The sequence below is a fragment of the Paenibacillus sp. MER 180 genome (genome assembly GCF_023713665.1).
GTDB lineage: Bacteria > Bacillota > Bacilli > Paenibacillales > Paenibacillaceae > Paenibacillus_B > Paenibacillus_B suaedae.
In genome coordinates this window covers 1-230686 of sequence record NZ_JAMAVT010000006.1, presented here as the reverse complement: position 1 = coordinate 230686, position 230686 = coordinate 1, and the positions used below count along the sequence as shown (strand labels likewise).

Below are 230686 nucleotides of genomic sequence, written 5' to 3'. Positions count from 1 at the left end.
TGGAAATCGTCGTCATGCTCATCCCATACGCAGGGCCGCACTCTCTGGCCAGTCCGCGCAGATTCACGGCTGTCATCGTTTCCAGCAGCTCCATTGCTTTGTCAAGCCCTGCTTCCTTTACCAGCACGTCAATCTGGTGTTTGAATGGATTGTCCAGCACTGCATGCTCTCCATCTACCGGATCTTGATTGTCTGTTTCTGGACTGACGTCTTTAGACGCAAGAACCTGAGCGGGATCGGCTGTTAGTACAGGGAAGTCTTCTTCACCACCGCTATTGATTGAGACATCGGGCGCCGCTTCCAGTGGAACTTTAGGAGCCGTGTCTAGTGGAATATTGGGCGCATCGCCTAGTGGAACATCAGACGCTTTGTAACGTTTCGAAGTCTGCTCTGGCGTTTGCTCGGGCAGCTGCTTTGGAAACTGTTCCGCCGACTGAGTATGCTGTACTGGCAGCGCCGGCTCGTCCTTCTCCTTGGTAAAATTCGAAACGCTGCGCCGGCCGATGATTCTCGCTATGTCGTTGTGGGGTCTCGGAATAACATGTCGGCTGATAAGCACATCACTGCCCAATTGTTGTACCGCAGAGGCAGCTGCCTCCACGGATGCTTGAACAGCGCCAACATCACCGGTTACCGCGATCGTCACTAGCCCGCCGCCCACATTGCACTTTTCTATCAGTTCTACCTGAGCTGATTTGAGCATGATGTCCAGACATTCAATCGCCGGAAGAAGTCCCCGCGTTTCAATTAATCCAAGCGCCTGCATGCTATCACCTCCAGTTACTATAGCTTCCGATCAGGACAGCCCGCCGGATAAGTCATATAAAACATCCTCGCGCAGTTCGACGATCCCTTGGTCGCCTTCACCCCTTTGGGGATGAAGAGTACATCTCCCTCATGCGCGGTGAAGGTTTTCTCGTTCAAAGTGACATCGAGCGTGCCTTCCATCACGATATAAGTTTCTTCGTGGGCCGTCTCCTGCTCGAAGCAACCGTGATCGACAGTCATAAACCCTGCGCTCATGGAACAATCCGGCTTCCCGATTACCTCTTGACGGTATACCTTGGCACCAGATGTTCCCGTTTCGTAAGCTTCCATTTTTACCGTTCGGCCCCGTACAAGTTTTAAGCCCGTCGGATCCGTTTCCGCCTGATAAGGTGGATCAAGAGTCATCCCCAACAGCTTTTCAACCATTCCTTTTTCCGATAACATCTTGAAAAATTTGAAAATGGCATTCATGTCGAGATCATCCTGAGTTTCGCTGCCCGCGGCCTCGGAACTCAAAGTGCCACATGGCTCATCGGTAAACTCCAGCCCCAGCTCCCTTGCCTTATCATGGGCTGCCGGTGTCACAATCGTGTTTCGGTCAATGCAGCACCGCTTCTGTCCGGAAGCCACCCATTCTTCCACATCCGCAGCGCAAATCAGTTTTTTCACAGTTCTCGCCCCCTTTCGAATTATAAGTAAGTGTTCAAAAAGTCAGACTTTCAGCACCGAAGCTTATGCTTCCGATGTGCGTTTTTTCAAAACGCTTCAGTTGGATGAGGCTAGGGCCTGAGGAGCGGAGCTACACGTTTTCGTAGAAAACGCCTTCGAAAGCATCTGCTGTTTTGGGTACGTGAGCACCTGAAATGTTTCCGCAGGAAACATGCTTCGGAAGCTTCTACTTAGGCCCGGCTGAATTCAAGATTCGATGTCGAATATGCATTCAGTGTTTCTTCGTGATCAAAGGGGGACTTTTTAACAACCTCTATAAAATTTCTGTTCGAATATTTATTCGAAAATGCAGTCCGCGTCGATGATGCCGACGACGACGGCATCCACAGGAACATCGTCTGTATGCAGCATTTTGCGAGCCGAAGAGCCGGTGCAAACAATCACTCGATCGCCTATGCCAGCGCCGATTGTATCGACTACAATCAAGCGGCGCCCGTCGTCGCTTCCACCAATCACCTCGGCCAGCATCAGTTTCATTCCCACAAGGGAATCTGCTTTACGGGTAGACCAGATATTGTGAATCAATTCAGCGGCAATCATAGCAGTCCGTCCTCCCCGCTTTTTCGCTTCTCTGCTTAATCTCGGCGATGGCGTCCTCCACAGAAGCCGTGTCACCAAAAATAGCGAGAAGAATCATGTTCTGCGGGCAGCTGCCGCGAATATCCTCCACTGTCACGCCCACCACTTTTTCAGCTACATCAGCGGCCCATACCATGTCAATCAGCCTTCCCTGCACCAGACCGACCGCGTCGCATTGGGGAACTTCCCGGCTACTGGGCGCTCCTCTGCGACGAAGCAAAATGTCCAGCGTCCCCTTGGATGGAGATTTGATTATCCGAAATTCCACTTACATCGCCTCCCGCGTGCAATTCAGAGCAATGCCCAGTGGCGTGACAAACAGTGGGTTGCTAGGCTTATAGGTAGCAATGCCAGTCCTCTGCTCAATGATCGTCTCCATACCGGTCAAGCAGCAAGTTCCGCCTACCAAGTACAATTCCTTGACTTCATGGCCCACCACATGGCGGTTGATGATAGAGGAAACCTTATCAATAACCGGCCGAAGCTGCGGCAGCAATTCTTGGTGATGGGCAGGGTCGCGCTTAAAGCAGTCCGCTTCAGAAAAACTCATCTGGTATGCCCCGGCAACCACCAAAGAAAAATGGGTGCCTCCCGTTGCTTCGTCTGCGACATAGACAACCTTGCCATCCTTCAGAATCGAAATGCCAGTCGTTCCGCCGCCAATGTCTACAATGGCTCCGTTGGATATTTGCAGCACGGCATTAGCCGCCGTAGGTTCATCCAGTAAAGCCGTAACTTCAAAACCCGCACCTTGGATCACATGCTTGATGGCGCCAGCATCCAGTAAATCGGTACCCGGTGGAATCGCCGAAGCTGCATATTCAAGTTCTGTACCCAATTGCTGCTCCAACTGCGCTTTAAGCTCCCTCACGATCTGAATCGCTCCAAGGTAGTCCACCACCATTCCGTCGCGGACGACATCGGCGTAACGGTAAGCTCCCGCCACCGGCTTCCGAGAATCATCCAACACCGTAAGCACCACACAGGCCGTTCCCAGATCCACACCGGTATAGTAGAACGAAGACCGTCCTGGAATCGGCTTCTGGATGACCGCTTCAAATTGCTTTACGAGTTGATCGCAGTATGCAAAGGGTTTTGTCTCTGGCATGTTCCACCTCCTGTAGTTCTGCAAATAAGCGAGCTCAATTCATTAATCATAAAGTTGATTCCAGCAACAATAGGTTCCTCCGGCTTTTCTTGAGGACTGCCTGCTGCGGCTTCCAACATCGCAAACCCAAGCTCCCGCAAAGCGCAGCGCAGACGGTGGAGCAACGCAATTTCTCTGCCTTTCTCCAATTGAATGTGAAACTCGGTTACCTCAAAGCAATCTCCTGCATCCTCAAAAAGAACATCGGCTGTAATACCGGTACAACCCTGGAAAGATAAGTCGACAGTGGATGTGCCGCCTCCTTCCCTTTTCTGAAGGGCCGAAAACTGCCTTGACAGCTCTAGCACCTTCTGGGCCAGAAGCACATCCCGCTCCAGCAGCTCCTGCCCGGTTAACAAGAACAGGGCTGAGACGGATTGCATCTGACAGCGCAGCTTTCCACGCCGCCAATCCGGCTTTTTCGCCTGTCGCTCTGGATTCGGGAGTGGCTCTTGATTTTGCTCTTGCGTACCATAGGAAAGTGTGATCTGGCGATCCGTCAAAAACTGACGCGCTTCCGGCGTCAATCGGCTTCCATGCTCCACCATGTATGATGTAAAAGGCTCTAGCCTGTACACATTGCGCAATTCCATTTCGGTAATAAATTTCATGGTATCAACTCCACTCTTATTACCCGAACAAATAACGTTTCAATTCCCCGATAACCAGCAATATACGTTTTTTCATGTCCGTGTAACTTCCGCCGTCGTAAAACCAAGACTATCGCCCAACGTCTCAATGATGGCCCGCAACGCCGTTTCCACACTGGCTATATCTCCGGTGAGAAGCACCGAACCAGCAAAGCGATCCAGAAAGCCGATTTTCACATCTGCCACCTTGGTCGCGATATCGGCGGCTATAATGGAGGTTTCGCTGGGCGACAGTGTTAATATGCCAATAGCCCCCGCTTCATCGATGCCCAGTCTTTCATACATGTCAGCCACGGGTGAAGCAATCATATGGGCCAGCGTCACTTGTTTGCCCGGCACCGACTCCTGAATGATCCGCCCGAGATCCGGCCCAGCAGGCTGCTGCATCATAGACCTCGCCTCCTCCTAAAAGTATTGCGAGCTTGTAAAACGGTAGCTTTATCGAATAAAACTAGGCTTCGAAAGCATGCTCTTAATGTTTGATAACCCGTATGGGGAAATTGTATTGGCTGATTTGTCGCTCAATACGCTCCAGATCGGCTTCATTAAGGCTTAAATCACGTTCAACGGCGTAAACCATATCCAATTGCCTGTATTTGTTAATGCCCAGCTTGTGATAAGGGAGCAAATCGATGCCTTGAAAATTCCGGTATTCCTTATAGGGAAGCAGAAACTCTACCGTTTTGCGGATGGTGTCCTCATCATCATTGAGCCCCTTCATTAGCGGCATCCGCACCTCAACGTTATGTTTGCGAGTAATCAGTTCCCGCAAATTTTCGAGAATGCGCTCGTTGCGTACACCCGTCAGTTGATAATGGCGATCCGAATCCATATGTTTCAGATCGTATAAGATCAGATCGGTAAATTCGGCCATGGCCAAAATCGCTTCCGGTTTGGTATGCCCAGAGGTTTCAATGGCCGTATGGATTCCGGAGCGCTTGCATTCTTTGAGCAAATTGACCGCAAACTCGGACTGCGCACATACTTCGCCGCCGCCCAACGTGACGCCGCCCCCGGATGTCGTGTAGAACAGCATATCCTGCTCTACAATGTCCACAATTTCCGATACCGTCATATTCATCCCGACGATTGAGAGCGCCCGTGCGGGACAAACCTTCTCACATTCCCGGCAGCCCATGCACTCGATCTTCCGGTCCACCACATGCTGCGGCTTGGACGGCTCCTGCGAGCCGGAAGTGTCCACACGGTGGATTCCCCGGGGACACGCCGCAACACATGCGCCGCAATCGTTGCACAAATCCCGCTGGTACATCACCTGATATTTCTTTTCCAGACCCTCTGGGTTCGCACACCACTGACAGCGCAGGGGACATCCCTTGAAGAAAACAAGCGTCCGGATACCGGGGCCGTCGTATATGGAATATTTTTGAATGTTGAAAATACGTGCCTGCCTTTCCGGCATACCTGACTCCATTGCTGTGGCTCCTCCCTTTCCGCAAATCTAAATGCCAGAATGTCTCTTCCCCGGCGTCAGCGCCAGAGAAGAGGCACGGGGCTATTTTAGAAATGCTCAATCATCGTTCTGCTGATGATCTCATCCTGCACTTCTTTACACAATTCCACGAAGTACGCGCTATAGCCAGCGACCCGAATAATCAAATCACGGTATTGATCAGGATTTTGCTGCGCTTTAATCAGCGTTTCATTATCCACATAACTGAACTGCATTTGGCCGTTTCCGAGAATGGAGGCTGTTCTGAGCAGATTAATCAGTCCGTTCTCCCCTTCAGGTGTTTCCAGCAACCCACGCAATAGCTTGAAGTTATGCACCATACCAATATTCATGGCCTCGACATCTATCTTGCTAATCGATTTGATGATAGCCGTCGGGCCCTTCTTGTCATGCCCCTGAGTCGGGCTGATACCGTCGGACAGCGGCAGCCAAGCCTTGCGCCCATTGGCGGTAGCACCTGTCATCTCGCCGAAAGGCGTATTGTTCGAAATCGAAAGCGTACCATGGCTGAAGGTAGAGTACAGCGTTTTAAAGTTGCGGTGATAGTTCTCCGTCCACCCCGTGATATCGGCGGCAATGCGATCGGCATAATCGTCGTCGTTGCCGAATTTTGGCGCATCCAGACAATCCCTGTGGATCTGCTCATAACCTTCGAAATCGGCCAGCAACGCGTCACGGATTTGCTCGAGCGAATATTTTTTGTCATCGTAAACCAGCTTCTTGATGGCAGCCATCGAATCGGCGTAAGTTGCCAGACCGGACCAGATCAAGCCAGGTCCCCAGTTATACATGGCGCCGCCAGCGGAAACGTCTCGGCCGCTCTCCATTGTGCCTTCATACATGATCGACATAAGCGGCTTCGGCGCATAATCGCGGTGTACGCGCTGGCTGATTACGGTACCGACTGCGGAAAGCTCGGTGATGTATTCTACCTGCTTCTTCACCGCTGCTTCAAATGCTTCATAGGTCTTGAAGTTGCTCAAATCGCCCATGTCCAATCCCGGATTGCTTCCGTGCCAGAGCATTTTGCCACGATTAAGGACGAACTCAATGGCAATCGGCCACTGGGTGTATCCAGTGGAGGTCCACTGATACAAGCGTCCGGATTTTTGCGGCTCCACACAGCCCATCAGACAGTAATCGCGGGCATCTTCGATACTGCAGCCCTTCATCAGCATCATCTTGATGTGGGAATCATCGAAATGGCAGGCCGGGAAGCCCAATCCCGCACGGACGACATCCACAATCTTCTTCAAATATTTCTGAGGAGAACTATTGTGGATACGGCAAGCGAGCGAAGGCTGATAAACGCCGACATGACGTACTGCATCCATGAGCAGATAAGTCAAGTCGTTGGTGGCGTCGCCGCCCTCTCGTTTTTGCCCGCCAACACACATATTGACGAACGGCTGGTAGCCGGCAAAAAACTTGGAGCCGCCCGCGCTGGAAACCCACATCATTTCCGAGCATTTGATTAAGAAACAGCCTGCAATCTCGAAAGCTTCAAACTCTGTCAGACGGCCAGCTTTTCTGTCCGCCTCATAGAAAGGATACATATATTGATCCACACGACCGACAGACATGCCTGTCTGATTTTCTTCCACCACGAGCAGAGATTCTACGGTCCAGACCGATTGCACTGCCTCATGGAATGTAGTCGGCGCATGAGCCGGCACGCGAGCGTTGATCTCGCCGATTTTTTGCAGCTCAGCCTTGCGCTTCGGATTTGTTTCTTTAGTAGCTAGCTGGTACGCATATTCAGACATCCGTTTGGCATACGCCATTACGCCTTCGGTCGTATCTAACACGGATTTATAGTAATAGATTTTGTCGATGTCTTCCGGGTTTTGCATGGACAGCTTCGCAAGATGCTCCTTGGCTTCCCGCTGGATATCCAGCATCCCTTTCTTCATTAGAATGACATCGTAGCCGGGGTTGGAGTCTCCGCCGCCGTTAATCTGATGATAGGAAAGATCGCTGACGAATGCTTCGCCGGAAAACTCCCAAAGACCAGCATCGCGGTATTGCTGCTCACATATTTCATCCACCGATTTGCCTTCCCAGAACGGGAAGAGCTCCTCGCGCATGATTCGCTTGTCTTCCTCAGAGATATAGAATGGATCCTGAGGACGGTTGTGAATGGTGTCGAGCTCATCCCGGGTCCAGCGCCAAGCAATGTCAGGCGAGAAGGCGCCCGCGCGCGGCGCGCCGCAAGGATGACCAACGATCAACTCGTTGTCCTGGATGAGCAGCGGAGCCTCTTCACATGCTTTGCGGAAAGCCTTGGCACGCAGCATGATCGATGGCAGACCTGGATTTTCCTTGTATACCTGAGTAAAGGCTCTGGCACGGAAGGTTGTAATGCTTGGCGTAGCGGTCAAATAATGTTCTTTCAAAGCCCGCAAACGCTCGGTCATTCCTTCCGGGTATGCGCATTCTTCCTTATGAAGCTTACCGAGGCTGTTTTCAACCTGTGACTGAGCTCCCTTATCTGATAGCCCCTTAGAAATTCCTTGGAACAGCTTCATGATCGCTGCTCGTTCTTGAGGAGCCATGGCTTTCGTAGCTTCGGCGAATTTGCTTGAAAACTCATGAATATCCAACATTTTTCCCTCGCAATCTTGTAAGTTTTATATTATTTAAAATGCATGTTCAAAAAGGGCGGACTTTTTGAACAATCTCTTAAAAGCTTTTACGGTAAATGTGCTCCAACTCTTCTAAAGTCGGCTGACGTGGATTGGTTGGCGTACAGCGGTCAGCCATAGCGGTCTGCGCCATGCGGGACAACGCCTCGTCAAAAGCATTCTGGTCAACGCCAAGCTCACGAATTCCGTATTCGATACCGATGGATCGTTTCAACTTTCCAATTGCCTGGATCAAACTTACGGTTCCTTCACGGGATGTTCGGGCTGGCAAGTGCAGCAGCGAAGCGAGCCTAGCATAGCGTTCGCAAACCCTGTCTATGGCTTTTCCGCCCAAGTTGGCGTTATACTCCATTACCGCCTCAAGAAGCAGGGAATTCACCCGTCCGTGAGCAATGTGAAACGTTCCGCCAAAGGCGTGAGACATACTATGAATGATGCCAAGACCGGCGTTAGTAAACGCCATTCCCGCCATACAGGATGCATTCTGCACCCGATCCCGCGCCTCTGCATCTGCCGGATCGTGGTAAAGCGTTTCCAGATGAGCAAATACCAATTGAACGGCTTTTTCGGCTAATGCATCGGTAAAGTCGGTCGCTTTGGTAGAGACATAAGCCTCCAGAGCATGGGTCAGAACATCCATTCCGGTATCCACCACGACTTTGTTTGGCAATTGCTTGGTAAGGGTGGAATCGAGAATCGCTAAGTCCGGTGCGATAAAATTGTCCACGATAACAATTTTGTCACCGTCCGCCGTAATCACCGAAAAGTCGGTCACTTCCGATCCGGTGCCGCTGGTAGAAGGAATAGCGACAAACGATGGTTTGACAAAAGGCGCGTCTTTTTCCTGTGCATATTGCCGGGCGAAGTACAGAACGCCCTTCGCCGTATCAATGACGGAGCCGCCTCCCAACGCCAGTAACACATCAGCGCCGCTTTCCCAGTACACTTGAAGCGCTTCGGCTACAATACTCACGTCCGGATCGGGCTTAACACCGGTATACACTGAAGTGGAGATTCCACCGCTTTGCAGTAGATCAACCACCTGCCCCAGATAACCCAACTTCTCCATCATCTGATCGGATACGATACAGGCTTTCGTGCCTTGGATTTCCGCAAGTTTCTTCAGTGACTGTTCCCCTGAAAATACTTTCGATTTCATAACAAAGATGTCGTTTATGACGGTCACCTCCCTTGAATTTCTGTCGATAACCTGCCCCTAAGCTGGAAGGGCATAGCGGGCAATGATCTTTTCAATGTCTGGGTGTGGATTAGGAATAACGTTTGAGCTGTACACCTCAGTCCCCATCGCCTGTACTGCGGCGACGCCGGCATCTACTGCAGCCCTTACAGCCCCTACATCTCCGCGAACAAGGACAGATATATAACCGGACGCCACGTTTTCATAACCGATCAAATCTACATTGGCCGCTTTGCACATGGCATCTGCCGCTTCCATGATGAATACAATTCCAAAGGTTTCAATGAAACCCAGTGCATCATGCTTGCTCATGAACCTCTTTCCCTCCCCGGCAATTATGCGTTTATAGAATGCGCTTTCACAATTCCTGCAATAGAACTGAGCGGACGCGGCATCACATTATGGGCAGTGACATTGCCAATCTTCGCTGCTGCTTCAGCGCCAGCCTCTACTGCCGAACGAACCGCTGCCACATCACCTTTTACCATTATCGTTACGAGTGTGGAACCAACATTCTCATAGGATACTAGTACAACATCTGCTGCTTTAAGCATAGCGTCCGCTGCTTGGATGGCAGGAACCATGCCCAATGTTTCCACAAGCCCGAGAGCTTCTTCTCCCCGGTACTCCATTCGAATCTCACCTCACATGGGTCATTTTTATTTGTGAAATCGCTGTAATCGTAGATATTTAACTCTTACTAGCAGGTTAACATGATTCTCCCCGTGATTATGGAGGATTCGGTAGCTGATTTTAGGATTCTAATGCCCCCTTTACCGACAATCTGGTACAAAAACGTCTTTCTTGCACGACAAGTACCAGAACGTTCTCAAGCGTGTCTATTTCATTGAATTACTTCTCCTATCTTGCTATAATTGTGGAAAAATCTGTGCGGCGAGTGTATACATTGTTAAAGCATGTATATGGAATGCCGAGAAAAGGCCATCATGAAACCTCTAAACGACTTTTTATCCAAACAAATGAATATGGAAAACCTGGTGCAGCAAAAACTCCGTCTTTTTTTTGAAGATGAGAGTATTGTTTTTGACAAATCTCGTTTTGCAGGCGGGTTGACCAATTATAACTACATTATGGATATCCACGGAACGGAGTATGTGATTCGCAAGCCCGGTAATCTGACTGATCAAATGATCGATCGCAAGATAGAGCGTGTGAACAACGGCATCGCTTCGGAGTTTGGCGTAAATTCAGAATGTATATATTTTGATGAGGAAAGCGGTATTAAGATCAGCAAGTATATTCCCGATAGTACAACGCTTGCCGCGGCAGGTCCCTTAGCCTTGCCAAGCTTGCAGGCCGTTTCCTCTTTATTGAAGAAAATTCACGGTAGTCCCAAGCACTTCCCGAACAAGTTTGATTGGCTTAGTGAACTTGCCAAATATGAAACCATTGTCACGCAGATCAACGGTGAATTGTTTTTTGATTACGCCTCCTTGAAAGAGCAATTGCTTCGTTTCATGCAGAACCATCTCAAAAATGTCCTTTCCGTCCCTTGCCATAATGATACGGTTCCGGAGAATTTTCTCGTAGATGGGGACGGCAGTGTCTATTTGATAGATTGGGAATATTCCGGAATGAATGATCCAGCCTTTGATATTGCTGCATATATCATCGAATCGCGTTTGACAGAAGAGGCGATTGAGCAACTGTTTGAAGCCTATTACGGCAATACGTTTACAGAGGATGATCTGATGAAGGTCAAATGCTATATGATGGCCCAAGATTTGTTATGGACGGTATGGGCCCTGCTGCGCCATTATACAGGGGATGATTACCTGGATTACTTCTCGCTGCGCTATAACCGCCTGCGTCGGAATATTCAAATATTAAGCACACAACCGGATTATCCTATTGCCGACATGGTGATGCGGTAGCACTAACGGTCGCTTGCGCTGTAATGAAAAACCTTTGGAGATTGATCCAGTCTCTTTAAAAACGTTTGACTGGTCAGATAATATACAAAAAAAACCTGTACTTTCTTATCTAAAGGGATAAAAAAGTACAGGTTTTTGTAATTTGAGCTATGATATTTTTGTTGCATCAGGAAGCATTCCTAAACGCAACTAAATCTGGGAGCTGCATGAAAATACAAGACAGTCTTCAGAGATTACGGACGCTCTGCTTCTGCACTTTGAGGAGCGCAAATCAGATTGGAATTGGAAGTTCAGGATAATGGGATCGGAATGGAGACCATCTGAAGGGTTTGGTCTGAGCGCAGCCTACATAGCATTCTGAAGGAACATAAGGATATGCAAGCCATTGGTTTGGCTGAGGACGGTCAGAAGGACATTACATTGTGTAAGAAGCTTAGCCTGCAAGTCGTGCTGTTGGAGCCGGATATGCGCGACAAAAAAGAAAAGCCCGATGAATGAACCATTCATCGGGCTACATCGTGTAAAACGAATTGCAAATACCTTGTAGACATATCACCGCGACGCTAGCGGCAAATATTCCTTTACATTATTCATATAGGTTTGAATCCCTTTTGTAATCCTTGGTATTTTGTGCTCCTCGCAAAATAGCTTAATCATGAGCTGATCCTCTACTACCGCTATTGTGATCTCCGTAGATAATTTCTTTGTCCTGCTGCTGTACATCTCCTTGATTGCAGTGAGCTCATTCTTCATCTCCGCATGTGAATCAAACAGTCCAAGGTAGTTAAAAATCGGGAGCGTAATCGTTTCAGAGCTGTAGATCTCTTTTAATGCACGTCGTACCTTCTTATACTTGTTCTTCGGCTCTTCTTGAGACAGTAACGCTGCAAAATGAATGTTTTTCTCATAGGCAAAGCGAATGAGTTCATTTATGTCTTCCATAGCCAGGTGCTGATCTCGTGGCAGACTCAGAGGCAGAATATCAATAAATGCCCCCATAGTATGATAATAGTTATGGGATGTATATTTTCTTCCTGTATGCATAAGTGCAAACGGTACCGAATCAAGATCGAAAGCGAGCTCAACAATTTTTAAAAAGATGTTCATGGATATATCCCAGGACATCTCTTGTACAGACTCGCGTATTTCTTCAGTCAACGGAATCGAAATGGTTGTATGAATCAATGATGCTTCCTTGTACTTTTTGAAATACTGGCTAAAGCTATCCTGAAAATCAGTCAGCTTGAACCTCTCGATCAGATCCTTTTCCGTTATCCCTTGAGGCCCTCTCGACTGTTCTTGAACATAATGTTCATATTGCAATATGCTTTGCCCTCTTGATTCCCCATTGTTTGCATAGGCTTGTTGGATACTTGATTGTATGATATCGAAGCTAATTGCATCAAAGATGAGATGACTGCAAGGCATATACACCTTATAATGACTGTCTGAGATTTTAATGATGATCATGTTGTACAGCAGATTATTCAATACATTTGTACGATCCGCATGATCTCCAAACCGCTCATGGATATAGGACTGTATATGTTCTTTCTGTTCTTCGCTCGCATGTTCCAAGTCTACATAAGGGATATCAATGCCTTGAACCACCCCGTACTCTTGGATCATGATTTGATGATCAGTTTGGATTAATGTACTTCGTAACAGCCCCTGTTCGTTAATGACAGACGCAATGCTCTTCTTCAGCAGCTGTACATTAACTTGGTGATTAAAATCGATGATCGCCCCACTATACGTTTGGTTGGTATCAAGAAGGATTTTCTGCATCGCGGATAGTGGGTACACGCTCGTTATCTTGTTGTTGGTTACAATCGCATTGCTAAAGTCATTGAGTTGGTCGGCTAAAGCTTGCTCCCAATTTGATTCGTTTAGTGAAATCCGCTCTAAGCTCTTAGATCCTTCTTCTTCTTGACTATCCATTCTTTTTTTCGCCCAGTTATTATAGATGTCACGGATATTTTCATAATAGAATATATCTTTAATAGAAATGTGAATATTCACCTTTTTTAATTCTTTGTATATTTTTGCAATTCGTATCGAGTCTCCGCCAACTTCAAATAAATTGTCCCTAACACTCAACTGCTGCAATCCCAGTACATCCTTGCAAATGTCGATCATTCGTTTTTCGATTTCATTCCCGGCTTCCTCGTAATGAGCGCCCGTCTTGATATTGCCTTCCATTTCAGGCAATCGCTTGCGATCCACTTTTCCATTTAGATTAAATGGCAGCGACTCCATTCTCAGGAAATACGCGGGTATCATATAGGCTGGCAATTTCTTGCTTAACGATTCCCGTAAAGAATGGATGGCGATTTCCTTCTCTGCTACATAATAGGCACAGAGAACTTTCGATCCATCGATTTCCTTATCGATAATTGCAACCTGGGACACTTCTGGCAGCTGTAACAGGGTCTGTTCAATCTCGCCGATTTCGATTCGATATCCTCTGATTTTAACCTGATGGTCGATCCTTCCTACATATTCGATATTGCCATCAGGCAGCCATCTTGCCACATCACCCGTTTTGTATAGAATCTCTTCTGGCCGATATGGATTATGAATAAATCTCTCTTTCGTTAATTGCTCGTTATTCAAGTAGCCCCTTGCTAGCCCCACACCTGCGATGCACAGTTCACCATTTACACCTACCGGAACCAGTTTATGATTGGCATCCAGTATCAATACGCGATGATTTGCTATAGGAGCTCCAATGGAGATTTTCGTTTGCTGAACCTGGGACAGTTTGCATGCTGTTGTACATACTGTATCCTCCGTCGGGCCATAGGCGTTAATGACCTCTACTTGTCCGAGCAAATGCGAGATCTGTTCGTACTTCAGTTCACTTCCTGCCGTAATGACCCGCTTCAGTCCGTTCCCTGCCTCCAAATTACCCGCGACAAATGGAGGTAAAGTAATGGTGGTGATGCCGTGAGTTCTCACAAATTCGTTCAATAAATCCGTATTGAGTAGCACCTCTTGATCCGGAATATAAAGGGTATTGCCAAGCAATAATGCCATGTACAGCTCCCATGAGAACGCATCAAACGCTATACTTGCAAATTGCAGTATATTCTCATCGTTACCGATTCCAAGCTCGCGCTCAAACCAGTGCTTCAAGTTAATGACGCCCTTATGCTCGACCATTACTCCTTTAGGCTTACCGGTCGTTCCTGAGGTATAGATCACATAGGCCAAATCGTGAGGATGGTTGATATTATCGATTTGTTCAATCGAGCGTGCGTATAACGCCTTATCTTCCAAATCAATCATTTCATTAACTTCTAGAGTTCTCTTCTGCGTAAGTGTATGGGTAGATAGCATAAGCTCTGCTTTACTGTCCTGCAACATATAATTGATTCGTTCTTCCGGATAGTTTGTATCAATAGGCAGATAGGCAGCGCCTGCCTGCAAGATGGCAAGTACGCCTACAACCATGTTGATGGATCGATCGATCATGATCGGCACGATTGACTCCGCACCTATGCCCTTCTCTCTGAGTTGAATGGCTAACGCATTCGCTCTCTGATGCAACTCAAGATAGCTGAGGGAATCTTCACCGCATCGTACCGCCGTTTTCTCTGGGTTCCTCATCACTTGATGTGCAAAGTGACTTTGAATTGTGTCCTCAGGTTGAAGCTCCATAACCGTGTTGTTGAAATCGACCAAGATTTCGTTTCTCTCATCCTCTCCCACAATTTCAAGTTCATCAATGCGGATATGCGGATTGGACATGATTTGGTTCAAAATGTGAAGGAAATGGCCTTTGATCGTATGGACGCTCTCTTCATCGTAGATCCCGTCATTATAGTTGAATTTGACAAGCAGCTCTTCCCCTGGAATGACCTTGATATTGAAGCTATAGTTCGTTTCCTCAAATATCCGGGCTGAATGAATACGAAGATTGACCTGATCTTGAATATCTTTATGAATCATATCTTGATCCATCGGATAATTTTCATAGACCATCAGCCCATTGATGAGGCTATTACCAACCTCAGTCAGCTTTTGGATTTCCGCTATTGAGCAATAATGATAGGGCTCACTCTCATGGAAATCCGATTTTATTTGCCGCAGCACTTCCGTATATCGTTTCTCCTGCGTCGTATTTACTCGTAATGGAATGGAATTGATGAATAACCCTACCATTTCATCTATTCCATGTATTTGAGTTGTTCTGCCCGATACAATAAATCCGAACACGACATCATCCACTTGATTATATCGTTGCAGCAGGATCGCCCATATACTCTGGAAAATTGTATTGACTGTAACGGTATGCTGCTGCGCTAGCAGCTCAATTTGTTTTGTAACGCTTTTATCTAGACGTAGAATGACCTCTTGCGGTTTTCCTTGGATTGTTGAAGCTTTCTTGAATGGAATATCGATTGTCGTGTCGTACCCCTTCAAATACGTTGACCAATAGTTCAGAGCTGCCGTCTTATCCTGCGAACCAATCCACTTGATATACGCTTCATAAGGTTGTATTTTCTTCGCTTCTAAAGGCGTATTACTCAACAGTAGATTATAGATGTCGAACAGTTCACTGCTAATGATCCCAAATGACCATCCGTCCAAAATAATATGGTGATTGCTTAACAGTAAACTGTATTCCCGCTCGCTCATCCTTACTATAAATAATCGAATAAGGATATCGTTGCTTAATTCAAAGCCTCTTCGTCTATCCTCTATGACCAGCTGTTCGATATACGCTTCCTTATCGGATGGTAAGTCTCTAATATCCAGATACGTGAACTCGGGTTCTCTTGATTTGTACACGATCTGCATATTTTCTTTGAAATGATTGCTGTCAACATTCGTTCGCAAGATGTCATGGCGAGCAACAAGCTCTACAAAGCTCTTCTTGAATAACTCCGCATTAAGTTCTCCGATTACCCTAAGCTCCATATTAACATGGTAGTACTCGCCCTTATCTGCCATCGAATGGAACAGCAGCCCTTCCTGCATTGGGGTGAGCGGGTACATTCGTTTTACATTGCTGATTTGCTCATGGTATGGAGCTAATTCTGCCCAAGATATGCTCTCATCAGTAATATCCGAAGCGGTAACTTCTACATGCTCCAGGGAGATGCAATGATCGATAATCTCTTTAAGATTGTCCATATAGCACTGCAGCAAATTGTCAATCGTTGCATCGTTAAATTCTTCCCTAACGTAACTCAAAGTCAAACTAAATTGTTTATGGAGAACCATTGCTGAAATGTTTAGAGGATACAATCTACCGCTTTCTTGGCTTACCGAATCCCCCGGTAAAATATCGGATAACGTAAAGTTGTCGCCAGAAATGTTCTCATCGAACTGTCCCAAATAGTTAAAGCTGATGTCTGGGGTGCGTATCGCCTTCAAATCAAAAGGAGATAAATATCTCAGCATTCCATAGCCTATCCCTTTGCGAGGGATCCGTCTGAGTGTATCCTTCGTAAATTTGATTACATCCGAAATATGATCTTGGGCGTGCAGAATCACCGGGTATTGACTGGTGAACCACCCGACTGTCCTTGTTATGTCCACATCATCTACGATTTGTTCTCTTCCGTGCGATTCCAAATTAATGAGTATGCGCTCCGCTTGGTTGTAATTAGCAATCGATACGGTTAAGGCTGAGAGAAGGATATCATTGATTTCCGTGGAATACGCCTTATTTACTTTCGTTAATAACTTCTCGGTATAGGCCTGATCCAGCATAATCGTCTTTTTTATGATCTTAGCGCCCTGTATACTTGAAGGCTCATAATTCTTGTTAATCTCTTTCACGTCCCATTGGCTAAGACGATTCCAGTATTTCAGCTCATTTTGCAATGTAAATCCGCCAGCATACTGCTTCTGCTTGGAAGCCCATTCTTGGAAGGAGCTGGTCTTCAACGGCAAACTCTTTTCTGGATCCTGATAGAGCGTATCAAAGTCCTCTATAATAATTCTCCATGACACGGCATCTACAACCATATGATGAATAGATACAAGCAAATGATCGCCCTTGTCTGTTTGGAACAGTCCTATTTTGACAAGCGGGCCTTTCGCTAATTTCATACTGGCCTGGAGTTCAGTACATAAGCCAGTAATATAATTATCCGTAATCGGTTTTCCTCTAAGGTCATAAATATGAAAATCATATAATCTATTCGTTACTTCTCGATTGATTAACGCCTGGTCAACATATATGGCTCGCAATAGATCATGATGTTGCACAATACGATCAAAAGCGCGTTCGATTCTATCTACGTTGAAGCCATCTTCACGGAAAAGCATCAGATCCTGATTGAAATGATCTTTGTCAAGATGTTCTTGCGCTAAGAACCATTGCTGAATTGGTGTCAGCTCGATCTCGCCGGATACTTCGCCCTGATCTATGGTTTTTGTTGTCGATTTGATATGCGGGATCAAGTCTTTAATTCTAGGATTGCCCATTAAGTCTTTAATCTCAAATGAATACCCTCTATTGCTCATTTGGGCAATCGCTTGGATCGCTTTAATGGAATCTCCGCCTAAGGCGAAAAAATCGTCATTGAGGCCAACATTCCTCACGCCTAATATCTTTTCCCATACCTGGGCAATTGCTCTCTCCATGTCATTTCGAGGCACTGCGTATTCGGCTCCAGTAACCACTTCGCCATCTGGTTCCGGCAATGCCTTACGGTCTACTTTTCCATTCGGGGTTAACGGCAGCCGATCCATCTGTACGAAATACGATGGAATCATGTAGCTCGGCAGCGATGCAGACACATGATTCCGCAGTTCTGATGCAGACAGTTCCATCTCGCTCACAATATACGCGCATAGGTACGCTTGTCCGTCCTCTCCTATTTGGGCCACTACGATTGCATCTTGGATCACCTCGTGCAGCAGCAATTGCTGGGCGATTTCGCTTGGTTCGATGCGGAAGCCTCGAATTTTGACCTGTTCATCAATCCGGCCCAAATATTCGATATTCCCATCAGGCAGCCAGCGAGCCAAGTCTCCGGTCTTATACATTCGTGCCCCCGCTTCGAACGGGTTCGGAACGAACTTCGCCGCCGTCAATTCTGGATTGTTGACATAACCGCGAGCAAGACCGTCTCCGGCAACGCATAGTTCACCCGCCACACCAATAGGCTGTAAATGGTGATGACGATCTACGATATAAGCTTTCGAATTGCTAATTGCTTTTCCAATTGGGATAGAGCTGCCGAACTCTTCCTCAATAGCATAGGAGGTTGAGAAGGTTGTATTTTCGGTTGGACCATACCCATTTATCAGCTTCAGGCCCTGATAAGCCTGTCTGACTTGATTGATGTGCTCCCAAGACAGCGCATCTCCACCCACGATTAAATGCTTCAGTCCCTTAAATATCGTCACGTCCTGTTGAACGAGCTGATTAAATAACGGAGAGGTCAACCACATCGTTGTAATTTGATTTCTACTAATTTCCTCCCCTAACCGTTCCGCATGTAAGAGGATGTGTTCGTCAACCAACACCAATTCGATTCCATTCAGCAAGGCTCCCCAGATCTCGAATGTGGAGGCATCAAAGACCATCGCCCCAGTTTGTAAGATCCGGTCTCCTTCCGCAAACTCTATGTAGTTCGTGTTTTGGACAAGCCGCACAACACTTTGATGCTCTACCATAACCCCTTTTGGTCTTCCCGTGGAGCCGGATGTATACATGACATAAGCCAAATCTGAAGGGCTGTTAATCAGCAACGGATTATCTGAGCTCTCTGATGACAATTCCACTACGATTCGATCCGTAAGCACGATGTCGATCTGGCTATCGATATGAAGTAATGCTTCCATATGAGAGGATTGGGCAAGGAGCATTCCAGTGTTGGAGTCTGCAAGCAGAGTCCTCATTCGGTCTACCGGGTATTTCGGATCAATTGGCAAATAAGCTCCGCCAGCCTTTAGAACTGCTACAATGCCGATCACCGTTCCCACGGAACGTTCACCCATAACACCAACGATGACATTGTTCCCTACGCCCATCCGTCTTACATAATGAGCCAGACGATTGGCTCTCTCATTAAGCTCTTGATAGGTTATCTGTTCGTCTTGGAAGCGTAATGCGATATTCTGCGGAACTTTCTCTACTTGCTCTTCAAGCAGTTGGATAATGGTTTTATCCTTCGGATAGTTGCTGCGCGTATCATTCAACACATGAAGAATGTGATGCTTCTCGCGCTCGTCAATGATGTCAACATCATCAACGCATACATTTGTGTTTTCAATAATCTGATTCACAATCGCATCAAACGCTCGGATGATCTTTGACATATCCGCTTCAGCCAATGCGTTCTCATTATAGATGAAATTGATCATCATCTTGTCATCTTGGTTGACAACTAGCGTTACGTTATAGTTTGATCCTTCAATGAGCTGATGCGGCAGTACAAACACGGAATTGAGTATTTTCAAATCATTGTTTTTCAATATTTCTTCGTTCAGTTGCTTCTCATCAATCGGATAATTCTCAAATACAAGGAGGCTGCGAATCAGATCGCTTTTCACCTCACTCAGATTTTGAATTTCCGCAAGACTTACAAAATCATGTTTGTTGTTCTCTAGTGTAGTGTTGGTGATCTGCTTCACGAGTTCAGGATATTGCAAGTTGTCTGTAAATTTCACACGAAGCGGGACTGTATTGATAAACAGTCCAGGAATCACTTCTACGCCTTCGATCTCCGCATTTCTCCCAGAGACAACATACCCGTATACAATATCATCGGTATTATTGTATTTACTAAGAAGAATCGCCCAAATGCTCTGGATCACGGTATTTACCGTAACTCTACTTTCCTGAGCAATGCGAATGATGGATGACAATCTTTCCTCGTCCAACTCCAATGCCATCTCTTTATTGATGACTTCATTCATTTTATGTTCTCTTTCAAAAGGGATCCTCGTGACTTCTTTGCAATCATGCAAGTAATCTTTCCAGTACGCTTTAGCTTCATTGATATCTTTGTTTTTGAGCCAATCGATATAAGTAGAATAAGGTACGACATCGTTCAGACTCGCTGGAATCCCATGCTTGATTTCATTATAAATTTTAAACAATTCAATCAGAATTAAGCTGTTGCACCATCCATCCATAAGAATATGGTGCAGATGAAAAATCATACTGTATCTGTTCTCTTGCATTCGAACAAGTACAATGCGAAGCAGTACATCCTTGCTTAAATCAAATCGTCTTGCCCGATATTGCCTGATTAAATGTTCCAGATATGCTTCATTTTCTTCGCCTTGATTCGTGAAGTCGATGTACTCAACGGCTGCACTTCGCTTTCTATAAACGACCTGCATATTTTGTTGAAACGATGAATAATCAAATACTGTCCGTAAAATATCATGTCGATCGATAACCATGTTAAAAGCTCGATCCAGCATCTCCAGATCAATGTGCCCTTCCACCTGGAAACAGGACAACTTGATGTACGTATCCTGCTCATCTGTCAATGCATGATAAAGCATACCCTCTTGCATAGGCCCAAGAGGGTAGATGTTCTTAACATTGTGAATCTCATCCTTGTATGCGGACAATTGCTCCATAGTTATATCTTCTAGCGTAATATCGGTAACGGTAATTTCCGCTTCCTGCTTGGTTGTACAATGTTGAATAAGGCGATCCAATTGATTTTGATATACGCTTAGCAGCTTCTCAATCGTTCCTGGAATAAAATCATCCTGCTCGTATATGAAAGTGAGCTTCAAATTGTCTGCGATGAGGATGGCTTCGATATCTAGAGCATGTGAGCTTGTTAGGTACTTGGACGAGTATTCACTGGAACCCAGATTCGTAATTTCAAATCCATCTCCGCTAGCACCCTGATCGATTCTGCCTACATAATGGAAGCCAATTTCGGGCTCTACATGGTTCAAGTCTTCATTGGATAAGTACTTGAGGATACCATAGAAGCGTCCCTGATTTGGAATTCGCCGCAGCATGTCTTTCGTATGTTTGATCGTATCGCCGAGATCATCGTAAGCTCTAAGGACAACCGGAAATTGTGTTCGGAAACACCCAACAGTTCTGCTCAAATCCATAGGCTGTGCCCATTCTTCCCTGCCGTGGTCAATCAAGCTGATCAATGTGTTCTCTTCTCTTGTCCAGTCTCGAATCGTCAGGGCCAAGGCAGCTAATAAAATATCAAGAAGATTCGTATGATATGCATTGTTGATATTATTCAGCAACTCTTCGGTAACTTGTACACCAAGCTTTTGAACTTGTTTGTTCAACTCCATGCAAGTTTACCTCTCTCCCTTGGCAATTTTTTGGTGGCCGTCGTGTCATGTAACCTTTTCCAATAGTCAGCCTGCCTTTTCACACGATAAGAGTCTGCATATTCGTTCAGTTTGTCTGACCATTCCTTGAATGAAGTCGTGTTCTCCGCCAAAACGATGCCCAATCCCTTCTCCGCTTGCGTGTACCCATTCATGAAGTCCTCTAGCAGAATGCTCCAAGATATCTCATCGATAAGAAGAGCATGGATGGCGATGAATAACTTGTCCCCCGAGCTCATTTGGAACAAGCCCAGTCTTACGAGCGGCCCTTTCTCAAGATCCATACCGTTCTGGATCTCATTGCATGTTTCGATAACTTCTTTATCCGTTACATTCTCATATACCTGAAGGTCATACTGTGCTTCGCCGGCTCCTCGATTGATTTGAACGACATTGCCGTTGTCCTGCTGATACACCATTCGCAATGCGTCATGCCGAATGATTAATTGATCAAACACTTCCTTTACCGTGTTAGCCTGAAAGCCCGCTGCCCTGTGCAGCATTCTACTCTCGCAGCAATGATGTTGATCAACAGATAATTGTTCAAAAAATTGCTTTTGCATCGGAGCTAACTTTACTTCCCCAGCTAAGGAATTCTGCATCTGCGTGTGATGCTTCGACTCTATTACTTTCACTAGCTGCTTGATCGTGGGGTTTTTGTATAAGTGATCAACCTCGAAGATGTAGCCCTTAGCTCTGGCTCGTGAGATGAGCTGAATGGCTTTAATCGAATCCCCGCCCATTTGGAAGAAATCATCGTTGATGCCGATCGGACTAGAGCTTAATGTTTTTTCCCATATGTGAGCGAATTCCTCTTCGATTTCAGTACGCGGAGCCTCAAAACCCGCACCTGCTACGGTACGTCCGCTAGGCACTGGCAGCGCATCACGAGCGGGTATTCCATTCTGCGTATGCTTGTTCGTGTTATCTTGTCCGATATTGCCAAAATCCTTGAGTGTAAGTCTAGAGTTATCGTTAGGATCGTTATGAGTAATAATAAACTCTAAGATTCTTTGATAGTCTTGTCCCCATTTCCCAATCGTCTCTTCTTTGAACAGGCTTGTTTTATAAGTCATCCCGATATGGAATGTGCCGTTTTCCTCAAGAATTTCAATGACAAAATCAAAATCGGATAATGCACTCTTATATTCATAGGTTGTAATTTCTAAATTATCGATCGTGAGTACTCTTTCATCCGTTTTTTCATAGACAAACCGTACATTAAGGAAGCCTTCCCTGCTGTTTTTCGCTTTCTTCATGAGGCTTGCCAGATAATTGAACGGGTAATACATATGAGAGTACGCTTCAATACAATTTTGTTTGACTTCCTTGACAAACGCTGCAAACGTCTTGTCATCTGAAAGATTGTTCTTCAGCACGATGGTGTTGGTAAACATACCAATACTCTCATCAAAAGAACCATCTGCCCGGTTTGTCACAGGAGTTCCTATGCAAATATCATCATTTCCAGAACATTTTTTAAGTAGAAGATTAAACCCTGCAGCCAACAACATAAATAAAGAGCATTGATGACGCGAAGCAACTGTTTTCAAATCACGAACCAATTCGGATCCGATCTGCATATGAACCGTATTGGCCTTGAAATCAGACTCTGCAGGTGTTGGAAAGTCGGCAGGGAGCTTCAGAACATTCATATCACCGGATAATTTGCTCAGCCAATACTGTTCGCTCTGCTTCTTTTCGTCCGATGCCAAGTAGCGGGTTTCCCATTCAACAAAATCTCGATACTGCTTATTCACAGGCATAAGTCGTTCATTCGCATACAAGCGCATAAACTCTTGCACGAAGATGCTCATTGAAATACCGTCTGCTATCGTATGATGGAAATTAAAAATCAGCGTACCCTCTCGGCTGCCCTCTTCGATTAGGATGACCTTCAACAAAGGAGCTTCCGCTAGATCAAAAGGGGTAACTAATGATTGAATGAGCTCATCCAAATCCTCATGCAAGCCCTTTTTGACGATATCGATTGTAAACTCCACCTGTTCAAGAATTTCTTGCTTAAACTCCCCATCTTCAACAAATAGGCGTGTGCGCAGGCTCTCGTGACGCATCACGATTTCATTGAGTACGGCCTCGAATTTATGACGATCCAGCGCTCCTCTAACCTTTAGTACGGTCACCATATTATACGGGTCATCTTTGCCAATGGAACTTAGGGTGTATAATCGTTGCTGAATGATAGACATCGGAATTACAGGTTGCTGCTCTTCCTGCCGGGTGGATTGAGTCACCTGAATAGCATGCTGGTTCAATAAGGAGTCGCCAAAATATCCAGCTTGGCGCATCTCTTCAATCGTCATTTTGATGGCAGTAAATATATATTCAATATCCGCATCCGTGTGTTCAGTGGAGAAGAAGCAATTCCGTCCTTCCCATACATATACACCCTTCTCCAGCAAGCCGAAGAAGAAGATTTCGAAATCCCCTCGAAACACAAATCTGAATAAGGAACCGAAATTCACGACTTTGATTGGGACATGCTGCTCTTCGAAAAACGCGTTTACTCGTTGTACAAAGTCATTGGTTTTTTGATTCAATCTGTCATAAAGCGTATCTTTGTTCTCCGTTATATAGGTTAATGAAGCGTGAGCTGCAGCCATGGCGAGCGGGTGATGAGAGAAGGTTCCGGCAACAAACGTTCTCTTCTGCTCACAAGGAGGAACCGACGTATCGCCAAAGCTCCACATGCCCCCATCAATACAGTCCATAAACTCGGATTTTCCAGATACAACCCCGATCGGCATCCCGCCGCCAAGAACCTTTCCATAGGTTACGATATCTGCTTTGATACCGAAATACGCTTGGGCTCCGCCTGGGTCAATTCTAAAGCCTGTAATGATCTCGTCGAATATAAGTGCAATTCCGTTCTCTTCCGTGATTTGCCTAAGACTCTTAAGGAACTCCTTGGGCTGAACATCAGGCCTCCGGCTTTGAACGGTCTCAACTAGGACACCGGCGATTTCATTCGCGTGATTTCTGATATAATCCAGCGAAGCCTCTTGATTGTAATTCAACATAACTAAATCACTGACAACACTCTCCATAATACCTGGAGCCAATGGGATCGTCGTCAGGCTTCCGTCCTCACCAATGGAGGACAATCCAAGCAAGCCGTCATAGGTGCCGTGATAGGATCCCGCAAAAGTAACGATCTTCTTCTTGCCTGTGCTTGCCCTGGCGATTCGTACAGCCACCATATTGGCTTCCGTTCCTGAATTATAGAAAGCTACCCGCTCGACGCCTGTTAATTGGCTTATCTGTTCGGCAACGGTTCCGGCCAGTCTGCCCATTGGGCCTAGAGGCATTCCTCTGCGGAGCTCTTCCGTTAATGCTTCATTGATAAAGCTCGGGTTATGTCCAAGCAAGTTAACGCCAAAGCCCATCGTCAAATCGATAATGCTATTCCCGTCAATATCGCGAAGCTTCGATCCTTGTCCGGTGTCCGCCACGATCTGATAGATCATTTCCTTCATGACCGGCCTGAATCCCGCTACATTTCGATTATTCGCATATACTTTTCTGTATTTTTGGATATTCTCTTTTGATTTTTGGGTGAAGCTTGTATATTTCTTCTCAATGTTTCGAATATAGGTAAGCTGCAATTCATTGAAATTTTCATTATCGATTAATTCCAGCTTTTTGTAGGGCACATAATGGCTTTTGGTGTCCACAGCCAAGGGTGAAGCCTTTGGGCTGCTCACAATGACCTCGCTCTGCTTCAAGTTTGGCGAATTCCTGCTATCTGCCAATGGCTTCTGACTGGGATTCGTAAGACCCTTCAGAATATCCAGCTGTTCGGACATGATTTTCATCTGCGTATTGAAAATATTCTGCAAAGCATCCATACCGTCCAGTGCACCTAACGAATGATTCTGCGCCTGACCAGCAGCCGCCAAGCTGTTCATTGGCTCTGCATCCGGGATCGTATTTATGGTCTCTGAGATCGGTTTCACCGGTTCATCATACTCAGTCTCATAACCAATTTCGTTGATCTCCTCTTCATCCACCCAATCCGTATGTTTGTTAATATGCTCGGTGATCTTCTCAATGGTATCCAAGTTAATAAAGAACTCATTTAATGTAATCGAGATGTTGAACTTATTCGTAATTTGTTTATTGAGTTGGATAAGTACTAAAGAATCAAAGCCGAGCGTCAGCAGATTGAGGTCGTCCTCGATTTCTTCGATCTTGAGCCCCGTCAAAATCTGTATCATTTCTTTTAATTCAGATTTGATCTTCTCTTTAGGGTTAGATCGCAAGCGATTCCCGCGAGCTTGCGGCTGTTGTGGATGCTGTGTATGCTGTGAGTGTTGTGAAATAGGCGGCAGTTCTTTGATATCCTTGGATGAGCTTGCTGCTTGCAATGGATCAACGGCTGCACGCTCCATTCTTCGCACCTCTCTCCACAGTTCTTTCTTCTGAAATGGGTAGTTTGGAAGCTTTACTCTACTCGTAGCATAGGATTGATAGAATGTGTTCCAATCCAGATCCATTCCCTTCATAAATAAAGCAGAGACGGAATTAAAAAATTGCGTGTAGTTCTCCGATTCTCGTCTCATAGAAGGTACAAACATGATCTCATCATCTTGTAGACATTGGTTGGCTAACCCGCTTAGGGTTGCATCGCCTCCGATTTCAATAAAAATATTGACGCCAAGTCGTTTGGCTTCTTGCATGGCACCTTGGAAGTTAACTGGCTTGGATAGATGCTCGACCCAATACTTGCTTCTACCCAACACTTCTTCTTGCTCCACTTGTCCCGTAATGCTGGATATCATTGCTGTCTGCAGGTTTGAGAATGTGATGTCTCCGATGCCTTGCTCATACATGCCTTCATACTCCTTCATTAACATGGAGTGATAAGGATGAGGAATATTGAGCTTATTAAAAAAGACTCTATGTTTGGTTTGCAAGGTTTCGATTACGATATCGACCTCATCGCTTCGGCCCGAAATCGTAACATTGTCAGGAGCGTTAATGGCAGCAATGGTAACATGTTTGCATCCGCTCTCTTCCAAAGCAGCTTTCACATATTCCACATTCGTCAGAATGACGACCATCTTGCCTTCGACATCAATGGATTCCATCATTCTGCCACGCTGTGCAATCATCAGGATCACATCGTCCAAGCTGATAAGCCCTGCATAGCAGGCTGCCGTATACTCGCCTATGCTGTGACCGATAATAACGTCAGGTTTTATCCCTAACGCACCCCACAGCTTGGTTAAGGCATACTCAATGGAGAATATGGCTGCCTGTGAATAGATCGGTCTAGTGAGCAGCGTAGTGTCTTCCCCGTAGATCCCGTCTAGTATCGACAGGCCGAGTATCGCTTTAAACTTCTCATTACACAGATCCATCGTTTCTCTAAATGTTCTTGATGTGGTGTAAAATTCTCTAGCAATTCCGTCATAGATGGAGCCTTGGCCCGTAAATAAAAAGGCGATTTTGTTGTCTTTGGCCGTACTCTTCTGGATGAGGAGCTCATGGTGGCTAGAGTTGTTCAGAACCAAATCCATTTTATCCAGTAAGTCTTCTTTGTTCTTCCCCACTGCTGCAAATCTGTAGTTCAAAAATGAGCGGCTAATATTGGACGTAAAAGCAATATCCTTGATGGAGCCAGTTTCCTTCACCAATTGCTCCTTCATCGCGCTTATATATCCTTTTAAAGCTTTTTCATTCTTGGCTGACAAGGTCAATAGATGAGCTGGCAGTTCATCCAATTGCTCATCCTTGTCATGAGGCTGAGGGGGCTCCTCAAGGATGACATGCGCCAGCGTTCCGCTGAAACCAAAAGAACTAATCCCTGCTCTTCTGACTCCTTCAGTCTTCTGCCAGTCCATGAACTCGTCAGCGATCTTAACCTTCCCCCACGAAATGTTCTTATTTGGGTTTTGAGTATAAATGTTAGGCAAGATCTTCTTATTCTCAAGAGACATAATGACTTTAATCAATGCGGCCATGCCTGAAGCTGCTTCTAAATGCCCAATATTCGGTTTGGCGGATCCGATAAAGAGAGGCTCCTTTTTATGCTTAAAGACCTCTGATAACGATTGGATTTCGATGAGGTCGCCTAATGGTGTGCCAGCACCATGTGTTTCGATATAATCGATATCATCAACAGTCAAATTAGCATGTTGTAGAGCCTGTCTGATTACGCCTTGTTGTGACAATCCGTTTGGAGCAGTAAATCCGTTTGATTTGCCATCCTGTCCGATCACTACATGCTTGATAAGGGCCGCAACTGCGTTTCCGGCTTGCTTGGCGTCTTTTAATCTTTTGAGAACGATGACACCGCAGCCCTCGCCTCTTCCAAAACCGTCTGCATCATTATCAAACGCCTTGCATTTTCCGTCCTTAGACAAACCGCTGAATTTGGAAAGCCCTATAAATGGCTCTGGTGTAAGCAATAGATTCGAGCCCCCGACAATGGCCATGTCGCACTGGTTATTCCGCAAGCTGTCGATGGCAATATTCAAGGCTGAAATGGATGACGAACATGCCGTATCGCAGATGATCGCAGGCCCTTTGAAATCATAGAAATAGGATAATCTACCGGCAGCCGAGCTAAGTGAGACACCTGCAGTAGAATAAGCCGTTATATCGGAAGCTTGACCCGAATACAATTCGGCATTGGCATATTCATAAGCGCTGATTCCAATAAATACACCTGTTCTGCTCCCCTTCAACTCCTCAATATTCAAGGCTGAATTCTCCATAGCCTCCCAGCTTACCTCCAACAAGAGCCTGTGCTGAGGGTCTATTGATGCAGCTTCTATGGCTGATAGGCCGAAATGAATATTATCAAAATCCCTGATGTTATCACGCAAGAAGGATGCGCTCTTCGTAACCATCTTGCCTTCTTCTTCAGGATCATCACTGTAATAGTTACGATAATCAAATCGATCCGGTTTAATCTCGGTGACAGAATCCATTCGGTTGGCCATTACATGCCAGAACCCTTCAGGATTCCCTGCATCTCCAGGGAAGCGACATGAATAGCCAATTACCGCTATTTCCTCATTGCTCTTCTGATCTTGAATGATCGTGGACAGCTCTTCTATTTTAGCAGCGGCCTTTTTGAGAGCCGATTTATATTTGTCAATCTCGTGCTCCACACACTCACTCCCTTTTCCTCTCGAAATTACGCTCCAATTTTTTGCTTTTCCGGATTGTATTGAATAAAAGCCTTAAAGGATTTTAAGAAAAATAAAGGGATAAACAATACGGTCATTGCCATAAATCCTGCAAATACAATGTATCTTATCGGGAAAAATTCGCCTAATATACCTCCAATAAACATCGCCAGCGGTGCGAGTCCCATCGTAAGAGTTCCCTTAAGCGAGGATACCTTGCCTCTCATTTCCTGAGTAACTGTTAATTGCACCGTTGATTCGATCAGTACATTTATAATTGCGTTGAATATGCCACCGATAAATAACAAAATAGCCATGATGATAAAGTTATTCATCATGACTGCGATGGAGAAAACAATCCCTGCCAGTAATCCTGATACGGTTAGAACCATACTTTTGTGGTCAGGCTTGATCCGAAATACAGAAGTAAATATCATTCCCGCAAGCATACCTAATGTAAAGATGGCCATGGCGAGCCCGTATTTAACTTCACCTAGGTTCTCTGCATTTTTAAACATTGGTGCAAGCAATACAATGCTTATCGTTGCAAAAAAATTCAAAAAACCAGCTAGAACAATTAAGTCTCTTAGCCCTTTCATTTTCCAGACATACCTAAATCCATCCTTCATATCCTGCCAGAAGTTGAATTGTTGATCCTGACTGGTTGACTTCGGAACCTTCATGAAAAATGCGAGAATAAATGAAATGATATAAGAAATACCATTACATAAAAATAAAATGGGTGCGCCTATGAGAGAATACAGCAGACCGCCAGATGAAGGCCCTATGATTTGAGAAATGGCACGCAACATACTTAAATTGGCGCTAGCTTGTACAATCTGAGAAGAGGGAACAATATCAGGGATCGTTGAGGTCACTGCAGGATTAAAAAATGCAGCGCACGTGCCGAGAATAATCCCCGCAACAAAAGCCATCCAAATTTCGAGATATCCCATTATGGCTGCAATGCCGACGAACAGAATACATACTCCTCGAATAAAGTCCATTAAAAGGATCATTTTTCTTCTGTCTGTTCGATCTACAATGACACCTGCAAAGGGTGATATGAGAACTTTGGGCAGCAACGATGTCGCCAGTAATGCCCCCATCAATCCTGGTGAACCGGTTTCGTACAGTACCCAGAAGGTTAAGGCAATTTCATAGATGGAATCGCCTAGCGTAGAAACCAGCTGTCCTTGCCAGAGTAGAAAGAAATTCATCGACCACAACCGCTTTTTAGGTTCGCTTGTATTCTCCATGTTTCCTCCTGTCGAGAGCTAAAACAAAAGAATCGCGCTCAGTTTGGGGTGATGATCCACTCGCCCTCCGAACACGATTCCCTTGTCCAACACTTGTTTGATTATGCTTTTACGAAACTGCCTTCGTACACCGGGTAAGAATAGAATCCTTGTCCACTCTTCCTTCCATGTGTTCCGGCTTCAACCATTTTACGAAGAAGCGGACAGCAACGGAATTTTGAATCCTGGTAGCTCTCGTATAAAATGTCCAGTGATTGCACGACGGTATCCAGACCGATTAAATCAGCAGTTTCAAGCGGGCCCATTTTGTGTCCAAAGCATTTTTTGAATACATCGTCTACATCCTTCGGATTTGCAACCTGATCCTGAACCACGAATGCAGCCTCATTCATAAACAAATGGGAAATACGGTTAGACACAAAGCCTGGTAAGTCATTAACGATGATTGCTTCTTTATTCAAGGTCGAGAGAAGTTGAACAGTAGCTTCAATGGTCTCTTCCGAAGTATGGTATCCTTTGATCACTTCTACCACTGGTTTCATGATGACTGGATTCATATAATGTGAACCAATGACCTGTGTTGGCCTGTTCGTAAGTGCAGCTACTTTGGTAATCGAAATGCAGGAAGTATTAACGGCAAAAATACAATGACCGGGGCAGATTCGATCAAGCTTTAGATATACGTCTCTCTTGATCTCCCACTTCTCCGGCACGTTCTCAATGATATAGTCTGCATCTTGTAAAAGGTCATAATCCATAGTAAAGGAGATTCGATTCAGAATGGTTTCCGGCTTCTCTGCCGCGAAATCTTTGTTGTATAAGCCTTGAAAACGAATGTTGTTGGCAATTTTCTCTTTAGCTCTCGTAAGAATGTCTTCGGAAATATCAACAAGTACTACGTCATACCCGGCTAATGCAAAATTATGCGCAACGCCAGTTCCCATAACGCCTGCACCAATGACTCCAATCACCTTCATGTTTACACCCATCCCCTTCGCATCGTTTAAGGCATAGAACGAGCTGGAATCGTTATACCTTAACGCGAATTATTAAATTCAAAGCTCACAAACATACATAGTTTCGAGTCCTGCACAGAAGCTATCAATACTATCCCGACTCGACAGCCAAGAAGTGCTCTTGAGCAGGACTCAATCCATCCAATAAACCAAGTGCCGTAGAGAAAAGTCAGAAAAGAGAGCGAGAACGGTTAACTGCTTCCAGCCTCATTTCCTATGTTCTTATAATCATTGACTTACTGCAGCACTTTTGCTCGCGACGAACGTAGAAATGGCTTCAATAGACCGGAAGTTGTTCAAATTCAAATCTGTGTTATCAATGCCGATGCCGAACTCCTTCTCAATGAACATCACCAGCTGCATAGCAAAGAGAGAGTTGACATCTCCAGTCGCGAAAATATCATCTTGATCCTGCAGTTCTTTCTTCTTAATAAACTGGCTCAAAAATGCTCTTGTTCTGTTTTTGATTTCTTCCATCGTGATACACCTCATTGAATAGTATTTTTACTTGCTTGGCATTTTCAATCGCATGAACTTTTTATACGTTAAAAATTCAGCATCCAAATTGATGAGTCTTGATATTTTTGTAAGGGAATCCTCCAAGCTAACTTCAACAAAACTTTCAATCCCCCACTGACCTAATGTGAGGATGGAGGCATTCCAGTTCATTGGGCTTGTCATATTTTTGATGAGTTCATTCTTTAAATCAGAAGCGCTTTGGATGGCAGTCTGCGAAAATACGGATAATATCGGGATATCGCCATCACAAATCGAAATCTCCTCGACAAGATGCACGAACCTGTCAATGCCTTCTGCTGCATACGGTGAATGAAACGCATAGGGAGCATTGATGGTTGAAGCCTTGATTGCTCCCTCTTGCTCAGCGAGTCTCAGTACCCGATCAACGCTGTCCTTAATTCCTGAAACAACCAGACACGTATCGTTGTTCTCGCTAGCCATATATACGTCATGTTCCGACGTTCCTCGGGCGATGAGATCGTGAACCTCATTGTACGTCTTCCCAACGATTACCCCCATACTGCATGGAATAGCAAAGCTTTTGGGGTATTCATAAATCGTTTGAAGCATTCGCAGTCCGTCGGCAAAAGAAATGGACTTGCCACAAGCCATAGCCGTAATTAAGCCCATACTATAACCAGCCATAATGGCAGGCTTTATGCCTGAATCGACATATTGATGATACACAAGATAATCACATGTATAAATCGTAATCCAATCGTAGAACATCCTGTCGCATTCGATATGCTGAGAGTGGAACAGATAGCCGAGCAAATCGATTCCAATCTCCTTATTTACCGTGTAGCAGTAATCCTTCAAGGCATGAAGCTGGCCTTCTTCCAACATGCCCAAGAGCTCCCGATAGTCCGCTCCAACACCCTGAAAAAGAAATGCCCGCTTGTTATCCGTTAACTTGTTCATGACCACCCTCATTTTTCAGGCAATAATTCGCCCTCCATAATATTCACGATTGTACTGGTATGATCGTTAATAAAAAAATGATCCCCCATAAAATGATAGAACTTGATCCTTTGTTCGCATAAGTCATCCCATTCAATCTCTTGCTTGCCATCAATCCTATCTTCAAGCCCAATAAATACGGAGATGTCACATTTAATTTTCTCTGTTCTTTGCTGAAACTCGTAGTTTTCCATGATTCTGATGTCATTTTTTAATATAGGAAGATAAAACCTCATTAATTCTTTGCTCTGCGAGAGCTCTTCATGGGTGCCTCCCAAGGCAATGATTTTTGCAATAAACTCATCGTCAGGCATCGTGGAACTGACATACATGTTATTTTTCACAATGGGTGATTGCCTGCCTGAGAAAAAAATATGCGCTGGCTTCCGTTGTCCTTCTGCAGTAACTTTATAGTACAGTTCGTAGGCCAGAAGCGTTCCCATGCTATGTCCATATAGCGCATACTCGTCTTTCTGAATTTTATCTTTTATTAAAGAGTAAATATCGTCGACTGCTTCTGTCATATCCTCATAGAAGTCTTGACCGAATCTCTCCCCCCTTCCCTTTATTTCGATGGCTTCAATATCTATAGCGCGATTTGCGAGTTTACTCCAGTTCGAGTACGCACGCTTGGAGCCGCCTGCGAATGGTAAACAGAACAATTTCATGGGTACGTTCTCCTCCGAAGTACGAAGTAACAGGTAAATTATCGTCGTTAATTAAGCAGGGAGTTGATCTCGGACAAAATATCCTCGACGGATTCTTCATTATTGGTTGCGTTGCTGCCATTCTGTTCTGTCTCTTCAAAGCTCATAGCTTCGGTTACTAAATAGCCATTCAATTTCCGTAAGGATGGATAATTGAAGAAGACAGAAATGTCGACTTGCAGATCCAACAGTGCCTTTATTTCATTTCTTAAGGAGAAGATCATTAAGGAATCTACTCCTTGTTCGGTAAAGGAACTATCAACCGATAACTGATTGATATCCTGAAATCCGATAATGTCAGCTGCAGCTTTATGCAGCAAGGATAATAGATACTCGGATCTCTCCGTTTCACTTAATTCATGGAGCTTGGCGATGACATCTTCTTTTGCCGCCGATTGTTCACCTTGTGTTCCTCGCGAATGATTGTTCGTGATGAAGTTGCTTAAAAACGCTGTCACTTCATCCACACCAGTCCGCTGACTAAATAGCTCCCAATTTGCATCGACAACGACAATGGAAGCAAGATCCTTATGAAATACCTTGTCAATCATTTTCTTGCCTAGCTCTTTGGACATTCCATAGAGCCCTTTATTCTCAATGTTCTTTAATATATTGCTGTTGCTTGTCGCCATCCCAGCTTCTTCCCAAGGTCCCCAGCAAATCGACATCGCCGGCATTCCCAGGCTTCTTCTGTATGCTGCAAATCTATTCATAAAGTAATTGGCCGCCGCATAATTGGCCTGCCCCATATTCCCTACTACCGATGAAATAGATGACATCATCACAAAGAAATCCAAGCTCTCATCCTGCAATGCATGATGCAGGTGGAAGGATCCCCATACCTTTGTCTTGAATGCGTTTTCGAAGCTGTTCCAGGTTTGATCTTTGATCATCTTATCATCAATGATACCGGCCGCATGAACGACACCTTTAATCGTCAGGTTGTTCTGTTTCAACTTCTGTACCATTGCGATTACGTCAGCCTCGTCACTCACATCAGCCTGTTCAAGGGTGATGTGCACTCCCTTTTCCTTCCACGAGTTCATCGTTTCAAGCAATTTGCCAGAGGCTTGGCTTCTGCTTACTAATATGATGTTTTTGGCGCCTCTGTTGATCAGATACTCTGTGTAAACTTGACCAATGGAACCAGTGCCGCCTGTGATCAAATATGCGGCGTCATCATCAATTCGAATCGCAAGCTCCTCTTTATTCGCACGGCTCTTGGAGTTTCTAATCAGCTGAGGAATATACCTCTTATGCTGTTCTCCGAGCACGACCTGCTTCTCTTCTCCATGTAGGATTTCGTTGATAATGTCGTCTATTTCGTTTTTTAGCATATGGGTATCTGTATCAATAATGCCATCCCATAACAGCGTATGCTCAAGACGAATAACTTCGGTAAATCCCCATAACGGAGCTTGATAGAGTGATGTAGCTGCACCTTTCACTGCGTCATCTATCTGATGCACATTATTCGTTATTACCTTGATTTTCATTTTGTTGGAGTAATTTAATTCAGTTATCGATTGAACGAGATGCAATAACCCGCTGCATTCCTTTTCAACGGTATCTTTCAATTGGTCAGCAGTCAGATTATTTAGCTTAGCCTCATCTGCTGTACTTATATAAATAAGCTTGCACGTATCCTTTCCATATCGACTCGCGATATTTTCCAGCAGCCTCTTTACGTCGTGCTTATTGGTGTACGAAACAAAGAAGATATCATCATCATGCTCTACATATTTATCACTTTGTATGACTCGAATCGAAGGTATTCCATAACCATTTAACCTTTCATGGAATCGATCGATGATATCCGGGTCATTACCGATGAGTACCATTTTTTCGTTACCGCCAGCTTTTGTATTCTTGCTGGCTCTAGCTTGTTCCATCCATTCCACTTGATAGAGCAGACGCTCGCCATTATTATTTATTTCTTTGAGTAAGGTATCCCGCTCCGTTACCTTCGCCATTAACCTCTCAATTTCAAAGACGATTTCTCCCTTTTCATTGTAGACATCGATATCGCCCACTACGCCGGATTGTTGAGAATCATCCACCTTAATATGGCACCAATAGCTTTCGGCATCTCTATAGTGATATTTCAATTTGCCTAACGAGATGGGAATAGCGGTCTTTAATGCATACGCCTCTCTTTGTGAGTCCATTCTCATGCTCAATTCGGATACAAAGAATATAGATTGGAAGATAGAGTCTATCGTACCTGCATACACGATGTAGTCTTTGCCATTTGGAATGTCCTTTTTGGGATCGATATAGCAGAGTCCTTCAGCTTCACCCTTCCATACTTTCGAGATTCGGGTAAAGCCGTCCCCTAATTGAAAACCAAACTTTTTCATTACATCATAGGCATTGTATCCGGATGTTACTTCAGGGTACTTGTTTGTGAGCTCATCAATCGACACACGCTTCTCTGATTCACGCTCTTGTTCTTGGGACATGAGAATATTTCCCTTGCAATGTGTCATCCAATTCTCATGCTGTGACTGCTTATCTGTACTTACAAGTTCAAATTTCATTTGCTCAAGATTAGTATCCTCGATAAGGAATTGCACAACCCGCATCTCGTCTTGTATTGCTGTTAATGGGGCATGAAATTCCACATTGGATATCGTACTGCTTGCAGGATTACGGAAATCCTTAGCAATCGAGATGAGCATAGACATATGAGCAGCAGCAGGAGCTATCGCGGTATCGAAGATAATATGTTCCTGCATGAAATACGGATTCTCTACTGTATACGTAGATTGGTACAAGGCACTATTCTTTAGATATGGAGTGCTGATTCTCTGTCCAATAAGCGGATGGTAGTCAGTACCTGCAAGCGCAGGCATGCTGTCCTCATGAGAGCACACTGGCTGCATCCAGTAAGAAGCTTCCCGATCAAACACATACGCAGGCAATGCTACTCGATTGTATGAACGATTGAAGCTTGTCTCGAGCCCTTCCCACAGGATCGATACGCCATGGCAATACAGTTCTCCTAAGCAATGCATGATTTGCTCCCATGCATTTTTCTTCATATCAAGAGAGTTCAACAACAGATGCTCTTTATTCAGGATGAGCTTGCCAAGCGAGCATAATGTGTTGTTTGCTCCAATTTCGAGGAATATGGTGTTTTGCGCATCCTGTAATTGGGATAATGCATGGTAGAAATCGACTTTATCCTTGATGTGATTCGTCCAGTAGTCGGCGTCTAATACTTCATCTTGTTCCACGGCTCTCCCGAGGGTGGCCGATATATAGGTCAGCCTACTGCTTCTAAATTCCACCTCGTTCTGCGCAACATCTCGAAATTGCTCCAATATCGGAATCATTAAGTGAGAATGGAATGCATGAGATACATGCAGTCGATTCACTTTCACTTTTCTGTTCTCTGCTTCCGTCGAGATTGCCTCAACAGCATCCCGCTCTCCGGATATTACGATACTCTCTTCTGCATTATGCAGGGCAATAGACACCTTACCCTCATAGCCTCTCAGCAGATCTTCGATCACAGTCTTACTTGTGTAAATAGCCGACATTGCTCCCTCTCCCGGAGCTGAATCCATCAGTTGACCGCGAAGCGCAACCAGCTTCACTGCGTCCTCAAGTGTCAGAATGCCAGCGGCAACTGCTGCAGTATATTCCCCTATGCTGTGGCCCAGCACGATTTCAGGAGTAACCCCTACACTCTCCCAGAACTTGAGTAATGCATATTCGATTGAAAAGATTAAAGGCTGTGCATAGAGGGTTCTCGCAATATCTTTCCCGGTATATTTATCGCTATAGATCATTTCTACTAACGACTTATTGATAAACGGCTCAAATAATCGATCACATTGGTCAAAAGTCAATTGGAACGAAGGGTTATGTTCGTACAACTCCTTCCCCATGCCGACGTACTGCGATCCTTGTCCCGTAAACAAGAACACCAGCTTGGTGTCCTGATGCATATCGATGTGTTCACGATGTCTCGTGGAGATCCCCGCTTTGTTGTTCGTATCTATGTAGGCTTGCAGCCTGTTCACTAACTCTTCTCGGTTCTGACCCGTAACCGTAAGCCTGTAAGCAAAATCAGCCTTGGCCTTATTATTGGTATACGCAAAATCGTTGAGCGCAATCTGAGGGTTTCTCTTCAAATATGCAAGATTGCTTTTCACATTTTCGACTAATGCCTTTTCACTTTTGGCAGCTATTTTTACGATAGTGATAGGATCAGTATCTTTTGTCTGTGGCGCTTCTCTCTTAGGCGGCTCTTCCAAGATGATGTGGGCATTGGAGCCTCCGAAGCCAAAACCGTTAACGCCCACCCTTCTTACTCGACCTTCGCTTTTCCAAGCTGTATTTTCAGCAATAACGGAAACCGGTGATTTCTCCCAAGGAATAAAAGGGTTAGGCTCATTAAAGTTCAAATTTGCAGGGATAACCTCATTTTTGAACGCTAATAGCACCTTGATAATACTAGCCACTCCTGCTGCCGCTTCCAAATGCCCAATATTCGATTTCACCGAACCAATCTGAAGCGGATTGTCCATAGCTCTATCTTTGCCATAGGTATTGACAACGGCCTTCACCTCAATCGGATCACCAAGCTTAGTACCGGTTCCGTGCATTTCCATATAATCAACATCGGAATAATTCAATCTTGCTTCTTTTAGTGCTTTCGTGATTACTTTTTCTTGAGCTAACCCATTCGGTGCCGTTAATCCATTGCTCTTGCCATCTTGATTGATCGCGGTTCCTCTTACGATACCAAGAATATTATCGTTATCCTTTTTTGCATCACGCAGGCGTTTTAAGATCAACACCCCGCCGCCTTCACCTCGACCATATCCATTTGCTGCAGCATCGAAACTTTTACTTTGTCCGTCGGTAGATATGGCTTCCAGCTTGGAGAAGCACACATGAACGGCAGGTGAAATCATCAAATTCACCGCACCCACGACTGCGGTATCTACCTCACCAGATTTAATCGCTTTGCTAGCTAAATGAAGTGCAGTCAGGGAGGAAGAACAGGCGGTGTCCACACAGAAGGAAGGCCCTTCAAACCCAAACGTGTAGGAGATTCTGCCGCAAGCGGTACTGAACGTTGTTCCAGTAAGCGAGTAGGCATCTATTTTAGTTAAATCTCCCGATTTATAGTGGCCGAACGAATACTCTTCTCCGGCGATTCCGATATATACCCCCGTGTTGCTTCCATAATGCTGAGCAATATTGATGCCCCCATTTTCAAATGCCTCCCATGTCAGTTCCAGCAGCAGTCGCTGCTGCGGATCGAGAGACTTGGCTTCTTTGGGTGACATATTAAAAAATTTCGGGTCAAATCGATCAATGGGTATGTTTAGAAATCCACCCTTCCTGGAATACATCTTTCCAGGCTCTTCTTTGTTATCGCTAAAATAGCGATCAACATCCCATCGATCTGCTGGCATATCACAAATGCCATTAATTCCGTTCATTAACACGTCCCAATATTCCTCAGGACTATTGGCTCCCCCTGGAAAACGGCAGCTGATTCCGACAATTGCAACATCATCATCGGAATTAGGTTCTTCCGAGTTCCTGCCCGGGTTCTCATTGCTCAATGCAGATGTTTCTGATTGGTTTAATGCGTTGTATAAGAAGTCCGTATACAGATTGATGTTCGAGTTCTCAAAAATCGATGTAACTTCGATATCCAGCCCAAATTGCAAGGACACTTTTTTTGTAAAAAGTGGGATGTCCACCGACACTAATCCCAAGTTGATAAATGGTTCGTTGTAATCCTCCACTTTTTCATCCAAAATGTCTTCCACTAATTCTGCCAAATACGCCGTAATCTCAGCTTTGGTAAAGGATTTTTCTGCACTCATCTTGTCTCATCTCCTCCTTAAAGGATTCCTTTCTTGGCTTCTTGGTTGGTTTCTTAACGATTGAGAATCTCTTGCTGCATATAAAAAAACAGCCTACAGTTCTCAAAGAACGTAAGGCTGTTTTTTCACTACTCCACACTCTTCAACGATTCAATCATATTGATTCGTGATACTTTTCTCCGTAGCAGTAAGCTTGAAAGAATAGTAAGCACGAATGCAAGAATAACCGCTATCAGCATGACGAATAAGTTTAATTGATTCGGAATTTGCTGATGGGCACTGGACAACGCCTTCACGACAAGGGTATACATGTAGCCACTAATCGGTAACGCGATAATAACCGCAAAGGTGGTAAGGATAATATTCTCGAAGAAGATAAGCCGGTTTATTTTGGGCTTCGGATAGCCTAATACCTTTAATGTGGCCAGCTCACGATTTCGCTCATAAATGTTTATGGAGGATATCGTATAGATTGCGCCAAAAGAAAGTATGATGGCACTGATAATAAACATGATGAAAATAAAGCTATTTTGCTTCAAAATATATTGCGCGGATTTCTTCAAGTCTGCCTTATCCGCAATCGTATCTACCTGTTTATCTTGTTCGAAGAAATGACGAACGCTAGGAAGGTCTGAAGCGCTGCTTGATTCTACTACTAGCGACGTTGGTTTGTATTCGATGCCAAAGCTTTGCAAATACGAAGGCGTAATATAAAACGAAGGGTTCGAAAACTGGGTGGATATTTGTACTACCTTCATTTCAACTGTTTTGTTGGCAAACTCTGGCGAAGTGAACTTGATTTGAATGCTATCCCCTTCTGCAATCTGATAGTTGTTGGCATACGATTGGGGTACCAGCACACCGTTATCGTTCAAAGCGATCGAATTGCCTTTTTCGTCGAAGAAGTGGATAAGACTGTTTTCTTTCTCTGTAACAATTAACGTAGCATTTTGTTTAGTGTCTCCTTTTATGAATTCCACGGAAAAGTTGGATAAATCATAACTGCTCTTAATGCCCGCGGGGAGTTGTATCGTCTTCGGGGCACTTTCTTTCGTGTAATCGACTCTTAAATCATAGGTGTTCACCTTTTCAATTTGGTCGGCAACCTTTTGCAAGGATGTCATTGTACCAAAAGCTGTAATTAACAATACCGTGCTCACCACCACGCCAACTGAGCTGGCGATTGCTTTTGGTTTATTTAAAAATATATTTCTCAAGATGAGCTTGTAGTTATAAGAAATATTACTCCAGATCCCTGGAATTCTTTCGACGAGCAGCTTCTTCATCTTCTTAGGTGGTTTGGGGCGCATTGCCTGAGCTGCACATTCTCGAAGGATGGCTCTGCCGCTTAAGTAACAGGACAGGATTCCGAACGCGCTAGAGACAAGAATGGGAGGAATCACGGAAGTTAAGGACATAGAGAAGGCAATGTCAGGCAGCGAGTAGGCCTTAGCATTGGATACCTTAACTAATGGAATAAATATACTTGAAGCAGCTATGCAGCCTAGTATGGAGCCTATAATCCCTACAAGTACCGGGTAGCCCATGTAATGGAGCATGATGTTTCGGTTTTTTATACCCAGCGCCTTCATGATACCTACTTGATTTCGCTGCGAATCAATAATTCGCGTCATGGTGAGGAATAGAATAATCGCTTCGATAATAAAGAGAACGAGCGGGATAACCTTACTCATCAAGTTATTGTTATGAATGGTTTGCTTCAGTTGGGAATAGCCGAATGTACGCTCTTTACTGACTTGGTTCACATAGGTGAGCTCTGTGGATTGCGCTTTAATGGTTTGGCCCAATTGGTCAATATCGTAACCTTCCTTCGCATCAACCAAGATTTCATTATAGGTTAGGCTGCCTGCGATTCGTGGAATTGCCGCTTCAGCTATATAGGCCACTCCAGAGGATTTATGATCTTGAATCTCGTTCTTTTTTACATACTCCACGTTTTCGCCCAAGCCGCTAATGGTGAATGTCATCGGATTGTCATTCACGCTGAGATGAATTTGAGAACCGACTTGGTACTTATGCTCTTTAGCATAATGGGAATCGAGCAAGACCTCATCCGCTCCTGACGGAATTCGGCCCTCAATGACTGTAGGTGTGTTAATTTCATTATTTGCGGGAATCGAGTGAATTTTGATTGTAGCCTTCAAATTTTCAAAAACTTGTGTTGCATCCAAGGTATACCGTGCTTCGATTTTGTTAATCCCTTGGTTTTCGCTTAAATTAGTGACGTCCTGCTTGGATATGTGATCGTAGTAAACATTCAAATCGCTTAAATTATGTGCCGTATAGTAAGCCTTTGTATAATCGCTAAGATTACCGCTTAACGTGAACAAACCTGCATAGAAAAAAGCGCCCACTGCGATAACCAACACAAACGCGAGAAATTGTCCGATCGATTGTTTGATATCTCTGAGTAATTTTAGAAATAACTTCATCATTACCACTCGATCCCTTCAACATTCTGTTTGTCCTGATTGATCGTCACGCTCTCGATCATCCCGCTCTTTACCTTTATTATTTTGTCCGCCATAGGAGCAATTGCGGAGTTATGTGTGACCAGGATCACGCATTTCTTCGTTTCCTTGTTCAAATCTTGAAGAAGCTTTAACACGGCTTTGCCTGTCACATAATCTAATGCCCCTGTCGGCTCATCACACAGTAAGAGCAACGGATTCTTCGCAACGGCTCGCGCGATCGCTACGCGTTGTTGTTCTCCTCCAGATAGTTGGGAAGGAAAGTTTTTGATGCGGTCTTTTAATCCAACCTTGGATAACACATCTTTTGCATCCAGATGGTTTTTACATACTTCCGTGGCAAATTCAACATTTTCAAGCGCATTCAAATTCGGAATTAAGTTATAAAACTGAAATACAAAGCCAACCTTCTCGGCACGATATTCGGTTAATTTTTTTTCGTTCAACTTCGTGATTTCTTGATTGCCAACAAGCACTTGTCCTGTTGAAGCCGTATCCATGCCGCCAAGGATATTCAGAATTGTACTTTTTCCGGCGCCGCTGGCACCTAGGACAACAACGAACTCCCCTTCTGCTATGGAAAAATCAACACCGGCCAAAGCCTTGATCGGTACTTCCCCTACTTTATATTCTTTTGTTACGTTTCTGAATTCGATCAGATTTTTCACTTCTTACATCTCCTCATAGCATATTTTTGAATTTGGGGTTTGACTCGCTTCCCAATTTCCTAGGGAGATGGAAAAAGTCAAACTACATTTCGTTCCTATTCCAGATGTCAGCGATATTCGGTAAGTTTATCAAGTGAGGTACACCCTTAGGTCTCTTTTGCTAATGAATGTAAATGAATGTCTTGGATGTTGGATTGGATGGGAAAGTATTCTAATTCAAGGGTGTCATTCCATAAATATTATTCGTTTAATGAGGAATTAGACGTTACGCTGTGAAAATGGAGTTCATCTAAATATGTTTCATATTGACTCTCTAGATTAGCCTTAAAGGTATTGATGAATCGGAGTCCGTCTGCACCATCAAAGAAACGATGATCGAACGTTAACGTAATCGGAAGCATTTTTCTAACCACAATCTCGTCATTCTCGGTGACAACTGCTTTTTTATCCGCACGATATAAGGCAACAATAGCAACTTGGGGATAAAAAATAATTGGCGTTGCGAAGCCTCCCCCTATTGCTCCCACATTACTAATTGTAATTGTTCCCTCTCGTGAATCTGTAAATAACAATTTTCTTGACCTTGCTCTCTCGATGAGATCATTAATCTCGTCAGCCAATGCATCAACTGGTTTTTCATTCACCTGTTTAATATTAGGAATAACGACTCCGTCGTTCGTGTCCACCGCAATCCCAATGTTATGAGCTGGAAAGAGCTTCAATGAACCGTTATGCTCATGAGCGTTAAACAACGGATATTGGCCTAGCGTTAGAGATAATGCTTTCAAAAAGATTGGTGTCAATGTGAAGCGTACGCCATGATTCATCTGTAATCTTTGCTTATGCATGAGCAGATTTGTAATATCCGCCTCTGCATAAACCGTTACATGAGGAATGGTTTGCACTGATTTGGTAACAATATTCGCTATTTCCTTGCGCATGGAGGTCATTGTTACAATCGAATCATCGTGCGAATTGTCCACGACTACGTTCGGATAGGCACCTAGGTTGATACCAAAATCATTCCATGCAGCCTTCTTTCCCTTCGTCGCGTCCATTGTTAACCACTCGAAATTTACTGCGTCTGACGCTGCCCCCTTCCCGTGATCAATGACAATGATTACATCGTTAACTGTGACGACATCTCCAGGATGATAAGGCAGTTTGTCAATTACCCCTGCAACCGGTGAAGGAAGCACCGTTGTCACCTTATCCGTCTGGACTTCTACAAGCGGCTGATCCTCAACGACGTGTTCTCCTTCTTTGACGAGATAGGCGACAATATATCCTTCAAAAAGTCCTTCACCAAGTTCCGGAAAATAAAATTCATACTTCATAACGGCTCACCTCTCCAGTGAAACTAGCATTTGTTCGATTTCATGAACAATTCTGTCGGTAGACGGCAGATAATAATCTTCGGTTGAAAATTGAGGGATGGGAACGTCGAATCCCGTGATTCGCTTTACTGGAGATTTCAAATTACTGAACATTCGCTCCTGGATCACAGCGACAAGTTCTGCTCCTACACCACCTGTCAATGGAGCCTCGTGTACGATCACGGCCCGCTGCGTTTTTCTTACGGATTCCTGAATCGTCTCGATATCAAACGGATACAAGGTACGAAGATCCACAATTTCCAGACGAATGCCGTGGGACTTCTCAAGCAGCTCCGCCGCTTGAACCACATTCCAAACCATGGAGCCCCAAGAGATAACTGTGATATCAGTTCCTTCTTTCATAACGTTCGCCTTACCAAGTGAAACCGAATATCGATGCTGTGGTACAGGATGACGCACGCTGCGATAAATTTTCATAGGCTCTAGAAAAATGACGGGATCATTGCCTTCTGCCGCAGCAATAAGAAGACCCTTGGCATCATAGGGGTTGCTAGGTATGACGACTTTTAACCCTGGTGATTGGAAAAAAAGAGACTCAATGCTCTCCGAATGCAGCTCAGGAGCACGTACCCCAGCCCCAAAGGGAGCTCTTATGATTAACGGAACTTCATATTTGCCTTGTGTCCGCATGCGCAGTCTTGAGAGATGTGACAAGATTTGTTCTAAGGCAGGATAGATAAATCCCAAAAATTCGATTTCGACAATGGGTTTAAGACCATTCAACGCCAAACCAATTCCACAACCTACTATACCGGCTTCAGACAAAGGAGTGTCTACTACGCGCTGATCACCATACTTATGAAACAAGTTTTCGGTCACACGGAAGACACCGCCATTTTTACCGATATCTTGTCCTAGGAGAAGTACCTTGTCATCTTCGGCCAATAACAAATCCAAGGTCTCATTTATTGCCTGAACGAGATTCAAGTCCCTCTGCATATCCAGTCCCTCCGTGAAATCTATTGATGATGCTCTTGCATAAAGCGATTGAAACTGCTCTCCTGCTCTTGAATATTCCACGGTTTATTGGAAAGCACATGATTAAACATGATCGCTGGATCCGATTTTGGAATTGTGAGTGCATATTGAATGCCATCATTCACTAATCGTTCCGCTTCTGTAGCAACTTTTTCTTGTACATCTTGATCCAGTACACCCTGTCTGCGCAAATATACTTCTAAACGCAGTATTGGATCTCGTGATTTCCATGACTCACTTTCCTCAGTGCTTCGATAGCGGCTTGGGTCATCAGCAGTCGTGTGAGGACCATATCGATACGTTACCGCTTCTATTAGAGTTGGCCCTTTACCGCTTCTTGCAGCTTCCAAGGCGTTTTTGGTCGCAACATACACAGCAAATACATCATTACCGTCAACCCGAACATTCTCCATTTGATAAGCGATTGCTTTTTGCGCTATGGTTTCACTGGCAGTTTGACGGGAGAACGGAACACTAATTGCATAGCCATTGTTTTGGCAGAAAAACACTACTGGCGCTTTGAAGACAGAGGCCATATTCAATCCTTCATGAAAATCCCCTTCTGAGGTTGCTCCATCGCCAAAGTAAACAAGAGAGCAAGCACGTTCATTCTTATATTTACTAGCCCAGGCAGCCCCCGCTGCCTGGGGAATCTGTGTCGCAATCGGGACATAAGGAGGAAGGATATTTCGGTTATCGGGTGGGACACACCCCTCAATTCTACCCATCCAATACCAAATGATTTTTACCATCTCATATCCGAAGGTCAGCATCGCTGCATGATCTCGATAGGTAGGAAACATCCAATCCTGCTCCATCAGAGCCATAGCGCTTCCAACTTGACTTGCCTCCTGCCCTTCGAACGCAGCATAAGTACCGATTTGGCCCTTTCGCTGCATGTTCACCAGCTTCCGATCAAATACCCGATTTAATACAAGAAGCTTGTACATCTCTATGGCCAATTTCTCGTTGATTACCATATTGTCAATTCGTAATGTGCCATCGAGTTCTAAGATTTGAAATAGACGCTGTTGCTCCATCCAATCCCCCATAATTATAAAATTTTAAAAACAGCTTTGATAGGTTGCTTCATCACAGGCAAGCAGTCGAAGGTTCATCGTGTCGTTCGATTTATTCAGCGAGAAGAGCTTCTGGACATGCATTCGATAAAATCTTTGCCCAATGTTTCTCGTCCAAACCGTGTTGGCAAATAAACGCATATGCTAATCTTTCTATACCGAAACCAACACATCCAGTTGAAACCCAATCTTCTTCACCACGTTTAATGTTAAATTGCTCACCAAAGAAGTGATCGTGAAAATTAAAAGAGGCTGCTGCAATGGTTCGATCGCATGCAACCTTTAATCGGAGCTCGTATTTGAGTTCTTGCATTCTTTGATTAAATATTTTCGCCGCCGTATCATGGCTGCAGAAGAATGGATCACTAGCGATCTCGCAGTGTCCTTCCAATCCTAATCTTTGAAACAGAGAAAACGATGCTTCCATAAATTTTTGTCGGCTATCCAACACGAAATCTCTGGATCCCATAAACACAATTTCACGTATCGAAAAGTCCCATAGTCTTTCTAATGTGCGATGATACTTGGATTCATAACGGAACGATTTTCCGATAGCTGTAACGACACGATTTTGGGTTTCAGCATGCTGCGTATTTTGGAATTGATGAAAGGTGTGGTAACACATGGTTGGAGGCAAGCAGTAGTCGACATTTTGACAGTAGGGTAGTAAATAGGAATCGAGTTTGTCGTGAGATTTGTACTCATCGAGGAAATCTTGATAATTATCAATATCATTATGAAGCCTCGTAACAAACATTAAGAAATGTGGGAACGAATTGAAATATCCGCATTTCTCTAAGGCTTTTGCCGAAATTAATGTTGGATAGCGGTATTCGGTTGCCCCAAATTGAGATATCGTCATTTCTTTAATCAATCGATCTAAGGAGTCCATTAAGAGGATCAGCTTATCTCCGAAGCATACCTGGCCTTCACCCATCTCATAAACCATTTGGTTTTCAAGCAATTTATCAAATACATCATCCTGAAAGTTCGTCCCGCTTTTATTGGATTCCCAAACAACTCGTGGTGGTATCACCATTTGAAGCAAAATTTCGTTTTCGATCACAGAGATGAGTTTATTTTTAATTTCAACTGGGTCGGTTCCTGGCAAGAGGCTGACCTCAATGCCATCAATCGTACTCTCACCTTTAATCAGTTGAAATTGCTGGATGTTGGCAGAGACGAAAAATATCCGTCTTTCTAACTCCTCGGCGTGGTTAATGGAGATTGGTTTATCAAGTAGAATGCAATGACTATTATTCATCGTAATACCCATTCCTTTCTTCTATTCTGATTGATTTTTCAAATCAGTTTTTTAATAGATGAAATGCATCCTGTGCAATTAAGACCTGCTGAATCTGAGTGCTTCCTTCTACAACCTCCATAATCTTGGCATCCCTCATATATCGCTCAACAGGGTAGTTGCGGCTGCAACCGTTTGCTCCGTGTATTTGAACCGCATCCTTCGCCGCCTTAAAGGCATGGACAGAAGAAAAATATTTGGCCAACGAAGTAGCAAAGGTAGCGGTTACCTCATTCTTGTCCCATAACTGGCCTGCTCTGAAGCAAAGATGCCTTGCAGCGATCGTATTGGTCACCATATCAGCAATCATTTGTTGAATCAATTGATGCTCTTTCAAATAGTGATCAAATTGTTTTCTGTCCGTTACATAGTCTAAGCTCGCATTCAAACAAGCTTGAGCTAAGCCAACGGCTCCCCAAGCTGTGCTATACCGTCCATGAGTTAAGCCGTTATTAGCAACAAGTGATAGCCCGAAGCCGACATTACCAACCAAGTTGTCGGTCGGCACTCTGCATTCTTCAAAACGTAATTCAGCTAACATGGATCCTTTGAATCCTAACATGCCAGTTATCGGACGGATGGTTAGGCCCGGTGTATTTCGTTCAACTAACAAGGCTACGGCTTGTCCCTCACATTGTGCAAATACCAAAAAGACATCCGCTCTTTGTGCGAAGGTAATCCAGTTTTTTTGTCCTGTTATAACGTACTCTTCTCCCACTCGTTGAGCTTTCGTTTGAAGGTTCTTGATATCACTTCCGATTTGGGATTCTGTAATCGCAAATGCAGCCATGAGTTCGCCTGAACTCATCCGTGGCAGCCAGTACTGCTTCTGCTCTTGGGAGCCCCACCGTAGAATAGAGGAAGTGACCATCCCTTGAACACCAATGATATTCCGTAAATTTGCACAACCCCGACCAATCTCTTCATTCCATAACCCGTAAGTAATGTAGTCCATGTTAGCCCCACCGTATGCAGCAGGGATCGGTGCTCCCCAGTACCCTTTCTCCATTATCTTCTGAAGCATGGAATCCGGCACACATTCCTCTTGATCAATATGCGCTGCTACGGGTACGACTTCAGAATCAACAAAAGCTTTAAATTCCTCTTGCTTCTCTTTTTGTTGCTTCGAAAGTTCAAGATTCTCGATAAACAAAATATTACCCCTCTTCTTTTTAGTGATGGAGTTGTCTATCCGGCATCAAGATTTCAATTCCTACATCAATCAAGCGCTCACCACCCGAAAAACTAATCGTAATTTGTGCTCTTCTTTTTCTCTTGTCAATTTTTTTGATCATCCCTTCTAAGCCATACAACGGTCCAGATTGAACACATACCTTGGAATCTTCCACAATAACGTTTGAGTACTCGATAATATTTTCATGATTGATGAGCTGCAGGATCTGTCTGATTTCGCCCTCATCTATTTCGTTGAAAAAATCGTCGCAATTATTGTCTGGATGTCCCACTTCTAAGAGTGGTCCCATTGACTTCTGTGCCCTTCGATTAACTTTGTCTAGCATAAACGTTGAATTGCGGAGCAATCGATAGTACTTCGGTATTTTTTTTAGCTCATAATACATGGTCGGAGTCATCTTCGTATGAATCAATAGATAGCCAGGAAATAATGTTTTGACGACACTGTGAAATTCCCCATCTCTTTTTTCAGGAACTAGCCGTTTCGGAACACATGAATACAAATCTGCTTGGCCGAATTGTGACTTCAAGCATTTCTGAACCATGTCTTCACTGCCCGTTTCCACAAAAAGCGCATACCATCCCATACTATTTCTCCTTTTGACGGCATAATTCAGATTCTGTCCGGATTTGAAATTCAATTATTAACCCGTGAACTATTTTCTATGTAAACCTGTTTATTGCGCTTATGTATCGTTATCGTAGAACAAAAAAAGGATCAGGAATTCATAGGTCGCTCCTCATCCATGTCTACAATATTTTATTAATCCATCATTTTTACTCTAAAGGCATAGCTTCGCCACTAATCTATCTTCTTTAAAAAAATAGACTATTGCCTACGAGAACTATGTCCACTAAGAAAAATTAACGTGCCTAAACAACGATTAATCTTTACAGAGTGATTGTAGTAAGTCTTGTGTACGCTTAATATGTGCCTTTTTCCCTTTTCATCGTCTCATTTTTGCTAAACCCTGTCGTTTCATCAAATGCTTCGACGACAAATTCGACACAAGGATCAGACTTTATTTGTTATGTATGGTTATATTTAGACATTATACCTCCTTGATGATTTAGTGTAAATATATAGAAAGCAACTAAAATGAGTATTTGAAACCGTTCACTGCAGGCTACTTAGGTTTTGGATTTTCACACTTATTTACCAAGAAAAGGGTACCTCGTTTTCATAGTAAAGGGGCTTAAGGAAATCGTCAAGTTCCTAATTTTATCTCCTAATCAGGAACGCTCACGGTATCAACCTTGTTAAGGCAGCTAAAATAATGACTTAAGATCTAGAGATGATGCTTCACAGCAAACCGATCATCACGCCTCACATGTGAAATGAGTAAGGGGAACCATGACTGATGAAGGACACTCGGTTCAAGAAATTAAGGAAAATGACCCAATCTAAGAGGGATACATTATTTTAATTACGTAAATCATTATGGTGTATTTACTAATTACTGGATGAGTGATATCATTTTCCATGGCAATAAATAACTGAATTTATAACAGAAGAAATAGATTGAGGAGGAGTCAATGTTGAATGTATCCGCTGCGCTTCGTTCACATACATCCTTGTCTAGAACATTATTTATTGTATATTCCATTTTGACGATTATTTTTTACTACAGTTATGGAATGCTTGACTATTTCCGACTTAATCATTCGCTAGAGCTCGATACTGCCATCCAGTATGAAAAATGGTCATCTACTTTTGGGGCACTATTTTATTATTTATTCTTTATTGCATTACTAACCATCCATTTTGTATATCGCAACAACATGAGGGACTTACATGTTTACTTGGTACTAATTGCTGGGTTATTTATAGGAATGGCCTGCATAAATGCAGTAATTTCTTTTGCCATCCCCTTACCTATGAGTAAGTTTGGACAACCGTTGATCATAGTCACCGTATTGCTTATTACAGATCTGCTCGCAATGTGGTTTCGAAACAAAGAAATGACGACGTAAACGATAAACAACCCCAAGACTCGTAGCCATGACGGCATGAATCTTAGGGTTACTCGTTATAGGTCTATTAACGAATTGTATATAAAGCTTTGGACCATGGGATCAATTGGTCTAACATTTGATTAACAGAATCGGCTTGGACTGCTTTTGGTTTGAAATCAGTACCATTTTCAAAATCTGTGAATAGCGACAATGCTGGATGTACACGCACATCTGCAATCAATAGCTCACCCATAATACCGCGCAGATGCTCGGCTGCTCGTGCACCACCTACAGAGCCATAAGATACAATACCCGCAGCTTTGTTATTCCATTCTACACGTAGATAATCCAGTGCATTTTTGAGAGCACCTGTAATGGAATGATTGTACTCTTGTACGATGAATACAAACCCGTCTTGTTTCGCAATCACTTCTGACCAACCTTGTGCACCAGAAGCATCTTGCCCTGGTTCACCTAGTAAAGGCAACTTGTAATCTGCAATATCAATAATTGTATAATTCGCATCTCCACGTTGATCTGCAATGTCTTTGACCCATTTTGCCACCTGCGGGCTTACACGACCTTCACGTGTTGATCCTATAATGATTCCGATATTTAATTCTGCCATTGCTTTTTCCTCCTTATTTTTTGAAGTAAAGAACTTGGTTAAAAACTTCATCCTTACTCTCACCTTTCAAAACCCATAAATGTTCGAACTCGTATATCTTGAATTCGAGATGTATAGTAACATGATGATTCTCTTTTCGTCAACTTTTCTGCGCTGGGAAATAATTCAGAACATTAATATGTAAGACCACTCGGATGAATGAAATCACTCATAATTTAAAAGGGAATGGAAACAATATGATGTAAAGGAGGTTGCGTATGGAAAGTAATTGCGATTTATTTTCTCCTCAGCAGACTGATGTATATAATCAATTTCAACAGCTGTCCACGAAGATTAATAGCATGTTGGCGTGCATGGATCAGGAAGATATCGATATTCTAAAAAATCTGAAGTTGCTCTCTAAAATATGTTCTGATACGGGAAAGCTGGTTTCCGCCTATCATTTGAGTCGACTTCTTCATCCCTATACAACGCAATGCAATGAAATTTTCAAAGCCATTAAGCTGCTGAGCGATCAACGGAAAGGTGCCCTTATTATCATTGAAAGAGAAGATAATATAAACGATTTGATCACCGTTGGCACTCCTCTATCCGCAGAGATCTCAAGTACGCTGTTAGTTTCCATTTTCCATACAGGGAGCCCGCTGCACGACGGTGCTGTCTTAATTCAGAAAGATACTATCGTCTCAGCGGCAAATGTACTACCGCTAACCCGGAAATTATACAAGACTAAGCTCGGTACTAGGCATCGCGCAGCGATTGGATTATCCGAAAATACAGATGCTCTAACCTTCATCGTATCTGAGGAAACAGGTGCGAAATCATTTGCCTTTAACGGCTCGTTATATGGATTTGAAATTCCTGACGAGTGAACATATTTACCATTAGGAGTGCATTGTTGATATGAAAAAACACAGTACCCATGATGATTTCTCGCAGCTTCGGAACGAAATGAACGAAAGGCTAACGGAAATCGAAAAAAAGGTGAATCAAAATATCGCCTCTCTCAGTCATAATGATATTGGCATCATTGACATTGTCCAAAAGTTGTCAAGAGAACTGCTTGAATTGGAAACGACTGCATCAACATACTTACTTAATCGTATGTTGTCCAAGTATACGAAATGCAGTACTGAATTATCACTAGCCATACATAAACTTAACCGAAAACGCCAAGAAGCTCTCATTGTAATAGAGGCTGACGACCCTGTAGCACCATTTATAAACGGGGGGATACCCATTAATGCGGTAATTACAAGTCAACTATTAGAATCTATATTTCAACCTGATAGCTTGCTTCAAGAAGGAGCTGTCCTCATTCAATCTGATTTGATTGTTTCTGCTTCCAACACCCTGCCATTAACTGAGCAAATTTTTTGGGATCGAGCAGCAGATATCCGGGAGTTATCAGCAATCGGCTTGTCAGAAAAGTGTGATGCATTGATTATATTAATCACGAACGGCGGTACAACCTATTTCTCATTGGAAGGCAATCTTTTTCCTTTCTCAGCTTCCTGAACAGCAACGGACAGAGTCATACTAATTACTGCCTGCTACGATCCATTTTGCGACGTCTACGGTACGTTTGGCTTGATGTTTTACTGCAGCCTGAACATCCTCTACCATTTTACCGTTTTGTACAGTTACGCTTGTCCCATAAGGATTTCCCCCGGCTGTAAAAAGGGATGGATCCGTATACCCTGGAGAAACTATAATGGCACCCCAGTGATACATAGCGGTATAGATTCCCAGAATGGTTTGCTCCTGCCCGCCATGGGGATTTTGAGCTGAAGCCATCGCGCTAACCACCTTATTAGCTAACTTGCCATGGAACCATAACTTCCCTGTGGTATCTAAAAACTGTTTCAATTGTCCGGGCATTGTGCCGTAACGTGTCGGCACGCTAAAAATAAGGGCATTCGCCCATTCAAGATCTTGAAGAGTTACAACGGGTACATCCTTCACATGATCGACATGTTCTTTCCACGCTGGATTTTCTAGTATTGTCTCTTTAGAAGCCAATTCTGGAACTTGTAATACTCTTACTTCCGCCCCCTGCTCCTTGCCGCCTTCCGCAGCCCATTGAGCCAAGCGATAATTCGTTCCTGTCATGCTGTAAAAAATAACTGCCAGTTTAACTGCACCCATCCTACTTGCTCCTATTCTTCACTAGGAATCATCATTTGCTTCAAAACAAACTTAGTCGGGTTCGCTGCAGCAAGAACGGGTATCACGCTATTATCTGCGACGTAAAGACCGGAAACTCCATGAATTTCTCCATAATGGTTAGTCGCTGAGGTAGCGGGGTCAGTTCCCATTCGGCAGGTACAACTGCAGACGCTGTTAACCCAAGCAGGTGCACATGTAACCGTACATTGGGAGCAGCATGGCCATCAATTAACGCATTCTGAGGTTCATGCAGCCTCATCTTGGTTACCAAGCCATATTAATCAGGGGTGAGCCCATGTTAACCATTTATCCGGAGGAGCAAACCGAGCGGGATAATTATAAACTGCTCATCGGCAGTATCCTCCCGAGACCAATTGCGTTCATCACAACATTGTCAGCTGAAGGCGTATTAAATGCCGCACCTTATAGCTATTTCAATATCATTTCTGCCGATCCGCCCATGATTTCTGTATCCGTTCAAAGGAAAAATGGTGTTCGCAAAGATACATCTAGAAATATGATGGAAACAGGCTCGTTTGTTGTTCATATATCGGATGAGGATTACATCGAGGCAATCAATCTAACCGCGGCCAATCTTCCGCCTGATGAGAGCGAAGTGGACTTCGCTCAACTTACCTCCATCCCAAGCACTAAGATTAAGGTTCCAGGGATTGCCGAAGCCAAAATCCGCATGGAATGTACGTTAGAGCAATCTCTTGCTCTCGGCGGAACTCCTTCGTCTCCAGCATGTGATCTCATTATCGGGTGAGTCGTGTGCTTTCACATTGCGGAAGAATTGGTTGAGGGCGGGCATATCGATGCACAACGATTAAAGCCTGTGAGCCGATTAGCCGGTAACAACTACTCGAAGCTAGGTGAAATCTTTAGCATTGATCGACCCAAATAATTGATAGTTTTGAGTTCGCAATCCTACAAATCAATGAATCACAATATCCTCATTCGATTAAAGGCTGCCAATCATTCTGGCAGCCTTCTCTTTACATACTGATAACATTTTATTTCCTACAATAAAAATCGGAATTAACTGTTTACAAGAATCCGATATTGAGTTATATTTAACATAACTTCCAGATATTACTTACAAAACTATCAGAGGAGTTGAATCCGTTTGAAGAAATTGCTTATGTCATTATCAGTACTGGTCGCCCTGGCTACAGCAGCACCTGCATATGCTTCCACTGCACCTATCGATGCTGTCAAGCCTGAGGTTCAACAAACACAGAAGTTCGTTAAGTACTTTGCACTTCGTCCCAATGAACTGAGCTCACTGGAAGGGATCTATTTGAAGAAAGGCCAACAGCTTACGGTCTATGCACAAGGGAGCTATTCGTACTTTTCGGTATATGACTCGAGCAATCATCTCGGGACATTTTTCAACAGCAATGTAGGAAGAATTTTCACTGCGACTGAAGACGGGTATCTGTATTTGCAGTTTGCGGCACCTTCCACCTATACAATCAACCACATCACGGCTACTTATTTCATTAATTGACCTTAGGTTGATATAATACCAACCACATTTCTTGCAAAAACAAGAAATGGATTTGCTAGAAATGAAGACAGCGACAGTTATGGACAACACATCGTCCGAACTGCCGCTGTTTTATATGTTTACGGACTTCTCTATTAAATACCATGCACATCAAATCGAACTATTCACTCGGAATAAAACCAGATCCAAAAGCTTTCCTCATCTTCTGTTGAACAAGAAGCGCATCTTCATAAGAATCAGCCGTGACAATAAAGTCCACATTCTCCTTCATCTCTTTGAAACACTCTATGTTTATATCCTGAAAATCATCATCAAACCAAATCATACCTGCCCAGATAGCTCCTTCCTCTTTATACTTTTTTAGGTCTGGGCTATGATAAAGCAAACTTCCTGAATTAATCCCTTTTATTTTTTCAAATATATACGTATCTAATGATATATATTTGTTCGAAATATCGATGCCGTCAATTCGAATGGAACCTACGAATTTATGTTGTCGTAGAAAAGGCCGAACTAATGTCCCGGATATGTAAATCGAGGTTTTCTTAAAAGATGAAGGGTCTTTCTCATTATAAGTTATAGCAGATCGAACCACATCGATCTTCTTAGGAAATTGGTAGACTTCTAAGAATATGAACGTTGGGATTCCAAATACAATTAGCACTGATAATAAGATGATTAAGGTAGTTTTGAATGTATCATTCAAATATGGTTCCACTCCTATATGAAGTAATATAGATGAACTAAAATACCTGTTTACCTATTCCACTTAGAACTTGGAATTCCTTCAACTCCACTGTTTGATTACGATCGAAATGTTATTCATTTGGTCATATGAAGAAAAAAACAAAAAAAGCCGATTTTCTATTTCAGAAAATCGGCTTCTGTCTCTATGCAGTAGCACTTCTAGTTGCTATGCGTTTACCTTGCTTACTCACTCGAAATTCGTCTGCTCACGATAACCATAATAGCCGCCAGCACGAAGAAGTACATAGGCATCGTCACTAATGAGTCATTATGCAAATAGCTCATTCCGCTCGTAATCAGACTCACGATGAGATAATACCCTAATCCAAAAATAGCACCTGCCGTACCCAATACATCACTGTAACGTACCAGCGCCAAGCTTAAGCAGTTCGGAATGGCCATGCCAATCCCGAGCAGCAGAATGAAGATGCAGCCGACAAATACACTCATGGACAACAGCGATGAGCTTAATCCACTAAGCGTAAAACCGACTAGCGCTCCAGCACCGAGCGCGGTAACAAGACAGCCGATCAGAATGATCTGCTCTGGCTTATAGGTGGACAATAGTCTCTTCGACAGCATGGCTCCTATTATCGAAGACAGCGCTACAAAAATACCAAAGAAGCCATAGATGCCGGGCGTCATCTCAAAGTATTCAATAAAAACGAAAGGCGCTTCTGCATAGTAACTGAACAGAATGCCATTTGTTGCTCCGATTAGAAAGCCAAATGCCCATACTCTGCCGTCTGCAATGAGGCGCTTAACGACAGATATTGTACTCACATTCGAGGTCGTCGTGGCAACTCTCGTCTCAGGTAAAGAAGCGAACGTGTACGCGAATATTGCCACACTCATCACGACAAGGGTTAGAAATACAGCCCTAAAGCCTAGCGACTGGTCGACCCATCCTCCAATCAGCGGCCCTAAAGCCGGTGTAAAGGCAAGTGCTGCTGAGATTTGAGCAAATACAGCATGACGCTTCGAACCGTCAATACTTTCACGCAAAATCGTTTGCGTCACAACCGAGCCTGTACTTGCACCGAATGCCTGAATGAACCGACTTACCAATAGCCATTCCACGGAACCTGACAGATAACAACCTAGGCTGCCTACTCCATATACGAAAATGCCCCACAGCATAGCAGGACGTCTGCCAATTGCATCCGATAACCTTCCCCAGCACAACACGCCAAATGCAAAACCAAGAAAATAAATGCTGAGCGTAAGCTGAATCATGTTGTTGCTTGCCTGCAATTGACTAGCAATGTCCGGCAAGGAAGGCGTGTATATCGTTTCACTGATTTGTGGAAATCCCACCAGAATAATAAACAAAAGCAATGATGGAGTTGAGATTTTTTGTGCCAAGTTGCATTCCCCCTATAATTTCGGAAATCTCAATTACATCATCGAAATGTCAGGGTATCGGGGGTTTGCATTTGATTAATCTTGCAAATGAGAGTGCCATAATAAGTGATCACCTTACAATGTTATAGGGGGGAATTCATAATATAACCCACATTATAGCAAAACTTCTTAGCAAGAACCACCTATATCTACCCGTTCTAACTCCTATATGCTAGGCATCATTTAACTTCGTTTCTATTTACCAATATTTACGCAGGACAAATATGATAAAAATCACCCCGTAATGTGAAATACATCACAATCTTTGTATTAATAATTGATTAAAATTAAAATGAACATTAAACAAACACCCTTTCAGTACGGAACAGCACCAGAGATAACCGTAAAACAACGGAGATATTGAGTACATAGCTCACCCAACATCTGGTTTGCTTCGTCTGATTGCTATTCTGGGTATTGCAACTATGTTCATTTATAAAGAGATAGAAAGTGGAGGGTTTCACATGAGAAAGAAAGCTACAGCAACAATGATTCTTCTTCTGTCGATCATGCTTATCATCGCAGGATGCGGTGGTAATGGGAACAAGACGCAGGATCAAGACAACGCAGCAAAAACGGAGAAACCAGAAACAGAAGCTGTGTCCGGCGCTTCTAAAGCGAGCTATACCCCTATCGATCAACTGAAAGACAAATATGATATCATCATCATCGGTGCTGGCGGAGCAGGAATGACGGCTGCTCTTGAGGCCAAAGCCAAAGGCATGAATCCGGTTATTTTCGAGAAAATGCCGGCAGCTGGCGGAAATACGATGAAATCCTCTTCGGGTATGAATGCATCTCAGACCAAGTTCCAAAAAGAGCAAGGCATTGAAGACAATAACGACCTCTTCTTCGAACAAACATTAAAAGGCGGTCACGGTACGAACGACAAAGAAATGCTTCGTTACTTCGTAGACAATTCCGCAAGCGCAATCGACTGGTTGGATTCCATTGGCATTCGCTTGAACAACCTTACGATTACTGGCGGTATGAAGGAAAAACGTACACACCGTCCTGAAGACGGATCTGCTGTTGGACAATATCTCGTCAGCGGCTTGGTCAAGAATGTACAGTCCAAAGGAATTCCGGTTTTCGTAAATGCGAAAGTTACTGATATTACAGAAAAAGACGGAAAAGTGAATGGCGTTAAAGTCCTCTTCGAAGAGAAGGATGAGAAGAACATTGCCGCAAACGCAGTTGTTGTCACAACAGGCGGTTATGGTGCTAACATGGACATGATCTCCTCTGTTCGCCCTGATTTGAAAGGTCTCGTAACAACGAACCAAATCGGCAGCACTGGTGACGGCATTACGATGATTGAGAAGCTCGGCGGCGTAACTGTAGATATGGATCAAATTCAGGTTCACCCTACTGTACAGCAAGAGAAGTCCTATCTTATCGGGGAAGCAGTTCGCGGTGAAGGTGCAATCTTGGTTGATAAAGACGGCAAACGATTCACGAACGAGCTGGATACTCGCGATAACGTAACGGCAGCAATTAATAAACTGTCTGACAAAGCAGCTTACCTTGTATTTGATTCTGGCGTGAAATCCCGTGCAAAAGCTATTCAACAATACGACAAAATGGGATTTGTCATCCAAGGCGAAACGGTTGAAGATTTGGCCAAAGTAATGGGCGTTCCGGGCGACCAGCTCAAAGCTACACTTGATACATGGAACGGCGCGGTGAAAGACAAAAAAGATGCTGAATTCGGCAGAACAACAGGCATGGACAACGAATTGTCCGCTGGACCATTCTATGCAATCAAAATTGCTCCTGGTATCCACTACACAATGGGCGGCGTAAAAGTCAACACAAACACCGAAGTTGTAACCAAGGATGGCAAGGCTATAACAGGTCTCTACGCAGCAGGTGAAGTCATCGGCGGCCTGCACGGTGAGAACCGTATCGGCGGCAACTCCGTTGCAGATATCATTATCTTCGGTCGCCAAGCAGGTATTAAATCTGCTGAATTCGTAAAAGCACAATAAAGCTAGTATATCTCCCCCCTCAAACGCTTGGGCTCTTCGCAGTCCAAGCGTTTTATTTATATGTACACACTTTCCTTCCAATGATCACTCCCTCTTGACGCTGGGAAAGTGACAGTTTGCTCGAATAATAAGCAATTAGAACTATTGATTGTAGACCTCTGTTCCTCTACTATCTAGCTATGATTTCCTTTCATTTGTGTGAATAAAAAGGAGTGGGATGAATTGAGAAAAGCACTAGTCGCTTCTCTAACTAGCGCTGCATTACTAGTCGGTCTAGGCACTGGCGTGTATGCAGGCACCAACCTGAAGAAGATTGAGGCTTACTTGGACAGCACTGCTAAGGTGAAGGTGAATGGAAAGGCAGTTCAGTTCAATGATGACAAGGGATTGGCACTGCAACCGATTAGGTATAACGGCAACGTATATGTACCGGTTAAAGGCATTGGCAGCGCATTGAATGTTGCAGTTGCCATCGACTCGAAAACAAATGAAATCATTGTGGGCGAAAAAGTAAACGGCACTCCTCTAAATGCAGAAATTTTTTCGAACTCTTACTACTCCAAAGACCCTGCACAAACGACCTACAGCGGCAAAAATTATAAGGAAGTCATCTATGATCATTCTGATAGTTCACAAGCGCCATCCATCATCGTCACTCCTAACAAAAAATATCAGAAGATCGTCATCAAGCTTGCTGCAATCGATCAAGAGTTAACGAATATCGAGATTTCCGATCTCGACAAGAACGCACTGCTAAAGAAAGTAGATTCGATTCTTCCTGAAGATGGACTCAAAGAAATTGAAGCCAATATTGGCGGTGTAAAAAATGTTGTTATCAGCTTCCAAGTCAAAGGCGGCGGTGGATACTTTATTCCACTCATCGACTCCTATTATAAATAATCGTATACATAAAGGATGTGCTGCGGCACATCCTTTTCTGTACATAATGTTTCTGCTTCGTTTACAAAATAAATAACCGGCCGCTATTTTCTAGCAACCGGTAATACAATGAAATCCCTATTCTACATGCGATTATAGCTTGAAACGATTCACCATCTCCTGCAGCTCTTCCGCCATTTGCTTCAATTGCCCGATCGAAGCAGAAATGGTCTCTACAGAGGCAAGCTGCTCCTCAGATGCAGCCGCCACCGATTGTACGGTGGAAGACGTATCTGCTGCAATCTTCGCCATTTCGTCAACTGAAGCAGTAATCTCCTCAGTACCTGCTGACATCTGTTCTGTCGCAGCTGATGTCTCCTGTACTTGCCCTGTCACTTGCTGCACCAGCGCCATGATATGCTCGAACATCTGCCCTGCCTGCGCAACAACCTTCATACCTGACGCAACATCCTGACGTACATAAGCCATTGCATTTACCGTTTCCTGCGTGCTGTTTTGCATTTCCACAATAAGCTCGGCTATTTGCTTGGCAGATTCACTAGACTGTTCAGCCAGCTTGCGTACCTCTCCGGCAACGACTGAGAACCCTCTGCCGCTCTCCCCGGCTCTTGCTGCTTCAATCGACGCATTGAGCGCAAGAAGATTCGTCTGCCCTGCAATATTCGTAATAACATCAATAATGTTCTCGATCTGCTGAGAATGATCATGCAGCTGTTCAACAGCAGATTCCGTTGTTTGTACGGATTGGTTAATTGACTTCATCTGCTCCATCGCATCGACGATCGTTGCATTGCCCTGCTCAGCTTGTATGGCCGAATGATTGGCCAATTCTGCAACGCTCGATGTATTTTCGACAATCGATTGAATACCGCGCGCAAATTCTTCAAGCGCAATCGCATTTTCCTCCGATGCTGTCTGCTGCAGCTGCGCACCCGATGCGACCTGTTCCATTGAAGCAGCAATATGCTCTGTCGCTTGCGCCGTTTCATTCGCATTGTCAGAGACTAAGCGTGAATTGTGAAGCAGTTGCACCGAACGCTCATGCACCGTGCTCATAATCGAGGACAAACCGTCTATCATCTTGTTGAAGTCCTTCATCAGCACCCCGATCTCATCCTTCGAATCATAGGAGCCGCGAACCGTGAGATCTCCTTGTTCTGCTTGTTTCATCAAGGTTTGCATTTGTCGAAGCGGCTTCACAATCAGATTGGCGATCACATATCCAACTAGCACGCATACAAGCAGTGAAATCATTCCTATGATTACATTCGTCGTGGTGGAAGCTTTCGTTAGCTCCGTTGATTTCTTCGCTTGCTGCTCCGCCAAATTTTCATTCCACTTTACAAGCTCGGTCAACACTTCTTGTACCTTGCTGCGAGACTCGCGTACATTGTGTACGTAATAGTCATATGCCTCTTCGTTCTTATTCGCGATTGCCAACTCTATAGCACGAATATTACTATCGCGATATGGCTTTAGCGCCTTCTCATACTCAGCTACGAATGTTTTTTCCTCATCCGTTTGCAAGACTTCCTTATATTTCTTCATGAGTGTATCACTTTCACCACGGAAACGAGCAATAGATGCTTTGAGCTCACTATTCCGCCGATCATCACTGCTTGCCATTAATTCGAATATGGCGGAGTCAATGGAACGGTTATTCACCATAATCTGCTTCACCCACATGATCGACATCAGATTATGCTTGAAAATGGTGTCGTTCTTATGATTGATCTCATTCATGGCGCGATACGAAGTCAGCGTACTTAATGCCAGCAGCAAAATGCCTACACCAACCAGTATAAAAATTTTAATTGAAGTACGCAGGTCTCTAAATCTAAACTTCATGCTTTCTCTCCCCTCTATTTAACTTTATCATTATCGACAAAATCAGACATAATTTTTATAGATGCTATGACTTTTTATCTGTTTTTCTGAAAATTTACTGCAAACACATCATATTCAAGGCACTCTGATCGTCAAATAAACACAACAAAAAACCCATCATTGAACGTACGCTGCCAGCCGCTGCAATCCAGCTCTTGCACGTATATTCATGATGGGTCTCGTCTACAAAAAGAGAAGTACATTTGAATTTGCGATAGTAGAGGAGTATGTTCCCTTGCTGCAACTTCATTCAGGTGAAGGACGGTCATTTCATTTGAAATGAAGTCGTCTTCTATCCATTCATCCCTGCCGCATACTTAAGCTTGATCGACATATTGTGCACACACCGCAAGTACCGTATGGTTCCTGTGTTCGCACGCATGATGACCGAGTGCGTCTCCACACGCTGACCAGGTAAGTTACGAACCCCATTCAGCAAGTCGCTATTCGTGATGCCCGTCGCTGCAAATATGATATCGCCCGTACCTACAAGCTGTTCCATCCGAAGCAATGCATCAGGGTGTTGAATCCCCATCCGCTTGCAACGCTCTAGCTGTTCCCGACTCTGCACCATGAGCCGACCCTGCATTTCTCCTCCAAGACAGCGGAGAGCTGCTGCAGCCAGCACGCCTTCCGGTGCTCCGCCAGAGCCGACGTACAGATCAACGCCACTCTCGATAATTGCCGGTACAATCGCACCGGATACATCCCCATGATCAAGCAGCTTAATCCGAACTCCACTGCAGCGTAGAGCCTCAATAAGTTCACGATGGCGATCTCGCTGGAGAATCATGACCGTGAGATCTTCTACAGACTTGCCCAGCCTTGCTGCGGACTTCTTCAGTGTTACCTCAATCGGATCATCTAAATTGACGTGGCCTGCGAGCAGCGGGCCTACCGCTAGCTTCTGCATATACATATCTGGAGCGTGCAGAAGATTGCCTCTCTCCGCAATAGCGATGACTGACATTCCGTTATTCAATCCATTCGCGACAACTTCTGTTCCTTCTAGCGGATCCACTGCGACATCAACATCCGGCCCGAAGCGACTCCCAACCTTCTCTCCAATATAGAGCATTGGTGCTTCATCCATTTCACCTTCACCGATTACAACCGTCCCGTTAATCGGAACGGAATCGAACATTTCCCGAATAGCAGAGGTAGCGGCATAATCCGCGCCATGCTTGTCACCCCGGCCGATCCAGGAGGCTGACGCCAGAGCGCCTGCCTCTGTAACACGTGCGATTTCCAGAGCTAGCTGACGATCCATCTCCACTTCTCTCCCTTTTATCTACGACAAGTTGATTTCACTCACGTAATCAAATCCATGACAATGCCTGCAGTTTCCTCAATTGCTTTATCCGTCACATCGATGACAGGGCAACCTAATCGGTCGAACAATGAACGGGCATATTCCAATTCCTCGACGATGCGATCGAGCGAAGCATATCTAGCTAAGACAGGAAGCCCCATCGTCTTCAGCCGCTCAGAACGGATCTTCAATAGATGCTCAGCGTTCATCGTCAAACCGATTATTTTACTTGGGGAGATGCTGTACAAGTGCTCCGGCGGCTGAATTTCAGGCACTACCGGATAATTGACAACCTTCTTCCCCTTATGAGCCAAGAAGACGCTTAATGGTGTTTTGGAGGTGCGAGAGACCCCTAACAGCACAATATCCGCCTTCAGGATCGCATGCAGATCCTTGCCATCATCACACTTGACAGCGAACTCCACGGCTTCAACGCGCTGAAAATAATCGGCATCCAAACGATGCAGCAATCCTGGCATTCGCTTCGGCTGATCCGCGAACGTATCGACGAAAGCTTGAATCATGGGCCCCATAACATCCACAGCTCGAACATTTAGACGGATTGCATGCTCTTTAATGGCTTCCCGCAATTCAGGCTGAACGAGCGTATACGCGACAAATCCTCCGGATTCGGCAGCCTCCTCCATCAACATGCGGAGCTCTTCCTCATTGCGCACATTCATATAGCGTTTAATCCTGATTTGCGGCGCTTCGAATTGGCGTATTGTCGCCTTCACTACAGCCTCTGCCGTCTCCCCGACGGAATCTGAACACACGGTTATCGTATATGACGCGTTCCCCATACGCTTCGTCCCCCTGCTAATCCTGGTCTACTTTGTCGAGCATCAGCTTGATGATCGTCGTCTTCGTTATTCGTCCTACGACATTCCCTTCCAGATCAGAACGATTCTCTGGGTAAGATACGACCGGAAGGCTGTCTACTTGGTGATGTATCATTTTACGCGCAGCTTCCAATACAGATTCCTCTGGCGTAATCGTTACAATATTCGGTTGTCTGGTCATCACCATACTGACAGGCATCGAGGACGCATTCGGATTGCCTAATGTAACCTTAAGCAAATCCTTGCGCGAAATGACACCTGCAAGCTTGCCGCCTTCATCGGTTACAATGAGACTGCCGATGTTCTCTAGGAATAAGGTGACAACCGCATCCTGTACTGTCGTCTTTACATCAACCACAACTGGCATGCCCTGAACCTGTCCGACCTTCATGTTGCGCAGGACGTAGGAATCCGACTCCTTCTTCTCCGCCTTCTCCCCGAGAAAATAGCCTACCTTGGGCTTTGCCGCAATATAATCGAGCATGACCAGCAAGGATAAATCCGCACGAATCGTAGGTCGACTGACCGTCAACATCTCCGCGATTTGTTCTCCCGTAATGGGGGCATGCTTCTTGACGATTTTAATAATTTCTAACTGTCTCGTTGTTAGTTCGATAGCGCATCCCTCCGTTTCATGCTATAAAGGTCGCCTTGAATCACGATCCCTGCCCATACGTGAAATACGTAGGATTCTGTTCATCTTCTGACAAGATTATAGCATTCTGGGCGGAAAGTGCGTAACTCCTGATTGCAGAAGTTCATGCACTCCGCCCCGTAAGTCATGCGCAGGGTTATAAGGTCAAGCTAATCATACCGCTGCTTCTTGTGATGATTGATCTACTGGCCGTTCTCCTGCATGTGATTCTGCTTGTCGCCTTAATGCGCCTCCCAGACGGATCTGCGCCTGTGCCGCTGCAATACGGGCGACTGGAAGCCGATACGGAGAGCAGCTAACATAATCCAAGCCGATCTGATGACAGAACATAATGGATTCATAGTCGCCACCATGCTCCCCACAAATGCTGGTCGTGAGCGTCGGGTTTACGGAGCGGCCTTGATTGACCGCCATCTCAATCAGCTTGCCAACACCTTCCGTATCCAGCACTTGAAATGGGTTATGAGGAAGCAGCTTATTTTCCACGTAATGCGTTAGGAACTTCCCCTCCGCGTCATCTCGACTATAGCCAAATGTCATTTGCGTCAGATCATTCGTACCGAAGGAGAAGAAATCCGCAGAACGAGCAATTTCGCCTGCTGTTAATGCCGCGCGAGGCACTTCGATCATCGTTCCTACCTTATACATGCAATTACGTCTCTCTTCACCCAATACCTGTTCCGCCACGAGATCGACAATGTTGCGCAGGAATTGCAGTTCATTAACGTGACCGACAAGTGGGATCATAATCTGGGGCTGAACTGCAACACCATCACGAAGACAACGCAGCACAGCTTGGAATATTGCTTCTACCTGCATCTCATAAATTTCGGGGAACATAATTCCAAGTCTACAGCCACGCTGTCCGAGCATTGGATTCGTTTCTTCCAGATCCCGAACTCGGCGGATCATCCGTTCAAGCTCCTTGCGCTCATATTCCTGCTCACGTTCTTCTTGTCCCGAGGAGCGAAGTGCATCCAATCGCTCTGTAAGCTCCTCAAGATTCGGGAGGAATTCATGCAGCGGGGGATCGAGCAGGCGAATGGTAACCGGCAATCCGTTCATCTCACGGAACATATCTTCGAAGTCTGCACGCTGCATTGGCAAAAGCCGATTCAATGCCAGCTGACGATCGATATCCTTATCTGCCATAATCATTTGCTGTACGATAGGCACTCTTGCCGGTGACAGGAACATGTGCTCTGTTCTGCACAGGCCGATACCTTCCGCACCGAATTCTCTTGCTTTGCGGGCATCAGCTGGTGAATCCGCATTCGCGAGTACCTTCATCGCACGAATCTCATCCGCCCATTGCAAGATGAGCAGCATCTCGGGTGATACATTGGCATCTTGAAGCTCAATTCTCCCCGGTATTACCTGTCCACTGCCCCCATCAATCGTAAGCCAATCTCCCTCTCGAAGGACATTCCCCTCGGCGATCAGCTGACGCTGCTCCTCATCAATCTGCAGCGCTTCACAGCCGCACACACACGGCTTACCCATCCCCCGAGCTACAACGGCAGCATGACTGGTCATACCGCCACGCAGTGTTACGATCCCTTCTGCGGCAACAATACCATGGATATCTTCCGGTGTTGTCTCCATCCGAAGGAGAATAACCGACTTCCCTAGTCGCTTCCACTCATCTGCTGTGTCGGCGTCGAACACCGCTTGCCCACATGCCGCGCCTGGTGAAGCAGGAAGTCCAGTCGCGATTGCACGATAGCCCGCAGCAGTATGAAGCGAACGATGAAGCATATGATTCAGGTGCTGCACATCAATTCTCATTACGGCCTCTTCCTTGCTAATCAGGCCTTCCTTCACTAGATCGGCTGCAACTTGCAGGGCAGCTCTAGCATTGCGTTTGGCATTGCGGGTCTGGAGCAAATACAACTTCCCGTTCTCGATCGTAAACTCAATATCCTGCATATCCCGATATTGAAGCTCTAACTGCTTAGCGCATAAAGCCAGCTCCTCATAGGCATGTGGCATCGTTACTTCGAGCTGCGAGATAGAAACTGGCGTTCTTGTACCACCAACTACATCCTCACCCTGCGCGTTCATGAGGTATTCACCAAATAAGTCGGGTTCTCCTGTTGATGGGTTGCGTGTAAACAACACGCCAGTTCCACTTGTCTCCCCCATATTTCCGAATACCATCGACTGTATATTGACAGCAGTACCCTGATCGTGTGGGATGTGATGCACCTTCCGATATACCTTCGCTCTTGGACTCGACCAAGACAGAAATACAGCCTCAACTGCTTCTTGAAGCTGCTGCTTCACATCCTGAGGGAATAGGCGTTCCGAGCGCACTTCAATGAGCTGCTTGAACTTCTGAACAAGAGAACACAGCGATTCTTCCGTAAGCTGTTGATCCTCGGTGCACCCAGCGAGCAGCTTTTCTTGCTGAAGTATGCGTTCGAAATGGACAGCCTCGATATTATAGACAACAGAGCCATACATTTGAATGAAGCGGCGATAACAGTCATAAGCGAATCTGCGATTTTGCGTGAGCTTAGCCAATCCTTCTACTGTCTGATCTGTAAGCCCAAGATTGAGTATCGTATCCATCATTCCAGGCATTGATGTCACAGCGCCTGATCGAACCGATACAAGCAGCGGGCATTCAGCACTGCCGAATCGGCGCTGCTGCACTCTTTCCAGTTCCACCATTGCACGCATTACTTCATCCATTAATCCCTCGGGAAGTCGGCATCCATTGCTGTAATACTGTCTGCACATTTCTGTCGTTATGGTGAAGCCTGGCGGGACTGGGAGTCCCGCCTTCGTCATTTCAGCCAAATTAGCACCTTTGCCGCCCAGCAGCTCAGCATCCTCTTTGCCACCATTTCGGAACGAATTCACGCGCACACTTATCAAGCCGTAGCACTCCCCTCTTGCTCGCGGCACGCTTCTTTGTCACACACCATATATTTCGTCTTCACGCCATTCGTAGGCAGTGTATCAATAATGTCATCACAATATCGGCAAATGATTGTGCCCAAGTCGTTCTCTTTTACATACTGATCAATGAGCTCATCGATTTGGTTCCGCATGATTGTTCTACCTCCTCGGATTGGACGAACATATACTTGACGAAATCCGTTACACGGCATGCGTATGCCCATTCATTGTCATACCATGCCAGCAGCTTCACCTGATACCCTGATGTTTGAATTGATAACCCATCAATAATTGCAGATTTGTTGTTGCCAATATAATCGGAGGAGACAAGCGGCTCCTCATTGTATTCTACATAATGCCCCATGCCTTCCTTAATCGCATTTGTAAATGCGCGGACGATGTCTTCCTTCGTAACTTCACAGTGCAAATGAGCAGTAAGGTCGACTAAGGATACATTTTGCACGGGAACTCGCAAGGACAGACCCTGAACCCGCTCCGCCAGATGGGGCAGAATATCCTTCAAGGCTTTGCCAACTCCTGTTGAAGTTGGAATAATGGAGCTGCCGCAAGCACGGCCTCTTCTCCAGTCCGAATGTGCATTATCCAGATGCTTCTGATCATTCGTATACGCATGGACCGTCGTCATCCAACCGTAGCCCAAGCCAAATTCCTGATCAAGAACATGAAGAAGCGGAGCTAGACAATTCGTTGTGCAGGAAGCAGTAGAAATAAGTGTATGCTCCTGCGGATCATATGCGTGCTCGTTCACGCCCATTACGATAGTACAATCCAGATCCTTACCTGGGGCTGTCACGACAACCCGCTTTGCTCCCGCTTCCAGATGCAGGGATGCTTCTGAACGACTCTTAAACTTCCCTGTTGCATCAACGACAACATCAATTCCGTGCTCTCTCCATGGCAGCAGTTCTGGGTTGCGTTCGCTTACTAACGGAATCCGATGTCCCCGAATGATAAGGCATTGATCTCCCGCCTTAATATCTTCCTCCCAGCGACCGTGAATCGAATCATACTTCAAGAGATGCGCCAATTGATCAGGTGCACAGGTAGAATTAATAAGGCCAAGTGATGCACCGTTTCCATTCATGAACAGACTGCGAATAACTAATCTGCCGATTCTTCCTGTACCACTCACACCGAGTCGTTTCAGCATATATCGTTTGAACCTCCTTTGCTCAACTCATATATTACGTCATAATAAATGGAATTTCAATATATAATACACACTATATTCGATTTTATTTCGGTAATCAACGGTTAAAATGTGTATTATAATGAAAATTGGGTGCATATAATACATACTATACATAACATTAAGCATGTCTTAATGACCACAAACAACTGCACATTCCTAGCCATAGCTAGATCCCACAAAAAAAAGATGACCTCTGATCCATTCGAGGCCACTGAAGAACTAGCCATTTTCTTCAGATGCTATTTAGACAACAGAAAAGAAGACATTCGTACCGCATTTCGAGACGAATGTCTTCTTTTTGTGGGTCTAGCTTAGCTGGTTTTCTAGTAATCCTCAGTCCACTAGCTTCAATATTCGTTTGAGATTTACAGCGAATATCGCCATCGCGCCTTGCAATTGCATGCCAAGCAGACCCGAGGATGTGGCTACATCATACCCGTGCCTATGTTTGAGTTCGCTATTTTTGGCTTCAATTTTGTAGCGTTCCTTAGATTTCGCCTTGAAATATTCTGTTTCCTGGAACGCTATCTGCTCCACGTGTTCATCAGACTTTATCGTCACTGAGTACGTTTTGCTCTTAGCTCCTTCTTTGTAACAACCTTCCTTCAATGGGCAGCGTTTACAAATTTCCACATCGAAAAAATAGGTCTTCAGCTGGTTTTTACTGACACCTTTCTTACCCTGTCGTGCTTTCCGAATCGCTATGTGTCCGGCTGGACAAACGTACATTCCAGCATCTTTGTTAAACAGAAATTCGTTCTCTTTCTTGCGAGCGCCTTGGGTAATTAGTGGATTCAGCTTCGCTACAAGTTCAATTTCGTTCTGTTTCGTGTAGATCAGGTTATCTTTCTCCGAATACGCCGTATCCCCAATCACCGTTTTGACCTGCATTCCAGCAGCTTGGCTTTTTTCGATCAGTGTTTGCAATTGCTTGCCATCATTTTTCTCGCCTGTCGTAATTACGGCTGCTGTTATGAGTCGTTCCTCGGTCATTGCTAGATGTGTCTTGTAGCCGAAAAAGGCGCTATCTGCACTCTTGTGTCCTACGCGTGCATCTGGATCTGTTGCAAGTTGCAGTTGCTCCACATCATCCTCAATTGTTTCTTTCAGAAGATGAAGCGGTTCCAGAACTTTTGGCACCTGTGCGATTCCAGATTCCTTTTCAATAAAGGCGACAAGCTTTTGGCAGTATGCGATTTCGTCTTCAAGCACGTTGTTCATGTTCTTCGCTGGCATCTTTGTTTTGACCGACTCGTCCATGCTGTAAACAACCTTACGCAGCTTTCGAGCACGGTCTTGTAGGATTTCTTGCGGTGACTTCTGGTTGTAACGTGCTTTCGTATGTGTAACATCTACGATGATAGAGGTACTCTTTAAGATATTCCGCTCGATTGCAAGGGCCACTGTCTGATCGATGAGCATGTCGAGCAGATTCATGTCTTTCAATCGCAATTTGCGGAATTTTGTCAGGGAACTCGGGTCGATTACCGAGTCTTCCGGCGCCATGCCGAGGAAATATTTAAATGACATGTCGTACTTCGAACGCTCGACAATATCTACGTCAGACAGTTCAAAGATAGCTTTCAACAGTAAGTATTTAAACATGCGGATGGGGTCGATGGCGTTGCGTCCATTATCCAAACAATATTTTTCTTCCAGTTCCTCATATATAAAGGTGAAGTCCACCAGTTCATTAATTTGACGGAGCATGTTGTCCTTCGGCACGACGATGTCGTACAATGCCACATAAGGACTCAGAACCAAGGTTTGTTGTTGACGAATCATCTCGCTCACCCGCTCTCCATGATGCTTTCATTATAAGCAAAAAAAAAGGTACAGCTTCCTCAATTTTCTTGGGGGGGCTGTACCTTTAACATGAGATGGACTTTTTCAGTGGCCTCGATCCATTCAGAAGTCATCTTTTGTGTATTCCATAGTAAGAAAGTATATTTTCCGTCTGCTTCTCTAGCCTTTACTAACAACCGCCGTTACCTTCTCTTGTTCAAAATACAAATGATCGTGGTTCTTGCATCCTGGGTTAAATGAGGTTCCACATATCGGGCACTTATAGTTACAACTAAGATACTCATGAATCGTGAGCTCCGTATGGCAATTGCCACATAAAATCGCCTTCGTACCCCATTCCGCTATTGGCCATACCATAGGCTCGTGATCCTCTGCCTCCTCATGACAATAATAGCAGCCATAATACGTGCCACAGCATTTGAACTTAATCGCAATTACGTCCACCTCTGATTGATAATGACGGCATCTCGTATTCGCGTCAATTGCGCCTTTCACCTGAATCATGCTCAACCCTCGCTTTAGGCTTTCTTCCAACAGCATGCACCTCATGCTAATTCGAACATCATGCACCATGCTAACGCCCTGTCTAGATTCTTCCTGTACAAGCATACCATATCTGTGATTGTTAATCCCTTAACCATAAGCAAATTGAAGAAAGACGGTTTTCTTTCTGAAAAATAGGTGAACACTGTTACCGACACGATATAACTCAAGGAGGTCAACATGAAGAAATTCGTATTCGCGTGCCTGCTGACAAGCTGTCTGCTGCTTAGCGCATGTGTAGCTAAGGAAACAATGGCCGGAGTGAAGTCTCCCAGTGTAAACGTAAATATAATTAACACGAAAGGAGATTCCATCGGTACGGCACAGCTAACTCAAGTCGGCAATAAGGTTCAAATGGCGATCGATGTCCAAAGTCTGTCACCAGGTAAGCATGGCATACACTTTCACGCGGTAGGCCGTTGCGATACCCCTGACTTCAAGACCGCTGAGGCCCATTTGAACCCGACTCATAAGGAGCATGGCTTTGAGAATCCGAAGGGTTACCATAGTGGCGATTTGCCAAATCTAGAGGTAGGAGAAGACGGCAAAGCGCAAGCCACCTTCACAACTGAGATGGTCACGCTGGAGAAGGATAAGCCGAATTCGCTGTTGAAGTCAGGCGGTACAGCGTTAATCATCCATGCACAGCCTGATGATTATAAGACTGATCCGTCAGGCAACTCAGGTGATCGAATTGCATGTGGGCTCATTCAATAGGAATGGTCATAAGAGTAAGGGGCTTCCACCCGTCTTCCTTGATGATGTAATGGCAGCCCCTTATTGTTTGCTAGACGCCGTCACCTATTTGCGCGTAAATAGATTTACCGCCTCATCCAACGATTTAAGCTGGCCAAGAGCCGAGTAATCTAACCATGGCTGCTGTTCAATCGCATGAACATTGCCGTTTTTAACCGCCTTTAGATGTTTCCAGATGGAGCTATCCTCCAACTCTTTGAACAGCTGCTGCGCAGCCGTGTCAGCAGATACCTCAAGCAGAATATGATCGGGATCGAAATCCGGCAGCAGCTCGCTGGAGATGGCTTGCGGCCCTTCCTTTCCTCGGCCTATACTTTCTAAGCCCTTGGCGGGTTTAATCCCTAAATCTTGATAAAGCAATGAGCCATAATTGCGATCTAATCCGTATACTCTGAGCTCTTTTTTCATGACGCGCAGCACTAACACCGTCTCGTCACCAAGCACTTGCTTGATAGATTCTTTTGCTCTAGCGGCTTTTTGCTTATAATCGGCAATGAACGCTTCGGCCTCCTTTTCTTTGCCTAACCCCTTACCGAGTTGCTGCAACTGTTCTTGCCAGGTCGATTGCTTGAAATTAAGCACAATTGTCGGCGCAATCTTCTCAAGTTCATCCTTGCCCTTTATCAGCTCTTCCTGCGCGATGATAAGGTCTGGTTCCACGTTCACGAGCGCTTCAAGGTTGGGATCTTGGGAATTCCCTAAATTTTGCGTATGTGGCAAGAGATCAGCTACATGTGGGAGAAACTCTTTACCTTTTTGCGTTACCGCTCCTATCGGGGTAATTCCTAAAGCAAGCAAGTCGCTCGTAAAAGGAATAGATAATACCGCAATCCGTTTGTCTGCTCCTGCAATATCAGCTGGCGGCTTCGTATCGGAAGTGGCCGTTTGAACCTGTAATGATTTCCCCGATTCACTCTGTTTATTTGAGGGCACTTGCCCGCTGCATGCTGCAGTAATCATTACGAGTAATGTGCAGATACAAGTAAGTATCTTCATGCGATGACGTGTAATCATGATGCCAAAACCCCTTTATATGTTGTTTAAATGAAAATGATAATCATTATTATGATCGAACTCTATCCATTAATCCATGCCATATCTTTAGATATCTATTTGTATAATTTTTATTTTGCAGCCATGAGCAGACTTACGGCCTCGCTGAGTTGACTTTCAATTGACCGTGGAGAATACATCATCCATTTGTCCCAATCCAACACATGCACATTACCATACTTCACGGCAGGGAGACTGCGCCAGCCTTCGCTCTGCTGTATCTCTTTTATGGAATCTCTCTCCCACTCTCCAGACTTCGTTACAAGGAACAAATAGTCCGTATCGCAATCAGATAAATTTGCTGTGGTCGCAGACATCCAATTAAAGACCGTTCCAGGCAAGTGCTTATCTATTTCTCTTCGAATTTGTTCAGGTGGTGATAAATTCAAAGATCGATAAAACACATGTCCAATGTTGCGCGCGCCATATAGTTTTACTTTATGATCGACAAATGTAAGCAGCCCAACCGTACCTTCCCCGATCATTGCTTTTACTTTTTTTTGGTCGCGCTCGACTCGTTCTTCGTGACGTGCTATCCATTCATAAGCTTCATTTTCTTTACCCACAAGACGGGCAATCTCGCGCATGTGTCCGAACACGTCTAAACGCTTCCAAGGAATCGTTACAATGGGAGCGATATCCCCAAAATACCTGTTCATTTGCTGGGAAATGTGATCCTTGCACAAAATCATATCGGGCTTGTTCATCAATAACGTTTCTCGATATCGTTCCCACATTCGATCATAGACTGGCATAGACATCATTGGCGCTTCTTTATCGATATGTATGGCTAATGGCTTCACGCCCAGTGTTAAAAGATGGTCTGTGTATGGCTGAGAGAGTGACACGATATGTATATGCTGCTGCTTCATATATGCGGTTGGTGCGATTCCGCTGTATGTCTTAAATCGCCTGCTGAAATAAAACTCATCCTTGTATCCGACATCTTGGGCAATATCGCGTATTTTACCGTTTGGCTGCAGCAATTGCTTCTTCGCCTGATTCATGCGCAGATCGGTCAAATACTCGATTGGACTCTTCTTCATTTTCCGTTTGAATAGTTGAGAGAAGTAAGAAGGATTCATACCAGTCAGATCCGCTAGCTTGGCCAAGGTAATATTCGTGGAAAATGCCTGCTGCATATACTCAATCGTGTAATCCAGCAAATTGTCGGTGCTCTCTAATATCGTGGACGTCCTGTTGTCAAATATGACGCTTAATAAATCATGTAGATAAGGCTGATTAGGGGAATGATCCATACGCGTTATAGAGGGGCTGTCCTTGAATATTAATCGAATCAAGCGTCTAATGCGAGGATGCTGCTCGACCCGTATTTCCCCGTTACCAGGCAAAGTCAACTCCTTCTCATATACTCTTCTCTTATCGCTCCATTCCATTGCGCGATAGATGTCGAACTCGATTTTATAGAGGTGCAGTCCATGTTCCGCGGCGCATTCAGCTGCAAGAACGGATCCTACCGGCAATAGAAAAACAGTACTCGGCAGCAGCTCGGCGGCATTACATCCGTCGTTCATGTACAATTTTCCCTTACCATTCACCACATACAGTAACATATGAGATATAAGCTCTTGTTTCGCCCATCGACTACCATCGTGAATTTCAACCTGCTCCATTTGTTTGATTTCCAACAAGGTCTTATGTAAAAAGGCGTTGTGTATATCCTCTTTCACCACTTTCCTCCTACTCCTATCATTCGTTAACCACGATTGTTTAATTAATAATGATTCTCAATATCAGGGACTTATTTTCTCATGTTCGTTTTCATTTGTCCATAGATGATGCATGATGACCGTTCAATAAACGTAAAAAGGCTGCCCCTTGTCACACTAGTGACTTGGGCAGCCCTTCGTTATTCAATTTAGAAGTCGAAATTGTCAGGATCTGGACCAACACGATGATGTTGATTCAATCCATCAATGCGCTCCATCTCTTCTGATGTCAATTCAAAATCGAAAATGGAGGCATTCTCAACGATCCGATGTTCCTTGATCGATTTCGGAATGGTAATGACGCCATGCTGCAGATCCCAGCGCAAGATTACTTGCGCAACCGATTTTCCGTGCTTGCTAGCAATTTCTTGCAATTCAGGTTGATCAAGCAGTTGTCCTTGCATAAGCGGAGACCATGCCTCAAACTGAATGCCTTGCTCCATGCAATATTCGCGCAGCTCTTGCTGTGTCAAGCGTGGATGGAATTCGACTTGGTTGATCATCGGCTTAATTTCTGCAACCTTCATCAAATCCTGCAAATGATGAATGTGGAAGTTGCTTACCCCGATTGCTTTCACGCGACCAGATTTATATAAGGTCTCCAACGCTCTCCATGCGTCTTTAATCTTACCTTCTACCGGCCAATGAATCAGATACAAATCCAAATATTCGAGACCGAGCTTCTTCAAGCTTGCATCATAGGCTGCAAGTGTAGATTCATAACCCAAGTCCGAATTCCACACCTTCGAAGTGATGAACAATTCTTCTCTCGCGATACCCGCTTCTTTCAATCCGATTTGGATTCCTTGTCCTACGCCTTCTTCATTTCCATATATAGCTGCAGTATCAATACTGCGGTATCCATTCTTGATTGCTGCCGCAACGGAATCGACAACTTCGGAACCGTCATTCACCTTGAACACGCCAAGTCCGAACCACGGCATTGTCACTCCATTATGCAATGTAACTCTATCTTGTAAATTCGATGCCATTTCACGTTCCTCCTAAGTCTTCTTCATAAGAATCCACCTATACACGTCATGTGATCGGCGAATTTCGCCATAACGCGATACATGCATTATGGCTTACATGGAATCGAAATGGAAGTACGCACTTTGAAGTGTTCTAGTAACCTAAAAGTAACCTTGTTACCTTCAAGTAACTGTAATTGGCTCTGCCTGTTTTCTTTTAATTTCTCGGGTATACCTAACTATAGCATCAACATACCTACATAATTGTACGATTAATGCCATAAATCAAGAATTCCAAATTACATTATTTTGGTATGGTAATAACTATAAACTTACACATTGTGCTAGTAGTGTTATGGAGAGGAGAATTCATATGGATGTCATGGATGTGGAGTCTTTTTTGCAGCGTGAGAACAAGAATCTTCAGGAGCTAAGCGTAAAGATTGGTCAAACAGGATGGATGGTAACTTCTACAGGTGAGGAATCATGGAATGATGCGTTGGAGGTTGCTCGAAATGAATGGAAGCGTTATTTATCAGATACAGAGCGGTTCGCCCTCATTACGAAGCACCTAGAGAATAAGCAGCTTACATCATTACAACAACGTCAGCTTACAGAGCTTCACCACTTTATGATCAATCAACAGTTAGATCCGCAGCTGGCTGAACGCTCTACTCGCATGACAAAGGAACTAGTGGACATTTTCAATTCCTACCGTCCTACCATACAGAACCAGCATGTATCAAATAATGATATTCGTACGATTCTGGAAACGAGTCTTGATCCGGAAGAACGCAAGCAGGCATGGCTCGCTAGCAAGCAAATCGGCAAGCAGGTCTGCGATCGCGCACTGCAGCTTATCCAGCAGCGCAATGAAGAGGCGCGCACACTTGGTTACGACAATTATTATCAGATGCAATATAGCGCGCAGGATCTCGATCTTGACGTCGTGTTTGCCATAATCGATGAGCTGCTTGTCCAGAGTGAAGAACCGTATCGGCTTGTGAAGCAGCAAATTGACGAGGAACTAGCTCAAAAGTTTCGTATTACGGTATCGCAGCTTAGGCCGTGGCATTATTCAGATCCGTTCTTTCAAAGTACGCCTGCCGTCAGTGAATGGAGTATGGCTGAGTATTTACAAAATGAAAGGATGGAAGCCATTACAGCAGAGACGTTTCAAAGCATGGGGCTCAATATCACAGATGTAATCGCACGCAGTGACCTATATCCGCGCGATAAGAAATACCCATATGGCTATTGCACGGATATGGGACGTACGGGCGAACCACGCGTCATGATGAGCATGAATCCGAGCGAATTTTGGATGAGTGTGATGCTGCACGAGTTCGGTCATGCGGCATATGAGAAAAATATTGACGCAGCGCTGCCTTTCCTTCTACGCAAGCCTGCCCATACGCTTACTACCGAAGCGATTGCGATGCTCTTTGGCCGAATGACAAAGGATCAGGATTGGATTACCCGCTTCATCAAGCCGGAACCCACCGCCTTTTCATCCCATGCCTCTGCCCTGCGCGATACTCTTCAACGCGAGATGCTGGTCAGTATGAGATGGTATATTACATTTGTGAAGTTCGAGCGCGAGTTGTATGAGCGTCCGCATACCAATGTGAATGAACGTTGGTGGCAGCTCGTAGAAGAGATCCAGCACTTGCAAGCGCCAGAGGATACCCGGCATCCGGACTGGGCTGCCAAGATGCATTTCACGCTCGCTCCCGTAAGCTATCAAAGCTATATATTAGGTGAGCTGACCGCTTCCCAACTGCATCATTATATCATGACGAACATTTCGCGAGACTTGTTCTCTCTAGAAGCTGGAACTTATGTAAAGGAGCAAGTTTTCTTCCCTGGCGCGACATGGACATGGAATGATCTATTGAAACGTGCAACGGGCGAGCCACTTCATCCTAAGTATTTTGTCCAACAGTTCGTAAGCTCGCACTGCAAACAATAATACAACAATCGTACTCGTACATATGGGGAATGCAAGAGAGAATAATATCTCGCTGCGCATTCCCCTTGCACGTTCTAATGAGAAGTGATGTTCACCGGGTTCACTGGACTTCCTATTTGAACCGGATCAACTCGGCGGAATAAAAACGACGAATCTTGCAAAAAGGCATGCAAATACGTTTGTGCAAATACCTGTTCGGATTTCAGATTTTCCGTCTCTTCCGGATTTGCAGCATGATGACAGTAGTTCTCGATCATAAACATGATAAAAAAACACTCCACCTGCTGAATATAGCCGCTGGACAGCTTTTTCATATTTTCATATCCTGCAATAAACTGCTTGCGCTGATTTACACCAAGTCCTAATAGTGCACCCGCCATATCATAAAGATAATAACCATAACCGCACCGACCAAAATCAATCGGACGGCTCTTCCCCGGTATATACAACATTCCCTGTATGCAAATCAGCATGAATCAGACCATATGTATCAGCATTTCGTTCCATCCCGGCAACTTGAGCAATAACCTTATCGGCCGCTGCTTGATAGAGATCCCAACCTTGCTTGGCTAAAAATCGAGGGTAATATCGTTCGAGCTTCTTGAACTCCTTTCTAAAACTGTCAATGCCCCAGGCGGGACGTGTGAAATCAGAGGAAGGAACATAATGTGCAGCTTCCTCATGGAGTCGTGCCATCATCGTACCCGTTCGATACGCTTGGCTATCCGTTAATGCCATAGCATTCTCCCCTTCTACCCATCTCATCAACGTGACATCTGGCCTGCAATAACCCGTTTCCGTTTCCACTTCAATTACATAGGATCCATCCTTGCTCGCCACCCCAGTCGGCACTGTCAGCTCCATCGAATGATGCAACATCTGAAGAAAGGCGAGTTCGGAAGCAATCTCATCTCGACTCCACCGATCCGAGTGAATGCGCAGTAGATAACATTCTTGAGAAGTCGCTTCAATCTTATACGTAATCGTATCCGACAACTGTATGAACTGGATTTTTTCCCATGCGATGTCATACTTCTGAATAGCATTTAGCGCCACATTTCTCGCCCGTGCCAGCAGCACATGTTTCTCTTCGTTCGTGTCGAATTGAAAGAATGAAATCATTTTTCTCCACTCCAATATTGAGCATATTCGAGCACTTTGCCACATGAAGTTCGGATCGAGGGTTGAAGGTTCTTATCGAACTATTTCTCGGTCGACACATTCATAAGCTGCTCTTACAGCCTTTATTGTAGTAGGTGGACTCCAAGCAACATAGGGAATAAATTATTTAAAACAAACATTACAAACACGCTGCAAGAAGCTGCAACATGTTACAAATAAAAAAGACCGCACCAAATCCCTCTGATGCAGCCTTTACATCCAAATCACTATGATTTTGTATATATAATCTTCTTAATACTGTCCGAGGACAAGCAATATTGCTCGGCAAGCTCATCCATAGTTGAGCCCGCTGCAAAAGAATGTCGAATAGCTATGTTCCGCCTGCTCAACATCTTCCTGCCTCCCGATTGTTCGCCCCATTTCTTATGCTGCGACTTCGGCGCAGGGACATACAGCAGTCCGCCTTGGATATATTTTTGAATCTCTTGAATCAATGTCTTGGGTAATACTCGATCTGCATTTACATATTTCATCTTCGCTCTACCCCTTACAGAAATGTACTGTGAAGAGAGCAAAGTCTAAGCTATCAACTTCATAACTTCATTTGAAGTCATGGCGGTATCTTTCATTCAGGCTTCAGCTCTATACAAACAACCGCCGTTGTTCATAGTTCAGACTTTGCATAGAGCGCATCTGTAACCTAGCGTTATCAGTCATGGCGATTCTCCTTATCAAAGAAAATAAAGTAATAAACTAGCGATAGACCTTAGCTGATTTTCCCCATATATTACTCCTCGCTTCGTAAAAGTCTCTCGTTTATATTATGTACCTCCATATTATTGCGCCCATGATCTGCAGACTACTCTTCAACCTGCTTCAGCACTTGAATGAGCAGAATCATCAGTAGTACCGCATATCCAATAGATAGCCCGATCGTACCAAGAGTTGATGCCATTGTATAACTGCTATAGTTCAACAGCATATTCATCGTATGATAGGCAGGCGGAAATACCCATGATAGAAGCGCACCTGCTATGCCTGCTTTTGCGATAAGTGCTCCTTGACAAAAGGACAGTGCAAGAATAAGCAGTATCCCGCCAATTGCATAGCTAGCACGCTCCACCCTCTTCGCGAAGTACAGCGATATCGCAATTCCGAGGAGTGCAGAGCCGAGGTGCGTGAACAGCCCGACAATGAGATGCTCGAACCGAATAGGCTCGTCAAATTTATCGAACACGATTGGGTAAACAATTGCAACCACAACAATGAAACAAATGATAAGCGCAGCCGAACAAATAAGCCCGATCAAATAGAGTGCTCGGCTCTTCACATGCAAGATTGTCAGTTCTTCCTGAACCGCATGCTCCGTCTTCAGGAAGCTGTAGCTGAACCATGCTGCCATGATATAAATCAGCATCGTCGTGAATGAGAAGCTGCCCATAATCGGATTCGGTGTATACGTATAGAACAAGCCCAAACTAATCAAGAACGTGAATAACGGCGGTATGTAGCGATACGATCGACTGTAGTTGCGCAGCAAGTACCATATGGTTGCTTTAAGCATATTCGCGTCCCTCCTGTCGAGAAGGCTGCTGCGCATAATTTGAACCAGTATATCCATGGGCGGCACTTGCTTGAACGGATACAATCGAACATTTCCGCATTAGCAGCTCTAACAGCACGTGATCTGAATCATGCTGCCTCGAACGTATGACATACCTGTCAGAGATTGTATCATGCTCTTTATAACCGAGAATCCCTTCTATTCGAGCGATCTCATCACTTATAGACAGAGATGTCGGTACCGTCACCTCAATCTGCACATCTTCCTCGAGCGGACGAACCTCTGTAATTGAAATTGAGCCACGGTGAATGCTTACGCATCGATCCGCAAGCTGATCGACCAAAGATGCCTCATGACATGACATCACCATTGCAATGCCCTGCTGCTTCATATGTCCGAGCAGACGAATAAGCTCTCGCTGTGATTCCGTATCCAATCCGGATAGAGGCTCGTCCAGCAGCAATAAATCAGGCTTATTCAGTACAGCTTGCATGAGGTTCACCTTTTGCAGCATCCCTTTGGAGAAAATATTCATTCTTCGTGCAGCTGCATCCTCCATTTTGAACAAGGCAAGCAATTCATCCAGCCGTGCAGATATGGCTTCCTTGCTCATCCCTTGCATACCACCCATGGAAAATAGGTACTCTTCCGGTGTAAGCCGCAGCTTCGGCAGTCGATCAGGAACGAAGCCAATACGCTGTTTGCTTCCTCCGTGACGATGAATCATTCCGCTCGTCGGCTTGGCTAATCCGGCAATCAAGCGGAGCAGCGTGCTTTTCCCCGATCCATTCGTTCCTGTAATCGATACTGCTTCATGCGCTCCGATAGACAATTCTACACGTTGCAGGATGACTCGACGATCATAGCTCTTCGTCACTTGCTCCAACTTTACTAACCCTTCCAATCAGATATCCTCCCGAATCTATCATTTCCACTAAAAACAAACATGCGCATCCTATATAATACCAGTATTTTAACAGGTTGTAACAGTATGCATGGAAGAACAAACATTGTCAATCCATACCGCAGTCATTCGATATCCAGATCATGACCGAACCGTTGAGGAACACTCTGTTCCGATCCCCATTTTACATGAGCATCATGAACATCTTCTTTCTTGCCCGCGTAAGATTACATCGCCAGATGGAATCGATATCCTTCCTGCGATTGATGTTGTTAGCTTAAAGGTTCGCTACAATTAGATGTTGTAGCTACAAATTGTGATGTACGTTGATCAATTAAATTCTTCACGTTCGCTCGAAGAGTGCCTGGGAGAAAAACAAAGCAAGCAGCTTCATTAGGGTTGTAAATGAACAATAGAGAGGACTACAACTTATGCTTACAATCATCATGACAAGTTTGGGAACGGTAATGCTCCTCGTCATTATTATTGCTTGTGCATCTATACGCTGGATACGTAGAAGCTTTCGGATTACACCTGCAAATCGCAATCGTTTCGAATTTCCTCAACCAGAACCAATGACAAAGCATCAAGCGAAGTACGTTTTACGAACGGTACAGTCAAATGCAATTGCAGATTGGGAACGACGATACGAAGCTCTTCTACAGCACATGATTTCGCATGGAGATTTGGTAGAGGCATGGGGATTCCGCACCTCTCTCGTTGTACAAGGACGAACGAACAAAACGCAATGGAGCAATCTTTTCATTTATAAGCTTCCTCCGGACATGAGTGCTGCGGATTTTACGGCTCTGGAACAGACGTATGTAAAGGATGCCGATCCTTGTATGACTGAACAGCTACGCTTACACAGCCGAACCTTATCAGCTCATCTTATCCCTAGCTGTGTAATCGGAGAAGAGACGAACTTGCCGCCAGAATGTGCATTCTATGTTGAATATATCTCGGTACAGCCTGACGCTATACAAAACTATACGCACAGCATGGATGCAATCACCGCACCTGCGATGTCTATGCTCAGCAAGCAGGGAGATATCCACTCCTTTACGGTTTTTGAAATGGATGCGGCCGATACGGATGGTACAACTACGACTACCCTTAAAAGGTGGAACCAAATTCATATCACCGCCGGTTCGCCGCTCTCGTTCATTCCATTCAGTTCCCGCTTCAACCGTGCAATTACAACAGTGCATCCGCAGGTCGGAGGATTAGAAGGCGCAATCAAACAATGGGAGAAATGGTGCTCGTATGAGCGGGTTGATGTGATGAAGCTATTGTGGCACTGTCGCGACTCCAAGCAAACCGAATAATACACGAGCAGAGCCCATGATGCATACATGGGCTCTGTTTTACCTATTTGCTATCCACAATTTTCGCGGAACGGCTTACCCGAACCATCGTTAGACTCGTCATAAGCGGCTGCAGCAAGGTGAATATTAACACGCACAGAACTGTGGTGAATACCGTAATCTGAAGCGGCATTCCCGTATACAACAGATGAAATAAACTTGTTGTCAGCGTCAATGGAGCAAGCGCGAATACAAGGCTCACCCATGGCCGCTGCAAGACCATAATCGGATTGCGCTTATGCAGTGTACACCCGATGACGATGCAGTGAATAGGAAGCGGGAGCAGGAATAGGTAGCTTGCTCCAGGGATAAGCCCTAACACAACGATTAAAAGCAGGAAGTAGAACAGCATTCCGGTTAGGATCATTTCCAAGACGTTAACCCTATCCCGAGTTAGACGTGTGAATGCGAGATGAACAAGTAATGCGATCAGTACAAAAACAAGATTGACCTGAGCCGGTATGGAAGCAGATTGCAATGGCATCCCCGCCACTGAACTTCCAATATACATAATCCCTACAAATACCAAGTAAGCGACCACAACAGATGTAATGATGCTTCCTAGTGTAAGCAGGAAACTGAGCGCCATTCCCTTCAATGCAATTGCCTTCTTCTTGAAGAGCACCGCGATACAGAGAAGCCACCCTATGCCAATCAAGATGGACATCGGGATCGTCCAGGAAGAAGGATAATGAAGCAGCAACGTAAACCAGTTAAAATAGACCCGATCGGAATCATTCACTTGCTCTAAATCCATATTTCCGAACCGCTTAGCAGCCCCAAGTGCATTCTCGCCATGGTGCTGTAGTGTTGCTAGTGTTACATTGTCGGGCGTATCTTGATCGGAATGGTATTTGTCCCAGCCATCGATATATGCGAAATTAAGACCTGGTATGCCAGCATTCAGTGAGACGGTCAAATCCGTATCATTCGGCATCGTCCGATACAAGTCGCCTAAAAGGGAACTGCTAACTGGAGACACCGCGAACGAGGCAAATTCAGAAATAAGCTGCCCATTATTTCGGCTCGTTTGGAACATGATTGACGGACCTCGCGAACCTCTCGCCTCGAAATTCACGACAAGGCCGATCTGTTCACGAACTTTATTGTCAAACCAGAAAGCCTCTGCACCAAGCATCCCTTTCTCTTCACCATCAGTCAGCACGAACCAAATGTCCCGATCCATAGGCGGACTAGCCTGTAGAATGCGTGCCGTCTCCAAGAGTGCCGCAACCCCAACCGCATCGTCATTAGCCCCTGGGCCAAATGGTGTAGAATCGTAATGAGCGGTCAGCATCAATGCTTTTCCCGGTTTGGTTCCTTTATGTACTCCAATGATATTATGCAGCTCAAACGACTCGGAGATGCCTCTATACTGCCCTGTCCATGGATACGTGTTCACATTTGGCTGTAGCCCTAATAACTCCATTTGCTCAACTAAATATGTTCGCACCCTCTCATTCTCTACCGAACCTGATGGATGCGGCAGCTGTGCGATGGCTCTCACATGCTCCATAGCTCTAACCGCTGAAAATTGTTCTATCGGTGCATTCTCTCCTTTTGGCGCCGGCGGCTGCTCTGACCATAGTGTTGCGAGAACAAGCATTATACAGATGACGGCAATACCAAGCGTACTCCATCTTGTCTTATACGTCTGTTTCACTCTGACCGTCTTCCCCACATTCGACTACCCCCTAATCATCCTTTTATTTTTACTTTTAGGAATAATTTACCTAGTAAGATAGAGCTATCATATATGACCTCCCCTACAAGTACAAGACTTAAATCTGAGCGCGTACTACTTCAAATTCATTAAGAAATTTCTGTTTTTCTGAACTTAGCAATACTTACAAAACAACAAACCTTCTTACCGCCTACCTCTTAGCAGCTTAAGTACCGATTCTTGTCTTACATTCATTTGTAAATCATTTGTTAACACACTACATATTATGTAAACTAACACTACCACAATGTGCAAGATCGCTATATAATACAATCTGTGCTATGCACATTCTATTTTACAGGCCTTACATAGGAGAGTGACTATCGTTGAATTGGTGGGACATGTTTGTTGGATTTATATTAGGCGTGGTAGAAGGCCTGACTGAGTTTGCTCCGGTCTCTTCGACCGGGCATATGATTCTAGTGGATGACTTTATGCTTCATTCAAAAGAGATATTTAGCCCTCAAATGGCGAATATGTTCAAAGTCGTGATCCAGCTTGGCTCCATCCTTGCAGTTGTCGTTGTTTTTTGGGATCGATTTTTCCAACTGCTTGGGTTGAAGCGTGCTCCAATTGATCCAGAGCTAGGTAGAGCGGGACATTCCAGATTGAAGCTCACACAAGTGCTCGTTGGATTAATTCCAGCAGCAGTGCTTGGATTACTGTTCGAAAAGTATATTGATCAATACTTATTTTCCATCCAGACTGTGCTGATCGGCCTTGTGCTCGGAGCAGTGCTCATGATCGCAGCAGACTGGTTCCGCCCTGCGAAGCCAACGGCAAAGACGGTGGATCAGGTAACATACAAGCAAGCATTTGGCATCGGCTTGTTCCAATGTCTTGGTCTATGGCCAGGATTCTCCCGTTCTGGCTCTACGATCTCAGGCGGGGTACTGCTGGGGATGAGTCACCGTGCGGCTGCTGATTTTACATTCATTATGGCCGTACCTGTCATGGCTGGAGCTAGCGGATTATCCCTGCTGAAGCACTGGAAGGATTTCTCCATGGATGCACTGCCGTTCTTCATCGTCGGCTTCATTAGCGCATTCCTATTCGCTCTCATCTCTATCCGCTTCTTCTTGAAGCTGATTAATCGAGTGAAACTCGTACCATTTGCTATCTATCGCATCGTATTGGCAGCCGTTATTTATTTTGTCTTCTTGTAAGATAACACATGGGACATATACAAAAACAAGCCTTTGACCATATTGTCAAAGGCTTGTTCACTGTTATAGGCTTCTATATTCATTTATGATGTCTTATTCCCTATCTGCCACACATTACCGTGTGATCTTCACCTTGAATCCATCCAACTCAGCTTCTGCATCTTGGAACAAATGCAGCACCTGCTCGCAATACTCTCCCAATTGCCTTTTGCTTGCCTCATAATGGCTCCAATGGATTGTTAACGGACGTGCAGATGATTCCGTCAAGCAATCCCACAGCGCATCCAGATTACGTCCATAATGTTCAGGGAGCTCTAATTCCTTGCTGAGGACATCATGCAGCTTCGTACGCGAGGTTAAGAGTCGCCCATCCAATTCAATAATTTGTCTTGTCATCGCTCTCCATCCTTCCCTTTCATCTGCTGGAATGTACCATAATGATCCTCTGTTTTATAGATCAGCCCGTCATTCGAGAAGAGAAGACGATCTTTGCCGCGGAATCCCTTGGAATAGTTCATATCTGCCTCATACCAAATGCGCCCCTTCTTCTTCGGCAGCTTGCCTTCCCGATTGCGGAAGATATCTCCGCCAATGCTCTTGCCTGGAGCTACTTCATTTAGATTGCCTTCCTTCGCATTCCAGCCCAGCTTCTCTGCATCCTTCTTCGTAATGAAATTATCAGGCAGAGAATGATGCTTCCGTATATAACTCGCCACTTCCTCGAAGTCTGTAAGGGGCTTCGATTGGGCTGGTTCGTTTGTTTCTACTGTTGTCGAAGGGCGATCTGTCGCAACCTTCTTCTCATTTCCAATCTGTGTCGTGCCGCAACCTGTCATTACCATCAAGGTAAGGAACAGGACGAACAGCGATTTCATCCATCTCAACGTATAATTCCCTCCATATGTCTTTCTACAGCTAATGTGATCAGACACTATTGTAACATGAATGAGCCATTAGAATAAAATTCTCGTACTCCTAGTTATGAAACGATATCGGGGCAAAGATTTGAATACAGGAAAACGCATAGATGATTATCATATAACGAACAAAATCATGTCTATTTGTTAACATCAAAAAAAGAAAGTCCAGCAAATTGCTGGACTTCCCGAGATCATCATCATGTTCGATTATTGAATTTGAATAGTAGGAAGAGAATAAGTGAAATCGTTGTAAGGCGACATATCGAAGCCTTGAACACGAGCGTTCGTTGCGAACATATCACGACGTTGGTACATGTACATCAAAGGAAGATCTTCGTTCAACTCTTTATAGATTGCATGGAAGATTTCTTTACGCTTCTCAACATCGAGAGTCGAACCTGCCTGCTTGAACAAATCATCGATCTTCGGATTGCTGTAGCCAATTTCGTTCTGGAAGCCCTTCGTTGTGAATACACCCTCCGAAGATTGCGGATCTGGTGTCAATCCATATGCCATGAATAGCATGTCGAAGTCGCCCTTCTTTTTCTTGTCGATAACGGCGTTGAACTCCATTTGGTCAGCGACGAACTCAATGCCGAGATCGCCGAAGTTCTTCTGAGCGACCGGAATGATTGCATCGTTAACTACGTTAGGCGTAGATGCTGTGAAGTGGATGACGAACTTCTCGCCATTCTTCTCTCGCTTGCCGTCAGCGCCGACTTTCCAGCCAGCTTCGTCAAGCAATTGCTTCGCCTTCTCCAGATCGAAGTTGTATTTCGTTACATCGTCCGTGTAAGACCAGGATTGCTTCGATTGTGGAACATCGATAACGTCTGCATAACCTTGGTATACCGCATCGACGATTTCTTGACGGTTCAAGCCGTATGTCAACGCTTGACGAACACGCTTGTCCTTGAACTTATCTAGCTTGTGGTTGAATGCGATGTAGCCGTAGCCATTTGTACGGTACAAGGTAGTATCCAAGAAGCCCATTTCCTTCAATTGCTCCACTTGATCTTTGGATACCGCTGGAGCATCCATATCCGTTTCACCTGTTTGCAGCAATTGAACGTTTGTTTCATCGGTTGTAAATTTATAGATCAGCTTCTCAACCTTAGGCTTGCCCAAGTAGTAGTACTCATTCGCAGTAAGCTGCGCTTCTTGTCCTGCTACGAACTTATCCAGCTTGTATGGACCAGCACCGACTGGTTTCGTGAACAAGTCAGGCATGTAGCCAAGGTTGCCTTGCTTATAGTCCTTGCCATAGTATGCTTTGGACATAATCTCTTGTGTACCGATAGCAGCTAGTGCTGTCGCGCTTACTTCTGTAGTTGTGAACTCGATCGTCAACGGATCGATTACCTTGATCCCTTCGATGGAAGATACTTTGCCATCGCGGTAGTCTTGTCCACCCTTAATATGTGCATCCTTCACGATATCAGCCGGACCGTCGTAGGATTTATCATGGAAAACAGTGAACGTGAATGCCACGTCTTCTGCCGTAAGAGGTGTTCCGTCGCTAAATTTCAAGTCTTTCTTCAGCTTGAATGTATATTTCAAATTGTCAGGAGACACTTGATACTCTTCCGCCAATGCTGGCTTCACTGTACCATCTTTATCATATTGTAACATCCCTTTGAACAAGGAACGCATAACGTATACATCATATGCAGATTCCGAGTAAATTGGATTGAAAATACCTTTCGGAGCTGTAATACCGATAATCACCATATCTTTACGGTTGTTCGCCAATTCTGGAGATTTGGAAGTATCCGTTGCCTTAATTACACCCTCAGAGACGATTTCGCCTTCTCCAGCCGCATCATCTTTCTTCTCTTCTTGGCTAGAACCTTGCTCATTCGATTGTGCATTCTTCTCTGGTTCCTTCGCTTTGTCGCTGCCGCACGCAGACAACGCGATCGATACAGCAAGAAGCGTACTCAAGAACAAACTCCACTTCTTTTTCATACAAAACTCCCCCTATTTCTGGAATAAATCCAATGATGTGATGTTTTTTTATGCACTATTTTAAACATGGAAGCAGCAGCAAAAAAACGAGATTTCCGATTGTTCTCCAAATGATTTTTTGCATATATATCCACTTACCATAAATAGGCATCTCAATATTTCTCACTATACTACTTTATCTATTTTATTTTGTAAAGTAGTTTTTTAGATTTTCTTGCAGGAGTAGTCGTGGAGAGGATTTTCATGCAGATCGATATTCCCACGGAAGACATATGAATAATTAACCATATGTCTGAAAACAAAATACATTATTACATAAAAAGGGATCTTGATATACAAGATCCATAATAGTAATTATTTGTTGTGATATTATCTTCTTACTCACCTTCCGAATCCATCTCAATGGATACGGCATGAGCAATACATGGTATGCTCTCTCCTTGTTGATAAGAGAGTGGCGACAACAGCGAACCAGTGGCCACAATTAACATTCGTTTCAATTGTCCTCGAATCATCCGCTTCATCAAGTGCCCATAGGTGACAACAGCAGAGCAGCCGCAGCCGCTCCCTCCCGCTTGTACGGCTTGCTTGTTGCGGTCAAATATCATTAAGCCGCAATCATCGAACACGGTATGCTCCATCGATACCCCGGACTGCCTCAATAAGTCTGAAGCGATAGGATGGCCCACGGCTGACAAATCCCCGGTTACGATAATGTCGTAATAGCTGGCCTCTCTCCCGGTGTCTGTGAAATGCGCCCGCAAGGTATCCACTGCGGCTGGCGCCATAGCCGCCCCCATGTTGAACGGATCAGTTATACCTAAGTCAATGACTTTCCCTATTGTAGCGGTGGTTACCCGCGGCCCACTCCCGCGATTGCACAATACCGCAGCGCCTGCTCCGGTTACGGTGAATTGTGCAGTAGGCGGCTTCTGCGAACCGTACTCCGTAGGGTACCGGAATTGCTTCTCCGCTGTGCAATTATGACTGCATGTTCCTGCAAGAGCATAATGCGCATTGCCGGAATCAATAATCATCGCTGCAAGCGCAAGTGATTCCATGGAAGTTGAGCACGCACCGAATACGCCAATGTATGGAACAGACAGAGTTCGAGCCGCGAAGCTGTTACTCGTAATTTGGTTCATCAAGTCCCCACCGATAAAATACTCGATATGGCTTGTGTTAACGTTCGCTTTCGTGATCGCAAGACTCGTTGCTTGTTCAAGAAGCTTGCGTTCTGCCTTCTCCCAGCTTGTCTCGTAAATATCAAGCTGTTCGTGGATCAAATCATAATCAGCTGCAAGCGGCCCCTTTCCTTCCTCAGGCCCAACAATGGCCGAAGTGCCTATAATATAAGGTGCTCGCTCAAATTTCCATGATTGCTTGCCAATAAGCATGTAACCACCTCGCTATGTCGCATACCTTCGATTATTGGATGAGTAATGGTCGTACCTTCTCAATAATGTGCTGCATCGTGCGAGAGCACTGTCCATACATTTGTTTTGCCTTCTCATCTTCCGTTGACAGACAGAACATTTCCAGATCAGCTTCGCACTTTTTCATCGTTGCTAAAGTATTAGCCCTCTTCTGCGGGACCGTAACTTTAATTTGATCGTTGAACAGATCGACATACAACTCTCCGAAACTGTCCACTTGTGCCAAATATACATCTTGAACAGTCTTCACGCCTAGCGCTGTCAACTGTTCGCTCAACCACTTATTATCACGGCCAATCGTAGCAAGCGGCTGCTCCATAACCTGCCCGTCCATAATAACGGCTTGCGGTTCATACTCAGGAGCGACCTTAATCCCTAGATGTTTTGGAGTAAATGGCATATTTTCGCTTTTGAGCAAAACACTTACATCACCGCTTGATTCCATCATCGCAAATTCAACATCAGCCACTTTGAATACATCCTTCTTTCGAAGCAGCAGCAGCAATTCATCGGAGGTCAGACGTTCCTTTTTCAAGTTGTCTTCAAGAATTTTGCCGTTCTTTATCAGAACTGTTGATTTTCCGTCTATCCAATCCCGCATCGTTTTACTCTTCAGTTGCAAGAATTCAATGCCGAACGAGACCGTAACCCATACACCCAGCGACACAAGCCCAAGATACCAGTTGTCCTCTAAATCCAGAGAAACATAAGCAGCTAGGCTTCCGATCGTGATGCCGGTTATGTATTCAAATACGGATAATTGGGTGACCTGGCGCTTCCCCAGCATTTTGGTCAGCAGGAATAAGGTTACGACTGCAACCAAAGTCCGAAGCATGATCTCCAGCCAAAGTGGCATCATACATCCTCCTTGATAAGAAAAAGTTCCAATCCACTACGTCATTATTTGTAGATGCTCATGATTTTATGAAGTGAGTTAATTTAATTATTAGAGGTATGGCCGCTCCTCTTTCGGGACACATTATCCTCTGTAGTTCGGAGTAGGAAGGGAGGTGTACAGCATGACAGTTGGATCTCAAGTGAAAACATGCTTAGCTTCGTTAAAAGGTGTACAAGCTGACTTGGAGTCTTTTGCATTGGCTACTCAGAACCAAGAAGCAAAGCAATTATATACGAATGCCGCAGAGCAAACGCAGCAGATCGTCGACCAAGTGGAAAACCGAGTGCAGCAATTAGAAACGGAGGAGCCTCAATATAAAGGCTTCTAATCCTAGCAGAACATACAAGCCATGCAGGAATTGCATGGCTTATTTACATAACAGACGTGATGTAACCCGTCAAACGTCCAATCACCTCCACAGCTTCCTTCATACACTTATACGGTAATACATCATATCCAAACGAAAGGGGATCTGAACATGTCTGATGTAAGAGGCTGTGGAAGCTGTGGAAGCTGCGGTTTCGGTGGATTTGGCTTTACAAGCACTGGCGTTATCTTGGTACTTTTCATTTTGCTCGTAATCATAAGCCGTTCTTTCTGGTTCTAAGAGCTGGACCCAGGCGACCACCCAGGCATTGCTTGGGTGGTTTTCCTTTTGCCATCGACGTCGTTATCCATTCTACAGAGCAGACCACTACGGATAAGATGAATCATAATATTCTTCCAGCGTGATCCCCCGTGCTGTCAATAGAGCGGACAATTTCTTCCCAACATAACGGATATGCCATGGCTCATATTGATATCCTGTAATATGCTCTTTTCCTTTTGGATACCGAACAATATACCCATATTCATGTGCATGATTCTGCAGCCATTTTGCCTCTTTCATGTCCGCGAAGCAAGCTTCCGCTGCACATTTTCCATCACTACGCGTGAGGTCTACGGCGAGCCCTGTCTTATGTTCGCTATGTCCCGGCTCCGCACAATACAACTCCGCATTTTTCTTGCCATAACGCCGTACATTGCTATGATATATGGCCGTCTGAGCAGCATGCGATCGGTAAGCAGATACACCTGCCAAATAAATACCGTCTTGTCTAGCACCAGCGATTAGCTGCTCCAGAGCTCTAGCTGCTTCCTTGCGCAATTTGCGCTTATCTACTCGCTCGTCAAAAATAAAGGGTGCGTTTGGATAAACCAGATCATCTGGCCGGTAATCAAGAGGGAGTTCGTGAAATTTATTAACGAGGATCCCGATACTGCCGATTCTAGCCTTATCCATTTTGACGTTACGTTCAATTGGAGTCTGATGCATCTTCAACATCGTATGCTGGAATGACTTCAAATCATCCAGCTGCATCGCGACAACATTGATTGCTTGTCTTGGATGAAGAGCGTTCATCTGTGTATCATTCACCGTCATTCCATATCTTGGGTGTTCCATCCCTTGTATCCTGCAGCTGCAGCATAATGGAATCAACAACAGCATGGACATTACTCGTGCAAATCGCAATCCATCACCCCCATCGCCTATCGTTAGTATGGATCGATGAGACATGATTCATGTGAGCCAATTATCAGTTGTATGCATGAAAAAAGAGCCTGCTTTATACTCATCCATTCGCACTTTGCAGACTCTTCATTCTGTTTATATTTAATTTAGTTAAATGAAATAATGTGCTATACTTCCACAGAAGCCGGTACTGCTGTTGCCGCTTCTGATTCTTCATCCTCTACCTCTTCAATGCCCCGCTGTGTAACAATGGAAACCAATAGCTCATTCTTATGGGACAAGAGATGGATATGTTCTGGAATTTGCACGTCTTCCACCAACATCTTACCACCTATGCCCAAATGGGAAATATCCACTTGAAACACGGAAGGAAGATGTGCGGGCAGACCCTCGATTTCCAAACTTGTTTCTTGCGTCTGCAAAATACCGCCTTTTTTGACCCCAGCAGGTGTACCGATATATTCTATAGGCACATGAATACGTATTGGGTGATTTGCAGATACCTGTTGGAAATCAACATGTGCATAAGCACCATCTTGTTTGACAACGTCTTTGATTAGCGCTTGGACTGGCTTCATGCCTTCCACCTGCAGTTGGAACACTTCTGTCCGGCCAACATGTGCAAGCTTGACGAAGTCTCTTGAATCAACATGCAATGCAGTACTCTCGATATCCGCACCGTATACGACGCCCGGGATCCGGCCTTTCTGACGTAATTCACGAAGGGAAGAGCGAGTAAAGTCCGTTCTTCTCTCTGCTTTCAGTTGATAAGTTTTGCCTTGTGCGTTCATATTGAAACTGCCTCCTTGTAGCAATCCTCTCACTTCACCAGAGTGGCGTCCTGCGATGAGTGTTGCAGGACATGTCTATTATTAACCTCGTTAATCTTATTTGAAACAATTTTTCATTATTTTTTCGCAAATTTTCTGAAAATAACGATTTAGCCTGATCGCAACTCCTTTTCTGTCATTTCACATAAACAATGCCAGCATTCGCAAGGAACACTGGCACTGTCTCTCGTATGCTTCTATTTGCGCTGAATATGCTGTAACGAATATCGTGATGTGATATTGTCCGACTACTTCTGTGACACTTTGATTTGCATTGTGCTCTGCAAGAAACTTCCATACTTTGCGGTCACAACAGCGGTACCCGATAGATTCGCCTTCACCGTGCCTGCCTCGTTAATGGACAACACCGAAGGCTGATTGGATGTGAAGCGAAGATCATTCGTCAACTCCACTCGATTCCCACTCTTGCCAACTCCGAACACCTTCAGTTGCTGTTGTTTCCCCGCTGTCATATTCGTATCGCCCTTCAACTCAATTGAGACAAGCGGTTCATTCCAGATCCATTTGGATTGGCTAGGCATACTCTCGTTGTGCAGACGGTCAGCCGCCGTAACCGCATAAGTATATTGTTTGCCTAGCTCACCTGTCGTATCAAGGTAAAATTGATATGCGCCGTTTATTTTACGTATAGTCTTCACGATTTGCTTCGGATCATTGACATTAATCGACTCGCTGCCCTCAGCCCGATAGATCACATAGTAAGCAGCCGAACTGTTCGTAACCTCCTCCCATGACAGGTGAACTCCTTTATCGGTGACATGTGCAGTTGTAAGCTTCGGTGCAGATGGAGTATTGGCTGGAAGCCACGGCATCTCTGGCACAAGCGCTTTATACCGGTAACTGTCCCCGCTTAGTCGATCCTTCAACCCAAGCGGATTATTGAGAATATCGACGGTGCTGAAATGCATGCTCCCCTTCACCGTATCGAAGTTGAGCAGGTATTTCAATTGATTCGGAAGCTCATCGGGATTGAGCCAGGCTGGCGTGTTCGGATCATTCACCTTATAATCGGCATGACCGATATAGAGCTGTGTATGTGTTCCTTCTGTTTCCTTCACCCACCAATCCACAAGCTTCTCGAAGGCTGCAGGAGTAAAGCCAAAATACCAGTATATCTGTGGCGTAATGTAATCAATCCATCCCTTTTGAATCCACAAGCGTGTATCTGCATAGAGGTCATCATAATTCTGAACCCCAGCTGTTGTATCGGAGCCTGTCGGATCCGTTACTTTGTTGCGCCATACGCCGAATGGGCTAATGCCGAATTTCATATAAGGCTTCGCCTGCTTCATTTCTTTGGACAATTCCTCAATGAAGGTATTCACATTGTTGCGTCTCCAGTCCGTAATATCGGAGAAACCAGCTCCATACTGCTGGTAGGTCGCACGATCAGGGAACTCTACCCCGTCTACCTTATACGGATAGAAGTAATCGTCGAAATGAACCGCGTCAATGTCATAATTGTTGACGACCTCCATGATGCTGTCCATCACGAATTGCTTCGCTTCCGGCACCCCTGGATTGAAGTAGAGCTTGCCGCCATAAGATACTACCCAATCTGGATGCAATCTTGCAGGATGGTTGGGAACTAACTTATTGATATCTGGCTGCATACTTACACGATACGGATTGAACCATGCGTGGAATTCCATATTGCGCTTGTGTGCTTCATCAATCATGAATTGAAGCGGGTTATAGCCAGGATCCTTGCCCTGTACGCCAGTGAGCCATTCCGACCAAGGTGCATATTTAGACGGATAGAAGGCATCTGCAGTCGGTTTAATTTGCATCACAATAGCATTCATGCCTGCTGTTTCTAATTCATTGAGAAGATTTACAAAGTCTTGCTTCTGCTCTCTTTCCGTAACTACGCCTTCACGCGGCCAATCAATATTGACGACGGAAGCAATCCAAGCTGCTCGCAATTGCCGCTTAGGCAGGATTGTATCCTTGTTCACGACAAGTGTGAAATCAGCAGTCTTGCCTCCGTAAGCAGCAGTTATGGAGCTGATGCCTACTTGAAGAGCCATGACGTTCCCACTAGCATCTATCGTTGCATTGTGCGGCTGACTGGATTTGAACACAACGCCTGTCGATACTTCTGAGAAAGAGCCATCGGAATAGTATGCTGTTACCTTCCCTTGCAGCGACTCGCCGATAGTCATTGCACGCAAGCCGGTCAGCTCAAGTCGTTCCAGCTTCGGCTGAGGCACGGATACCTTCAATTCGTAAGCGGAGGAGAGTTCGCCATATACCGCCCGCATAACAGTCGTTCCATTCGCTTGTGCAGTGACCATACCAGCTGCATCAATGGAAGCAACCTCGGGATTGCTGCTATTGTAGCTAACTCCTTCTAGCATGGATACAGGCTTCGCAGCACCTTCATATCGCGCAAATGTATGGGTCTTCACGCGCTCACCAATCTCCATAGCTGGTGCTCCATACAAGTTCAACTGCTGAATGACTGGAGCGGCTTGGCTGACGACTACATCAACTACGGATTCTGGTGCTTGCATGTAGCGTGCCGTTAGTCTCGTTCGTCCTTCGGCCACAGCAGTAAGCGTATTGTCTGGATTTACAACGACAATGGAAGGATCATCACTGATAAGTACGGCTTCCTTCGTCACATCTACTTGTTCTGCTTCGCCAGCAGAAGTCGCTAACACCTGAACCCGTTTTGTCTCTCCTGCCTGCATAGGAGGCAAGCCGATCATCGTTAGCTCATATATACTTGTCGATCCATAGAGAGCTCGCAGGCTATCAAAATAAATAGCGCCGCTATTTTTATTCCGATCATTCGTTTCTACTACATAGAGCTGATTCAATTTGATAGGCTGAACAAGATTAGTAGGCAAACTCGCAGTAACGTACCGCCAGCCATTCCAGCTGAGCCCGTTGCTAGTAGTAAAGTCAATCGTTGGCTTAGCTCCGCTGGCATCCTGCAGTTGACTTCGCAGCCAGTGCTTATTTCCATCCCCATACACCCACACTCCGATTGAAGATGGATATCCTTTTATCTCACGCCCTACTCCCCCAGATGCGTTCAAGAAATTCAGATAAGCCGCTGATGTTCCCGTCGTTTCCGTGAAATCATAGGTGAGCTTTACTGCATGTTCATCATGTTGTACCGGTTCCGGTCGTGAGGTTAGAACCGCCTTAACAGAACCAGGGACTGCTCTTACTGAGGTTGCAGACAGCTGTTGAAGCTGCTCGAAGTCTTCAATAATCTGGGATGAAGCCGTACTGCCTGATGCGAGCGGTTCTGCCTGCGCTTCAGATGACGATAAGGATGAAGAGGATAAATCAGAGGAACTCATTGCGGAAGCGTTTACAATTGTGCTGAACAAAAGCACGACCGACATCATCGACATGAGTAAAATACGAGCCCGGTTCCTTGCAAAATACAATGTTAATTCCCTCCCTTTGGATATCGAGTAATGAGAACATCATCGTATGTCGACTCTAGATGAATGAAATTTTATTTCAATCTTTGAAGCAGTTTAAGTTTAAAATATTTCAAACTGAATGTATATAGCGACAAAAGTATACTTTTGTCTAATGAATAGGACTGGGGACGTAATTCTATATCACTGTTCTCTGTGGCTCTGAATAATAAAAAAATACCCCAGCAGCTGGCAGCGTGGGCTCATAAGTACCGTTACGACTTACGAACCAGCCTAGCCAACGCTAGGGTATCACCTGAATATCGAGGTATCTGGCTATTGAAAGCAACCACGTTAACAAGATTGTTCATTCGTGGATTGTATCCTTCCATTGTTACTTCACGCGGTACCATCGCTGTCCTGTATGCGGATTGTAATAAACCGTTACCTTTTTCCCTGTTGACGGATCGATACTAACTTCCGAAGTCTTCTCGAAGCCTTCCGGCACATGTTCATGTTCATTCGCTTGGTGACGGCGATCTCGGAAGGCCGAGATGATAAGAAACACAATAAAAAAGAGCAGCTGCAATGAAAAATAAACAATCAAAAACGTAATCATCTTACTTCTCGCTTCGGCCGAAGCGTTACAGCCGTGCCGTATGCAACAATTTCACTCATATTGGTTCCGACTTCACCAGAGTCAAAACGCACCATAATGACAGCATCCGCCCCCATCGCTTGTGCGTTCGCTACTAAGCGATCCAGCGCTTGCTTCCGTGCATCCTCTAGCATTTCTGTATATTGGGTGATTTCGCCTCCAACCAATCCTTTGAATGCAGCAGCGATATCCTTCCCCAACCCTCGTGCGCGAACGGTCAGTCCGAATGCTGTACCGAGTACTTCCTTTACTTCATAATTAGCCACTTGCTCTGTTGTTACGATAATCATCGACAATACTCCTCCTCAACCGCCTTTTCTAGACGGAAACCCATAATGAATCATAATGTATCTATAGTACGGTTGAGACGATCCTTGCGTTCAATCTCCATCATTATTTATTTTAGTTTACATAATTAAATTTATGTGATCAGATAAGTGACCCTATCTCATCGATTTTTCACTGTGATTATTACATCACTTTTCGCTTATAGTAGACGCGTGTCCATAGGAAGATGGCGTTCCCGATTAATAGGATAGTAAATTGCAATCCGCTATTCCCCTTGACAGCAAAATCATACAGCCCCCACACCAGCAATGCGATCGTATAGAACATGTAGCCGTTCTTCGCTGACTTGTCATTATGATAACGTTCCATTTCATCTTGCTTTCTCATCTTGATGCCTCCTCATAAGTAAACAACTGATCGACTGTGACCTCTAACGTTCGTGACAGCTTGAACGCTAGCGCTAAGGTTGGATCATACTTATCATTCTCAATCGCGTTAATCGTCTGCCGACTCACTTCACACCGCTGAGCCAGTTCTTGCTGTGACATGCCCATTCGCTTGCGCAGCTCTGATATCTTGTTTTTCATAACGAGTTCTATCTCCTCAAATGTAAAAAACATTTTACATCTTTATTATAATGATTAATATTGTTATGTCAAATACTTTTGACATCCCATCATTCGGTGACATTCTTACTCTTTACCCACTTTGCAATCAAAAGGATAGCCCGCTCCATTTCTTCAAAGCTTGCGTAAGCGTACGATAGTCGAAGTTGATGCTTGCTCGAGCGATCATAGATATGACCTGGATTCAGCAGAATTCCACAAGCAAGCGCATGCTTGAACAAGGCTTCGATTGCAATAGATCTATCCATGGTCACCCATATGTAAAATCCGCCTTGGGGAACTCTCCATGCTGCAAAAGATGACCAATGCTGTCTCAACTGGTCAAGCAAAAAGTCTCTTCGCAAACGAAGCTGAGCACGAATGTGTTGCAAGCGTGACTGGTGGATACCCGATCGAAGCCACTCCGCTGCAACTTGTTGCGATAAAGAGCTGGAGCCGTAATCCATCTGCATTTTAATATCTGCCAAGCGTTCTATCACCTGCTTCGAACCAACAATCCAGCCCATTCGCAGGCCAGGGCAAACACACTTGGACATCGTCCCTACGTAGAGGACTTGTCCATGCTTATCCATTGACTTCAATGATCGTGGCCCCGGGGCATCCAGCCATAACGCTTCGTAGGCACTATCTTCAATAATTGGCAATCCAATGCGATTGCTGATGTTCATTAATGCTTCTCTTCTGTTCTGCTCCATCACCGTACCCGTTGGATTATGGAAGCTTGGAATCGTATACAGCAGCGAAGCCTTATACTGTAGCGCATATTGCTCCAGAGCATCCACTCGTATACCGCCTTGATCCATTGGCACACCAACCATTCTTAGTCCGGCCGATTGGAAGGCATGAATAGAATATAAATAGGAGGGCTTCTCCACGAGCATAGTGGATCCACGACCAACGAGGCCTGCTGCAATGAGCTGCAGTGCTTGAAGTGCTCCCGAGACAATCAATATCGAGTTAGGCGCGGCTTCGATGCCTTGTTCCGACAACTGCTTGCTGAGCTGTTCTCGCAGCGGATAGTGCCCAAGCGGCTGTTCATACCCAAGTGATATTCCATGATCGATTGCACCGCGTATCGTTTTCTCCATCTCTTTTGTTGGCAATAAGTCAGGGGCAAGCTCGCCCGTGCCCATGCGAATCATTTGCGGTGAGAATTCCATGTTATTTATCGTCTGAATAATCGGTAAATTGGGATAATGTGAGCCTTCTTCCACATACGCATTCCAATTCGGCAGAATAGGAGACATGCTGTCGACACGATGGGCTATGTCCGATATAACCGTCCCCCCTCCGCTATTCCCTTCGATAAACCCCGCATCAGTCAAGCAATCCAAGGCTGCCACCAGCGTGCTGCGATTCACACCCAGTTGCTTCGCAAGCTTACGTTGTGCAGGGAGTCTCGCACCCGCTTCCCATTCCATAGACAAGATTTTAGATTTCATATAATGCTCGATTTGTTTATACAGCGCGATCGATGAGGATCGTTCGAGTCTCCAATCGCTGTAGTCAATGCTGCACGTCTTTGGCATATGTTCCTCTCCTGCACCAAGTTGATTGATAAGCTTATTATAGAATTTGGTTGGTCTTGAACTCAACCAAATGGTCGGGGACAATTGTAAATTGCTGCGTTATGATATTGTCTTAGAACCGGTTCTATGGATGATGACATACGGAGGTAGATATCAATGGTCGAGGCATTCATTCACGGAATATTGCTCGCACTTGGCCTTATATTGCCGTTAGGCGCACAAAATGTGTTTATTTTCAATCAAGGGGCTTTATCTAAGCCGTTCGTAAAGGCCATCCCTGTCGTGATAACAGCGGCATTATGCGATACCCTGCTTATTTTAGCCGCAGTTCAAGGTATCTCGCTATTCATCTGGAAGTGGAAATGGCTTCAATACGGGCTGTATCTATTAGGATTCATTTTCCTGTTATATATGGGTTGGAGTCTATGGAAGTCGACAAGCAGGTTGAATAGCAGTCAGGGAAATGCTATGAGTGTCCCGAAGCAAATGATGTTCGCCATGTCCGTCTCTCTTCTGAATCCACACGCGATTCTCGATACAATTGGCGTCATAGGAACGAACTCTTTGCAGTATTCCAGTGAACTGAAATGGGTGTTCACGATTGCCTGTGTCGCAGTGTCGTGGCTGTGGTTCCTTGGGCTTGCAATAGCAGGTCATTTCACCCGTAAAATCGATGCTGACGGACGCATCCTCACTTGGTTGAACAAGATATCCGCAATTACAATTTGGTTGATTGCACTATACATGTTGATTCAGCTGCTAACCGACAGCCTAACTTCAATTGGATAACTTCAATCCCAACATGTATAGCGCAATACAATAAGACTCCCCGCTCTTCCATCGAGCAGGGAGTCTTGTTCGTTTAGATCGTAAATTTCCGAAGTTCTTCTTGTAGATCTTGCATTTTGCGATTCAATAAGGTAGCTGTATCCGATATTTCTTCCACAATAGCGAGCTGCTCTTCGGTCGAAGCGGCGACGCTCTGAGTGTTCAGTGATGAGTCCTTCGCTATGGATGCGAGGTTGTCCAATGTGGCAGCGACCTCTTCACTACCAGCAGACATCTCTTCAGCGGCAGCCGATACCTCTTGAATTTGCTCCGTGACCTGCTGCACAGACGTCCATATTTTGCTGAAATGCTCCCCAGCCTCTTGTACAATCAAGGTTCCTTGTTCAGCCTGCTCCGTATTTTCTCCCATCGCTTCGGCCAGTTCCTTCGTATGTGCAATTACCGTATTCAGCATCTCAGCAATTTGTTCCGTAGAGTCCTTCGTTTGCTCTGCAAGCTTGCGAACCTCTTGAGCAACAACGCCGAAGCCTCGTCCATGTTCGCCTGCCCGTGCCGCCTCAATAGAAGCATTGAGCGCCAATAGATTGGTTTGCACCGCTACATTGCCAATGATACTGACGATATGCTCTATCTTCTCGGATTGATTCAACAAAGACTGCGTAATCCCTTCAGAACGACTGACGGAATTTCTGATCTGTGCCATTTGCTTCACCGTCAGCTGGACAACCTGATTGCCTTGATCAACCGACTCTGTTGCGTCGATGCTCAGTTCTGATACGGCAGAGGATGATTCAGCGATCCGCTGGATGCCGATTGCAATTTCCTCCATAGCAGCCTTACTTTCTTCAGCCCCTTGCATCTGCGATTCTGAACCAGTTGCAACCTCTTGAATAGAATTGGATATTTCATAGCTAGACTGAGACGTTTGCGTAGCGATTACTGTTAGCTGCTGTGATGATTCCGCGACCTGATCAGCGGTCGTCTTGACATTGGTAACCAAGTGCTTGATTTGAGCAATCATCGTGTTAAAACTATCAGATAGAACGCCGATTTCATCTTTCGAGCGAACCGGAATAGATACCGTTAAATCGCCGGCCGCCACTCTCGTGGACAGAACGGACAGCTGTGTAAGCGGCCGAACTAATCGGCGTATTAAGAAGGCAATCACGATAATGAATACGATACCTATCGATGAGCCAATACCAATAATTTCCCACAACATGGAATTCAGATCGCCGTCAATCTTCTTATTATTGAAATCTACGGCAAACACCGCTATCGTCTCATTCCTGTCATTATTGATCGGCTTCAGCACCGTAATCCATTCGCCATCAAGATCTTCATAGATGTCACTAAAGCCAACACCTGTCCGCTCCATCTCATGGATCGCATCGACAAGCTCTGGCTTGATCTCATACTCGCTTCCTGGCGCATTTCCTAATTCAACGAAGGAATCGTTGCCTTGAAGCACCTTCAGATAGAACTTTCCATCACGTTCCGTGAAACCGGGAGCAAGCAAGTACGAATTCGATATGAAATTGTCGCGTACCATGCTGTTCAAGCTCTCCTGAATCCAAACAATATTGTTATCCTTGGCATATTGTGAGGAATCCATTGACTTGAGCTTGTTAGCAGCTCCTGCAATACCCTCCTTTTCTATCTCGATATTCTTCGTAAGCGTAGTATGAAGGGATAGTAATTCATCATTATAGATTCTTCGCTCCATCATATATGAGGATGATATGAATACAATAGACATGACCATAAGAAGAACGGTCACGACGATGATAGATTTCATCACTAAGCCTTTGTTTTTCATTCAATAGCCCCCTAGTTGACTGACAAACAGGTTATATACAGGAGTTCTTTCCATTCGAATCCTTATTGCCTATAAACCTTGTCCGTATTTACTGACCAATCAGTCTATGTCAATGAGCTATATATCGTCATTTTTCGACAAAAATGAATAGACACATTTAAAAAAGTTGTAGATTATTTATAGAAAAAAGAGCATGTATATCCGTGTATGGAAAAAAGCGTCTCTATTAAACGAAGCCATCTACAAAAAAACATCCTTGCCGAAATAATCGGCAAGGATGCTGATGGTAAGATTCTGCATGCACAGACAGCATAACTACTAATCACTAACTTCTAACCACTAACCAGATAACGCCATATCAATTCGATATTGAGTCGCTTTCACACATTTTTTGCAAACTTGAAGAGATGTACCATCACTTTTCGTTTGTGTGTATAATACTTTAATTCGTGTGCTTCCACACACTGGGCATGTTCCTCGTCCATGTGACGGAAGATTCCATAATGCTTTACCGCGTTTTGTTTTTGCCATTTCTTTTCCCCTTTTCCGTATCTATTATCGTAAATGTGGTGTGGCTCCGCGCGCTTCGCGAATATCCTTCACTACCTGCTTCATACCTTCTATTGCATTTCTTTCGATCTGCTGGGCGGAGATTAGAGTCCTCGCCATCTCATGACACGTCCCTTCTTCATTCCTATCATTCCGGTCATGTTGCATTCTGTAGAGGATTGCCACAATATCATCATATAAGCCCGCTAGGACTCGATATTTCTCAGCCAACTGCTCTAGCCCATCCATCGACTGCTTCATATCATGCAAATAACGGGCAATGTAGTGCTTGAACGTACGATACATGGATAATGTTTGCTCCGCCCCATCCCAATCCGCCGTGCCTGACTGAATTGCCTCTATCATTGCATCATAAGCTTGTTCGCCACATGCAAATTGCTCAATCGGCAAAATGCTATCATGCTGTTCCCATTTATAAATCGCCTGTACCAGCGATTCTGTAATTAGATCACGTACATCCATAGATATCCTGCGTTTGGATATTAGCTGCATAAATACAATCGATGAATCTCCTGTTTGACCAAGTGTCTGAACAAACAGCTTGCATCCGCTATTCCCACACGAATCTATTGCGAAAAAACACTGCTGCGTTTCGTCATAGCCATAGATCGTATAGTATTGATCATGCCAATAAATAAGTCCGACACCTTCTTGAAGAGAAATCCTCATTTCTTCGATCGCATGCTCGAAATAGACCGGGAAGACCGGTTCCGTATTATATCCTGCATACGTCTCTGAATAGAGACCCAGCAAATCCGCAGCAACAAAATGATCAGCATCCCAGTTATAGGCGGTTACAGATAGGGCATCTAACTGACGATGAACGGACATGCGGAAGGCCAATGATGACATGCACGCAATCGTATGCTTCGGATACGAGGTTAGCCCACTAGTCAGCAGAACACTGTGGAAATGATCGATAAACGTTTTTGTTTCCGGTACGATTTTCATATTTTCAAGGATAATAGACGTCATCTCTTCACCTGCTCTTATACTCAGTTGTTGACTGCAATTATCTTGGCGCCGCCTGGCCCCAGTGGAGACTACTGGAGCGTGAACGCATGACTTCATCGTAACCGATATCAGCGCGCAGTAGTTCGATCGCTGCTCGTTCATGCTCCTTCGCAAGTTGCGCTTGCTCAACCAACTGTGGTACTCGATCAGCTTGGATGCACATCTCTTGACTTGTTGGAATCTGAACCGTCGCTTTCATGACTTGAAATGCCTCATCGATAAGTTGATAATGGCGAACGATCTCCGCAGATATACCAACCTCTTCTTGAATAGAAGCTAAATAATTCATCATGTCACGTTTGATTCCAGCGTAAGAGCTGATGGTATATGCGCCCCCATGCGGATGATATTGTTGGCTAGACAGGGAGGCAATCATATAGTCGTATGCCTTGCAGCCTGCAGCAAAGTCCCGATCTGGCAAAGTTCGATGCGGTGTATCCCAATCTGTTACTGCTGTAACTAGCGACTCCCTGTATATAGGTTGGCGCGGCATGTCCACTGCTCCAATAATCGTTTGATAATACCAGAAAGGCGTAGGATTACCGATGATACCGAAATTCCGATACAACAGCACCTGTTCCTCCTTCTCGTAACCGTTGAGATAGAAGAACACTTCGTCCTCATCGTCATAACCCGTAATCACGGCAAACCCAGGCTTCCAATAGACGACGCCTATTCCTCGATCGATGCTGTGCTGAATATGACGTATCGACTCCTGCTGCGCCAATTTAAATGTACGGTGACGCGTATGCCATGCAAATTGCCTCGATGCAATCCCCATTCGATGGAGCGCATTCCCATGTTCTTCTCCCCAGTTGCCGTATGCGGTAACCGAGCTGCTTGACATTTCTTTGTGAATAACGAACTTCGACAGTAGACCTGTCATCCCGCCAAGCATATACTTCGAACCCTCATACAGACCAGCACCCGTAAGTACAGCATGCGTGGCATCTATATAAGATCGATTTTCGATTTGAAAAGAAAGAGATTGAGTTGATGCTATACTCATGAGCGGCCGCTCCTCTCTTATCGCGATAATCCAATTATAGTAAAGAAGGTACGACATATAATGTCATACCTAAAAATTTGTCAATATATATCTTCCTGTTATCGACACACCTCTTGCTTGCTTAGCTTCAACGTTATTTCTTCACATCTAGCCATCACCTTGTCTCTCAGCCACTTCGGCTTCACGATCATTGCCCAATCCCGTGTTGACATCAAGTGATCGACAAATAAGGAAACGTCAATAAATTCGATCTTATATATGGAATCTTCTTGTTCGATCACGTTATATTCCCGCCACGCTTCCGAAGGTTTGGAATCGAGAAATGTAATGATTGCCGTAAAAGGATGGACAGGAAGATTCGATGATCCGTAGGCAGCGGAATGTTCATTATGCAGCCGAAATACACCCTCAGCTCGTTCCAATCGTACTATGCGATCTAGGCGAAGCAGCTTCTGCTGCTCCTCTTGCTCGCACCATCCATTAACGTAATCAACATATTGCGTGTAGCACAGCTTATAGGGGTGAAACGTATGCGTCTCCTCCCCTTCCATCCCCTCATATTGAATGGTAAGCACTTGATTGTTCTGAATGGCCTTGCTTAGTTGATTTGCGATATCAACGATCTTGGCATTGATCTCATAAGCAGGGATTTGCGGAGATTTCCGCTCCTGATCGTCTGACATGCGACGGAACAAATCTGATATTTGCATCATAATCGGCAGTTTTGCATGGTATTCATCGTAACCACCGTAATTGTAATTCTGATAACGATAAGACAAGAATGCTAGTGTTCGTCTCAATTCTTCCGTTATATACGTGCTAGGCAGAGCGAATGTCGTATCAGTGTAACGATATCCTCTTTTTTTGGCATCGTACTGTAGAGGCGCTCCTAGCGAATTAATCATATATTCAATATCCCGATTGGCTTGTCTGGTTGACAGTTCGAATTGCTGTGCGAATTGAGTGCAATTCGGAAAATGATTCGATCGTACTTCTTGATCAAACCATAAAATTCGATGCATATTGCTCAAATCCAAGTTCCCCCTTGTAGACATTAGACAAAACAACATTTTCACTGTGTGGTACATACTTCATAAGTGTTGAAAGTTGTACGTATCGTAATCGTTATCGTTGCAACCATCCATATGACTTCAGCGTCAGCAGCCGATTAACGGTTACGTATCCCCGCCATTCCATCTGGCCTGCTGGACTCACTGCTGGCCAGCTTATTGGCCAACCGCCATCCTCCTGCTGCTCCTCCACAAGGGATTGCAGATGCTCTTCGATTTCTTTCTCAGTGACAAATTGTACGCAGTAGCTGTCACGCGTTGGTGCCCAATCCAGCACCTTATGAACATACCCTTCCGCCTTCGTATTGCGTTCAATGACACCTGGCAGCTGCAGCCATTCGTTCACCTTCTGCAATGCTCTCTTTGCTCGCTCCTTGTCCGGATGAGCAGTTAAGAAGGAGATATATTGTATATTGCTGTGATAGCCTTCATTATCAGCTGACTCTAGCTGATTCCACATGAACTGCTCAGCCTGTTGGAACCATTCTTCTCGGATGAGTTCAGGAACAGTATTCTGCTTCATCAAATATCCGAGTATATGTCCTGTGGGATTAATGGAGGCATGACGATCATCGGTGACTGTCCACCAAGGCGCGTGCGGATATTCATTCGCTGACGTCTGAATAAGAGGGAATCCCCCAGTATCCCCCACTGTAACCGATTTCAAATAGCTGCCGATTCCAACGATTAACTCTCGGTCATATTCATCAATCTCTTGCAAAATTGATAGTGCTACTTCCGTTGGGACAGGCTGACTATGCGGACAACGAATATCGGGCTCCAGCGCTTGACCGAAGCCGCCATCCGTATTTTGAAAACCTGTAAGGGCCATGATAACAGCTGCCTTGCTCCCTTGGCCGAAATGATATTCAAAACGTCTGCGGTCGAGGAGTCTCGCATTCTCGTAAATAAAGCGCTGCGTGCGATTAAAGCTGTCTACACTCAACATTTTTATCAACTCCATTATTGTTTAATGTGATTAATTTACTTTCTCATAAACATTATTTCCCCGCTTCGTCACTTGCATGTTTAACGCAGCTTCATGGTTTTAGTAAAATAAGTTAACGCTTCCGAAGTCGTAGAACGAGCAAGACGTTCATAGAGCTGTTCCTTCGCATCCTGTACAGATATCATTGACGTCTCGATTCCCAGATTCTCTAGCCAATGGTCAATCGTCTCATAGGATGTACTATTCCATCCGTTTACTTCGCCAGCGCTATTTCGCCGTTCTGTCACACCCGAGATGACAATATCCATCGTCCCCTGCAGCTCATTTAACGCATTGTCGAATGCCTTCTTCTGATCAGGAGATTTCATACCTGCCTTCACTCGAAGCAGCCTCGTATCGATACCGGGATGTTCAACAATGATGCCATACAACAGCTTCGCCTCCGGTGACATCTCACCCGCTGCATACCGTTCCTTGACGGAACGAGTATCGCCAAGCACGGAGCGGACAATCGCTACCCACTCCAGCGAGATAAACACCCCTTTCTTCTTGATGAACTTGCCGTAGGCAGCAACCCCATCCCCAGGAAATTGAACCCGCCAACGCCACGGATCCGCATCCGTGTCACTATGCCATGCCGATTCTTCTGTCACACCCGCAAGTGAAGGATGACGGGGTGCCAGGTTGGCCAGCGGCAGAATACCCACTTGGCGAATAAGCTCAACTGCTTCTTTATAATTGTGAATCAAATTCGTATTCGCGCTCATCTTCGATTTCATCCCTTCTTCGTCTGATCTAACATCTTCTTCCTTCCTCTGTTCCAATCGCTATGTATCAAAGAGAAACCTAAAGGCCTACCTTGTTCCCTTATACCTCTCACATACCTGATGAGCATGCTTATAAATGGCTTCTCGCAATTCCACAGGCTCCAACACCTCTGCATCCAAGCCAAGGCCATAGAAGAAGCGCTGTGCCCATTCCCATTCTGACCGAGGACAGTTAAACTCAACCTCTCCCACATCTTCACCGGTTTCATGCACCAATTCCCCAATATGTTCATCTTGCTCGACAAGCAGCATGCCGCGATAGGTCAGTTTTGCCCGGATTCGGATCGGGTCTTCCTTCTTCACGGCTTCTAGATTACGCTTTACTTGGCTGACCTTGCCGTTGTCCCCGTTGCCCTGCACTGTGCGTACATCTTCATCTTCGGCTATCGAGATTTGAGACATACGATCGACACGAAATGATCGATCTTCACCATGTGTTAACGAATAGGCTTCACAATACCAGAACCCATGTGCCGAATATATCCGCTTCGGCTGGATATACAACCAACGCTGATGCTTCTGTGAACGATAGAATATATGGAGCCACTCGGGCTTCGCCTGTGATAGATGCGCAATCAGCTGCTTCAACTGCGGAGCACGGTAGTTTCTTGCAGGTACGGACAGCTCGACACGCTCTAACATCGGTTCCACCTCAGTCAGCACTTCACTGGATACGATATGCTTCAGCTTGTCCATGACCGTCCAACGCTCCTGATTGAATGGTGAATCGGGAAGCTGTGTCATGCCTTGCAGCGCGAAGAGCACGGTTAATGCTTCTGTGGTCGATAATTGAAGCGGCTGGAGCATGTAGCCATCCATTAACCGATAGCCCCCGCTTGAACCCGCTGTCGCATATAACGGTACTCCCATCTCGCCCAATGCTTGCATATCTCGGATAATGGTACGGCGGGAGACTTCGAATTTCTCTGCTAACGATTGAGCCGTTTCGGAACGGTGATGTAGGGCGATAATGATAGCAATTAATCGATCGATTCGTTTCAATGGCTTCTCCTTAGCTGGATGATTTTCTCGGTTTGACCTGATTATATCATGTGAATGGTGACAGCTTGTATGTCACCATTTATGATCGGGTAACAAAATTTTTGCGACGATTCCCCGGCTGAAATTGTTACATCTCATCGACATCGTCATCAATGGTACATACCAAACTGTTAGAATCTGATATAGTTAATCCGACACATTACGGCGCTTACGCCGCAAGGAAGGACATCGGAAGATGAATGTATACGCGAAGCATACGCTTCTAGAAGAAGCTTCAACATTTATTAGGCAATGCTATCAAGAGCTCGGCAAGCTCCCTGCTGACATAGAAGGGCGCCTATCACAAATACATTCCGAGATTGAACATACTGGCACTTATTCGCATACTGCAGAAGAACTAACTCACGGAGCTAAGATGGCTTGGCGCAATAGCAATCGCTGTATTGGCCGCTTGTTCTGGTCATCCTTGCACGTGGTTGACGCCAGACATATAACCGAGGGTAAGCAGATCGCAGACATGTTAGTCCAACATATTGACTTCGCAACAAATGATGGCCGGATACGTCCTGCAATCACGGTTTTTCCACCTGCTCATCCAGACGGAATGCATCCTGTTCGGATATGGAATCATCAGTTGATTCGCTATGCCGGCTATGAGACTAGCCAAGGCATCATGGGAGATCCACACTCGCTCCCATTTACCCGAATATGTGAATCACTTGGATGGCAGGGAGAGCGCACACCGTTCGATGTACTGCCTCTTGTCATTCAGACAGGAACGAACCCACCGCAGGTATTTGAGATACCGAAGTCCACTGTCATAGAGGTGCCGCTCGTCCATCCCGAGTTCGAATGGTTTGCTGAGCTGCAGCTGCGTTGGTATGCCGTGCCGCTTATTGCTGATATGCGCCTTGAAATCGGCGGCATCTCCTATCCTGCCGCGCCATTCAATGGCTGGTACATGGGAACAGAAATCGGCGCACGGAATTTGGCCGATGAAGGACGATACAATTTGCTGCCAGTCATCGCAAAGCAAATGGGGCTGTCTACGGTGTCGAATACATCACTGTGGAAGGACAGGGCTCTTGTTGAGCTTAATGCCGCAGTGCTTCACTCCTTCAAGGAAGCGGGTGTTAGCATCGTAGACCACCATACGGCAGCACAACAATTCGTTAAGTTCCAGGAGCAGGAACAGAGTTGTGACCGTGCTCATACAGGCGACTGGACATGGCTGATTCCACCGATGTCACCCGCCGCAACTCCTATTTTCCACCAAAGCTATGACAATACGATTGTGAATCCGAATTTCTATTATCAATCTGTACCGTATATTAACGAAGCATGATCATCAATTATTCTGTTCTCACAAGGGCCTGCTCGCCAAAATAGTCGAGCAGGCTCCTTTCTTTTTATTCCGTAATACAAAACATTGGGTCAACTAATTGCAGGTGCACGCAGCGTAATGAGTCTCAGAGTCTCATACTATCGCCATTTGACAACTTCTACGCACAGGTCTATATTAATTTCTGTATTCAATAGTTTCCTCACTCAACTATTGAGTTTTTCAAATAATAAGGAGGAATTAACATGACTGCATCATCACCCGAGTGGATCGTCATTCAAGGGGCTCGGGAACATAACTTGAAGGATGTCACTGTTCGTTTTCCACGAAATCAATTGTCCGTTGTAACCGGCGTATCTGGTTCAGGGAAATCAACCCTGCTGTTTAACATACTTGTCCAAGAGGGTGAGCGCAAATTTGTTAGTGCTTCCGGACATGCAGCAGACAACGTGCAGCGGCCGGATTATGACGACATCTACGGTCTGTCCCCTATCGTCAGCGTTAGTCAGCATCATCATAACTTCAGCCGACGCTCTACCGTTGGAACATATAGTGAGATTTATACATATCTGCGTTTGCTGTATACGGCAATTGGAGAGCGTGCTTGTCCGCATTGCCAAGTAGTGTTCAGTTATGCGGATATACGTACGACCCCTGTTCGTCTGTCTGAGGAAGAACATTCCCATCAGAAGCACTATGCGTGCCCTTCTTGCGGACAACCCGTTGAAAATATAACCATGGCTCACTTTTCCTTCAATTCACAGCTCGGTGCGTGCCCGGGGTGTACCGGTCTGGGCGAACAAATAGAACCCATTCTCGATGCAATTGTACGTCCTGATTTGTCGATCCAAGATGGAGGCATTCAAGTATGGAAAAAGGGATTCCTGTGGCACTTTGCTCCGCTTCTCTTGCGTGCAGCCAAATATTATCACCTTCCTCTGCATGAAGAAGATCTTCAGCGGCCGATCGGAGAATTGCCAGACATTGTGCGTCACATGCTGCTGTACGGCACGGACGATCCACGCATCCGCGAGCTTCGCCCTGATGCCCCTGCCCCATCCAATATGAAGCAAGGCAAATATGAAGGTGCCGTGAACAGCCTACTGCGCCGATATTACGAGGGTGACGATGACGAGGAATCGCTGCTGGAATTCGCCCGCTTCCTCCGTACAGTTCCTTGCGAGTCCTGTCACGGTTCGCGGTTGAATGCAACAAGCTCGTACGTCCTGGTGAACGGGACGCCGATCCACCATCTCATGTCTATGTCTCTAACTCAACTGCTGAATTGGCTTGAAGGCTTGCCTTCTGCTCTGCCTGATCGATACGTCGAAGCGGCTCAGCCTATCTGCAGGGAATTACGGGAACGTACACGAAGTCTCATGAATGCGGGACTGAACTATCTATCACTAGATCGAAGCTTTTCCAGCCTGTCTGGCGGAGAAGCGCAACGTATGCGGCTGGCCTCTTTGCTGAATTCGAACTTGAGCGGCATGATCTGCGTACTTGATGAACCTACGACAGGATTGCACCCGCAGGATACCGACAAGCTGATGCGTTCGGTGCGTAAGCTGGCCTCACTCGGCAACACCGTAATCGTCATTGAACACGATATCGATGTCATCCGACAAGCTGAATATGTAGTGGACATCGGCCCAGGCGCAGGAGAGCTTGGAGGAAAGCTTGTCTTCCAAGGGACGGTTAATGAGTTGCTGTATCATCCGGAATCCATGACGGCTCAAAGCCTTCGTGATTCTCTGAATCGGCATCGTTCAACCACTCGAAGCTGGAACCGCACATTAACCATCCGCGATGCCCACGCAAACAACTTAAAACATATTACTGTGGTCATTCCTCTGGGCATCATTACCGCCATTGCTGGCGTGTCGGGCTCCGGAAAGTCCACGCTTGTCATGGAAGAGCTGCTTCCCCAGCTGCAATCAATTGGTTCAGCATCGAATGCTTCCAGCCGAATTGGCGGTACAGAACATATTCAGCATCTCGTCGTTGTCGACCAGCAGGCGATGGGCAAAATGTCCCGTTCTAATGCTGCAACCTATACAAAGGTATTCGATGACATTCGGGAATGGTTCAAGGAATTGGCCTCTAGACAAGGCCTGCGGTTGAAAGCCTCTGATTTCTCCTTCAATGTAGCTGGAGGAAGATGCGAATCCTGCAAAGGCACGGGCAGTCTTAAGGTTCAGATGCACTTCATGGCCGATCGCTTGATTCCTTGTCCGACTTGCCACGGGAAGCGTTATCGTGAGAAAATACTGTCTGTGCAATGGCATGGACACTCCATAGCCGATGTATTGGGCATGAGCATCGAGCAAGCAAGAGAACTGTTCCGCGATATTCCGAAGATCGCAGCCAAGCTGGATTGCTTATGCGAAATAGGCTTAGGATATTTACGGATGGGGCAACCATCCAGCACATTCTCTGGAGGCGAGGCGCAGCGCGTCAAGCTGGCAGCAGAACTGTCCAATGCCCGCAGCGGCCACACGCTGTACATATTGGATGAGCCTTCCGTCGGATTGCATGACCAGGATACGAGCAAATTGCTTGCCGTATTGAATCGGCTCGTCGATCGCGGGGATTCGGTTCTACTAATCGAGCATAATACCCAACTTATCGCAAATTCGGATTGGGTGATCGAGCTTGGCCCAGGAGGAGGGCAAGAGGGTGGTACGGTAATCGCCACCGGTACTCCCGATTTGTTGAAATCCAGCAATGACTCCATTATTGGGGCTTATCTATAAAATATAGCCATAGGAAATGGCATGCCAAGTTCCCGAAAAGGTGCGAGTAGAAAGGACGAGATAAAAATTGACCGAACATACCACGTGTGATTTCGAAAAGGAATTTACGATGCTCCAATGCAAGCTGGTCGCGGAGCATAATCGGTTCAATGTGGAAGGAATCACTTCCGCTCAATACAATATATTGGATCTGCTTGCAACGAATGGAGCAAAAACGACTCGAGAGCTTGCAGATTCGATCCATACGACATTATCCGCCATTTCCAAATTAACAAAGAAGCTTATCGATAAAAACATGATTACACAAACACGCGATACTCATGATCGACGCTATATGTATCATGAAATTACCGAACAAGGTCACGCCTTCCTTCAGAAGGCAGCCTTCTCTCGCCATGGCATCATGAATCGAATTCGCGATGGGCTCAATGATGACGAGCTGCGACAGTTTGCAAACTTATGCGGGAAGATAAATCAATCACTGACGGGGAATATGGAGTAGGAAGTAAACTACGTAAAGCAATATCGAACATGATACTTATTCATATGCGTAACTACACCCGTCCAGCATAAATATCCGCAATGAATTGCAATCCTGCTGGATTGGAAGGTAAATAGTTTCTTGCCATTACTCAAATGATTTAATGGAAGAAGCTAATTACAGCTCCAGCTTCCTCGCTTGTTCCTTGATGTAATCGGCGGTTCGCAGAGCCAGTGACATTACGGTATTCGTCGGGTTAGCTCCGCCGGATGTCACGAACATGCTGGCATCGCAGACGAACAAATTGGGAATATCATGGCATTGCCCATACGAATTGACGACAGAAGTCTGCGGATTCGTGCCCATTCTACAGCCACCCATGAGATGAGCGGTATCCGGCACGACATATTTGACATCGCCGCCTTCCGCTTCCAGAATTGCGCTCATTTTGCCAACGGCATGCTCGATTAGCTTCCGGTCGTTCTCTCCATAGCTGAACGTTACCTTGGCCCGCGGCACTCCGTTCTCATCCTTTTCACCGGCAAGCGTTACCCGATTGTCCGGGTTCGGCAGCACCTCTCCTACCATCGTTATTCTTCCGTAGTAATTATAGTCCAGCAGCTCTTCCTTAAGCCGGCTTCCCCAGATCGGGCCTGTCCTCGACTTGCTTAGACCTTGAGCGAACCCGACAGGTCTGGCGCCATGAGCATGAAGGGTGTAGCCTCGCGCGAATCCCCTGCTTTTGTCCGTCTCGTAGAAGTCTTGCGTCGTTGCCAGTACCGGAGTTCCCTTGTAGAGCCGTATATCCCGGTCGAACTTGGCATATACGTCCTCGCTGCTGTGCGGCATTATCGCTTTGCCAACCCAACCACTGCTATTGGCAAGTCCATCCGGATAGCGGTTATTCGCGGAGTGAAGCAGCAGTCTCGGCGTCTCTACCGCGAAAGCGGACAAGATGACTACTTTTGCCTTCTGCGCATAGGTCACGCCTTCATGAACGAACGTTACGCCCGTTACCTTGCCGTCGTTTCCCGTTAGCACTTGGGTTACCATGCAATCGGCTAGCACCTCCGCTCCTGCAGCGATAGCCTTCGGAATATGCACAATTAACGTGCTGAATTTCGAATTCGGCATGCATCCTTGGTTGCAAAAGCCCCTGTTGATACACGGCGGACGGCCGTCGAACGGCGCGGAAATGATGGCGAGCGGCGGAACAGACGAACGAATCCCCAAATTCTCGCAGCCCTTCATGAATAAATAAGCATTCGGACTCAGCGGATCCCGTTCTGGATACGGATAAGGCCCATGGTAGCTGCCCCAAGGGAAATGCTTCGGACCGGATACCGCAATCTCTTTCTCAATGCGCGAGTAATACGGCTCAAGATCATCATAACGTATGGGCCAGTCTTCTCCAACGCCATCCAGTGTCTTGGTGCGGAAGTCAGATTCATGGAATCGAAGAAACACGGCCGTAAAATGCACCGTTCCTCCGCCTACACCGCGACCGGAGTTGTTATGTCCCATCGTCAGCGGGTCTTTTCCGTCCACAATGCGGGTGTCCTGCCAGCCCAAGTTTTTCATGGTGAGCTCGTCGCTTGCAAAGTCCTGCTGCGGATCGCGAAACGGCCCGGCCTCCAGTACAACGACACGGAACCCGGCCTCGCCCAATTCCTTAGCAAGCACGCCGCCGGCGGCACCTGCGCCTACGATTACGACGTCCGCCTCATCAGCAAATTTACGCAGTATCATGCTTCTTCCTTCGCCTCCCATGGATCAAGCTGTCCGATATCGCCGCGAACATAGCCGCGCGGGTATGCAGGGCCAGCATACCCCATCTCAGACCACACGATAGGATGCGAGCAATACGCTTCGACAGTCAGATTAAGCATCTTCACGAACCATTCGCATTGAAGATCGCTAGACCATTTCGAATAATCCGCTCGTCCATCGCTAATTTGCCGAAGCACCTCGGTAAGCAGCTGTGCTTCACATTTGCTCGCTTTTTTCCCCGTAACTTGCAACAGGAACTTGTCTAAATGCCGAATCCCTTCAAGAATAAGCATTTTGCGCTCCGGTACGCCCGTTCTGCGTTCCCCTTCCCCCGTAGTCGTATCCTTCAATGTCTGGTCTACGTGGGCGAGCACATATTGAATTACTTCCTCTCTCCCGTCATCGACGAGCGCGGAACACACCTGTTGCAGCAGCTTGTATTCCTCACCATTTAGCACGGTACAGGAATGCGACTTACTTATTCTGCTCGTCACGATGGCTTGGGTATGGGTATCCCATACCTCGCGTTCATCCAGTACATTGAATGAAGGATACCGAGTTCTTCTCACCATCAATCTCACTCCAGTACAGTCATCTTCAACCATTACGCTCGCCAATACAGCGCTATTATCCCAAGCAGGCTCATCGCGGTAATCATGAGCGGCATGATGACAGGAGGCCCAATTAGAAAGTTATGTGATTGATAACCCCCGACCCGCTTTCCTACACCACGAACATGAAAATAAAAACCGACCAGTCCCGCCAAAGCTCCAACCCACATAAGGATTTGGAAAAAAACACGCAGCCATGCCACGTGAAAGCAGACGAGAATCAACCCGAACACAAAAAACAACGGAGCTGCCAGCACGGGTACCCACATCGCTTTATGGTGAAAATTTTGCCGATAATGAGACATCGTCACTTGTATGCCGATTAAACAAAAGGTTAAACTGACGAATAAAATGAGCATCCTCTCGATTGGCCAACCTTCCCATCCCATCGCGTTCCCTCTTTCTTACGAATCATAATTTTTTTCTTTTGCGAGTGCCGCTTATAAAAGTGTTCCAACATATCCCATACTTAAAACATAGGCATCATTTTTATATGGAGGTTACTCTTGCTAATTCACAAGGTCGACACGTACCCGTTGTTATATCGAATCCCCCGTCCCTACGGAGATGCCAATGGCTTGAAAAAGTTCCGTTCCGCTTACCTGATCAAAATTACGACGAAATCCGGACTTACCGGATGGGGTGAATGTTCGGGATGGCTGCCTGCTCTGGAAACTGAGTTTGAACACGCCGTCATTCCATTCCTACTTGGCAAGGATGCCCGGGAACGAAATGCCATTATCACTGCATTATCCAAGCAAAAGCATGATAGACCCGCAGCTGCGGTCAGCATGGCGCTGACGGAAATCGTTGCGCACAGCGCGAAATTATCGATTTGCGAGCTTTGGGGTGGCGCGGTTAGACGTTCACTCCCCTTGTACGCATCGCTTCAATCGTATTCAGATGCATCGGATTGGGTAGCCCAATCGCTAAGGGATATGGAGCAGGCGGTTCAAGAGGGGTTTATTAACGTGAAAATAAAAGTGGGCGGGAAATCACTCACTGATGATATTCGCCATGTCCGCGCCGTCCAAGAACAGTACGGGCAGCGTGTACGAATTGCATTGGACGCCAATGGAAGCTATGATGCGGCCACGGCTAGCAGCTGGAACTCCCTGGTCAATCAATACGAAAATTGGCTCTGGTTCGAAGAGCCATTGCCCTTGAACGCATGGGATCAATTCGCGCATTGTCGACTTCGACTGAACATTCCGGTTGCAGGCGGTGAAAATGCCATGACTCCCTCGCTATTCCATCAAGCCATCGTTCGGCAAGCGCTGGATATTGTTCAGCCCGATCCGCTTCATCTTGGCGGTATCGATGCCTATCGCGACGTACTAAAGCTCGCACGCACAGCAGCCATTCGCGTATCCCCGCATACCTTCGATGGCGCTTTAGCCCGCTGCTACGCGTTGTTCGCTCACGCTTGCTTGCCTGCCTGGAGCAAAATGGACGCCGACGAAGCGGTTGAACCGATAGAGTGGGACGTAATGGACAATCCATTTACGGCCTTGATTCCGCTTCGCATTCATCGTGGAACCGTCGATATTCCGAACGGTCCCGGCATCGGGACAGCCATCGATGAAGACATGCTTAGCCATTACCGCTGGGACGGATCGCGTTTTTGGTAATTGAATCTGACCAGCATTTCTTTTGCGCAACAAAAAAAGGCGAAGCTCTGGCTTCGCCCAACAATATTGCAATTCGTATTCATATATCCATCTACGAGAAATTATATGGCCTAAGGCTTCTTTAACCTCGCTGTTTCTTCGGCCATGGGGCCAGCAGCAGCGTTACAGGCAATAGCAGCAAGCCAACGATGAGCACGGTCCAAATGACGTTTTTCTGCATATTTTTCTCATGCGCTATGATAGCATTCAGCGACGAACCTACGACATATCCTCTTTCAATCGTTTCCGGCTTGTCCTTCGGCGCATAGGGCGGCAAGCCTCCATACAAGACGGAATCCGTGTCATTTGGAAATGACATTGGCTTCAGCTGTCCTTCTTCTGCCTGCCCGAGTATGGTAACCTCCTCGCCATTTGAAACGCCGGCATAGCTTAGTGCCGTCTCTTTCGGCGCAACTACCAGCACGCGGTTGTTCTCGACCTCTTCGTTCGGATTGCGGAGCGTCCCCTCGTGCAGCGGCACAGTAAGATCGGTCAGGCGGAATACGGACGGCTGAAGCGAGATCCCGTTCACCGACAATCCGTTCACATCACCGACGGTTGTCGTCATTGTTGTCACATAACTGCAATTGCGAGAGTTGCATGACCACCTTCGATCCTCTTTCACGAGCAACGCATAAGATGAAGCCAAATGCTCATCCAGGGCAGGATTTCGAGAGGTAAGCGTACCTGTTATCGCTACGATGCCTGTCATTTCTGGAGTCACCGTTTCAACAGGGAACGCATTCTGTAATTCCTTTTCCCAGGCGTTAGATTCACTGTACATGATAGCAAAGCCGCCGAAAACGAGCAGATCCGTTAGAAGAAAAAAGATAAACCAACCACTCACCCGTCGTGACTTTGTCACTTTTCCTGTTGTACCTTGATGTCGCGGCCTCGTCACGTTTTATCACCTTCTCTCAATCATTGCTGCGCACCCTCATACCTGCACGGTAGACACGAGCAATGGTGGCATTGCAAAAAACAGAAATACGCCCTATGCCTATGCGTAAGGACGTTATGTTCTGCTAGAATGCGTATCGGAATCATCGCCTTGCGTATTCCTCCGCACCGGAAGCTCACAGCCATTAGAGTTGCATTGGCCAGCAGGAACAATCGTACGTCTTGAGGCGATGTATCGATACAGTTTCCCGCCAAATCCCAGCTTCATGCTGACCCATATGAACAGACTCATCGGCATTAATATCGGCACCCTCATACAGAGTGCATGCACCGCCTCGATACCGGAAAGAATGCGGCCGCTGCTTGATTCCCGCGCATGCATGCTGGCCACCAGATTGTCCTTGGACACCGGAATCCGTTCCGTCACATGCTGATCGCGAATCGAGTAAAATCGCAGCACATGCAGCCAATCCCAACGTTCCAATCGTGAGCGTATTCCCGTACAAAGCGGACACCAACTATCATAATACACCTCAAGCATGCGGCGTTTACGTATGCTCATCTGTCCTCACCCGCTTCTTCCTTCAACAATTGAATATCCATCACATCCCGTTACGAGTAGAACACCGTAAATTGCACGACCGCTTCCTCGTCGCCTACATTGGCATACATATGTGTCTCGGTAGCGGAAAATTGAATGGAATCAAATTGGTGCAGCGTATACGTATCTTCTCCAATGGTCAATTCCACCGTACCCGACATCACCGTAGCAATTTCCACTGTCCATGGATGATTTGGCTCTGGTTCGTAGACGCAATTGGGCTTTAACCGTGCACGCAGCATCTCCATCTTCTCGCGCAGATCCGTAAAAACAGGCTCCAATATCCATTGGCCGGATTCACTCTCATAGGTAGGGCCATGACCTGATCGAGAGATGCGCACTGACTTATCCGGCATGAGCAGCGTCATCAGAGGAACGGACAAATGCCGCGATATTTTCCACATCATCCCGATTGTCGGGTTCGTATCTCCACGCTCAATGTTGCCAAGGGTAAGCTTGCTGACCCCTGATAGAGCGGACAATTCCTCAAGACTTAGCTGCTTTTCTTTCCTCAGCTTCCGCAAATTCGCGCCTACCGATTGCATCAATTGCTTCGTTTCGTGCTCATTCATCGAATGTTTCCCCCAATTCGAACAAGAAGTTTACAATCTTTGTGCAAATATTTGTTACATTATACTTTACTTTAAAAATAATATAGTATATTATACTTTACTGGATACACAATTGAAAATGATTTTCAAGTAGAGGTAAGGTGAGCATCATGAGAGCCATATTTGTTGGCATTTTAGCATCCATGTTTTTTTCATCCACATTCATTATTAACCGCGCGATGAACCTGTCCGGAACAAGCTGGGCTTGGACCGCATCGCTCCGCTTTCTACTTGCGATTCCCATACTGCTTGCGATTGTCGCATTTCGCAAAAACCTTACGCCTCTCTTCCGTGAAATGCGTAAGCATCCCCTGCAGTGGCTAACATGGGGTTCCCTGTGTGGAGTCGCGTTCTATTCGCTGCTCAGCTTTGCAGCAGTCTATGCACCGTCTTGGCTCACATCGGGAACATGGCAAATTACGATATTGATTGGCGCGTGCTTGTCGCCACTGTTCTTCGAGACACGCCAGACACCGAATGGCCCGGTAAGAGTACGCCAATCCATTCCGTTCAAGAGCATGCGCATTTCCGTCATTATACTTATCGGTGTTGTACTTATGCAAGTGTCTGAAGCAGGTAATGTTACTCTCTCAGAACTATTGCTGGGCTTTATACCTGTCATTATCGGTGCCACCTTCTATCCGCTTGGCAACCGTAAAATGATGGCGCTCTGCGGCAACAAGCTGGATTCCTTCCAGCGCACACTCGGCATGGCACTTGGCAGTATGCCTATAGCTATCCTGCTTGGCATATACGGAACTATGTCTGTAGGTTTGCCATCCGCCTCTCAGTTCGGACAAGCAATGCTGCTTGCCATCAGTTCTGGCGTAATCGCAAGTCTGCTCTTCTTCTTGGCAACAGACATGGCGAAGCATAATACAGCACTGCTTGCTGGAGTTGAGTCCACACAGGCTGGCATTCTGATCTTCACCGTGCTTGGCGAGGTACTGCTTCTCAACGGAACATTCCCACAAGGCTGGTCACTCGTAGGGATGTTCGTCATTATCGCCGGGATGATTGCGACGAGCTTGGCGAACCGCAATATTGCACCAGCAAAGCCGAAGCCAGCTCCAACACTGTCTAAGAGAACAGCCTAATATACCAGAAACAGCGAAAGAGCGCCGCATACTGCCTATCAAGTATGCGGCGCTCTTTCTATTATATAAGGTGGAGGCAAAACTAACCATGGTAAGTTATTATTTTCACAAAGTATTTGAAACGAAAGTCATTTCTTGTTAGGCGTAATAAGCATTCAGCAGTTCACGTGTTTCTTCTTCCGGCTTAGCTGCAAGACCCTGGTCAGCCCAGCATTGTCTGCACTCTTCTTCTGTCGTGCATCTGTCATTATCGTCACACATATAGCAAAGTTGAAGGAAGTTGCGAGTTACTTGATCCGTTGTGTCAAATGTTTTGAATGTTCTCATCTTTATCACTCCCTGTTCTTTATGGTTACACTATATCATGGAATTGAATGATAGTATGTGAATTAAATCACAACACGATATAGTCATATATACAAAAGCTGCAGTCCCCTCGAAACCATATGGTTACAGTAGGACTGCAGCTATCTGCTGAAGCTTCTTTTCTTATATTATTTATTTCGTGTTCTTAATTTCTAAAGTGATATTCGCTACATCGAATAAGTCCGCCGCTTTGACATAATCTGTCGGATTCATCGTTAGATAACGGATAGCAGCTTCAAAGGAATCTAGGCTTGACTCTTCATAATTTTTTTCAACCGACTTAAGGCTCGCTAGTTCCGTCTTCAGCTTAGCTAACGGCTTCGAGAACTGAGCATCAATCTCTTCTTTATTCGCTTGAGGTGTGCTCGCTCCCTCTTCCCCGTTCTTCTCCGGATTGTACTTCGCAAGCTCTGCTTCGAACTTCTTTATCAGGGCTGCATAGGATTGCTGCAATGCCTTGAATTGTTCTTGTTCTTTATCTTCCGCAACCAACTTGTTCAGTTCAGCTAACATTTGCTTCATATTCGCGCCAAGTGCTTGCGCTTCATCAGCCGCAAGTTTTGCCGCACTATAGTTCTTCTTCGTATATAAAATCTCTGCAGCAGCTTTATATTGTTCAGGCGTGTGCGCGATACTCAGTGCTACATTTACATCCTTCTTCAAGAAATATTGGAATCGTTCGCGGAAATCTCCCTCGTCGAATACGTTGCGAACACCCCAATGAGTACTTTCACTCGTTTTCTTTAGAACAGCTAGAACGGATTTCGCCTCATCATCGAAGGCATAAGCGCCAGTGTCCATATATAATGCCTTCAAGTGGATTGCCATAGCTGCCAGTGTGTTCGGATCATTCGGCTTACCAGCACCCTTGTAATGCTTTTTCACGGCATTGATCCAATTATTCACCACGGAATCGAACTGCTTATTTGATTTGCGCAGATTGGCATCGGCCTTTGTATACGCATTTTTCTTCGCGGTGATATTTTTTTGCATAGCAGCCGTTGGAGCACCAAATACGTACACATCAATCGTCTCTCCGAAAATATTCTTTTTCTTTTCAGTTCGGAGATAGTAATGATAGCCCGCATATCCATTCTGAGAGTATCCACTCTTGTCTGGATTCTGTATGATCATGCCCGCTGTGGATGAGTTTGCTAGCGTATGATTGCCTTCTGCGGTGCTCGAACCTATCACGTACAGCGGTGTTCGTTGATCAATGTAACCTTGAACATAGTAAAGCTTATCGTTCAATGCCAACTCATATGCAGCTAGCGCCTTTTCGTATGTACTATACATTTGATGATATGGACCGCTAACTTTGTCATACGCGTTACTATATGCATCTTCATTTGGAATCGCCGCAACATGTACCTTGTCCAACTGATTCACGAGCTCCAGCTTCACATTATTCAGCAATGCACCGTAAGACAAAGGTACCGCAACGCCACCTTTCTCGAACAGAACAGCTTCAGGCAGCGGCAGTGCAGCTCCGTCCACCTTCCCCTGCTTGCTGTTGGCTGTGAATACGAAGGTATGCTCTTGATTTTTCAATGTCAATGTCTTCGATGTTTTGTTCCAATCCGCTTGGAACCCGAAGATGTCTGTAAATGGCTTCAAGCCGAGATACAGTCCATCCGTAGATGTCTCTACATAATGCCTGCCTAGGAACACGCGCTTTCCGTTCCATTCCAGCAATGAATAATCATACAGCTTCATTGTTCCTACGGTTGAAGAAGCTGCGGCAGCATAAGCTGGCTGTATACTGCTCCCAATTCCCGTTAGAAGCAATGACACAACCAGCAGCCACGTCCATATTCTCTTTCTCACGTTGACCCCTCCATCATATATCGCCATAATTCGGCATAATCTACCAACTTATTATAACATGGCGAGAATCATAGACGAGTGACTTTTTACCAACATTTTCGTTCCGTGAAGGTAGAAATAGCTCTCCTTATCGCTTCGGCAGCAGTTGAACGTATTCATCCGACAGCTTCATGAGAGAGAGAATATAATCATAGTCCTTGCGGTACGCTTCCTTCATAGGCGCGGGCTGCAATGTCTTAAGCGATATCGCTGTGCCATCATCGAATCCTTCACCAGGTACGAACATCACTTCATTGTTGAAGAAGGAGCCTGTTGGCAGATAGTAGCGCATACCGACTACATTATTTTCTGTATTCAACATATCGCGACCAAGTGCAAGGAATTGCTTTTCTTGCAGGGATATACCAAGCAGGTTGGCAGCTGTCGGCATAATGTCGATTTGACCGCCTGTCCTTTCGATTATCTTAGACTCAGCTTGCCTCGGTACATGAATGATCAACGGAATATTGAAGCGGCTTACTTCATTCGAATAGGGAACACCGAGTCGATCGGTTATTTCCTTGTCGCTTGCTTCCTTCGGATTCACGCCAAAGTGATCGCCATACACGACAAGCATTGTTTTATCCCATATCCCCTGCTTCTTCAACTCCTCGATAAACTGTCCCAGTGCATAATCGGTATAATTGATTGCAGTCAAATAGTTCCCTAGGTACGAGCCCTCCATATCGGCAGGAAGCGTCAACTTCCGCAGCTTGTCCGGCACAACAAATGGCGCATGACTGGATGTCGTCACGAATTGAGCGTAGAATGGCTGATTTCGCTTCGTCATCTCCCGAATTTGCTCTGCACCGACTCTATACAATTCTTCATCAGAAGCACCAAAATCATTGAAGAAATCGTTCGTGTAGTACGGCTTGTCATAGTAATGGTCAAATGCTAGTCCAGGATAGAGCAAATGCCGGTTCCAGAATGTCACATCATTGACGTGAAACGTTGCCGATTGATATTTCAAGTCATGAAGAAGACGAGGCATACTCGGAAGCTCTCTCTTCCCAAAGCCTGTGGACATCGCTACCGTTCCCGTCGGATATATGGACGTATTGGACAGAAACTCTGCATCCGAAGTATTTCCTTGGCCGATTTGCTGATAAATATTCGGGAAGTAATAGCTCTCCTTCACGAGATCATTCAGTACTGGTGTAATCTCCTGTCCTTCCAGCTTGGCTTGAATCGGGAAGTTCTGAAAGGCTTCCAGTTGAACCACAATCACGTTGGCACCGTGGGCCAATCCGAAACCCTCCGGCTGTCCAGACGGAGGGTTTTCCTTACGATAAGGATATGCCGCTTGAAGCTCTTGGATCTTCACTTTCGTCTCATCCAAATTCCCATTCGCGATGATCTCGTTCTCACGTATGATTTTCAGCGCAGTTGCAGCTTGATAGTTGAGATAGCCAATCTTCTCTGACTTCACCGTCTCATTGCTGATCGATTCTGCCTTGTCTATTACGAACCAGGAATAGCTCATGCAGCCGATCAAAATCAGGGCCGCGGCAGTTCTCCACATCCAACCTGCATAACGTTGTGGCGGGGATGAATCCATCCAAGCTTGCTGCTGCGAATACGTCCTGCGGATCAACCAACGAATCGCAACAAATATTCCAGCCACCACGATATCTGCAAAGTACAAAAAGTGTGAGAACTTCACAAGCGGCCCGATACTGCCGCGGATTTGTGGAACCTGTCCCATTTCATCAAATGCAGTAAAGGTTGGTACTGTATTAAAGTGAATATGGTACAGTGTTGCAGCAAACATCAAAATAGAGAAAATAACCTGAAAGATCCAATATAACGTACCTTTGCCGAATCGAGGCAGCACCATCTCGAAGAGACTGACTAGAACAAGTACGGAAATGATATCGGTAAGCAAGCCTGATACGGTAATCGAATCATAGACGAAGTGGCGCAGCAGCGTTAATTTGACCACCAGAAGCAGGGTCAGCAGTGCGCCTTGCGGAAGCTGAACCCGCTTGCGTTCCACCCTGGCCAATGAAATATTACTCATGATCGTTCATCCTTTGCAATGATGTTGTGTCGTGGTGATGATGTCTCATCTTGCATAATTGCCGATTGGAGCTGCGCATATGTTTGCTTTACGGTATCCAGCGCCTTCATATGTCCCATTATATTGCTCAATAGGGTGATGACTGCACACGCCGCTACAATGCCAGTAAGCACACGGCGAGCCTGTCCGCGCAGACTATGAATAAACCACGCCATTAACAAGAATAAGGCGAAGAGATAATGCCCAGCATATAGGTACATATCATATTCAAATGTTCGTAGACCGAAGCCGACGACAAGGTGAAGCAGAATGGCAAACAGAGGATACACGTTCAAGGACCACACCTCAGCCGAACGATACCCTTTCCCAATTGCCAATAAGCTTAAAATAATGACAACTGCACCGACGAGATGACCGTACCACGGGAATGGGTATGCTAAATTTGTGACAAACGCCATAATCGAGTCACTCATGAGAACAAGGTTCGGCGTAATAATCGGACTCTCGATCATGGAATAGACTGCCTTCCAATGATGCTTGAACGAGAATGGAGAGACATAGCTCATGCCCCCAGCTTCAATGTTATGCTGCCAGGAGGATACCCACGTATTGCCGGAAAATAAGACATGCTGGAGCACCGTCAACAGCGCAACCATCACGGCAAATATCCCCGCAACCTTCACCCATTTCACAATAAACTGCTTGCCTTGTCCCAGTGAGCAGAAGAATAGGACACCAGCCGCTGTAGCAACATTCGTAATGGTAATCCCAAAGTTCAATACAAGCAGCAGCGCGACCGGTATAAGGGAAAATCGGTTATTCTGTCTGCAATACTGAGCATACAATACCGTCAGAAGAATCCCGAATACCGCATATGGATAGGAGTCAGGAATAAGGGCAGTAAAAATACTATACGAACTCGCCCCGAAGAATGCAGCAGTACTAATAGACAACCAATTACAGCACTGATTGCGGCGCAAGTAATAATACAGAATGACAACACAGAGCGCATTAGTCATACTTTGAACTCCAACAAAGAGCGCATTGCCAATTGTTGCGTTGGCGAGTGCCTTCAAGGGTGTCGCAACAAAATTGAGCAGTGGATGAATGAAAGAAGATTGCGGCGCATAATAAAACGACGGGTCGAAATTGAAGAGATTCAAGGTAAAAGGCGCGTCGTTAAATGGACTGCGCGGTAACAGTATGTCCTTATACTCTTCCATATAAGTTAAATAAGGAATATTCAGTAGAATATAGAGCAGTGAAAAAATAACAAAAAGAATAAGCGCGGTGCGATTATCCTTCTTATCAGTAAACACAGACTTCCAAAACTTCATGATGATATATCCTCCGTTACTACAAAATGACTGGAAATCATGATTAGGCGGGTACTCGTATGAGTACCTACTCGATCCCGACCTCATAGAATGTTCCGCCTTCCAACCGATTTCCCCCTATGTACAACTAAGCTCGCTATTGAACTAGAATAACCAATCCTAACCCGATGACACCAATCCCCGCTACCTTATGCCAACCTACCGATTCCTTGAACCACCACTTAGCCAAACAGAGTGTCCACACATAAGTTAGCGCATTCGCTGGAAGAACAAGTGTATACGGCAAAAACCGCAGTAAATAGATATTGAGAAGCGCTCCTATCCCATACAGCATAAATCCGGTGAGCAGAATCCACTTGCGGTGGCGAATGGAATACCATTTAAAGCACGCGCTTCCTAAAGAGCCGAACAATGTCATGAAAATAAGCAGCACCCATAACCATTCATTTCTCATAGCTGATCAACCCCACGCCAAGCATTAACAGCAGCACGGCAATTCCCTTTTGCAAGGTAATGGCTTCGTTCAAGAATAACCCTCCATAAATCAAGGCAAATATATAGCTGCTGGACATCAGAGGATACGCAACGGACAACTTCTCCATAGAAAGCGACTTAATCATAAGAAGCGCCCCCACTCCGTAAAAAACAAATCCAACTCCAACGTATAAAATCTGGTGCACACTCCATTTCCAGAACAGTTGCCCGGTTGCTGTGCAGAAGGCGGAGAAGATCATAAGCAGCTTCCCCAAGTGACGCGATGTTATCTGTTCCATCTACGCTCCTCCAATCCGTGAGCAGCCTCGGAAGCACGATTGACAACATAGCGGTGCTTCACCAATTGCAGCATAGGCAGGTCGCTCAAGCAATCCGAATACGCACAGGATGATTCATAGTCAATCGTGAACCGCTGTTCGCTCGCATATTGGCGAATACGAACCACTTTCTCATCCGCCTTGCAATTTACCCCGACAATGCGAGATGTATATCGATCGTTGCTCTTCTCCAGTTGGGTTCCAATAACCTCATGCACACAGCCCAGCTTCTTGAAGTACTTCATATAAGCATGCGGGGACGCAGTCACCAGCAGCACATGGTATCCTTCCGCATATTTGCGGCGGATTACCTCAACCGCCTCTTCATACACATCGTTGGCGAGAATCTTGTCATAGAAGGCCTCAAGATCTGCTTCGTCCATATAATTAATTGCACAGAAAAAGGCTTCCTTTGCCTTATCGGCAGGAATTCTCCCCGTCTTGTACAGCAGCAAATTCCATAACACCGAGGTCAAATGGACAGCAGCCCGTGGTCTGGTTGCGATGCCGTACTTCAAGAACAGCAGCATCGAATCATGCTTTGTAATCGTTTTGTCAATATCAAATAAAGCTAGTTTAGTACGTGTCAAACCGTTCGTTCATCCCCTATCCAATTATTCAAAAATAAGCAGGATGGACAACACACTCGCGACATACAGCACGACCGTCACAAGAATATGCTTGTCCTCTACCAGCAGGCGATCCGGTGCTCCACCCTTGTTCTCGATGTGAATCAAGTACAAATAGCGGAAGATGCCGTAAATGACAAATGGGATCGTCCACATGAGATAAATCGTTCGGCCAGCTGTAAACGTGAATAGCGAGTAGCTAATAATCGTAGCCGTCGCAACGATACTCGTTAGTTGGTCAAGCAGTGTGAACGAATACTTGTCCAACACCTTGCGATGGGCATCCTTCTGCTTGTCAAGTAAGAACAGCTCATGCCGCCGCTTGCCAATTGCAAGGAATAGGGACAACAGCATCGTACACAGCAAAAACCACGGCGTTAGATGCACGTTAATGGCCAATCCTCCTGCAATTGCCCGGAGCACGAAGCCTGAGGCAATCACCATAATGTCCATAATGACCACATGCTTCAGCTTAAGGGAATACGACACATTCATGGCAAAATAGACAACTAACAAAAGCATCAAGAGCGGGTTAATCATATACGATACCACCAATGAGCAAACGAGCAATATTCCTCCAAACATTAATGCGCCTGTTGGATTCAATGCACCGGACGCCATAGGACGGAACTTCTTGACCGGGTGATTGCGGTCTGCTTCCCGATCCACATAATCATTCAATATATACACGCATCCTGATACGAAGCTGAATAGAAAGAAAGTCGTCAGGGTATTCACGAAAGCCGACACGTTAATGGCTTTTAAGGAAAAGATAAGCGCCGCAAATACGAGCAAATTTTTCGTCCACTGCTTCGGTCTTAGCTGCTTGAACAGCAATCGAATAACCGAGCTTTGACTCACTTCCTGGTATGCCTCTGATCGATCAGCGGTATGACTTGCTTGCAACTTCATCACTTGCACCTCCTAGCTGTAGTAGCAATATTTACATCTTTACATACCGACCTATTATAATACAGATCCTATCGAATGAATATGGTTATTATGGATCACGAGGAAGCGATTACTAGTAAGCATTAGTGCTAGCTTCCACATCTACACCATAAAAAAGCGCCCCAATGAATTGGGACGCTTCATTCTATTTTGCCTGTTTCCAGTTGCTTTGAGACTACGATATAAGAAGGAGCAGAGCCATACTAAATTTGTGCACTCTTCTTAAAGATGGCGATCTCGTCTTTAAGCTCCCGGACAGCTTCATCTACATTCGCTCGCGTGTAACCTTCTGACTTCAGCCATCTCATGACCTCAATCGTTTTTTCTCCCAATTGCCATTTGGCCTGAATGAATTCGCTACCTGTTTGCTGAAGCAACCACGATACCTCCTCATACAGCTGCTGAAGTTCAGTAGTATCTACGATCCCGCTGTCCCCTACTTGTACCGTCGAACGGAAGGTTTCTGACTTGCCATTGTAGTTCATTGTAACGTTAACCGCTGCCGTACCTGGTTTTACCCCCTTCATCGTCACGCTGTTACTGGATTCACTGATTTTCTCAACCGCATCACCGATGACTTCCCAATGATAGATAGCATCTTCTGTAGGTACAGCATATCCATTGGCATACTGGCTCAGCAATCTAATCGTTCTTTCCTGTGCTGGAGTAGAAAAGAATTGATAGGTTCCCTGCCAGCCAACCTTCTCTCCCTGTTCCAATACAACTGATTTGTTAAAGACTTGCAGGAAGTAGGATTTCCCATACTCCTGAGTAAAGACAATCGGTTGATCATCAGCCAGATATTGCAATTTACCAAGTCCGTAATTGCGATTCAGCGTCACGAGCAGCTGATGCTGGCTCCCATCCTGTACTCCTGAACTCAGCCAATACTTATCTACGTCTGGATGCTGGGCTTTCGTTCCCGAATCACTATACACGCTCGAGCCGCTTCTGCCTACTTCCGTCTCCCCTGCATAGTAGCGTACTTCTTGATTCCATGCTCCGTTGACGGACTGCAATCCATAATAACGATATAACGTAATCTCTTCCAGAGGCATAATTTCCGTATGAACTTGTACTTTGCCGCCTTCGATTTCATACGTAACCGTCTCCTGCAAGATTTCACGACCACGTCCGTCCTGCTCCTTCGTATTGAAGCCCTGAATTCGATTCACAACCTCAATTTTCACCTTGGTCCCGGCGATTGCTGTCCCATCTTGAAGCTGCTTCCCGTCCACCCACACATTATATTTAACGGTTCTTCCTGTCGTAGAACTGTTCTCGCCGCCATCATAATTATGATTGCCACCCGTGAAATCCTGACCTTTGCCGTTGCCATTATCATTGGCACCAACGATATAAGGACCAATCCAGTCCGATATATCAGGCCACAACATAGTCGATGGGCGCGTCAAGTCGGGATCGGCATCCTTGTCTACATTCGGACTAAGCCTCCATTCTTTCATCCCGTAGAGCTTATTTGCACCAGCATGATCGAACACAATCCACATATCATTGCCGTCATTGTACTTGTGGGCAATCTTCAAGTTGCTGCCGTTTTTCATGACATATTGCGTTCCACCCAGCAAAGGATCGTGAAGTACAGGATTTTTGAATCCATAGTTGATAGATAGTGGTGTTTCGTTCCCCATTATCTGATTATAGGCCCAAGGTGCAGCCTCAATCACGACAGACTCCACTTCTACCTGCCCTACCTGTGCGCGAATCACGACAGTACCGGGTTTAGTAGCATGCAGCTTGCCATCTGAGGTCACTTCAATTATGCTTGAGTCCGAGCTCGCGAAGACCGCATTCACTTTCTTTTGTAGTGCATCGTTATTGTCGATCACGACTGGTGACCACAACGTACCGACATCCATAGTTGCCAGCTTAGAAGGAAGCATGATCCGGTAATCCGGAGCAGGACGGTTTGCTTCATATTTTAATAGCTTTAGATCATCAAGGTAGAACGTGGCGTCCTCCGATTGCCTGTTGCGCATAAGGGCAAAGCGAATGATATTTTTCGTATTGATTCCTGCCTGCTTCAGCTCCTGAATCGACTTCGTAATGATGGTCCATTGTCCAGGCGGGAATATGATGTTTCTGGCAAAGGTCTTGCCCCAATCATATTCATACATAAATACCTCGCGTATCTCTTGTGGTTTGGACGAGGCATTGAACACTGCATAGCTAACCGCGTCATACCCGCTCCAATCCTTTAGATCATAGGCTGGATAGGATTCCTCCGGATGTTCCTTCTCGAACCCGTCATAATCGGAGTCGATATACGCTGCGATCCAGCTATTTGGATAAGCCTTGAAATCGATCTTCAGCGACTTCTCTCCTTGCAGCACGTATGTAGCGTCTGTAACCGTCGCCCGCTTGACATGGTCGCCGTTATTCGTTCCGGATTTTACTTCATTTTCAAAATCTATGAGCGAACGAGATTCTGTTACTGTCGACTCACCAGATTTCTCTAGAATAATATCGCGATAAATCGTCTGCTTATCATGGATGTTGACGACAATAGATTTGCTGGGCAAGCCTTGTTTCTCTACGACAAAGGTATTCTCGGTTGCATACAGATCGCTCATCGCGAACTGACCTTCTGTATCAGTGGTGACAGCCTTCCCTGCCTTATCCTTTAACGTCGCCCCTGCAATACCGTTGCCCTGACGATCAACCACTTTTCCTGCAAAGTTCCCTTGCGGAGGAATAAACTTGCCCGTTGCAAACCTGTATAGATCCGTATACATCTGCTTCGCCGCCGGTACCTCAGAATGATAGAGATCATAGATTGCGTACACGTCTTGGTAATACGCAAGAAGAGACTGATTCATAAACTGCTTCTTCACACCAGTAATTAAATAGTTATAAAATGCTTGACGGTACCGCGGAGCGCCCACAATACGCTGATCAAGCTCTACTTTGACTCCCGCTTCATTGGCATAAGCCAAGTCCGCAATCTCTTCCACCCGCTCAATTGTGGTGCTGTCGTCGCCATAATGGTTCGGCTGAAGGGCTGAGAAGTCAAAGCCTAGCCGCTTCCCATTCGCCTTCTCCCCTGCACCATACCAAGGAAGCCAGCCTAGACGCATGCCGCGCTGCTGCAAGTACTGGGATGCGAAATCCGCACTCTCCGGCTCCCCAGGTACAGTTGTATCGAGATCCTCTTGGAGCCAATAGAAGCCGCTCAGCTTCAAATGCTTATACTGCTGTTGCTCGAAGCGAGCGGTTATCGTGTCGATGTACCAGCGGATTAACTCTTTGCGCGTATTCAAGTTTTCTAGATTTTTCACTCTGCCATCGCCATTGAAATCCCCAAAGTCCTTGCTCTGTGGGTCTGGGAAAGGCAATGTAACATACACGTTTACCTTTTTATTAGGTTCATGCAAATCCTTGCCTACCTGTTCAACTGCAGCATCCAACCCCTCGAGCTGCAGCCCCTTCTCGAACAAGCGATCTATCGACCATTTCCAATCCTGCCAAGTTCCTGGCTTGCTTCCTGCCGCCCATGGGTAATAGCGAGTGAGACTGCCCTTGTAGGGGGATGTCTTCGTGAGCAGGAGGAATGTATCGAAGAACGCATCCTCTGCAACTCCATCTTGATTCAAGTATCCTACGTAAGGAAGAAAATGATCCTTCCCGTACTCCCCTCTCTTCGTGCCATTCGTATTCTCTCGGTTATCATATCCGGTGTTCATAATCACAATATTCGAAGCGCCATTGGATTTTTCACTGTTTTTGGGCAAATAATCTGCAGACACTATTGTTGAGAAAAACGATGTCATGATCACAGAAGCAAGCATGAAGGAAGCAGTCAGCAGGCTTATGCTTTTCTTTACTTTCACGAATTCACTCTCCTTTAATCTTTGCAATAAAGCGTTTACATAAAATTGATAGCAAAACGCTTACAATTCTCTTCGTACCCACTCCCTTCATGAATCGACCTCTCATTTTTGGATAATTCAACCTATCTCATCATATCAAACTGGATAAACTATTCAACTAATAAATATCCTATTCTCTGAGAAGTCATGCAAAAGAGCTGCCATGCGGCAGCCCCATTATTTAGAACATCTGTATTAGCACTTGCAGTTCCGTAATCTCATCATGCGGCTTCAAAAACGCCGATGGATGACCAGAGTATGGCCCATAGAAATAAAAAGAAGATGACCCGGAGTGAACCGCTGTCATCTTCTATCAATTAGACCATTTATCGAGGCTGCTTCTGATACGTACCCTTCACAAATTGGTACATCCAATCATAAAGCTCACGAATCCGCGGATCACTGCTGCGAGAACTGTCGAGCAGGGCATCTACACCTTGGTAATAAGCCATGAATGCTTCGTTCATATAGCCGAAGTCGACCCCTCCATTCAAATAATCAATGTAATAGCCGCGTGATGCACCATTCGTGAATGCATCCTCATCCATCTCCATCTCAATACCTAGACCGTGATGCTTCGCTAAGTACGCCGCATCTTCAATCCGATCTGGGTTAGTTCCACCCCAATAATGGTTCGGCTGCAGCGCTGTCGCGTCGAACCCTATCGCACGTGCTGCATAGTTCCTGTTGCCACCAAAATTCGGAACCCAGAACAGCTTCTGTCCTCTCTTATGCACGATATCTCCAGCATGCTTGACCAACTTCTCGTCCGATGAATTGTCTCTTCCCATCGATTCGGCCATCCAATACATTCCAACCAATTCCAAACGGTCGTATCGGCCTTTAATCCATTTTGTTCTTACTTGATCCAAATACCAATCAACAGCCTTTTTCCGATTCGTAAAGGATTGTTCCGCGCCAACATCACTAGGCACAAAGTTCTCAGAGATCCCGTCCCCATCGACATCTCCAAAATTTGAAATCGTCTCACCAGGATTCGGAATCATAATGACGACTTTCATCTTATGATGCGAATCATTCAGCTTATTCCCTGCTTCTGTCACAGCAGCATTTAACTCGCTCAGATCCCCGCCCGGCTTGAACATTTTGTCCAGATACCATTTCCAGTCATCAAGTACTGCGTTAATCCCAAAATCCCGCTGGTAATCCGCCGTACGAATGCCTAATAAAAGCGTTCCATCATACATCCAGTCCTGCGGCTCTCCGTTGTTGTCAACATAACTGACGTACGGCATGAGCTTCTCCTTTGTCCAATTGCCGCGATCGTTACTATACATACTGTTGTACATGAGCCACAGATCGTGAATGCCTGCCGTATCATTTCCCGGCTTCAAATAAGAAGATGTGACTGGGCGAAGCGCATATGCATCCGCTGTTTTTCCATCTACACCCCATATCTCCACTTCGTCCATGAACACCCAAATCTCTGTCGTAACGGCAATTTTCACATACCGGGCATAGATTTTCTTCGCTTGACTGGATGGATGGGGAACTCGATCTACCGCTGCGTCCCACACATAATCATAGGCTGCAGTCGGAATATTGGTCCAGAGCGGTACCGGGGAATTCATGTATTTTACAGGGGCCCAATTCATCCCGTCTTCTGAGGCATAATAGGAGACAATTTCTGGTGTATAGATGCCTACTTCTTGATTGTAGAGAAAGTGAGACTTAATCTTCCCAATCGATTTGCTTTCGCCCAAATCAAATATGATTTCACGCGTCTTTCCTTTTAACAATGCGGTCCAGTTCGGGTCCATAAAATCATTGGCATCTCCATACTTTCCATCTGTCAGCTTCGTTCCATCGTCTGGGTAATTTTCATCAGGTGGCTGATGGGTGAAGGAATACGAAATCCCGCTTGCCAAATTCCTCATTCCATCGGCGGCCACTGTAGGTTCAATATCTACCGCTAATGCAGCTTGGAAGGTGGACAGAAGCATGATGGAAGCTGCGACGAAGCTCACGACTCTCTTCAACTTAATCATCAATAAAAACCCCTCTCGTCGATTTTTCAATAAAATCGTGTATTGAGTAAGCATGGGTTGATCACCCATTCTTGATGACTTATGTCTATTCCGTGCTTCGCTGCGCTCCCCATTCATCGTTTATCGAGGCTGCTTCTGATACGTCCCCTTCACAAATTGGTACATCCAATCATATAGCTCACGAATCCGAGGGTCACTGCTGCGTGAACTGGTGAGCAAGGAATCAACCCCTTGATAATAGGCCTTGAACGTTTCCGTCATGTACCCATAATCGACCCCACCGTTCAAGTAATCAATATAATTGCCGCGTGAAGCTTCATTCTCGAACATTGCTTCGTCTGTCTCTAACTCAACACCGAGACCATGATGCTTCGCCAAATAAGCGGTATCTTCAATGCGTTCCGGATTGCTGCCGTCCCAGAAGTGGTTCGGCTGAAGCGCTGCTGCATCGAATCCCAGAGCCCGAGCCGCATAGTTCTTATTCGCACCGAAATAAGGAATCCAAAACAACTTCTGTCCGCGCTTGTGCACAATCTCTCCAATATGCTTAATCAACTTCTCATCGGACGTCTTACCGTTTGATACCCCTTCGTCCAGCCAGTACATACCGGAGATCTCCAAGCTGTCATAACGACCCTTAATCCATCTTGTTCTGACTTGATCCAAGTACCAGTCAACAGCCTTCTGCCGATTCGCAAAGGACTGCTCTTCCCCTACCTCACTCGGTACGAAGCTCTCAGAAATGCCATCTCCGTCGATATCTCCAAAGTTGGATATCCCCTCACCCGGATTCGGGATCATGATAACAACCTTCATCTTATGGTTCGGATCATTCAGCTTCTCTCCCACTTCTTTAACCGTGTCATTCAATGCGCTCAGGTCTCCACCCGGCTTAAACGTCTTATCCAAATACCATTTCCAGTCTTCAAGATTTGCTGAATAACCAAAATCCCGTTGGTAATCCGGCGTACGAAGGCCTAGAACGAGCGTGCCGTCATACATCCAGTCTGTCGGTTGACCATTATTGTCGACGTAGCTGACATACGGCATGAGCTTCTCCTTCGTCCAATTGCCGCGATTGTTATCGTACATTCCATTGTACATAAGCCACAGATCGCGGATTCCTGCTGTATCATTACCCGGCTTCAAATACGATGGTGTCACTGGACGAAGTGCATATGCATCAGACGTCTTGCCGTCAACACCCCAGATCTCTACCTCATCCATGAACACCCAGATTTGTGTGGTGACCGCGATCTTCACATAGCGCGCATAGATCTTCTTCGCTTGACTGGAAGGATGAGGAACTCGATCTGTTGCAGCATCCCATACATATTCATAGCCAGCTGTTGGAATATCAGACCATAGCGAGGCTGGAGAATTCATGTACTTCACTGGAGCCCAATTCTGGCCATCCTCGGATGCATAGTAAGACAATATGGTCGGTGTATAAATGCCTACGCTGTTGTTATAGAGAAAGTGTGATTTAATTCGGCCGATCGACTTGCTCTCTCCTAAGTCAAATGTGATTTCTCTTGTCTTCCCTTTCAACAACCCCGTCCAGTTCCCATCCATGAAGTCATTAACGTCTCCATATTTGCCATCTGTCAACTTCGATCCATCATCTGGGTAATTTTCATGAGGGGGCTGAGAATAAGAATAAGATATTCCGCTCGCTACATTCCTCATTCCATCTGGCTCCTTGAGCTCATTTTCTTCGGCAAAGGCTGTGTGAAAGGTGGACAGAAACATGACGGCAGCAACAATGAAGCTGGCCCATTTCTTCATCTTGATCATCAATTCGACTCCTTTCGTTACGTGAAATGTGTGAAATGCGAACTCCATCGCGAAGGAAGCGTTTTCAAGATGTTGCAACTATTATACCTGCTGTACAGGTTTATGGTTTTGATTATAGTCCATACTTATCGACTTATTGTCCACTTACCAAATACGAACCAAGAACAAGCACATCACCTTCCGAAGGAGACGGATTGAATCATTTACCAATCCAGCAGGAGGCATGTTTGCGACCATCACATATACCACTGTAAGATAGCATTTGGAACACAGCATGATGGTATTGTGGATCGGGTGCAGCGCCTATTATGGACGAATAAAAATAGGGCATGCAGATGCATGCCCTATCGAAACCAATACCTTATCGTTATGAGTATGGATTAGCGTTCTGGATTGTAAGTCACATGAACTGACTTGTATCCAAGCTGCTTAATCTGATCAGGTGTAACATAGAGTGTTCCTTCCTCCAACACACTATTCTCCGCATTCAGCTCCATGGTTCGGCTGCCATTCACAAGCTTAAATCGATGAGCGCCATTCTGCTTTTTCAGCTTCTCTAGCTTGATAAGCTGCCAGCCGCATGCATCCGCGAGCGGTTTAACAGGGATACGAATATACCCTTTTTCTTCAAATACGATCGGCACGCGAATTGATGCCTTATCAACCTTAACCTCGTAATCGCGCTGGATCTTCATCGTTATTTTTTCCTCGGGCAATGCATCCAGATCGAAGTCCGTCGGCAAATCTGCGGTAGCATCCTTGGCATTGTCCATCTTCGGCAAATATGCCTCTGCAGCAGCCCAATCCTTCAACGGCTTGGATATCCGCTTCTTCAAGTCCAACACATATAGAGGACGATCCGGCTTATTCAATGTATATACCACGTATCCCTTCTCAGGATCAACGCCTCTAAGATTGCCGAATACGATTCGTTCCAATTGACTTGTTGCAGGGTCGAAGATCACAATCTCCTCTTGATTCGATTTTTCTCCATTCAACCGGCTGTATATGATGCGATTGTCTGAGAGCCAGACAGCCCCTGTCGAATAGCTAGTTCGAAGCCATTCCTTCGTATGCCCTGTTTGATTGTTGCGCAGTATATAGCTATGAACCGTGGTCATGTACCCTTCTGCAGTCGGTACAAAATATAGCCGCTCATGGATTCCCCATTTGCGGTCTGGCGAGGAACGAAACACTTTACCCTTCACAACTTCCTGATCCTCAGGATCATACGTATACTGCATCCCGCCTTCAATATTATCTGCATAATTGGTCTTGAGCAGAGGATGCTGCTGCCCCTTTTCTACTCGCATGCTCCGAATGCTCGGATCCCATTTCTTCCATTGCCCATCAGCCATTTGAACGACGACACGCTCCTCACGCGCCTCCAGATCAATTCGCTCAACATTATAATAGACCGCTCCGCTCTCCAGATCGGTGTACACCTTCTCGGCAGAGTATGTACCTGCTGCACCTGCGAGAGACGGCAAACTTAATCCCAAGAGGATCCCCCATGCCCATATTGTTGCTTTCAAGGAATAACTCCTTTCCTCCATACCTTTTATACGAAATTAGTGAAGTGATACATCTGAATTGTATGCTCAGATAAGTCCACATAAGTATCAACGTGATAGAACCAAAAATGTTTCATTTCATTTCCCCGAAGGGATAACGATACATATGGGACGCAACAGTAGGGGGGCTCCCCTTCATTCGTTGCATCATAGATAACAGATCATACAAAAAAACGCCCCCCGCAGATTGCGAAGAACGTCCTGATCTTATTAACCAATCCATGCTGACCATAGATCAGGTTCTTACCTCTTACATAAGGAACATATAAATCGGTGTGAAAAGAATGGAGGTAATCAGGCCCGCTAACCCCATTGCCAATCCACTGAATGTCCCCTGCTTCTCTGAGTCCGCCAAGCTCTTCGCAGTCCCGAATCCATGCGCAGCCGTCCCCATTGCGATCCCAAGCGGCACTTCGCCGCGAATACCAGTCATCCGCAGGAAGGTTGTACCGAACAATGCACCAACAACCCCTGTGAATACGGTAAATACAGCAGACAGTTCAGGCATAGCACCCAATGACTTGGAAATTTCAACTGCGATTGGAGAACTGACTGATTTCGGCAGCATGCTCAGCATAACTTCCCTCGCCCCGTCTAAACTCATCATGATCGCCGCCACACTCACAATTCCCACGATAGAGCCGCACGTAATGGACAAGCAGATTGCAGCAAATTGCTTTTTGACTAGCTCACGATATTTATAAATAGGAACACCGAGCGCGATTGTCGCTGGCCCAAGAATAAGTGCCAAAATATCTGCCCCATTTTTGTAATCCTGGAGCGGGATATTGCCAATGACGAGAAAACCGATCAACACCGTCGAGCAAAAGAGGATCGGATGCATCCATTTGAAACGCACATGCAGTACACGGGATAATGCATACACAACGATCGTTGCAGCTATTCCGAACAATGGCTGTTGTGTCCATGATAAAAGGTTCATGCTGCATCTTCCTTTCTTGTCGGCATCTCATTAGCTTCATCCGGTTTCTTCTCCATCTTCGAAGCAACGAAGCCTGTCATCCAGAGAACGACCAGTGTACTGCCGATAATTCCAGCAGAAATGCTGAACCAATGTGCACTCAAAACAGGCATAAATGCCATAATACCGACTACATAAGGGATGAAGAACAACAACATATGATCAAGCAGGAATTGAGCGGATTGTTCAACCCACTCCAGCTTCACCCACTTCATGCCAAGTGCAATCAGGAACAGCACCAAGCCAAGCACGTTGCCGGGCAGCGGGAGATGAAGCAAATTGTGCAGCCACACACCTGCGATGTTGAAGCCTAATAAAATTGCAAATCCTAGCATAAGGAACCACCTTCTGATGATAAGACTTTGATGAAATCCGTTCCTATTCTGAAACACCCCTATTGTAACAGAACTATCGAGCGTGTCCCACCCGCGAGTACGGTCGAAAAGCAGAGCTGTAAGCGGTTTTTCACAATAAAAAAGGCCTGGAGCAGCCTCCAAGCCTTTTCATGTATTTTCTGTAACTTTCAAAATTTTATCATTTTCGTATGAAATGAATCACACTATCGCTGCAAACGTCGAATAATACGCGTTACTCGCCATACCGTCCAGTTCATATGACGCTGCTTGCGGAAAGCAATATACTGCGGCTCCCACGTAACATCGAATAATGCTAGCCATATTCTTCTATAGTTATTCATTGGATACATCTCACGGATTCTCCGGAAGATCGCAACAGCAGTTCGTTCTGTCCATAAATAGGGGGAACGATCCGACTCAACATGGGACAATGGAATTAATCCGCTGACAAGCTGCTTGCAATGATGATGCTGTCCGATCCATACGATGATATCACGTAGCTGCTGAAGTACTTCATCCTGTTCGGGTTGACATAAGCCGCGACAAGAACGAATATCACCGATCATTACCGTCCCAGAGGCCTCATCGACTCTCAGCACAACGTATCCAAGCAAGAGATCTCCATCCGTTTCATTAAATAAGCGAACGAGTTGGAGCGTGTCATCCGATACCGTCAGCAATCGTTGAAGCGTCTCGATATACCCTGGTGTCGCAGACTCCCAGCTGCTGGCCGCGTCTATGACTTGCTGAACATGTTCAGCTTCCAACGGGAAGCTGCTTAGCTCATACCGGTGCACCGGCGATGCCATGCTCGGCTCGGTGAATTCATACCGTGCAATTTCCCCTACTTTGAAGAAGTCATTACCATAATCATGAAGCAGTGGCATGCCATCTATGCCTGCTTGATAGAACACAATATCGAGACCGAAGCGATCCGCATGTTCGTACAGGGAATGAAGAGCATCATGTTCTTTCGCTTTCATCCGCTCCAGCTGCGGCATGCCAAGCATAATTACCCGCCGTCCCTTAATAATGAAGGGAAAGCGAATTTTGCCGCTGTTGACTGAGAAGACACGCTTGTCCGCAACATTCTGATACATCCAGCCATTAATGCCTGTCAGAAGCACTTGATCATCGCTACGCCAATCTCTACCTAGCGGCTTCTTCAGATGGCGCTCGAATACAAGTACCCCAATCACGTACATAATAGCCGCTACTATCAGACCAGTAACTAGCGTTGTTGTAAATTGGCCATAGCTAAGTGTGTAAGTTGCTGCATCCGCAACCTTCTCATGGAATTCTGCCAGCATGTATCCCAGCATCATGTACAGAACCATGAGTAGTGATCCGAATAAGGTTGTGAAGAATATCGTACTCTTCGTTAACGGGAATCGATAACGAGTGAACTGTGAGCGAATAAGGAACAGGAACAGCAGCATCCCGCACAGCCACAACGTATGGCGAATCGTCGTTCCTAGCAGAAACGTCAGCAGCGTACATATCGCTAAGGCTGCCAGGGTCATCACATATGCCCGAATTGTGCGCTCGAAGAGTCCCTTCAATTGCAGCAGGATCAACAGGCTGGCACCAAGTAAGATACCATTCACAATTGGAAATACTTGACCATGGAATAACGGAAGAACGAACATGGATGATTCCCATGATGGCTCAGTGAACGTGTATGTAAATAAAAATATGGAAGTCATAAACAACAAGATTACGACTGACCAAGCAGACAGCGAATTCCATAACGAGCGCTGTACGAACCACAAGATGCTGCCAGATTCAATATATGAACCTAACGTCGGGTGATCCTCGAACTTCTTCACCGCAACTTCGCCGAACTCGAATGCTGCGAAGATTAAGCCAAGTGTAAACGGGATGAAATAGTACACGGTACGGTACAGCAGCAGTGCTGTAAATACTGTACTGTCTGCAACTCCTAATGCTTGCAAGCCGATTAAGAACGTAATATCGAATGTTCCGAATCCACCGGGCACCATACTGATAAGGCCGGCAATGGCACTAACCGTAAATACACCGATGACTTCAGCGAAGGAGACGTCTGCTTTCAGCATAAGCAAGATAACGTATGCAACTGATCCTGCAGCGAGCCATTCGATGAATGACACAACCGTATATCCGAATGTCAGTTTGGCGTTCGCATTCGCTCTTCCCTTCCAACGTGAGAAGAGTAAATACACGGGGAAGAACAAAGCCACCCCGACTAGGACAACCCATAGCCACCCCTTGGCGGCGAGCAGTTCACTCGCAGGGAACACATGCAGCAGTACTAGGATGCCCAATAGGGACAACCCACTAATCATAGAAGGCGCCATCCATGCAATTGCAATCAGCAGCCTGCTGGCATCGCCTGTAAATTGACGATACAAAACGGTTCGAATCCCTACCCCTGCGATCCCACCAAAGCCGACAATCCCGTTAAAGGTATTCGCGATCCAGGATACTCGAAACGTTTTCCCTATGGTAACAGGAGCTTTAATTGAACGCAGCAGCAGGCGATCATAGAAAAACATGGTCGCAACCGCTAGTCCGCCTAGAACTATGAGCCCCGTAAAATACTCACTCGATATTAATCGTATCGCATGGAGCGATTCCCGAAGTGAAAATCTGGATAATTCCTTCTTTCCTTGAATAAAGACGAAAATGATGACTGCTAATGGAAAGGCTATTTTCAGCGTCTGAACAAGCCGCTTATTATGCAATAACGCTTGCAGCTTCGTCTTGATTGCATTCATTCAACCCCTCCTCTATTCCCTGATACCATATAGTGTGTAGTGAGGGCAGGTTCGTTATTCGTTTTCCTTCTTATTGTAAACGCATCAGCTGCATTGCTGCAAATATCTGCTTCAATTGATGAAGGTTTGCAGACGATTGACGGCTTCTTCTTTCTGCTTATCAGATACGTGAGTGTAGACCGTAGTTGTTTGAATGGAGGCATGTCCGAGCATCTCCTGTACGGTTCGTATGTCTGCCCCGCTCTGCAGCAGCATCGTTGCAAAGGAATGGCTCACCAGCCCGAAGACCCCCATATCCCATCAACATCAGAATTGCCAGATTGCGCTCTCGATACTTCCCTTCTGTTCGCACGAGAAGCTCGCGCAGCTGTTCCGGGTTCATATATACCGGTGCACGATTCATCTCTGTCTTCGATTTCTTCACACCGATGGCTGGGTTCACATTCGTCAGCTCGAGCTCATTCAATGCCTTATAGAAACTTGTCACCGCACAATGCTTGCGATCCATAACGCATTTTCTCCCTAAATTATGCTTCCAAAATAGCCTCAAAAAAACTGCGTATAATTGATATTATACGTAGTTTTGGATCTGAGAGGCAAATAAATCTGATCGCATCATTTGATTAAGCTAGCCTTTCAACCATTCATAGAAAAGCGACAACCATTACATTACAATACCATAGCACCATAGCTATAGGGTTGTTGTTAAAAGAGAAGGCAGCATATGAAGAGTCTTGGAGATCTTTCCAAGGTTTTTTTATTCACATGGGTATTTTGGCTTATATAAAAAGGAACTGGTATCGTCCTGTCGAACTATTACAAGGATCTACAAATTTCTACAAGGGGACGATTATGCATCATGTTTACAATCACAAATTGGAATAGCGAATTAAGCCATAGGCGATTCCGCATGAACTTTGCGCGCCTTGGCCTTTTTGCACTATTCCTTGCGCTAGTCTTTTACTTTATTTTTATGCTGCTTAATAAGGCAGCCGCAAGCGCTGACTCAACGGCTTACACGCAGGATCAATTAGATGCCCTTGAGATGCTGAATCAGGTTCGCCTAAGTGTTGGCCTGCCGCCTGTAAAGCTTAATAAAGAAATAACGCAAGCAGCCATCAATCATGCAAAATATTATAATTTGCACGAACGAGGAAAGAAGGTTACCTTAAGTGCCCATCAAGAAAAAATGGGACTGGAAGGGTTTACGGGGACTGGACCTTTTGAACGAATGAAAGCCGCCGGCTGGAATTATGGAACTTCATACCGAACGGGTGAAGTCATGCATTTTGGACAGAAGAGCAGCACGATGGCCATGCAAGGATGGCTGGATACCGCCTATCATCGTGACATTATTTTAGGTTCTGCCTATAACGAGATCGGGATCGCGCTTGTTGATGGAACAGCTGTTGTGAATCTAGGCGGTACATACCAGTCCTCCATGCAAAGTAACCGTATCTTTGTCTATCCTTATCAAGGGATGACCAATGTGCCAGTAGGATTCTACGGGAATGAAGTGCCGAATCCATTGGATCAGTTCAATGTCGAGCATTCAGGCTATATTATTTCCGCGTCAGTCCCTGGCAAGCTGGATTGGCATGAAGCAAGCATCTTGGACGAGAAGGGAAATAACGTTCCTTTTTATGCAGAAGTCTCGAGCGGGCGTACCCTGTTCCTTTATCCGAAGTCCATATTACAGGGTTATCATACATATCGCGTCAATCTGGCATACCGTACCGATAGCTCATCCGAGACACAGCGCCTATCCTGGTCCTTCAAGACTGGCAAGGGCCATCAATTAGTAAGCATATCGGGAGCTCTGCAAGAGATTCTGATTAATGAAGGCGAAGAGACCTCCATTAAGATGACAGGACGATATGACGATAATGTCACGGAACCGTTGACAGACCAAGTACGTTATGTCAGCAGCAACGCAGCAGGTCTTAAGCCCGTGTCCCCTGCTACCTTCAAGGGAATAAAAGCAGGCAATTATTACATTACCGCTCATGTGGGGAATTTGTCCTCTGAACGAATTCAGGTCAAGGTACTGCCTCGCTTAAAGACGAAGACTTATCCGCCACTCAATGCAAGTAAGCCTGCAAGCACGGTAACAGAGGCTGAATTCTGGATGATGTTCCTGCAACAGTATCAAATCCATATTGAGGCTTACGCCCCAGCTAAACAGAAGCATGCCGCTGATTCTGCCTACCGGATTGCTGAGATGCGAAACATCCCGCTGCTTGGATTGACCAGCATTCCAGCTAGAGATAAGCCGATTACGAGAGGAAAAGTTGCAGAAATTATAGCTGCGGCTGACGGCGTCCATTACGTCAATTACAATGCCATCTGGTATGTGCTTGGTATGAATTATATGATAGGGACGACGGATTCAACGCTCAATGGCTTTGAGCCAGACCGCACAATAACTCGTGGCGAAGCTGTTCAATTGCTTACCGAACTGAAGCCGAAGCTGAAGGCATTGCGCGCAAGACCAGCCAGTCGGACACCTGTTGAATTCCTGCCTCCTTTACCTGAACGAGAAGTCTACAAAAAGCCTGAAGTGATCAAAGATTATACGCTTATCGCTACCTATCATCCTGATCGCACCTTAACGGTAGAAGGCAAATTCACCATTCTTGCTGGCCAACAGACGACGATGATGGTACAGACGGGCGGGAAGCAGCCAAATCAAATTGAAGATGTAACGGTATCCATTGATCGTGAAGGCAACTTCAAAGTCACATCTGGCCCGTACACAGAAGACTCCTTAAACCTATACTTGAAGACACCTGGAGCTACGTATTGGATCTCTGTCGAAGCCAATGCGATGAATGTCAGTGAATATACCCCCAAGCCATAATGCTAATAGTGGTTTTTGTATGAACCTTTTTAGGGTGAACATATCTCGAATGTAATAAAACGAACTCCTTTTACTTTAGATGAACTATAACCCTTAATGTGGACAGGATAAAGAAAGCACTACGCTGCCAGAAGATGATTCCTATATTCGTTAGGAGTCATCTTCTTTAATGTCCATTGATATCACTCGGTATTGTAAAAGTGAATATACTCGTTAGTGCGATTCCGAAGTTCGTCAATACTTGTACAATCTTTGTACTCTAATTCGTCTTTCATATGACCGAAAAATGATTCCATTGGTGCGTTATCATAACAATTTCCTCTTCGAGACATGGATTGTCTAAATCAATTTTCACTTACACGTTTTTGGTAAGATCTCATTCGTAGAACCGTCTTTTACACAAGAGAGATATCCCCATTACTGCCCATGGTTGTACTTGGGTCTTAATGAGCAACTGATCGCGCTCATCGGCCTCCTCTTTTTGTTGACGGGTATCTTCGGCTGAAAGCCACCGATAATAACCGATAACGCTTACCTTAAGCCAGCCTCAATGAATATCTCCTTTGGCGTTTTTCCAGCTTTATAGGCTTTAACTGCAGCAAGTTTAAAGGCAGGAGTGAAGGATATATTCGACTCTGATACACGCAATACGTGTGGATTTCCCTCAAGTTTTTTGATTTGTAGCTCGCTATATCGCATGCTCATACTCCATTCTCAATAAATAAATTAAATTATAAACGTAAAGAACCCGAGAGAGGCACTTTTTTTAAAGTGTCCATCTCTCGGGTCATAGTTCACCCAGCATCATGATTAGAGCTTAACAAAAAAAGCTCCCTTAACAGCAGCAGGCCCAAACATGAGCCTGTTTGCTATCAAAGAAGCTTCTTAAACGGATAATCGTCCACGCTTATGTCACAACTTATTCCTTAGTCACCAGCTTCAGCGGCGCAGGAATGGTTTTTTCCACTGTCTTGCCCTGCAACACATCATATGCGGCTTGCACCGCAAGCTGTCCGATCAGGTCAGGCTGCTGTGCTACGGTTGCTGTCAGCTTGCCTTCCTGAATCGATTTTAATGCATCGTCATTGCCGTCAAATCCGATAACCGGAATATTTTTGCCGGTGCTTTTAATGGCTTCAATCGCACCGAGCGCCATTTCGTCATTGTGCGCGAATACAGCTTGTACATCAGGGTTTGCTTGAAGCAGGTTTTCCATCACGTTAAGACCTTTTGTACGGTCAAAGTCCGCCGTTTGCTTCGCAATAACTTTCAAAGTCTGGTCTGCCACTTCGTGGAAGCCTTTGCCGCGTTCACGGGTCGCCGATGCGCCCGCTACACCTTCAAGCTCAATGACTTTCGCATTTTTGCCGACGAGGTTCTCAATAAATTCAGCCGCCATGCGGCCTCCCTTGACATTATCTGAAGCAACCAGTGCTTCAACGTTGCCGTGATCCGCCGAGCGGTCGAGCGTAATGACAGGAATACCAAGACTGTTCGCCGATTGTACGGCGGTCGAGATGGCTGCGGAATCGGTAGGGTTAATCAGCAGAACATTAACGCCTTTTTGCATCAGGTCATCAACGTCATTGCTTTGTTTGGCCGAATCGTTTTGCGCGTCGACGACAATTGTTTCTATGCCGTGTTTTTTAGCTTCGGCAACAACGCCATCTTTCAAGGAAACAAAGAACGGGTTATTCAATGTAGAGACGGACAAACCGATTTTCATATCCTTTAAGTCCCCACCCGTTTTTGGCTTCGCCCAGCTTGGAGGCTCCAGAGAACAGCCGGTAGTTAAAATGAGCAGTAACGCTGACAGTATTATCGTTAGCTTTTTCATGTGATTCTCTCCTCTCGCTTATGCAGATTTCTTCCGGTCAATGAGTACCGCAATCAGAATAACGATACCTTTGACCACCATTTGATAGAAGGAAGATACGCCGAGCAGGTTAAGTCCGTTGTTCAGAGTACCGATAATGAGCGCACCAATCAGCGTACCGACAATTCGTCCCCGGCCTCCGGAAAGGCTTGTACCGCCCAATACAACCGCAGCGATTGCGTCAAGTTCATAAGATGTACCTGCAGTCGGCTGCGCCGAGTTCAAACGCGAAGTCAAGATAGCCCCGGCCAAAGCGGAGAGCATACCTGCTAAGGAATAAATCATGATTTTAACGCGTGACACTTTAATACCGGATACGATAGCCGCTTTCTCGTTACCCCCGATTGCATAGGTTTTGCGTCCGAAAGCCGTTTTGTGCAAAATCACCCACAGTACTGCGAAGGCAATAATCATCGTGATTGCTGGAACCGGAATGCCGAACTGATAACCGCGACCGAACAATTGGAATGTCATGCTGTCACCAAGCCCGGTAATCGGATTACCATCTGTATAAACAAGCGTCAGTCCTCTAAAAATGGTCATTGTTGCAAGTGTCGCGATAAACGGAGCCATTTTACCCTGTGTAACCAGAAGACCGTTAATCATGCCCATCACACCACCAAGCAAACAGCCAGCGAGGATAGACAGAATCGGATCATAGCCCGCTACGAGCATATTGGCTACAAACGCACTTGATAATGCTAGTGTTGAGCCGACGGACAAGTCGATCCCGCCCGTAAGAATGACAAAGGTCATGCCAAACGCAATCAATGCGTTGATGGATACCTGCCGCAGCAAGTTCAAAATGTTAAGCGGTTCCAAAAAACTTGGGTTAAGAACGGACACGATGACAATCAGTATGAATAGACCAAGGAGCGGTCCGAGCTTTTGCGTCATTTGCGATAGTTGAAAGCCTTTGCTTGTTTTTGCATCATTGATGGTTGTCATATCACTTTCCCCCTGTCGCCAGCGTCATTATTTTTTCCTGTGTCGCTTCTGCTTTATTTAATTCTCCTGTGATTCGTCCTTCGTGAACTACAACGATGCGGTCGCTCATGCCGAGCACTTCAGGCAATTCGGAAGATACCATAATGATCGCAACGCCATGGCCTGTCAGTTCGTTCATGAGCTGGTAGATTTCGCGCTTAGCGCCAACGTCTACGCCCCGGGTTGGTTCATCGAGGATTAACAGCTTCGGTCCGATGCCTATCCACTTGGCGATAACCACCTTCTGCTGATTACCACCGGACAAGTTGCCTGCTGCGGTTTCTGCTGAATGCGTTTTGATTTGCAATCGCTTAATCAAGGCGTCCACGAATAACTTTTCACTTTGCGTTGAGATGATTCCTTTCTTTGTAAACCCGCTAATGCTTGGAAGCACCATGTTATCCCGAACGGAAAAGTCCAGAACCAATCCTTCGTCTTTTCGGTCTTCCGTAATGAAACCGATTCCATGATTAACGGCGTCAACTGGCTTTCTGATCTCGACCTTCTTGCCGAACATACGGACCTCGCCTTGATCCAGCCGATCCAATCCGAACAGTGCTCTCATGATTTCGGTGCGTCCAGAACCCATCAGGCCAGAGAAACCAACGATTTCACCTTGATGGACGCTGAAGCTTACATCTTCAAACGATCCTTTGCGAGTTGCATGCTCTACCTCCAGGACAATCTCACCTGGTGAAGGGTTGCGAGCAGGGTAGCGTTCGGTCAGCTCCCTGCCGACCATTTTCTTTACGACTTCATCAAAATTGGTTTCTGGAATTGGCTTGGTGTCTACCGTCCGGCCGTCACGCATAACCGTGATCCGGTCGCAAATTTCGAAGATCTCCTCCATCCGGTGTGAAATGTAAACAATCGATACTCCTTCTTTTTTCAAGGACTGAATGACTTCAAATAGTGTCTGAATTTCTCTTTCCGTCAGCGCCGAGGTCGGTTCGTCCATGATTATGACCTTGGTGTCCGTCAACAGTGCCTTGGCGATTTCAATCATTTGTTGTTGTCCCACTGAGCATTGTCCTGCTTCTATATTCAACGGAATGTCAACGGAGAGTCTTTTGAATTGCTCAATTGCAAGCGCCTTCATTTCCTTGGATTTTAGAAGTCCCCAAGTCGAGGACATCTCCTTCCCGATGAACAGGTTGTCCACCACGGTCATGTCAGGCCATATATTTAGCTCCTGATGGATAAAAGCGATACCTTGCCGCTCCGCTTCTTTCGGATTGGCAAAATACGTTTCCTTGCCGTCGATCAGGATGGTTCCTTTATCTCTTGCATGCAGGCCCGTCAGAATGTTCATTAGGGTGGACTTGCCCGCACCGTTTTCGCCCATGAGAGCGTGAACCTCGCCTTCGCGCAGGTCAAAATCAACGCCGGATAGTACCTGGTTGCTGCCGAAGGCTTTGTGGATTCCTTTCATTTGAATCTGCATAATGGCTCCTCCTTAAAAGTTTTACGAACGTTGCTTCTCTGGATGTTCTTTGCAGCAAAACTTACTTCGTAAGCAGATGCTTAGTTTTGCGGAGCATGGCTCCTGTGATTTTTCTTCAGCAAAACTAGCCTCGGAAGCAAATGCTTAGTTTTGCGAGCATTGCTCCTTTGATCGATTTCATAGCAAAACTGGCTTTGAAAGCACTTGCTAACCGAAATAGACACCTGCTTGTAAAATGATATTGGCGAACGGTTTAGCCTCGCCCGTGCGAATCACCGCTTTGGCCTTGCGAGTCAGTTCCTTGAATTCTTCGTGAGGACAATCCTCGATTTCACAATCTCCGAATTTATGCTGAATATAAGCATTTGCTTCATGATTTTGCGCTTTGATTTCTTTCGCAATTACCACTTTTTCGATTTGCATATCGGCTGCAATGGCATTGACCGTTTCCTCAAAGCTTGGTGTACCTAACGTTAGCGCCAAATCAATTTTCTTGACCCCTTCCGGGATGGGAAGACCGACGTCGGCGACGACGATTGTATCTGTATGGCCCAAATCGGCCAGAATTTTCGAAATATGACTGTTCAAGATGCCTTGTTTTTTCATGTTACATCTGCGCCTCCACTTCTTGACGATATGGCATGCCGCCCTGCGCACCAAACTTCGTTACAGACAAGGAAGCTGCACGGTTGGCAAAACGGACGCTATCGTAAATCGCTGTTCCTTCAGCCAGTGCGACCGCAAAAGCAGCGTTAAAGGTATCTCCCGCGCCTGTCGTATCTACCACTTCCACTTTGTAAGATGGTACGAGCACTTCATTAGATCCGTCGAAATAACGCACTCCTTTGCTGCCTTCGGTAATAAACAGCTTGTTCGGATATTTGCGCAGCGCCTCAGAAACAGTTAGAGATGAAAACAGGATTTCCGCTTCATGCTCATTTGGTGTAATATAAGCAGCGTTTTCGATTACTTCATCATCAAGCGGACGTGCTGGCGCTGGGTTGAGCAGCAGCGGAATCCCAAGGTTCTTGCAGATCCGGCTGACATGAGTAACGGTTTCCACCGGAATCTCCTGCTGGATCATCACCATATCCGCTCCTTCAAAAGCTTCCCTCGTATGGTCGATATATTCCGGGGTAACTTCATTATTGGCCGCTTTCACAACAACAATACTGTTATCACCTTCTGCCAAAATGATATGCGCTGTTCCACTTTCCATATGTGGAACCGGTTCCACATTGTCGACACAAACGTTGTTTTGCTTAAAGTTGTTCAAAATTTGCGCTGCGAATGCATCGTCTCCTACGCGCCCGATCATGGTTACGTCGGCTCCGAGCCGCGCTGCGGCAACGGCCTGATTCGCTCCTTTGCCTCCAGGAACGGTTTTGAAGCTTTCCCCGAGAACTGTTTCACCGGCCCCCGGGCGTTTGGATGATGTAACGACTAAATCAATCGATGAGCTTCCTACTACAATAATTTTAGCCATGTTGCCCCACCTTCCTCATTGTTTCCCGCTCTGTAAATGTCACGGGCATTTGTATGATTTTCTGATCTACATTTTCATTCTCTAATAATTGTATTAAAAGGTCTGCCGAGGCTCTGCCCATATCATAAGCGGGCTGCCTGATCGTCGTCAGTGCTGGTGTTAAGAGACTGCTGAGCGGAATATCGTCAAAGCCGATGATTTGCACGTCATCCGGCACATTCTTGCCAAGCCGAAGCGCTTCATGAAGCACCGCCGTAGCAACAATGTCGTTGCTGGCAATGATGCCATCCGTGTCCGGATAACGCTCGAACAATTCCTTCGCCCATTTTCCTGCTTCCGTGAACGAAAATGATGTTGTCCGGATTACGTTGTAATCCATCCCATGACTGTTCAACACATCAATTGCGCCCTGATAACGATCCTGTGCCGGCCGAATGGAAGCCGGCCCCTGCATGACCGTAATCCGCTGACTGCCGCGGGCAATCATTTCATGGGCAGCTATCTTACCGCCTTCATGTCCGTCCGCATATACCGACGGGCGATTGTCCACCGTACGGTCGAGAAATACTACCGGAATCTTCAGCTTCCGATAAATATCTGCATCCGGATGATTCGTGGATGCAATCACGCCAACCACATTATTTTGTACGAAGGTCTGGATATATTCTTTTTCTTTTTGTATATTTTCATCGCTATTGCCAAAAATGATTCGAAAATCATTCTCCTGCATCTTATCTTCTACCCCACGCGCCAACTCAGGAAAAAAAGGGTTGGTGATATCAGGGAGTAGGAAACCGATCAGTCTGGATTTTCGCTTGTATAAGGATCTAGCTACTTCATTCGGCGTATAGTGAAGTTCTTTGATTGCGCTTTCAATCTTCCTACGGGTATCATCATGCACATATCCAGTGTCGTTGATTACCCGCGATACGGTTGCTGCGGATACGCCCGCATGTTTCGCTACGTCTCTAATCGTTGCCATCGTTGTTACTCACCTCTAAATATGAAACCGGTTACACATATAAAATAACACAATCATTTACCTTTGACAAGGTTTATGGCTGTTCCATTATCTAGGTAGGATGGCTGGCAGCATCTTTTTGGTGGTCGTGGCAGGCTGCGGTTCTGATCAAGTAGAATCTGAGGAGTGTTTGTAGTTGAAAATCTACGACACAAACATTAGTCCTTGACCTTGGATTTCCACCCATTTAGTAAAGATGTCTTGAACCAATGTTTGTGTCGTTCTACAATCATCCTGTAATGCGGTAAAACGGAGGGCGGACCGCCTTACTCCGAAATGAAGGAACTTTTGCTTGTTCGGAATCCTATCTCATGAAATCTTGAAGACTGATTTTTTGGACAATCTCATACCCATTCTCCGGCCCTTTGGGCTTAATCACAACAGTCCCCATATAAGGGATCTCACCGACAGCAACACCGGCAGGAAAAGCGTGACCGATGATTACTTTGTTCGTTCCAGACAGGGGTACTACCTCGAACATTTTCTCTACCTGCGTCACAATGCTTTGTTTCTCTGCAGCTGAAATTGTGCTATCGCTAAGCTTAGCGATAGCCGCCAAAGAAGGATCGACAGCCACATTGCCTGAACCAAAGGCAAGTTCTGCCGATTCTCGGGTTCGGCAATATGGACTCGCAACAACTGGATATTGAACAGGAATATTGAGTTTGCGCATAGACTCCCCAAGCATTCTAGCCTGCTCTCTTCCGGTATCACTCAGATTGCGCTGCGTCGAGCAATCATGAAAATCCACGGCCGGTTGATCCTGCCCAACCGTAGCTTCGCCATGCCTCACATACAAAATATATCCGCCTTTTTGTAAGGCGTGGATCACAGAGTCTAATTCATTTTCAGGCACATCCAATCGCATATTACTTCCGCTTTGGAAACCGGACATGAACATCAAAATAGCCATAAATATTGGTAGGAGTACATACCGTACATACCTTTTCATTCTCATGTTGTTGGGCACCCTCTCATGCACGAATGTACTCCTATGATTCGCTAAATTCAGCTATTTATGCCTAGATTGATCCAAATGCTTCTTTCTGTGGAGCCACAACTGGTATTCCTCATCTAGTACCGTATACTTCTTATCTCCTGGTTTACACAGTGATAGCTCGGCTAAAATGTGGGATAACTTATGTTCTACCATTAACCGATCATACACCTCATCTGAGGAGGCCATCTGATCCGAACCTTGTCCATCATCGCCAACTTGCACTGCCTGACTTAATGAGCGTTGTGACAGTGTCACTTTGCCGTCATGAAAAACCAGCCATTTTTGACATACTCGTTCGAGAAAATACCGATCATGGGAAGCGATCAGCATCGTTCCAGAATACGAGGTTAACGTTTCCTCCAGTTGCGTCCTGCTCTGTAAATCCAAATGGTTCGTTGGTTCGTCCAAAACAAGAACGTCTGAACGATTGACGATCAAGTTCGCGATTTTGAGACGCATCCGTTCTCCTAGGCTCAGCTGCTTCATCGGCTTCATCAACATTTCTGCCTCAATCCCCATCTGAGCGAGTACTGTGCGTACTTCGGCAAGACTACCAGAGTCGTACCCGTACCATTCCAATGCGCATTGCTCCGCATCCAGATCGTCCAGCTCCTGAGATAAGTAGGCGGGCTTAATGCTTGGACTTAGCCAGATCTCTCCACGATCAGGTTGAAGCTGCCCTACTAACATCCGGATAAGTGTTGATTTGCCGCACCCATTTGGCCCTAGAAGTCCGATTCTATCTCCACGCTGAACGGTAAATGAACTATCCTGGAACAGCAGCTTATTCCCTGCAGATTTATGAATCCGATTGGCTTCCAACATTCGTCTCCCCCGTTTGTCGGGATGATCAAATTCAAAATAAATCTGCTGCTCCTTTCGCGGCTTCTGAATTCCTTCACATTCAATTCGACGAAGCCTTTTTATCCTCGATTTCACCTGTCGATCCATTTTCTTGGCCTTGGTACGATAGAACTCCTTGATGCCAGTACGCATCTCTGCCATTTTGCCAACTTTACCTGCTTCTCGATGCGCCTTGGAAGACCACTGTTCCAAGCGGTGGATTTCCGCTTCTATTTTTGCTTTATACTTTTGCTCCGTCTCATATTGATGCAGCTGATTCTGATATCTTCGAGCTTTTTCATCGCGATACGCGCTGTAGTTCCCCATGTATTCATGAGCAACCCCATCCTCTAGCTCAATAGTGCGCTGAACCGTCCGATCAAGAAAATATCGATCATGCGAGATGACAAGCATCGAACCATCGTATGAATTCAGTTCTCGAATCAACCATTCCACACCATCCAAGTCTAGATGGTTCGTAGGCTCATCTAAAAGTAATAAATGAGGGCGAGTTGACCAGATATGAGCTAGCGCCAACTTCGTACGCTCCCCTCCGCTCAGATGACGAGCTCTCTCCATTTCCCACGACTGCACCTGTCTTACGCCCATCATGCTTGTTGCAGTCATGAATGAGGAAGCCCCATCCTTCTCCAGCATGCACTCCGACATCTCACTGAACATTTGAACTGAATACGAAGTCGATTGCTTTAAATATCCAATATCAATCGAATCTCCGAAACAAGTGATCACACCTGTGTCCGGCTTTACTGTTCCATATAGTAACTGGGCGAGTGTCGTTTTGCCTGCACCATTGCATCCGACCAGTCCAATGCGATCCCCCTTGGCAATATCGAGCTGAACATTTCGTAGCACCTGTAAATCTCCAAAGGCTTTCGCTAAATTTCTACAGCTTAACAACAACGTCATACGTTTACCTCCTTTATCCGCGCAACTAAGCGCAACAAAAAAACTCACCGGCCTCTGCCGATGAGTCACGATTAGATTGTGCGATAAAGAAACCCTAACGCAAACAAATAGCATACCCTCCATAAGCACTCTGTAGCTTACGCATAGGTACAAGTCGCGGCAAAACAAAACAGGAGCAAGCTAATTCAGCCTGCACTGCTTCCACTGTCCGAACTATTACGATAAGGAGTATCTGTAAATAGGCACACGTGTTTTCTAACCGTTCCACCATTGCGGCAGAGCGCTGGATCGTTGTTATCCAATTCCATAACGAGTCCAATTAGTTAGTCCACATGTCCTTAAATAGATACCTCCTCTTACATAATCGTTTCTACCTTATCACATTGCTATAAAAAAGTATACAAGTATTGATCATTAATTCATATAAAAATTTGCAGGTAGCAAATTGTTGGTTGTACCCTTCAAACTACAATACAGGAATTTCATAAGTGCTTCTTCATGCGGCATGCGGAAACTGCTCTTACTATAACAACACCAAACAAAAACAAGAGAGCAGTTGCCCTCTTGTTTCTTCAAATAGTTTACTGAAATGAGTTTTATTAAATGCAATTTTTATTAAGTCATTAACTAATTGTTTGTACGTTCTTCAGTACTCTCCGCTCTACAATTGCAAGCCGTGTGAACAGCGCAACAGCTCCTGCTGCTAGACCGCTAATCAGTCCAATCCAATAGCCATACGCTTGCAGATCCGTCCAGTTCGCCAGTACATAGCCTAACGGTAGACCAATAATCCAATATGAGGCGAATGCGATCATGAACACGGCATTCACATCTTTATAGCCGCGAAGCGTTCCTTGCACTGGTGCCGCAACTGCATCAGACAGCTGGAAGAATATCGCGTACATCAGGAACGTCGATGTAATCTCACGCACACCCGCTTCCTTCGTGTACATGCCTGCCACTTCATTATGGAATAAGAACAAAAATACCGCACAGAGCGAGGATAAGCCCACCGCTGTAAATATACCAAGTCTCGCATAGGTCTTCGCATCCTTGAATCGCTTAGCGCCTACCTCGAATCCAACGAGAATCGTTAATGACATCGCGATGCTCATCGGAAGCATGTATAATAATGAAGCAAAATTGAGTGCCGATTGATGTGCTGCAATTGTTGCCGTGTCATATTCACTCATGAATATAGTTACCATGGAGAAAATACTTACTTCAAAGAAAATCGATAATCCGATCGGCATCCCAATGCGAAGAATCTCTTTCCAATGGGTAAGCGATATCCCCTTCCAAGAACGAAACATGCCCATTTCCCGCATGCGATCGTTACGACGCAAAAATGCAAATGCAATGCATGTAATAATGAAGTACGTAATTGCCGTTGCTATTCCAGCCCCTGCCCCACCGAACTGAGGAAGTCCCATTTTCCCGAAAATAAACAAGTAATTCAACAGCACATTAATTGGGAAGGACAGCAGGGTAATGATCATCGTAACCCGAGTTAAGCCAAGTCCATCAATGCTGGCGCGCATTACGGTATAAAGGAAGGATGGAATGACTCCGAATCCGATTGCAGTCAAATATTCTCTTGCCACCCGGTGAACATCCGCATCCAGCTTCATAATAGTAAGAATCGGATCAACCGCAAATATACCAATCCCAATGACAGCAGCTCCGAAGATGACCGCTAAATATGCTGCCTGGGTCACACTTGGAGCAATTAACTGCTTGCGTTCTGCTCCCATATGCTGCGCCACAATTGGCGTCACCGCAAGGAAAATACCGCTTAGCCCTGTGTATACGGGCACCCAAATACTCGTAGCGATCGCTACACCTGCTAAGTCAGAAGTTCGGTAGTTACCTGACATGACCGTATCAAAGAATGTCATCAGCTGCATCGCCACTTGCGTAACGAATATGGGCAATAAAATATGTAGCATTTGAATCAATTTTTGCTTTAATGAGTAAGTCTGTTTCATGTCTTCTTATCTCCTTGTATGCACAACTTTAACCATTGTAGCATCTCTCCCCATTGGTTTGAACAACTATTTGACCATTGACTCCTTTACGCGGGATCACTCGTTCATTACAATAGAAGTAGTATGGAAGGAGGTCTCTGCCCAATATGACGATTCAGAAGACGAGAGACCGTGCTGTGCTTCAGCACAAGCTGCCGTCCCTGCCCTGGTACGTGCAACAATTTATTGAATATAAAATGCCCGATTTATCTCCATCCTCCTTGTTGGAATATGTACGGGACTACGAAATATTTCTGGGCTGGCTCGTATCCGAGCGATTAACTGATGCGCATGATCAGAAGGATGTTACCTTATTAGATTTGGAATCGCTTCGCATGGAGCATATCACTTCGTTTCGCATTTATTTGACGACATACAAAGAAACAACCAATGCTCGTGTGACCGTGTCCCGCAAGCTGTCATCCCTGCGCTCCTTATTCCATTACTTAAGTCAAATTGCGGAGGATGAGAACTTCTACCCATTATTGAAGCGCAATGTAATGGCCAAGATCGAAATCAAACGCGTACATAAACCGAAAGACAGCGCCTCTAAGCTGAAGGGTAAGCTGCTTGAAGATAATGAAATTAACGGGTTCATTCATTATGTGCGGGATGGTTATGCCCAAGATGTAGCCAATAACAAACAAGCTGCATATGCGCATGCGCAGAATGCGGTTCGGGACGCTGCCATTGTCAGCCTAATCCTGAATTCCGGGTTGCGGGTTAGCGAAGTTGTGAATCTCAACATGGATGATGTCGATATGAACAACAAGCTCGTCTATGTATACCGCAAGGGTCATAATGATGAGACGTTCAAGACTCCGGTTTATTACCGTGACAGCGCAAGACAGGACTTGGCCGAATACTTGGAGGCTAGATCAACTCGGTATGCAGCGCCTAAAAAGGAAAAAGCCTTCTTCCTCGCGATCAAGAATGGCGAGAAGGAAGGAAACCGCATGACGAAGCGTGCTATTCAGCAGATGATTATTAAATATGCAAAGAGATACGGCAAGCCTGCTCTAACTGTACATAAGCTTCGGCACTCATTCGCCACAGATTATTATTTGCAAAATGACATCTACAAAACAAAGGAACAGCTTGGCCACGCTTCGACAGAGACAACGGAAATCTATGCACACCTGACAGATAAGACGATGTCTGAAGCTATTGAGCGGCGGCAGGACGAGGAAGAGTAATCTCTTCTATTTCCCCATGGAAGAATATCAGGAGGATTGGATGGAAAATCCATTGTGTACCAACTGTAATGAAATAGTATCAAATAAGAACCGCTCTTCTATCCTAGAGGAGCGGTTCTTATTTGCCTTCTGCTATCGCTTTCGGCGGAATATACTTCCCGAACCGGAACGAGTCTTCGGCGGTTTCGATTTTTTTACTTTCGGTGGATTATAACTTCCCCCACTACCCCCTCGTGATATGGAGCCGCGATTGCTATTATCCTTCGGCTGCCTTGAGAAGAACCCGCCCCCCGTATTCTTAGAAGTATCCGTTGTGGAACCTCTGCGGAAGATGGAACCCTTGCGATCTACTGTCATTGGAGGAGCCTTCTTCTTATCCTCCACCGTAGGCTTTTGGTATGATTTCGTCGGCTCGTATGTACGACGCTCATTATAACCCCGGTACTTCCCATACCCGCTTAATGAATCGAATAGTGTATCGAGAAGCTTGTATTGCAGGTACATCTCCAAGAAGCTTCGATCATAATTCTGCCTTACGTATTCCTGTGAAGCCACTTCAATAATCGAATCTTCTGGTTTGTCCTTGTCGCGCTGCACCTGAATGAGCTCATTATCATAGACGAGGAACATTCGCTCGTCACTCTGTTCAGAAGTCTGCTTCGGCTTGCGTTTATCAGCAATCTCCTTGGCCGCTTCAGGCACGGTCGTATTCTCAGCGCGATAAATATAGGAAGTGCTCTTACCATCACGACTAACAGACTCCAGCGGATACGTTTCCGCAACATCATACTGTCCACAAGCCGTTAGCAACGGAATCAGTAAGCTGAAAATGACAAGCCATTTGATTGAATCCAATCCGAATTTTCGCATAGGCGCCTCTTAAGAACCGCGCAGAATACGTACGTCGGCGGATATGACGGAATCTCCTTCATACAACTGGAATCGTCCATCCTGCCATTCAATGCGAAGCAGCTTACGATCATCGGCTTGATAATGCCACACGTACTGCTCCCCAGATACGCCAAATGGCGTTTGTCCTGTACACACGACTCTGCCGTTATATTGGTCTTCCATGTAATACCACTTACCATCCAGTTCAATTTCTGTAGGAACTTCCTCTACATCATCCAGACGTCCGTCAATAGAATCGTACAGACTATAATAGGCTTGCTCTCTTTGCTCCACGAATAAATATTTGATGTGTGATCCGTCTCTCAGTGTCAGCCATGCAGAATTGCGCATACGCCAATCTGTACGGCCAATAATTTCATAACTGACGAGTGAGATTTCACAAATATCCCCGGGGCCAAGCGTAGAGGGCGTTTTCTCTGGTTGAGGTGCTTCCGGCTTCGCCATAATATTTTTAATGCGTTTCCATAAGCTCATTAGTTCTGCCTCCTTCCTGTTGAACCCTTGTTATATGCAGGCTGCAATAATTAACGCGCCAACCACATGCAGCGAACCAGCCACGAGTGCATACGACATATTGCCTTGCTTCGTTCCCTCTTCCAAGTTCATGTTGAATACAGTACGGAACAACAAGCGGATTAGCAATTCTAGAATAAGCAATATGACAAATGAGAAGAGAGACATCAACAATGCCTCGCCTAAGCTGTAAGCGACACGAATAGAACTAGATAGAATATAGCCTTGCGAGAACAGCTTCATAATAAAGCGAGTCGTTACCGCTACATTGCCTTGTCTCATTTCATGGACATCCTTATAGCCTGTAAACAAGGAGTCTACAATCATGAGAATGAATAAGAGCACCGCTCCTATCGCTGTCCACACCGCAATACGCGGCACATTCTCCAGCAGAACTGACCAGTTTTCCAATCCGAAACTCAATTCGAATCCTCCCCCATTGCCCTTTGGACGAAAGCCTGCTTACACAGCAGTGTGTCCAGATTCGGCAATCTCGTGTAAAAGTGTGTTCTCTTCATTTTATTTCATTAACGAACCCATATACCTGTACAAGAATAAAGAAAGACGCTTGTAACACAGATAACAAGCGTCTTCTGTATCCGATTATTCGGCAGATTTGTCGTACTTCTTCATCAGAGCTGCCAATTCATCCTCGACACCTTTATCCTTCGTCAAGCTTGCGAACTCATCATCGAGCGATTTGCCTCCCGCTCCACGGATTTCGTTGCTTGCTTCTGCTTGAGCTTCCATTTGAAGCATTTTGTCTTCCATACGCTTCAAGCCTGACATCGCAGTATCGGAGCTGAATCCCGCCATCGCTTTGTTAATTTCCGTTTGAGCCTTCGCAGCATTGAAACGAGCAACCAGCGTTTCGCGTTTGTTCTTCATATCTGTGTATTGCTTGCGCATTTCTTCCAGCTTCGCGCGAAGAGCGTCTGCTGAAGCTTTGTTCTGATCATAGCTCGCTTTGTACTCGTTCATTTTCGCTTCTGCTGCCTTCTTCTCTTCCAGAGCGCGGCGTGCCAATTCAATATTGTCGGCCTGTACTGCAATTGCTGCTTGCTCAGCACGCTTGTTCACAAGTGCTTCTTGCTCTTCATAGGACTGCTTGAAGCGCTTCTCGATCGCGATCTGCTGGGCTACTGCACGTTCTGCTTCTTCCAAATCCTCTTGCATGTCACGTAAGTATTGATCTGTCATCTTAATTGGATCTTCCGCCTTCTCGATCAAGGCATAAATATTAGACATCGTTAAATCACGCAAACGTTTAAATACGGACATTGTATTGTTTCCTCCTTTGTGTGCATAACCATTGAAACAAAATACCCATCAGCTCAATATTATGTTTCATTACACATTCATACGAATCAGTTCTGAAGTTGTTTCAAAAAAACAAAAAAATCATATCTCTATTGTATACGGAAATGTGGAAAATTGTATACTCCTCTCGCTGCTTAAAGAAATCTTCATTCCATTCATACTTTCTTTACATAATGACTCGTAGGTAGCCATAAAAAAGAAGAAGATCAGGATTGCCCAATCTTCTTCTCCGTATTCTAACCATTGTGATTTAATCAAAGGTGGACAGCATAAGCAAAAATTGTGACCACGCATGATCAACAACTGCATCAATATGTGCCGAACTTAGATTATCATAATGTATCCCTGCACATACGGTAACCGTAGCCTGAAGCTGACTCGCCGCTTGCTTAGCCATTGGCTCTGTCAGTACATATTCTTTATGCCCAGGAACTCTATTCGTCTGCACAACCCATTCGTGCTCATCCGTACTCGGATCCCTATATGCGGTAGATACCGCCCCAATATGCTCGTCTCCCCCGGCAATGATGAACAGGTAGTCTCGCCCAATTTTGCGATATTGAATGGTTATGTCTGCACCCGGTCGTTGCTCCTGCATGTATTCAGAGCCCCCCTTTAATGAAATACATTTGTCCAGAAGGCCTTACTTAATAATGCCGCGAATCTCATCCAGACTTTGAATGTTCTCCATTTCCATGAAGCTTAGAAGACCAGCAAGCAACTCTTCGCCAGCACGCAAGTTCATGAAGTTGTATGTGCCTACTTGAACCACCTCAGCCCCGGCCATAATAAATTCAATAATATCCGAAGCGGAGGCGATGCCGCCCATGCCCATGACGGGGATGGATACATGCTGGGACACCTGATGAACCATGCGCAGCGCTATTGGCTTAATAGCCGGCCCAGACAAGCCCGCGTACGTATTGGAAAAAACACTGCGCCGCTGATAAATGTCAATCTTCATTCCCGAGAACGTATTTACTAAAGAGACACAATCCGCTCCCTCGTCTTCACACATCACTGCCATTTCTACAATATTCTCAGCATTCGGCGATAGTTTCACAGCAAGCGGCAGTGAAGTGACTTGCCGTACTTCGCGAATAACCTCACGCGCAACGTCTGTTTTCACACCAAAGGCAATACCGCCTTCCTTCACATTCGGGCATGAAATGTTCAACTCAATCATATCTACAGCCCGAACACGTGCTTTGCGCCGCTCTTCTGCATCCTTCGTTATCTTCAAGGCCCCGAGGACGTATTCTTCTATATTACTGCCGCCAAGATTGGCAATTTTCACGGGCTCAATCGTTTCCCAGAATTCCATTTCCTCTTCCAAAAATGCATCGATACCAGGATTCTCAAGCCCAACACTATTCATCATGCCGCCCGGTGTCTCCCACACCCGAGTTCCGTTATTCCCTAGACGTGGATGTAGGGTGAGTCCTTTGCAGGAGATGCCCCCCAGCTTGTTAATATCATATAATTTGGCATATTCTTGCCCAAAGCCAAACGTTCCCGATGCCATCACGATCGGATTGTTGAACGGAATGCCGGCTACATTACAAGCTAAGTTCCGCATGCCATTCCACCTCCTCCGCCAAAAATACAGGTCCATCCGCACATACTTTGCGGTTGCCGTTTTTATTCTTTACTGAGCATACATAACAAGCCCCGATTCCGCAGGCCATACGTTTTTCAAAAGATACATACACCTTCGTATCCAAGCCTTCTGCTTGCAAGGCAACTGCCTTCATCATTCCCAATGGACCACACACCAGCACATTATCGTATTTACTTAAGTCCACGTCATCTAGGAAGTTGCCGTTTACACGGACAACCAACTCATTCGCGTAAGGTTCGTATGCTTCCGTTAAATAGGACTGCCCTCGAAAGCCAAGATAGATATCCGGTTTATCCAACTGCTTCGCCGTATATAATAAGGGTGCAATGCCAATACCGCCTCCGATAAGTGCAGTTCGTCCCTCCACTTGCGGGAAGCCATTGCCGAATGGCCCCTCTAGCTGGATACGGTCTCCATCACGCAGCTGTGCAATTAAAAGCGTACCCTCTCCTGCAATCTTGTACAGGAACTGGATGCTATCCTTCTCCAAATTGCAGATGCTAATTGGACGAGACAGAATAGGTGCCGTATTCCAGGCTCGCAGCATAAAGAATTGACCCATGCTTGCTTGAAATTGACCCTCCACCGTCATGAGGTAAATGCCTTCAGAGATGCGTTCGTTGGAAAGAATCGTATACACAAGTATGCTCCTTTTTTCACGAGTAAGGACAGTCTGCATCCTTCTCACGTTTATTGAGATGTGCAGATTCCTGCTCGTAAGAAAAGCCCACATTCACAACCTTATGGATTGCTGCCTATATGGCCTATGCATAAGCTTTTCTCACCTTTACACTTCTACTATGCATGTTCTGGTTGACATCCCACTGTGACCCATGTCACATTAGCGTATGAATTGTGACAATGGTTTCGCAAATTTTCAGAATATTAGCAAGAAGTTACAAGTGAACATCCTAACAATTATAGTCGATGAGATTATTTCCCTACCGTACTAGGTAAGTGGAAGGGCATATTTCTACCACCCCAAGGACATAACAAGAACATTGAACTGTTTATGGAATGGGGGAATGGCGCTATGCAACATTGTCGAATCTGCTTATCTGTACTATCCCTTTGTTTGCTCTGTATTACTGGCTGCTTCCATCGTTCGCAGGAAGCAACGCCTCCCATACCCAATCTTCCACCAAGCAAGCCAAATCAGTCGGAATCGATCCATTCATCAGCAGACAGTCTGTGGAGACAAGATCGCACTCATCCAGTACCACGTATCTTCAAGGCAGACTCTGTGAACATGCATTCCCCACATGCTAAGGAGAAGCAAGAGAATGCAGCTTCATCGGATCATCTTGAGATGCCTAAATTCACCATATCAGCTGAGCATAAAGAGCGTGATAACCAGAAAAGTCAGAAGAGACTGGAGTCGCAGCAGGCAGAGTCAGAATCTGACCAGCAGAAACAGCGTTCTTCCTCTTCGAATGAACGCCAGCACAAGTGGCAGAAATCAACCCCGTCGCAATCTGCGGCGCAAGCTTCACAATCATCCCGCTCCAGCATGCATAAGATGAAGAAACAGCATCTCACGATTGCGGAACTGCGGTTGAAGTACCCACATATCTTTAAATTGAATGCGAAGCAGCGTCATGGAGAACGACAAGTTGCGCTCACCTTCGATGACGCGCCGGATAACCGCATTACGCCGCTTGTATTGGATATATTGAAGGAGCACAATATCCGAGCCACTTTCTTTCTCGTTGGCTCTCGTGCCAAGGCTTATCCAGGACTCGTCGAGCGGATGGTGCGCGAGGGGCATGTGATCGGTAATCATTCGTACAATCATCCGTTGCTGACAAAGCTGACGCTTCCAGCTTTTGAACACCAGGTGAAGGATACTGAACGCATTATCGAGCAGTCTACCGGATATAAGCCTCGATACTTCCGTCCGCCATATGGAGAAATCAACGAAGAGCAATTGCGCTGGGCAGGAGATAATGGATACATGGTCGTCAATTGGGATGTAGATACAAACGATTGGCGTGGATTAACCGCTTCACGTATTTTGCAAAATGTGATGCGTGGGGTACGCCCAGGTTCCATCGTATTGCAGCATGCCAGCGGAAGCACACAAAATGGGTATCTGCATGGAACCGTGAAAGCACTCCCATCGATTATTCAGCAGTTAAGGGAGCGGAAATATGAATTCGTCACCCTGCCTGATCTGCTCCAAGATCAGAAGGAAAAGAAGGAATAAGAAAACAAGCCCCGCCATAATGGCGAGGCTTGTTGTTCAATTGCTATTGTAAGTATTCATCTACATCTATATATAATAGTAGATATTATTTCAACACGTATACTTTAACGTCTTGCACGCCGAATGTGTTGCCTGTCTTCTTGCTTACCGGTACAAATATGTCAACCTTTTTCCCCTTGATTGCACCGCCTGTATCCGTAGCTACAGCAACCATACCGCCTGTCGGCAAGTGTTTGAAATCATATCCCGTAATATACAATTTCGTACCAAGCGGAATCACTTTTGGATCGACCGCAACTGTACCTAGTTTCAATGCATTACCCAAAGCATCTACTGCGCCCCATTTGCCGTTTTCACTCGGATGAGCGGTATAGGCTGTTGCACGCATGCTTATCGTTTTCTTGTATGTCGCTGTACGTCCAGAGGACAATTGAACTACATTTTTAGGAGCAGCTTGTTGTACTGCTGCTTTCTGATTATTCGAAGCCGTTTTGACTGCCTGTTCGTCATTTTTTGCTACACCCAAAGCATTATTGACTGGCATCCCTTCCAATACCGACTTTTGAACAACAGGGCTTGGAAGTTCGATGGAGAGTCCACCATACAGATTTTTCGGATTAATTGTCGGGTTTGCCGACAATACGGATTCAACACTCATGTTGTAATTCTTAGCAATTGAATAGAACGTTTCTCCTTCTTTTACCGTATAGGGCTCAGCCTGTGCCGGCAAAATTTGAAGAATGGACGCAAGTCCAAGTAAAGCTGCTGTAATCGTTAGTGTAATTCTTTTACGCATATGTTTTGTTTTCCTCCTGTGCATTAGCCTGCGGGGTTAGTTGTCGGATTCGGGTCAAGGAGTTCCCCTACGCCATTCCAAGTTGCGGAATAAGCGATTCACCCCAAGGTGTTCTCATAATATCGAACACCGGTCAATAGTCCCCCGTACGGGTGTGTCGTTTCGGCTCGGATTGCATCATATCACAATTTTGTAACCTGTGCGCAGGAATATGATGGTAAGTCTCTGGAACCCGCGCCCCCCAATGGATTGAAGCTTCAAACTTTTTTTATTTCATAACAAATTTGTAATCAGAGATGACATTTTTGTAATCTTTCTGTTTCTATCATAGCACATATTTCAGATTTGTAAACGAAAACGCTTACATAATACAGCAAACAACAATAGGCACCCCCTAAGGATGCCTATTCGAACACCTATATATTTACAATACCTCTTTACAATACTCTGCTTAGAAAATCCTGCGTTCTAGCATGCTTAGGATGGTTAAATAATTGGTCTGGAGAACCTTCCTCCACAACATTGCCGCCATCCATAAACAAAATACGATCGCCCACTTCACGTGCGAAGTTCATCTCATGAGTTACGATTACCATCGTCATTCCTTCTCCGGCGAGTGATTTCATGACCTCAAGCACTTCGCCGACCATCTCTGGATCAAGCGCTGATGTCGGCTCATCGAACAGCATCACATGCGGCTGCATAGCAAGTGCTCGCGCAATCGCGATACGCTGCTTCTGTCCACCGGACAATTGTCTAGGGAATGCCTTGGCCTTATCCGCCAATCCAACCTTGCCAAGCAGCTCCATTGCTAGTTTATTTGCTTCAGCCTCTGGCACATGTTTCACCTTTATTGGAGCAAGGGTAATATTTTGCAGCACGGTCATATGGGGAAATAGGTTGAATGATTGGAATACCATCCCCATTTTTTCACGTGTTTTGTTGATGTTGTGCGACTTGTCAGTGATGCACTGATCCTCGAATCGGATATCCCCTTGTGTCGGAGTTTCCAGCAAATTAATGCAACGAAGGAGAGTACTCTTTCCGGATCCGCTAGGGCCTATGACTACAACCACTTCACCGCGATCAATAGAGACATTTACCCCTTTTAAAATCTCCAATTTATCATACGATTTATGCAAATTTTGAATTTTAATCATGCTCGCTCAACTTCCTTTCCAAACGTGCCACCACTTTCGATAAAGTGAAGGTTAGAATGAGATAGATACACGCTGCTCCAATCAGTGGTCCCATCGCTGAATAAATTTTGGCACGAACGATATTTGTCTCAAACATCAAGTCTGCAATCCCGATGGTGCTGACAATTGAAGTCTCCTTAATAATCGTAATAAATTCGTTGCCGATCGCCGGAATAACATTGCGGAACGCTTGTGGAAGTACGATCAAGCGCATCCCCATTGGTTTTGACATCCCGAGAGAACGAGCTGCTTCCAATTGACCGTGGTCGATCGATTGTATGCCGGCACGGAAGATTTCAGCCAAATACGCACCACTATTTAAGGATAGAGCAATCGCTCCAGATGTTAGTGCACTGAATTCTACGCCATACTCTGCAAGTCCATAATGAATAATGAATAATTGTACAAGCAGAGGTGTTCCACGGAACACCTCGATATAGGTGACAGCAAACCATTTAAGCGGCTTTATTTTAGACATCCGCATCAAGACAATGGCCACTCCCAATAGTAATCCGAACAGAACGGATATCGCGGATAGCAGTACGGTTATGCCAGCACCGGATACAAATCCTAATTTATTCGTCCATAACATGTCGAACCAATCGAACATGACAAACTTCCCCTTCCCTATCTATCACGACTGTTAATCTGCATTTCTTCTATATAAAGAGAAAAAGCTCCTCACTGGTTGAATTCCCACGAGGAGCGAACATATCACATCGAGATCCGTATAGACCGCATATAGATGCAATCCATCTGATCTTATTGTTCCGCCAGTTGTACCGCTTGTGTAATGAATTCATCCAGCTTGCCCTGCTGCTTCAAGCGTTCAAGCGTCTTATTCACTTCATCACGCAGTTTCACACTGCCCTTGCGTACTCCAATTACATATCCTTCACTTACTGGCTTCAATTCCACCGGCGCGACAGCGACTTCCTTGCGATTCGCAGCAAATGCCGCTGCCACAGGCTTCTCCACAACGACAGCCTCTAAACGATTCGACTCCAGTGCAAGAACGAGGTCGTTCACCTTATCCAGCATTTCCTTCTTCGCATCAGGGATTTGCTGAACGACATCCTCGAAGGTTGAGCCAAGCTGTACGCCGATCTTCATGCCCTTCAAATCTTCAGGTGACTTATACTTATCCTTGTCTGCAGCACGTACAATAACCCCTGCTTCCGCCAAGTAATAAGGTGTAGAGAATTCCATTGCATTCTCCCGCTCAGGCGTTGGATCTAGTCCCGCGATTGCGATGTCAATCTTGCCTGTCTTCAGTTCCTCAGGCAATGACGACAGTGATGTATCCTTAATCTCTAATTCAACGCCCAAATCCTTCGCAATTTCCTTCGCTATCTCAATATCGAAACCGACAATTTGATCCTTGCCGTCGATTGTTTTACGGAATTCAAATGGTGGATAGTCAGCACTCGTGCCGAGTACCAGCTTTTTATTCTCCTGTACAGTTGCTAGACGGTCTTCCTTCGCACCGCAACCAACTAATAATGATAGAATGAGTGTGCATGCTGCAACAATTTTTAATGAGTTCATTTGCTCCAACCCCGCTCTGTATATGTGTAATATTCCCCGCTCGCTCTTAGTGAGGTAACATCATTATACACACAAATGCATAGTTATACAACCATTATTTCTTAGGAATTGGATTTAAAAGTAGAATATTAGCGCATAACTCTTCCATTTTATAATACATTGGTCAATTATGGCAACATCCAAACTATCCTTCTTGCTTCTTGCGGAATAGTGGGAGACTAATTGTGATAACTGTGCGACCTGGCACTGATTCAATGATAAGGTCTCCTTCATGGCGCTCAACGATACTGTAGCAGATGGACAAGCCTAGTCCTGTCCCCTTCTCCTTCGTCGTGACAAAAGAAGTTCCTGCCCTGGCTAAAACCTCGGCTGGGAAGCCTGGCCCTTCATCTTCAATACATAGAAGAACTCTATCCCCTTTCATACGAGTTCGAATCGTCAACACCTGGTTTTCACTCATCACTTCAAGTCCGTTCCGAATGAGATTGTGAAGAAGCTGCTTCATCTCTTTCTCATCCATTTCAATTGAAGGAACTGGTGATATGTCCAGACGGATATCCTGGCAGTGTGCCGATGCTGATGCTTGCACAAGCGGGTATAATTGTGTAATGATTTCATTCAAGCAATGAGGACGAAATTGGACGAATTTATGTCTAGCCAAGGTCAAATACTCCGTAATGATCGTGTTCGCCCGCTCAATTTCCTCCATCATCGTACGGAAATAGACATGCTCATCCGCATGCTCCGGCTTATTGCGAAGCAGCTGCAGAAATCCCTTGATTGTCGTTAGCGGATTTCGAATTTCATGACTAAGCGCGGCAGCCATCTCTCCCACAACCTGCAGCGCGCTCATACGCTTCATTTCTTGCTCCATCTGTGCCTTCTGACGCAGCGCCTCACTCATCCGATTCATATCTGAGCCGAGCTGGCAAAATTCATTATTGGATTCGATTCTCACTGTCACGTCATAATCCCCACCGGCAATACGATGAGACGCCTGAACTAATTGATGCAGTGGAGTTACGATCAAACGACGGATCCACCAGTTTATTAGGAAGTAAATCGCAATAATAAGTAAACTGATCGTAATTAGGGTTACGACCCATACGTAAAGCAACACGCTGCTAATAACTCCCGCAGGCAGCATAATGATTGCTCTCCAGTTCGTCTCCTCAAGCGGAATTGAGAATATATACATGGAGTTCCCACGATAGTCATCAATGATAATAGACTCCTTAGAGTCATTTACTTTGCGTAATAAAGTCGCTGTATCTTCATTAAGATTGGTGTATATATTGTCATAAATCGTTCGTTCTTCATCTGGGTTATATAACAAATTGCCTTGTAGGGAAGTAAGTAGAATCTTGCTGCTGGGGTGTACACTTAGCTTGTTAGCTAACTGCTTCAAATCGCCAAACCGTATATCAACTCCGGCCACACCGAGCAGTGTGCCTCCTGAGTCGTATACAGGCGTGCTGACGGATATCATCGGTAGGTTTACATAAGGATCAATGTATGGTGCTGTTAAATAGGTTCCATTCTTCTTCACTGAACCATGATAATAGTCGTATTGCGGGTCATCTCGATACTGTGGCAGTGACTCGTCCACATGTTCTTGTTTATTGAAATTACGGAGCAGACCGGATTCATCATGACCAAACCAGGATGTAAATTTCTCCTTCCATTTCGAACCGGTCTGCAAGGTGAACCAGTACCCGAATACGAGGTCCTTCGGTTGAAATGCATACCATTCTGTCAATTGATTCACTTCAGCCTTGATGCGCCCAGATGTGTCGAATATGCCCTGAATGACTCTCGCATATGTCTCCACCATTAGCTTGTGGTGACGAATGGCCGCTTCAACATCGTGAGCGGCCATCTTAACTTGATTCAAATAATTGTTCTGCATGCTCGTCTCAATAATCGAACGAACAGCTGCATACGAAAATGAAAAAATAATGGCCAACGCAGCAACTATTGTCGTCACTACCCGGGCGCTTAGTTGGCTATGTATCGTTCTAAACATAACATCCTCCGATTGACAATTGTCAAGACAAGATATCGTAGCCCGTTACAGTCTGGATGATATGTACGCGCGCAGTTCTTCTAAGTCGAATGGCTTCGAGAAGAAGCCAATCGCTCCTGCCGCCTTCGCTTCGTTAACCTTGTCTGCATCGCTATAGGCAGACATCATTATGACTTCGGTATCTGGACGCATTGTACGAACCGTATGCAGTACATCCAGACCATTCATATCCGGTAGGCTCACATCCATGAGCACAATTTTACTTGGACACGCACGCATTGAATTAAGCGCCTGCTCTCCCGTCTCTGCTTCCCTTACTTCCAGTGGCAGTTCATCCAGTGCTTCCTTCAATAGAATCCGTATAGGCATCTGATCTTCCACGACAAGAATGGAGCAGTGACTCGCCACGTCTTCAGCTTCGTCCATCTGTGCATGCGTAAGCGCATTACGATCTACCGTAACCGCAGCTTCTTGTACACATGAACGCTGCTTGATGACAAAGTATAAGTAAATAATAAATGGGACAGACGCGGAAAATATAACGAATAAAAATAGTTCCACTATCCTATCCTCCTTCCGATGAGGACGACAACAATCGAGTTATTACGACAACATCATGGATGATTATGATACATATTATAGTATGTTTTGTCGAAGTAAGATATGCTATTTTCTTAATTTCCCCGAAAAAAAGACCTTTGCATGAATTAATCACGCAAAGGCCGTATAAATTCAAATGATATTCGAAGAGATCATAAATCCGTAGATTCCTCTATCGTATCTGCTTCAATCGGCATGTTGACCGGCAAGGTCACAATAACCGTCGTCCCTACCTCAGGCTCACTTTCGATGGACATTTCTCCTCCATGAGCCTTCACCAATTCGTACGTAATCGCCAGTCCGAGCCCTGTACCGCCATGACTAGGATTCACCTGATAGAACTTGTCCATTACTTTGGTCAAGTGTTCTTCGCTTATTCCAATTCCTTGGTCAACAATACGAACAACCACTTTCTCCGCATCCCACGACGTATGAATCGTGATCACCGACTCTTCTGGTGAGAACTTGACCGCATTATCAATCAGATTCAGGAATACTTGCTTCAATCGATTCGGATCCGCATTCAGAATTTGCTCGTTGCCTCTGACGCGTTCCTCCAATCGAATTTGCTTCTTCTCTGCTTTCATTCTCACTTGCAGGATCGTGTCTTCGATAATTGTCGCGATGGATACCTGCCGCCAGTGGAACTGCAATTTATTCTCCTGCAGCTTCGAGAAGTCTAGCAATTCCTCAACAAGACCAATTAGGCGATCCGTTTCCTTATGAATAACGTTCAACCCCAGCTTCGTCTCCCCTTCATCTAACGGACCAGACAGCAAGGTCTCGCTCCATCCCTTGATTCCCGTCAATGGAGTCCGCAATTCGTGAGAGATCGATGAGATAAAGTCATTCTTTAATTGGTTGCTTCGCACAATCTCATGAGCCATGAAGTTGAGTGTCTTAGACAGCTCCCCAAGCTCGTACTTATATCCATCCTTGGCTCTGACATCGAATCGTCCCCGCGCCATCTGAGCGGATACAGCCGTAATCTCATTAATTGGCTTCACGATCGAATTTGCCAGTCCAAGGCTAATCACTAATACAATGATTAATATCGTAATCGAAATCAGTATAGACACGAGCACAATGCTATTCAACTGACTGTTCACTACTTCTAGTGAGGTGACAAGTCTGACAATGTAGCTGATGTCGCCTCTCTCTAACAATGGAGCAGACACAGCCATTATCGACTCACCGGTTCCAGGCTGCTTGCCGATCCATTGTTCCAGCTTCCCTTGCTGCTGTACAGTAATCACATCGAGTGAGTTGATCGGCTTGTCGATTCGGAACCCACTGGAGGAGATAAGCACCTTCCCAGTCCGATCCAGAATTTGCACCTCGGCGCCCGGCAATTTGAATAATTCGAGCAGCTCCGGCAATATGCCTTGATCATCTTCACTGGAACTAAGACTTATATATTGCTGATAGTATTTCGTCGTTACGGATGCATGGTTAGTTAAATTGCTGGATACTGAATCATAATAATACGTTCGCACCGAGATGAGAAAGACCACTTCCAGCATCAGCATCGTCATAAAGACGACGATGAAGTAATGCATGACTACCGAGCGGCGTATGCCCGGCTTAATCAAGGAGTTGTTCCCTTCCATTTGTACCCGTGCCCCCATACCGTTTCAAGAAATCTTGGTGATGATGGCTCATCCTCAATTTTTTGACGCAAACGGCGAATGTTTACATCCACAATCTTAGGATCACCCATATAATCCTTGCCCCATACATGATCAAGCAGTACGTCTCGACTTAATGTCATCTCTTCCTTCTCCATGAAAAACTGTACCAGCGAGAATTCCGTAGGAGTTAAATCGATTGCTTGATTATTTTTGGTAAATCGTTTCGCAATTAAATCAAGTGAGAACGGACCAGATTGATACACTACCTTCTGGGTAGTGTGCTGATAAGAGCTGACCCTGCGCAGCAAGGACTGAATGCGCGCAACGAGCTCAGTAGGACTGAACGGCTTGCTCACATGATCATCCGCACCAACAGATAAGGCATATACTTTGTCCTGTTCCTGCACCTTAGCAGTCAGGAAGATGATTCCGAGCCGCTCATTCTGTTCCCTTACTCGTCTACACACCTCAAAGCCATCAATACCCGGTACCATCACGTCTAGTAGTGCGATATCTATCGTCGGATCGCTCATGATCATTTGATAAGCATCATTGCCGTTATCTGCTTCCACCACATCGAATCCATTGCGCTTTAAATTAATGACAATAAAGCTGCGGATTGATTCTTCATCTTCAAGAATGAGTATTTTCGTCATCTCTACTTATCTCCTTACTTCATTTCCTTTAAGAATCACTATCACTTTTGTCTAGTTCTGGTATTTTAGGAACCCCTTGTTTCGCATTCAGTGGCTCCTTGCTGTAAATGCCGATAATCTTGTCACCAAACGAACTGAGGTACGTCCATTTCTCCTTATAAGACTCCCATGCCTCAGGTGTAAAGAATCGGATAATGGCGAACGTTTCGTTCGTATGAAGATCGACAAAGCGGAGCATTTCATCTTTTTTCGATTTTGTATCCACAGTCACACGTCCATACCAAGATTTTGGGAAAGTCAAATGGAAGCGATCCATATGGTCGCGATATTGCTTCTCCACTAACTTCAAGCCATGCTGTCCATCCCATTGGAAGAAGTTCGTAAAATAAGGGATTTCATGAGATTGATACAGATCCCAGCCGTGAGGCTGCTCGGGAATACCGATCTCAATAATGCCATCGCCGTTCATGTCAGAGCTCTTAATACCTCCCCATTTGCTTTCCGTTAAGCCCTCTTGCAACAAGGATTCAAGCATATGATCCTTATTCATTCCGATAATATTTGATATATAGTAGTTGGCCCCTGAATCTGCATCAAGCACGAGTCCTTTGCGGTCTTTTGATATAAATCCAGACACCATATTCATGTACGCATTAGCATTAGATGATAACTTCACCTCATGAAATTTAACCATCCTGCCATTTTGGTAATCGAATGAGAAGAGGACAGGTATTTGACCTGAGCGGTTATTCAATATAAACAATCGATTCTTACCGCTCTGATCCAGATCATCGATCACGAATTGAGAATATGGCTGTTCGAACATTCTGACCATCTCTGTGTCTGTGAATCGATACACAACAAGTCCCTTATTCAGCTTCGGGTCATTGCTGCCATAACCTACCACAAGATCCAGATTCTTATCTCCAGTCAAGTCAACCAGTTCAACCCGGTCCAACTGAGTACCCTCACCGTCGAAGTCGAATACCTTCGTCCATGTGTCACCATCTGATTTAAAGATCATACCATGGATTCGGACATCCTTATCAGGCGTCTCATAGAACACAATCGCCTCACCTTTGCCATCATTGTTCAAATCCGCAATGCGAATCGTGCTGCGATCGTCTGCATTGCGAGGCCGGATGATATTTGCTCCTTCAGGCTTTTGGGAGTCAATAATCGATTTTAAATTCGCTTTATCTGTCGACAATCGTGGTTCCTTAAGCATGGATTTGGGGTCTTGAACCCACTGACAGCCGCTTAACATGACACTAGCCAGTAGAAGGAGTAGCGATGCTTTTCGTATTGTTCGGCTTTTTATCATACATGCCATTCCTCCTTTGTTGCTTCTATTATTCGTTCTTTCGTCGAAACACATTACTCTTCGTCTTTGTAGCCTATTCACAGGCATACTCTCTCATTATAAAAAAAAAGAGTCACCTAATGGTGACAAACCCGTGACAAAGCGATGATTCATTTGGGAAGGAACTCCCTCCTTGCACTGCACACATGCTTCGCACTATATTTGATCGCTTACCTCGATGCTTAGTATGATAACTTATCGATAATGCCATTATCCGCTTTAATGTCGTTCAACTCGTATACAGATATCGGGAAGTACAGAAATCCATATACATACGCCGCAATTTCGTACAACTGGAAGAAAAGAACGAGCGATTTATCCGTCATATAGAAATCCTGATCCGGTCGAATCGATTTGAATGGCTCTAGCGTCTGGATATCTCGCATTTTAATCTGTGCGGCGACATGCTTAGACAACACGTCTACGTAAGGGGCCCCCGGCTTGAACAAATCAGGTAGCTTTATCAGCTTGCCTGTCTCTGTCTCAAAGGTCAACCCACGCTGATAGGTCATCCCATGGGCTGCATGATAGGGATAGTCATATACACTTAAAGTAAGACTAAGGTATCCTCTTTCGTTTAATTTGATTTCGTACCAACCTTGAACCTGAATATTCTTCGGATCTTCCTCATAGCCGGAAGTTCGAATTAATTCCCTGACCTGATTTTGTATGGTATGATTCATACGCTCCGCCGCTTGTGGATGCTTCGGATCCACAACGACAGGAACGTACACCTCCAGGTTCGGCTTGCGAATAACATGAGGCTCGATCGGAATCGGCAATGGATACAGCATAAATAAAGCCACCTCCTACGGATGCGTGAATTCGGTAAGAAAAGAACATTCTTCCCTTCCATTCAACATATGCATTCATAAGAAATGGCGTGACAATTGCCTATTTACTTTTTCCCAATCTTCATTATAATATGAGAGCCTTCTCTGATTGAAGAAGCCGTCTGCCCTTCACATCGACTGCGATAGTGCCGTCATGAAGTCCCCACAATCGTGTAGCGAATTTCTCTGCTAGTTCAACCTGATGAAATACCGCAATAACGATCTTGCGCTGCTTCGTGCACAGGTCTCGGAATGTCGACAATACAGATTCAGCCGATTGCGGGTCTAGTCCGAGAACAGGCTCATCTGCAAGCAGCACGTCTGCTCCGTGTACAAGCGCCCTGGCAATGGCAATTCGCTGCTTCTCCCCACCACTCAGATCACTACACTTCTTATGGGCCTTGTCCAATAGGCCAAGCTGTTCAATGGTATCCATTGCCCCCATGTAGTCGTCTGAGCGTATCATTCCGGTAGCCATTCTCCATAACGGAGTTTGATGGAAGCGTCCGATTAAGACGTTCTTCAACGCCTTGCGATTGTCCGACAGCACTGGGTTCTGTTCCAAGTATGCGAACTCCCGCTTCACCTTGCGTCTTCCGCTCAACTGCTGTGCGAAGATATCCACACCGTCAACGACAAATTTGCCGCTTGTCCATCTCTCCTGAAGCGCCAAACATTTCAGCAGTGTCGACTTCCCGCTGCCGCTCGCACCTACTACACCAATGAACTCGCCCGGCTGCACCTCGAAGCTAATATTTTTCAATACCTTCTGTTCAGGAGGGTACTGCTTCACTAACTGATCTACTCTAATCACCGTCAAGACTCCTCTCCATTCCGACAATGGCAGTTCGCTGCTTGATTGCTGCGAGAGACTTTTTATATGTGCGCAGCGATTCACGAACATGTACTCTTAGTGTAAGGAAGGTAGCCCCTAACTTGCAAGCGTTTTATTGCGCCGTCTGAAGATTAAGCCGAGTAGTGAGAATCCAATATACCAAGCCCCGAGCAAGTAGAACATGCTTCCAATTGATACGTATTGAATCCCAATGCCCGCTAAATTTGGCCCAATGATGCTCCCTAAGCTGAAGTGAATGGATGCAATCACGTTAGCGGACGGCAAATATTCCTTAGGCAATATGTCTGCTGCATACGCGAGTCCTAATGAGAAGAAAGAACCAACCAAGCCTCCAACGAGCATGAACATAATGAGAATTCCCCAGATGTTCGTACCCACAAACGGGATGATAAGGAACCCTAATCCCCCTAAGATACCGCATGCCATCAATACTTTTTTGCGGTCGATGCGGTCGCTAAGCATGCCTAACGGCAGCTGCAGAATAAGTCCCCCGATCCCGAAGAATGGAAGCAAATACGATATCCAATGCTGTTCCATGCCGAGACGAAGCGCGTATACAGGGAAGTTGCTATTCATCGAGGCTTCCATGTAACCGTATAGGAATGCTGGCATCAGAGCGAACCAGGCCCATTGGTAGGAACGGCGATAGCGTTTCTCCGGTCTCGATCCGTCCTTCATCATCGCAGCTTCTTCATTTGGCAGCTTCACATATACAATTGCCATAACAATGAGGAACAGGAGAACAATCGCGATGAACGGTGCTGAATCATGGATATACAACAAATTAATGCCTAATGGCCCGAAGCTGAAGCCTACCCCATACGCCATCCCATATAGGGAGATGTTTCTTCCCCGTCGATTCGCTGGACTGACTGACACGGCCCACAGCTGTGTCGCATAATGCAGCGCGCTGTCACCTAGACCAACAACAATTCGCAGAACGAACCATACCCAAATGTTCGGGAAGAACGGAAATAACGCTAGTGCGATCGTAACCGACACCATACCGGCAAGCAGCATTTTCTTATAGCCGAGCCGAATGAGTATCCGCTCTACTAGGAACATCATGGAGAATACCCCTAAGTAGAGGGCGGTAGCATTCAATGCATTCAGATCGGATGGAACCCCCATCCGCTCCAAGAAGATCGTAAGTAAGGGCAGCAATAACCCCTGACTAAGACCTGTAATCATAACAACAATAATCAGAATTATAAATTTCCAAGTTGGGGAATCTGTCGTGTTCCGCCAAGATGCCATTCTTAAACCTCCCCATTTATCTCTATCAAATGAACATTTCACAATTATAGTAGACAATGCTATGCAATACAATTCATAATAAATGTAGACATTCATTGTCATTACCAAGGAGGCTACGCAGGCATGACCTATCATGTTCGTATCGACTGTTCATCGGTATATGAACTTATTGGAAGCTTCATGCTATTTGTACACCGCAAATGGATTCGCAATGTTGACAACGGCATGACGTGGGTACGTCAAGCAGAGCAAATGATGCCCAGTGAATGGGACGAGCATGCTCGTCAGGTGAAGCGTTATTCACTAACGGATTATGACATGCTGTATGCTATAGCGCTTGAATATACAGGCGGCAGTCATATTGCAGGGTACATCGAGCATCTGGAACAGAAAACTGATCAGCAATGGAAGCACGTTCAGGAGCAGTATGGTCTGCTAGACATTTCGCTCACCAGAGAGGATTGCCAACGATATTATGTACCCGCATTGAAATGCTGGTATGAGCATTACATCTCGCACACCTTGCCGCAATGGGAGCCTATTTTGCTGCATGATGCGGATGAAAAGCGGCTCTTAATGAGCAAAATAACTCCAGAAGAAGTTGTCGAAGTTGCAACGAATGGCATCGTCGTTCGTGATGAAAAGAATCATATTCGCGAATGCATTCTTGCTCCAATGTGGCACTATCGTCCTATGAACAATACGTGCACGTTTAAGAACAAGCTGCTTGTCCTGTACGCGGTTGACGAGCCCGCTGAAGATGATTGCATGCCGTCTCACAGCTTGCTTCGGATGACGCAAGCACTTGCTGATCAAGAGCGGCTGCAGTTGCTTCGATTCGTTAGTCAAGGTTCACGCTCATTTGCTGATATCCAACAGCATCTCTCATTATCCAAAGGAACTGTAAAGCATCATTTGGCCGTTCTTCGATCCGCTGGATACATACGTACCTATTGGGACGGCGACTCGGAATCCATCACCCTTCGTCAGGAAGGGTTGTCCGACTTGTCCGTATTTCTAGAAGATTATGTGCAAGTACAATTGTAACGACTGACAAAGTATGCGTAATGGAAGGTTATCGCTATCCTCCTCACGCTTGTCATGTCTGAAAGGCGCAAGGAGGAAATCACATTGACTACATCAATGCCAAAACAAGCATTACTGTTCGACATGGACGACACGCTCATTTATTGCAACAAATACTTTGACATTGTCATTCATCAATTTTTGGATACGATGACGACGTGGTTCAACTCATCGAACATGAGCGCGCAAGAAATCAAGTCCGTCCAATCTAAGTTCGACATCGCTGGCGTACAGAAAAACGGGTTTCAGAGCGAACATTTCCCTCGTTCCTTCATTGATACGTACGACCACTTGTGCAACTTGACAGGCAGAGATTCCACTGAAGAGGAGAAGGAACAGCTCTGGAAGCTCGGACTTAGCGTGTATGACATGGAAATTGAGCCTTATCCAGGAATGGTTGAAACACTAGAACTGCTTCGTGATCAAGGTCATGAACTGTACCTGTATACAGGCGGCGAGCCTGTTATCCAGCAGCGCAAGATTGACCAGATGAAGCTGTCCGCCTACTTCGGAGATCGCATCTTCATTCGTCAGCATAAGACAGCTGAAGCATTAGCAGAGATTGTAAAGGAGCAAGGCTTCTTACCTGCCAATACATGGATGATCGGCAACTCCGTGCGGACAGATGTACAGCCCGGCCTCTTAGCAGGACTTCATGTCATTTATTTAAAGCGTCCGAATGAGTGGCTCTATAATGTCATTGACATTGAGATCGAGCCCCAAGGAGCGCTGTACACTTTAGAGAAGCTTGCTGACGTACCTCGTGTTATCGAGGAATGGCTGCTCACTTCCAAGCTGAGCTAGACCAAGCAGACCCAAGTTCACTTCGGAACACAACATGAAGAAGCCATGCTGTCTCGTTTCCACCCTATGGTACGGGCATGTGGCTTCTTCATGTATGCTTCTAATGGAGAAACGGATATTCGTGTTCCGCTATTCTTCAACCACTTTCAAATCCCCAGTTGATCGATTGGCTAGAACCAATCTTCCTTTCACCGTTGCATTTCCTCTGGTAAAGCTAAGCTTCTTCGTGCATCCCTTCTCCAATAGCTCACGCATCATCACCGGAGATATCGTCTTTCCTGTAGCCAACTGCTTTTTCCACACAACGAACTTGCAGCCTAGCTTATAGTTCGAACAGCCGAACCCCTTGCGCCCTTCAATTATCGTACCGCCACAGCCCTCACGAGGACATATGCCGAAGGTTTCAGGTGCTGCATGTTGTCCGCTTCCTTCTGACGAGCGGCTAGAGCCAGAAGCTTGCGTCGCCGAACTCTTCACTTTGGAGCTCTTCGATGTCTTGGCGCTGGTTTGCGGCTTGCCTCTCCCCTTGGATGACTTGTCCGATTCGATCAATGCAAGTACTTCCGCTGATACAGGGCTTTGCTTGCCGACACAATCAATGACATGAAGCGTAAACTTGCGCACAGCTTCCATGAATACATCTTCCGATGCCTCTCCTCTGGCAATCTGCGTTAATCGTCTCTCCCATTGCCCCGTCATCTCTGGTGAGGTTAGAAGATGTACCCCTGCCCCGCGAATCAGCTCAACAGCTGTCTTACCTTTGGTTGCGAGTGTAAGACGTTTGCCAGTCATCAAGATATATCCGACTTGCTTCAGCCGTTCAATTGTCGCCGCCCGCGTCGCAGGGGTTCCCAGCCCTGCATCCTTCATTACTTCACGCAGTTCTTCATTGTCCAGCTGCTTCCCTGCACTTTCCATTGCCTTCAGCAATGTGCCCTCTGTATAAGACTTTGGCGGCTGTGTTGCCTTAGCAGCCATCTCCGCTTCGCGACAATGCACAGGCTGATTCTTGTCCAGGTTGAACTGCTCCGTATCGTTAAGTTCCTCTACTTGATCCGAGGATGATTGAGAATCCCCTTCATCCTCATCTTTCTTTTTCGAGCGCTTAGTGCGGGACTTCTCCTTATCATGATCATATAGGAGCTTCCAGCCCCGTATTCGCCATTGCTTCATGCTCGTCTTGAATGATTCCTGCTCGACCTCGGTTAACACCGTATAAAGTGTATACTCTGCAATTGGATAGAAGTGCGCCAGCAAGCGACGAACGATTAAGTCGTAGATTTTACCTTCTTCAGGCGATAAGGTGCCCGGGCGCTTCGTCGTTGGCAGAATGGCATGGTGATCCTCAACTTTGTCTGGGTTGCACACGCTGCGGTTATTTTTATGAACCCGACTCGGTTCTGCTTGCGCCGCCAAGTCCGCATAACCCGGCATACTCATTAGCATCTTGAGCGCCTGATGCATGCCTCCAATATTCTGCTCCGTCACATAGTTCGAGTTCGTCCGCGGGTACGTAATCGCCTTGTGCTTCTCATATAATGCTTGGGCTATATCCAGTGTCTTCTTCGCCGAGAATCCAAAACGCGCGTTAGCATCCCGCTGCAGCAGTGTTAAATCATAAAGCTTGTACGGATACTCCTTGCCTTCTTTGATCTGGTAGTCGGCAATTCGTCCGCTCTTCCCTCTCACTTTGTCAGCAATCTCAGTCGCCTTTTGCTCGTCCGTAATTCGGTCGCCCTGTCTAGTTCCCTTATAAGTTGTATCTCCCTGCTGAAATACAGCTGTAACCTCATAATAGGATTCGGATTGGAACGCCGCAATCTCCTGCTCCCGGTCATAAATAAGCGCAAGGACTGGTGTCTGAACGCGTCCAACCGACAATAGTGCCTTGTGCTTCGTTGTAAAGGCGCGAGAAGCGTTCATCCCAATAATCCAATCTGCCTGACTTCGGGCTCTTGCTGCAGCTGTAAGCCCTTCATAATACTCTGCACCCTTCATCTCTTCGAATCCTCGGCGAATCGTGTCTGCTGTCAGGTCGGATATCCATAAGCGCTTAACGGGCTGCTTCCATTTGTAATGCTGTTGAATTAGGGCGAAAATATATTGCCCCTCGCGCCCGGCATCGCACGCATTCACGATTGTATCGCATTGTTTCGCCAACTCACCGATCATTTTCAACTGATCCTTCGTGCGGCGTTCCGCCACGATCTTGAAGCTGTTCGGTAGAATCGGCAGATCGTAGAAGTTCCATCGTTTATATTTCGCATCATAGGCTTGCGGCTCTGCTAATCCGAGCAAGTGGCCGATTGCCCATGTAATAATGTAGTGATCTCCTTCAATATGCGTTCGGTGCTTACGGCCCCTTGGCTCGATGACAGAAGCGATGTTGCGTCCCATATCAGGCTTCTCAGCCACGACAAGTGTCTTCATCCTACCACCTCTTTCCATACACAACAGAAGAAGCCGCGCATGTGAGAATAAGCGCAGCTTCTTACTAACGTTACTATGTTCTATTATTCACTACTTTCGCATTTAAGGCAATAGTGTAGTTCCCATCAAATATCGATCCACTTCTCTTGCAGCCTCTCGTCCTTCATTGATCGCCCATACGACGAGACTCTGTCCACGGCGCATATCTCCTGCGGCAAATACTTTACCTACATTCGTCGCATACTTGCCATAGTCGGCCTTCACATTCGTCCGACGATCGGTTGCCAGTCCGAGTTGTTCGACAATGGTCTGTTCCGGACCATCGAAACCGATCGCAATCAGCACGAATTGTGCCGGGAATACGCGTTCCGTACCGGGAATCGGCTGATAAATTTTCCGTCCATTCTCATCGACAATCCGTTCAATCTGCACCGTGTGCAGTTCCTTCACCTGTCCATCTTCATCACCGACGAACTTCGTTGTCATGATGGAGAATTCACGAGGATCTCTGCCATACAAGGCTTTGGCTTCCTCATGGGCATAGTCCAGCGTGTAGACGTTCGGGAACTGCGGCCAAGGATTTGTACTTGCATCTCGTTCTAGCGGAGCCTTCGCATGCGTACCAAATTGTGTAACACTGCGACACCCGTGACGGAGCGCAGTAGCAACGCAATCGGTTCCGGTATCTCCGCCTCCGATGACGATAACATCCTTGCCTTCCGCATTAATATACTGACCATCCTCCAGATTGGAGTCAAGATAGCTCTTAATCGTACCATTCAAGTAATCCATCGCATAGTGGATTCCGTGCAAATTGCTTCCTTCTATTTGGAACTCACGCGGCTTCGTTGCACCTCCGCATAGAACTACCGCATCATGAGAGGCAACTAACTGATCAGCTGGGATGTCCTTGCCAATTTCCGTATTCGTCACAAATTGAATGCCTTCCGCCTCCAATAGCTGAATGCGGCGATCTACAACTTGCTTCTCCATCTTCATCGTTGGAATCCCATACGTGAGGAGGCCGCCAAGACGATCTGAACGTTCAAAGACGGTTACGGAATGGCCGGCTTTATTTAATTGCGCGGCGCAAGCGAGGCCAGCAGGTCCTGATCCTACAACAGCCACATGCTTACCTGTTCGCTGTGCTGGAGGCTCGGGCTTCACCCAGCCCTCTTCAAATCCCCGTTCGATGATAGCTTCTTCTATTGTCTTAATCGTAACTGGCTGTCCGATTAGCCCCACCGTACAAGAGCCTTCACATGGTGCAGGACATACACGCCCTGTGAACTCTGGGAAGTTATTGGTCTTGTGCAGGCGCTCAAGTGCCTCCTGCCATAACCCACGATACACGAGCTGATTCCATTCTGGAATCAAATTGTGCACCGGACAGCCTGATGTTCCTCCCGTCAGTTCAATACCTGTATGACAATATGGGGTTCCGCAGTCCATACAGCGGGCGCCTTGTGTGCGAAGCTCTTCTTCACTTAGATGCTTATGAAACTCTTCCCAATCCTTCAGCCGTTCCAATGGATCGCGATCAGCCGGAATCTGACGGCGATACTCCATAAATCCAGTAGGTGTTGACATGCGATTTCCTCCATCCGTCCATCCGTATATTTGTATGAGTAAGGTTGATTGGTCATTCTTTTGTTGCTTTTTCATGGATTTTCATGCAGACATTCATTGCACTCTTCGACATGTTTTCAACCTATCCTACTCAATTTACGCCTATATTCCAATGGAGTCATGAACAAATCATTTGCATTTCTTCACACAAAAGCACATCAACACATTTACGATCTCAATTATTTTTTGCGTACAAAAGATTGGAACAGATGATCGAATTCATTCTTCTCATCAACGATTCCTGGCTCTTCCCACTCAAGCTCCCATACACGCTCATCGTATTCTGGGAAATGCTCGTCACCCTCGAATGTCTGCGCGATTCGCGTAACAAGCAGCTTGTCCGCATACGGCATAAACAAATTATAAATTTGGGCTCCGCCAATAATCATCACTTCTTCATCTTGAGCAAGCTCAAGCACGGGAGTGATGTCCGAGATAACCTCAGCGTCATCTGTACGCCACGCTGGGTTGCGCGTCAAGACAAGATTGCGCCGCTTCGGGAGTGCTCCGTTCAGCGAATCATACGTTTTACGCCCCATCACAACGGTCTTGCCTTTTGTATTCTCTCGGAAAAACTTCATATCATTCGGCAGATGCCACGGCATTCCATTGTCCTTGCCAATAAGCCGTTGTTCGTCCATCGCCCATATCATCGTAATCGACAATTTCAATTCCTCCTTTGATCGTTCTTAGCAGAGTCACAGAAGTCGAATGTAATATTCGTGCGCGTTATTGCACAACAACCATCGATTACACAGCGACAGGCGCTTTGATTGCTGGATGATATTCGTAGCCTTCGAACTCAAAGTCCTCAAAGCGGTAATCAAAGATTGATTCTGGCTTGCGCTTAATGACCAGCTTCGGAAGCGGCAATGGCTCGCGCTGCAACTGCGTATTCACCTGTTCCAGATGATTCGAGTAAATATGAACGTCTCCACCGCTCCAGACGAACTCGCCTACTTCCAAATCACATTGCTGCGCCACCATATGCGTTAACAGCGCATAGCTTGCAATGTTGAAAGGCAAACCAAGGAACGTATCTACAGAGCGCATGTTCAACAAGCAGCTCAGCTTTCCATCTGCCACATAGAATTGGAAGGAATAATGGCATGGAGGCAGCTTCATCTGATCGACCTCGCCTACGTTCCATGCGGATACGAGCAACCGGCGGGAATCCGGATTCGTCTTAATTTGTTCAATCACATTCGCGATCTGGTCAATCGTACGACCGTCTTTCGTTTCCCAGTTCCGCCATTGCGAGCCGTATACAGGGCCAAGATTGCCGTTCTCGTCCGCCCACTCATCCCAAATCGTTACCTTGTTCTCCTTCAAATAGCCGATATTCGTATCGCCGCTAAGGAACCACAACAACTCATGGATGATCGAACGAAGATGCAGACGCTTCGTCGTTACGAGTGGAAATCCTTCATTTAGGTCAAATCGAAGTTGGCGACCAAATACGGATATCGTACCTGTGCCTGTACGATCTTCTTTTTTCACGCCATGATCCAAAATATCCTGCAATAATGCCAAATATGATTTCATTCTCTTTTCACTCTCTTTCCTCACCGTTCTGAAGTGTATCTTACCTAGTGTACCATTCCAGAGTAAAAAAATCATCGGTATCCCATTCCATTATCATCATCGTGTTAATCGGTTACGATAGCGCTATTGTGTGACGCTCATTGAATCTCTCTCGAAAATGGAAGCTTAATCAAAGAAAAATCCGGCCATCATATGCCCGGATAAGAAAAAAGATAGAATTCACGAAATACCCAACGTTAAAATAACGTCACCCCTATTGACTCACAATGGGCAAACCGTACAGAATGTCTTATCGTTATTCTTCGAATTTATGACCACATTCTGCACAGAAGCTCGACCCTTTATCACTTGCTACCTGACACACAGGACATACAACCATCACTTTTATATCTACAACTTCCTCTTCTGAAAAATGCCCTACAAAATGATGTCCGCAGCCTGAACAGAACTTTGTATCTAATGTAGCAGGTTTACTACAAGACGGACACAGTTTCTCATTCTGCACCGTACGAATCCGATTTTCAACATCCTGAACTTCTGCTTTCTTCTGATTGATCTGTTCACTAAACAGCAGCAGTTGATCGCTTATTTCTTCTATTGTCCCATTTTGCATGGCATGATACACACATTCTCCCATACGACTGTAAATACCCGTAATTTCTTTTTCCTTTGAAGAGATTTGAAATTTCAACCGATTTACCTCTATCGTGGACTGTGCTTTTTTTCCTGCTTCCGCTGCACCTTGCTTTAATTTATCAAAAAAACTGCTCACCGTAATCCTCTCCATTCCGTAAATGTGTACTGATCATGATAACTTTGGATATTAGTAATATAGAGAAAAACATCTCTGTTTATTACATGAATCACCTTACATAACCAGTACTATTCACATCTCGGTAAAAAAAAGCCCCCGCAGCGCTGCTGCAAGGGCAAAAGCAAATCAAATATATAAACAGAACCGTAACAGAACGTATACAGAACCCTCAGAGAGAGAGGGGATTACTTACCTACTGTGTGGATTGGGTGACCAAGAACAACTTCAGCAGCTTCCATCACGATTTCACCAAGTGTTGGGTGAGCGTGGATTGTCAACGCCAAGTCTTCTACAGTTGCAGCCATTTCAACTGCTAAGCCCATTTCTGCGATCAAGTTCGATGCTTCAGGACCTACGATTTGAGAACCGAGGACGATACCTGTGTCAGCATCGGATACGATCTTCACGAAACCGTCAACGCTGCCGCCGAGGGACAACGCACGACCGTTACCTGCATAAGGGAATTTACCAGCTTTTACTTTGAAGCCTTTTTCCTTCGCTTCGGATTCAGACAAGCCTACGCTTGCGCACTCTGGATCTGTGAAGCATACTGCAGGGATGCACTTGTAATCTACAACACTAGGCATACCGGAGATTGCTTCTGCAGCCACTTTACCTTCGTAAGAAGCTTTGTGAGCCAATGCAGGGCCAGCAACGATATCGCCGATAGCGAAGATGTGCGGAATGCTTGTGCGTCCTTGGTGGTCAACTTCGATCAAGCCGCGATCAGTCATTTTCACGCCTATCATGTCCAGACCAAGCTCACCGTCAGTGTTCGGACGACGACCAACTGTTACGAGCAAGTAGTCAGCTGTCACTTCTTTGGACTCGCCGCCAACTGTGAATTTCACAGTAACGTCTTTGTCTGTTTGTGTAGCAGATTCTGCTTTCGCACCAGTGAAGATCTCAACATTGGATTTCTTCATGTTTTTCGATACAAGTTGTGTCATGTCTTTGTCGAAGCCAGGAAGAACCATGTCCGCGCCTTCGATAACAGTTACTTTCGTACCGAACTTGGAGTACATTTGACCAAGCTCAGCGCCGATGTAGCCGCCGCCGATAACGATCATGGACTTAGGAACTTCTGGCAATTCCAAAGCTTCTGTCGAAGACAGGATGCGTCCAGTGAATGGGAAAGGCTTCAATTCGATTGGACGGGAACCAGTTGCGATGATGCAGTTTTTGAACTTGTAGCGCGGTGCTTCTTGATCGTTGAAGACACGTGCTTCATTTTCATTGATGAACATGCATTCGCCTTTGAAGATTTGAACTTTGTTAGCTTTCAACAAAGCGCCTACGCCGCCAGTCAATTTCTTAACTACGCCGCCTTTAAATTCTTGCACTTTTGTGAAGTCCACTTTTACGTTTTCTGCAGTAATACCGATTGCAGAAGCGTGTTGTGTTACTTCATATTGGTGTGCAGCGCTGATAAGCGCTTTGGATGGGATACAACCGCGGTTCAAGCACACACCGCCGAGTTCGGATTTATCTACGATGAGTACGCTTTGGCCGAGTTGGGCAGCGCGAATCGCTGCCACGTAACCGCCAGGGCCTGCCCCGATAACCAAAGTGTCAATGTTCAAAGATGCGTCTCCTACTACCATTTGGTTACACCTCCATAACAAGCAACTCAGGATTAGCAAGCAGTTGCTTGATGTAGTTCATAAAGTTTTGAGCTGTCGCGCCATCGATCAGACGGTGGTCGAAGCTGAGGGACAATGCCATAACTGGCGCTGCCACGATTTCGCCGTTCTTCACAACTGGCTTCTCGGAGATACGGCCTGTACCCAAGATTGCAACTTCTGGGAAGTTGATGATTGGAGTAAAGAACATACCGCCAGCGGAACCAATGTTTGTGATTGTGATTGTGCTGCCTTTCAGTTCGTTCGGAGCAAGTTTGCCTTCACGACCGCGGCTAGCCAAATCTTTAATATCATTAGCGATCATCCAGATGCTGCGACGATCTGCATCATTGATTACAGGAACCATCAAGCCGTTGTCTGTATCTGTTGCGATACCGATATTGTAGTACTTTTTGTACACGATTTCGTTGTTTGCTTCGTCGATCATTGCGTTCATCGCAGGGAATTGACGGCAAGCTGCAACGAGTGCTTTTACGATGAATGGAAGGTAAGTTACTTTTGTACCTTTCTTCTCCATCATTGGCTTCAAGCGTGTGCGGAATGCAACAAGCTCGCCAACTTCCACTTCGTCCATGATTGTAACGTGTGGAGCTGTGTAAGCCGATTTAACCATTGCATTCGAAATCGCTTTGCGGATACCTTTGAATGGTACACGCTCTTCTTCAGCATCGTGTCCAGTTGCTGCTGCCGCTGGAGCTGCTTTTTTCGCTTCTTCAGCTTTCGGAGCTTCAGTTGCTGCTGGAGCTGTTGCAGGTGCTCCGCCGTTAGCGAATGCTTCTACATCTTCACGAGTGATTTTGCCGTTCTTGCCAGTAGCAGGAACTTCAGCAATGTTCACGCCAAGATCACGAGCATGCTTGCGAACGCTTGGAGTTGCAAGTACATCACGGTTAGGTGCTGCTGCTACGCCTTCAGCTTTAGGAGCTTCAGCTGCTGCTGGTGCAGGAGCTGCTTCCTCTTGAGCTGCTTCTTCTGGCATATCTTGCTCAGGAATTTCACCTTCAGCGTCGATGATCGCTACTACTTCGCCCATGTGGCATACTTGACCATCTTTCGCGAATACTTCCAATACCGTACCATTTACAGGGCAAGGAACTTCAACGATAGCTTTATCGTTTTGTACTTCCATGATGATATCATCATCAGTTACCTTGTCTCCTGCTTTAATGTGCATTTTGATAATTTCGCCTTCGTGAAGGCCCTCCCCTAGTTCAGGGAAGCGATACTCAAATTTAGCCACAGTAAAATCCTCCTTCTCTCTGTTCCGGTTCTATCTTAGAAGTTCAATACTTTGTTGACGCCTGCTACGATACGAGCTGGTGATGGCAACCATTGATCTTCGATTTGTGCGAAAGGATACACTGTATCTGGACCTGCAATTCGAAGTACAGGTGCTTCCAAGTGAAGAATCGCTTTTTCGTTGATTTGTGCAATAACTTCTGCAGCTACGCCGGAAGTCTTTTGCGCTTCTTGTACCACAATTGCGCGGTTCGTCTTCTTGATAGACTCAACGATTGTGTCGATATCAAGCGGCGCCAATGTGCGAAGGTCGATAACTTCTGCTTGCACGCCTTCTTTTTCAAGTTCAGCAGCAGCTTTCATTGCTGTGTGAACCATCAAGCCGTATGCAAGAATTGTTACGTCTTTACCTTCACGAACAACTTTGGCTTTACCGATTTCAACTGTATATTCGCCTTCTGGCACTTCATCACGGAATGCATGATACAAGTTCAAGTGTTCCATGAAGAATACTGGATCATTGTCACGGATTGCGGAAATCATCAATCCTTTTGCATCGTAAGGGTTGGAAGGAACAATAACCTTGATACCTGGTGTTTGTACCATCAAACCTTCAAGGGAGTCTGTATGCAATTCTGCAGCTTTTACGCCGCCACCGAATGGTGTGCGGAATACGATTGGCGAGTTGTAGCGGCCGCCGGAACGGAAGCGCATGCGTGCTGCTTGAACGCACATTTGGTCAAGTGCTTCATAGATGAAACCTACGAATTGGATTTCAGCAACAGGACGGAAGCCTTGAACGCCCAAACCTACTGCCATACCGCCGATTGCGGACTCTGCAAGCGGAGTATCAAATACACGCTCTTCACCAAATTCTTTTTGCAAACCTTCAGTCGCACGGAATACACCGCCGACATGGCCAACGTCTTCACCAAAGACCACAACATTAGGGTCTCTTTTCAATTCAACGCGCATTGCGTCGCGAATTGCTTCTTTCATATTCATTTGTGCCATTGCTTGTTTCCTCCTTACCGTTATCACAGAACCATATATGGATTCGTTGTCCTCGCATCAACGAGGCCCGTTAACTTTCAGAACGCTGTTCGAATTATTGGAAATCCGCTTTTTGCTCTTCCAAGAATTTCGGAGTAGTTTCGAACATGCTGTCGATCAAGCCTGCAACAGTCATTTTCTCTGTTTTTTCAGCACGTTTGATTTCTTCGTTCACTTTTGCTTTTGCTTCATCTTTTACGCGAGCTGTGTCTTCTTCTGTCCAAAGACCTTTTTTCTCCAAGTATTTGCCGAAGCGCACGAGTGGATCTTTGATTGCCCATTCTGCTTCTTCGTCTTTTGTACGATATTTTGTAGTATCGTCCGCCATGGAGTGTGGACGGTAACGGTAAGTCAACGCTTCGATCAACGTTGCGCCTTCACCTTTGCGTCCGCGTTCTGCAGCGATTTGAACAGCCTTGATAACGGCAAGTACGTCCATGCCGTCTACTTGCATGCCATGGATACCTGCTGCAACGGATTTATGAGCGATCGACTTCGCATTTGTTTGTTTCGCAAATGGAGTTGTGATTGCATAGCCGTTGTTTTGTACGAAGAAGATAACTGGCAAGTTGAATGCGCCTGCGAAGTTCAAGCCTTCGTAGAAATCGCCTTCGGAAGAACCGCCGTCACCTGTGTATGTGATTGCAACCTGTGCTTGCTTTTTCAACTTGAAGCCCATTGCAATACCCATCGCGTGCAAGATTTGCGCGCCGATGATGATTTGCGGCATCATTACGTTAACGCCTTCTGGAATTTGTCCACCATGTTGATGACCACGGGAGTACAAGAAAGCTTGGTACAAAGGCAATCCGTGCCATACGATTTGCGGCATGTCACGATATGCTGGTACAACAAAGTCTTCTTTTTGCAAAGGATATACGCTACCTACCATGGAAGCTTCTTGACCGGACACCGGTGCATAGAAACCAAGGCGGCCTTGACGGCCAAGGTTGATTGCGCGATCATCCCATGTACGTGTAAATACCATACGGTACATGATTTCTTTCAATTGTTCGTCAGTCAGATCCGGAACCATATCCGGGTTAACAATTTCTCCTTCCGGAGACAAGACGGACAACGGTTGAATCTCTTCCGTCTGAACTTCAAATGGGAACTTGCTCATGTTTTTCACCTCAATAAAAGTTTGAAGATTTTGTTTCGCTGTTATAGAATTATTATACACCTGTTTTAGTCGATTGGTCAAAAGAAAACGCGAAAAAAGTGAACATTTTGTTGAATTGTTGTTATAACAGCTGTTGTTTCGGACTATAACAGGGTGTTACAAATTTGTGAACTCACTCACATAGTCGATACTTGTTCGCGGACATTATATAGTAGAAAGTCAAAGATTCTTATTTCTTTCCTATAGCGAGTCCCTAATCAAGACCATCGAAATTAGTATTCACCAACATTGATAAAATTTTGCATGAGGCGGTGCTATGCATGTCAGATTCTTCAATATTCAAGAGAACCATTGTAAAACACGACATTCCAAGCAAATATCTTGAAGGAGGCAGTCGTCACGTTCGCGTCTATTTGCCGCCAGGATATCAGGAAATACTCAGTTATCCCGTTGTCTATTGTCAGGACGGAGAAGATTTCTTTAATTTTGGTCGTATTGCGACACACGCGAATCAGCTCATTATCGAAGGTGACATGGAGCCATTCATCATCGTTGGAGTTGATGTGAATAAGAAAATCCGTACTTCTGAGTATTCCCCGGATGGAGAACGATTTGAATCCTATACTCGCGCCTTTGCAGAAGAGATTGTACCTGCAATTGAGCGAATGTATCCAGTACGCACCGATTGGACAGAAATCACGCTCGCAGGTGATTCACTCGGTGGCACTGTTTCCCTACACCTAGCGCTAAAATATCCTGACAAATTCCGTCAGGTAATCTCCTTGTCCGGCGCCTACTACCCATACTCGCAGCAGCTTATCGCGCAGGAGCAGGATCTATCATGGCTGCATCTCTTTATGATCGTCGGTCTGCAAGAGACTGCGTTCACAACCGATACAGGGACTTATAATTTTGTTGAATTAAATCGGGATACACACAAGCTGTTTACGGATCGAAATGCTCATGTTCTCTATGGCGAGCATGAAGGGCATCATTTGTGGGGATTCTGGCAAAAACACGTCCCAGATGCTCTTCGTCATTTTTTTGACTAGCTGCTTGTCCATTTCCATATGAGCATACAAGCATTGATGAGGAACACCCCTATTAAACATAAAAAAAGTAGTGGCACACAAGGATGTATGTCACTACTTTTCATCAAACCCATAAATATTTTATAACATGAAAGGATGTTCCTCTTTAATCCGCTCTAACAATCGTACACACCCCGCTTGAACTAAACGATATACTTCTTCAAAGTTGCCTGTATAGTACGGATCAGGCACCTCTTCACGGTTCTCTTCAGGAAGCAAAGTCATAAATCGCAGAACTTCAGATGTTCTGTTGTCCGAGCCTTCCCACGCCAGCACATTTTGTTCGTTGCTCGGATCCATACATACGATGTACGTATAAGTTTGAAAATCTGTCGGATGAAGCTGTCGTGCTCTCATCCCTTCATAAGTAATCCCGTGTTCGTCCAATAGCTTGCGAGTTCCTTCATGCGGAGGATGACCTATATGCCAATCTCCTGTTCCTGCTGAATCCACCTGAATCACCTGTTCTAAGCCTGCTTGCTCCACTTGCTCACGGAATACAGCTTCAGCCATAGGAGAACGGCATATATTTCCCAGGCATACGAACAACACGTTCACCTTCGTACTTTCAGCCACGTAACATTCCTCCCTTTTCTATATACCTTAGCTTCTTGCCTTACTTAGTGTTTCATTATGTAAGGTGTATATCCTGTTAAGATTCACTTATTGTATCGGCAGTCTTTATTTATTGCAAATGGATATATTTATTTGGTTCCCCATTCATATTTCGATATAATGGGAGGGATTCAACTTGTCATCATACTTATTGCGATATAAAGGAAGGTCATAACGTTGTCAAACGATCAACAGGTTACTTCAACACCCGCTCATATTGCCATTGTAGCGGGTGGAACCATTTCCGAGAAAATAGCAGACCAGATTCGTACGATGGATTACATCATCGGCGCTGATCGAGGAGCTCTCTATCTGGTACAGCACAACATTATTCCCGATCAGGCCTTAGGAGATTTCGACTCCGTAACAGAGGATGAACGGGAGCATATCCGCGCTTCGAGCCGGAAATACATGGATTGTGACGCCGTCGATAAAAATTATACCGACACCGAACTTGCTTTCAATCATGCTCTCGCAATGAAACCAACGCAAATTACGCTATTCGGCGTAACCGGCACGAGACTTGATCATACGCTGTCTAATATTCATTTATTGCGCAAAGCCGTCGATGAAGGAATTAAGTGTCAAATCGTTGACGAACACAATATCATTATGCTAACGAATTCGAGTGTTACATTACAGACGAATTCCTTCCCGTATGTATCATTGCTGCCACTGAGCTCAACGGTAACTGGTATTACGTTAACTGGATTTAAGTACCCGCTTCATGATGCAACCCTGCAGATTGGACAATCCCTAGGAATAAGCAACGAATGGGATGACGGTGATACTGCTTCGGTTCGTGTGCGAGAAGGCTACCTCTTAATTATTTGCAGTCGCGATTAATATAAAGTGGATTTCCATCTCTGTCAAAGTGTCATTCGTAAAAGGAATACGCCATTCAATCGTTCTATGATGTAACTACCTGCGAACGTTCGAATGGCGTATTTTTTATTTGTAAATAATCTTTACATCACCGCTTACAACAACAGCATACCTAGCATGGCTGACAGCAGAACGGTAATCCAAGGCGATTGCCTCCATACAATTAGTGATAATATACCAATTAGCACGATACACATGTGAATCGGACTCGTTACCGATGTTGTGAGGACAGGATCGTAAAATGCTGCAAGCAGCAACCCTACAACAGCGGCATTGATCCCTTGAAAAGCTGCCCGAACACTCCTCCATTGCCGAACATGCGACATATAAGGGAGTATTGCCCCCATTAGCAGGTAAGAAGGGAGAAAAATAAATAAAGTAGCAACGATGGCAAGAACGATTCCAAATCCACCTGAATGAATAGAAGCACCTACAAATGCTGCAAATGTAAACAAAGGCCCTGGTACTGCTTGTGCTGCCCCATACCCTGCGAGCAGTGAAGAATCATCCAGCAACCCTGCCGTCATCAGTTCATGCTTCAGTACAGGAAGGACAACATGTCCGCCACCGAACACCGCTGACCCGGTACGATACATGACTTCCATAAGCTGTGTCACTACACTTGGTATATAATACGCCAGCATTGGCAACCCGATAAGCAGTCCGAAAAATAACAGAGTCATCCATTTTGCAAATGTACGTGAAATGTTTGACTTCCCTTCTTCAATGCACTCATATTGGTTTTGATTGATCCTGATCGCTGGTTCGCTATGTTCCGCCCGATTTCGGAATAGGACGACACCTGCAGCAAGTGACCCCCCATAATAAGGAGCTGTCCGTAAACACCGGTAAGAAGAAGGGATAGGATTGCGGCAACAATTGCGATCGTTCTTCGAAGCGCGTCAGGTGTCAATTGTTTATTCATTCCCCATAACGCCTGAATAATAATCGGAACTGCCGCAAGCTTCAATCCTTGCAGCCACCCAGGATCTTGATTGGGCAGCCAACTAATTCCGAAGGCAAATAAGGCAAGCAGACAAGCAGACGGCAACGTAAAGCCCAACCACGCCATCGCCCCTCCAAGCCATCCAGCTCTCCTCATACCTATTCCAATTCCAAGTTGGCTGCTGGATGGGCCGGGAAGCATTTGACTAATCGCCTGCAATTCAGCAAACTGCTGATCGTCTAACCATTTCAACTGCTGTACATAGGTTTTATGAAAGTAGCCTATATGCGCAGCCGGCCCTCCAAAAGAAGTCAATCCTAGCCGCAATGCGGTCACAAATGTTTCTCTAACTCCATGCCAATAGGTTCTCATCCGATTCCTGTTACTCCTCTTCTATTTCGCACGAATATATCTTCATTGTTCCTTCATTTCTTATATGATGAGGTACCATCCGAATTGAAGCAATAGATTTACATAATCTTATTATTGTGCAAACTGCGTTTAAATTTGTGAATCAGAACAGCCCCAGCAAATTTACAGTAAAATAAACAACCGCCCTGCTGTTTTCAGGACGGCTCATTAAAACGTCGCTTTGCGATATGTATTACAGCAAAGACCCCTATTAAGTTGAAATCGCATTAGGGACATGATTTCAAAAAATATCCTTGTTTGGCCGCATCAGCTGCTGAATGATAGGATTCCAAAGCATTCGATGGAGCGCATTTTTCGGGGAATGCATACTTAATGCCATTCATGATTACGCCATGATAGTTGTTTCTCTTAAGCAGCCGTGAGCCGCCGAGAGCATAATGATTATACGAAGAATAGCCTAAAGGCAAACCTTGTATGAAGGCCATAACACCCACGTCGTTGATGGTATTATGCCATTCTTCATCTGAAATGGAAGGCAAGGTGAACGTATAGGAGACACCATTTCGTAAAGCCCGTTCGTTGTGTTCATTGATGGTGTTGGCCAGCGCTTGTTGAATGGTATCTACGATTGTCGTACGTCTTACCGCATCAAATAACTGATCATCCTGTAGTATTGGAACATCTGCAGCCGTGCTTTTTAACTCCCGTTGATACCCTGCAAGCCAGCTCCCCGATGATGGACGATACACGGTAACATAGTCATCTAACGTAAATCCGATCACATTTCCACCTTGATCCATAAACCCATAAGGTAACTTCGGCTTCCATACATGCTGCATCTGGGATTCACCATTACGGCCGATATAATCATCCTCTGCATACATATCAACACCATCATAGTCAATGATTGCAATCACCGGAATATATCGCTTCAATTCATCCTGCTTTTTCTCCTCATTCCATAAACCAAAGTTAAGAAATAACGTCATAAAGAATGAATTAACCGCATCATTACGACGCAGTTCCAGCCGCTTCTGTGACTCATATCCTTCCTCCGTTTCCTTCCACACAGCAGATGTCTGCAGTGTACGGGCTGCATCATCAACGGCTTGATTCATAGCGTCATTATACTTCAGTTCAAGCTGCAGCTTGCTCGCTTCCTCTCTTGCTTGTAGCTTATTCACCCAAAACAAAGGGAAACAGATCAGAACAAAGAGTATTGAAAATTTAACTACTTTCATTTCGCACCATTCCTCCGACAGGAATACGAATCCGTTCAGTTGGGCCAAATGAGCCTGTCAGCCAGTCCACAATCATGGCAGCACGTGTTCGATTCGTATTGCTTACGGACACATAGAAATAATCTCCAATGCTCAGCTTATACGTACGGGACGGAGATTCAACAGATTGTCCATCTCCCGGAAACAGCTTTTCCATCAGCATCACTTTATTGTTTAGTTGGTAACGGATTAGAAAGTCCCCTGTAAATGTATTGACTTGAACGGGATCCCTATAGATCGGATCATACTTTTTCTCATAATGCTCAACAACCACATCATATACATTACCCGTCTTCTCCATTTCCGCCATAAAATCATTCCACATGACAGGAGTGATCACTCCCTTATCCCTTACGGCATCTGAGAATGTAGATGCACTTCGCTGCACATACATCGCAGCTAGGTCATCCTGCCGCTGATATGATTCTAATATCGGGTAAAGAAAGAGCAGCAGCACTCCTATCATCACACCAAGCAGCTTAACTACTGCATTGCCCAATCCGCTACCTCCTACCTGAAGATCATTTTACGGATGTCGCCATCTTCATTTCGTTCGATATGAAGATGATATTGTTTCGTTCGTGATATCGAATTGAACTGAATATCCTCAAGGAGGATTGGAGATTTGACGCTCATGCCTTCAACCTCAAGCTCAACATTCTCCCTCAACTGACTGATAAATAGAATGACATCAGCTCCCGTTAATGGCTTAGATCGTATAGGCTCCATCGTAGATCGAACATTCCGATCCTTCACTTGATTGGCATGATCTACTTGTCGAATCGTAAAGGACGTACTTCCAATGAGTTGTAAGGCCCCCGTCAATGCGACCAAAAACAGTATCGATGCTACTGCTAGTTCAGCTATTCGACTCGCATTATGCATACTGCCTCCCTTTTCAAGCACTGATGTCAAAATATAAGTTTCCCAAAATTCCACAGTGGAGATATGTATATAAGAAAACTCAGGGTGACACCCCGAATCCTACTGCTGTTCAAATACAATCCCTCTTGTTACGTTGCTGGAGTCCACGATTAGCTTTGCTTTAAACTTTCCGCTAGGATTCACGTAGTTATCAGATGATTCATTCAATGCCAAATCTATGCTGTCATTTCGATTGTTCCCCGCAATCTCACCGTTCGGCAGCACGTAATATCCATAATGATTTCCATCCGATTTTCCTGCACGATTTTTACCAGTTACAACACGAATCCCGAATTGATCTTGCTTGAAAAATTTACGTATTGCATTAATGACCTGAGAACCGCTAACCGAGGTATTATCATAAACCGTAAATGATGCCTTGCTTAACTCTGTCTGGATCGATGAAAATTCATTTTGAGCCGTTTTTGTCGCTTCCTGCGCACTAACGAACAACAACACAACAATCGTAATTAGTGCAATGGTAAGGAAAATTCCTGCTGCCACCTTCAATGCAGATTGGGCATTATTCATACTTTATACACTCCTTTGTTATAGAGATCGGATTTGTTCAAAGGAAGAACGCATTTGCTCTGCGCTCATCCATACAAGGGGTACCACGAGATACAAAAAAATTAAGGCATACATCGGAGCGAAGCCCAGCCACCTTCCCCAGCCTGCTTTGGCTTCGATACTTGTCTCATAATGCTGTCTAAGCATATCCTGTTCATAGAACCAGTCTTGCTCTGCATCATCGAACGCCTCATTAAGCGGAATATGATTGTGGGCTAGCTCCAGCTTGTCCACAAGCCTGACGAAGTCTGGATATGGCGCATGGATTCGCAGCTGTTGTAGCGCATGATCCGAACCACTCTCCCAATTAAGCAGACACAATTGTAAAGGGCGGCGGAACATAGTCGTGCAGCGACTCATCCACTCCATCATCGATTCAGCCGTCATCCGCTCGAAAGCACGCAGCAGCATGCAAAGAGACTGCATTTGACTGATCTCTGTACGCATATCCAAGTGTCGAATCCGAATACGGATCCGTAGAATCATAACAAATGCATAATATGCACCCCACCCAACGGTGAATGGAAGCAGAACTTCCCACCATGAAACTTTCATCTCACGATGATAAATAGCAAGTGGTACGAGCGACTTCGTCGATTGTTCGATTCGTTGATAGCTCCAGTCTGGGTGTTCCTTCAAGATCGCAGTTTTCAGAGCGAGTTGAAGTCCGTGATTGCCTGTCTCTGGGTTGGAACTTAGTATCCATTGCTTAGTTAACTCCATACTTAGTCCCGCTTCTAGCGATTTGGTATTCAGCTGATTCCATATCCATCGCGTAGATCCCAAGTGCAATGAGACAATTAACACAAAGCAGATTCCACAAGTTACGATCGCGTGTATGAAGCGATGGCCATAGAAATGCCCTAAGGTCATCGATTCGTTTGCTTCATGTAATAAGCGCTGAGCACGCTTAAGTGACCCAATCTGCCTACTGTTCACCCAGACATCCAGTAATCTTCGAATGATTCGCTGCTCCAGCAATCTTCTGATCCACCCAGTGCGCTGTGATTGATCCTCAGCCATCGCGCTTCTCCAATGAAGCTGTTGTAATATGCGATGGCACATCAAGACGGAACAGAAAACTGTTAGTTGCAGACACCAACCAAGCTTCGAATGATAAAACAATTCCATAGATGGAAAATAGGTCGTCGCCCACCTTTCCAGTGGATCTGTGAATAGGACGGGAATAACGGCAATTGCTTTTAATCCCCCAAGCAGATAATCGAGTCGTGCACGCATAACGAGCTCTGTTTGCATTTCACGAACAATCATGGCAAGTCCCTTCAAATAGGAAGAACCATCTGTTCCCTTCGGATCACCATACTCAGCTACCAACTTGGATAAGCCTCCAAGCATCTTATAATAACGATTCGGAGCTGCCTCCTCATAAGCAGCCATAGCGGAATCGGAATCGGGATCGCTAATCAACTTCGCAACACGCTGTAAATGTGGTGCGAGCATCGGGTGCGAGCATTCAATCGTATCTTCTAGTGCAGCATCCACCATCTTGTACCGATGATAGGCATGTCTCATATGCCCAATCGACATGGATGATAAATGAAGAAGCTTCACTTCGGCACGTGTGATCATAACGTCACGATATAGACTTTCCGCCACACTAAGTACAACAATAAGCATGATCCATGACAGCAGATTTTGATCGAAGGAGACGAATATTGAGAGCGCAATGAGAATCGCTATTCCACTCCCTAGCAGTATGGAGGCTGTTCGCTCACGCAATAGCCACTCGTCATAACTGTATAACGGTGCAAGCTGTTGGCGGAGTGACGCCGTCTTCTTTTTTAGCATAGGAACTCTCAAGCTCCAACGATAGACATCCCTCAGCAGTTTTTTATACACTTGTGTGAGAGCCTTAACTCCATTCTGATGTCCATGGGTACGTACCCTATTCTCAGCAATCCCAGTCGACATTAACTTTCTAGACAACATCCATAACATGAAAGAGACAGCTATTGCCCCGCTTGCAATCCATAGTAACAAGCTGCTAACTAGCAACCGAATATCCTCCCTCCTGAGCAAGCCAATCGCGGAATCGTTGCTTATCCTCAGCAGTCATTTCGGCTTCCATCGCTTCTCTCTGGTTCACGGATATCGGGTTCACGAGGTAATATCGGCCTTGATGATATTCGATAATATTTCGGTATGTGAAGGTGCGAGTTCGCATCATATGTCGGTGCACACGCTGTGAGGATTCGATATAGCGATCCCATGTCATGTTCGCATCACTTTGTGTGTCAATCATTTCTTCGCCTTCGTTATGATTAAGAAGTGGAATACATTCTGTAATGCGCTCAATATATCGTTTGCCCTCGACATCCCGAGAGAGATGAACATCGAAGTGAATCACTTGGCTTACCTGCTGCTCGGCTATCGACTCATTATGGAACATTCCCGTCTTAAGCAACGAGTTCCGAAGCGACAGCACCAAATCAGGAAATGTCTTGGCATGATGCGTGAAGACGGTGAACAGGCTTGCGACTTGAGCCATCTGTACCATCCAAGCTGCAACCGGATCCGTTGCCACCTCACCTAAAATATGCACAGTTCCGTCTGTCTTCTTCTGTACGTCCAAACCAGCCTGACCTGCTATGCGCTCTGTCTCTCGGAGCGTAAGGATATTCCTGCTGGGATATAACTTACGAAGATTCAGTTCAAAAGCCTGTTCCTGTACTCGAAGCGGATAGAACGCATAAATCGATTGAATTAATGCCATTAACAGAGTCGTCTTCCCCGATCCTTGCGCACCTGTGATGGCAGTCACTCTCGCCCCTCGCATTAAGAAATGAAGCAATTCAGTAGGAAGCTCAGCGTTCTTGTCTCGTATGAGCTGCTGAAGTGTTACAACCTGCGTATCAAACTTACGAACAAAGAATGACCAAGATTCTGCAAATGGCGGACGTAGCACAACGACACGCGACCCGTCCTTCATATGATTGATCCGATAGCCGTCCGCTTCCGTTAATGATCCAGGTGTCTGGTATTTATATATGTTGTGGCATACCCGGCGCAGTTCAGCCTCCGAACCAAATGATAGGAAGGAAAGTTGAATCGACTTCCCCTTATAGAAGATCCATACACTATCACATGCCCGCTGTAGGCCGCCAGCAACTAAATCCCCTTGATTCTTTGTCGGTGAAGCTGTGTTCGAACTCTGCCAGTAGCCCCCTCTTGTCATGGCTTCATCTGGAATACCACTTACTCCACCTGACACACCATCTATCCGCATGTCGCGTATCTCATCAATAACAGAGAATCCCTTATAACGTTGATACAACCGCTGTGCGATTATCCAGATCCGATCCTCCCAACTGAATTGAAGCCTTTCTAACCGATATGCTGCATCGATATCTTCCTCCGTAATTACATCGTGCATTTGATGAACACCCTGTGCCATCGGTATGCGTTTACGCTCACTCCAGCCATATTTATCGATTAACCTATGCAAGGCATCGAAGCTGTACCGCTTTTTAAAGGCATACAGTAATAGATCAAATTTGTCTTGTGAAGTTAAAAGCTCGGGTCGATCTATCGGTAATAACTGTTCGGAATTGCCTTTGCTGAGCTTAATTTGCTCTTTGAGCATATCCACAATCCATTCCTTAATGTACTCTTTATCCGCGACATCCCCACTGCAGCATTTACGGAGTGTTTTGCGAAGAGAAACACGCCGATTCATTTCACGAGAATATTCTTCTTCATTACGGTACAAATCCAGCGGCAGATCACTCGTCCATGCAAGAAACGTATCCTTCACTGTTTGATCCAGCAAGTCCCATGTCCATTCATCCTTAGTAGGATAAGAGGTGTGTCTGTTAGGGTTACGGAACAAGCGCCAACAAACGAACATCGCTAGGAGCAGAACCGAAACACCCAAAATTGAGGATCCTACATAGCCCCAAATTGACATCCACTATCCACCTGCCTTTCTCCCTTGATGATAGCCGGACTCTTCCAGAATATATTTACTCAGCTTCATATTCTCTAAAATGAATGGGCATCGTTTCCCTCGTTCATGGCGCTGAGATTGGCGCAAATACCAGTCCATCACCATTCTATCGTCTGCAGCATTGCGGTAAGCTGCTGCATACGGCATTGTGAAAAAGGGCTGGTGGAGCGAATACATACGTTTTACGTTCATAGGATTTACCTTCACATCCGCATCATACTGTCCTATCACGAATGCATCTGCGCTTTTTCCTGCTTTCTCCATTGAGATATGGATCTCTGACCGGTTCTGCGGCAACACTGCGATGGTACCTTGCATATTCATTTTGCCAATGAGCTTCAAATCGGTTATATCCTGCTCATTCATATCCCACAGCACAAGATCATATCGTTTGCTCACTAGCCTCTGCACGTGAAGCAGAAGATGCTCATGCAGCGTATCTCCCATCTCCTCTGAGTCATAACCAGGGAGAATATCTAATCGACTCATCACACTTATCATATAGGAGGAGATCGATTCTTCCTCAACTTGATGGTGTCGAAGCATGCGTGCAAGAGCACTCCAGCCGTTCGGAGTTATTAGCCGCCCGCCTGCTCCTGCCTGGCGCATAACATCAAGAGCGGGAGGAAATAGCTTCTCAACTCCTTCCCCTCTTCCTTTGACATGTATGAGCAGCACTTTCATCCGATAGTGCCAAGCGAGACTAATTGCCGTACACGCAGCAACTGTTGTTCCTCCAGCCATGCCTCTTCCGATTGACGAAATCATCCAATGTTTACAGAGCGACATGTTTCATTCGTCCCTTCTTAGGTGTTCTTAAACACTGCTTCCATGCCCGTTCTGTCAGTTTACCGGTGAAATGCTCAGTAAGGATGCGCCAAGCACGCTTCGTAGCACGTGGATAGTTGGATGCTTGCAATTGACCATCCTGAAAATCTGACATGCGTGCAGTCCAATTACGCTCATCTTCTTCAATAGCGATACATTCTCGAGCCCACCGGTGCTCAAATACGGAATAATACCATTCGATCATAAACGCAAACTCATCCTCCGGCATGAGCGAACGCAGGATCATGGGCACGAATTCAAGCTCCTCATCTCCGTCGTATTGCTGCTGGAATGCTTGCAGCCATTCTCTGTTCTTCTGCAATGAAAATCGTTCCATCGTCTGCACAAGCAAGCGAGTGTCGATCTGCTTCCATTGTTCAGCATTACAAAACAATGCGCGATCCGTGTCAATAATGATATGGTCGTAGCCTTCAACACTGCTGCCATGCCGTTCAAGCAACTGAATCATATCGTCCCAAGATATAGCTCCTGACAGCAAATCATAACCATTCCAGTGCATAATAGGTTGCTGAGATTGCATGAGCAGCCCTGTCTCAGTCCCAATCCGTCTTGTTGTTGTTGCATCAACAATAAGCACCTTCTTCTCTAATCTCGTTAGGAACGTCGCTAGCGCCACTACATGATCGCTCTTATCGCAAGCGCCCACGAATATACCGATCGTCATTTTCCTAACTCCTCCTGTATATTCATCTTTATAACTACTCTTTGACAGAAATCCTCTTCGCTACTGCTTCTTTGAGCTCGGTATCGCTTCTGAGAAAATAGAGCTGACCTCTTCCCCTGTCGATACCTCTCCCGTCGATTCTTTATTCAGATTGTCCCGGTTCAGTATCTTATCTTGGTGATTCTCGGCATCATGAGTAATAGTGCTCCCCTTCTTAGCGATGCCTTGCTCACCATTCTTCGGATTTGGCTGTTTTCGAGTATCGTTATCTTGTTGGACTACACCCGTCTCCCGTTGATTTTCATTAGATGACAGATCCGTGGACTGCACGGAATTAGAACCAGGTTGTCCAACAAATGGTGAATTACGAATAGGTGCCCCAGCTCTGCCGGTTAAAGGTGAGTATCCTGAAACTTCAGCCGAACCCTCTCCATGCGTAGAAACATAGCTTGCATCTGTTCGGTTCCCCTCCATGTTGTTCCAACCATCTGCTAGACTCTTGTTGGCACTCTGTCGTTCCCATTCCTTCTCCATCCGTGATCGAACCAATCGTGTCAATGCTGTATCTGCCTTCTTTACAATACTCGGATCCGCCTCAATCAACTTCAACACTTGCTCATTGGCCGGATAATTTGGCACCGCTTCATTTTGTATTTGAGGTTCAATGTATCGCAGCGCATAGATTTGTCCACCATTAACAAAAGCATCGACACAAGCACTTGAGAACAGCAGCCTTTCTTGTTCGTCCATATGTGCCCAAATGGTCGGATATTGCATGCTCTTAATCTCTTTCTTGCTAAGGATGATATAGTCTTGACCATTCGGAAAGCGGATTCGTACGTCAATCATATCCTTCTCTTGCAGTCGTAAAGGAAGCTGAATAACCGCTGTCTCCACCCAGCGCAAATCATCAGACATCTTCCCATCTTCATATAGCATTGTAGATATCACGGGTGTTCGGGGAACCGTGTCAATCTTCAATACTTTCCCGATAATTTGATCAGGATGATTCAACGCCTGTTTCGGGGCTAGGTCTGACGACATCTCAATCTTGGCAATATCATCGGATCGAATGCGCTTGCCTGCAAGAAGTGGCTGATTGAAAACCCAGACGCTTGTTCGTTTTTGCAGTTCAGCATCTGCAAGCTTGCGCAGCTTGGCAATCTCATCTTCATATTGCGCTGCTGCCTTACGCTGTGCCGCATCATTCTGGCCAATTGCCCAATAGTGATACCCTCCTACAAGCAGCCCAGCTACCGCTGCTCCTCCTACCGACGCCGCAATCATCTGCTTGGTCTTCCTCGTCCATCTTCTCAACTTCTTCTCTCTCCTCTCTCTGTTCTATTCCGACTCATCCATCGCCGCAAATGATAGATAAGCCCTCCCCGTTGTATCGGACCAACTAATTGTTCCACCCAAAGGGCTGTATCGTCCGAACATGCGAACGGATCTGCTTGAATCGGAATGTAGGAGGTAACCTTTGCTCCTCGTCCTTTCACTGTTCCACCAGGATAAAAACGATTCGAATAAGGAATGCCTAGTACCCAACGATGGAACCCTCTTCGCTCAAATTCCCCAACGATTGTTGTACAATCACTCTTTCTCCAAGGAGCCAGGCTTCCCACGAGCACAGGGACATGAGCCCTCATGAATTCATCCATTCGTTCTCCATGATCATCACAACCAAGGTCTAACACAATATAGTCATAGAATCCGAGCAAGGGTGGCATTGGATTCGTACCATACTTCCATTCCATGCAATCCACTCCAAACAATTTGAACATATCCCCATCAGCTAAATACAGCTCCTCTTCACCCTCATATTCCTGAGCCAATAATGGAACAAGAGATGGATCTTTAACATTAGCATCGATATATAGCGTCTTCCGCCCCTTCTTCGCAAGCATGGCGGCACACATGAGCGCTGATTGTGTAGTTCCAAGTCCTGAAGCAGCACCCAGAAAAGCAATCACCACCCCTGCATTCGAGGCTTGCCATGTATTGACCTCATCACGGTTAACTCCTTGGCTTTCAGATTGTCCTGAATAGTAACGTCGTAGATGATCAATTAGTTCATCAGCAGTTTGATAGCGTTCTTCAGGCCGCTTTGCGAGTAATCGTGTCAGTACCGAAAAAACGCTCTCTGGCACATCTTCTACCAGCATGGATGCGGTTAGCGGACGCTCTCCCTTCCATATGCCGCCGGTCAACATATGACTAATGAGTGCACCTACCCCATATAGATCCGTTCTTGCATCGGTCTGTTGTCCCCGATATTGCTCCGGAGCAGCAAAGCCTACTGTACCAAGCTTAACCGTATCTTGATTAGATAAAGGATTCACATTCCTAGCGATTCCAAAATCAATAAGTTTCACCTGGCCATCCTTCGCCAGCATAATATTAGATGGCTTTACATCTCGGAATACAACGGGCGGATTCTGCCGGTGCAAATAGGCAAGCGCTTCACATACCGGAATGACAATATGCATCGTCTCTTCAAAACTTAGAGGCTTCATGCGCAGCCGATCCGCTATCGTGTGCCCTTCAATATACTCCATCACCAGATATGCTCTGCCGCTGGCATCAGGTGGATAGAAATCCACAATAAGCGGAAGATGTGGATGTCGAAGCGATGTTAAAATAGATGCTTCATGAACAAGCTGTCTCACATCTTGCGCCGCTGGTCTTGATTCCTTAATCGCCCACTGCTTGCCGATCAATCGCTCGTCATTGGCTAAATATACAACGCTCATTCCCCCTGTTCCGAGCAACCGAACGATTCGATATCTGTCTTGCAATAAGTGTCCTGCCTGCAAATGGTTCGTTATGGAATGCGCCACAATTCTCCCTCCAGGCGACAAAAAAAGCACCCTGATTGCAAACCTATCGGTTTGGAACAATCAGGGTGCTTCCCTTCGCTCATATTCATTTGTTGTTATTTTATGCCATTCGGAAGTATATGTCTAGTCTTTTTTCTAAAGAATACTAAACTTCCCAATCAGGCAATGCCAGTACACCGCAGCATACGCTACATCTTCATCATGTACAGAGTGATTTCATCGCGATTATGGAACAATTGTTTCGCGCGAATAATGTGAAGATGCTCAAGGAACATTTCCTTCACTTCCCGTATTGTCTGCAGCGGTTTTTTGTGCATCAGCTTTACAGTCACAATGACAGTACCGCCTTGCATAACCGAATCCAATAAGCCAATAACAAGCTGCGCTGTAACTTTAGGGCTCCAGCTCATGTCGCATACGAGCAAATCGAATTCTCCAGGTTCCAAAGCCACGTCCCCTGCATTGCTCTTATAGTAAGTCAAGTTCGGATGATCAATCAAGCTTGGATGCATTGCAGCAGGATCGACTGCAGTAACTTGTACGCCTCGCTCCAGAAGAAGACTTGTCCAACCTCCTGGCGCAGCTCCAATATCAAGGGCATTCCGATAAGCCGTAAAGTCCAAACCGAAAGTCCGTTCCGCCTCAAGAAGTTTGAACTTTGCTCGAGATACCTGCCCCTCTTCCTTGCGGAAGCGTACCGTACCTCCTGGCCAATCTGAACCCGCTTCAGCTGTTGTCATGAGGCCTGCATAGCCAACGCCATCATGAATAAATAAGGATACAATTCGCTCGGGATCTTGGATCGCGACAGACGCTCCAGTACGCTCAACAGCAGCACGCAGCGCATCTCGAAGTTCCTTGTCGAGTGAATCACCCGATGCGCTGGAACGAACATGGACGCCTAGTCGCATGCCCTCTATAGGACCTTCTAGATCATGAATCAAATGAGTAAGCAAACTGTCAAATGATTGAACTGTGTCAGTCTGCAATGCTTGAATATCGAATGCAATGTCAACCGGTTGCAAATAGCGAATGAACATCGTCGGCTCAGACTCCATCGCTTGGAATACCTCGTTGCGATCAATAGGCAATTCCATTAGTGCAATTTCACCAGAAACCATCATTCGACTCTTCAACTGACCGAACCTTCTTCGCCACTCTTCCTGCGCGTAGGCAATATAGCCATGATTGGACGTGACGATCCAGTGTGATCCATATTCATAATTTGTGTCTAATTGTAGCGGATGTAATAATTCCAAGCAGTGCAACCTCCAAATGCTAAGCAACTTAACTTGCTTCAGCTGTTTCCATTTCATTATGTTAACCAATTGTAATCTATTTACGTCATTAATTATCTGCCGAAACTACACGATTCGGAACATTTCCTTGCTTAAGACAATCAACACGGGACACCCAATCAGGTGTATCAGATCATTCTGCGTCCGGCCATTAACCAGCATAATCCTTGTATGAAGAACAGCCCTATAAGGACATTCAAATATTCTCTACTGAATGTTTGAGTTACGAGCTGCTCCTTACTCACATTAGGATTAAATTTATGAAGAGGTCTCCTCTTCTCTCCTAGGATTCAAACGTTCATAAATGTAAGATACAGAATGAAAGGCATATATCTTGTCAACGCTGCCCATGCCTTCTCGATGATCCCATACAAGCAGACAAGGGACACTTTCAATTCGTAATGCGTTCACCCATACAGGAATAGAGCTGACATTGACCGCCGCTATTTCCAACTTCGGATTCGTTACTTCTACAATGTTCAGCATCCGAGATGCTAACTGGCAAGTCCCACAAAAAGGACTATGTATGAATACTGCATCCCATTGCCTAAAAAACAGCTCTACAGCAGACAAGCTCTGTGATTGCACCTGTGCTGCCTTCAGCTGTAATTCCGAAATTTCAATCATACCTTATTTCCTCGTATCCGCATCAGCAAAGACTCTGGCATCGGCCCATTAATCAGTTCAACATGCTCAGGTTTATTCGCATAGAGCATCTCGAACATTCGCTTTCTACCAATCATACTCGACGTATGCAAATAAATCGCAGTCTGCGGATATAAGCCACGTACAACCATTTCTCGAACTAGTTCCGTTCCCGTTCGCTCATCTTCACCCAAATCATGATCCAAGGACAGGATCCCCACTTGTTCATGTTCCAATAGCAGAAGGCACTCTTCCGCATTGCGAGCAAGCACGAAGCCTTCTGGACAGCGACGGTAATCATCCAAGTACACATGTATCATCATTATCACTTCCTTACCTATCCGATGCCCATTGATAACAAACAGCAGCATAACTACCGTACAATGATTGGCCTACTGCAAAATATCCTGGATAAGCTTCCATTCCCGCATATGCCCTCCAGAAGCATCGCCTGGCGTCTCCAGCACGAACATGCTTCGCTCCAATTCCTTCGCTCTGAGGAGCTCCGTAAATCCGTCAATTCCAATATACCCTTGCCCCAAATTTGCATGACGATCTTGCTTGGAACGATAGGGCTCGCGAGAGTCATTCAAATGAACTGCATGCACATGTTTCCAAAAGTCATGCTGGTTCCCCGCCATGAGAAGTTCATTCGTTGCAGAGGGGTTCCACAAGCCACTTGCGTACGCATGACAGGTATCGAAGCAAAAACCGATCTTATCGGGATATTGACTGAATTGTCGGATACTCACCAATTCTTCCAACGTAGCACCTAACCCACCGTGATTCCCGGCCTGATTCTCAATCAGCAGCTTAGATCGACCACTCCATACGGAAAGAACAGTGTTCAGTGTAACAATAATATTTTCGTAGCAACTCAGCTTCTCCGCATCTGTGGCGGGTGTACTTGAGATCCCCTTATACGAACCAAAATGTACGACAATCCCTACCGCTCCACAAGCCTCTGCAATCATAAGATCGTTCAGTAATGACTGAACCGTAAGCTGAAACTTCTCAGGTGAACGGCTTGCATCCACAGCTAAATTTGTCGGATATGGCGTATGAGCAATGGACTGGATGCCATGCTCTGAACAGATTTCACGCGCAGTCTGAGCATCGGCCTCATATCCGCTTTTGATCGATAAGCCTCGCGGATTTTTGCTAAAAAACTGATAACTTCGAACTCCTGCTTCCTGCTGCAGTTGAACTGCCAATCGCGCTGCGTGCGCATATCCTCCCCGTAATGGCAAATGACAACCAAATGCGCGCGCAGCATGGCGGGATTCATTCTTGTTCGGAGCCATCCGCTGCAGGATCAATCTGGCAATGTGGACAGAAGTTCGCAGGACGACGTTGAATCATCGTGACTTCAATCGCTGTGCCGCATTTCGGACAAGGTTCTCCTGTCTTGCCATGAATGGTTATGCCCGTTGTTTCCCCTGTTTCGGGCTGGTGCTGTTGTGTCTGCGTATTCACTAAACCATCTTGCTCAATTTCAATATGCAACACATCAAGCATCGCGTAAAACACACGATTCCAATGTTCTGATTCAAGCTTCTCCGTACGTACAGTTGGGAGCAGTCCAGCAGCAAATGCGATATCATCCGCCAACTGACTTCCTATCCCAGCGATAATGTTCGGATTGGTCAATGCGGACTTCAAAGTCGTACGACGCTTAGCGAACCGCTGAGCGAAGCGCTCTGCTGTCAAATAGCGAGATAATGGGTCTGGCCCCATCTCGAGATGCATTTCCTCCACCTGCTTCGCTGTTAACCACATAATCTGGCAGCTTCGTGCACCATGAATGTACATCTGTGCATGATCGGTAGTAATTGCGAATTGTGCATGGGAGACATCAAGTTGTTGTTCTTCATCTGGTTCTATATGTCCTGATGCTCCTTGAGCAACTGCTTGAAGGGTAGAAACTGCTTCCATACGACTACCGGTTCCTACATGAAGAACAAGCCTACGGCCATCATCAAGATGCAATATTAAATCTGTCCCTTTGCGTTCAATATACAGAATTTGTCTTCCAACCAAGCCATTTGTCAAGCTATGGAGATCCGTATTCAACCAAGATTCACGCTGTACATGAAGGCTGCGAATGCGTTCTCCAGTAATCAACTGATCCAGCTGTTTGCGGTAGCGTTCCATTTCTGGAATTTCCGGCACCTTGCATCTTCCTTCCTAATCACTTTCATGATCGCCTTGTATTTTATGTTATTAATTAAATCATTCACATTCCAAGATATACATTATAGCATTTCCTTAATGAACCATTCACGTACTTGCTTCATGTTATGAAACACCATGTTTGGCTCCACACCGGCACGAGCACAAAATGAATCATAATTGTCAGGCGTCGTTACTCCTGTATAGGTAAGTGCTGTGCGGCATCCTGCATTCGCTCCAGCAAGAATATCAGTCATCATATTGTCTCCAATAACGATAACGTCCTGTGCCGTACACCCAAGCCTATTCATTGCTTCATCCATAATAATTTCACTTGGTTTCCCGATAATAATAGGTTCCACACTAGAAGCGGATTGGAGAGCGGCACCTATTGTACCTGCTCCAGGGGAAAATCCACGATCTGATGGCAGCATAACATCTGGATTAGTCAAGATGGATACGGCTCCCCCACGTAGGGCACAAGCAGCTGCCTCCAATTTGGCATAAGTCAAGCTCCGATCCAAGCCCTGAACGACAACTCCAATCTCAGAATTCCACACATCATCTACTTGATCCGTCCACGATATTCCGGTATCCTCCAGCGCCTGCTGCAAGCCAAGCTCGCCTATCATGAATACCATTTTATCCGAAAATCTCTTCTGAATATACGATGCAGCCGCTTGAGCAGAGGTGAGAACATCTTGAGCACCCGCAGAAATACCAAATTGCTGCAAGTGATTTGCCACTTCTTCCGGCGTGCGCGTTGAATTGTTTGTTACGAACAGATAAGGAACTCTAAGTTGGCCAAGCTCCTCTATTAGCTTGTCCGCTCCTTCAATCGGAGAAGTCCCATGATACATGGTTCCATCTAAATCGATAAGCGCATATATGCTGTTGCGCGATTTTTCTGTCATCATTTCTATACACGTTCCTTCCTTGCCTAACACATGCCTGCAGCATGCTGTGGAAAATAGCAACCTACCTGCAAGAACAATCGTTCCACCATCTAATGGGAAGTACTCATCAAATCATCGAATAGAGAATCTGAAAATCCCCCAGCACATATTGGATTCAAAATCAAAACCTGTCTGGAGTCCCCCACAGATTGCTGCCCTGATATCCATAGCATCAAAGCCCATACAGTTGAATCAATGCTAGTATACGCAATTCCGAGCCAAAAGGACAGAGCCCCTTATCAAATCCAAGGGCGATTCCTATTCGTTTCCTATTGATTGTAGAGAACTCCCGCCGCTAGTGAGTGTTCCGATACATAGAACAGACGCGATGAAATAGAACAACTCCCGCTATTCCCATGTAGAGGGGCGGGAGCCATGCTTGGCGTGTTGGGATTGAATATCTTGCGCCTACATTCTGTGTACTTCTGAATGTTTACCGCTGCTTCCGTGCTTGTGAGGCGTGAATCACTTGATCTACCAAGCGTTCTACGACAAGCCCATCTTCAAGTGTTGGAGCCAAGTTATCCCAACGTTCATCCCCGCAGTGGCGCAAAATAAAGTGATGCAGCGCAGCGAAATGACTGTCCTGGAATATGCCCATTGTTGCCTTCTCATCAGGAAGCAGTGCAAGTGATTCTGGTTCTGGTGTCGCCCCATGACGACCGCTGACTAGATGCAGCTGCGGTTTCTTATCGGTTTCCAAATCGCAAGTGATGCTGCCCTTCGTTCCAACAATGTGCACACGGAACGCATCCTCACCTAATGCAATACGGGATACTTCCACGATTCCTTGAATGCCTTGCTCTGTTACATAATTCATAAGTGCCCAATCATCTACATGAACAGCCAACCGTTCGTCCGTTCCGTTTCCTGCTCTACGGCTCTTAATAAATGTTTCGGTATTGCCATCCACACTCTTCATTTCACCAAACCAATGACGGAGTAAATCAAGTGCATGAACACCGATATCCGTAATAGCTCCTCCTCCAGATAACGAGTTGTCTACCCGCCAACTGTAAGGCCTGGCATCACTTAAATATCCTGAACGCAAATATGCCAGTCTGCACTGAAGCACATCGCCGATAATCCCTTCTTCCAGCCATGCCTTTATCCGCATAACTGCCGGATGATAACGATAGACAAATGCAAGCTGCTGTGTCAGTGTTGAAGGGACATCCTTCAGCAATTGCGCGGTAGAAGCGGCACTTTCTGTTACTGGCTTCTCGCAATAGATGGCTTGATTATATTGAACCGCCATACGGACTTGCTCAGCATGGAGCGCATTTGGCGTGCAAATGCTAATTGCTTCCGCTCCATCGTATTGCAAAGCTTCTTCCAAGGAGGAAGTAACATGTACAAAGCCAATTTGGCGTGCCTGATCCAACGTCTGTTCAGGTCGACGGGTAACGAGTGTATTCAATACCGGTGTAACGGGAAGCTGCTTGATAATCGGCATCGTACGCAGTGCAATCATATGCGTCTTAGCGATATTTCCGAAGCCTACGATCGTAAATCCAAGTGTATTCATAGCAGATCCACCTTCCATGTATCCAGCAACGACTAAGATGTTTCGAATAGAAGTGCCTTGGGAAATGAAATACCTTATTTCTACATTGTAAATAACCATTTCAAGGCTGGCAAGAGCATATATACGGCTCAACAAGGCGTCACTTCGACGAAGAGTGATGTCAGAGACTGTCGATTGCAGGCAGTGCGTGATGCAAACAAGCTGCAAGCCGGACTATTTGTCAGGTTCTGCGCTTTCCCGGGAAACTTTTTATGTACAATTGCCTTTCTATTCCCCTGCTTTTCCCCTTCCGCTCGTATCAGACTGCTGGATCTCAAGTTAATCGCCAACGACGTGTACCATAACCTTGATGAAAAAGAAAGAAACGGATTGCTCCGTTTCTTGTAGATGAGCCAGTCATTCCTAATGTAGATTCACTTTGCATATTATTCTCAGTTGGAATGTTGCAGCTATTCAAGCTGTACGTTTCTGTTATACATAAGGAGGCTCCCAGCCTTTTTTGCTCCAACCGACTTTCGTTCTAACTACTCGAAGCTGCTCATCAAGCTCTACCTCAACGCCGAACGGCAGCCCTCTTCGATGCCAGAAGCGAACATCATTCCATATGATTTTGTAGCCATCGCTCCAGCGCTGTGTTCGAACGATCACTCGTTCAGCAAATCCAAGAAATGCCCGTACTCCATCTGTCATTAGGGCCGGCTCCATAACTCGGTCGTCTATGAACATTTTGTTGTATATGCTGTGTTTCTCAAAAGTTACAGCTGACGATAACCGCAACGGATTGCAGTGCCGTATCCAACCTGTCTCATAATGCTGTTCATACTCAACAACGTACTGCCAGCTAAGCCAAGTGACCTCTGGAACAAGTTGATAATGAAGGCCGCCTGGAAATTGCTCCTGCAATCGATGCAGGAGACGCTGGTGAACCTTCCAACGCCACACGATATACAACAGAGTCACCGCATATCCTCCGATAAATAACCATGCAGCATCTGTTCGCGTCAGCCATAACCAGCTAATCACCCCTATTAGATGAACGACAAATAAGAAAGGATCAAACAAACATAACACATCAGCATGAAGCCATTTGAGCGAAAAAGGCCTTCCAGCTTGAACTCCATATGCATTCAGCCAGTCCAAGCCAATGTGCACCATGATTGCAAGCCAAGTATACAGCAGAACGAGCGGCCACTCGTCCCCCACTTGAAATAACCATGAGATCGGAAGACCAATGACAATTGGCCATACGAACCATGCTGGAATCGCATGAGTAATGCCCCGATGGTGGCACAAATAGGCAGCATAGCTGCGAACTCGTGTAATTGCATCAAAGTCAGGTGCATGTGAAGCAATGAGTGTGGCGGTCAAGATTGCAGAGAACAATCCCGGCTGCTCCGCAACCTGAGGGTGCAGACAAGCAGCTCCAGCCAATGAAGTCCCAAGCAGCAAATGACTCGCTGTATCCATCCATAACTCCTCCTTAGCATCACGGTTGCTGAACATACAATTGCCTAGGCAATTGCATATCCAACTAACCCAGTTATGGATAGCGTATCGAGGAACCATTAACGGTGCATTGTGGTGATATTAAGATGTTGTAACGATCGTATGTTCATCAGCAAGAACGGTATTAGAAAATAATTCGCACGCCTCCTGCAGCAGTTCCTCCATCCGTTCATCATTGTATCGTGAACTGAAATGGGTTAACGTTAGCTTCTTAACGCCTGCTGATACTGCGATTTGTGCAGCTTGCCGAGCCGTACTGTGGCCAAACTCATTTGCATTTTCACGTTTATCGTCCATGAAGGTTGCCTCATGCACAAGCAGATCAACACCTTGAGCCAACTTGATTGCATTCTCACATGGACGAGTGTCGCCAAGTATCGTCACTGACTTACCGGGAATTGGGCTTCCAAGAACAGAAGACGCTTCTACCAATTCACCAGATGGCAGCACAATATCTTGCCCTCGTTTCAATTGTCCATATAACGGCCCCGGCGGCAGATTCTTTTCTTTTAACAGATTCAAATCAAGTCTGCCTGGCCTCTCCTTTTGCTGCACGCGATAACCCAAGGATAGAACACGGTGTTCAAGAGGCAGTGCCGTAACCGCAAATTGTTCATCTTCCCAGATGACTCCAGACTCCACCTCCTGAATATGAAGCTCGTAAGGCAGATGCGTTTCACTTAATTCGAACACTGTATGTATAAATCGTTGCAGTCCCACCGGGCCAAAGACGGTGAGTGGAGAAACTCCACCTTGATAGGCTCTACTGGACAATAGTCCCGGTAACCCGAAAATGTGATCCCCGTGCAAATGGGTGATAAAAATAAATTCGCACTTGCCTAGCTTTAATGGAGATTGCAGTACTTGATGCTGGGTTCCCTCTCCGCAGTCGAACATCCAGAAGGATCCGCGTTCCTCATACAGACGAAGCGCCATACCACTTACATTGCGTCTTGTCGTCGGCATTCCCGCTCCTGTTCCCAAGAAGTATATATCCATACTCGTGTAATACCTCCTACTTCTGAAGTAATCAATCCATCTTAAATTGGTGATATGTTTATTTTAAACCTAGTTAACTATTTGTTGTATAAATGATTAACGTGAATAGTATGCCAAACTATGCAAAGATATAATAAGCTCCGCACGCCTACCGGCAATACGGAGCTCATTGTGTATCTGTAGATAAGAGGGTGTCCCTGATATAGACAACTTACCATTTCCGTTGATAAATCGAAAATGAATTAGAATTATGCCCTATTTATGCTTTATCCACGTTAAAGTATTGCGCTTGCGGATGAGCGAAGACCATCGCGGATACAGATGCCTCTGGCTCCATCATAAATCCTTCTGTTAAGTGGATCCCGATATCCTCAGGCTGCATGAGCTTGAATAATGGTTCTTGATCCTCAAGATTTGGACAAGCTGGATAGCCAAATGAGACTCGAATGCCTTGGTATCTAGCACCAAATCTCTCCTTCATCGTCATCGTTTCTGGATCAGGATAGCCCCATACTTCGCGCATCATATGGTGAATTCGTTCTGCCAGTCCTTCTGCAAGCTCCAACGCTACAGATTGAAGCGCATGAGAACGCAAGTATTCCCCCTTCTCCTTCCATTGATCGGCCTTGCCGCGAACATCGTCCCCAGCAGTTACAACCAAGAAGCCTACATAATCCATTACTCCGCTTTCTTTCGTACGGAGGAAGTCTGCAAGACACAAGTAAGGTTCAACCTGCTGACGCGGGAAGGTAAAGGTATGCAGTACTTCCTGAACGTTGTCCGGATTGTATATATGAATAGAATCCCCTTCCGATTGAGCCGGGAAGAAACGATACATCGCGTTCGCTTTTAGCACACCTGCTTGTGATTCTTCCACTAAAATCTGATCAACGGTTTCCTTCAAATCAACAGTCTTTGGATCCCGATTCTTCAGAAGCTGTTCCACAGATCCCTTCAATCCTAAATGATGGCCAAGCAGCATCTGGAAGTTCAAATAAGGGATGACTTGAGGAATTGGAATATCTCGAAGAACGTGACGTTCCAAATCCGGAGGAATGTATACCTCTGCTTCTCTTATGTCCGAGCGTACCGCACGTGTAAGCTCTGGCAATTTCGATTGATTTTCCGCTTCACGAGCTAGACGCTCCTTATGAGCGCGGAGTTCTTCCACTAGATTTTGGCGTTCTGAAGAATCCATAATTTTATTGGCAAGATCAAGACCATCCATGGCATCCTTCGCATATAAAACTAATCCATCGTATTCGGGACTAATCCGATTCTTGGTAAACTTCCGCGTCAATGCCGCTCCGCCAACAAGAATCGGCACATCGATTCCAGCTGTCCGCAAGTCTTGTGCGGTTATAACCATCTGCTGTGCAGACTTCACAAGCAAGCCCGACAGACCAATTGCATCTGGCTTCTCCTTGCGATAGGCTTCGATCAATTGATCTGGCGGAACCTTGATACCAAGGTTGACGATTTCATATCCATTATTCGATAAGATGATTTCAACTAGATTTTTGCCGATATCATGCACATCGCCCTTGACCGTTGCGAGTAGAATTTTCCCTTTAACAGCAGACTCGTTCTTCTCCATATGGGGTTCCAAGAAGCTTACCGAAGCCTTCATGACTTCTGCACTTTGGAGCACTTCCGCAACGATGAGCTCATTGTTATTGAACAGTCTTCCGACCTCTCCCATCCCTTCCATTAACGGACCATTAATGACCTCAAGCGGCGAGTACTTCTGAAGCGCCTCCGTTAAGTCAGGAACAAGACCTTCCTTCGTGCCTTCTACTACATATGAAGCTAACCGCTCTTCAAGCGGCAGGTTGCTAGTCTTTTCTTTCTTCTCGACTTTACGGTTGCGGAACGCAGCTACGAATGCAGCCAGTGTATCATCGTTTGTGTCGTACAATAAATCTTCCGCAAGCTTGCGTTCATGTTCTGGGATGGATGCATAGCGTTCCAACTTCTCCGTATTGACGATCGCGTAATCCAATCCAGCCTTCGTGCATTCATATAGAAAGACGGAATTCAATACTTCACGCCCAGCCTCAGGCAAACCGAACGAGATATTACTGATTCCTAGAATCGTTTGAACCTTTGGAATGGTCTCCTTAATGAGGCGAATCCCTTCCACTGTTTCTTTTGCAGAACCAATATATTGTTCATCGCCCGTCCCAACTGGAAACACGAGTGGGTCGAAGATAATGTTTTCAGGCTGTATACCATAATCATTTACAAGGATGTCGAAGGATCTCTTCGCTACCTCAAGTTTATCTCCACGCGTAATCGCTTGACCACGTTCATCAATCGTACCTACAACCAAGGTTGCACCATAACGATGAACAAGCGGTACGACGTGGTCGAATTTCTCTAGTCCGTCCTCTAAGTTAACAGAGTTAATAATCGCTTTCCCTTGTGAATACTTCAACGCCAGTTCCAATACCTTGGCATCTGTCGTATCGATGACGAGCGGTGCCTTAACCTTCTTTACAACTTCCTGCAGAAATTCCTTCATATCAAGAGCTTCGTCGCGATCCGGATCCTGAACGCACACATCGATGACATGTGCTCCATTTTTCACCTGTGCACGTGCGACTTCAGCGGCTTCTTCGATTTTACCTTCAGCGATCAATCGCTTGAATTTGCGCGAGCCGAGAACATTCGTACGTTCCCCTACCATATAAGGCCGGCTCTCATCTTCCACATATACCGTCTCAATCCCGGATACAGCCGGAGGATGTTCGCCGAATGCAGTACGTGGAGCATATTCGAGCAATGTCTCTCTTAGTACGCGAATATGTTCAGGTGTTGTTCCACAGCATCCCCCTGCAATATTCAGCCAGCCCTGCTCAGCAAAGGTTGCGATTTTGCGGGCAAGCGATTCTGGTGATTCATGATAGTGACCATTCTCATCGGGAAGCCCTGCATTTGGATAGCAACTGATCGCAGAGTTCGCGATGGAAGCAAGGGTACGCAAGTGATCGCGCATGAATTCCGGCCCCGTCGCACAGTTTAATCCGATCGAGATTGGCTTTAAATGCTCTAGGGAGATGTAGAATGATTCAATATTTTGACCAGCAAGCGTTGTCCCCATCGGCTCGATCGTCCCCGATATCATGAGCGGCAGCGTGATGCCCGTAGACTCGAATGCCCGTTGAATCGCGATCGAACCCGCCTTAACGTTCAACGTATCCTGTGAAGTCTCCAATAGGAGCGCATGAACGCCTGTTTCAATAAGCGCGACTGCCTGTTCATAATAACTGTCAATTAGCTCATCAAATGTTACCCCGCCGGTAACCGATAAAGTCTTCGTCGTCGGCCCCATAGCACCGGCAACGAAACGCGGCCATTCTGGTGTGCTGTATTTTGCAGCTGCCTCGACAGCAAGCTTCGCCGCGGCAACGTTCAACTCACGTGCTTGATCAGCAATATCATAATCGGCAAGCACGATACTGGTAGCCCCGAACGTATTCGTCTCTAAAATGTCTGCGCCCGCTTCTAAATATTGTTCGTGTATTCTAGAAATGACATCTGGACGTGTCAGGACTAACATCTCATTGCACCCATCCAATTGTTCGCCTCCAAAGTCCTGTGGCGTTAAATCGGCTTGCTGGATCATCGTGCCCATTGCACCGTCTAAAATGAGAATGCGTTCTTGTAGTTGTTCCTGTATCGTTCTTGTTTTCATCGCTCTGCCCACCCTCTGTCTTAAACGTTAAACCCTAGTTTAGCAGATGTGATCCGATTAGAAAAGACTCATGAATGAGTCATCGTAAAATGTTTCTTGCCCAAACATTTCCTCTGTACTATAATTAAATAAATAAATCGCATTGGGAAACGGGGGATTTTGCAAATGGCACAGGTACGTATCCGAAACACGAACGAAATCATAATTGGCGAAGAAAATGTTCGTTCTTTCCTATCAGCGCAAGGAGTGCTGTATGAACACTGGGATCCGAACAAACTTGCCCCATCTTTGCGTGATAAGTACGTACTATCCGATGAAGAGAAGCAAGCCATTTTAGACACGTATGAAGGAGAAATCCGTGATTTGGCTGAAAGACGGGGCTATCGTACGTGGGATTTGATTTCTTTATCAGACGCTACTCCCAATATCGAAGAGCTGCTAAAGAAATTTGAACAGGTTCACACGCACACAGAAGACGAAGTAAGAGCTATTACGGCCGGAAATGGTATTTTCATAATTAAGGGAAGCGACGACATCGGTTATATGGATGTTGAATTGGAAGCTGGGGATGTAATTTCCGTCCCTGAAGAAAAGCCGCACTACTTCACTCTGATGGATAATCGTCAAATTGTTGCAGTTCGACTCTTCATTGAAACAGAAGGATGGATCGCGCATCCGTATTCGGATCCTACTTTCCAACAGGCGTAATTCCTGAATCATCGGAATCATAATCGATAAAAAACGTCCCATTACTGATATTAAGAGGGGCAGCCCCACAAGATCCCGATTTGGATCTTCTGAGGCTGCCCCTTCTTCGCATAAATTCTTGTTATGTATTTAGATTCTTATTTTACAGTAAATTGCTTCTTCGGCATCGAGTGCATGTCACGAGCAGTCACATGAGAAATGACCGTGTAGGTACCAGCCTTATCAAACGTTTTCTCAATCTGATACGTGCCATCTTTCGTGAGCTTCCCCTCAATCTTCTCGTGGTCAGCCCCATCCAGCCACAACTCGAACTCTACTTTATCTGCATCATCTACCGCTTTCTCTTCTTGTGTGACCTGTGCAGAGATGGTGACAGCTTCATTGATTTTGACTTCTTCCGGCACTTGCAAGTTTACCTTAATCATTGCTGACATCTCATTTTTGCTGTCCTGTTTATCACTGGAGCCATGACCTGCATGTCCTTCATGACCGCCACCTGCTGACGAGCTATTTCCACAACCGGCTAATAGCATTGCTCCTATTGCCATTGTTAGTACGATTAATTTACTCTTATTGTTGAACATAATCGTCGTTCACTCCTCAACTGTATCCTAGATTTATCGTATCACATTATAGACAGCATTCTCCAATTCCTCATGACTCCATTGGGCTATAATGAGCAACATTGTGTGACGATCCTATGACATTTGTCACATTCACCCTTGTAGTTTCATGTGGAGGGTAATCAAATTAAGGTACTCACACTAATCTTGCCGACACCTCGCGAAGATTACCGTATATCAAAAAGGCCTGTGATCCCACAGGCCTCTTTGTCATACACGCGGAGTAAGTAATTACATCCCCGCCGATTTATGATTCCTTCGAATTTATCTCATCAATAATTTGCTCAATTTCACGCAAGCTTGCAATCGTATATTCAGGGTGAATATTGCCAGACAATTCAACGCCTTTGCGGTTCAGCCATGCATGATGCATGCCAACATTCTGCGCGCCTAGAATATCCGTCGTTAATTTGTCGCCAATCATGATCCCTTCATGCGGTTCGATGCCGAGCAATGACATCGTGTGCTTGAACAGCTCTGGATCAGGCTTCCCTTGTGGATGATGTCCAGAGATAACGATATGATCGAAATAGGATAGAAGCTCACGCTCTCCATTCAGCTTCTCCTGCTGCAAATCAGGCGATCCGTTCGTTAACAACAATAGTGGATATTGCGCAATCAATTGTCGCAGCACCTCATAAGTCTCATCGTACACATACGAACGAGAACGACGTTCACTCATAAATCGCTCCGCCAGCTCGGCACCTAATGCATCATCAGGTTGACCAGCGGCTTGAAGACCTTGTGTCCATGCAGATTGTCGATACATCGGCGCAAGCTGTTCCAACAATCGAAATTCAGGATGTTCTCCCTCTGCGAATCTCCCCCACAGCGCTTCAAAGGGATTAATCCCAATATTCTGTGTGAAAGGATAAGTCTCATAAGAGGCAAACAATTCACGAGCAGCTTGACGAACGAATGCTTCCAATTGTTCTACATTGACCCCAGTCTTATCTTGCGCGTATTTACAAGTTGCAGCAAAAGCTTCCTCAACACAACGCTCATCCCATAACAAAGTATCATCCAGGTCGAACAGTACAGCACGAATAGCCAAGTTTCATCTCTCCCATCACAGCGACAATGATAACGAATCCTCTATATCGGATTTCTCTATTTTTTCGAGTCTTTCTTCGATGTATCTTCGAATTCAATCTTATGTTGATTTGCGAAGGAACGAAGACGTTCCCCCATTGCATTCGTATCATAACGATTCAGCACTCGCGAGAAAATCCAATTCGCACCTTTCCCCGTGTGTTCAATAACAACATAACCAGGTTGGATCGCAATTTTCTTCATATCCTTTGCAGACAGAGTACGGAGACGATTCCAGCGAATCGTAGATACCTCACCTGCTCCAACACGAAGAAATGGTCTTCTCAGAAATAATATAATCCCCAATCCGACGTAACACACGATTGTGATCCAATATAGAGTTGGATATTGATTGTCCGTAATGATACCGCCCAACAATCCATACATAATGGCGAAGGCGATTAAAGCGATTGGCATAATGAAGCTGCGTCCTTTAAACTCTTCGTGCGCAGGCTTGCCAGCAGCGAACGTCGGTTTGCCTTGCTTCATTCGCTGTTTGTTTAACTTTTCACTATTTTGACGGACTTTACGTTCCCAACTGCGAGACATGAATTCGCAACCCCCTGTATAGTAAACGAATAATGTGAATCCATCGTTATCGATGAAGGTTCATTTAATGAACGATCCCGTTCGATCCAGAGTTATCTGTTCCTTCTTCATCTTCTACATAGCGAATAGTGTCTAATTGATTGCGTACCTGCTTGCGGAATAGAACCAAATATTCCTCGCGCAGTTTCGCGCGTTCTTCCATTTCCTCATCGTTCAGCCCCACTGTCTTATGTTTGCGGGCCAATTCATTAATTCGTGCAATAAGCTTGTCGATATTCATCAGGTACCTCCATGTGTGTAAGCATATGTTCTACTTTGACATGGAGGTAACAGCTTGTCAAGCAAGCAGCAAGAAAGCTTTTATATCGCAAAAAAGAGGCCTCTTCGGGCCTCCAACCGTCTGCTCTTATGTATAGGAATGCAAAGCTTCTCAACCGTAAATTCGACAATGACCCCGACTCATCGGATCGGAACGAGCAATACTTCTCCTGCCGGTAAGATATCACCTTTCAATTGATTCATCTCAACGATTTCATATATAAACTGACGCGTATCCGTATGTTCTGGTTTATAAGAGGATGCAATCCCCCAGAGTGTATCTCCAGGCTGAACAAGTACGCGCTCCACAGCAGCTCCATTTACAATTTCCGTTTGGCTTTCATCCATGCCAAGCGCTTGAACAATGCTTCCACAAGTAATGAACAACAATACAATCAGGCTCATGATGAATCGAACACGTAAAGGAAACAAACGCTTCTTCTGAATAGGTTGTGAAGCTGTTGTCGACACCTTATAGATTGAACGATATGTTGTATACATCATAAATGACTCATCTCCCAAACACTTGTTCTGTTATCTTGTATAATTTAATCTAACACGAACACACGTTTGAGTCAATATTTTTTTAGAACGTTCGTTCCCCTCTTTATATTATCGAAAAATAAGCATTTAACCTCATTTAACTTTCTCTTGTTTCTCTCTCGTAATTTACGAACTTCTCACAATCTTTTTCTGCAGAATCTTTAGAACTTATGTTTGTACGAACGGAGGTTCTGTGGTATAATTTTGTCAAAAGAGTATTCATTGGAGTTGATACCCTTGTCTAAAATATCAAGTCGTCAACAAGCTATCCTTGATTTTATACGTGATGAAGTTCGAGCTAAAGGTTATCCGCCTTCTGTTCGTGAAATAGGCGAAGCCGTTGGTCTAGCATCCAGTTCCACTGTTCACGGTCATCTTGATCGACTCGAGAAGAAGGGATTCATTCGACGTGACCCTACGAAGCCTCGTGCTATTGAACTGCTTAGCCATGATCAATCTGAACGTTCAACAGACTTCTCTCGCTCCTTCGCACGCGTGCCGGTCGTTGGGAAAGTAACTGCAGGCGAGCCAATTACCGCAACAGAGAATATTGAAGATTACTTCCCTCTTCCTATGCATATGGTGGGAGATGACGAGAATGTATTCATGTTGTCGGTCATGGGTAATAGCATGATTGAGGCTGGTATACATAATGGCGACTTTGTCATCGTGCGTCAGCAGCAGACTGCGAACAACGGTGATATCGTGGTAGCCATGACTGAAGAAGATGAAGCAACGGTTAAGACTTTCTATCGTGAGAAGGATCATATCCGCTTGCAGCCTGAGAATCCAACCTATGAACCGATTCGCTTACAGCATGTAACGATTCTGGGCAAAGTTATTGGTTTGTTCCGTGATTTTCATTAAGACATTACATTGATGCCTCGTTCTCTTCTTTTCATGAAGGGAGCGGGGCATTTTGCTTTCTCATTATTTCATATCATTTACTGAACAGTACCTGAACAATCTCATCTAGAAAAGAAGCAGTACCTTTCTTTTGCAGGAGTGGCCTTATGAACAAGACCGGGCATAACGATAACCCAATACGGAACACTTCTGTTTGCATCCATATTTGGCCTATTAAGTTGGAAGTTAAAATTAACGCTCTTTTCTATTCATAAAATTCGACTTCCTCTCCTTATCCTCATCGAAACAACTTCACCACCACTGTTCACTCTTATGAACCCTGTTTTCGAGAGATTTATACCACATCGAATATATACACACATCAACTTTAGCAATAAATATTTATTGTATAACAATAATTTTTTATTGACTAAAAGCATGTATTTGAATAGGATAATACCTAATGATACACCTCGTATAGCTGTTCAAAATTCATTTCTCACGAACACAAGGTAGGAGATAACTATGAATAACTTTTTCAAACTAAAATCATTCCTCAATTTTGGCTGGCAGCAGGCAATGTCCTGCTTGTTCCCCGCTTATATTTTCGCGATGTTGGCACTCACGAAGGTCATTGACATTCCATTCATGCATCGCTATGATTTCCTATTGCTTGTTTGTATCTTGGCGCAGTTTCTAATGATCCGGTTTGGGATAGAAACAATGGATGAATGTAAAGTAATCTGTATGTTCCATTTCATCGGTCTTGCACTTGAAATATTTAAAATCCACATGGGATCATGGGGCTATCCGGAAGACGGTTGGTCTAAAATACTGGGTGTTCCTCTATATAGCGGATTTATGTACGCAAGTGTGGCAAGTTACTTATGTCAAGCGTGGCGACGACTGCAGGTCAAGGTAAATCGATACCCTTCTGCTTGGTTAACGATTCCGCTAGGTGCGGCGATTTACTTCAACTTCATGACTCATCACTTCATTTACGATTTGCGTTGGGTTTTGATGATTTTGCTATTCGTCATCTTCTTTAGAACCTACGTGGAATATACCGTATTAGGCGTGACACGAAGAATGCCGATTGTTCTGTCGTTCGTCTTAATCGGATTTTTTATATGGGTGGCTGAAAACATCGGGACTTTCTTGGGCGCATGGTATTATCCACATCAGACGAACGGCTGGAATCTCGTAAAGTGGGGAAAATTCAGCTCATGGTTTTTGCTTGTCATCGTTTCCTTCATGATCGTCGCCCATCTGAAGCATGTAAAAGGAGGACACTTCAAGAGAAATAGTCATACTCACTTCAATGAGTCGACATTTCAGAAGTAAAACACAACCTTTTAAATACAAAAGCAAAAAACCTAGAACCCTAACAGCTCTAGGTTTTGTTACAGTATTCCTTGAATTGCTACTAAAAACTCATATAAGAAATACCCCGCGAACCCAAATAAAATCAGTCCTGCGATAATAGACATCCGCTTAATCATAGTCCGGCTCATGGCTCTTCTCGTGACAGCCACAATGGCAAGCAACCCAACATCATGGAGGAGGATACCAGCTAATATTCCTGCACCTACGATTAGAAATTTTGCCGGTTGTGTCGTATCATACGAATCAGATAGCACCGCACCAAAAACGGAAATCCAAAACACAAGATTACCTGGCGATATAGCGACGAGCAGTCCATTTCGGTAGGAACTGAAAAATGATGCATTCGGTTTATCGCCAGCCAATGTAATGCCTTGATCCGAGTTTTTGATGGAATCATAGCCTAAATAAATTAAAAAGCATGCTCCGATAAGCCACATGGGGATTTGAATAATAGGGATGGCAAGCACGGAAGCCAAGCCCATATATAAGGCAACGATTAATAAAAAGTCAATGGTCATCCCACCTAGTCCAACAGCCCAGCCATGCATAAATCCCTTTTTCATCCCTTGCTTCGTCATTTCAACGGTCATGGCACCTACAGGCATTGCAACGGCAAGCCCCGCTAGTAAATACGTGAAGAAAAGATTCAATTTCCAACACTACTTTCTATATGTAATAGTTGCTAGTCAATATACACTATACTATATAAATACATAATATTATATATTTATGCATGACAAACTTGAAAATATTTAGGCAAGTAGACACATACTAAAAATGAACCACTATTGATAGTGTATGTAAGAGGACGTAAATACTTCATCATATTTAACTACTCAAAAGCTCTATTTGAACGCATTTCTTCATCCGATAAATTCTGAGATAAATTCGTTACAATCGTTCCTGGGTGATCAGATAATGCACGTACATTAAATTCCTCACCTCGTTTATCCAACTCAACTGCAAATAATGTTATGTATTGATTATATTCCCATTGGTGAACTAGCGTTCTATTTAAGTATACTATTTCATCCGAGTGATATAACTGAGCAAACAGCCAATTCCCCTAACATGTAGGAAATTGGCTGTTTATCTTCTATACAATATCTTAGCATGGGTTTTATATCATAAAGTTAATAACCTGGAGTAATAGTCAATTCGTAAGTGGAATAGTCTATCAAGAGAACAAACAATCAGCTTAGAAATAGTTCATACTCATTGCCTCACGTATCTCTAACATCGTTTCTTTTGCTACAAGGCGTGCTTTTTCTGTACCCGACATAAGAATTTCATCGACCTTTGTGGGATCGTTTTGATACATTCTTCTCCGTTCTCTCATTGGTTCAAGTAAATGGTTGATACTTTGCGATATCTTTCGTTTGCATTCCATACATCCAATCTGCCCCTTTTTACAACTTTCATAAATTTCATCGGAGCCTTCTTTACGAAATGCTTGATGATAAGCGTAGACTGGGCAAATTTCAGGATGTCCGATATCCGTTTTATGGATCCGCGCAGGATCAGTTGTCGCTTTCTTTAGCTTCTCACTAACCTCTTCCTGAGTGGAGTCCAAATTGATCGTGTTACCTAGACTTTTGCTCATTTTATTATTTCCATCTAATCCGACCAGTCGTGGAACATCACCTACAAGTGGTTTTGGTTCCACTAACACAGGTTTATAAAGTTGGTTAAACCGCCGGACAATTTTCCTTGTTTGTTCGATATGAGGAACTTGGTCTTCTCCTACTGGAACCAAAGTCGCCTTACAAAAGGTAATATCAGCCGCCTGGCTTATGGGGTAGCCCAGGAATCCGTAATACATATCATGGAATCCACGTTCTGTGGCTTCCGCTTTTATAGTAGGATTGTGACGTAACGAATTGACCGTAACAAACATGGAAAAATAAGTGGTTAACTCAGCAATCTCTGGGATCAAACTCTGAATAAATATTGTTGCGCTATCAGGGTTAATACCTGCTGATAAATAGTCCAATGCCACATTGCGCAAGTTTTGTTTAATTGATTCGGGTTTTTCAAAATGAGTAGTCAGGGCTTGAACATCTGCAAGTATTAAAAAAGTTTCGTATTGGTTTTGCAACTCCACACGATTTTTTAAACTGCCAACGTAATGGCCAAGGTGCAGTTTTCCTGTAATCCGATCGCCTGTCAAAATCCGTTCTTTCACTTATGTTCCTCCTCATAATGTTATTTCTGAAATGCAATCTTGTGATCCACCAACCATCATCCATGGCCATCACCCCTTTCAAGTAATATAAAAAAACCTCGCCCAATAAAGGACGAGGTTTTCGTCGTACCACCTTTTTAATCGCTATTAGCGATTCACTCTTAAGTACGGCAAGATGGTTTAACCATCAATACGATACTCCTCTCATGATAACGGAGAGAGAAACCCGGCAACGCCTACTCAATTCAGCGGAGCGATTCAGAAGCCCATTCGGCATCAGGTGAGGATCGGTTCACAGCATCCACCGACTCTCTGAACCTCATTATCTGATACGTACTTGCTCTTCATCAACATCGTTGATCCGTTCATGTATAATTGAAAGTATTATAATGGATAACAATCAGTAAATCAAATTAAATTGCATCTTTCGCAGCTCGTTGCGAATCATTTGATTGAATCGATCCAAATACTGTTGTATTTACGAAGGACCCCGCTATGGATGAATTTTGGGGATAATGGAAAATTACATCTAGGAAAAAGAAATAAGAGCCGGGGGGATGCCCATACGGCTCTTATTTGCTTACCAGTGTGCCGGCACAACACCAGTATTCCAAACAGATTTGCAGTGTACAGATACAGAGCTATGAAATCAATCTACTTAGATGCTAAAAAATAAAAGAACGGGAAATGATAACCAACAAAATGAACAAGACCAAGATTACACCAATCGAAGTGAAACCTCCAAATCCACATGAGAAACCTCCAACAACTTCACCCATATGCGTTAACCTCCTCTCGTTTGGCACATTTACATCGTATAAATGTTACCTTCATTCTGACTCGGCTATTTCCTATACTGAATTAATTAGGCGGTGTTGCCCCTTCAAAGGGTAGAATTCCACGACTCCGTCCATTGAATCGGCTCTTATTCGAACTGGCCTTAATGCCCCCTCGACAACAGGATATTCAACTTATCAATGCTGAAGATGCGTCATTAGTAAATTTGATCCTCGTGAAATGCCTATGGGGGGAATTGTGTGAGCTCAGATCCTTTTATCAAATTAACAAAAGCTGCCACAGAGTACAATGACCAACAAAATAAACAGAACCAATATTATGGCTGTAGAAGTAAAGCGATGATGATGACCAATTTCACTCATTTGAGATGCCCTCCTCTCGCTAGATACAATACATATAGTATTAAGGTAGTTATGTGCGTGTCTCGGCTATACCCTATTCATTGTAAAAAATACTAAGATCCACAGACTTCCTTTCCCACAGTGCTTTATTAAGCCTGTTTCATATTCCGCTATAAACCATGCTCATTGTTTTTGGATAGACACCGTATTCAACTCCCCATTCCAAGCTATCATCAGATAGCCTGCAGCTTCTATGCACCGACACATAGGTAAAACGGCCTAACAAGTGCGCTTAAACAGCTCATTCTCTACTTCAACATCTGCTACCTCATTGCCTCAAAAGGTTGCGGATGTGATTATCGAGCTGCTAAAATTGTGGGGCGTTAAGCGGATTTACGGGGTGATCGGGGATGCCATTTTCGGCTTGATGGAGGGTCTCTCTCGCCAGAATGATTTGGAGTGGGTAGGCGTAAAACATGACTCTGTCGCTGCCATGATGGCGTCTGCCGAAGCCAAATTAACCGGTCGAATCGGAGTATGCGCCGCGCAAATGGGACCTGGTTTGACTAATTTAATGACTGGCCTAGGAGATGCATACTTAGATCGCGTTCCAGTCTTGGCCATATCAGGTCAAGCGCCTACCCCCAAGATCGGAACAGCGTATAAGCAGTATATTGATCAGCAGGGACTAGTTCAGGCGATTACCGGGTTCAGCCGAATTGTCGTTCATCCTAATGCAGTCGTTGACACCTTAACACAGGCCATGTTTACGGCAATGGAACAGGCAATTCCCGTTCATCTTTCCATCCCTTCCGATCTATGGACTCTTCCCTGCGGGGCAAAACCGCGTGAACCGATTCAAATAGCAAATCAAATAGCTGGACATAGCCAACTCCAACAAGCGGCGAATCTTATACTTAAGGCGAAACGCCCCTTGATCCTTGCTGGCAATCGAGCAAATCATGCCTGTGATGCGATCCGGAAACTGGCTGATCGCTGGGGATGCGGAATTGTTATGAGTTATGGAGCAAAGGGGATAATTGCGGGTTCTCACCCTTACCTGCTCGGCGGTTTGGGTGAAGGCGGGAATCCTTTTTGCAAGCGACGTATGCAAACAAGCGGATGTCGTCCTTGCCATCGGTACCTCTTGGTGGCCGGAATATCATGTCCCTGAACATGCGCAAGTGATCCATATCGAAGAACGGATATCAGCTATCGGCGAGGTCATTCCATCACAAGTTGGGATCGTCGGTAATATCGCAGAGATAATCCAAGCACTTATAGAAGGCATGACAGACTACCGTTTAAATCCCCATTGGTTGCAACTCGTGAACCAATGTAAACAAGTCTGGAATGAACAAAATAAACTAGAACGCGCCATCTCATCGTCACCACTTCATCCCGCATTGATCGTCAGCGTCGTTGAACAACACATTGACAAGGACGCCATTATTGCGCTGGATGAAGGAGATGTTACCTTATGGTTTCTAAGAAACTTCAGGGGAACCGCCCATCATTTGGTGTTGTCGGAGCGTTGGAGAACGATGGGGTTTGGATTGCCGGCCGCAATGGCAGCAAAATGTTCATTTCCGAACAGGCAAGTCGTTTGTGTTACAGGGGACGGCGGATTAGGAATGGTACAGGCGGATTTGATTACAGCCGCACGTTACGGACTTCCCATAACAGTCATCGTTTTCAATAATGGAACCCTGCAAATGGAACAAGACAAAATGATGATGAAACATCTCCGTCCGTTTGGGACGGACATCTCGAACCCGAATTTCGTCCAAATTGCAGAAGCTTCTGGATGGGTAGCTAAACGAGCAAAAACGAATGATGAGCTTCGCATCGCCTTAGATGAAGCGAAATCAACCTCCAAACCTTACCTCATCGATGTCCCGACGGCAAAAATAACGCATCCGGATTTTCAATTCCAAAAATAAAGGAGCATGATTATATGACATCGGCAAACGAAAAACATCCTACCTCCGTAACCATGCCCAAACCTCCTTATCCACTTCAGCACCAAGATGAGCAGCCCGGTATTGAGTCTCTGATGAACCCGCGTCCCATTTATGACGATCCGAACTACAAACCGAGTGGCAAACTAAAAAATAAAGTGGCCATCATTACCGGAGGAGACAGCGGCCAAGGACGAGCCATAGCCGTGGCCTTCGCCAAAGAAGGCGCAGATGTCGTCATTGTTTATCTCAACGAACATACAGATGCTAAAGAAACCAAACAGGTTGTCGAGCAAAAAAGGGGGTAAATGTCTGTGTATTGCCGGGGATCTTGGCCAAGAAGATTTTTGCAAACAAATCGCGGAACAAACTGTCACACAATTCGGCAAACTGGATATTCTCGTGAATAACGCGGCTGAGCAGCATGTTCAGAACAGTTTAGAAAGTATTATATCCGAACAGATGGAAAGAACGTTTCGAACCAATTTTTTCGGTATTTTTTTTAACGAAGGCCGCCCTTCCCCATATGAAAAAGGGAAGCAGCGTTATCAATGCCGCCTCCCTCACTGCCTATGAGGGGAATGAACAGCTCATCGATTATTCAGCTACCAAGGGCGCCATCGTTGCTTTTACCCGGTCGCTCTCGAAATCGTTGCACAGGAGAGGCATACGAGTAAACGGCGTTGTCCCTGGGAGCATATGGACGCCTCTTATACCCGCATCCTTTCCTGCCGCTCAAGTAGCAAAATGGGGAGAAAAAAATCCGATGGGACGTGCAGGCCAACCTTGCGAGATCGCTCCCGCGTATGTATTTCTAGCATCGGAAGACGCATCGTATATTTCCGGACAATTCATTCATGCTACAGGCGGTGTTATTGTGAACAGCTGAGGAGATCCAGCTTCGTGTAGATTCGAAAATCGGAACCTTTCCCTTTCTTTTATCGTCCTCGCCGCTGGATTTGGTAATATCCCCTCATGGTAGACAACGAAAAACAGACATCTGGTAAAATGGACTTAGACATTGCAAACCTGAGGGGATTTTTTATGGGGGAAACGGGTCGTACGAATAACAATTATACCAAGGAATTAAAAATGGAGGCTGTACGGCTGGTATCTGAGGAGGACATATCATGCCGCGAGGCGGCTAAGCAACTCGGTATTCGGAATATGACACAAGTAATTGTATAGGTAAATCTACATAAGTCAGGCCAACACTTTAATCAAGAAACTCCCCGTAAAGGTCGGCCAAAGTCCAAGTTCAAAAGTATAGTAGAAGAAATAGCGTATTTTAAGGCGGAAATTGAGTACTTAAAAAAGCGGTATCCAAATCTACACGGGGAGTGACGAGTAAAGCTAATCGGTTTGGAATCATCGAGGAGATGAGTGTGAGATTTCCACTGGGTTGGTTCGTACAATTGGCTGAAGTATCACTTGCAGTCTATTATAAGTGGTGTAAGAAGATTTCAGAACCAAATCTTCGCAGGTTGCAAGAGCAGTTAATAGAAGAACGTATAATGGCCATATACCGACTACATGTGTACTTTGGCTATCTGCGTATAACCGTTGCTTTGAAACGCGAAGGGATTCATGTCAACCATAAGCGTGTTTATCGGATTATGAAGAAAACTTGGTATTCGTTCTGTCATTCGAAAGAAACGTCGTTATTCTAGCAAGCATGAATCTGTTGTTCATCCGAATCGACTTGAACTATATTCGGATAGGTGTTCGCTTTGTTTATCTATCCGCGATTCAGGATCTTTTCAATAACGAGATTATGGCGTGGCAATTATCTGATCGAAATGACCTCGTACTCGTTACAAAGACTTTAGACATCCTTAGCGAGAAGACAGATCTCAACGGTGTGACTTATCTTATCCGGCTTTGACTTGCATTCTGACGATATCCACTGTGCTCGACAGAATGGTAGTCCGCTGTTTTCTTGAGCTGGCGAACTGTAAAATAGATCGGCTACACTTAGTTGGACAGAAAAATTAAGGGCTAGTAGAATTAACACATCATAACAAGGAGCGGATCTACTATGCCAAGAATAAGACGAACATTTACAGATGATTTCAAGAAACAGATGG

The 230686-nt window shown here is 45.4% G+C and carries 194 protein-coding genes, 5 pseudogenes, 1 riboswitch and 1 other annotated feature (1 of these 201 cut by a window edge); of the genes and pseudogenes, 37 read left to right on the top strand and 162 right to left on the bottom strand.

Annotated elements, in window-relative coordinates; genetic code table 11:
• From M3661_RS30515 to M3661_RS12340, 12 genes are all read right to left on the bottom strand, one after another.
• A protein-coding gene (locus M3661_RS30515) for a BMC domain-containing protein (RefSeq protein ID WP_311279562.1) crosses the window boundary here: on the bottom strand, positions 1-766 show its 5' portion. It extends 53 nt beyond the left edge of the window; only the first 766 of its 819 coding nucleotides appear in the window; it begins with the start codon at positions 764-766; the stop codon falls past the left edge of the window.
• A 17-nt stretch (positions 767-783) separates the two neighbouring features.
• Positions 784-1437 carry a cupin domain-containing protein gene (locus M3661_RS12390; protein ID WP_251485347.1) on the bottom strand — a complete coding sequence of 218 codons (654 nt, stop codon included), beginning with the start codon at positions 1435-1437 and terminating at the stop codon, positions 784-786.
• Between the two features lie 336 nt (positions 1438-1773).
• Positions 1774-2037, bottom strand: coding sequence for a EutN/CcmL family microcompartment protein (locus M3661_RS12385; protein WP_065294152.1), 264 nt, complete (start codon positions 2035-2037; stop codon positions 1774-1776).
• Positions 2024-2344 carry a BMC domain protein gene (locus M3661_RS12380; protein WP_251485343.1) on the bottom strand — a complete coding sequence of 107 codons (321 nt, stop codon included), beginning with the start codon at positions 2342-2344 and terminating at the stop codon, positions 2024-2026. The genes M3661_RS12385 and M3661_RS12380 overlap by 14 nt, the downstream gene beginning before the upstream one ends.
• Complete coding sequence (gene eutJ, locus M3661_RS12375; RefSeq protein WP_065294150.1) at positions 2345-3184, bottom strand: ethanolamine utilization protein EutJ; 840 nt, start codon at positions 3182-3184, stop codon at positions 2345-2347.
• Entirely contained in the window at positions 3142-3834 is a 693-nt protein-coding gene (locus M3661_RS12370) for a cobalamin adenosyltransferase (RefSeq protein WP_251485340.1), read from the bottom strand. Before M3661_RS12370 ends, eutJ begins: the two co-directional genes overlap by 43 nt.
• A 72-nt stretch (positions 3835-3906) precedes the next feature.
• Positions 3907-4260: an ethanolamine utilization microcompartment protein EutS gene (gene eutS, locus M3661_RS12365; protein ID WP_251485679.1), complete on the bottom strand. Its 354-nt coding sequence runs from the start codon at positions 4258-4260 to the stop codon at positions 3907-3909.
• A gap of 85 nt (positions 4261-4345) precedes the next feature.
• Complete coding sequence (gene cutD, locus M3661_RS12360; RefSeq protein ID WP_251485338.1) at positions 4346-5308, bottom strand: choline TMA-lyase-activating enzyme; 963 nt, start codon at positions 5306-5308, stop codon at positions 4346-4348.
• 86 nt (positions 5309-5394) lie between these two features.
• Complete coding sequence (gene cutC / locus M3661_RS12355; protein WP_251485337.1) at positions 5395-7953, bottom strand: choline trimethylamine-lyase; 2559 nt, start codon at positions 7951-7953, stop codon at positions 5395-5397.
• Between the two features lie 76 nt (positions 7954-8029).
• On the bottom strand, positions 8030-9151 hold the full coding sequence (locus tag M3661_RS12350) for a 1-propanol dehydrogenase PduQ (protein WP_251485336.1): 1122 nt from the start codon (positions 9149-9151) through the stop codon (positions 8030-8032).
• A gap of 57 nt (positions 9152-9208) precedes the next feature.
• On the bottom strand, positions 9209-9502 hold the full coding sequence (locus M3661_RS12345) for a BMC domain-containing protein (RefSeq protein ID WP_021259275.1): 294 nt from the start codon (positions 9500-9502) through the stop codon (positions 9209-9211).
• A 23-nt stretch (positions 9503-9525) separates the two neighbouring features.
• A complete protein-coding gene (locus tag M3661_RS12340; RefSeq protein ID WP_251485334.1) occupies positions 9526-9822 on the bottom strand; it encodes a BMC domain-containing protein in 297 nt (98 codons plus the stop codon).
• Between the two features lie 291 nt (positions 9823-10113).
• On the opposite strand from M3661_RS12340, the gene M3661_RS12335 reads away from it, so the two are divergent.
• Both M3661_RS12335 and M3661_RS30270 read left to right on the top strand, forming a co-directional pair.
• The gene (locus tag M3661_RS12335; protein WP_251485332.1) at positions 10114-11085 is read left to right on the top strand and encodes a choline kinase family protein; all 972 of its coding nucleotides are present in this window, start codon (positions 10114-10116) and stop codon (positions 11083-11085) included.
• Between the two features lie 375 nt (positions 11086-11460).
• Entirely contained in the window at positions 11461-11583 is a 123-nt protein-coding gene (locus M3661_RS30270) for a hypothetical protein (RefSeq protein ID WP_260612126.1), read from the top strand.
• 54 nt (positions 11584-11637) lie between these two features.
• Here the strand turns inward: M3661_RS30270 and M3661_RS12330 are convergent, their stop codons facing one another.
• The 16 genes from M3661_RS12330 to loaP form a co-directional block, all read right to left on the bottom strand.
• Complete coding sequence (locus M3661_RS12330; protein ID WP_251485330.1) at positions 11638-21339, bottom strand: non-ribosomal peptide synthetase; 9702 nt, start codon at positions 21337-21339, stop codon at positions 11638-11640.
• Entirely contained in the window at positions 21330-28520 is a 7191-nt protein-coding gene (locus tag M3661_RS12325) for a type I polyketide synthase (protein ID WP_251485328.1), read from the bottom strand. The genes M3661_RS12330 and M3661_RS12325 overlap by 10 nt, the downstream gene beginning before the upstream one ends.
• A gap of 26 nt (positions 28521-28546) precedes the next feature.
• Entirely contained in the window at positions 28547-29797 is a 1251-nt protein-coding gene (locus M3661_RS12320; protein ID WP_251485326.1) for an MFS transporter, read from the bottom strand.
• Positions 29798-29898: 101 nt separating this feature from the next.
• Positions 29899-30774 (bottom strand): 3-hydroxyacyl-CoA dehydrogenase family protein, encoded by an 876-nt coding sequence (locus M3661_RS12315; RefSeq protein WP_251485324.1) that lies wholly within the window; start codon positions 30772-30774, stop codon positions 29899-29901.
• A gap of 267 nt (positions 30775-31041) precedes the next feature.
• On the bottom strand, positions 31042-31290 hold the full coding sequence (locus M3661_RS12310; protein WP_028532981.1) for an acyl carrier protein: 249 nt from the start codon (positions 31288-31290) through the stop codon (positions 31042-31044).
• Positions 31291-31317: 27 nt separating this feature from the next.
• Positions 31318-32253: an ACP S-malonyltransferase gene (locus M3661_RS12305; RefSeq protein WP_251485322.1), complete on the bottom strand. Its 936-nt coding sequence runs from the start codon at positions 32251-32253 to the stop codon at positions 31318-31320.
• Positions 32254-32261: 8 nt separating this feature from the next.
• The gene (locus M3661_RS12300; RefSeq protein WP_251485320.1) at positions 32262-32960 is read right to left on the bottom strand and encodes a thioesterase II family protein; all 699 of its coding nucleotides are present in this window, start codon (positions 32958-32960) and stop codon (positions 32262-32264) included.
• Positions 32961-33007: 47 nt separating this feature from the next.
• Positions 33008-38854, bottom strand: a complete 5847-nt coding sequence (locus M3661_RS12295; protein ID WP_251485317.1) for a type I polyketide synthase — start codon at positions 38852-38854, stop codon at positions 33008-33010.
• 128 nt (positions 38855-38982) lie between these two features.
• Entirely contained in the window at positions 38983-41307 is a 2325-nt protein-coding gene (locus tag M3661_RS12290; RefSeq protein WP_251485676.1) for an ABC transporter permease, read from the bottom strand.
• A gap of 2 nt (positions 41308-41309) precedes the next feature.
• Positions 41310-42014 carry an ABC transporter ATP-binding protein gene (locus M3661_RS12285; protein WP_065291759.1) on the bottom strand — a complete coding sequence of 235 codons (705 nt, stop codon included), beginning with the start codon at positions 42012-42014 and terminating at the stop codon, positions 41310-41312.
• A gap of 239 nt (positions 42015-42253) precedes the next feature.
• Complete coding sequence (locus M3661_RS12280; RefSeq protein WP_065291758.1) at positions 42254-43351, bottom strand: dihydrolipoamide acetyltransferase family protein; 1098 nt, start codon at positions 43349-43351, stop codon at positions 42254-42256.
• Between the two features lie 6 nt (positions 43352-43357).
• Complete coding sequence (locus M3661_RS12275) at positions 43358-44350, bottom strand: alpha-ketoacid dehydrogenase subunit beta (RefSeq protein ID WP_065291757.1); 993 nt, start codon at positions 44348-44350, stop codon at positions 43358-43360.
• A gap of 20 nt (positions 44351-44370) precedes the next feature.
• Positions 44371-45429 carry a pyruvate dehydrogenase (acetyl-transferring) E1 component subunit alpha gene (gene pdhA, locus M3661_RS12270; RefSeq protein ID WP_065291756.1) on the bottom strand — a complete coding sequence of 353 codons (1059 nt, stop codon included), beginning with the start codon at positions 45427-45429 and terminating at the stop codon, positions 44371-44373.
• Positions 45430-45520: 91 nt separating this feature from the next.
• A complete protein-coding gene (locus M3661_RS12265) occupies positions 45521-46744 on the bottom strand; it encodes a class-II aminoacyl-tRNA synthetase family protein (protein ID WP_065291755.1) in 1224 nt (407 codons plus the stop codon).
• A 31-nt stretch (positions 46745-46775) separates the two neighbouring features.
• Positions 46776-47924, bottom strand: coding sequence for an acyl-CoA dehydrogenase family protein (locus M3661_RS12260; protein ID WP_251485314.1), 1149 nt, complete (start codon positions 47922-47924; stop codon positions 46776-46778).
• 19 nt (positions 47925-47943) lie between these two features.
• Positions 47944-48552: an antiterminator LoaP gene (loaP, locus tag M3661_RS12255; protein ID WP_065291754.1), complete on the bottom strand. Its 609-nt coding sequence runs from the start codon at positions 48550-48552 to the stop codon at positions 47944-47946.
• A gap of 949 nt (positions 48553-49501) precedes the next feature.
• Between loaP and M3661_RS12250 the strand changes: the two genes are divergently transcribed.
• Complete coding sequence (locus M3661_RS12250; protein WP_065291753.1) at positions 49502-49939, top strand: hypothetical protein; 438 nt, start codon at positions 49502-49504, stop codon at positions 49937-49939.
• A gap of 67 nt (positions 49940-50006) precedes the next feature.
• Here the strand turns inward: M3661_RS12250 and M3661_RS12245 are convergent, their stop codons facing one another.
• Positions 50007-50549, bottom strand: a complete 543-nt coding sequence (locus tag M3661_RS12245) for an NADPH-dependent FMN reductase (protein WP_036667277.1) — start codon at positions 50547-50549, stop codon at positions 50007-50009.
• 257 nt (positions 50550-50806) lie between these two features.
• Here M3661_RS12245 and M3661_RS12240 point away from each other — a divergent pair, with 257 nt between their 5' ends.
• Both M3661_RS12240 and M3661_RS12235 read left to right on the top strand, forming a co-directional pair.
• Positions 50807-51421: a diadenylate cyclase gene (locus tag M3661_RS12240; protein WP_065291751.1), complete on the top strand. Its 615-nt coding sequence runs from the start codon at positions 50807-50809 to the stop codon at positions 51419-51421.
• Positions 51422-51452: 31 nt separating this feature from the next.
• Positions 51453-52067 carry a diadenylate cyclase gene (locus M3661_RS12235; protein ID WP_251485311.1) on the top strand — a complete coding sequence of 205 codons (615 nt, stop codon included), beginning with the start codon at positions 51453-51455 and terminating at the stop codon, positions 52065-52067.
• 21 nt (positions 52068-52088) lie between these two features.
• On the opposite strand, the gene wrbA is transcribed toward M3661_RS12235, so the two are convergent.
• Together wrbA and M3661_RS12225 are read right to left on the bottom strand one after the other, a co-directional pair.
• Positions 52089-52697, bottom strand: coding sequence for an NAD(P)H:quinone oxidoreductase (wrbA, locus tag M3661_RS12230; RefSeq protein ID WP_065291749.1), 609 nt, complete (start codon positions 52695-52697; stop codon positions 52089-52091).
• A gap of 11 nt (positions 52698-52708) precedes the next feature.
• Positions 52709-52882: pseudogene (locus M3661_RS12225) on the bottom strand (GMC oxidoreductase); the annotation flags it as partial.
• A 131-nt stretch (positions 52883-53013) separates the two neighbouring features.
• Between M3661_RS12225 and M3661_RS12215 the strand changes: the two are divergent.
• Both M3661_RS12215 and M3661_RS12210 read left to right on the top strand, forming a co-directional pair.
• Positions 53014-53625, top strand: a pseudogene (locus M3661_RS12215) (flavin reductase family protein).
• Positions 53626-53847: 222 nt separating this feature from the next.
• A complete protein-coding gene (locus tag M3661_RS12210) occupies positions 53848-54231 on the top strand; it encodes a hypothetical protein (RefSeq protein WP_065291744.1) in 384 nt (127 codons plus the stop codon).
• A gap of 160 nt (positions 54232-54391) precedes the next feature.
• On the opposite strand, the gene M3661_RS12205 is transcribed toward M3661_RS12210, so the two are convergent.
• Together M3661_RS12205 and M3661_RS12200 are read right to left on the bottom strand one after the other, a co-directional pair.
• A complete protein-coding gene (locus M3661_RS12205; RefSeq protein ID WP_251485308.1) occupies positions 54392-54937 on the bottom strand; it encodes a hypothetical protein in 546 nt (181 codons plus the stop codon).
• Between the two features lie 224 nt (positions 54938-55161).
• Complete coding sequence (locus M3661_RS12200) at positions 55162-56343, bottom strand: multidrug effflux MFS transporter (RefSeq protein ID WP_251485305.1); 1182 nt, start codon at positions 56341-56343, stop codon at positions 55162-55164.
• Positions 56344-56846: 503 nt separating this feature from the next.
• Here M3661_RS12200 and M3661_RS12195 point away from each other — a divergent pair.
• Together M3661_RS12195 and M3661_RS12190 are read left to right on the top strand one after the other, a co-directional pair.
• Positions 56847-58373 carry a flavocytochrome c gene (locus M3661_RS12195; protein ID WP_065291741.1) on the top strand — a complete coding sequence of 509 codons (1527 nt, stop codon included), beginning with the start codon at positions 56847-56849 and terminating at the stop codon, positions 58371-58373.
• Between the two features lie 222 nt (positions 58374-58595).
• Positions 58596-59273, top strand: a complete 678-nt coding sequence (locus tag M3661_RS12190) for a hypothetical protein (protein WP_065291740.1) — start codon at positions 58596-58598, stop codon at positions 59271-59273.
• A gap of 132 nt (positions 59274-59405) precedes the next feature.
• Here M3661_RS12190 and M3661_RS12185 read toward each other — a convergent pair whose 3' ends face one another.
• The 9 genes from M3661_RS12185 to M3661_RS12145 form a co-directional block, all read right to left on the bottom strand.
• Entirely contained in the window at positions 59406-61121 is a 1716-nt protein-coding gene (locus M3661_RS12185) for a methyl-accepting chemotaxis protein (RefSeq protein ID WP_065291739.1), read from the bottom strand.
• A gap of 331 nt (positions 61122-61452) precedes the next feature.
• Complete coding sequence (glpX, locus tag M3661_RS12180; protein WP_251485302.1) at positions 61453-62430, bottom strand: class II fructose-bisphosphatase; 978 nt, start codon at positions 62428-62430, stop codon at positions 61453-61455.
• Positions 62431-62471: 41 nt separating this feature from the next.
• Positions 62472-63275, bottom strand: coding sequence for a pyruvate, water dikinase regulatory protein (locus M3661_RS12175; RefSeq protein ID WP_021253774.1), 804 nt, complete (start codon positions 63273-63275; stop codon positions 62472-62474).
• A gap of 16 nt (positions 63276-63291) precedes the next feature.
• Positions 63292-63900: a helix-turn-helix transcriptional regulator gene (locus M3661_RS12170; RefSeq protein ID WP_227774997.1), complete on the bottom strand. Its 609-nt coding sequence runs from the start codon at positions 63898-63900 to the stop codon at positions 63292-63294.
• Positions 63901-64122: 222 nt separating this feature from the next.
• A complete protein-coding gene (gene ppdK / locus M3661_RS12165; protein WP_251485299.1) occupies positions 64123-66852 on the bottom strand; it encodes a pyruvate, phosphate dikinase in 2730 nt (909 codons plus the stop codon).
• A complete protein-coding gene (locus M3661_RS12160) occupies positions 66849-67028 on the bottom strand; it encodes a GapA-binding peptide SR1P (RefSeq protein WP_021253777.1) in 180 nt (59 codons plus the stop codon). The genes ppdK and M3661_RS12160 overlap by 4 nt, the downstream gene beginning before the upstream one ends.
• Positions 66989-68047, bottom strand: a complete 1059-nt coding sequence (gene gap / locus M3661_RS12155) for a type I glyceraldehyde-3-phosphate dehydrogenase (protein WP_065291736.1) — start codon at positions 68045-68047, stop codon at positions 66989-66991. Before gap ends, M3661_RS12160 begins: the two co-directional genes overlap by 40 nt.
• A 375-nt stretch (positions 68048-68422) precedes the next feature.
• Complete coding sequence (locus M3661_RS12150; RefSeq protein WP_251485296.1) at positions 68423-69874, bottom strand: IS1182 family transposase; 1452 nt, start codon at positions 69872-69874, stop codon at positions 68423-68425.
• Positions 69875-70054: 180 nt separating this feature from the next.
• Positions 70055-70399 carry a CHY zinc finger protein gene (locus M3661_RS12145; RefSeq protein WP_251485288.1) on the bottom strand — a complete coding sequence of 115 codons (345 nt, stop codon included), beginning with the start codon at positions 70397-70399 and terminating at the stop codon, positions 70055-70057.
• Between the two features lie 219 nt (positions 70400-70618).
• On the opposite strand from M3661_RS12145, the gene M3661_RS12140 reads away from it, so the two are divergent.
• Positions 70619-71155, top strand: a complete 537-nt coding sequence (locus tag M3661_RS12140) for a superoxide dismutase family protein (protein ID WP_251485285.1) — start codon at positions 70619-70621, stop codon at positions 71153-71155.
• An 84-nt stretch (positions 71156-71239) separates the two neighbouring features.
• Here M3661_RS12140 and M3661_RS12135 read toward each other — a convergent pair whose 3' ends face one another.
• From M3661_RS12135 to M3661_RS12125, 3 genes are all read right to left on the bottom strand, one after another.
• Positions 71240-72208, bottom strand: a complete 969-nt coding sequence (locus M3661_RS12135) for an ABC transporter substrate-binding protein (RefSeq protein WP_251485272.1) — start codon at positions 72206-72208, stop codon at positions 71240-71242.
• 110 nt (positions 72209-72318) lie between these two features.
• The gene (locus M3661_RS12130) at positions 72319-73938 is read right to left on the bottom strand and encodes a helix-turn-helix domain-containing protein (protein WP_251485256.1); all 1620 of its coding nucleotides are present in this window, start codon (positions 73936-73938) and stop codon (positions 72319-72321) included.
• Between the two features lie 188 nt (positions 73939-74126).
• Entirely contained in the window at positions 74127-74969 is an 843-nt protein-coding gene (locus M3661_RS12125) for an aldo/keto reductase (RefSeq protein WP_251485250.1), read from the bottom strand.
• A 352-nt stretch (positions 74970-75321) separates the two neighbouring features.
• Between M3661_RS12125 and M3661_RS12120 the strand changes: the two genes are divergently transcribed.
• Entirely contained in the window at positions 75322-76920 is a 1599-nt protein-coding gene (locus M3661_RS12120) for a M3 family metallopeptidase (protein WP_251485246.1), read from the top strand.
• A gap of 74 nt (positions 76921-76994) precedes the next feature.
• On the opposite strand, the gene M3661_RS12115 is transcribed toward M3661_RS12120, so the two are convergent.
• From M3661_RS12115 to M3661_RS12095, 5 genes are all read right to left on the bottom strand, one after another.
• Positions 76995-77300: a hypothetical protein gene (locus M3661_RS12115; protein WP_251485243.1), complete on the bottom strand. Its 306-nt coding sequence runs from the start codon at positions 77298-77300 to the stop codon at positions 76995-76997.
• Positions 77301-77337: 37 nt separating this feature from the next.
• Positions 77338-78042 carry a phosphotransferase enzyme family protein gene (locus M3661_RS12110; RefSeq protein ID WP_251485239.1) on the bottom strand — a complete coding sequence of 235 codons (705 nt, stop codon included), beginning with the start codon at positions 78040-78042 and terminating at the stop codon, positions 77338-77340.
• A 266-nt stretch (positions 78043-78308) separates the two neighbouring features.
• On the bottom strand, positions 78309-78575 hold the full coding sequence (locus M3661_RS12105) for a CD3324 family protein (RefSeq protein WP_251485236.1): 267 nt from the start codon (positions 78573-78575) through the stop codon (positions 78309-78311).
• A gap of 326 nt (positions 78576-78901) precedes the next feature.
• Positions 78902-79606, bottom strand: a complete 705-nt coding sequence (locus M3661_RS12100) for an ABC transporter permease (RefSeq protein WP_251485233.1) — start codon at positions 79604-79606, stop codon at positions 78902-78904.
• Positions 79599-80510: an ATP-binding cassette domain-containing protein gene (locus M3661_RS12095; protein ID WP_065292043.1), complete on the bottom strand. Its 912-nt coding sequence runs from the start codon at positions 80508-80510 to the stop codon at positions 79599-79601. The genes M3661_RS12100 and M3661_RS12095 overlap by 8 nt, the downstream gene beginning before the upstream one ends.
• Positions 80511-80601: 91 nt before the next feature.
• On the opposite strand from M3661_RS12095, the gene M3661_RS12090 reads away from it, so the two are divergent.
• On the top strand, positions 80602-80808 hold the full coding sequence (locus tag M3661_RS12090; RefSeq protein ID WP_251485231.1) for a hypothetical protein: 207 nt from the start codon (positions 80602-80604) through the stop codon (positions 80806-80808).
• Between the two features lie 133 nt (positions 80809-80941).
• Positions 80942-81838, top strand: a complete 897-nt coding sequence (locus tag M3661_RS12085) for a hypothetical protein (RefSeq protein ID WP_251485229.1) — start codon at positions 80942-80944, stop codon at positions 81836-81838.
• Between the two features lie 43 nt (positions 81839-81881).
• Here M3661_RS12085 and M3661_RS12080 read toward each other — a convergent pair whose 3' ends face one another.
• Positions 81882-83558, bottom strand: coding sequence for a M28 family peptidase (locus M3661_RS12080; RefSeq protein ID WP_251485227.1), 1677 nt, complete (start codon positions 83556-83558; stop codon positions 81882-81884).
• Positions 83559-83941: 383 nt separating this feature from the next.
• On the opposite strand from M3661_RS12080, the gene M3661_RS12075 reads away from it, so the two are divergent.
• Positions 83942-84766, top strand: coding sequence for an undecaprenyl-diphosphate phosphatase (locus tag M3661_RS12075; protein ID WP_175560783.1), 825 nt, complete (start codon positions 83942-83944; stop codon positions 84764-84766).
• A gap of 114 nt (positions 84767-84880) precedes the next feature.
• Here the strand turns inward: M3661_RS12075 and M3661_RS12070 are convergent, their stop codons facing one another.
• From M3661_RS12070 to M3661_RS12050, 5 genes are all read right to left on the bottom strand, one after another.
• Entirely contained in the window at positions 84881-85162 is a 282-nt protein-coding gene (locus M3661_RS12070) for a barstar family protein (protein WP_251485225.1), read from the bottom strand.
• Positions 85159-85650 carry a ribonuclease domain-containing protein gene (locus M3661_RS12065; protein ID WP_251485223.1) on the bottom strand — a complete coding sequence of 164 codons (492 nt, stop codon included), beginning with the start codon at positions 85648-85650 and terminating at the stop codon, positions 85159-85161. The genes M3661_RS12070 and M3661_RS12065 overlap by 4 nt, the downstream gene beginning before the upstream one ends.
• Before the next feature lie 243 nt (positions 85651-85893).
• Entirely contained in the window at positions 85894-87654 is a 1761-nt protein-coding gene (locus M3661_RS12060; protein ID WP_251485221.1) for an ABC transporter substrate-binding protein, read from the bottom strand.
• A 377-nt stretch (positions 87655-88031) separates the two neighbouring features.
• Positions 88032-89051: a stage V sporulation protein AD gene (spoVAD, locus tag M3661_RS12055; protein WP_251485218.1), complete on the bottom strand. Its 1020-nt coding sequence runs from the start codon at positions 89049-89051 to the stop codon at positions 88032-88034.
• Between the two features lie 31 nt (positions 89052-89082).
• Positions 89083-89946, bottom strand: coding sequence for a DUF421 domain-containing protein (locus tag M3661_RS12050; protein WP_072730830.1), 864 nt, complete (start codon positions 89944-89946; stop codon positions 89083-89085).
• Positions 89947-90109: 163 nt separating this feature from the next.
• Between M3661_RS12050 and M3661_RS12045 the strand changes: the two genes are divergently transcribed.
• The gene (locus tag M3661_RS12045) at positions 90110-90316 is read left to right on the top strand and encodes a DUF1657 domain-containing protein (protein ID WP_021253804.1); all 207 of its coding nucleotides are present in this window, start codon (positions 90110-90112) and stop codon (positions 90314-90316) included.
• A gap of 150 nt (positions 90317-90466) precedes the next feature.
• Positions 90467-90595 carry a hypothetical protein gene (locus M3661_RS30265; RefSeq protein ID WP_285852996.1) on the top strand — a complete coding sequence of 43 codons (129 nt, stop codon included), beginning with the start codon at positions 90467-90469 and terminating at the stop codon, positions 90593-90595.
• Between the two features lie 87 nt (positions 90596-90682).
• On the opposite strand, the gene M3661_RS12040 is transcribed toward M3661_RS30265, so the two are convergent.
• The 8 genes from M3661_RS12040 to M3661_RS12005 form a co-directional block, all read right to left on the bottom strand.
• On the bottom strand, positions 90683-91432 hold the full coding sequence (locus M3661_RS12040) for a M15 family metallopeptidase (RefSeq protein ID WP_251485216.1): 750 nt from the start codon (positions 91430-91432) through the stop codon (positions 90683-90685).
• A 236-nt stretch (positions 91433-91668) separates the two neighbouring features.
• Complete coding sequence (locus M3661_RS12035) at positions 91669-92292, bottom strand: 50S ribosomal protein L25 (protein WP_065292055.1); 624 nt, start codon at positions 92290-92292, stop codon at positions 91669-91671.
• 287 nt (positions 92293-92579) lie between these two features.
• Positions 92580-95759: a glycoside hydrolase family 10-like protein gene (locus M3661_RS12030; RefSeq protein WP_251485214.1), complete on the bottom strand. Its 3180-nt coding sequence runs from the start codon at positions 95757-95759 to the stop codon at positions 92580-92582.
• Between the two features lie 370 nt (positions 95760-96129).
• Positions 96130-96354 carry a hypothetical protein gene (locus tag M3661_RS12025; protein ID WP_251485212.1) on the bottom strand — a complete coding sequence of 75 codons (225 nt, stop codon included), beginning with the start codon at positions 96352-96354 and terminating at the stop codon, positions 96130-96132.
• Entirely contained in the window at positions 96351-96683 is a 333-nt protein-coding gene (locus tag M3661_RS12020; protein WP_028533013.1) for a YbjQ family protein, read from the bottom strand. Before M3661_RS12020 ends, M3661_RS12025 begins: the two co-directional genes overlap by 4 nt.
• A gap of 181 nt (positions 96684-96864) precedes the next feature.
• Positions 96865-97068, bottom strand: a complete 204-nt coding sequence (locus tag M3661_RS12015; protein ID WP_251485210.1) for a hypothetical protein — start codon at positions 97066-97068, stop codon at positions 96865-96867.
• Positions 97065-97268, bottom strand: coding sequence for a helix-turn-helix transcriptional regulator (locus M3661_RS12010; protein ID WP_021253811.1), 204 nt, complete (start codon positions 97266-97268; stop codon positions 97065-97067). Before M3661_RS12010 ends, M3661_RS12015 begins: the two co-directional genes overlap by 4 nt.
• Before the next feature lie 89 nt (positions 97269-97357).
• Entirely contained in the window at positions 97358-98836 is a 1479-nt protein-coding gene (locus tag M3661_RS12005; RefSeq protein ID WP_251485208.1) for an aminotransferase-like domain-containing protein, read from the bottom strand.
• Positions 98837-98992: 156 nt separating this feature from the next.
• On the opposite strand from M3661_RS12005, the gene M3661_RS12000 reads away from it, so the two are divergent.
• Complete coding sequence (locus tag M3661_RS12000) at positions 98993-99625, top strand: LysE/ArgO family amino acid transporter (protein ID WP_251485205.1); 633 nt, start codon at positions 98993-98995, stop codon at positions 99623-99625.
• 73 nt (positions 99626-99698) lie between these two features.
• Here M3661_RS12000 and M3661_RS11995 read toward each other — a convergent pair whose 3' ends face one another.
• The 7 genes from M3661_RS11995 to M3661_RS11960 all read right to left on the bottom strand — a co-directional run bounded on the left by M3661_RS11995 (position 99699) and on the right by M3661_RS11960 (position 107885).
• Positions 99699-101444 carry a methyl-accepting chemotaxis protein gene (locus M3661_RS11995; RefSeq protein WP_251485202.1) on the bottom strand — a complete coding sequence of 582 codons (1746 nt, stop codon included), beginning with the start codon at positions 101442-101444 and terminating at the stop codon, positions 99699-99701.
• 555 nt (positions 101445-101999) lie between these two features.
• Positions 102000-102989 (bottom strand): hypothetical protein, encoded by a 990-nt coding sequence (locus M3661_RS11985; RefSeq protein ID WP_251485199.1) that lies wholly within the window; start codon positions 102987-102989, stop codon positions 102000-102002.
• Positions 102990-103026: 37 nt separating this feature from the next.
• Complete coding sequence (locus tag M3661_RS11980) at positions 103027-104037, bottom strand: hypothetical protein (protein WP_251485196.1); 1011 nt, start codon at positions 104035-104037, stop codon at positions 103027-103029.
• 98 nt (positions 104038-104135) lie between these two features.
• On the bottom strand, positions 104136-105059 hold the full coding sequence (locus M3661_RS11975; RefSeq protein WP_251485667.1) for a helix-turn-helix transcriptional regulator: 924 nt from the start codon (positions 105057-105059) through the stop codon (positions 104136-104138).
• 103 nt (positions 105060-105162) lie between these two features.
• The gene (locus M3661_RS11970) at positions 105163-106056 is read right to left on the bottom strand and encodes a hypothetical protein (protein ID WP_065292064.1); all 894 of its coding nucleotides are present in this window, start codon (positions 106054-106056) and stop codon (positions 105163-105165) included.
• An 80-nt stretch (positions 106057-106136) separates the two neighbouring features.
• Positions 106137-106823, bottom strand: coding sequence for an AlkZ-related protein (locus M3661_RS11965; RefSeq protein WP_251485193.1), 687 nt, complete (start codon positions 106821-106823; stop codon positions 106137-106139).
• An 87-nt stretch (positions 106824-106910) separates the two neighbouring features.
• Positions 106911-107885 (bottom strand): helix-turn-helix transcriptional regulator, encoded by a 975-nt coding sequence (locus M3661_RS11960; protein ID WP_251485190.1) that lies wholly within the window; start codon positions 107883-107885, stop codon positions 106911-106913.
• 235 nt (positions 107886-108120) lie between these two features.
• Here M3661_RS11960 and M3661_RS11955 point away from each other — a divergent pair, with 235 nt between their 5' ends.
• The 3 genes from M3661_RS11955 to M3661_RS11945 all read left to right on the top strand — a co-directional run bounded on the left by M3661_RS11955 (position 108121) and on the right by M3661_RS11945 (position 112485).
• Entirely contained in the window at positions 108121-109230 is a 1110-nt protein-coding gene (locus M3661_RS11955) for a nitric oxide synthase oxygenase (protein ID WP_251485176.1), read from the top strand.
• A gap of 242 nt (positions 109231-109472) precedes the next feature.
• Positions 109473-111983, top strand: a complete 2511-nt coding sequence (gene uvrA, locus M3661_RS11950; protein WP_251485172.1) for an excinuclease ABC subunit UvrA — start codon at positions 109473-109475, stop codon at positions 111981-111983.
• Between the two features lie 67 nt (positions 111984-112050).
• On the top strand, positions 112051-112485 hold the full coding sequence (locus tag M3661_RS11945) for a MarR family winged helix-turn-helix transcriptional regulator (protein ID WP_083189276.1): 435 nt from the start codon (positions 112051-112053) through the stop codon (positions 112483-112485).
• A gap of 156 nt (positions 112486-112641) precedes the next feature.
• Here the strand turns inward: M3661_RS11945 and M3661_RS11940 are convergent, their stop codons facing one another.
• From M3661_RS11940 to M3661_RS11930, 3 genes are read right to left on the bottom strand one after another with little or no spacing between them, the layout of a single operon-like run.
• Positions 112642-114213: a GMC family oxidoreductase gene (locus tag M3661_RS11940; RefSeq protein WP_251485167.1), complete on the bottom strand. Its 1572-nt coding sequence runs from the start codon at positions 114211-114213 to the stop codon at positions 112642-112644.
• Positions 114210-114806, bottom strand: coding sequence for a gluconate 2-dehydrogenase subunit 3 family protein (locus M3661_RS11935; protein WP_251485165.1), 597 nt, complete (start codon positions 114804-114806; stop codon positions 114210-114212). The genes M3661_RS11940 and M3661_RS11935 overlap by 4 nt, the downstream gene beginning before the upstream one ends.
• A gap of 32 nt (positions 114807-114838) precedes the next feature.
• Positions 114839-115234, bottom strand: a complete 396-nt coding sequence (locus tag M3661_RS11930) for a hypothetical protein (protein ID WP_251485163.1) — start codon at positions 115232-115234, stop codon at positions 114839-114841.
• Positions 115235-115351: 117 nt separating this feature from the next.
• Here M3661_RS11930 and M3661_RS11925 point away from each other — a divergent pair, with 117 nt between their 5' ends.
• Entirely contained in the window at positions 115352-116476 is a 1125-nt protein-coding gene (locus M3661_RS11925) for a mandelate racemase/muconate lactonizing enzyme family protein (RefSeq protein WP_251485161.1), read from the top strand.
• A 121-nt stretch (positions 116477-116597) separates the two neighbouring features.
• Here M3661_RS11925 and M3661_RS11920 read toward each other — a convergent pair whose 3' ends face one another.
• The 3 genes from M3661_RS11920 to M3661_RS11910 form a co-directional block, all read right to left on the bottom strand.
• On the bottom strand, positions 116598-117416 hold the full coding sequence (locus M3661_RS11920; protein ID WP_065292072.1) for a hypothetical protein: 819 nt from the start codon (positions 117414-117416) through the stop codon (positions 116598-116600).
• A gap of 114 nt (positions 117417-117530) precedes the next feature.
• Entirely contained in the window at positions 117531-117977 is a 447-nt protein-coding gene (locus M3661_RS11915) for a thiol-disulfide oxidoreductase DCC family protein (protein WP_065292073.1), read from the bottom strand.
• 50 nt (positions 117978-118027) lie between these two features.
• On the bottom strand, positions 118028-118588 hold the full coding sequence (locus M3661_RS11910; protein ID WP_065292074.1) for a helix-turn-helix domain-containing protein: 561 nt from the start codon (positions 118586-118588) through the stop codon (positions 118028-118030).
• Between the two features lie 149 nt (positions 118589-118737).
• Between M3661_RS11910 and M3661_RS11905 the strand changes: the two genes are divergently transcribed.
• The gene (locus M3661_RS11905; RefSeq protein WP_065292075.1) at positions 118738-119724 is read left to right on the top strand and encodes a DMT family transporter; all 987 of its coding nucleotides are present in this window, start codon (positions 118738-118740) and stop codon (positions 119722-119724) included.
• Positions 119725-119862: 138 nt separating this feature from the next.
• On the opposite strand, the gene M3661_RS11900 is transcribed toward M3661_RS11905, so the two are convergent.
• The 16 genes and pseudogenes from M3661_RS11900 to M3661_RS30260 all read right to left on the bottom strand — a co-directional run.
• Positions 119863-120051: a hypothetical protein gene (locus M3661_RS11900; RefSeq protein WP_065292076.1), complete on the bottom strand. Its 189-nt coding sequence runs from the start codon at positions 120049-120051 to the stop codon at positions 119863-119865.
• Positions 120052-120222: 171 nt separating this feature from the next.
• Complete coding sequence (locus tag M3661_RS11895) at positions 120223-121917, bottom strand: stalk domain-containing protein (protein WP_251485158.1); 1695 nt, start codon at positions 121915-121917, stop codon at positions 120223-120225.
• 127 nt (positions 121918-122044) lie between these two features.
• Positions 122045-123979 (bottom strand): LTA synthase family protein, encoded by a 1935-nt coding sequence (locus M3661_RS11890; protein WP_065292078.1) that lies wholly within the window; start codon positions 123977-123979, stop codon positions 122045-122047.
• A complete protein-coding gene (locus M3661_RS11885) occupies positions 123976-125316 on the bottom strand; it encodes a DUF6080 domain-containing protein (protein ID WP_065292079.1) in 1341 nt (446 codons plus the stop codon). The genes M3661_RS11890 and M3661_RS11885 overlap by 4 nt, the downstream gene beginning before the upstream one ends.
• Positions 125317-125452: 136 nt before the next feature.
• On the bottom strand, positions 125453-125770 hold the full coding sequence (locus tag M3661_RS11880) for an EamA family transporter (RefSeq protein ID WP_065292080.1): 318 nt from the start codon (positions 125768-125770) through the stop codon (positions 125453-125455).
• The gene (locus M3661_RS11875) at positions 125760-126089 is read right to left on the bottom strand and encodes an EamA family transporter (protein ID WP_251485156.1); all 330 of its coding nucleotides are present in this window, start codon (positions 126087-126089) and stop codon (positions 125760-125762) included. The genes M3661_RS11880 and M3661_RS11875 overlap by 11 nt, the downstream gene beginning before the upstream one ends.
• Positions 126077-126718 (bottom strand): HAD family hydrolase, encoded by a 642-nt coding sequence (locus M3661_RS11870; RefSeq protein WP_083189279.1) that lies wholly within the window; start codon positions 126716-126718, stop codon positions 126077-126079. Before M3661_RS11870 ends, M3661_RS11875 begins: the two co-directional genes overlap by 13 nt.
• 24 nt (positions 126719-126742) lie before the next feature.
• Positions 126743-127669: a decaprenyl-phosphate phosphoribosyltransferase gene (locus tag M3661_RS11865; RefSeq protein ID WP_083189280.1), complete on the bottom strand. Its 927-nt coding sequence runs from the start codon at positions 127667-127669 to the stop codon at positions 126743-126745.
• A 242-nt stretch (positions 127670-127911) separates the two neighbouring features.
• Positions 127912-131559, bottom strand: coding sequence for a DUF4855 domain-containing protein (locus M3661_RS11860; RefSeq protein WP_083189281.1), 3648 nt, complete (start codon positions 131557-131559; stop codon positions 127912-127914).
• A 365-nt stretch (positions 131560-131924) separates the two neighbouring features.
• Positions 131925-133607: a DUF4855 domain-containing protein gene (locus M3661_RS11855; RefSeq protein WP_065292082.1), complete on the bottom strand. Its 1683-nt coding sequence runs from the start codon at positions 133605-133607 to the stop codon at positions 131925-131927.
• A 120-nt stretch (positions 133608-133727) separates the two neighbouring features.
• A complete protein-coding gene (locus M3661_RS11850) occupies positions 133728-135404 on the bottom strand; it encodes a DUF4855 domain-containing protein (RefSeq protein WP_175400530.1) in 1677 nt (558 codons plus the stop codon).
• 380 nt (positions 135405-135784) lie between these two features.
• Positions 135785-136939, bottom strand: coding sequence for a hypothetical protein (locus tag M3661_RS11845; RefSeq protein ID WP_251485154.1), 1155 nt, complete (start codon positions 136937-136939; stop codon positions 135785-135787).
• A gap of 289 nt (positions 136940-137228) precedes the next feature.
• Positions 137229-137921 carry an LrgB family protein gene (locus M3661_RS11840; RefSeq protein WP_251485152.1) on the bottom strand — a complete coding sequence of 231 codons (693 nt, stop codon included), beginning with the start codon at positions 137919-137921 and terminating at the stop codon, positions 137229-137231.
• Positions 137918-138295: a CidA/LrgA family protein gene (locus M3661_RS11835; RefSeq protein WP_021253843.1), complete on the bottom strand. Its 378-nt coding sequence runs from the start codon at positions 138293-138295 to the stop codon at positions 137918-137920. The genes M3661_RS11840 and M3661_RS11835 overlap by 4 nt, the downstream gene beginning before the upstream one ends.
• Before the next feature lie 224 nt (positions 138296-138519).
• Positions 138520-141075 carry a flippase-like domain-containing protein gene (locus tag M3661_RS11830; protein WP_251485150.1) on the bottom strand — a complete coding sequence of 852 codons (2556 nt, stop codon included), beginning with the start codon at positions 141073-141075 and terminating at the stop codon, positions 138520-138522.
• Between the two features lie 111 nt (positions 141076-141186).
• Positions 141187-141580: pseudogene (locus tag M3661_RS30260) on the bottom strand (tyrosine-type recombinase/integrase); the annotation flags it as partial.
• 354 nt (positions 141581-141934) lie between these two features.
• Here M3661_RS30260 and M3661_RS11820 point away from each other — a divergent pair.
• A complete protein-coding gene (locus tag M3661_RS11820; RefSeq protein WP_251485148.1) occupies positions 141935-143935 on the top strand; it encodes a CAP domain-containing protein in 2001 nt (666 codons plus the stop codon).
• Positions 143936-144117: 182 nt separating this feature from the next.
• Here the strand turns inward: M3661_RS11820 and M3661_RS11815 are convergent.
• The 10 genes and pseudogenes from M3661_RS11815 to M3661_RS11770 form a co-directional block, all read right to left on the bottom strand.
• Positions 144118-144273 (bottom strand): annotated as a pseudogene (locus M3661_RS11815) (integrase core domain-containing protein); the annotation flags it as partial.
• Between the two features lie 581 nt (positions 144274-144854).
• A complete protein-coding gene (gene rbsB / locus M3661_RS11810) occupies positions 144855-145772 on the bottom strand; it encodes a ribose ABC transporter substrate-binding protein RbsB (RefSeq protein WP_065294190.1) in 918 nt (305 codons plus the stop codon).
• Between the two features lie 18 nt (positions 145773-145790).
• Positions 145791-146759, bottom strand: a complete 969-nt coding sequence (gene rbsC / locus M3661_RS11805) for a ribose ABC transporter permease RbsC (protein ID WP_065294189.1) — start codon at positions 146757-146759, stop codon at positions 145791-145793.
• A gap of 1 nt (position 146760) precedes the next feature.
• The gene (locus M3661_RS11800; protein WP_251485143.1) at positions 146761-148242 is read right to left on the bottom strand and encodes a sugar ABC transporter ATP-binding protein; all 1482 of its coding nucleotides are present in this window, start codon (positions 148240-148242) and stop codon (positions 146761-146763) included.
• Between the two features lie 207 nt (positions 148243-148449).
• Positions 148450-148848 (bottom strand): D-ribose pyranase, encoded by a 399-nt coding sequence (rbsD, locus tag M3661_RS11795; protein ID WP_142542792.1) that lies wholly within the window; start codon positions 148846-148848, stop codon positions 148450-148452.
• A 1-nt stretch (position 148849) separates the two neighbouring features.
• On the bottom strand, positions 148850-149728 hold the full coding sequence (gene rbsK / locus M3661_RS11790) for a ribokinase (RefSeq protein ID WP_251485140.1): 879 nt from the start codon (positions 149726-149728) through the stop codon (positions 148850-148852).
• The gene (locus tag M3661_RS11785; RefSeq protein ID WP_072728444.1) at positions 149721-150710 is read right to left on the bottom strand and encodes a LacI family DNA-binding transcriptional regulator; all 990 of its coding nucleotides are present in this window, start codon (positions 150708-150710) and stop codon (positions 149721-149723) included. Before M3661_RS11785 ends, rbsK begins: the two co-directional genes overlap by 8 nt.
• A 343-nt stretch (positions 150711-151053) precedes the next feature.
• On the bottom strand, positions 151054-151707 hold the full coding sequence (locus tag M3661_RS11780; RefSeq protein WP_251485137.1) for a histidine phosphatase family protein: 654 nt from the start codon (positions 151705-151707) through the stop codon (positions 151054-151056).
• A 54-nt stretch (positions 151708-151761) separates the two neighbouring features.
• Positions 151762-153519, bottom strand: coding sequence for a ribosomal protection-like ABC-F family protein (abc-f, locus tag M3661_RS11775; protein WP_251485133.1), 1758 nt, complete (start codon positions 153517-153519; stop codon positions 151762-151764).
• Positions 153520-154142: 623 nt separating this feature from the next.
• The gene (locus tag M3661_RS11770; protein WP_251485130.1) at positions 154143-155507 is read right to left on the bottom strand and encodes an MATE family efflux transporter; all 1365 of its coding nucleotides are present in this window, start codon (positions 155505-155507) and stop codon (positions 154143-154145) included.
• A gap of 146 nt (positions 155508-155653) precedes the next feature.
• On the opposite strand from M3661_RS11770, the gene xerS reads away from it, so the two are divergent.
• Positions 155654-156742: a tyrosine recombinase XerS gene (gene xerS, locus M3661_RS11765; RefSeq protein WP_021253856.1), complete on the top strand. Its 1089-nt coding sequence runs from the start codon at positions 155654-155656 to the stop codon at positions 156740-156742.
• A 132-nt stretch (positions 156743-156874) separates the two neighbouring features.
• Here xerS and M3661_RS11760 read toward each other — a convergent pair whose 3' ends face one another.
• From M3661_RS11760 to M3661_RS11730, 7 genes are all read right to left on the bottom strand, one after another.
• The gene (locus M3661_RS11760) at positions 156875-157612 is read right to left on the bottom strand and encodes a DUF4247 domain-containing protein (protein ID WP_251485128.1); all 738 of its coding nucleotides are present in this window, start codon (positions 157610-157612) and stop codon (positions 156875-156877) included.
• 9 nt (positions 157613-157621) lie between these two features.
• The gene (locus tag M3661_RS11755) at positions 157622-158128 is read right to left on the bottom strand and encodes a DUF4178 domain-containing protein (RefSeq protein ID WP_065291659.1); all 507 of its coding nucleotides are present in this window, start codon (positions 158126-158128) and stop codon (positions 157622-157624) included.
• 30 nt (positions 158129-158158) lie between these two features.
• Positions 158159-158590: a DUF350 domain-containing protein gene (locus M3661_RS11750; protein ID WP_021253859.1), complete on the bottom strand. Its 432-nt coding sequence runs from the start codon at positions 158588-158590 to the stop codon at positions 158159-158161.
• 180 nt (positions 158591-158770) lie between these two features.
• Positions 158771-159448 carry a PspA/IM30 family protein gene (locus tag M3661_RS11745; protein WP_021253860.1) on the bottom strand — a complete coding sequence of 226 codons (678 nt, stop codon included), beginning with the start codon at positions 159446-159448 and terminating at the stop codon, positions 158771-158773.
• A gap of 289 nt (positions 159449-159737) precedes the next feature.
• Positions 159738-160085, bottom strand: a complete 348-nt coding sequence (gene lpdD / locus M3661_RS11740; RefSeq protein ID WP_251485126.1) for a prenylated flavin chaperone LpdD — start codon at positions 160083-160085, stop codon at positions 159738-159740.
• Between the two features lie 45 nt (positions 160086-160130).
• Entirely contained in the window at positions 160131-161066 is a 936-nt protein-coding gene (locus M3661_RS11735) for a dihydroorotate dehydrogenase (protein WP_021253862.1), read from the bottom strand.
• A complete protein-coding gene (locus tag M3661_RS11730) occupies positions 161047-161748 on the bottom strand; it encodes a dihydroorotate dehydrogenase electron transfer subunit (RefSeq protein WP_251485124.1) in 702 nt (233 codons plus the stop codon). Before M3661_RS11730 ends, M3661_RS11735 begins: the two co-directional genes overlap by 20 nt.
• Before the next feature lie 393 nt (positions 161749-162141).
• Here M3661_RS11730 and M3661_RS11725 point away from each other — a divergent pair, with 393 nt between their 5' ends.
• Positions 162142-163314 (top strand): polysaccharide deacetylase family protein, encoded by a 1173-nt coding sequence (locus M3661_RS11725; protein ID WP_251485122.1) that lies wholly within the window; start codon positions 162142-162144, stop codon positions 163312-163314.
• Positions 163315-163399: 85 nt separating this feature from the next.
• Here the strand turns inward: M3661_RS11725 and M3661_RS11720 are convergent, their stop codons facing one another.
• The 12 genes from M3661_RS11720 to M3661_RS11665 form a co-directional block, all read right to left on the bottom strand.
• Positions 163400-164110: a 3D domain-containing protein gene (locus tag M3661_RS11720; RefSeq protein ID WP_021253865.1), complete on the bottom strand. Its 711-nt coding sequence runs from the start codon at positions 164108-164110 to the stop codon at positions 163400-163402.
• Positions 164111-164119: 9 nt separating this feature from the next.
• Positions 164120-164288: riboswitch (cyclic di-AMP (ydaO/yuaA leader) on the bottom strand.
• Positions 164289-164547: 259 nt separating this feature from the next.
• Positions 164548-165270: an amino acid ABC transporter ATP-binding protein gene (locus M3661_RS11715; RefSeq protein WP_251485120.1), complete on the bottom strand. Its 723-nt coding sequence runs from the start codon at positions 165268-165270 to the stop codon at positions 164548-164550.
• The gene (locus M3661_RS11710) at positions 165263-165919 is read right to left on the bottom strand and encodes an amino acid ABC transporter permease (protein ID WP_251485118.1); all 657 of its coding nucleotides are present in this window, start codon (positions 165917-165919) and stop codon (positions 165263-165265) included. Before M3661_RS11710 ends, M3661_RS11715 begins: the two co-directional genes overlap by 8 nt.
• Before the next feature lie 152 nt (positions 165920-166071).
• On the bottom strand, positions 166072-166857 hold the full coding sequence (locus M3661_RS11705; protein WP_251485116.1) for a transporter substrate-binding domain-containing protein: 786 nt from the start codon (positions 166855-166857) through the stop codon (positions 166072-166074).
• Between the two features lie 184 nt (positions 166858-167041).
• On the bottom strand, positions 167042-168883 hold the full coding sequence (locus tag M3661_RS11700) for a HAMP domain-containing sensor histidine kinase (protein ID WP_251485113.1): 1842 nt from the start codon (positions 168881-168883) through the stop codon (positions 167042-167044).
• 45 nt (positions 168884-168928) lie between these two features.
• Positions 168929-169444 carry a response regulator gene (locus M3661_RS11695; protein WP_083189218.1) on the bottom strand — a complete coding sequence of 172 codons (516 nt, stop codon included), beginning with the start codon at positions 169442-169444 and terminating at the stop codon, positions 168929-168931.
• Positions 169445-169635: 191 nt separating this feature from the next.
• Positions 169636-171093 (bottom strand): sensor histidine kinase, encoded by a 1458-nt coding sequence (locus M3661_RS11690; RefSeq protein WP_083545014.1) that lies wholly within the window; start codon positions 171091-171093, stop codon positions 169636-169638.
• On the bottom strand, positions 171072-171770 hold the full coding sequence (locus M3661_RS11685; RefSeq protein ID WP_021253872.1) for a response regulator transcription factor: 699 nt from the start codon (positions 171768-171770) through the stop codon (positions 171072-171074). The genes M3661_RS11690 and M3661_RS11685 overlap by 22 nt, the downstream gene beginning before the upstream one ends.
• A gap of 28 nt (positions 171771-171798) precedes the next feature.
• Complete coding sequence (locus tag M3661_RS11680) at positions 171799-173094, bottom strand: hypothetical protein (protein WP_251485053.1); 1296 nt, start codon at positions 173092-173094, stop codon at positions 171799-171801.
• 221 nt (positions 173095-173315) lie between these two features.
• Complete coding sequence (locus tag M3661_RS11675) at positions 173316-173927, bottom strand: DUF3298 and DUF4163 domain-containing protein (RefSeq protein WP_021253874.1); 612 nt, start codon at positions 173925-173927, stop codon at positions 173316-173318.
• Between the two features lie 124 nt (positions 173928-174051).
• The gene (locus M3661_RS11670; RefSeq protein WP_021253875.1) at positions 174052-174780 is read right to left on the bottom strand and encodes a phosphonate ABC transporter ATP-binding protein; all 729 of its coding nucleotides are present in this window, start codon (positions 174778-174780) and stop codon (positions 174052-174054) included.
• A gap of 117 nt (positions 174781-174897) precedes the next feature.
• Positions 174898-176079 carry an MFS transporter gene (locus M3661_RS11665; RefSeq protein ID WP_397376516.1) on the bottom strand — a complete coding sequence of 394 codons (1182 nt, stop codon included), beginning with the start codon at positions 176077-176079 and terminating at the stop codon, positions 174898-174900.
• 123 nt (positions 176080-176202) lie between these two features.
• On the opposite strand from M3661_RS11665, the gene M3661_RS11660 reads away from it, so the two are divergent.
• Positions 176203-177126, top strand: a complete 924-nt coding sequence (locus M3661_RS11660; RefSeq protein WP_251485042.1) for an ArsR/SmtB family transcription factor — start codon at positions 176203-176205, stop codon at positions 177124-177126.
• Between the two features lie 84 nt (positions 177127-177210).
• Entirely contained in the window at positions 177211-177969 is a 759-nt protein-coding gene (locus M3661_RS11655) for an HAD family hydrolase (protein WP_251485040.1), read from the top strand.
• Between the two features lie 129 nt (positions 177970-178098).
• Here M3661_RS11655 and M3661_RS11650 read toward each other — a convergent pair whose 3' ends face one another.
• From M3661_RS11650 to pdhA (M3661_RS11610), 9 genes are all read right to left on the bottom strand, one after another.
• Positions 178099-180399 carry a type IA DNA topoisomerase gene (locus tag M3661_RS11650; protein ID WP_251485037.1) on the bottom strand — a complete coding sequence of 767 codons (2301 nt, stop codon included), beginning with the start codon at positions 180397-180399 and terminating at the stop codon, positions 178099-178101.
• A 102-nt stretch (positions 180400-180501) separates the two neighbouring features.
• Complete coding sequence (locus M3661_RS11645) at positions 180502-181989, bottom strand: glutamate synthase subunit beta (protein WP_251485035.1); 1488 nt, start codon at positions 181987-181989, stop codon at positions 180502-180504.
• 218 nt (positions 181990-182207) lie between these two features.
• Entirely contained in the window at positions 182208-182693 is a 486-nt protein-coding gene (locus M3661_RS11640; protein ID WP_065291671.1) for a dihydrofolate reductase, read from the bottom strand.
• Between the two features lie 85 nt (positions 182694-182778).
• Positions 182779-183573, bottom strand: coding sequence for a thymidylate synthase (gene thyA / locus M3661_RS11635; protein WP_021253882.1), 795 nt, complete (start codon positions 183571-183573; stop codon positions 182779-182781).
• A gap of 295 nt (positions 183574-183868) precedes the next feature.
• Positions 183869-184345: a zinc ribbon domain-containing protein gene (locus M3661_RS11630; protein ID WP_065291673.1), complete on the bottom strand. Its 477-nt coding sequence runs from the start codon at positions 184343-184345 to the stop codon at positions 183869-183871.
• Between the two features lie 227 nt (positions 184346-184572).
• On the bottom strand, positions 184573-185991 hold the full coding sequence (gene lpdA / locus M3661_RS11625; RefSeq protein WP_021261328.1) for a dihydrolipoyl dehydrogenase: 1419 nt from the start codon (positions 185989-185991) through the stop codon (positions 184573-184575).
• Between the two features lie 4 nt (positions 185992-185995).
• Complete coding sequence (locus M3661_RS11620) at positions 185996-187270, bottom strand: dihydrolipoamide acetyltransferase family protein (protein WP_251485032.1); 1275 nt, start codon at positions 187268-187270, stop codon at positions 185996-185998.
• A 35-nt stretch (positions 187271-187305) separates the two neighbouring features.
• Positions 187306-188283 carry an alpha-ketoacid dehydrogenase subunit beta gene (locus M3661_RS11615; protein WP_021253886.1) on the bottom strand — a complete coding sequence of 326 codons (978 nt, stop codon included), beginning with the start codon at positions 188281-188283 and terminating at the stop codon, positions 187306-187308.
• A gap of 94 nt (positions 188284-188377) precedes the next feature.
• Positions 188378-189445, bottom strand: a complete 1068-nt coding sequence (gene pdhA, locus M3661_RS11610; RefSeq protein ID WP_021253887.1) for a pyruvate dehydrogenase (acetyl-transferring) E1 component subunit alpha — start codon at positions 189443-189445, stop codon at positions 188378-188380.
• 320 nt (positions 189446-189765) lie between these two features.
• On the opposite strand from pdhA (M3661_RS11610), the gene M3661_RS11605 reads away from it, so the two are divergent.
• Complete coding sequence (locus M3661_RS11605; RefSeq protein WP_251485031.1) at positions 189766-190497, top strand: alpha/beta hydrolase; 732 nt, start codon at positions 189766-189768, stop codon at positions 190495-190497.
• A 120-nt stretch (positions 190498-190617) separates the two neighbouring features.
• Here M3661_RS11605 and M3661_RS11600 read toward each other — a convergent pair whose 3' ends face one another.
• Entirely contained in the window at positions 190618-191112 is a 495-nt protein-coding gene (locus M3661_RS11600) for a low molecular weight protein-tyrosine-phosphatase (RefSeq protein WP_083189222.1), read from the bottom strand.
• A 216-nt stretch (positions 191113-191328) separates the two neighbouring features.
• Between M3661_RS11600 and M3661_RS11595 the strand changes: the two genes are divergently transcribed.
• Positions 191329-191997, top strand: a complete 669-nt coding sequence (locus M3661_RS11595; RefSeq protein WP_081819932.1) for a thiamine diphosphokinase — start codon at positions 191329-191331, stop codon at positions 191995-191997.
• A gap of 134 nt (positions 191998-192131) precedes the next feature.
• Here the strand turns inward: M3661_RS11595 and M3661_RS11590 are convergent, their stop codons facing one another.
• The 22 genes from M3661_RS11590 to metH all read right to left on the bottom strand — a co-directional run bounded on the left by M3661_RS11590 (position 192132) and on the right by metH (position 217249).
• The gene (locus M3661_RS11590; protein WP_251485023.1) at positions 192132-192719 is read right to left on the bottom strand and encodes a chromate transporter; all 588 of its coding nucleotides are present in this window, start codon (positions 192717-192719) and stop codon (positions 192132-192134) included.
• Positions 192716-193354: a chromate transporter gene (locus M3661_RS11585; RefSeq protein ID WP_251485022.1), complete on the bottom strand. Its 639-nt coding sequence runs from the start codon at positions 193352-193354 to the stop codon at positions 192716-192718. Before M3661_RS11585 ends, M3661_RS11590 begins: the two co-directional genes overlap by 4 nt.
• A 266-nt stretch (positions 193355-193620) precedes the next feature.
• Entirely contained in the window at positions 193621-194595 is a 975-nt protein-coding gene (locus tag M3661_RS11580) for a hypothetical protein (RefSeq protein WP_251485020.1), read from the bottom strand.
• Positions 194582-195133 (bottom strand): hypothetical protein, encoded by a 552-nt coding sequence (locus tag M3661_RS11575; protein WP_251485018.1) that lies wholly within the window; start codon positions 195131-195133, stop codon positions 194582-194584. The genes M3661_RS11580 and M3661_RS11575 overlap by 14 nt, the downstream gene beginning before the upstream one ends.
• A gap of 11 nt (positions 195134-195144) precedes the next feature.
• A complete protein-coding gene (locus M3661_RS11570) occupies positions 195145-195519 on the bottom strand; it encodes a hypothetical protein (RefSeq protein WP_065291678.1) in 375 nt (124 codons plus the stop codon).
• Between the two features lie 99 nt (positions 195520-195618).
• Positions 195619-196089: a hypothetical protein gene (locus tag M3661_RS11565; protein ID WP_021253895.1), complete on the bottom strand. Its 471-nt coding sequence runs from the start codon at positions 196087-196089 to the stop codon at positions 195619-195621.
• A gap of 18 nt (positions 196090-196107) precedes the next feature.
• Positions 196108-197937: a GTPase SAR1 gene (locus M3661_RS11560; RefSeq protein WP_251485016.1), complete on the bottom strand. Its 1830-nt coding sequence runs from the start codon at positions 197935-197937 to the stop codon at positions 196108-196110.
• 196 nt (positions 197938-198133) lie between these two features.
• Positions 198134-200056 carry an ATPase, T2SS/T4P/T4SS family gene (locus M3661_RS11555; protein WP_251485014.1) on the bottom strand — a complete coding sequence of 641 codons (1923 nt, stop codon included), beginning with the start codon at positions 200054-200056 and terminating at the stop codon, positions 198134-198136.
• Positions 200057-200059: 3 nt separating this feature from the next.
• Positions 200060-200839 (bottom strand): hypothetical protein, encoded by a 780-nt coding sequence (locus M3661_RS11550; protein ID WP_251485011.1) that lies wholly within the window; start codon positions 200837-200839, stop codon positions 200060-200062.
• A 31-nt stretch (positions 200840-200870) separates the two neighbouring features.
• A complete protein-coding gene (locus M3661_RS11545) occupies positions 200871-201608 on the bottom strand; it encodes a ParA family protein (protein WP_251485010.1) in 738 nt (245 codons plus the stop codon).
• A 60-nt stretch (positions 201609-201668) separates the two neighbouring features.
• A complete protein-coding gene (locus M3661_RS11540) occupies positions 201669-202925 on the bottom strand; it encodes an SAF domain-containing protein (protein WP_065291683.1) in 1257 nt (418 codons plus the stop codon).
• Positions 202922-204448 (bottom strand): serine/threonine protein kinase, encoded by a 1527-nt coding sequence (locus M3661_RS11535; protein WP_251485007.1) that lies wholly within the window; start codon positions 204446-204448, stop codon positions 202922-202924. Before M3661_RS11535 ends, M3661_RS11540 begins: the two co-directional genes overlap by 4 nt.
• A 188-nt stretch (positions 204449-204636) precedes the next feature.
• Complete coding sequence (locus M3661_RS11530) at positions 204637-205707, bottom strand: SAM-dependent methyltransferase (protein WP_065291685.1); 1071 nt, start codon at positions 205705-205707, stop codon at positions 204637-204639.
• A gap of 297 nt (positions 205708-206004) precedes the next feature.
• Positions 206005-206373, bottom strand: a complete 369-nt coding sequence (locus tag M3661_RS11525) for a thioredoxin family protein (RefSeq protein ID WP_251485004.1) — start codon at positions 206371-206373, stop codon at positions 206005-206007.
• Complete coding sequence (locus M3661_RS11520) at positions 206370-206711, bottom strand: cyclic-phosphate processing receiver domain-containing protein (protein ID WP_065291686.1); 342 nt, start codon at positions 206709-206711, stop codon at positions 206370-206372. Before M3661_RS11520 ends, M3661_RS11525 begins: the two co-directional genes overlap by 4 nt.
• A gap of 72 nt (positions 206712-206783) precedes the next feature.
• The gene (locus M3661_RS11515) at positions 206784-207695 is read right to left on the bottom strand and encodes a deoxyribonuclease IV (protein ID WP_251484991.1); all 912 of its coding nucleotides are present in this window, start codon (positions 207693-207695) and stop codon (positions 206784-206786) included.
• On the bottom strand, positions 207676-208563 hold the full coding sequence (locus M3661_RS11510) for a DNA-formamidopyrimidine glycosylase family protein (RefSeq protein ID WP_072728389.1): 888 nt from the start codon (positions 208561-208563) through the stop codon (positions 207676-207678). The genes M3661_RS11515 and M3661_RS11510 overlap by 20 nt, the downstream gene beginning before the upstream one ends.
• An 83-nt stretch (positions 208564-208646) precedes the next feature.
• On the bottom strand, positions 208647-209480 hold the full coding sequence (locus tag M3661_RS11505; RefSeq protein ID WP_311279559.1) for an HAD-IIA family hydrolase: 834 nt from the start codon (positions 209478-209480) through the stop codon (positions 208647-208649).
• A gap of 472 nt (positions 209481-209952) precedes the next feature.
• Complete coding sequence (locus tag M3661_RS11500; protein WP_065291690.1) at positions 209953-211047, bottom strand: Gfo/Idh/MocA family protein; 1095 nt, start codon at positions 211045-211047, stop codon at positions 209953-209955.
• 471 nt (positions 211048-211518) lie between these two features.
• Positions 211519-212514, bottom strand: coding sequence for a metal-dependent hydrolase (locus M3661_RS11495; protein ID WP_251484988.1), 996 nt, complete (start codon positions 212512-212514; stop codon positions 211519-211521).
• A gap of 120 nt (positions 212515-212634) precedes the next feature.
• Entirely contained in the window at positions 212635-213552 is a 918-nt protein-coding gene (gene rnz / locus M3661_RS11490) for a ribonuclease Z (RefSeq protein ID WP_251484985.1), read from the bottom strand.
• 259 nt (positions 213553-213811) lie between these two features.
• Entirely contained in the window at positions 213812-217249 is a 3438-nt protein-coding gene (gene metH / locus M3661_RS11485; RefSeq protein WP_251484982.1) for a methionine synthase, read from the bottom strand.
• Between the two features lie 165 nt (positions 217250-217414).
• On the opposite strand from metH, the gene M3661_RS11480 reads away from it, so the two are divergent.
• Positions 217415-217957 carry a 1,2-dihydroxy-3-keto-5-methylthiopentene dioxygenase gene (locus tag M3661_RS11480; RefSeq protein ID WP_072728383.1) on the top strand — a complete coding sequence of 181 codons (543 nt, stop codon included), beginning with the start codon at positions 217415-217417 and terminating at the stop codon, positions 217955-217957.
• Between the two features lie 137 nt (positions 217958-218094).
• Here the strand turns inward: M3661_RS11480 and M3661_RS11475 are convergent, their stop codons facing one another.
• The 5 genes from M3661_RS11475 to M3661_RS11455 form a co-directional block, all read right to left on the bottom strand.
• Positions 218095-218541: a FixH family protein gene (locus M3661_RS11475; protein WP_251484979.1), complete on the bottom strand. Its 447-nt coding sequence runs from the start codon at positions 218539-218541 to the stop codon at positions 218095-218097.
• A gap of 286 nt (positions 218542-218827) precedes the next feature.
• Positions 218828-219634, bottom strand: a complete 807-nt coding sequence (locus tag M3661_RS11470; protein WP_065291696.1) for an HAD family hydrolase — start codon at positions 219632-219634, stop codon at positions 218828-218830.
• Positions 219635-219690: 56 nt separating this feature from the next.
• A complete protein-coding gene (locus M3661_RS11465) occupies positions 219691-220221 on the bottom strand; it encodes a hypothetical protein (RefSeq protein ID WP_021253915.1) in 531 nt (176 codons plus the stop codon).
• 64 nt (positions 220222-220285) lie between these two features.
• Positions 220286-220501: a DUF896 domain-containing protein gene (locus tag M3661_RS11460; protein ID WP_251484975.1), complete on the bottom strand. Its 216-nt coding sequence runs from the start codon at positions 220499-220501 to the stop codon at positions 220286-220288.
• Between the two features lie 179 nt (positions 220502-220680).
• Positions 220681-221043: a LysM peptidoglycan-binding domain-containing protein gene (locus tag M3661_RS11455; protein ID WP_065291697.1), complete on the bottom strand. Its 363-nt coding sequence runs from the start codon at positions 221041-221043 to the stop codon at positions 220681-220683.
• Positions 221044-221319: 276 nt separating this feature from the next.
• On the opposite strand from M3661_RS11455, the gene lexA reads away from it, so the two are divergent.
• Together lexA and M3661_RS11445 are read left to right on the top strand one after the other, a co-directional pair.
• Positions 221320-221949, top strand: coding sequence for a transcriptional repressor LexA (gene lexA / locus M3661_RS11450; RefSeq protein ID WP_021253918.1), 630 nt, complete (start codon positions 221320-221322; stop codon positions 221947-221949).
• A gap of 504 nt (positions 221950-222453) precedes the next feature.
• Positions 222454-223272, top strand: coding sequence for a DUF817 domain-containing protein (locus M3661_RS11445; RefSeq protein ID WP_251484972.1), 819 nt, complete (start codon positions 222454-222456; stop codon positions 223270-223272).
• A gap of 59 nt (positions 223273-223331) precedes the next feature.
• Here the strand turns inward: M3661_RS11445 and M3661_RS11440 are convergent, their stop codons facing one another.
• From M3661_RS11440 to M3661_RS11430, 3 genes are all read right to left on the bottom strand, one after another.
• The gene (locus M3661_RS11440) at positions 223332-223964 is read right to left on the bottom strand and encodes a LysE family translocator (protein ID WP_251484970.1); all 633 of its coding nucleotides are present in this window, start codon (positions 223962-223964) and stop codon (positions 223332-223334) included.
• 548 nt (positions 223965-224512) lie between these two features.
• Positions 224513-225499 (bottom strand): tryptophan--tRNA ligase, encoded by a 987-nt coding sequence (gene trpS / locus M3661_RS11435; protein ID WP_251484963.1) that lies wholly within the window; start codon positions 225497-225499, stop codon positions 224513-224515.
• A gap of 105 nt (positions 225500-225604) precedes the next feature.
• Positions 225605-225859, bottom strand: a binding site (T-box leader).
• Between the two features lie 305 nt (positions 225860-226164).
• Positions 226165-226278, bottom strand: coding sequence for a hypothetical protein (locus M3661_RS11430; protein WP_028533055.1), 114 nt, complete (start codon positions 226276-226278; stop codon positions 226165-226167).
• Positions 226279-226990: 712 nt separating this feature from the next.
• On the opposite strand from M3661_RS11430, the gene M3661_RS11425 reads away from it, so the two are divergent.
• The 5 genes and pseudogenes from M3661_RS11425 (at position 226991) to M3661_RS11405 (ending at position 230269) form a co-directional block, all read left to right on the top strand.
• Positions 226991-227812 (top strand): thiamine pyrophosphate-binding protein, encoded by an 822-nt coding sequence (locus tag M3661_RS11425; RefSeq protein ID WP_251484953.1) that lies wholly within the window; start codon positions 226991-226993, stop codon positions 227810-227812.
• Positions 227715-228581 (top strand): thiamine pyrophosphate-binding protein, encoded by an 867-nt coding sequence (locus M3661_RS11420; protein ID WP_251485656.1) that lies wholly within the window; start codon positions 227715-227717, stop codon positions 228579-228581. The genes M3661_RS11425 and M3661_RS11420 overlap by 98 nt, the downstream gene beginning before the upstream one ends.
• A 14-nt stretch (positions 228582-228595) precedes the next feature.
• Positions 228596-229488: pseudogene (locus M3661_RS11415) on the top strand (SDR family oxidoreductase).
• Positions 229489-229643: 155 nt separating this feature from the next.
• Complete coding sequence (locus M3661_RS11410) at positions 229644-229787, top strand: transposase (RefSeq protein WP_251484949.1); 144 nt, start codon at positions 229644-229646, stop codon at positions 229785-229787.
• A 197-nt stretch (positions 229788-229984) separates the two neighbouring features.
• Positions 229985-230269 (top strand): IS3 family transposase, encoded by a 285-nt coding sequence (locus M3661_RS11405; RefSeq protein WP_065294305.1) that lies wholly within the window; start codon positions 229985-229987, stop codon positions 230267-230269.
• Positions 230270-230686: the final 417 nt, after the last annotated feature.

Bases quoted from the DNA above. Each gene is read 5' to 3' on its own strand.
- M3661_RS12385 (WP_065294152.1), bottom strand. From the start codon at position 2,037: ATGATTGCCGCTGAATTGATTCACAATATCTGGTCTACCCGTAAAGCA.
- eutJ (WP_065294150.1), bottom strand. From the start codon at position 3,184: ATGCCAGAGACAAAACCCTTTGCATACTGCGATCAACTCGTAAAGCAA.
- M3661_RS12370 (WP_251485340.1), bottom strand. From the start codon at position 3,834: ATGAAATTTATTACCGAAATGGAATTGCGCAATGTGTACAGGCTAGAG.
- eutS (WP_251485679.1), bottom strand. From the start codon at position 4,260: ATGCAGCAGCCTGCTGGGCCGGATCTCGGGCGGATCATTCAGGAGTCG.
- cutD (WP_251485338.1), bottom strand. From the start codon at position 5,308: ATGGAGTCAGGTATGCCGGAAAGGCAGGCACGTATTTTCAACATTCAA.
- cutC (WP_251485337.1), bottom strand. From the start codon at position 7,953: ATGTTGGATATTCATGAGTTTTCAAGCAAATTCGCCGAAGCTACGAAA.
- M3661_RS12350 (WP_251485336.1), bottom strand. From the start codon at position 9,151: ATGAAATCGAAAGTATTTTCAGGGGAACAGTCACTGAAGAAACTTGCG.
- M3661_RS12345 (WP_021259275.1), bottom strand. From the start codon at position 9,502: ATGAGCAAGCATGATGCACTGGGTTTCATTGAAACCTTTGGAATTGTA.
- M3661_RS12340 (WP_251485334.1), bottom strand. From the start codon at position 9,822: ATGGAGTACCGGGGAGAAGAAGCTCTCGGGCTTGTGGAAACATTGGGC.
- M3661_RS12335 (WP_251485332.1), top strand. From the start codon at position 10,114: ATGGAATGCCGAGAAAAGGCCATCATGAAACCTCTAAACGACTTTTTA.
- M3661_RS30270 (WP_260612126.1), top strand. From the start codon at position 11,461: ATGCAAGCCATTGGTTTGGCTGAGGACGGTCAGAAGGACATTACATTG.
- M3661_RS12330 (WP_251485330.1), bottom strand. From the start codon at position 21,339: ATGGAGTTGAACAAACAAGTTCAAAAGCTTGGTGTACAAGTTACCGAA.
- M3661_RS12320 (WP_251485326.1), bottom strand. From the start codon at position 29,797: ATGGAGAATACAAGCGAACCTAAAAAGCGGTTGTGGTCGATGAATTTC.
- M3661_RS12315 (WP_251485324.1), bottom strand. From the start codon at position 30,774: ATGAAGGTGATTGGAGTCATTGGTGCAGGCGTTATGGGAACTGGCGTT.
- M3661_RS12310 (WP_028532981.1), bottom strand. From the start codon at position 31,290: ATGGAAGAAATCAAAAACAGAACAAGAGCATTTTTGAGCCAGTTTATT.
- M3661_RS12305 (WP_251485322.1), bottom strand. From the start codon at position 32,253: ATGAACAAGTTAACGGATAACAAGCGGGCATTTCTTTTTCAGGGTGTT.
- M3661_RS12300 (WP_251485320.1), bottom strand. From the start codon at position 32,960: ATGAAATTGTTCTGTTTACCATTCGCAGGCGGCTCCAAGCGTGCGTAC.
- M3661_RS12295 (WP_251485317.1), bottom strand. From the start codon at position 38,854: ATGAGTGCAGAAAAATCCTTTACCAAAGCTGAGATTACGGCGTATTTG.
- M3661_RS12290 (WP_251485676.1), bottom strand. From the start codon at position 41,307: ATGAAGTTATTTCTAAAATTACTCAGAGATATCAAACAATCGATCGGA.
- M3661_RS12280 (WP_065291758.1), bottom strand. From the start codon at position 43,351: ATGAAGTATGAATTTTATTTTCCGGAACTTGGTGAAGGACTTTTTGAA.
- M3661_RS12275 (WP_065291757.1), bottom strand. From the start codon at position 44,350: ATGCAGAGGGACTTGAATCTCGTTCAGGCAATAAATGAGACCTTGGAT.
- pdhA (WP_065291756.1), bottom strand. From the start codon at position 45,429: ATGGAGCAACAGCGTCTATTTCAAATCTTAGAACTCGATGGCACATTA.
- M3661_RS12265 (WP_065291755.1), bottom strand. From the start codon at position 46,744: ATGGGTATTACGATGAATAATAGTCATTGCATTCTACTTGATAAACCA.
- loaP (WP_065291754.1), bottom strand. From the start codon at position 48,552: ATGGGATGGTATGCGCTTTTTGTGGAAACGGGCAGTGAAGACATGGTT.
- M3661_RS12250 (WP_065291753.1), top strand. From the start codon at position 49,502: ATGTTGAATGTATCCGCTGCGCTTCGTTCACATACATCCTTGTCTAGA.
- M3661_RS12245 (WP_036667277.1), bottom strand. From the start codon at position 50,549: ATGGCAGAATTAAATATCGGAATCATTATAGGATCAACACGTGAAGGT.
- M3661_RS12240 (WP_065291751.1), top strand. From the start codon at position 50,807: ATGGAAAGTAATTGCGATTTATTTTCTCCTCAGCAGACTGATGTATAT.
- M3661_RS12235 (WP_251485311.1), top strand. From the start codon at position 51,453: ATGAAAAAACACAGTACCCATGATGATTTCTCGCAGCTTCGGAACGAA.
- wrbA (WP_065291749.1), bottom strand. From the start codon at position 52,697: ATGGGTGCAGTTAAACTGGCAGTTATTTTTTACAGCATGACAGGAACG.
- M3661_RS12195 (WP_065291741.1), top strand. From the start codon at position 56,847: ATGAGAAAGAAAGCTACAGCAACAATGATTCTTCTTCTGTCGATCATG.
- M3661_RS12185 (WP_065291739.1), bottom strand. From the start codon at position 61,121: ATGAAGTTTAGATTTAGAGACCTGCGTACTTCAATTAAAATTTTTATA.
- glpX (WP_251485302.1), bottom strand. From the start codon at position 62,430: ATGGATCGTCAGCTAGCTCTGGAAATCGCACGTGTTACAGAGGCAGGC.
- M3661_RS12175 (WP_021253774.1), bottom strand. From the start codon at position 63,275: ATGGGGAACGCGTCATATACGATAACCGTGTGTTCAGATTCCGTCGGG.
- M3661_RS12160 (WP_021253777.1), bottom strand. From the start codon at position 67,028: ATGCGGAACCAAATCGATGAGCTCATTGATCAGTATGTAAAAGAGAAC.
- gap (WP_065291736.1), bottom strand. From the start codon at position 68,047: ATGCTGAAACGACTCGGTGTGAGTGGTACAGGAAGAATCGGCAGATTA.
- M3661_RS12150 (WP_251485296.1), bottom strand. From the start codon at position 69,874: ATGATTCGTCAACAACAAACCTTGGTTCTGAGTCCTTATGTGGCATTG.
- M3661_RS12145 (WP_251485288.1), bottom strand. From the start codon at position 70,399: ATGATTCAGGTGAAAGGCGCAATTGACGCGAATACGAGATGCCGTCAT.
- M3661_RS12140 (WP_251485285.1), top strand. From the start codon at position 70,619: ATGAAGAAATTCGTATTCGCGTGCCTGCTGACAAGCTGTCTGCTGCTT.
- M3661_RS12135 (WP_251485272.1), bottom strand. From the start codon at position 72,208: ATGATTACACGTCATCGCATGAAGATACTTACTTGTATCTGCACATTA.
- M3661_RS12125 (WP_251485250.1), bottom strand. From the start codon at position 74,969: ATGGCATCGAATTTACAAGATAGAGTTACATTGCATAATGGAGTGACA.
- M3661_RS12120 (WP_251485246.1), top strand. From the start codon at position 75,322: ATGGATGTCATGGATGTGGAGTCTTTTTTGCAGCGTGAGAACAAGAAT.
- M3661_RS12115 (WP_251485243.1), bottom strand. From the start codon at position 77,300: ATGGCGGGTGCACTATTAGGACTTGGTGTAAATCAGCGCAAGCAGTTT.
- M3661_RS12110 (WP_251485239.1), bottom strand. From the start codon at position 78,042: ATGATTTCATTCTTTCAATTCGACACGAACGAAGAGAAACATGTGCTG.
- M3661_RS12105 (WP_251485236.1), bottom strand. From the start codon at position 78,575: ATGAAATATGTAAATGCAGATCGAGTATTACCCAAGACATTGATTCAA.
- M3661_RS12100 (WP_251485233.1), bottom strand. From the start codon at position 79,606: ATGCTTAAAGCAACCATATGGTACTTGCTGCGCAACTACAGTCGATCG.
- M3661_RS12090 (WP_251485231.1), top strand. From the start codon at position 80,602: ATGGAAGAACAAACATTGTCAATCCATACCGCAGTCATTCGATATCCA.
- M3661_RS12085 (WP_251485229.1), top strand. From the start codon at position 80,942: ATGCTTACAATCATCATGACAAGTTTGGGAACGGTAATGCTCCTCGTC.
- M3661_RS12075 (WP_175560783.1), top strand. From the start codon at position 83,942: ATGTTTGTTGGATTTATATTAGGCGTGGTAGAAGGCCTGACTGAGTTT.
- M3661_RS12070 (WP_251485225.1), bottom strand. From the start codon at position 85,162: ATGACAAGACAAATTATTGAATTGGATGGGCGACTCTTAACCTCGCGT.
- M3661_RS12060 (WP_251485221.1), bottom strand. From the start codon at position 87,654: ATGAAAAAGAAGTGGAGTTTGTTCTTGAGTACGCTTCTTGCTGTATCG.
- spoVAD (WP_251485218.1), bottom strand. From the start codon at position 89,051: ATGCTTATTGGCAAGCAATCATGGAAATTTGAGCGAGCACCTTATATT.
- M3661_RS12050 (WP_072730830.1), bottom strand. From the start codon at position 89,946: ATGCCACTTTGGCTGGAGATCATGCTTCGGACTTTGGTTGCAGTCGTA.
- M3661_RS12045 (WP_021253804.1), top strand. From the start codon at position 90,110: ATGACAGTTGGATCTCAAGTGAAAACATGCTTAGCTTCGTTAAAAGGT.
- M3661_RS30265 (WP_285852996.1), top strand. From the start codon at position 90,467: ATGTCTGATGTAAGAGGCTGTGGAAGCTGTGGAAGCTGCGGTTTCGGT.
- M3661_RS12040 (WP_251485216.1), bottom strand. From the start codon at position 91,432: ATGGAACACCCAAGATATGGAATGACGGTGAATGATACACAGATGAAC.
- M3661_RS12035 (WP_065292055.1), bottom strand. From the start codon at position 92,292: ATGAACGCACAAGGCAAAACTTATCAACTGAAAGCAGAGAGAAGAACG.
- M3661_RS12025 (WP_251485212.1), bottom strand. From the start codon at position 96,354: ATGATTACGTTTTTGATTGTTTATTTTTCATTGCAGCTGCTCTTTTTT.
- M3661_RS12020 (WP_028533013.1), bottom strand. From the start codon at position 96,683: ATGATTATCGTAACAACAGAGCAAGTGGCTAATTATGAAGTAAAGGAA.
- M3661_RS12015 (WP_251485210.1), bottom strand. From the start codon at position 97,068: ATGAGAAAGCAAGATGAAATGGAACGTTATCATAATGACAAGTCAGCG.
- M3661_RS12010 (WP_021253811.1), bottom strand. From the start codon at position 97,268: ATGAAAAACAAGATATCAGAGCTGCGCAAGCGAATGGGCATGTCACAG.
- M3661_RS12005 (WP_251485208.1), bottom strand. From the start codon at position 98,836: ATGCCAAAGACGTGCAGCATTGACTACAGCGATTGGAGACTCGAACGA.
- M3661_RS12000 (WP_251485205.1), top strand. From the start codon at position 98,993: ATGGTCGAGGCATTCATTCACGGAATATTGCTCGCACTTGGCCTTATA.
- M3661_RS11995 (WP_251485202.1), bottom strand. From the start codon at position 101,444: ATGAAAAACAAAGGCTTAGTGATGAAATCTATCATCGTCGTGACCGTT.
- M3661_RS11985 (WP_251485199.1), bottom strand. From the start codon at position 102,989: ATGACGTCTATTATCCTTGAAAATATGAAAATCGTACCGGAAACAAAA.
- M3661_RS11980 (WP_251485196.1), bottom strand. From the start codon at position 104,037: ATGAGTATAGCATCAACTCAATCTCTTTCTTTTCAAATCGAAAATCGA.
- M3661_RS11975 (WP_251485667.1), bottom strand. From the start codon at position 105,059: ATGCATCGAATTTTATGGTTTGATCAAGAAGTACGATCGAATCATTTT.
- M3661_RS11970 (WP_065292064.1), bottom strand. From the start codon at position 106,056: ATGTTGAGTGTAGACAGCTTTAATCGCACGCAGCGCTTTATTTACGAG.
- M3661_RS11965 (WP_251485193.1), bottom strand. From the start codon at position 106,823: ATGAGCGCGAATACGAATTTGATTCACAATTATAAAGAAGCAGTTGAG.
- M3661_RS11955 (WP_251485176.1), top strand. From the start codon at position 108,121: ATGAATGTATACGCGAAGCATACGCTTCTAGAAGAAGCTTCAACATTT.
- uvrA (WP_251485172.1), top strand. From the start codon at position 109,473: ATGACTGCATCATCACCCGAGTGGATCGTCATTCAAGGGGCTCGGGAA.
- M3661_RS11940 (WP_251485167.1), bottom strand. From the start codon at position 114,213: ATGATACTGCGTAAATTTGCTGATGAGGCGGACGTCGTAATCGTAGGC.
- M3661_RS11935 (WP_251485165.1), bottom strand. From the start codon at position 114,806: ATGGTGAGAAGAACTCGGTATCCTTCATTCAATGTACTGGATGAACGC.
- M3661_RS11930 (WP_251485163.1), bottom strand. From the start codon at position 115,234: ATGGGATGGGAAGGTTGGCCAATCGAGAGGATGCTCATTTTATTCGTC.
- M3661_RS11915 (WP_065292073.1), bottom strand. From the start codon at position 117,977: ATGAGCATACGTAAACGCCGCATGCTTGAGGTGTATTATGATAGTTGG.
- M3661_RS11910 (WP_065292074.1), bottom strand. From the start codon at position 118,588: ATGAATGAGCACGAAACGAAGCAATTGATGCAATCGGTAGGCGCGAAT.
- M3661_RS11905 (WP_065292075.1), top strand. From the start codon at position 118,738: ATGAGAGCCATATTTGTTGGCATTTTAGCATCCATGTTTTTTTCATCC.
- M3661_RS11900 (WP_065292076.1), bottom strand. From the start codon at position 120,051: ATGAGAACATTCAAAACATTTGACACAACGGATCAAGTAACTCGCAAC.
- M3661_RS11890 (WP_065292078.1), bottom strand. From the start codon at position 123,979: ATGAGTAATATTTCATTGGCCAGGGTGGAACGCAAGCGGGTTCAGCTT.
- M3661_RS11885 (WP_065292079.1), bottom strand. From the start codon at position 125,316: ATGAAGTTTTGGAAGTCTGTGTTTACTGATAAGAAGGATAATCGCACC.
- M3661_RS11880 (WP_065292080.1), bottom strand. From the start codon at position 125,770: ATGAGAAATGAATGGTTATGGGTGCTGCTTATTTTCATGACATTGTTC.
- M3661_RS11875 (WP_251485156.1), bottom strand. From the start codon at position 126,089: ATGGAACAGATAACATCGCGTCACTTGGGGAAGCTGCTTATGATCTTC.
- M3661_RS11865 (WP_083189280.1), bottom strand. From the start codon at position 127,669: ATGAAGTTGCAAGCAAGTCATACCGCTGATCGATCAGAGGCATACCAG.
- M3661_RS11855 (WP_065292082.1), bottom strand. From the start codon at position 133,607: ATGATTAAGTTGAAGAGAGTCGTGAGCTTCGTCGCAGCTTCCATCATG.
- M3661_RS11850 (WP_175400530.1), bottom strand. From the start codon at position 135,404: ATGATCAAGATGAAGAAATGGGCCAGCTTCATTGTTGCTGCCGTCATG.
- M3661_RS11840 (WP_251485152.1), bottom strand. From the start codon at position 137,921: ATGAACCTTTTATCATGGACACAACAGCCATTGTTCGGAATAGCTGCA.
- M3661_RS11835 (WP_021253843.1), bottom strand. From the start codon at position 138,295: ATGCTAGGATTTGCAATTTTATTAGGCTTCAACATCGCAGGTGTGTGG.
- M3661_RS11830 (WP_251485150.1), bottom strand. From the start codon at position 141,075: ATGAATGCAATCAAGACGAAGCTGCAAGCGTTATTGCATAATAAGCGG.
- M3661_RS11820 (WP_251485148.1), top strand. From the start codon at position 141,935: ATGTTTACAATCACAAATTGGAATAGCGAATTAAGCCATAGGCGATTC.
- rbsB (WP_065294190.1), bottom strand. From the start codon at position 145,772: ATGAAAAAGCTAACGATAATACTGTCAGCGTTACTGCTCATTTTAACT.
- rbsC (WP_065294189.1), bottom strand. From the start codon at position 146,759: ATGACAACCATCAATGATGCAAAAACAAGCAAAGGCTTTCAACTATCG.
- M3661_RS11800 (WP_251485143.1), bottom strand. From the start codon at position 148,242: ATGCAGATTCAAATGAAAGGAATCCACAAAGCCTTCGGCAGCAACCAG.
- rbsD (WP_142542792.1), bottom strand. From the start codon at position 148,848: ATGAAAAAACAAGGCATCTTGAACAGTCATATTTCGAAAATTCTGGCC.
- rbsK (WP_251485140.1), bottom strand. From the start codon at position 149,728: ATGGCTAAAATTATTGTAGTAGGAAGCTCATCGATTGATTTAGTCGTT.
- M3661_RS11785 (WP_072728444.1), bottom strand. From the start codon at position 150,710: ATGGCAACGATTAGAGACGTAGCGAAACATGCGGGCGTATCCGCAGCA.
- M3661_RS11780 (WP_251485137.1), bottom strand. From the start codon at position 151,707: ATGAGAATGAAAAGGTATGTACGGTATGTACTCCTACCAATATTTATG.
- abc-f (WP_251485133.1), bottom strand. From the start codon at position 153,519: ATGACGTTGTTGTTAAGCTGTAGAAATTTAGCGAAAGCCTTTGGAGAT.
- M3661_RS11770 (WP_251485130.1), bottom strand. From the start codon at position 155,507: ATGAAACAGACTTACTCATTAAAGCAAAAATTGATTCAAATGCTACAT.
- xerS (WP_021253856.1), top strand. From the start codon at position 155,654: ATGACGATTCAGAAGACGAGAGACCGTGCTGTGCTTCAGCACAAGCTG.
- M3661_RS11760 (WP_251485128.1), bottom strand. From the start codon at position 157,612: ATGCGAAAATTCGGATTGGATTCAATCAAATGGCTTGTCATTTTCAGC.
- M3661_RS11755 (WP_065291659.1), bottom strand. From the start codon at position 158,128: ATGAGCTTATGGAAACGCATTAAAAATATTATGGCGAAGCCGGAAGCA.
- M3661_RS11745 (WP_021253860.1), bottom strand. From the start codon at position 159,448: ATGTCCGTATTTAAACGTTTGCGTGATTTAACGATGTCTAATATTTAT.
- lpdD (WP_251485126.1), bottom strand. From the start codon at position 160,085: ATGCAGGAGCAACGACCGGGTGCAGACATAACCATTCAATATCGCAAA.
- M3661_RS11735 (WP_021253862.1), bottom strand. From the start codon at position 161,066: ATGCGGAACTTAGCTTGTAATGTAGCCGGCATTCCGTTCAACAATCCG.
- M3661_RS11725 (WP_251485122.1), top strand. From the start codon at position 162,142: ATGCAACATTGTCGAATCTGCTTATCTGTACTATCCCTTTGTTTGCTC.
- M3661_RS11720 (WP_021253865.1), bottom strand. From the start codon at position 164,110: ATGCGTAAAAGAATTACACTAACGATTACAGCAGCTTTACTTGGACTT.
- M3661_RS11715 (WP_251485120.1), bottom strand. From the start codon at position 165,270: ATGATTAAAATTCAAAATTTGCATAAATCGTATGATAAATTGGAGATT.
- M3661_RS11710 (WP_251485118.1), bottom strand. From the start codon at position 165,919: ATGTTCGATTGGTTCGACATGTTATGGACGAATAAATTAGGATTTGTA.
- M3661_RS11705 (WP_251485116.1), bottom strand. From the start codon at position 166,857: ATGAACTCATTAAAAATTGTTGCAGCATGCACACTCATTCTATCATTA.
- M3661_RS11700 (WP_251485113.1), bottom strand. From the start codon at position 168,883: ATGTTTAGAACGATACATAGCCAACTAAGCGCCCGGGTAGTGACGACA.
- M3661_RS11690 (WP_083545014.1), bottom strand. From the start codon at position 171,093: ATGGAAGGGAACAACTCCTTGATTAAGCCGGGCATACGCCGCTCGGTA.
- M3661_RS11685 (WP_021253872.1), bottom strand. From the start codon at position 171,770: ATGACGAAAATACTCATTCTTGAAGATGAAGAATCAATCCGCAGCTTT.
- M3661_RS11680 (WP_251485053.1), bottom strand. From the start codon at position 173,094: ATGATAAAAAGCCGAACAATACGAAAAGCATCGCTACTCCTTCTACTG.
- M3661_RS11675 (WP_021253874.1), bottom strand. From the start codon at position 173,927: ATGCTGTATCCATTGCCGATTCCGATCGAGCCTCATGTTATTCGCAAG.
- M3661_RS11665 (WP_397376516.1), bottom strand. From the start codon at position 176,079: ATGGCATCTTGGCGGAACACGACAGATTCCCCAACTTGGAAATTTATA.
- M3661_RS11660 (WP_251485042.1), top strand. From the start codon at position 176,203: ATGACCTATCATGTTCGTATCGACTGTTCATCGGTATATGAACTTATT.
- M3661_RS11650 (WP_251485037.1), bottom strand. From the start codon at position 180,399: ATGAAGACACTTGTCGTGGCTGAGAAGCCTGATATGGGACGCAACATC.
- M3661_RS11645 (WP_251485035.1), bottom strand. From the start codon at position 181,989: ATGTCAACACCTACTGGATTTATGGAGTATCGCCGTCAGATTCCGGCT.
- thyA (WP_021253882.1), bottom strand. From the start codon at position 183,573: ATGAAATCATATTTGGCATTATTGCAGGATATTTTGGATCATGGCGTG.
- lpdA (WP_021261328.1), bottom strand. From the start codon at position 185,991: ATGGTAGTAGGAGACGCATCTTTGAACATTGACACTTTGGTTATCGGG.
- M3661_RS11615 (WP_021253886.1), bottom strand. From the start codon at position 188,283: ATGGCACAAATGAATATGAAAGAAGCAATTCGCGACGCAATGCGCGTT.
- pdhA (WP_021253887.1), bottom strand. From the start codon at position 189,445: ATGAGCAAGTTCCCATTTGAAGTTCAGACGGAAGAGATTCAACCGTTG.
- M3661_RS11605 (WP_251485031.1), top strand. From the start codon at position 189,766: ATGTCAGATTCTTCAATATTCAAGAGAACCATTGTAAAACACGACATT.
- M3661_RS11590 (WP_251485023.1), bottom strand. From the start codon at position 192,719: ATGACTCTGTTATTTTTCGGACTGCTTATCGGGTTGCCAATGCTGGCG.
- M3661_RS11585 (WP_251485022.1), bottom strand. From the start codon at position 193,354: ATGAGAACCTATTGGCATGGAGTTAGAGAAACATTTGTGACCGCATTG.
- M3661_RS11580 (WP_251485020.1), bottom strand. From the start codon at position 194,595: ATGAAAGTAGTTAAATTTTCAATACTCTTTGTTCTGATCTGTTTCCCT.
- M3661_RS11570 (WP_065291678.1), bottom strand. From the start codon at position 195,519: ATGCATAATGCGAGTCGAATAGCTGAACTAGCAGTAGCATCGATACTG.
- M3661_RS11565 (WP_021253895.1), bottom strand. From the start codon at position 196,089: ATGAATAATGCCCAATCTGCATTGAAGGTGGCAGCAGGAATTTTCCTT.
- M3661_RS11560 (WP_251485016.1), bottom strand. From the start codon at position 197,937: ATGCTAAAAAAGAAGACGGCGTCACTCCGCCAACAGCTTGCACCGTTA.
- M3661_RS11555 (WP_251485014.1), bottom strand. From the start codon at position 200,056: ATGTCAATTTGGGGCTATGTAGGATCCTCAATTTTGGGTGTTTCGGTT.
- M3661_RS11550 (WP_251485011.1), bottom strand. From the start codon at position 200,839: ATGGCTGGAGGAACAACAGTTGCTGCGTGTACGGCAATTAGTCTCGCT.
- M3661_RS11545 (WP_251485010.1), bottom strand. From the start codon at position 201,608: ATGACGATCGGTATATTCGTGGGCGCTTGCGATAAGAGCGATCATGTA.
- M3661_RS11525 (WP_251485004.1), bottom strand. From the start codon at position 206,373: ATGATTGAAATTTCGGAATTACAGCTGAAGGCAGCACAGGTGCAATCA.
- M3661_RS11520 (WP_065291686.1), bottom strand. From the start codon at position 206,711: ATGATACATGTGTACTTGGATGATTACCGTCGCTGTCCAGAAGGCTTC.
- M3661_RS11515 (WP_251484991.1), bottom strand. From the start codon at position 207,695: ATGGCTCCGAACAAGAATGAATCCCGCCATGCTGCGCGCGCATTTGGT.
- M3661_RS11505 (WP_311279559.1), bottom strand. From the start codon at position 209,480: ATGATGACAGAAAAATCGCGCAACAGCATATATGCGCTTATCGATTTA.
- M3661_RS11500 (WP_065291690.1), bottom strand. From the start codon at position 211,047: ATGAATACACTTGGATTTACGATCGTAGGCTTCGGAAATATCGCTAAG.
- M3661_RS11495 (WP_251484988.1), bottom strand. From the start codon at position 212,514: ATGGATACAGCGAGTCATTTGCTGCTTGGGACTTCATTGGCTGGAGCT.
- rnz (WP_251484985.1), bottom strand. From the start codon at position 213,552: ATGGATATATACTTCTTGGGAACAGGAGCGGGAATGCCGACGACAAGA.
- metH (WP_251484982.1), bottom strand. From the start codon at position 217,249: ATGAAAACAAGAACGATACAGGAACAACTACAAGAACGCATTCTCATT.
- M3661_RS11480 (WP_072728383.1), top strand. From the start codon at position 217,415: ATGGCACAGGTACGTATCCGAAACACGAACGAAATCATAATTGGCGAA.
- M3661_RS11475 (WP_251484979.1), bottom strand. From the start codon at position 218,541: ATGTTCAACAATAAGAGTAAATTAATCGTACTAACAATGGCAATAGGA.
- M3661_RS11465 (WP_021253915.1), bottom strand. From the start codon at position 220,221: ATGTCTCGCAGTTGGGAACGTAAAGTCCGTCAAAATAGTGAAAAGTTA.
- M3661_RS11460 (WP_251484975.1), bottom strand. From the start codon at position 220,501: ATGAATATCGACAAGCTTATTGCACGAATTAATGAATTGGCCCGCAAA.
- M3661_RS11455 (WP_065291697.1), bottom strand. From the start codon at position 221,043: ATGATGTATACAACATATCGTTCAATCTATAAGGTGTCGACAACAGCT.
- M3661_RS11445 (WP_251484972.1), top strand. From the start codon at position 222,454: ATGAATAACTTTTTCAAACTAAAATCATTCCTCAATTTTGGCTGGCAG.
- M3661_RS11430 (WP_028533055.1), bottom strand. From the start codon at position 226,278: ATGGGTGAAGTTGTTGGAGGTTTCTCATGTGGATTTGGAGGTTTCACT.
- M3661_RS11410 (WP_251484949.1), top strand. From the start codon at position 229,644: ATGGGGGAAACGGGTCGTACGAATAACAATTATACCAAGGAATTAAAA.